General features: G+C 64.9%; 217 protein-coding genes, 5 tRNA genes and 1 pseudogene (2 of these 223 only partly in view). 118 read left to right on the top strand and 105 right to left on the bottom strand.

From position 1 onward, the window contains the following. From ACIA48_RS28400 to ACIA48_RS28375, 6 genes are all read right to left on the bottom strand, one after another. On the bottom strand, window positions 1-562 hold the 5' portion of the coding sequence (locus ACIA48_RS28400; protein ID WP_396739335.1) for a wax ester/triacylglycerol synthase family O-acyltransferase. Its footprint begins 872 nt before the window's first position; the window shows 562 of its 1,434 coding nt (coding positions 1-562); the start codon lies at window positions 560-562; its stop codon lies off the left edge, out of view. 70 nt (window positions 563-632) lie between these two features. Next, the gene (locus ACIA48_RS28395; RefSeq protein ID WP_396739333.1) at window positions 633-1,706 is read right to left on the bottom strand and encodes a phosphotransferase; all 1,074 of its coding nucleotides are present in this window, start codon (window positions 1,704-1,706) and stop codon (window positions 633-635) included. Window positions 1,707-1,719: 13 nt separating this feature from the next. Then, a complete protein-coding gene (locus ACIA48_RS28390; RefSeq protein ID WP_396739331.1) occupies window positions 1,720-2,559 on the bottom strand; it encodes a mycofactocin-coupled SDR family oxidoreductase in 840 nt (279 codons plus the stop codon). Window positions 2,560-2,593: 34 nt separating this feature from the next. Beyond that, window positions 2,594-3,793, bottom strand: a complete 1,200-nt coding sequence (locus ACIA48_RS28385) for a cytochrome P450 (protein WP_396739329.1) — start codon at window positions 3,791-3,793, stop codon at window positions 2,594-2,596. A 140-nt stretch (window positions 3,794-3,933) separates the two neighbouring features. After that, window positions 3,934-4,752, bottom strand: a complete 819-nt coding sequence (locus tag ACIA48_RS28380) for an acyl-CoA thioesterase (RefSeq protein WP_396739327.1) — start codon at window positions 4,750-4,752, stop codon at window positions 3,934-3,936. Window positions 4,753-4,810: 58 nt separating this feature from the next. Next, entirely contained in the window at window positions 4,811-5,533 is a 723-nt protein-coding gene (locus ACIA48_RS28375; RefSeq protein WP_396739325.1) for a TetR/AcrR family transcriptional regulator, read from the bottom strand. Between the two features lie 122 nt (window positions 5,534-5,655). Here ACIA48_RS28375 and ACIA48_RS28370 point away from each other — a divergent pair, with 122 nt between their 5' ends. Continuing rightward, the gene (locus tag ACIA48_RS28370; protein WP_396739323.1) at window positions 5,656-6,831 is read left to right on the top strand and encodes an acyl-CoA dehydrogenase family protein; all 1,176 of its coding nucleotides are present in this window, start codon (window positions 5,656-5,658) and stop codon (window positions 6,829-6,831) included. 9 nt (window positions 6,832-6,840) lie between these two features. Beyond that, window positions 6,841-7,623 (top strand): enoyl-CoA hydratase, encoded by a 783-nt coding sequence (locus ACIA48_RS28365; RefSeq protein WP_396739321.1) that lies wholly within the window; start codon window positions 6,841-6,843, stop codon window positions 7,621-7,623. Between the two features lie 86 nt (window positions 7,624-7,709). Here ACIA48_RS28365 and ACIA48_RS28360 read toward each other — a convergent pair whose 3' ends face one another. The 10 genes from ACIA48_RS28360 to ACIA48_RS28315 all read right to left on the bottom strand — a co-directional run bounded on the left by ACIA48_RS28360 (window position 7,710) and on the right by ACIA48_RS28315 (window position 16,459). Then, on the bottom strand, window positions 7,710-8,888 hold the full coding sequence (locus tag ACIA48_RS28360) for a sulfotransferase family protein (RefSeq protein ID WP_396739320.1): 1,179 nt from the start codon (window positions 8,886-8,888) through the stop codon (window positions 7,710-7,712). Next, window positions 8,881-9,912, bottom strand: coding sequence for a zinc-binding dehydrogenase (locus ACIA48_RS28355; protein ID WP_396739318.1), 1,032 nt, complete (start codon window positions 9,910-9,912; stop codon window positions 8,881-8,883). Before ACIA48_RS28355 ends, ACIA48_RS28360 begins: the two co-directional genes overlap by 8 nt. 32 nt (window positions 9,913-9,944) lie before the next feature. Then, complete coding sequence (locus tag ACIA48_RS28350) at window positions 9,945-10,580, bottom strand: TetR/AcrR family transcriptional regulator (RefSeq protein ID WP_396739316.1); 636 nt, start codon at window positions 10,578-10,580, stop codon at window positions 9,945-9,947. 98 nt (window positions 10,581-10,678) lie between these two features. Beyond that, window positions 10,679-11,422, bottom strand: coding sequence for an acyl-CoA dehydrogenase family protein (locus ACIA48_RS28345; protein WP_396739530.1), 744 nt, complete (start codon window positions 11,420-11,422; stop codon window positions 10,679-10,681). 68 nt (window positions 11,423-11,490) lie between these two features. Beyond that, complete coding sequence (locus ACIA48_RS28340; RefSeq protein ID WP_396739314.1) at window positions 11,491-12,624, bottom strand: acyl-CoA dehydrogenase family protein; 1,134 nt, start codon at window positions 12,622-12,624, stop codon at window positions 11,491-11,493. Further along, window positions 12,621-13,052 (bottom strand): nuclear transport factor 2 family protein, encoded by a 432-nt coding sequence (locus ACIA48_RS28335; RefSeq protein WP_396739312.1) that lies wholly within the window; start codon window positions 13,050-13,052, stop codon window positions 12,621-12,623. Before ACIA48_RS28335 ends, ACIA48_RS28340 begins: the two co-directional genes overlap by 4 nt. Then, the gene (locus ACIA48_RS28330; protein ID WP_396739311.1) at window positions 13,036-14,262 is read right to left on the bottom strand and encodes an amidohydrolase family protein; all 1,227 of its coding nucleotides are present in this window, start codon (window positions 14,260-14,262) and stop codon (window positions 13,036-13,038) included. Before ACIA48_RS28330 ends, ACIA48_RS28335 begins: the two co-directional genes overlap by 17 nt. A gap of 2 nt (window positions 14,263-14,264) precedes the next feature. Continuing rightward, window positions 14,265-14,594 carry a hypothetical protein gene (locus ACIA48_RS28325; RefSeq protein ID WP_014212219.1) on the bottom strand — a complete coding sequence of 110 codons (330 nt, stop codon included), beginning with the start codon at window positions 14,592-14,594 and terminating at the stop codon, window positions 14,265-14,267. Further along, window positions 14,587-15,921, bottom strand: a complete 1,335-nt coding sequence (locus tag ACIA48_RS28320; RefSeq protein WP_396739309.1) for an aromatic ring-hydroxylating dioxygenase subunit alpha — start codon at window positions 15,919-15,921, stop codon at window positions 14,587-14,589. The genes ACIA48_RS28325 and ACIA48_RS28320 overlap by 8 nt, the downstream gene beginning before the upstream one ends. A 7-nt stretch (window positions 15,922-15,928) precedes the next feature. Further along, entirely contained in the window at window positions 15,929-16,459 is a 531-nt protein-coding gene (locus ACIA48_RS28315) for a carboxymuconolactone decarboxylase family protein (protein WP_396739528.1), read from the bottom strand. A 273-nt stretch (window positions 16,460-16,732) separates the two neighbouring features. Here ACIA48_RS28315 and ACIA48_RS28310 point away from each other — a divergent pair, with 273 nt between their 5' ends. From ACIA48_RS28310 to ACIA48_RS28280, 7 genes are all read left to right on the top strand, one after another. Next, window positions 16,733-18,028, top strand: coding sequence for an amidohydrolase family protein (locus ACIA48_RS28310; RefSeq protein WP_396739307.1), 1,296 nt, complete (start codon window positions 16,733-16,735; stop codon window positions 18,026-18,028). Window positions 18,029-18,118: 90 nt separating this feature from the next. Further along, window positions 18,119-19,285 carry an acyl-CoA dehydrogenase family protein gene (locus tag ACIA48_RS28305; RefSeq protein WP_396739526.1) on the top strand — a complete coding sequence of 389 codons (1,167 nt, stop codon included), beginning with the start codon at window positions 18,119-18,121 and terminating at the stop codon, window positions 19,283-19,285. Continuing rightward, a complete protein-coding gene (locus tag ACIA48_RS28300) occupies window positions 19,285-20,049 on the top strand; it encodes an SDR family NAD(P)-dependent oxidoreductase (protein WP_396739305.1) in 765 nt (254 codons plus the stop codon). The genes ACIA48_RS28305 and ACIA48_RS28300 overlap by 1 nt, the downstream gene beginning before the upstream one ends. A gap of 4 nt (window positions 20,050-20,053) precedes the next feature. Beyond that, a complete protein-coding gene (locus ACIA48_RS28295) occupies window positions 20,054-21,268 on the top strand; it encodes a CaiB/BaiF CoA transferase family protein (protein WP_396739303.1) in 1,215 nt (404 codons plus the stop codon). Next, window positions 21,265-22,062, top strand: coding sequence for an enoyl-CoA hydratase/isomerase family protein (locus ACIA48_RS28290; RefSeq protein WP_396739301.1), 798 nt, complete (start codon window positions 21,265-21,267; stop codon window positions 22,060-22,062). The genes ACIA48_RS28295 and ACIA48_RS28290 overlap by 4 nt, the downstream gene beginning before the upstream one ends. 4 nt (window positions 22,063-22,066) lie before the next feature. Beyond that, a complete protein-coding gene (locus ACIA48_RS28285) occupies window positions 22,067-23,212 on the top strand; it encodes a thiolase family protein (protein ID WP_396739299.1) in 1,146 nt (381 codons plus the stop codon). A gap of 12 nt (window positions 23,213-23,224) precedes the next feature. Then, on the top strand, window positions 23,225-24,373 hold the full coding sequence (locus ACIA48_RS28280; RefSeq protein WP_396739297.1) for an acyl-CoA dehydrogenase family protein: 1,149 nt from the start codon (window positions 23,225-23,227) through the stop codon (window positions 24,371-24,373). Between the two features lie 52 nt (window positions 24,374-24,425). Here ACIA48_RS28280 and ACIA48_RS28275 read toward each other — a convergent pair whose 3' ends face one another. After that, window positions 24,426-25,265, bottom strand: coding sequence for a mycofactocin-coupled SDR family oxidoreductase (locus ACIA48_RS28275; RefSeq protein WP_396739295.1), 840 nt, complete (start codon window positions 25,263-25,265; stop codon window positions 24,426-24,428). A 136-nt stretch (window positions 25,266-25,401) separates the two neighbouring features. Next, entirely contained in the window at window positions 25,402-26,067 is a 666-nt protein-coding gene (locus tag ACIA48_RS28270; protein WP_396739293.1) for a TetR/AcrR family transcriptional regulator, read from the bottom strand. A gap of 69 nt (window positions 26,068-26,136) precedes the next feature. Here ACIA48_RS28270 and ACIA48_RS28265 point away from each other — a divergent pair, with 69 nt between their 5' ends. The 3 genes from ACIA48_RS28265 (at window position 26,137) to ACIA48_RS28255 (ending at window position 28,654) form a co-directional block, all read left to right on the top strand. Next, complete coding sequence (locus tag ACIA48_RS28265; RefSeq protein ID WP_396739291.1) at window positions 26,137-27,417, top strand: cytochrome P450; 1,281 nt, start codon at window positions 26,137-26,139, stop codon at window positions 27,415-27,417. A 128-nt stretch (window positions 27,418-27,545) separates the two neighbouring features. Continuing rightward, window positions 27,546-28,154, top strand: coding sequence for a TetR/AcrR family transcriptional regulator (locus tag ACIA48_RS28260; RefSeq protein WP_396739289.1), 609 nt, complete (start codon window positions 27,546-27,548; stop codon window positions 28,152-28,154). Then, entirely contained in the window at window positions 28,151-28,654 is a 504-nt protein-coding gene (locus ACIA48_RS28255) for a hypothetical protein (protein WP_396739287.1), read from the top strand. Before ACIA48_RS28260 ends, ACIA48_RS28255 begins: the two co-directional genes overlap by 4 nt. 57 nt (window positions 28,655-28,711) lie before the next feature. On the opposite strand, the gene ACIA48_RS28250 is transcribed toward ACIA48_RS28255, so the two are convergent. From ACIA48_RS28250 to ACIA48_RS28230, 5 genes are read right to left on the bottom strand one after another with little or no spacing between them, the layout of a single operon-like run. Further along, window positions 28,712-29,677 (bottom strand): NADPH:quinone oxidoreductase family protein, encoded by a 966-nt coding sequence (locus ACIA48_RS28250; RefSeq protein ID WP_396739286.1) that lies wholly within the window; start codon window positions 29,675-29,677, stop codon window positions 28,712-28,714. Continuing rightward, complete coding sequence (locus tag ACIA48_RS28245) at window positions 29,674-30,657, bottom strand: phosphotransferase family protein (RefSeq protein WP_396739524.1); 984 nt, start codon at window positions 30,655-30,657, stop codon at window positions 29,674-29,676. The genes ACIA48_RS28250 and ACIA48_RS28245 overlap by 4 nt, the downstream gene beginning before the upstream one ends. Window positions 30,658-30,695: 38 nt before the next feature. Continuing rightward, complete coding sequence (locus tag ACIA48_RS28240; RefSeq protein WP_396739284.1) at window positions 30,696-31,997, bottom strand: acyl-CoA dehydrogenase family protein; 1,302 nt, start codon at window positions 31,995-31,997, stop codon at window positions 30,696-30,698. Window positions 31,998-32,009: 12 nt separating this feature from the next. Continuing rightward, the gene (locus ACIA48_RS28235; RefSeq protein WP_396739282.1) at window positions 32,010-33,014 is read right to left on the bottom strand and encodes a zinc-binding dehydrogenase; all 1,005 of its coding nucleotides are present in this window, start codon (window positions 33,012-33,014) and stop codon (window positions 32,010-32,012) included. Continuing rightward, entirely contained in the window at window positions 33,011-33,667 is a 657-nt protein-coding gene (locus ACIA48_RS28230; RefSeq protein ID WP_396739280.1) for a TetR/AcrR family transcriptional regulator, read from the bottom strand. The genes ACIA48_RS28235 and ACIA48_RS28230 overlap by 4 nt, the downstream gene beginning before the upstream one ends. A gap of 63 nt (window positions 33,668-33,730) precedes the next feature. Between ACIA48_RS28230 and ACIA48_RS28225 the strand changes: the two genes are divergently transcribed. Both ACIA48_RS28225 and ACIA48_RS28220 read left to right on the top strand, forming a co-directional pair. Beyond that, complete coding sequence (locus tag ACIA48_RS28225) at window positions 33,731-34,486, top strand: SDR family NAD(P)-dependent oxidoreductase (RefSeq protein WP_396739278.1); 756 nt, start codon at window positions 33,731-33,733, stop codon at window positions 34,484-34,486. A 2-nt stretch (window positions 34,487-34,488) separates the two neighbouring features. Further along, a complete protein-coding gene (locus ACIA48_RS28220) occupies window positions 34,489-34,908 on the top strand; it encodes a VOC family protein (protein ID WP_396739277.1) in 420 nt (139 codons plus the stop codon). On the opposite strand, the gene ACIA48_RS28215 is transcribed toward ACIA48_RS28220, so the two are convergent. After that, window positions 34,880-35,785 carry a LysR family transcriptional regulator gene (locus ACIA48_RS28215; RefSeq protein WP_396739275.1) on the bottom strand — a complete coding sequence of 302 codons (906 nt, stop codon included), beginning with the start codon at window positions 35,783-35,785 and terminating at the stop codon, window positions 34,880-34,882. The two genes, ACIA48_RS28220 and ACIA48_RS28215, sit on opposite strands and share 29 nt — an antisense overlap. Before the next feature lie 71 nt (window positions 35,786-35,856). On the opposite strand from ACIA48_RS28215, the gene ACIA48_RS28210 reads away from it, so the two are divergent. After that, window positions 35,857-37,035 carry an MFS transporter gene (locus ACIA48_RS28210; protein ID WP_396739273.1) on the top strand — a complete coding sequence of 393 codons (1,179 nt, stop codon included), beginning with the start codon at window positions 35,857-35,859 and terminating at the stop codon, window positions 37,033-37,035. Here ACIA48_RS28210 and ACIA48_RS28205 read toward each other — a convergent pair. From ACIA48_RS28205 to ACIA48_RS28195, 3 genes are read right to left on the bottom strand one after another with little or no spacing between them, the layout of a single operon-like run. Then, window positions 37,021-37,983 (bottom strand): LLM class F420-dependent oxidoreductase, encoded by a 963-nt coding sequence (locus ACIA48_RS28205; protein WP_396739272.1) that lies wholly within the window; start codon window positions 37,981-37,983, stop codon window positions 37,021-37,023. The two genes, ACIA48_RS28210 and ACIA48_RS28205, sit on opposite strands and share 15 nt — an antisense overlap. A 9-nt stretch (window positions 37,984-37,992) precedes the next feature. Beyond that, window positions 37,993-38,736, bottom strand: coding sequence for a hypothetical protein (locus tag ACIA48_RS28200; protein ID WP_396739270.1), 744 nt, complete (start codon window positions 38,734-38,736; stop codon window positions 37,993-37,995). 9 nt (window positions 38,737-38,745) lie between these two features. Then, entirely contained in the window at window positions 38,746-39,666 is a 921-nt protein-coding gene (locus tag ACIA48_RS28195) for an NAD-dependent epimerase/dehydratase family protein (protein ID WP_396739522.1), read from the bottom strand. Between the two features lie 56 nt (window positions 39,667-39,722). Here ACIA48_RS28195 and ACIA48_RS28190 point away from each other — a divergent pair, with 56 nt between their 5' ends. After that, window positions 39,723-40,901 (top strand): acyl-CoA dehydrogenase family protein, encoded by a 1,179-nt coding sequence (locus ACIA48_RS28190; RefSeq protein WP_396739268.1) that lies wholly within the window; start codon window positions 39,723-39,725, stop codon window positions 40,899-40,901. On the opposite strand, the gene ACIA48_RS28185 is transcribed toward ACIA48_RS28190, so the two are convergent. The 3 genes from ACIA48_RS28185 to ACIA48_RS28175 are packed head-to-tail and all read right to left on the bottom strand — an operon-like array spanning window position 40,898 to window position 44,560. Beyond that, window positions 40,898-42,583: a nitric oxide reductase activation protein NorD gene (locus ACIA48_RS28185; RefSeq protein ID WP_396739266.1), complete on the bottom strand. Its 1,686-nt coding sequence runs from the start codon at window positions 42,581-42,583 to the stop codon at window positions 40,898-40,900. The two genes, ACIA48_RS28190 and ACIA48_RS28185, sit on opposite strands and share 4 nt — an antisense overlap. Beyond that, window positions 42,580-43,398 (bottom strand): CbbQ/NirQ/NorQ/GpvN family protein, encoded by an 819-nt coding sequence (locus ACIA48_RS28180; RefSeq protein WP_396739264.1) that lies wholly within the window; start codon window positions 43,396-43,398, stop codon window positions 42,580-42,582. The genes ACIA48_RS28185 and ACIA48_RS28180 overlap by 4 nt, the downstream gene beginning before the upstream one ends. A 4-nt stretch (window positions 43,399-43,402) precedes the next feature. Further along, window positions 43,403-44,560 (bottom strand): spirocyclase AveC family protein, encoded by a 1,158-nt coding sequence (locus ACIA48_RS28175; RefSeq protein WP_396739262.1) that lies wholly within the window; start codon window positions 44,558-44,560, stop codon window positions 43,403-43,405. A gap of 68 nt (window positions 44,561-44,628) precedes the next feature. Here ACIA48_RS28175 and ACIA48_RS28170 point away from each other — a divergent pair, with 68 nt between their 5' ends. Continuing rightward, entirely contained in the window at window positions 44,629-45,231 is a 603-nt protein-coding gene (locus tag ACIA48_RS28170; protein ID WP_396739260.1) for a TetR/AcrR family transcriptional regulator, read from the top strand. Here ACIA48_RS28170 and ACIA48_RS28165 read toward each other — a convergent pair. Continuing rightward, entirely contained in the window at window positions 45,218-46,009 is a 792-nt protein-coding gene (locus ACIA48_RS28165) for an emopamil-binding protein (protein WP_396739258.1), read from the bottom strand. The two genes, ACIA48_RS28170 and ACIA48_RS28165, sit on opposite strands and share 14 nt — an antisense overlap. A gap of 149 nt (window positions 46,010-46,158) precedes the next feature. On the opposite strand from ACIA48_RS28165, the gene ACIA48_RS28160 reads away from it, so the two are divergent. From ACIA48_RS28160 to ACIA48_RS28105, 12 genes are all read left to right on the top strand, one after another. After that, entirely contained in the window at window positions 46,159-47,424 is a 1,266-nt protein-coding gene (locus ACIA48_RS28160; RefSeq protein WP_396739256.1) for an aromatic ring-hydroxylating dioxygenase subunit alpha, read from the top strand. A 1-nt stretch (window position 47,425) separates the two neighbouring features. Further along, a complete protein-coding gene (locus ACIA48_RS28155) occupies window positions 47,426-47,764 on the top strand; it encodes a hypothetical protein (RefSeq protein ID WP_396739254.1) in 339 nt (112 codons plus the stop codon). After that, the gene (locus ACIA48_RS28150; protein WP_396739252.1) at window positions 47,761-49,011 is read left to right on the top strand and encodes an amidohydrolase family protein; all 1,251 of its coding nucleotides are present in this window, start codon (window positions 47,761-47,763) and stop codon (window positions 49,009-49,011) included. Before ACIA48_RS28155 ends, ACIA48_RS28150 begins: the two co-directional genes overlap by 4 nt. Before the next feature lie 11 nt (window positions 49,012-49,022). After that, window positions 49,023-49,475, top strand: coding sequence for a MarR family winged helix-turn-helix transcriptional regulator (locus ACIA48_RS28145; protein WP_396739250.1), 453 nt, complete (start codon window positions 49,023-49,025; stop codon window positions 49,473-49,475). A 52-nt stretch (window positions 49,476-49,527) separates the two neighbouring features. Beyond that, window positions 49,528-50,553: a 2Fe-2S iron-sulfur cluster-binding protein gene (locus ACIA48_RS28140; protein WP_396739248.1), complete on the top strand. Its 1,026-nt coding sequence runs from the start codon at window positions 49,528-49,530 to the stop codon at window positions 50,551-50,553. A gap of 10 nt (window positions 50,554-50,563) precedes the next feature. Further along, window positions 50,564-51,307, top strand: a complete 744-nt coding sequence (locus tag ACIA48_RS28135; protein ID WP_396739246.1) for an SDR family NAD(P)-dependent oxidoreductase — start codon at window positions 50,564-50,566, stop codon at window positions 51,305-51,307. Window positions 51,308-51,343: 36 nt separating this feature from the next. Beyond that, complete coding sequence (locus tag ACIA48_RS28130; protein ID WP_396739244.1) at window positions 51,344-52,603, top strand: aromatic ring-hydroxylating dioxygenase subunit alpha; 1,260 nt, start codon at window positions 51,344-51,346, stop codon at window positions 52,601-52,603. A gap of 2 nt (window positions 52,604-52,605) precedes the next feature. Continuing rightward, window positions 52,606-52,935, top strand: coding sequence for a hypothetical protein (locus ACIA48_RS28125; protein ID WP_396739242.1), 330 nt, complete (start codon window positions 52,606-52,608; stop codon window positions 52,933-52,935). Window positions 52,936-52,951: 16 nt separating this feature from the next. Continuing rightward, window positions 52,952-53,797 (top strand): TauD/TfdA dioxygenase family protein, encoded by an 846-nt coding sequence (locus tag ACIA48_RS28120; protein WP_396739240.1) that lies wholly within the window; start codon window positions 52,952-52,954, stop codon window positions 53,795-53,797. A gap of 126 nt (window positions 53,798-53,923) precedes the next feature. Continuing rightward, the gene (locus tag ACIA48_RS28115; protein WP_396739238.1) at window positions 53,924-55,198 is read left to right on the top strand and encodes a cytochrome P450; all 1,275 of its coding nucleotides are present in this window, start codon (window positions 53,924-53,926) and stop codon (window positions 55,196-55,198) included. Beyond that, the gene (locus ACIA48_RS28110; RefSeq protein ID WP_396739236.1) at window positions 55,195-55,389 is read left to right on the top strand and encodes a ferredoxin; all 195 of its coding nucleotides are present in this window, start codon (window positions 55,195-55,197) and stop codon (window positions 55,387-55,389) included. Before ACIA48_RS28115 ends, ACIA48_RS28110 begins: the two co-directional genes overlap by 4 nt. Before the next feature lie 13 nt (window positions 55,390-55,402). After that, the gene (locus ACIA48_RS28105) at window positions 55,403-55,687 is read left to right on the top strand and encodes a DUF1330 domain-containing protein (protein ID WP_396739234.1); all 285 of its coding nucleotides are present in this window, start codon (window positions 55,403-55,405) and stop codon (window positions 55,685-55,687) included. A gap of 82 nt (window positions 55,688-55,769) precedes the next feature. Here ACIA48_RS28105 and ACIA48_RS28100 read toward each other — a convergent pair whose 3' ends face one another. The 10 genes from ACIA48_RS28100 to ACIA48_RS28055 form a co-directional block, all read right to left on the bottom strand. Next, window positions 55,770-56,537: an alpha/beta fold hydrolase gene (locus tag ACIA48_RS28100; RefSeq protein ID WP_396739521.1), complete on the bottom strand. Its 768-nt coding sequence runs from the start codon at window positions 56,535-56,537 to the stop codon at window positions 55,770-55,772. Between the two features lie 5 nt (window positions 56,538-56,542). After that, window positions 56,543-57,748, bottom strand: a complete 1,206-nt coding sequence (locus tag ACIA48_RS28095) for a cytochrome P450 (protein ID WP_396739232.1) — start codon at window positions 57,746-57,748, stop codon at window positions 56,543-56,545. Then, window positions 57,745-57,945, bottom strand: coding sequence for a ferredoxin (locus tag ACIA48_RS28090; protein ID WP_396739230.1), 201 nt, complete (start codon window positions 57,943-57,945; stop codon window positions 57,745-57,747). Before ACIA48_RS28090 ends, ACIA48_RS28095 begins: the two co-directional genes overlap by 4 nt. Next, a complete protein-coding gene (locus ACIA48_RS28085; RefSeq protein ID WP_396739228.1) occupies window positions 57,942-59,144 on the bottom strand; it encodes a cytochrome P450 in 1,203 nt (400 codons plus the stop codon). Before ACIA48_RS28085 ends, ACIA48_RS28090 begins: the two co-directional genes overlap by 4 nt. A 114-nt stretch (window positions 59,145-59,258) precedes the next feature. After that, the gene (locus tag ACIA48_RS28080) at window positions 59,259-60,050 is read right to left on the bottom strand and encodes an NAD(P)-dependent oxidoreductase (RefSeq protein ID WP_396739226.1); all 792 of its coding nucleotides are present in this window, start codon (window positions 60,048-60,050) and stop codon (window positions 59,259-59,261) included. Continuing rightward, the gene (locus ACIA48_RS28075; RefSeq protein ID WP_396739224.1) at window positions 60,047-60,865 is read right to left on the bottom strand and encodes an NAD(P)-dependent oxidoreductase; all 819 of its coding nucleotides are present in this window, start codon (window positions 60,863-60,865) and stop codon (window positions 60,047-60,049) included. Before ACIA48_RS28075 ends, ACIA48_RS28080 begins: the two co-directional genes overlap by 4 nt. Beyond that, on the bottom strand, window positions 60,865-61,761 hold the full coding sequence (locus tag ACIA48_RS28070) for an alpha/beta hydrolase (protein ID WP_396739222.1): 897 nt from the start codon (window positions 61,759-61,761) through the stop codon (window positions 60,865-60,867). Before ACIA48_RS28070 ends, ACIA48_RS28075 begins: the two co-directional genes overlap by 1 nt. After that, window positions 61,758-63,401 (bottom strand): thiolase C-terminal domain-containing protein, encoded by a 1,644-nt coding sequence (locus ACIA48_RS28065; RefSeq protein ID WP_396739220.1) that lies wholly within the window; start codon window positions 63,399-63,401, stop codon window positions 61,758-61,760. Before ACIA48_RS28065 ends, ACIA48_RS28070 begins: the two co-directional genes overlap by 4 nt. Then, window positions 63,398-63,709, bottom strand: coding sequence for a ferredoxin (locus ACIA48_RS28060; protein WP_396739218.1), 312 nt, complete (start codon window positions 63,707-63,709; stop codon window positions 63,398-63,400). The genes ACIA48_RS28065 and ACIA48_RS28060 overlap by 4 nt, the downstream gene beginning before the upstream one ends. Continuing rightward, window positions 63,702-65,003, bottom strand: a complete 1,302-nt coding sequence (locus ACIA48_RS28055; RefSeq protein ID WP_396739216.1) for an NADH-ubiquinone oxidoreductase-F iron-sulfur binding region domain-containing protein — start codon at window positions 65,001-65,003, stop codon at window positions 63,702-63,704. The genes ACIA48_RS28060 and ACIA48_RS28055 overlap by 8 nt, the downstream gene beginning before the upstream one ends. A gap of 30 nt (window positions 65,004-65,033) precedes the next feature. Here ACIA48_RS28055 and ACIA48_RS28050 point away from each other — a divergent pair, with 30 nt between their 5' ends. Continuing rightward, the gene (locus ACIA48_RS28050; protein ID WP_396739214.1) at window positions 65,034-65,507 is read left to right on the top strand and encodes a hypothetical protein; all 474 of its coding nucleotides are present in this window, start codon (window positions 65,034-65,036) and stop codon (window positions 65,505-65,507) included. 5 nt (window positions 65,508-65,512) lie between these two features. Here the strand turns inward: ACIA48_RS28050 and ACIA48_RS28045 are convergent, their stop codons facing one another. From ACIA48_RS28045 to ACIA48_RS28030, 4 genes are read right to left on the bottom strand one after another with little or no spacing between them, the layout of a single operon-like run. Continuing rightward, the gene (locus ACIA48_RS28045; RefSeq protein ID WP_396739212.1) at window positions 65,513-66,421 is read right to left on the bottom strand and encodes an alpha/beta fold hydrolase; all 909 of its coding nucleotides are present in this window, start codon (window positions 66,419-66,421) and stop codon (window positions 65,513-65,515) included. Beyond that, window positions 66,418-66,810 carry a Rieske (2Fe-2S) protein gene (locus tag ACIA48_RS28040; RefSeq protein ID WP_396739211.1) on the bottom strand — a complete coding sequence of 131 codons (393 nt, stop codon included), beginning with the start codon at window positions 66,808-66,810 and terminating at the stop codon, window positions 66,418-66,420. The genes ACIA48_RS28045 and ACIA48_RS28040 overlap by 4 nt, the downstream gene beginning before the upstream one ends. Window position 66,811: 1 nt before the next feature. Next, window positions 66,812-67,954 (bottom strand): amidohydrolase family protein, encoded by a 1,143-nt coding sequence (locus ACIA48_RS28035; RefSeq protein ID WP_396739210.1) that lies wholly within the window; start codon window positions 67,952-67,954, stop codon window positions 66,812-66,814. Window positions 67,955-67,980: 26 nt separating this feature from the next. Beyond that, window positions 67,981-69,075, bottom strand: a complete 1,095-nt coding sequence (locus ACIA48_RS28030; protein WP_396739208.1) for an amidohydrolase family protein — start codon at window positions 69,073-69,075, stop codon at window positions 67,981-67,983. Window positions 69,076-69,359: 284 nt separating this feature from the next. Between ACIA48_RS28030 and ACIA48_RS28025 the strand changes: the two genes are divergently transcribed. The 9 genes from ACIA48_RS28025 to ACIA48_RS27985 are packed head-to-tail and all read left to right on the top strand — an operon-like array spanning window position 69,360 to window position 78,683. Next, window positions 69,360-70,352 carry an acyl-CoA dehydrogenase family protein gene (locus ACIA48_RS28025; protein WP_396739206.1) on the top strand — a complete coding sequence of 331 codons (993 nt, stop codon included), beginning with the start codon at window positions 69,360-69,362 and terminating at the stop codon, window positions 70,350-70,352. Continuing rightward, the gene (locus ACIA48_RS28020; protein ID WP_396739205.1) at window positions 70,352-71,527 is read left to right on the top strand and encodes an acyl-CoA dehydrogenase family protein; all 1,176 of its coding nucleotides are present in this window, start codon (window positions 70,352-70,354) and stop codon (window positions 71,525-71,527) included. The genes ACIA48_RS28025 and ACIA48_RS28020 overlap by 1 nt, the downstream gene beginning before the upstream one ends. Window positions 71,528-71,532: 5 nt before the next feature. Then, window positions 71,533-72,300, top strand: coding sequence for an enoyl-CoA hydratase/isomerase family protein (locus ACIA48_RS28015; RefSeq protein WP_396739203.1), 768 nt, complete (start codon window positions 71,533-71,535; stop codon window positions 72,298-72,300). A 28-nt stretch (window positions 72,301-72,328) separates the two neighbouring features. Continuing rightward, complete coding sequence (locus ACIA48_RS28010) at window positions 72,329-73,624, top strand: acyl-CoA dehydrogenase family protein (protein WP_396739201.1); 1,296 nt, start codon at window positions 72,329-72,331, stop codon at window positions 73,622-73,624. Between the two features lie 10 nt (window positions 73,625-73,634). Next, window positions 73,635-74,411, top strand: a complete 777-nt coding sequence (locus ACIA48_RS28005) for an SDR family NAD(P)-dependent oxidoreductase (RefSeq protein WP_396739200.1) — start codon at window positions 73,635-73,637, stop codon at window positions 74,409-74,411. Then, entirely contained in the window at window positions 74,408-75,535 is a 1,128-nt protein-coding gene (locus ACIA48_RS28000) for an LLM class flavin-dependent oxidoreductase (protein ID WP_396739198.1), read from the top strand. The genes ACIA48_RS28005 and ACIA48_RS28000 overlap by 4 nt, the downstream gene beginning before the upstream one ends. Beyond that, window positions 75,532-76,698: a sulfotransferase family protein gene (locus tag ACIA48_RS27995; RefSeq protein ID WP_396739196.1), complete on the top strand. Its 1,167-nt coding sequence runs from the start codon at window positions 75,532-75,534 to the stop codon at window positions 76,696-76,698. The genes ACIA48_RS28000 and ACIA48_RS27995 overlap by 4 nt, the downstream gene beginning before the upstream one ends. Window positions 76,699-76,703: 5 nt before the next feature. Continuing rightward, entirely contained in the window at window positions 76,704-77,468 is a 765-nt protein-coding gene (locus tag ACIA48_RS27990; protein ID WP_396739194.1) for a sugar phosphate isomerase/epimerase family protein, read from the top strand. A 9-nt stretch (window positions 77,469-77,477) separates the two neighbouring features. Beyond that, window positions 77,478-78,683 (top strand): DUF1214 domain-containing protein, encoded by a 1,206-nt coding sequence (locus tag ACIA48_RS27985; RefSeq protein ID WP_396739192.1) that lies wholly within the window; start codon window positions 77,478-77,480, stop codon window positions 78,681-78,683. Here ACIA48_RS27985 and ACIA48_RS27980 read toward each other — a convergent pair. The 5 genes from ACIA48_RS27980 to ACIA48_RS27960 all read right to left on the bottom strand — a co-directional run bounded on the left by ACIA48_RS27980 (window position 78,680) and on the right by ACIA48_RS27960 (window position 82,415). Then, window positions 78,680-79,123, bottom strand: coding sequence for a hypothetical protein (locus ACIA48_RS27980; protein WP_396739190.1), 444 nt, complete (start codon window positions 79,121-79,123; stop codon window positions 78,680-78,682). The genes ACIA48_RS27985 and ACIA48_RS27980 overlap by 4 nt on opposite strands. 64 nt (window positions 79,124-79,187) lie before the next feature. After that, window positions 79,188-80,555, bottom strand: a complete 1,368-nt coding sequence (locus tag ACIA48_RS27975) for a cytochrome P450 (protein WP_396739188.1) — start codon at window positions 80,553-80,555, stop codon at window positions 79,188-79,190. Between the two features lie 28 nt (window positions 80,556-80,583). Next, on the bottom strand, window positions 80,584-80,778 hold the full coding sequence (locus tag ACIA48_RS27970) for a ferredoxin (RefSeq protein WP_396739186.1): 195 nt from the start codon (window positions 80,776-80,778) through the stop codon (window positions 80,584-80,586). Window positions 80,779-80,807: 29 nt separating this feature from the next. Then, the gene (locus ACIA48_RS27965; protein ID WP_396739184.1) at window positions 80,808-81,668 is read right to left on the bottom strand and encodes a mycofactocin-coupled SDR family oxidoreductase; all 861 of its coding nucleotides are present in this window, start codon (window positions 81,666-81,668) and stop codon (window positions 80,808-80,810) included. Between the two features lie 48 nt (window positions 81,669-81,716). Then, window positions 81,717-82,415, bottom strand: a complete 699-nt coding sequence (locus tag ACIA48_RS27960) for an SDR family NAD(P)-dependent oxidoreductase (protein WP_396739519.1) — start codon at window positions 82,413-82,415, stop codon at window positions 81,717-81,719. Window positions 82,416-82,670: 255 nt separating this feature from the next. Between ACIA48_RS27960 and ACIA48_RS27955 the strand changes: the two genes are divergently transcribed. From ACIA48_RS27955 to ACIA48_RS27910, 10 genes are all read left to right on the top strand, one after another. Then, on the top strand, window positions 82,671-84,203 hold the full coding sequence (locus ACIA48_RS27955; RefSeq protein ID WP_396739182.1) for an aldehyde dehydrogenase family protein: 1,533 nt from the start codon (window positions 82,671-82,673) through the stop codon (window positions 84,201-84,203). A 28-nt stretch (window positions 84,204-84,231) separates the two neighbouring features. After that, window positions 84,232-85,440, top strand: a complete 1,209-nt coding sequence (locus tag ACIA48_RS27950; RefSeq protein ID WP_396739180.1) for a CaiB/BaiF CoA transferase family protein — start codon at window positions 84,232-84,234, stop codon at window positions 85,438-85,440. A 291-nt stretch (window positions 85,441-85,731) separates the two neighbouring features. After that, the gene (locus ACIA48_RS27945; RefSeq protein WP_396739178.1) at window positions 85,732-86,544 is read left to right on the top strand and encodes an MlaE family ABC transporter permease; all 813 of its coding nucleotides are present in this window, start codon (window positions 85,732-85,734) and stop codon (window positions 86,542-86,544) included. A gap of 4 nt (window positions 86,545-86,548) precedes the next feature. Further along, window positions 86,549-87,406, top strand: coding sequence for an MlaE family ABC transporter permease (locus ACIA48_RS27940; RefSeq protein ID WP_396739177.1), 858 nt, complete (start codon window positions 86,549-86,551; stop codon window positions 87,404-87,406). Between the two features lie 13 nt (window positions 87,407-87,419). Continuing rightward, entirely contained in the window at window positions 87,420-88,616 is a 1,197-nt protein-coding gene (locus tag ACIA48_RS27935) for an MCE family protein (RefSeq protein WP_396739176.1), read from the top strand. Continuing rightward, window positions 88,613-89,638 carry an MCE family protein gene (locus tag ACIA48_RS27930; protein WP_396739174.1) on the top strand — a complete coding sequence of 342 codons (1,026 nt, stop codon included), beginning with the start codon at window positions 88,613-88,615 and terminating at the stop codon, window positions 89,636-89,638. Before ACIA48_RS27935 ends, ACIA48_RS27930 begins: the two co-directional genes overlap by 4 nt. After that, window positions 89,635-90,738 carry an MCE family protein gene (locus ACIA48_RS27925; protein ID WP_396739172.1) on the top strand — a complete coding sequence of 368 codons (1,104 nt, stop codon included), beginning with the start codon at window positions 89,635-89,637 and terminating at the stop codon, window positions 90,736-90,738. Before ACIA48_RS27930 ends, ACIA48_RS27925 begins: the two co-directional genes overlap by 4 nt. Continuing rightward, complete coding sequence (locus tag ACIA48_RS27920; RefSeq protein WP_396739170.1) at window positions 90,722-92,215, top strand: MCE family protein; 1,494 nt, start codon at window positions 90,722-90,724, stop codon at window positions 92,213-92,215. Before ACIA48_RS27925 ends, ACIA48_RS27920 begins: the two co-directional genes overlap by 17 nt. Then, entirely contained in the window at window positions 92,212-93,540 is a 1,329-nt protein-coding gene (locus tag ACIA48_RS27915; RefSeq protein ID WP_396739168.1) for an MCE family protein, read from the top strand. The genes ACIA48_RS27920 and ACIA48_RS27915 overlap by 4 nt, the downstream gene beginning before the upstream one ends. After that, on the top strand, window positions 93,540-95,264 hold the full coding sequence (locus tag ACIA48_RS27910) for an MCE family protein (protein WP_396739166.1): 1,725 nt from the start codon (window positions 93,540-93,542) through the stop codon (window positions 95,262-95,264). The genes ACIA48_RS27915 and ACIA48_RS27910 overlap by 1 nt, the downstream gene beginning before the upstream one ends. A gap of 7 nt (window positions 95,265-95,271) precedes the next feature. On the opposite strand, the gene ACIA48_RS27905 is transcribed toward ACIA48_RS27910, so the two are convergent. Continuing rightward, complete coding sequence (locus ACIA48_RS27905) at window positions 95,272-95,799, bottom strand: hypothetical protein (protein ID WP_396739165.1); 528 nt, start codon at window positions 95,797-95,799, stop codon at window positions 95,272-95,274. A 79-nt stretch (window positions 95,800-95,878) separates the two neighbouring features. Here ACIA48_RS27905 and ACIA48_RS27900 point away from each other — a divergent pair, with 79 nt between their 5' ends. After that, window positions 95,879-96,277, top strand: a complete 399-nt coding sequence (locus tag ACIA48_RS27900; RefSeq protein WP_396739163.1) for a hypothetical protein — start codon at window positions 95,879-95,881, stop codon at window positions 96,275-96,277. 4 nt (window positions 96,278-96,281) lie between these two features. Here ACIA48_RS27900 and ACIA48_RS27895 read toward each other — a convergent pair whose 3' ends face one another. Then, window positions 96,282-97,562, bottom strand: coding sequence for a cytochrome P450 (locus ACIA48_RS27895; RefSeq protein ID WP_396739161.1), 1,281 nt, complete (start codon window positions 97,560-97,562; stop codon window positions 96,282-96,284). Between the two features lie 197 nt (window positions 97,563-97,759). On the opposite strand from ACIA48_RS27895, the gene ACIA48_RS27890 reads away from it, so the two are divergent. Beyond that, window positions 97,760-98,377 (top strand): TetR/AcrR family transcriptional regulator, encoded by a 618-nt coding sequence (locus ACIA48_RS27890; protein WP_396739159.1) that lies wholly within the window; start codon window positions 97,760-97,762, stop codon window positions 98,375-98,377. A gap of 8 nt (window positions 98,378-98,385) precedes the next feature. Here ACIA48_RS27890 and ACIA48_RS27885 read toward each other — a convergent pair whose 3' ends face one another. From ACIA48_RS27885 to ACIA48_RS27870, 4 genes are read right to left on the bottom strand one after another with little or no spacing between them, the layout of a single operon-like run. Next, the gene (locus ACIA48_RS27885; protein ID WP_396739157.1) at window positions 98,386-98,829 is read right to left on the bottom strand and encodes a hypothetical protein; all 444 of its coding nucleotides are present in this window, start codon (window positions 98,827-98,829) and stop codon (window positions 98,386-98,388) included. A 54-nt stretch (window positions 98,830-98,883) separates the two neighbouring features. Then, window positions 98,884-100,029, bottom strand: a complete 1,146-nt coding sequence (locus ACIA48_RS27880; protein WP_396739155.1) for a thiolase family protein — start codon at window positions 100,027-100,029, stop codon at window positions 98,884-98,886. 16 nt (window positions 100,030-100,045) lie between these two features. Next, the gene (locus ACIA48_RS27875) at window positions 100,046-100,465 is read right to left on the bottom strand and encodes a Zn-ribbon domain-containing OB-fold protein (RefSeq protein ID WP_396739153.1); all 420 of its coding nucleotides are present in this window, start codon (window positions 100,463-100,465) and stop codon (window positions 100,046-100,048) included. A gap of 53 nt (window positions 100,466-100,518) precedes the next feature. Beyond that, window positions 100,519-101,025, bottom strand: a complete 507-nt coding sequence (locus ACIA48_RS27870) for a hypothetical protein (RefSeq protein WP_396739151.1) — start codon at window positions 101,023-101,025, stop codon at window positions 100,519-100,521. A 45-nt stretch (window positions 101,026-101,070) separates the two neighbouring features. Between ACIA48_RS27870 and ACIA48_RS27865 the strand changes: the two genes are divergently transcribed. From ACIA48_RS27865 to ACIA48_RS27855, 3 genes are read left to right on the top strand one after another with little or no spacing between them, the layout of a single operon-like run. Further along, window positions 101,071-101,400, top strand: coding sequence for a hypothetical protein (locus ACIA48_RS27865; protein ID WP_396739149.1), 330 nt, complete (start codon window positions 101,071-101,073; stop codon window positions 101,398-101,400). Between the two features lie 47 nt (window positions 101,401-101,447). Further along, on the top strand, window positions 101,448-101,873 hold the full coding sequence (locus tag ACIA48_RS27860) for a nuclear transport factor 2 family protein (RefSeq protein ID WP_396739147.1): 426 nt from the start codon (window positions 101,448-101,450) through the stop codon (window positions 101,871-101,873). Continuing rightward, window positions 101,870-102,391 carry a VOC family protein gene (locus tag ACIA48_RS27855; protein ID WP_396739145.1) on the top strand — a complete coding sequence of 174 codons (522 nt, stop codon included), beginning with the start codon at window positions 101,870-101,872 and terminating at the stop codon, window positions 102,389-102,391. The genes ACIA48_RS27860 and ACIA48_RS27855 overlap by 4 nt, the downstream gene beginning before the upstream one ends. Window positions 102,392-102,412: 21 nt before the next feature. Here the strand turns inward: ACIA48_RS27855 and ACIA48_RS27850 are convergent, their stop codons facing one another. Continuing rightward, window positions 102,413-103,129: an enoyl-CoA hydratase/isomerase family protein gene (locus tag ACIA48_RS27850; RefSeq protein WP_396739143.1), complete on the bottom strand. Its 717-nt coding sequence runs from the start codon at window positions 103,127-103,129 to the stop codon at window positions 102,413-102,415. 82 nt (window positions 103,130-103,211) lie between these two features. Here ACIA48_RS27850 and ACIA48_RS27845 point away from each other — a divergent pair, with 82 nt between their 5' ends. The 6 genes from ACIA48_RS27845 (at window position 103,212) to ACIA48_RS27820 (ending at window position 109,820) form a co-directional block, all read left to right on the top strand. Further along, the gene (locus ACIA48_RS27845; protein WP_396739142.1) at window positions 103,212-104,741 is read left to right on the top strand and encodes an AMP-binding protein; all 1,530 of its coding nucleotides are present in this window, start codon (window positions 103,212-103,214) and stop codon (window positions 104,739-104,741) included. Window positions 104,742-104,843: 102 nt separating this feature from the next. After that, window positions 104,844-106,034, top strand: coding sequence for an amidohydrolase family protein (locus ACIA48_RS27840; RefSeq protein ID WP_396739141.1), 1,191 nt, complete (start codon window positions 104,844-104,846; stop codon window positions 106,032-106,034). Continuing rightward, window positions 106,031-107,491 carry a FadD3 family acyl-CoA ligase gene (locus ACIA48_RS27835; RefSeq protein WP_396739139.1) on the top strand — a complete coding sequence of 487 codons (1,461 nt, stop codon included), beginning with the start codon at window positions 106,031-106,033 and terminating at the stop codon, window positions 107,489-107,491. The genes ACIA48_RS27840 and ACIA48_RS27835 overlap by 4 nt, the downstream gene beginning before the upstream one ends. A 144-nt stretch (window positions 107,492-107,635) precedes the next feature. After that, window positions 107,636-108,454 carry a hypothetical protein gene (locus tag ACIA48_RS27830; RefSeq protein ID WP_396739137.1) on the top strand — a complete coding sequence of 273 codons (819 nt, stop codon included), beginning with the start codon at window positions 107,636-107,638 and terminating at the stop codon, window positions 108,452-108,454. Continuing rightward, on the top strand, window positions 108,451-109,104 hold the full coding sequence (locus ACIA48_RS27825) for a hypothetical protein (RefSeq protein WP_396739136.1): 654 nt from the start codon (window positions 108,451-108,453) through the stop codon (window positions 109,102-109,104). The genes ACIA48_RS27830 and ACIA48_RS27825 overlap by 4 nt, the downstream gene beginning before the upstream one ends. 11 nt (window positions 109,105-109,115) lie before the next feature. Next, complete coding sequence (locus tag ACIA48_RS27820) at window positions 109,116-109,820, top strand: 2-C-methyl-D-erythritol 4-phosphate cytidylyltransferase (protein ID WP_396739134.1); 705 nt, start codon at window positions 109,116-109,118, stop codon at window positions 109,818-109,820. Here ACIA48_RS27820 and ACIA48_RS27815 read toward each other — a convergent pair. Together ACIA48_RS27815 and ACIA48_RS27810 are read right to left on the bottom strand one after the other, a co-directional pair. Beyond that, window positions 109,807-110,529 carry a 2-C-methyl-D-erythritol 4-phosphate cytidylyltransferase gene (locus ACIA48_RS27815; protein ID WP_396739132.1) on the bottom strand — a complete coding sequence of 241 codons (723 nt, stop codon included), beginning with the start codon at window positions 110,527-110,529 and terminating at the stop codon, window positions 109,807-109,809. The two genes, ACIA48_RS27820 and ACIA48_RS27815, sit on opposite strands and share 14 nt — an antisense overlap. 143 nt (window positions 110,530-110,672) lie before the next feature. Next, the gene (locus ACIA48_RS27810; RefSeq protein ID WP_396739130.1) at window positions 110,673-111,173 is read right to left on the bottom strand and encodes a transcriptional regulator; all 501 of its coding nucleotides are present in this window, start codon (window positions 111,171-111,173) and stop codon (window positions 110,673-110,675) included. Window positions 111,174-111,297: 124 nt separating this feature from the next. Here ACIA48_RS27810 and ACIA48_RS27805 point away from each other — a divergent pair, with 124 nt between their 5' ends. Continuing rightward, a complete protein-coding gene (locus ACIA48_RS27805) occupies window positions 111,298-112,563 on the top strand; it encodes a low temperature requirement protein A (RefSeq protein WP_396739128.1) in 1,266 nt (421 codons plus the stop codon). A gap of 2 nt (window positions 112,564-112,565) precedes the next feature. On the opposite strand, the gene ACIA48_RS27800 is transcribed toward ACIA48_RS27805, so the two are convergent. Continuing rightward, window positions 112,566-113,837 (bottom strand): nitrate/nitrite transporter, encoded by a 1,272-nt coding sequence (locus ACIA48_RS27800; protein ID WP_396739127.1) that lies wholly within the window; start codon window positions 113,835-113,837, stop codon window positions 112,566-112,568. Between the two features lie 333 nt (window positions 113,838-114,170). On the opposite strand from ACIA48_RS27800, the gene ACIA48_RS27795 reads away from it, so the two are divergent. Continuing rightward, on the top strand, window positions 114,171-114,938 hold the full coding sequence (locus ACIA48_RS27795; RefSeq protein WP_396739125.1) for a MerR family transcriptional regulator: 768 nt from the start codon (window positions 114,171-114,173) through the stop codon (window positions 114,936-114,938). Window positions 114,939-114,941: 3 nt separating this feature from the next. On the opposite strand, the gene ACIA48_RS27790 is transcribed toward ACIA48_RS27795, so the two are convergent. From ACIA48_RS27790 to ACIA48_RS27775, 4 genes are read right to left on the bottom strand one after another with little or no spacing between them, the layout of a single operon-like run. Then, window positions 114,942-115,742, bottom strand: a complete 801-nt coding sequence (locus ACIA48_RS27790) for an ABC transporter permease (RefSeq protein WP_396739123.1) — start codon at window positions 115,740-115,742, stop codon at window positions 114,942-114,944. Continuing rightward, a complete protein-coding gene (locus tag ACIA48_RS27785; RefSeq protein WP_396739121.1) occupies window positions 115,742-116,614 on the bottom strand; it encodes an ABC transporter permease in 873 nt (290 codons plus the stop codon). The genes ACIA48_RS27790 and ACIA48_RS27785 overlap by 1 nt, the downstream gene beginning before the upstream one ends. After that, window positions 116,593-117,783, bottom strand: coding sequence for an ABC transporter substrate-binding protein (locus ACIA48_RS27780; RefSeq protein ID WP_396739119.1), 1,191 nt, complete (start codon window positions 117,781-117,783; stop codon window positions 116,593-116,595). Before ACIA48_RS27780 ends, ACIA48_RS27785 begins: the two co-directional genes overlap by 22 nt. A 2-nt stretch (window positions 117,784-117,785) precedes the next feature. Beyond that, window positions 117,786-118,868 (bottom strand): ABC transporter ATP-binding protein, encoded by a 1,083-nt coding sequence (locus ACIA48_RS27775; protein ID WP_396739117.1) that lies wholly within the window; start codon window positions 118,866-118,868, stop codon window positions 117,786-117,788. 183 nt (window positions 118,869-119,051) lie between these two features. On the opposite strand from ACIA48_RS27775, the gene ACIA48_RS27770 reads away from it, so the two are divergent. The 4 genes from ACIA48_RS27770 (at window position 119,052) to ACIA48_RS27755 (ending at window position 131,315) form a co-directional block, all read left to right on the top strand. Beyond that, window positions 119,052-119,786, top strand: a complete 735-nt coding sequence (locus ACIA48_RS27770) for a DUF1906 domain-containing protein (protein ID WP_396739115.1) — start codon at window positions 119,052-119,054, stop codon at window positions 119,784-119,786. Between the two features lie 503 nt (window positions 119,787-120,289). Further along, on the top strand, window positions 120,290-129,541 hold the full coding sequence (locus tag ACIA48_RS27765) for a fatty acid synthase subunit beta domain-containing protein (RefSeq protein ID WP_396739113.1): 9,252 nt from the start codon (window positions 120,290-120,292) through the stop codon (window positions 129,539-129,541). Between the two features lie 15 nt (window positions 129,542-129,556). Further along, entirely contained in the window at window positions 129,557-129,952 is a 396-nt protein-coding gene (locus tag ACIA48_RS27760; protein WP_396739111.1) for a holo-ACP synthase, read from the top strand. 16 nt (window positions 129,953-129,968) lie between these two features. Further along, entirely contained in the window at window positions 129,969-131,315 is a 1,347-nt protein-coding gene (locus ACIA48_RS27755) for a dipeptidase (RefSeq protein WP_396739110.1), read from the top strand. On the opposite strand, the gene bcp is transcribed toward ACIA48_RS27755, so the two are convergent. Then, complete coding sequence (bcp, locus tag ACIA48_RS27750) at window positions 131,292-131,765, bottom strand: thioredoxin-dependent thiol peroxidase (protein WP_396739108.1); 474 nt, start codon at window positions 131,763-131,765, stop codon at window positions 131,292-131,294. The two genes, ACIA48_RS27755 and bcp, sit on opposite strands and share 24 nt — an antisense overlap. A 113-nt stretch (window positions 131,766-131,878) precedes the next feature. Between bcp and ACIA48_RS27745 the strand changes: the two genes are divergently transcribed. Further along, window positions 131,879-132,106, top strand: a complete 228-nt coding sequence (locus ACIA48_RS27745) for a DUF3618 domain-containing protein (RefSeq protein WP_396739106.1) — start codon at window positions 131,879-131,881, stop codon at window positions 132,104-132,106. A gap of 502 nt (window positions 132,107-132,608) precedes the next feature. Here ACIA48_RS27745 and ACIA48_RS27740 read toward each other — a convergent pair. After that, window positions 132,609-132,681, bottom strand: a tRNA-Lys gene (locus ACIA48_RS27740). Window positions 132,682-132,827: 146 nt separating this feature from the next. On the opposite strand from ACIA48_RS27740, the gene ACIA48_RS27735 reads away from it, so the two are divergent. Next, the gene (locus ACIA48_RS27735; RefSeq protein WP_396739104.1) at window positions 132,828-134,048 is read left to right on the top strand and encodes an Ig-like domain-containing protein; all 1,221 of its coding nucleotides are present in this window, start codon (window positions 132,828-132,830) and stop codon (window positions 134,046-134,048) included. Window positions 134,049-134,094: 46 nt separating this feature from the next. Here ACIA48_RS27735 and ACIA48_RS27730 read toward each other — a convergent pair. Both ACIA48_RS27730 and orn read right to left on the bottom strand, forming a co-directional pair. Further along, window positions 134,095-134,167, bottom strand: a tRNA-His gene (locus ACIA48_RS27730). 31 nt (window positions 134,168-134,198) lie between these two features. After that, window positions 134,199-134,846, bottom strand: coding sequence for an oligoribonuclease (gene orn / locus ACIA48_RS27725; RefSeq protein ID WP_396739102.1), 648 nt, complete (start codon window positions 134,844-134,846; stop codon window positions 134,199-134,201). 26 nt (window positions 134,847-134,872) lie between these two features. On the opposite strand from orn, the gene ACIA48_RS27720 reads away from it, so the two are divergent. Further along, window positions 134,873-136,471 (top strand): helicase HerA-like domain-containing protein, encoded by a 1,599-nt coding sequence (locus tag ACIA48_RS27720; RefSeq protein WP_396739100.1) that lies wholly within the window; start codon window positions 134,873-134,875, stop codon window positions 136,469-136,471. Here the strand turns inward: ACIA48_RS27720 and cmrA are convergent. Then, entirely contained in the window at window positions 136,468-137,274 is an 807-nt protein-coding gene (gene cmrA / locus ACIA48_RS27715; RefSeq protein ID WP_396739098.1) for a mycolate reductase, read from the bottom strand. The two genes, ACIA48_RS27720 and cmrA, sit on opposite strands and share 4 nt — an antisense overlap. A gap of 25 nt (window positions 137,275-137,299) precedes the next feature. Here cmrA and ACIA48_RS27710 point away from each other — a divergent pair, with 25 nt between their 5' ends. Next, a complete protein-coding gene (locus ACIA48_RS27710) occupies window positions 137,300-138,619 on the top strand; it encodes an MFS transporter (RefSeq protein WP_396739096.1) in 1,320 nt (439 codons plus the stop codon). Between the two features lie 22 nt (window positions 138,620-138,641). Here the strand turns inward: ACIA48_RS27710 and ACIA48_RS27705 are convergent, their stop codons facing one another. Further along, the gene (locus ACIA48_RS27705; RefSeq protein ID WP_396739094.1) at window positions 138,642-139,424 is read right to left on the bottom strand and encodes an MmpS family transport accessory protein; all 783 of its coding nucleotides are present in this window, start codon (window positions 139,422-139,424) and stop codon (window positions 138,642-138,644) included. 127 nt (window positions 139,425-139,551) lie between these two features. On the opposite strand from ACIA48_RS27705, the gene ACIA48_RS27700 reads away from it, so the two are divergent. The 3 genes from ACIA48_RS27700 to ACIA48_RS27690 all read left to right on the top strand — a co-directional run bounded on the left by ACIA48_RS27700 (window position 139,552) and on the right by ACIA48_RS27690 (window position 141,930). After that, window positions 139,552-141,429, top strand: a complete 1,878-nt coding sequence (locus ACIA48_RS27700; protein WP_396739093.1) for an alpha/beta fold hydrolase — start codon at window positions 139,552-139,554, stop codon at window positions 141,427-141,429. A 97-nt stretch (window positions 141,430-141,526) separates the two neighbouring features. Next, complete coding sequence (locus tag ACIA48_RS27695) at window positions 141,527-141,736, top strand: hypothetical protein (protein ID WP_396739091.1); 210 nt, start codon at window positions 141,527-141,529, stop codon at window positions 141,734-141,736. 38 nt (window positions 141,737-141,774) lie between these two features. After that, the gene (locus ACIA48_RS27690) at window positions 141,775-141,930 is read left to right on the top strand and encodes a hypothetical protein (protein WP_396739089.1); all 156 of its coding nucleotides are present in this window, start codon (window positions 141,775-141,777) and stop codon (window positions 141,928-141,930) included. Here the strand turns inward: ACIA48_RS27690 and ACIA48_RS27685 are convergent. Beyond that, the gene (locus tag ACIA48_RS27685) at window positions 141,927-142,562 is read right to left on the bottom strand and encodes a TetR/AcrR family transcriptional regulator (RefSeq protein ID WP_396739087.1); all 636 of its coding nucleotides are present in this window, start codon (window positions 142,560-142,562) and stop codon (window positions 141,927-141,929) included. The genes ACIA48_RS27690 and ACIA48_RS27685 overlap by 4 nt on opposite strands. A gap of 96 nt (window positions 142,563-142,658) precedes the next feature. On the opposite strand from ACIA48_RS27685, the gene ACIA48_RS27680 reads away from it, so the two are divergent. The 8 genes from ACIA48_RS27680 (at window position 142,659) to ACIA48_RS27645 (ending at window position 152,382) form a co-directional block, all read left to right on the top strand. Beyond that, window positions 142,659-144,209, top strand: a complete 1,551-nt coding sequence (locus ACIA48_RS27680; RefSeq protein ID WP_396739085.1) for a carboxyl transferase domain-containing protein — start codon at window positions 142,659-142,661, stop codon at window positions 144,207-144,209. 4 nt (window positions 144,210-144,213) lie between these two features. Then, window positions 144,214-146,205, top strand: coding sequence for an acetyl-CoA carboxylase biotin carboxylase subunit (locus ACIA48_RS27675; RefSeq protein ID WP_396739083.1), 1,992 nt, complete (start codon window positions 144,214-144,216; stop codon window positions 146,203-146,205). Continuing rightward, window positions 146,198-147,358: an acyl-CoA dehydrogenase family protein gene (locus ACIA48_RS27670; protein WP_396739082.1), complete on the top strand. Its 1,161-nt coding sequence runs from the start codon at window positions 146,198-146,200 to the stop codon at window positions 147,356-147,358. Before ACIA48_RS27675 ends, ACIA48_RS27670 begins: the two co-directional genes overlap by 8 nt. Next, entirely contained in the window at window positions 147,355-147,870 is a 516-nt protein-coding gene (locus ACIA48_RS27665; protein WP_396739080.1) for a MaoC family dehydratase, read from the top strand. The genes ACIA48_RS27670 and ACIA48_RS27665 overlap by 4 nt, the downstream gene beginning before the upstream one ends. After that, window positions 147,870-148,688 (top strand): HpcH/HpaI aldolase/citrate lyase family protein, encoded by an 819-nt coding sequence (locus ACIA48_RS27660; RefSeq protein WP_396739078.1) that lies wholly within the window; start codon window positions 147,870-147,872, stop codon window positions 148,686-148,688. The genes ACIA48_RS27665 and ACIA48_RS27660 overlap by 1 nt, the downstream gene beginning before the upstream one ends. A 312-nt stretch (window positions 148,689-149,000) precedes the next feature. Continuing rightward, window positions 149,001-150,146 (top strand): pyruvate dehydrogenase (acetyl-transferring) E1 component subunit alpha, encoded by a 1,146-nt coding sequence (pdhA, locus tag ACIA48_RS27655; RefSeq protein WP_396739077.1) that lies wholly within the window; start codon window positions 149,001-149,003, stop codon window positions 150,144-150,146. Next, window positions 150,143-151,201: an alpha-ketoacid dehydrogenase subunit beta gene (locus ACIA48_RS27650; protein WP_396739075.1), complete on the top strand. Its 1,059-nt coding sequence runs from the start codon at window positions 150,143-150,145 to the stop codon at window positions 151,199-151,201. The genes pdhA and ACIA48_RS27650 overlap by 4 nt, the downstream gene beginning before the upstream one ends. Next, on the top strand, window positions 151,198-152,382 hold the full coding sequence (locus ACIA48_RS27645) for a dihydrolipoamide acetyltransferase family protein (RefSeq protein ID WP_396739073.1): 1,185 nt from the start codon (window positions 151,198-151,200) through the stop codon (window positions 152,380-152,382). The genes ACIA48_RS27650 and ACIA48_RS27645 overlap by 4 nt, the downstream gene beginning before the upstream one ends. A gap of 1 nt (window position 152,383) precedes the next feature. On the opposite strand, the gene ACIA48_RS27640 is transcribed toward ACIA48_RS27645, so the two are convergent. The 4 genes from ACIA48_RS27640 to ACIA48_RS27625 form a co-directional block, all read right to left on the bottom strand. Further along, window positions 152,384-153,136 carry an enoyl-CoA hydratase gene (locus ACIA48_RS27640; protein ID WP_396739072.1) on the bottom strand — a complete coding sequence of 251 codons (753 nt, stop codon included), beginning with the start codon at window positions 153,134-153,136 and terminating at the stop codon, window positions 152,384-152,386. A 34-nt stretch (window positions 153,137-153,170) separates the two neighbouring features. Then, window positions 153,171-153,500 (bottom strand): hypothetical protein, encoded by a 330-nt coding sequence (locus ACIA48_RS27635; protein ID WP_396739517.1) that lies wholly within the window; start codon window positions 153,498-153,500, stop codon window positions 153,171-153,173. 94 nt (window positions 153,501-153,594) lie between these two features. Beyond that, window positions 153,595-155,142, bottom strand: a complete 1,548-nt coding sequence (locus ACIA48_RS27630; protein WP_396739070.1) for a PE-PPE domain-containing protein — start codon at window positions 155,140-155,142, stop codon at window positions 153,595-153,597. Between the two features lie 93 nt (window positions 155,143-155,235). Then, entirely contained in the window at window positions 155,236-156,207 is a 972-nt protein-coding gene (locus ACIA48_RS27625) for a hypothetical protein (RefSeq protein WP_396739068.1), read from the bottom strand. A 60-nt stretch (window positions 156,208-156,267) separates the two neighbouring features. On the opposite strand from ACIA48_RS27625, the gene ACIA48_RS27620 reads away from it, so the two are divergent. Then, the gene (locus ACIA48_RS27620) at window positions 156,268-157,374 is read left to right on the top strand and encodes an acyl-CoA dehydrogenase family protein (RefSeq protein WP_396739067.1); all 1,107 of its coding nucleotides are present in this window, start codon (window positions 156,268-156,270) and stop codon (window positions 157,372-157,374) included. 6 nt (window positions 157,375-157,380) lie between these two features. Here ACIA48_RS27620 and ACIA48_RS27615 read toward each other — a convergent pair whose 3' ends face one another. From ACIA48_RS27615 to ACIA48_RS27605, 3 genes are all read right to left on the bottom strand, one after another. Further along, a complete protein-coding gene (locus ACIA48_RS27615; protein WP_396739065.1) occupies window positions 157,381-158,232 on the bottom strand; it encodes an IclR family transcriptional regulator in 852 nt (283 codons plus the stop codon). A gap of 115 nt (window positions 158,233-158,347) precedes the next feature. Then, the gene (locus tag ACIA48_RS27610) at window positions 158,348-159,760 is read right to left on the bottom strand and encodes a histidine phosphatase family protein (protein WP_396739063.1); all 1,413 of its coding nucleotides are present in this window, start codon (window positions 159,758-159,760) and stop codon (window positions 158,348-158,350) included. 243 nt (window positions 159,761-160,003) lie between these two features. Then, a tRNA-Arg gene (locus tag ACIA48_RS27605) sits at window positions 160,004-160,076 on the bottom strand. Between the two features lie 84 nt (window positions 160,077-160,160). Here ACIA48_RS27605 and ACIA48_RS27600 point away from each other — a divergent pair. From ACIA48_RS27600 to ACIA48_RS27530, 15 genes and pseudogenes are all read left to right on the top strand, one after another. After that, window positions 160,161-160,598: a group I intron-associated PD-(D/E)XK endonuclease gene (locus ACIA48_RS27600; RefSeq protein WP_396739062.1), complete on the top strand. Its 438-nt coding sequence runs from the start codon at window positions 160,161-160,163 to the stop codon at window positions 160,596-160,598. Window positions 160,599-160,675: 77 nt separating this feature from the next. After that, a complete protein-coding gene (locus ACIA48_RS27595) occupies window positions 160,676-162,160 on the top strand; it encodes a wax ester/triacylglycerol synthase family O-acyltransferase (RefSeq protein ID WP_396739060.1) in 1,485 nt (494 codons plus the stop codon). Then, window positions 162,157-163,845, top strand: coding sequence for an HAD-IB family hydrolase (locus ACIA48_RS27590; RefSeq protein WP_396739058.1), 1,689 nt, complete (start codon window positions 162,157-162,159; stop codon window positions 163,843-163,845). The genes ACIA48_RS27595 and ACIA48_RS27590 overlap by 4 nt, the downstream gene beginning before the upstream one ends. Then, window positions 163,842-166,172 (top strand): glycerol-3-phosphate 1-O-acyltransferase, encoded by a 2,331-nt coding sequence (locus tag ACIA48_RS27585; protein ID WP_396739056.1) that lies wholly within the window; start codon window positions 163,842-163,844, stop codon window positions 166,170-166,172. Before ACIA48_RS27590 ends, ACIA48_RS27585 begins: the two co-directional genes overlap by 4 nt. A gap of 334 nt (window positions 166,173-166,506) precedes the next feature. Continuing rightward, window positions 166,507-166,596 (top strand): annotated as a pseudogene (locus ACIA48_RS27580) (MBL fold metallo-hydrolase); the annotation flags it as partial. Next, window positions 166,563-167,054: an MBL fold metallo-hydrolase gene (locus ACIA48_RS27575; RefSeq protein WP_396739054.1), complete on the top strand. Its 492-nt coding sequence runs from the start codon at window positions 166,563-166,565 to the stop codon at window positions 167,052-167,054. The pseudogene ACIA48_RS27580 and the gene ACIA48_RS27575, both read left to right, overlap by 34 nt. A gap of 15 nt (window positions 167,055-167,069) precedes the next feature. After that, the gene (locus ACIA48_RS27570) at window positions 167,070-169,076 is read left to right on the top strand and encodes a cytochrome c oxidase assembly protein (protein ID WP_396739053.1); all 2,007 of its coding nucleotides are present in this window, start codon (window positions 167,070-167,072) and stop codon (window positions 169,074-169,076) included. An 85-nt stretch (window positions 169,077-169,161) separates the two neighbouring features. After that, entirely contained in the window at window positions 169,162-170,256 is a 1,095-nt protein-coding gene (locus tag ACIA48_RS27565) for a phenazine antibiotic biosynthesis protein (RefSeq protein WP_396739052.1), read from the top strand. A 2-nt stretch (window positions 170,257-170,258) separates the two neighbouring features. Continuing rightward, complete coding sequence (locus tag ACIA48_RS27560) at window positions 170,259-171,617, top strand: aldehyde dehydrogenase family protein (RefSeq protein ID WP_396739051.1); 1,359 nt, start codon at window positions 170,259-170,261, stop codon at window positions 171,615-171,617. A 75-nt stretch (window positions 171,618-171,692) separates the two neighbouring features. After that, window positions 171,693-172,127: an SRPBCC family protein gene (locus ACIA48_RS27555; protein WP_396739515.1), complete on the top strand. Its 435-nt coding sequence runs from the start codon at window positions 171,693-171,695 to the stop codon at window positions 172,125-172,127. A gap of 149 nt (window positions 172,128-172,276) precedes the next feature. Further along, window positions 172,277-172,735: a single-stranded DNA-binding protein gene (gene ssb / locus ACIA48_RS27550; RefSeq protein ID WP_396739049.1), complete on the top strand. Its 459-nt coding sequence runs from the start codon at window positions 172,277-172,279 to the stop codon at window positions 172,733-172,735. Window positions 172,736-172,840: 105 nt separating this feature from the next. Further along, window positions 172,841-174,514: an energy-dependent translational throttle protein EttA gene (gene ettA / locus ACIA48_RS27545; protein WP_396739047.1), complete on the top strand. Its 1,674-nt coding sequence runs from the start codon at window positions 172,841-172,843 to the stop codon at window positions 174,512-174,514. A 93-nt stretch (window positions 174,515-174,607) separates the two neighbouring features. Next, the gene (locus ACIA48_RS27540) at window positions 174,608-179,497 is read left to right on the top strand and encodes an NAD-glutamate dehydrogenase (protein ID WP_396739045.1); all 4,890 of its coding nucleotides are present in this window, start codon (window positions 174,608-174,610) and stop codon (window positions 179,495-179,497) included. Window positions 179,498-179,544: 47 nt separating this feature from the next. Continuing rightward, complete coding sequence (locus ACIA48_RS27535; protein WP_396739514.1) at window positions 179,545-179,907, top strand: acyl-CoA thioesterase; 363 nt, start codon at window positions 179,545-179,547, stop codon at window positions 179,905-179,907. Further along, complete coding sequence (locus ACIA48_RS27530) at window positions 179,904-180,563, top strand: hypothetical protein (protein ID WP_396739043.1); 660 nt, start codon at window positions 179,904-179,906, stop codon at window positions 180,561-180,563. The genes ACIA48_RS27535 and ACIA48_RS27530 overlap by 4 nt, the downstream gene beginning before the upstream one ends. Before the next feature lie 98 nt (window positions 180,564-180,661). On the opposite strand, the gene ACIA48_RS27525 is transcribed toward ACIA48_RS27530, so the two are convergent. Both ACIA48_RS27525 and ACIA48_RS27520 read right to left on the bottom strand, forming a co-directional pair. Beyond that, complete coding sequence (locus ACIA48_RS27525; RefSeq protein WP_396739512.1) at window positions 180,662-182,224, bottom strand: alpha-amylase family glycosyl hydrolase; 1,563 nt, start codon at window positions 182,222-182,224, stop codon at window positions 180,662-180,664. 145 nt (window positions 182,225-182,369) lie between these two features. Then, window positions 182,370-182,765, bottom strand: coding sequence for a globin (locus tag ACIA48_RS27520; protein WP_396739041.1), 396 nt, complete (start codon window positions 182,763-182,765; stop codon window positions 182,370-182,372). A 139-nt stretch (window positions 182,766-182,904) separates the two neighbouring features. On the opposite strand from ACIA48_RS27520, the gene ACIA48_RS27515 reads away from it, so the two are divergent. From ACIA48_RS27515 to ACIA48_RS27505, 3 genes are read left to right on the top strand one after another with little or no spacing between them, the layout of a single operon-like run. Continuing rightward, window positions 182,905-183,573, top strand: coding sequence for an HNH endonuclease (locus ACIA48_RS27515; protein ID WP_396739039.1), 669 nt, complete (start codon window positions 182,905-182,907; stop codon window positions 183,571-183,573). Window positions 183,574-183,596: 23 nt separating this feature from the next. Beyond that, window positions 183,597-183,842 carry a hypothetical protein gene (locus ACIA48_RS27510; protein ID WP_396739037.1) on the top strand — a complete coding sequence of 82 codons (246 nt, stop codon included), beginning with the start codon at window positions 183,597-183,599 and terminating at the stop codon, window positions 183,840-183,842. After that, window positions 183,829-184,311 carry a DUF5130 domain-containing protein gene (locus ACIA48_RS27505; RefSeq protein ID WP_396739035.1) on the top strand — a complete coding sequence of 161 codons (483 nt, stop codon included), beginning with the start codon at window positions 183,829-183,831 and terminating at the stop codon, window positions 184,309-184,311. The genes ACIA48_RS27510 and ACIA48_RS27505 overlap by 14 nt, the downstream gene beginning before the upstream one ends. Here the strand turns inward: ACIA48_RS27505 and ACIA48_RS27500 are convergent. From ACIA48_RS27500 to ACIA48_RS27490, 3 genes are read right to left on the bottom strand one after another with little or no spacing between them, the layout of a single operon-like run. Next, window positions 184,308-184,658 (bottom strand): HNH endonuclease, encoded by a 351-nt coding sequence (locus ACIA48_RS27500; protein WP_396739033.1) that lies wholly within the window; start codon window positions 184,656-184,658, stop codon window positions 184,308-184,310. The genes ACIA48_RS27505 and ACIA48_RS27500 overlap by 4 nt on opposite strands. A 56-nt stretch (window positions 184,659-184,714) precedes the next feature. After that, window positions 184,715-187,300 (bottom strand): aminopeptidase N, encoded by a 2,586-nt coding sequence (pepN, locus tag ACIA48_RS27495; RefSeq protein ID WP_396739032.1) that lies wholly within the window; start codon window positions 187,298-187,300, stop codon window positions 184,715-184,717. Window positions 187,301-187,337: 37 nt separating this feature from the next. Continuing rightward, window positions 187,338-187,733, bottom strand: a complete 396-nt coding sequence (locus ACIA48_RS27490) for a DUF732 domain-containing protein (RefSeq protein WP_396739030.1) — start codon at window positions 187,731-187,733, stop codon at window positions 187,338-187,340. Between the two features lie 168 nt (window positions 187,734-187,901). On the opposite strand from ACIA48_RS27490, the gene ACIA48_RS27485 reads away from it, so the two are divergent. Continuing rightward, entirely contained in the window at window positions 187,902-188,513 is a 612-nt protein-coding gene (locus tag ACIA48_RS27485) for a DsbA family protein (protein ID WP_396739029.1), read from the top strand. Window positions 188,514-188,544: 31 nt separating this feature from the next. On the opposite strand, the gene ACIA48_RS27480 is transcribed toward ACIA48_RS27485, so the two are convergent. Further along, window positions 188,545-188,961 (bottom strand): hypothetical protein, encoded by a 417-nt coding sequence (locus tag ACIA48_RS27480; RefSeq protein WP_396739027.1) that lies wholly within the window; start codon window positions 188,959-188,961, stop codon window positions 188,545-188,547. A gap of 149 nt (window positions 188,962-189,110) precedes the next feature. Here ACIA48_RS27480 and ACIA48_RS27475 point away from each other — a divergent pair, with 149 nt between their 5' ends. Then, window positions 189,111-189,584 carry a ribose-5-phosphate isomerase gene (locus tag ACIA48_RS27475; protein WP_396739025.1) on the top strand — a complete coding sequence of 158 codons (474 nt, stop codon included), beginning with the start codon at window positions 189,111-189,113 and terminating at the stop codon, window positions 189,582-189,584. Then, window positions 189,585-190,379 carry an Fpg/Nei family DNA glycosylase gene (locus ACIA48_RS27470; RefSeq protein WP_396739024.1) on the top strand — a complete coding sequence of 265 codons (795 nt, stop codon included), beginning with the start codon at window positions 189,585-189,587 and terminating at the stop codon, window positions 190,377-190,379. A gap of 96 nt (window positions 190,380-190,475) precedes the next feature. On the opposite strand, the gene ACIA48_RS27465 is transcribed toward ACIA48_RS27470, so the two are convergent. The 3 genes from ACIA48_RS27465 to ACIA48_RS27455 all read right to left on the bottom strand — a co-directional run bounded on the left by ACIA48_RS27465 (window position 190,476) and on the right by ACIA48_RS27455 (window position 193,666). Further along, window positions 190,476-191,264 carry a DUF1542 domain-containing protein gene (locus tag ACIA48_RS27465; protein WP_396739022.1) on the bottom strand — a complete coding sequence of 263 codons (789 nt, stop codon included), beginning with the start codon at window positions 191,262-191,264 and terminating at the stop codon, window positions 190,476-190,478. Between the two features lie 339 nt (window positions 191,265-191,603). Then, window positions 191,604-192,749 carry a hypothetical protein gene (locus ACIA48_RS27460; RefSeq protein ID WP_396739020.1) on the bottom strand — a complete coding sequence of 382 codons (1,146 nt, stop codon included), beginning with the start codon at window positions 192,747-192,749 and terminating at the stop codon, window positions 191,604-191,606. A gap of 110 nt (window positions 192,750-192,859) precedes the next feature. Next, the gene (locus ACIA48_RS27455) at window positions 192,860-193,666 is read right to left on the bottom strand and encodes a hypothetical protein (protein WP_396739018.1); all 807 of its coding nucleotides are present in this window, start codon (window positions 193,664-193,666) and stop codon (window positions 192,860-192,862) included. Window positions 193,667-193,937: 271 nt separating this feature from the next. Between ACIA48_RS27455 and ACIA48_RS27450 the strand changes: the two genes are divergently transcribed. Continuing rightward, a complete protein-coding gene (locus tag ACIA48_RS27450) occupies window positions 193,938-195,182 on the top strand; it encodes a SpoIIE family protein phosphatase (RefSeq protein WP_396739016.1) in 1,245 nt (414 codons plus the stop codon). Window positions 195,183-195,284: 102 nt separating this feature from the next. Here the strand turns inward: ACIA48_RS27450 and ACIA48_RS27445 are convergent, their stop codons facing one another. The 3 genes from ACIA48_RS27445 to ACIA48_RS27435 form a co-directional block, all read right to left on the bottom strand. Then, window positions 195,285-195,662 (bottom strand): hypothetical protein, encoded by a 378-nt coding sequence (locus ACIA48_RS27445; RefSeq protein ID WP_396739015.1) that lies wholly within the window; start codon window positions 195,660-195,662, stop codon window positions 195,285-195,287. A 147-nt stretch (window positions 195,663-195,809) separates the two neighbouring features. Beyond that, complete coding sequence (locus ACIA48_RS27440) at window positions 195,810-197,096, bottom strand: carbohydrate-binding domain-containing protein (RefSeq protein WP_396739013.1); 1,287 nt, start codon at window positions 197,094-197,096, stop codon at window positions 195,810-195,812. A gap of 1,550 nt (window positions 197,097-198,646) precedes the next feature. Beyond that, a tRNA-Gly gene (locus ACIA48_RS27435) sits at window positions 198,647-198,720 on the bottom strand. A 122-nt stretch (window positions 198,721-198,842) separates the two neighbouring features. On the opposite strand from ACIA48_RS27435, the gene ACIA48_RS27430 reads away from it, so the two are divergent. The 6 genes from ACIA48_RS27430 to clpX all read left to right on the top strand — a co-directional run bounded on the left by ACIA48_RS27430 (window position 198,843) and on the right by clpX (window position 204,126). Next, a tRNA-Pro gene (locus tag ACIA48_RS27430) sits at window positions 198,843-198,916 on the top strand. Between the two features lie 53 nt (window positions 198,917-198,969). Continuing rightward, entirely contained in the window at window positions 198,970-200,370 is a 1,401-nt protein-coding gene (gene tig, locus ACIA48_RS27425; protein WP_396739011.1) for a trigger factor, read from the top strand. A gap of 107 nt (window positions 200,371-200,477) precedes the next feature. Beyond that, on the top strand, window positions 200,478-201,080 hold the full coding sequence (locus tag ACIA48_RS27420) for an ATP-dependent Clp protease proteolytic subunit (RefSeq protein ID WP_396739510.1): 603 nt from the start codon (window positions 200,478-200,480) through the stop codon (window positions 201,078-201,080). Then, on the top strand, window positions 201,077-201,724 hold the full coding sequence (clpP2, locus tag ACIA48_RS27415; RefSeq protein WP_396739009.1) for an ATP-dependent CLP protease proteolytic subunit ClpP2: 648 nt from the start codon (window positions 201,077-201,079) through the stop codon (window positions 201,722-201,724). The genes ACIA48_RS27420 and clpP2 overlap by 4 nt, the downstream gene beginning before the upstream one ends. A 485-nt stretch (window positions 201,725-202,209) precedes the next feature. Then, window positions 202,210-202,545, top strand: coding sequence for a hypothetical protein (locus ACIA48_RS27410; RefSeq protein WP_396739007.1), 336 nt, complete (start codon window positions 202,210-202,212; stop codon window positions 202,543-202,545). Window positions 202,546-202,845: 300 nt separating this feature from the next. After that, entirely contained in the window at window positions 202,846-204,126 is a 1,281-nt protein-coding gene (gene clpX, locus ACIA48_RS27405; protein ID WP_396739005.1) for an ATP-dependent Clp protease ATP-binding subunit ClpX, read from the top strand. Window positions 204,127-204,331: 205 nt separating this feature from the next. Here clpX and ACIA48_RS27400 read toward each other — a convergent pair whose 3' ends face one another. Further along, window positions 204,332-205,636: a nucleotide disphospho-sugar-binding domain-containing protein gene (locus ACIA48_RS27400; RefSeq protein ID WP_396739003.1), complete on the bottom strand. Its 1,305-nt coding sequence runs from the start codon at window positions 205,634-205,636 to the stop codon at window positions 204,332-204,334. A 90-nt stretch (window positions 205,637-205,726) separates the two neighbouring features. On the opposite strand from ACIA48_RS27400, the gene ACIA48_RS27395 reads away from it, so the two are divergent. The 3 genes from ACIA48_RS27395 (at window position 205,727) to ACIA48_RS27385 (ending at window position 208,163) form a co-directional block, all read left to right on the top strand. Further along, the gene (locus tag ACIA48_RS27395; protein ID WP_396739001.1) at window positions 205,727-206,230 is read left to right on the top strand and encodes a nuclear transport factor 2 family protein; all 504 of its coding nucleotides are present in this window, start codon (window positions 205,727-205,729) and stop codon (window positions 206,228-206,230) included. A gap of 62 nt (window positions 206,231-206,292) precedes the next feature. After that, on the top strand, window positions 206,293-207,363 hold the full coding sequence (locus tag ACIA48_RS27390; RefSeq protein WP_396738999.1) for a dihydrodipicolinate reductase: 1,071 nt from the start codon (window positions 206,293-206,295) through the stop codon (window positions 207,361-207,363). After that, complete coding sequence (locus ACIA48_RS27385; RefSeq protein ID WP_396738997.1) at window positions 207,360-208,163, top strand: glucose 1-dehydrogenase; 804 nt, start codon at window positions 207,360-207,362, stop codon at window positions 208,161-208,163. Before ACIA48_RS27390 ends, ACIA48_RS27385 begins: the two co-directional genes overlap by 4 nt. Before the next feature lies 1 nt (window position 208,164). On the opposite strand, the gene ACIA48_RS27380 is transcribed toward ACIA48_RS27385, so the two are convergent. The 4 genes from ACIA48_RS27380 to ACIA48_RS27365 all read right to left on the bottom strand — a co-directional run bounded on the left by ACIA48_RS27380 (window position 208,165) and on the right by ACIA48_RS27365 (window position 213,507). Continuing rightward, window positions 208,165-208,791, bottom strand: coding sequence for a TetR family transcriptional regulator (locus ACIA48_RS27380; RefSeq protein WP_396738995.1), 627 nt, complete (start codon window positions 208,789-208,791; stop codon window positions 208,165-208,167). A 62-nt stretch (window positions 208,792-208,853) separates the two neighbouring features. Further along, window positions 208,854-209,678 carry a formate dehydrogenase accessory sulfurtransferase FdhD gene (gene fdhD / locus ACIA48_RS27375; protein ID WP_396738993.1) on the bottom strand — a complete coding sequence of 275 codons (825 nt, stop codon included), beginning with the start codon at window positions 209,676-209,678 and terminating at the stop codon, window positions 208,854-208,856. After that, the gene (locus tag ACIA48_RS27370) at window positions 209,678-212,035 is read right to left on the bottom strand and encodes an FdhF/YdeP family oxidoreductase (protein WP_396738992.1); all 2,358 of its coding nucleotides are present in this window, start codon (window positions 212,033-212,035) and stop codon (window positions 209,678-209,680) included. The genes fdhD and ACIA48_RS27370 overlap by 1 nt, the downstream gene beginning before the upstream one ends. A 68-nt stretch (window positions 212,036-212,103) precedes the next feature. After that, the gene (locus ACIA48_RS27365; RefSeq protein WP_396738990.1) at window positions 212,104-213,507 is read right to left on the bottom strand and encodes an HNH endonuclease signature motif containing protein; all 1,404 of its coding nucleotides are present in this window, start codon (window positions 213,505-213,507) and stop codon (window positions 212,104-212,106) included. Window positions 213,508-213,716: 209 nt separating this feature from the next. Between ACIA48_RS27365 and ACIA48_RS27360 the strand changes: the two genes are divergently transcribed. After that, window positions 213,717-215,891 (top strand): glutamine synthetase III, encoded by a 2,175-nt coding sequence (locus tag ACIA48_RS27360; RefSeq protein WP_396738988.1) that lies wholly within the window; start codon window positions 213,717-213,719, stop codon window positions 215,889-215,891. 78 nt (window positions 215,892-215,969) lie between these two features. Here the strand turns inward: ACIA48_RS27360 and ACIA48_RS27355 are convergent, their stop codons facing one another. From ACIA48_RS27355 to iolC, 9 genes are read right to left on the bottom strand one after another with little or no spacing between them, the layout of a single operon-like run. Beyond that, the gene (locus tag ACIA48_RS27355) at window positions 215,970-217,355 is read right to left on the bottom strand and encodes an aspartate aminotransferase family protein (RefSeq protein WP_396738986.1); all 1,386 of its coding nucleotides are present in this window, start codon (window positions 217,353-217,355) and stop codon (window positions 215,970-215,972) included. Window positions 217,356-217,396: 41 nt separating this feature from the next. Next, entirely contained in the window at window positions 217,397-218,890 is a 1,494-nt protein-coding gene (locus tag ACIA48_RS27350) for a CoA-acylating methylmalonate-semialdehyde dehydrogenase (RefSeq protein WP_396738984.1), read from the bottom strand. A gap of 2 nt (window positions 218,891-218,892) precedes the next feature. Next, on the bottom strand, window positions 218,893-219,780 hold the full coding sequence (locus tag ACIA48_RS27345; RefSeq protein WP_396738982.1) for a sugar phosphate isomerase/epimerase family protein: 888 nt from the start codon (window positions 219,778-219,780) through the stop codon (window positions 218,893-218,895). Between the two features lies 1 nt (window position 219,781). After that, window positions 219,782-220,813, bottom strand: coding sequence for a Gfo/Idh/MocA family protein (locus ACIA48_RS27340; RefSeq protein WP_396738981.1), 1,032 nt, complete (start codon window positions 220,811-220,813; stop codon window positions 219,782-219,784). A gap of 8 nt (window positions 220,814-220,821) precedes the next feature. Continuing rightward, window positions 220,822-221,727, bottom strand: a complete 906-nt coding sequence (locus tag ACIA48_RS27335; protein ID WP_396738979.1) for a sugar phosphate isomerase/epimerase family protein — start codon at window positions 221,725-221,727, stop codon at window positions 220,822-220,824. An 11-nt stretch (window positions 221,728-221,738) separates the two neighbouring features. Next, window positions 221,739-223,688 (bottom strand): 3D-(3,5/4)-trihydroxycyclohexane-1,2-dione acylhydrolase (decyclizing), encoded by a 1,950-nt coding sequence (iolD, locus tag ACIA48_RS27330; protein WP_396738977.1) that lies wholly within the window; start codon window positions 223,686-223,688, stop codon window positions 221,739-221,741. Between the two features lie 3 nt (window positions 223,689-223,691). Then, entirely contained in the window at window positions 223,692-224,558 is an 867-nt protein-coding gene (gene iolB, locus ACIA48_RS27325) for a 5-deoxy-glucuronate isomerase (RefSeq protein WP_396738975.1), read from the bottom strand. Between the two features lie 2 nt (window positions 224,559-224,560). Beyond that, window positions 224,561-225,442, bottom strand: coding sequence for an aldolase (locus ACIA48_RS27320; RefSeq protein ID WP_396738973.1), 882 nt, complete (start codon window positions 225,440-225,442; stop codon window positions 224,561-224,563). Beyond that, window positions 225,435-226,406: a 5-dehydro-2-deoxygluconokinase gene (gene iolC, locus ACIA48_RS27315; RefSeq protein WP_396738972.1), complete on the bottom strand. Its 972-nt coding sequence runs from the start codon at window positions 226,404-226,406 to the stop codon at window positions 225,435-225,437. Before iolC ends, ACIA48_RS27320 begins: the two co-directional genes overlap by 8 nt. Before the next feature lie 154 nt (window positions 226,407-226,560). Here iolC and ACIA48_RS27310 point away from each other — a divergent pair, with 154 nt between their 5' ends. Beyond that, entirely contained in the window at window positions 226,561-227,292 is a 732-nt protein-coding gene (locus tag ACIA48_RS27310) for a GntR family transcriptional regulator (protein WP_396738970.1), read from the top strand. 93 nt (window positions 227,293-227,385) lie between these two features. On the opposite strand, the gene ACIA48_RS27305 is transcribed toward ACIA48_RS27310, so the two are convergent. After that, complete coding sequence (locus ACIA48_RS27305) at window positions 227,386-228,162, bottom strand: TIM barrel protein (RefSeq protein ID WP_396738969.1); 777 nt, start codon at window positions 228,160-228,162, stop codon at window positions 227,386-227,388. Between the two features lie 156 nt (window positions 228,163-228,318). On the opposite strand from ACIA48_RS27305, the gene ACIA48_RS27300 reads away from it, so the two are divergent. The 3 genes in view from ACIA48_RS27300 to ACIA48_RS27290 are tightly spaced (at most 3 nt apart) and all read left to right on the top strand, a layout consistent with a single transcriptional unit that may run on beyond the window. Then, window positions 228,319-229,305: a substrate-binding domain-containing protein gene (locus ACIA48_RS27300; protein ID WP_396738967.1), complete on the top strand. Its 987-nt coding sequence runs from the start codon at window positions 228,319-228,321 to the stop codon at window positions 229,303-229,305. Beyond that, complete coding sequence (locus ACIA48_RS27295; RefSeq protein ID WP_396738966.1) at window positions 229,305-230,363, top strand: ABC transporter permease; 1,059 nt, start codon at window positions 229,305-229,307, stop codon at window positions 230,361-230,363. Before ACIA48_RS27300 ends, ACIA48_RS27295 begins: the two co-directional genes overlap by 1 nt. A gap of 3 nt (window positions 230,364-230,366) precedes the next feature. Next, on the top strand, window positions 230,367-230,686 hold the start of the coding sequence (locus tag ACIA48_RS27290; RefSeq protein ID WP_396738964.1) for an ATP-binding cassette domain-containing protein. The gene runs 505 nt beyond the window's last position; only the first 320 of its 825 coding nucleotides appear in the window; it begins with the start codon at window positions 230,367-230,369; its stop codon lies off the right edge, out of view.

The following is a 230,686-nucleotide window of genomic DNA, read 5'->3' as shown; positions in this document are numbered from 1 at the left end:
TATGGTCGCGGCCCGCCGCTTGCAGTAGCTCGGACGTCGATGGTTCTTCACAGACGAGGTAGTCGTCGTGTTCGTCGGCAGCAGAGCCGGCCAGGTCCATGAGCCGGGCGAGCAGATTGGCCGACGCCACGCCGTCAGCCAGGGTGTGGTGCACCTTGCCGATGAGGGCGAAACGGTCATCGGCCATGCCTTCGGCGAAATGGAACTCCCACAGCGGACGGCTGCGGTCCAGCGGCGTGCTCGCGATCTGGCCGATCACCTCGTCGAGTTCGCGGCGGCCGCCGGGCGCGGGCACCTGCACGCGGCGCAGGTGATAGTCCAGGTCGACCGGGCAGTCTTCCATCCACATCGGGTGGTGCAGTTTCCATGGGATGTCGATCAACCGGTAGCGCAGCGGATCAAGCAGGTGTAGCCGACGCGCGACGGTTCTGCGGAAGACGTCGAACGTGAACTCGCCCGGATAGTCGGCGGCGTGGATGACCGCGACCTTCAGGGTGTGCGTGTGCAGATTCGGCGTCTCGCTGTACAACAGCATGGCGTCCATACCGTTGAGACGCTTCAAATCCACCCCCTGGGGTCGGGTCTATGCAAGCACCCGGATACCCCCGCCCGGTGGGTTTCCCACAAATGAGCTACGCGGCGATGGCGTCCAGCGCCGTGCGCGTCTCCAGGTCGACGAACGCGGCCGAGTACCGCTGCGCGAGCGCCACCGAAATCTCCGCGCTCTGCCACGCGTCGCCGCCCGAGGCCGTCGCCATCCAGATCGCCAGCCCGTGCGCGACGGATGCGCGGTAGCGCAGCCACACGTCGTCGGCGCTGGGCATCTCGTCGGCGGGCAACTCGAGCGCGCCGCGGTACTCGGCGAGCAGATCGCGCTCACCGCGTCGGCGGTCCTCGATGGTGAGCGCGCCCTGGAGAAAGTAGCCGAGGTCCAGGGACCAGTTGCCGCGGCGGGCCATCTGCCAGTCCAGGAAACCGACCTCGTCGTCCGGCAGCAAATAGGTGTTGCCGATGTGGGGGTCGCCGTGGAGCAATGTGGGCGGCGATGTCATCAAGGTGCCGATGTAGCGGGCCCAGATGTCCACGAACAACTCGGTGCCGCTGAGCGCGGGAATCTCCGCGGGCACCGTGTCGCCCAACCGCTCGTGTGCGATGTGCAGCGGGGCATACCGCATGCCTTCGAAGGCGACGAACGGTTCGAGCCAACTCAGAGTCGGATAGGTGTCAAGCCGTTCTCCCCAGAACCTGCTGTGCATCCGCGCAAGCCCGCGCACACCGCTGGCCGCCTGATCGATCGACATCGGCCGCGTGGAGTCGCGCGGATCCGCGCCTCTCGCGACGATGTCTTCCATGATCATCAGGAAGTCGGAGCGATCCTCATCGATCAGCGCCGTGTAGACGGCCGGGTGGTCGAGGCCCAGTTCGACGCCTGAGGTGAACAGTCGCGGCTCGTGATACAGCCCGCTGGTCAGCGCGACGAGTTCGGCATGCTCCGGGTCGACGGCCTTGGCGAACACCGTCGCAGGCCCCGAGCCCGCCGAATACGTCAGCGCCAACCGCGCCCGCTTGTTGGTGCCGTCGTCGCGCAGCACCACCGCCACCTCGTCGACCACCGCGCCGGGATGGTGACGCGACAGTGCCGCCGTCATCCAGTCAGGACTGATGTCGTCCCAGCCGCGCGGCAGCGACAGCTCCGCGACAGTCACGTTGTGTCAGGCCCTATTTCAGGCAGCTGCCGCCGTCGACCGGCAGCGTCACACCCGTGACGTAGCGCGCTTCGTCGGACGCCAGGAACAACACAGCGTTGGCGATGTCCTCGGGCTCGACCCAGCCGATCGGCAGCGTGTGCATCAGCTGACCGACGACCTTCATATCGTCGGGGCCCGGGTTCTCCAGGTCGGGGCGGAACAGCCTCATCGTGCCGTCGTTCATGAACAGCGGGGTGTTCACGTTGGTCGGATGCACTGAGTTGACGCGGATGTTCTGCGCGCCGAGCTCGACGGCGAAGGTTCGCATCAGGCCCACCACACCGTGCTTGGCTGCGACATAGTGGCCGGTGTGCGGGTAGGCCTTCAGGCCGCCGACCGAACTAGTGAGGATGATCGAACCGCCGCGGCCACCCTCGAGGATGTGCGGCACGCCGGCCTTCACGGTCTTCCACACGCCGCCGAGGTTGATGTCGATCATTGCGGTCCAGTCGGTTTCGCTGGTCTTGTCCAGCGTCTGGCCGCCGTTACCGATGCCGGCGTTGGCGACGATGATGTCCAACCGGCCCAGCTGTTCGACGCCCGCGTCGACCGCGGCCTTCAACGCGTCGTAGTCACGGACGTCGACCTCGGCGGTGTAGATGCGGCGGTTGTGCCCCTTCACCAGATCCGCGGTTTCGGCGAGATCTTCCGGCGTCGACGCCTCGATCAGATCGACGGTGTCGATCTTCTTGCAGATGTCGACAGCGATGATATCGGCGCCCTCTGACGCCAACCGAACCGCATGCGCGCGGCCCTGTCCACGCGCCGCGCCGGTGATGAACGCGACCTTGCCTTCTACACGTCCTGCCATGTCTATCAATCCTTTTGGTGGTGGTTGGGTTATTTCAGGGAACGATGGTGGGCATGGATTTCCAGCCGCGGACCGCCGTTGTCTGGGACGGTTCGGCATTCGGCCAGTCGACCTCCCACGTCGGGAACCGCTTCAGGATCTCCTCGAGGGCAATACGTCCTTCCAGCCGGGCCAGCGCGTTGCCCATGCAGAAGTGCGTGCCCGCACCGAATGTCATGTGCGAGTGCTGCTCTCGGTGGATGTCGAAAACATCTCCGTTCGGAGGGAACCGGCGGTGGTCGCGGTTGGCGGCGCCGATCAACAGGAGTATTGCGCTGCCTTCCGGCACCGTCTGACCGTAGTACTCGGTGTCGCGTGTCACGTAGCGAGCCATCTGCAGAGCCGGCGGTTCCCAGCGCAGAATCTCTTCGATCGCCTGCGGGATCAGGGCCGGGTTCTCCACAAGCTCGCGACGCTGATCGGGGTTCTCGGCCAACGTCTTCCCGGCCCAGCCGATCAGGCGCGTGGTGGTTTCGGCGCCTGCCGTGGCGACGACGGTCAGGTACATGAGTAGTTCTTCTCGGCGCAGCCGTCGCACAGTGCCGGTCTCGTCGGTGAATTCCACGTTGAGCAGGTCGGTCATGATGTCGTCGGACGGATGCTCGGTGCGGTAGTCGATGAACTCGGCGAACACCTCCCCCGTGGCCATCAGGTCGACTTCCTTGCTCTCCAGGGTGGCTTCACCATGGTCGGCTACCCGGCGCTGATGCTCTTCCGGGATCCCCAGCAGCATCCCGATCACCCGCATGGGCATCTGCTCGCCGAGGTCGTTGACGAAGTCGAACTTGCCGCTGCCGACGAGCGGATCCAGGCACCTGGCGGTGAATTCGCGGATCTGTGGTTCCAGGGCCAGTACCTTGCGCGGTGTGAACATCCGCGACAGCAGATTGCGCTGGATGTTGTGCAGCGGCGGGTCCTCGAAAATCAGTGTGCCGGGCGGGATCTCCATACCGGACTTGATGATTTCAAGCAGGGCGCCTTTGCCCGAGATGAAGGTTTCGTGGTCGATCAACGCCTTGTTGACGTCGTCGTAGCGGCTCAGTGCGTAGAAGTCGTGTTTGTCGTTGTAGTACAGCGGCGCTTCCTCGCGGATGCGCGCGAACACCGGATACGGGTTCATGTTCAGTTCGACGCTGTACGGGTCGTAGTACAACGCGTCCGCTGTTTTCACGTCGGAATCAGCACTGATCGTCACGGGTCGCCTCTCGCTGGACCAGGAAGGTATAAGACAAATGGCTGCTATTTGTCTCACAACTCTGGCATCGGCCCCACAATGGTGTCAACCAGGGACTCGTTTCGGGCAATTTATACTCTCCGCTTAAAAGAATCGGCTTCTCATCGTTGTTCCGCGAAGCGTAGAAGAGCCTCTTGTCCGTACGACGCGACCAGCACCCCATCCTCGGTGAGCACGTCGCCGCGACCGAAGCTGCGGCCATGTGCGAGCACGGGGCTGTGCTGGCGCAGCAGTAGCCAGCTATCCGTGCGGAAGGGCCGGTGGAACCACACGGTGTGCGACGTGACGGCGGAGGTGAACGTCGTACCGTTGCCGCGCTGATCAGCTCCGTCGATCGGGCGCAATGCGGTGCCGATCAGCGTCAGGTCGGTCGCGTAGGCGGCCAAAGCCGGTGCCAGTTCCTGGTCGACGGCCGGGGTGCGCATCCAGAACTCGAATTCCGGGGGACCGGTGGTTGCCGCGTTGAGGTCGATCGACGCCCTTGTCTCCCAAGGGATCAGGTCGAGCGGGAGTTCGTGCTCCGGACCCAGCACCGGCCCCACGCTCTCGACCTCCTGATGTTCGGGGCCGCCCTCGACCGCGTGCATGCTGATCGACGCGGTGGCGATGACACCACGACTCTGGGTCGCGGTAATGGTGACCGTCGCAAAAGACCGTCCCTCATGCGCTCGAACCGCCTCGTAGCGGACGGGTTCGTCGGCCCGGCCTTCGCGCGTGAAGATCGCGTGCTGGGACTTGACGGCCTTCTCCGGGCACGTCAGCGCTGCGATCCGGAGGAACTGGCCGAGCAATTGACCGCCGAACACCCGGTGGTACTCCAGCCGCTGGTTCCGGCCTTCGAACTCTGCGGTCTCGCCGTCGCCGGCCGACGTCTTCGTGATGTCTAGGCAGCCGAGTAGATCGGTCCAGAGATCGGGCACCCGCTCAGTGTAAGTCAGATTCTCGACGCCGAGAACGTAATTCTCGGGCGGGCTGGGGCTAGCTGGCGGTGAATCCGTGTGCGCAGAAGTCCCAGAGTTCGTCCGCGGTGATCGGATGCGATGTGGCGTCCTCAGCCTCTTCACCGCTGGACTGTGCGTTGAACATCACGGTCTGCATGGTGATGGCGGCCATGCGCTTCGGGTTGATGCCGGCACGCAGCTGACCTGCAGCGCTGGCCTCTTCCATGAGCTCGGTCAGCAGCGCCAGCAGGGGTGCGTGGGCGATTTTGACCTCGGACGGATGTGAGACCAGTAGACGCGGGGCGAAGTCGGTGAACAGCGGCCGCTTGGCAGTGGGATCCGGACGCGAGGACTCGAACAGCAGCTGGATCGCGACCCGCAGCCGCTCTATCGGCTCGTCCGGGCCGTTGGTGGCGGCGCGTATCTGGTCGGCGGACCGGGACAGGGCGTCTTCGAACAGCGCCAGCAGCAGCTCGTGCTTGCCGTCAAACTGCAGGTAGAAGCTTCGTAGCGACTGACGCGAGCGGTCGACGACCTCTTGCACGGTGAAGTCGGTGCTGCCCTTTTCGATGATGATCGCCTGGGCGGCGTCGAGGAAGCGCTGAACGCGCTGAGCGGCCCGGAGCTTCGCGGTTTTGATCGATCGCTCGACCGCGCGCTGCTTCCAGGCGGGCTCTTCGCTGGGAATGGTCACCGGCTGCTCGGATGCGGACCGATTAGGGAGAACATGGACTGACTGTACCGGAGAACGCCTTGCCATTGCGGTCCTCGACCCCCTCGCGGCCAACGTGTCAGAGATTGTAACTTTCTCACTCGGAGAATAGTATTCTCCTTTTACTGGTAACAGAAGTCTTACCAAAAATTTGATCCGCCGGGAGCACTGTGCAGCTGACCTTCGACGCTGACGTCGAGGCGTTCCGTGCGGAGTTCGTCGCATTCCTCGACGAGCACCTGCCCGACGACGATGAGGCACTCGAACGATCGGGGTCCAGCAGCCACGTCCCCGACTGGGCCAGGCGCTGGCAACGGCTCATGTTCGACAACGGATGGCTCTGCCCCGGCTATCCGCCCGAGTTCGGCGGCCGCAATGCCACGATCTTGCAGCAGTACGTCCAACAGGAGGAACTGGCTCGGCGGCGGACGTACCTCACCTTCAACCCGCAGGGCGTCGGCATCATCTCCGCGTCGCTGATCTCGTTCGGCACCCCCGAGCAACAGCGGCGTTGGGCTGTGCCGATCTTGCGGGCCGATCTTGCAGCGTCGCTGGGGATGAGCGAGCCGGGCGCCGGCTCGGATCTCGCGTCGCTGCGTACCCGCGCGGTCCTCGACGGCGACGAGTTCGTCGTCAACGGACAGAAGGTGTGGACGTCGGGCGCCCACGACGCCGACGTGCTGCTGACTTTCGTTCGCACCGATCCGAAAGCGGCCAAACACAAGGGCATCAGCGTGCTGATGATCCCGACCGATCTGCCCGGGGTCGTCCGACGCCCGTTCGCCTCGATGTGCGACGAGGATGACGTCGACTTCAACGAGGTGTTCTTCAACGATGTGCGGGTGCCCGCAGAGAACCTCATCGGCCCGCTGAACGAAGGGTGGCGCGTCGCCAACGGATCGCTCGGCCACGAGCGGAACATGTTGTGGCTCAGCTACGCAGACCGGCTGGAAGAGATGGTCGAGGACTGGCAGCCGTCATCGGCGTTGGACCGCGACCGGTACGCCACGCTGATCATGGACAACCAGGCGTTGCGTCTGCTCGGGTCGGTCGCACTGGCCAGGGCCTCGCGTGGCGACGAGGACCCGTCGGCGATGTCGGTGCTCAAGCTCCTCGGGTCGGAAGCCTCGCAGATGGCGGCTGAGCATGCGCTGTCCGCAGCGGGCCCCGACGCGCTGGCTTCACCTGGGTTCTCCGGCCCCTACAGCGCACACCATCTCGACCTGTACCGCTCGGCGTGGTTCGAGCGCTATGCCCGCACCTACGGCGGCACCATCGCCGGCGGCACCTCTGAAATTCAACGCAACATCATCGCCCAGCGGGTGTTGGGCCTACCTCGAAACTAGGACTGGAACGTGTACATCGAATACGAGGTCGCCGACAAGATCGGGACCATCACTCTGAACCGGCCCGAGGCTGCCAACGCCCAGAACCCGGATTTCCTCGACGAGCTTGATGCCGCCTGGACTCGCGCCGCCGAGGACCCCGAGGTATCGGTGATCATCCTGCGCGCCAACGGGAAACACTTCTCGGCTGGTCATGATCTACGGGGCGGCGGGCCCGTCCCCGACAAGATCACGCTCGAGTTCATCATCCAGCACGAGCACCGCCGCTATCTCGAATACACGCTCAAATGGCGCAACACTCCCAAGCCCTCGATCGCCGCCGTCCAGGGCCGCTGCATCTCCGGCGGTCTGCTGCTGTGCTGGCCATGCGACCTCATCGTGGCCGCCGACGACGCGCTGTTCTCCGATCCCGTCGTGCTGATGGGTATCGGGGGAGTCGAATACCACGGCCACACCTGGGAACTGGGGCCGCGCAAGGCCAAGGAAATTCTGTTCACCGGCCGGGCGATGACCGCCGACGAGGTAGCCGCCACCGGGATGGTGAACAAGGTGGTGCCGCGTGATCAGCTGGATGCCGAGACCAGGGCGCTGGCCGAACAGATCGCGAAGATGCCGACTTTCGCTCTGCGCCAGGCCAAACGCGCCGTCAACCAGACGCTCGATGTGCAGGGTTTCTACGCGGCTATCCAGTCGGTGTTCGACATCCATCAGACCGGCCACGGCAACGCGCTGAGCGTCGGCGGCTGGCCCGTCCTGGTCAACCTCGACGAGATGAAGGCCAACATCAAGTAGCCCAGTGTCCTCAGCGATCGACGTTTCGCAGTAGATGTGCGGGTAAACGTCTGCAAATCGTCGATCGGTGTGACGTCAGAGGTGTCTTAGGCGCGGCTGGCTTCCGCGGGAACGTCGTATCGCGCGATGTAGTCGCCGAACCGCTCCCTGATCTCGTCGGCCTGCAGCCCGTAGTCCTCGAGCCGATATCCGTGGGTGCCGAAGCGGCCCTTGGTGTTCGCCGCCACGGATGCGGTGACCGCAGCACGACCCTGCTCGTCGAGTTCGCGTCCGCATGCGGCGTATATCTTTTCGACGGCGCCAATTGGATCGCCGACGAGGTCTGCGTACTGAACGTCGACGATCTCCCGCTCGGGATGCGCACGCCGGAAGGCTTCGGAACGATCGATCGACTCGGCCAGCAGGTTGGTCCAATGCTCGGCGATGTACGCGGTGTGGTCGGTATCGCTGAACGTACCGGTGAGCGTCGATATCAAGCTGCACGCCGAGGCGCACAACACCGTCGGATCGCGATGTAGAAGAACGAGTTTCGCATCGGGATACTCCGCGGCGAGTGCCGGTAGCGCGATCGCGTGATTGGGGCTCTTCAACGTCCAATGGCCGCGGCGGCCGCCGCTCTGCAGAACTTGCAGCACCCGCCGGTGGTAGGCGTAGGCCGACGCGTAGTCCGCGTCGAGCAGCCACCGGCTGTAGTCGGGAACGTTGGCCATCGCCTCCCAGGTCAGGCTCTTGAAATCCTGGCCGAGCAGCGTGATGCACTCGGTGGGGCCCTCGGCGTCCTCGTGATGGACGACCTTCATCTGAGGGTTCAGCGACTCGAGCATCTCGATGGCCTCATTGGCGGCATCGACCCGTGGACCGGCGCGGTAGGTCTCCGGCGACGGCGGCGGCACGCTGTCGCCGGCCTCCCAGCGCAGTAGCGCGCGGTTCGACGGATCTTGATCGAGCAGCTGGCTCAGGAACGTCGTGCCCGCCCGGAACAGGCCGATCACCACCAGCGGTGCGTCCACCGGCTCATCGCGGACCGCAGGGTGCTGGTTGAGCCAATCGTGGATACGCAGCCGGTTCACCAGGTCGCCGATGATGTTCTGCTCCAACGCGAACCGGCCGAGGTCGTTGAGCTCGGCCTGTTCGGTGGCCGATGCGCACAGCACCGTCAGACCCTCGACGAAGTCGCCGGGTCCGAAGTCGTCGGAGCCAGCCGCCTCGACCGCAGCTGACATGACGGCATCCGGGTTGAGTCCCGGCGAGTGCGTGCTAGTCACCCGCGACCGTCACGACCGTACGGCCCTTCGTGCGCCGCTGCTCGTGATCGTCGAGCGTCGCCGCGACCTGATCCATCGTGATGGTCCGTCCGACCACGGGCCGCACTGAGTTGGCGGCGACGAGGTCCAGCAGCGCCGCATGCACTTCGCGGCCGACCTCGGCGCCGAACATGTTCAGCCCGAAGCGACGGAAATCGACCGGCAACTCGCCGTAACCGAGGATGACGCCGAGGACCGAGAAGTTGCCCATCGACACCTTGCGCAGCGGGCGGCCGGTGAGCCCTGACTGCGGGTCGTCGTTGAAACCGACTGGCAGGTAACGGCCTTCGCGGGCCATACAGGTCCAGATCGTCTCGGTGAGGTCGCCGCCGACCAGGTCGACGGCGACGTCGACGCCCCGGTTGTCGGTGCGCGCGTTCACCTCGTCGAAGAGGTCGGCGGAGGTGTGGTCGATGAAGGAGGCGCCGAGCTCTTCGCACAGCCGACCTTTCTCGGCACCGCCTGCGACGGCGATGACGGTGGCACCCGCGGCGACACCGAGCTGGATGACCGCCGTGCCGACCGCGCTCGCGCCGCCGACGACGAGCAGGGTCTCGCCCGCGGCGAGCTTCGCCCGTCTATGCAGCGCCAGGTACCCGACGTGGAACGGCAGCGTGAAGGCCGCCGCGGAGACATCGTCGAGTTCCGGTGGCGCCTCGAATGTTCCGGTCACCGGTGCCACCGCGAATTCGGCGATACCGCCCAGCGACTGCTTGGTCATGGCCACCACCCGGCGGCCCACCCATTCGGTCGCGCCCTCACCCGCCGCGTCGACCACGCCGCACACGTCCATGCCGAGGGTGAACGGGATCTGGCCCATGACGCTGGCCACGGTGCCGCGACAGCGGGCGATGTCACCAAAGTTGATCGAGGCGGCCGACACCGCGATACGAACCTCTTCCGTGCCGGGCTCGGGAATCGCCACATCCTGCACCTCGAGCGCCTCTGCTGGAGCGCCATGCTTGACGACGCGCACTGCCTTCACAGCGGAGAGGTTAGTAAGCAGGGGTGCTTATGTCAACGAGTGGCAGGTGCGGCGATCGCGGCGGCGGCCATCGCGACCAGGTTCGCGACGAACGGTTCGTGCTCGAGCTGTGGCCGACCATGTCGTGCGCGTCGCTCCAGCAGTCGTGCGCGGTCCGCGATCGCCCGCAGAATGAACATCACCATCAGCGAGAACCGTTCGGTGCGAAGCTCATTGGTGAGATGCCCCGTGCGCTCGGTCAACAGCGCGAAGACGTCGTCGCCACCAGTGCTGGCCAGCACGGCCTGCAACTCCGCGCTGTACTGCGCGCGATCCTCGCCGGTGAGCTCGGCGATGATCAGCAGGCAGCATCGTCCGCGCCAGCCGCTGTCGGCGAGTTCAGCCGCGGGGCGGACGAGCGCTTCGATGACGGATTCGAGCCCCTCCTCGTGTTTGGCCACTTCGAGCAACTCACCTTCGCGGTGGGCGAGAAACTCCGCATGCCGCTCGATCACCGCGCACAGCACGCCGTCGCGCGAACCGAAGTGGTAGCGCAGTGCCGCCCGGTTGCGCTGGCCAGCCTGGCGGGTGATGTCGATGAGCGAGGCGTTGAAGACGCCGTCCTGCGCGAAGGCGCGGGCCGCGGCATCCAGCAGATCCGCCCTGGTCTTCGACGCGTCGGGTGGCATCCGAGCAGTGTAGGGTTCTTCACGTGCCTGACGGGTCGATCGCACGCACCCGGCGTTGGTAATCAACCCGCTAAGCGCGCCGAGTCCGTCCGCGAGACCTAAAGGTTGGCGACGCGGGGGACCGAGCCCCGGGCACGCAGCCCCGCTCCGGCCCTGCGCGTGAGTTCTCTTGAGCTGCCGAGCAACCCGTCGAGCACCAAGCTGCGCTCGATGTGGTGATGCAATTCGTGTTCGGCGGTGAATCCGATGCCGGCCAGCACCTGCTGACAGTGCTTGGCGGCGGTGAGTGCGGCCTTGCCCGCGGCCGCCTTGGCAAGCAACGCGGTCAGGTCAGGGTTGTCGTCGCCGGGCAGGCTCAACGCAGCCTCCGCACCTTCGATCGCCACCAAAGTTTCGGCGAGCCGGTGCCGGATGGCCTGGAACGACGCGATGGGCCGGCCGAACTGCACCCGGTCCAGTGCGTGCTGGCGTGCCAGGGACAGCATCGCCCGCGCCGACCCCACCAGCCACCAGCCAACCGCACGGCGTGCGTCCGGCAGCCGCGGATGTCCACCCTCTTCGACCCGGCGTAGTGGCAGCCCACCCAGTGCCGAGCTCTCGTCGGCCGCTGCGTAATCCCACACCACCCAGCCCCCGCCCGCATAGGGGAGTGCCGGGTTCGAGCCTTCTTCAGGGCTGGATGCCAGTAGCACGACATCGTTGAGAACCGAAGCGTGTGAACCGGTTTCGCCCAGCAAGCGGAATACCAGCGGTATCGCCACCTCAGAACTGTCGGACAACATTTCCGCCCAGCCGAGCTCGGCCAACGCGGCATCCAACTCGGCGCCGGAGGTCGACAGCATGGTCTTGCGCAGTCCGTCTTCGAGCAGTTCGAGTGATTCGGCGTCCCAGTCCGATTGTCCGGCCACGATCACTCCTTCCCGAGGTCGAGGAGGCGGCGGGCGATGATGTTGCGCTGCACTTCGGCGGTGCCGCCGTAGATGGTGGCCGCTCGCGAATACAGGTACTCGGTGCGCCATTCGGTGTCGTCGAGCTCGACGACACCGGGCAGCAGATCATGCGCGGAGTTGTAGAGCTGCTGTTCGGCGCCGGCCAGCAGCACCTTGTCGATCGACGTGTCCGGGCCGAGCTTGCCGCCGTCGGCCAGCCGCAACTGGGTGGCCCGGGACCGGCATCGCAACGTGTGCAATGCCAGATACGTCTCGCCCAGCTCCAGATCCACCTCTTGGCCGAGATGCTTGACCTCTTTGACCAATGCGTCGAACCGCGAGTACAGGTAGGCGATGCGTTGCCAGAAACAGGTCGAGCGTTCGTAGGGCAGCAGGTCCATCGCGAGTTGCCAACCGTCGCCGGGGTTTCCGAGCATGCGATCGGCGGGCACCACCACGTCGTCGAAGTAGACCTCGCAGAATTCGTCGACGCCGTGCATGGTGCGCAACGGGCGGACGTCCACTCCGGGACTGTCCATGTCGACGAAGAAGGCGGTGATCCCCGAATGCCCGGGTCCGGTCCGTGTCAGCAGGACGCAACGCTTGGCGTACTGCGCGAAGCTGGTCCACACTTTTTGACCGTTGATGACCCACTCGTCGCCACGCTGTTCGGCGCGCGTGGAAAGCGACGCAAGGTCACTGCCCGAGCCGGGCTCGGAGAAGCCCTGACACCAGGTCTCCTGACCGGACAGCAACCTTGGCACCATCTCGGCGGCGAGTTCGGGGCGGGCGTAGTCGATCATCGTCGGGGTCAGCACCTCGAGCATCGAGTACGGTCCCGGATCGTCGAGGCGGCGGCCGACGACCTCTTCGCCGACGATGGCGCGCAGGATCATCGGGCCACCGAGTCCGCCCGCTGATTCGGGCCAGCCCCAGCGCATCCAACCGGCGTCGTAGAGCTCCTTGAGCACGCGGGCGTGCTGTGTGTGATGGGCGTCGAGCGAGTGGTCGCCGGGAGGCGGGGTCAGGTCATGGCTGTCCAGCCAGGCGATCAGCTGTGACCTGAATTCGGCGACGGTCTCGAAGTCGGTGCCCGCCGTCAGTCCGGTGGTCATCCCGCCTCCGGCCTGCCGATCGCGTGCGGGCGGCCCGAGTCGTGTTCCCCGCTGCGCCGGATGAAGGTCATGGCACGGGTCTTGAGCCGCCACCCGTCGGCCGTGCGCAGGTAGGTGTCCTTGTAGTAGCCGATACGCATGTCGTGCTTGGAGTGCTCGATGAAGCACAGTGGCTGTGTCCCGGTGGCGGCGTCCGGGTTGTCGGGATCGAGGTCGATCAGCGCGGTTCCCGTCATGAACAGGCCTTTCGGTGCCGCGTCGACCAACTCCGGGAACCGCGCGAGCGTGTAGGTCGAGCCGAACGCGCTGTAGGTGCCGTCGGGGGTGAAGACAGAGATCAGCCCGTCGATATCGCCCTGTGTGATGGTGACCGCGTACTTGGCGAGCGTCTGCTGGATCTCGACCAGGTCATCAATTCGATTGGTCATGTCGGTAGACCTTACCGTCCTTCATTACAAAGTTGACGTCCCGTGTAACGGTGATATCGGCTAGCGGGTCACCGGGCACGGCGATGATGTCCGCGAGATACCCCTCGGCGATGCGGCCGAGGTCTGGTTTGTCGATCAGGTCGGCGGCGACGACGGTGGCCGCGCGGAGCACCGCCGCAGGCGGCATGCCCCAATCGACGAGCGTGACGAGTTCATCGGCGTTCTTACCATGGGGGATGGCCGGCGCATCGCTGCCGACAGCGATTTTGACGCCGGCCTTGTATGCCGCCTCAATCGACGTGCGCGCTTTGGGGAACATCTCGGCAGCCTTGTCCTGCAACTCCTTTGGTGCGCGCGACACGTCCATGGCCTCCGCGAGGCGGCGGGTGGTCACCAGGAACCGGTCGTTGTCGACCAGCTTCTGGATGGCCTCGTCGTCCATCAGGAAGCCGTGCTCAATGCAGTCGATACCGCACGCGACGGCGTGCTTGACCGCTTCCGCGCCGTGGGTGTGGGCCGCTACCTTCAGGCCGCGCCGGTGTGCCTCGTCGACGATCGCCCGCAGCTCTTCGTCCGAATAGTGCTGTGCGCCAGCCTCACCCGTCATCGACATGACCCCGCCGGAGACGCAAACCTTGATCAGCTGGGCACCGTGCTTGATCTGGTAGCGCACGGCCTTGCGGATCTCGTCCACGCCGTTGGCGATGCCCTCTTCGATCGTCAGGTCCAGCGCGCCCGGCATGAACGCGGCGAACATCGTCGGGTCGAGGTGACCGCCGGTCGGCGTGATCGCGTGGCCGGCGGGCACGACTCGTGGTCCGTCGACCAGGCCCGCGTCGATGGCCCGCGACAGAGCTACGTCCAGAAGGTATCCACCGGTTTTCACGAACAGACCCAGGTTGCGCACCGTCGTGAAGCCGGCGCGCAGGGTGCGACGGGCGTTGCCGATCGAACGAATCGTTCTGGTGGGCGGGTCATCCTGGACCTGGGACAGACCCGGCGACTCGCCGCGCCCACCCATGAACAGGTTGACTTCCATGTCCATCAGGCCAGGCAGCAGGATGGCGTCACCGAGATCGATCACTTGATCGTCGGGATGCTCGGCACCGCCGACGCCGACTATCCGGTTATCCTCGATCCGAACGATTCCCGGCCGGACGATCTCCCCGGCGTCGACGTCGAGTAGACCCGCTGCTTTAAGCGTCAGCACGCTCAGACCACCGGCTCCTTGATGAGGTTGATGTATGCGGCGCCGCTGTCGAGTACTCGCGGCTGCTTCCACACCTCGACGGGGAAGCTCACCATGACGATGGACTGACCAAGGTGTACAAGGGCCTTCGCGTCGTCGGGCATGCCTTTGAGCGGGAAACGCGCGTCGACGTAGACCATGATGTCCTCGAGGCGCGCCATCCCCGCATCGTAGAGCTCCTGCATCTCGGCCATCGTGGAGTTCAGCCGCTTCTGATAGCGCTCTTCCTCAGTTGGCAGGCACCAGTCGCTGAAACGCTCGAGATCGGCGAATTCCTCAGGCAATTTAGGCATTTGCAACATCCTTCTCGGTCTTGGCGGGAGCCGAGCCGTTGGACCCGTTTCCGTTGGCCAGCGACTCCTTGTACCGGTCGACGTACTTGTGCGCGGTGTGGTGCAGGTGGCGCAGCAGGATTTCCTGGTCGCACAGCGGGAAATCGAGCACCGCGCGGGTGCCGATCTGTGTCTGCGTGGCCTCCAGCGTGTTGGCGTCCTGGAATGCGTACTCCTTGAACGTGACCGCGGCCAGTTCCTGGGAGAGCCGCTCGCGCAGGTTCTTCGGCGGTACGAAGTACAGGTCGGCCTCGAAGATGTGGGTGTCCACACCGGTCGGCCAGTAGTTGTACGTGAGATACCAGCCCGGTACCCAGAAGAGCAGGGTGAAGTTCGGGAAGAACTCGAACGAGTCCTGGCCCCATGTCTTGTGCCGGCCGGGATTGATCGCCGGCGGCAGTTCGTCGGGGAGGATTCCTGCGATGTCCGGGCGGTCCCACGGGCCGAACAGGCCACTGTGCAGGATCCGTTCGATGGGCTTGACCATGTTCAGATCCTTGGGTGGGCTCATGCCGCCCCAGGACGAGATCATCGAGTGGTCGCCCTTGATGTCGTAGTGCAGCGCCTCGAAGCCAAACTTGGCCAGCTTCTCGGCTTCCTCCTTCTCCGCCTGCTTCATGTGCAGGATCGGTGCGTGGTAGAACTCGACGAAGGCGTCGATGAACAGCTTCCAGTTCGACTTGATCTCCGAGCGGTAGCTGTAGTGCTCGGTCATCTCGTGGAAGGGATAGCCCTTCAGCCCCTCGGCGAACTCGCCCAGATACTCCTCGAGCGAGACCGCATCGTCGTCGAAGTTGACGAAGATGAAGCCTTCCCACACCTCGCAGCGCACCGGCTTGAGCGGGTAGTCGGCCTTGTCGATGTCGAAGAACTCCTGCTCCTGCTGAATGAAGGTCAGGTCGCCCTTGAGGTTGTAGCGCCAGGCGTGGTACTTGCAGACGAACTGACGGCAGGTGCCGGACACTTCTTCGCCGGGGTAGTCGTTCCACACCAACTTGTTACCGCGATGGCGGCACATGTTGTAGAAGGCACGGACCTGATCACCGTCGTTGACGATGACGATCGACGTGCCCGGGCCGACCGAGGGGAGCTCGCGCGTGATGTAACTGCCCTTCTTGGGAATCAGCTCCACACGGCCCATTTGCAGCCAGGTCTTGCGAAAGATGGCCTGCTGCTCCAGCTTCCACTGCTCGGGATCGATCGAATCCTCGTAGTTGACCGGCGCGGTGCCGAGCTCAGGCCAGTTCTCTGTCCAGCTGCCAGCGTCGGGCTTCTTGAAAAATGCCACGGTTTGTCTACCTCTCCTGGTCGGGTTGTACGCCGAAAGTTTTCAAAGCCATCGCCACGGTGATGTAACACCCGACGAGAAAAACGAAGTCCATCCGTTGGCGGTCGTCGAACTTTTCGCCCAACGCGGCCCACGTCTCGTCAGACAGTTCGAATTTGTCCATCAACTCGTCAACGCCGGAAATGACCGCGCGGTCGAAGTCGTCAGCAGCTTCGCCGCGTTGGACGGCTGCAATGTCGTCGTCGGTGAGTCCCTCGTCGCGGCCCATCCGGACGTGCTGGCCCCACTCGTATTCGGAGCCGGTTCGGTGCGCGACCCGCAGGATCGCGAGTTCACGCAGACGCGGCGGCAGCGTGGAGCGGAACAGCAGGTGGACGTTGAACTTGAGGAACTCTTTGGTCAGCGCGGGATGCCGAACGAAGGTCGAGAGGATGTTGCTCGCCTTCTCGGGGTTGCGTCGCTCCCTGGGAAGCATGACCGCGAGTGCATTGTCGACGGCGTCGTCCCACTGGTCCGCGGGGAGCGGGGGCAGTCGCACGGGCTGGTTCCTCTCGTTCACGAGAATCAGGTTCTCATATTTCGCCAATAGATTTCCACCTTTCCGACAGATGGTCAATCCCACCGTTGGGATGTGCCGGTCAGTGACCTGCCACTTAGGGGCCAACGGTGCTGCAAGGAGGCCATGCGGACCGTTTCGGACATTGATTCTCGCCGCAAGAGAAGCTAGTTTCCTCAGATAGAGAACATCACTGGGTAACTAGTGTTGGTGCTATCACAGATTTCGGACATGGCCGCCACGAAGGGAGCAGGCATGAACAAAGAAGACATGATCCTGATCAGCGTTGATGATCACATCGTCGAGCCACCGGACATGTTCAAGAATCATCTGCAGAAGAAGTACCTGGATGAGGCGCCGCGGCTGGTGCACAACCCCGACGGCAGCGACACCTGGCAGTTCCGCGACATCGTGATCCCCAACGTCGCGTTGAACGCGGTCGCCGGCCGGCCGAAGGAGGAGTACGGGCTGGAGCCGCAGGGCCTCGACGAGATCCGCCCCGGCTGTTACAAGGTCGACGAGCGGGTGAAGGACATGAACGCCGGCGGCATCCTCGGTTCGATGTGCTTCCCCTCGTTCCCCGGCTTCGCCGGCCGGCTGTTCGCCACCGAGGACCACGACTTCTCCCTTGCGCTGGTACAGGCCTACAACGATTGGCATGTCGAGGAGTGGTGCGGCGCCTACCCGGCGCGGTTCATCCCGATGACGCTGCCGGTGATCTGGGATGCCAAAGCATGCGCTGCGGAGATTCGCCGTAACGCCAAGCGCGGCGTGCACTCGCTGACGTTCACCGAGAACCCGGCCGCCATGGGGTACCCCAGCTTCCACGACTTCGACTACTGGAAGCCGATGTGGGATGCCCTCGTCGACACCGACACCGTGCTCAATGTCCACATCGGGTCCTCGGGGCGGCTGGCGATCACCGCGCCGGACGCACCAATGGACGTCATGATCACGCTGCAGCCGATGAACATCGTGCAGGCCGCCGCGGATCTGTTGTGGTCCAAGCCGATCAAGGCCTACCCCGATCTGAAGATCGCGTTGTCTGAGGGCGGCACCGGCTGGATTCCGTACTTCCTGGAGCGCGCTGATCGCACCTATGAGATGCACTCGACGTGGACGGGGCAGGACTTCGGCAAGCAGAAGCCCTCGGAGGTGTTCCGCGACCACTTCCTGACCTGCTTCATCTCCGATCATGTCGGGGTGGCTCTGCGGAACGATGTGGGTATCGACAACATCTGCTGGGAAGCGGACTACCCGCATTCCGACTCGATGTGGCCCGGCGCGCCTGAGCAACTCGACGAGGTGCTCACCGAGCACAATGTGCCCGACGTCGAGATCAACAAGATGACCTACGAGAACGCCATGCGCTGGTACCACTGGGACCCCTTCACCCACATCACCAAGGAGCAGGCCACCGTCGGTGCGCTGCGCAAGGCGGCCGAAGGCCACGATGTCACCATCCAGGCGCTCTCGAAGAAGGAGAAGACAGGCGCGAACTTCGCCGACTTCGCCGCCAACGCCAAGGAATTGACCGGCAACAAGGACTGAGTCCTTGCGATTACGGCGTGCCTGGTAACGCTCAGCGAGACCGAGCACGCCGAAATCGCCATGCATAGAGGAGAACACGTGTCTGGGGGTATGAGCTTCGAGCTGACCGAAGATCAGCAGATCATCCAGAAGTCCGTCGCGGAGTTGTGCAGCAGGTTCGACGACGAGTACTGGATGAAAAAGGACTTGGCGCACGAATTCCCGCAGGAGTTCTACGACGCGATCGCCTCCGGCGGATGGCTGGGCATGACCATCCCCGAGGAGTACGGCGGACACGGGCTGGGCATCACCGAGGCGACCCTGCTGCTGGAGGAGGTGGCACGGTCCGGCGCAGCGATGAACGGCGCCAGCGCGATCCATCTCACGATCTTCGGGATGCAGCCCGTCGTCAAACACGGCTCCGACGAACTCAAGGCCGCGACTCTACCCCGCATCGTCAACGGCGATCTGCACGTTTGCTTTGGTGTCACCGAACCCGGTGCGGGACTGGACACCTCGCGCATCACCACGTTCGCGAAACGCGAGGGTGACAAGTACCGCATCAATGGCCGCAAGGTGTGGATCTCCAAGGCGCAGGAGTCGGAAAAGATCCTGCTCCTCACCCGCACCACGCCGTTCGACGAGGTCACCAAGAAGACCGACGGTATGACGCTCTTCCTGACCGATCTCGACCGCGACCACGTCGACGTCCGGCCGATCAAGAAGATGGGCCGAAATGCCGTGAGCTCCAACGAGGTCTTCATCGACGACCTCATCGTTTCGGAGAAAGACCGGGTCGGTGAGGAGGGCAAGGGATTCAAGTACATCCTCGACGGTCTGAATCCCGAACGTATGCTGATCGCCGCCGAGGCGCTGGGTATCGGCCGGGTGGCGTTGGAGAAGGCCGTGAAGTACGGCAATGAGCGCATTGTCTTCGAGCGACCGATCGGGATGAACCAGGGACTGCAGTTCCCGCTCGCCGATTCGTTGGCTCGCCTGGACGCCGCGGAGTTGGTGCTACGCAAGGCGTCGTGGCTGTATGACAACGGCAAGCCGTGCGGGCGTGAGGCGAACACCGCCAAATATCTTTGTGCCGACGCCGGTTTCGGTGCCGCCGACCGCGCCCTGCAGCTGCACGGCGGCATGGGCTACTCCGAGGAGTACCACGTGTCGCGGTATTTCCGTGAGTCGCGTCTGATGAAGATCGCCCCAGTGAGCCAGGAGATGATCCTGAACTTCCTCGGCGAGCACGTACTCGGAATGCCAAGGAGTTACTGATGTCGAACTATTTCGATCTGACCGGCCGTGCGGCACTGGTCACCGGTGCCGGCGCGGGCGGCGGCATCGGGGCGGCGGTTGCGGCGGCACTGGCGGACGCGGGTGCGGCGGTCCTCGTGACCGATATCAACGCGGACGCGGCGTCGGCTGTGGCGGAACGCATCCGCGCGAACGGCGGGAAGGCCGACTCGTGCGCTCTTGACGTGAGTGATCGCGGCGCCGCAGATGCGGCCGCCGCGCAGGCCGCCGGCCTCGGCGGGGGAGCGCTGCACATCCTGGTGAACAATGCCGGCGTCACCTCGCCCGCGATGTTCCCCAAGCTGACGGACGAAACCTTCCGGCTCACGTTCGACATTCACGTCATGGGCACGTTCCACTGCACCCAGGCCGCGCTGCCGCACATCCCGACCGACGGTACGGGCCGCGTCATCAACGTGACGTCGGCTGCGGGCCTCACCGGAACCCTCGGCCAGGTCAACTACTCCGCGGCCAAGGCCGGTCTCATCGGTTTCACGAAATCGCTTGCCCGCGAGCTGGCCCCGAAGAACATCATGGTGAACGCCCTGGCGCCGTTGGCCGCGACTCCCATGACGGAGACCATCCGCACCAATGAGAAGTTCGCGGCCAACATGATGAACCGCATTCCGCTCAAGCGTTGGGCCGAGCCGTCCGAGATCGCGGGCGCCTTCGTGTTCATGGCGTCCGATGCGGCGTCTTACATCACGGGACAGGTGCTGCCGGTCGACGGCGGCATGGTTATGTAGCCACATGAATGCGCCGTTGGCGGGCGTCACCGTCGTCGCGATGGAGCAGGCGGTCGCCGCCCCGATGTGTACCCGCGTGCTCGCCGACTTCGGTGCGCGCGTGATCAAAGTGGAGAACCCCAATGGGGGTGACTTTGCCCGCGCCTACGACGACGTCGTCAACGGTCCGGGCGGTCTGGCCGCGCACTTCGTGTGGTGCAACCGTGGCAAGGAATCGGTCACCCTGAACACGAAATCGTCGGAAGGGCTGGATCTGCTGCACCGGCTGCTCGACGGCGCCGACGCGTTCGTCTCCAACCTCGCGCCGGGATCCACCGCGCGGATGGGTATCTCGGCCGCCGACCTGGCGCAGCGTCACCCTAACGTCATCCCCGTCGAGATCGACGGCTATGGACCGGGCGGACCCATCTCGCACAAGCGCGCGTATGACCTTCTGGTGCAAGCGGAATCGGGTTCGTGTGCCATCACCGGCTATCCCGGCATGCCCGCCAAACCGGGGCCTGCGATGGCGGACTTCACGACGGGACTTTATGCCGCCATTTCGGTTTTGGCGCTGTTGTTCGCGCGCGCGAAGCACCCGGAAGGGGCAGTGGCCCCGTCGGTCGAACTCAGCCTGTTCGACGTCATGACCGACGTCATGGGCTATGCGCTGACCTACACCCAACATTCGGGCATTGACCAGGAGCCCCTCGGCGTCGGGTCGCCTGCGGTGGCGCCCTACGGCGCGTTTCCGACCCGCGACGGTCAGACCGTGGTGCTCGGCACGACCAACGACCGCGAATGGCAACGCGTCGCACGCGAGATCATCGACCGGCCCGACCTCGCGGACGATCCGCGCTTCGCCACCAATCCTGGGCGCTGCGAGCACCGGGCCATCCTCGACGAGGCCATCGGATCATGGTGTGGCCAGCATGATCTCGCCGACATCCAGAAGACCGCCGACGCTGCGGGCATCGGCAATTCTCGCTACAACCTGCCGAGCGAAGTCGTCGTGCATCCCCAACTGACCGCCAGGGACCGGTGGCGCACGGTGGGCACCTCGGCGGGCGACATCCAGGCCCTGCGGCCGCCGCCGGTGATCAGTGGATTCGACCAGCCGATGGGTGCGGTGCCGGGTCTGGGCGAACACACAGACAGTGTGCTTGGTGAATTGGGTTTGACCGCAGCCGAACTCAGCCGGCTTCGGGCCGACGGCGTGATCGGACCCGCGTACTCATGACCTCCGAACAGGTTCTGCTGACCACCGATCACGATGGCGTCCGGACACTCACACTGAACAGGCCCGACCGCAAGAACGCCCTCAACCCGCAACTGTGGGAGGAGTTGGCCGACGCGCTGCGCGCTGCCGCACTAGACACCGAGTTGCGAGCACTGGTGATCACCGGTGCGGGCGGGGCTTTCTGCTCGGGTGCGGACATCGGAACCCCGGAGGACGTCCATCCCCGGCACAAACTGCGCCGGCTCTCCGAGGTGGCGTTGGCCCTGCACGAACTCACCGTCCCGACTGTCGCGAAGGTGAACGGCGTCGCCGTCGGCGCGGGCTGGAACCTCGCCCTCGGGTGCGACTTCGTGGTGGCGACGCCCGAGTCGCGGTTCTGCCAGATCTTCTCCAAGCGAGGCTTGTCGATCGACCTCGGCGGTTCGTGGCTGCTGCCCAAGCTCGTGGGTCTACAGCAGGCCAAGCGGCTGGTACTGCTCGCCGACATGATCGACGCCGAAGAAGCGCGGTCGCTCGGTTTGGTCACCTGGATCAAAGCGGCCGACGAGATCGACGCGTTCGTCGACGACCTCACCGGCCGCCTCGCCGCGGGCCCGCCCGTCGCGCTGGCGCAGAGCAAGTCCCTGCTCAACGACGGCGCCACCGCGACGCTGCGCGAAGCGTTGGCCAACGAGGCCCGCGCGCAGCCCGGCAACTTCGCCACAGCAGACTCAACAGAGGCATACGCGGCGTTCGCGCAGAAGCGCGAGGCGGCGTTCACTGGTCGATGGGCCGTACCGCCCAGATCGGAGTAACAAGATGCGTGAAACCGTGATCGTCGAGGCGGTGCGCACGCCCGTCGGCAAGCGCAACGGCGGACTGGCGGACATGCACGCCGCGGACCTGTCCGCGATCGTGCTCAACGCGCTCGTGGAGCGGGCCGGTATCGACCCCGAGATCGTCGACGACGTGGTGTGGGGCTGCGTATCGCAGGTTGGCGACCAGTCGAGCAACATCGGCAGATACTCGGTGCTGGCTGCGGGCTGGCCGGAGCACATACCCGGTACCACGGTGAACCGTGCCTGTGGGTCGAGCCAGCAGGCGCTGGACTTCGCGGTGCAGGCCGTCATGTCGGGCCAGCAGGACGTCGTCGTGGCCGGCGGCGTCGAGGTGATGAGCCGGGTGCCGCTCGGATCGGCTCGGGCATCCGGCATGCCGTACGGCCCGAAAGTGCTTGAGCGCTATGGGGATTTCTCATTCAACCAGGGCATCTCGGCGGAGTTGATCTCGCAGAAATGGGGCTTCGACCGGACCAGGCTCGACGAGTACTCGGTGCGTTCCCACGAGCTGGCCGCCGCCGCGCAGGACAACGGCGCGTTCGAAACGCAGATCATGCCGGTGTTCACCGACGGCGAGCCCGTCGTCGCCGATGAAGGAGTGCGGCGGGGGAGCACTGTCGAGAAGCTCGCCGGGCTCAAGCCCGCCTTCAAGGAGGACGGCGTCATCCACGCGGGGAACTCGTCGCAGATCTCGGACGGCGCCGCCGCGCTGCTCATCATGACGGCGGAGAACGCCGTGGCGATGGGGCTGCGACCGATCGCGCGGTACCGCGCAGGCGCGGTGACCGGAGCGGATCCCGTGCTGATGTTGACCGGTCCGATCCCCGCGACTGAGAAGGTGTTGCACAAGGCGGGCATCGGCATCGACGAGGTCGGCGTATTCGAGGTGAACGAGGCCTTCGCACCGGTGCCCTTGGCCTGGCTGGCGGAGACCGGTGTCGACGAGTCGAAGCTCAACCCGCTCGGCGGCGCCATCGCGCTGGGCCACCCGCTGGGCGCATCCGGCGCGGTGTTGATGACCCGCATGGTCAATCACATGCGCGACAACGGTATTCGCTTCGGCCTGCAGACCATGTGCGAGGGCGGCGGTACAGCCAACGCCACCCTTGTGGAACTCATCGCCTAGGGAGGACGCCGCGTGCGTAGGGACATTTTCACCGAAGACCACGAAGCCTTCCGCGAGCTCGCCCGCGATTTCGTCGAGAAGGAGGTGGTTCCGCACTATCCCGAGTGGGAGAAGGGCGGACGCATGCCGCGCGAGGTGTTCAAGCAGATGGGGGCCTTGGGTCTGCTGGGGACCGCCATCCCCGAGGAGTACGGCGGCGGCGGTCAGCCGGACTACCGCTACTTCGTCGTCATGCAGGAAGAAGCGGCGCGGGCGCTCGTCACCCTGTCGACGGTGCGCACCCAGCTCGAGGTGATCCTGCCGTACTTCCTGCACTACGCGAACGAAGAGCAGCGTAAGCGATGGTTCCCCGGCCTGGCGGCAGGTGAACTGCTGACGGCCGTCGCAATGACGGAGCCGGGCACCGGATCGGATCTCGCAGGCATGCGCACCACCGCGGTTCGCGATGGGGACGACTGGATCATCAACGGCGCCAAGACATTCATCACCGGCGGCATGCAGGCCGACCTGGTGATCGTGGTGGCCCGCACCGCGACCGATCCGGACAACCGCCGCAAGGGACTGACGCTGTTCGTCGTCGAGGATGGTATGCCCGGATTCACCCGCGGCCGCGAGCTGGAAAAGATGGGCTGCAAGGTGCAGGACACCGCCGAGCTGTCCTTCGTCGACGTACGCGTGCCCGCCGCCAACATGCTCGGCGAGGAGGATGAGGCTTTCGGCTACCTCGGTCACAACCTTCCGCAAGAGCGGCTCACCGTCGCAGTGGGGTCGGTGTCGCAGGCGCGGTCGGCCATCGCCGCGGCGATCGACTACACGAAGAGCCGCAAGGCTTTCGGCACGCCGGTCGCGTCATTCCAGAACACCAAGTTCGAGTTGGCCGCGTGTTCGACGGAGGTCGAGGCCGCCCAGGCCATGCTCGATCGGGCCATCATGCTCCATGTCGAGGGCGAGCTCGCTCCTGCCGACGCGGCGCGGGTGAAGCTGTTCTGCACCGAGATGCAGCAGCGGGTGATCGATCGCTGCCTGCAGCTGTTCGGCGGATACGGCTACATGATGGAGTATCCGATCGCCAGGCTGTACACCGATGCGCGCGTGGCGCGGATCTATGCAGGCACCAGCGAGGTCATGAAGGTGATGATCGCCAAGTCGCTCGGTTTGTAGCGATTTCGGTGTTGTGAGTCGCGCTAGACGCGACCCGCGACACCGAATTCGCCTACTTCAGCATGCTGCCGGCGTCGACGGTGACGGGAAGGCCCGTGATGTAACGGGATTCGTCGGAAGCCAAGAACAGCACGGCGTTGCTGACGTCGATCGATTCCACCCACCCGACGGGCAGCACGTGCATGAACTGCGCGGCGACGGCGAGGTCATCGGGCCCCGGGTTCTCGAGGTCGGGGCGGAACAGCTTCATCGTGCCCTCGTTCATGAACAGCGGCGTATTCACGTTGGTGGGGCACACGGCATTGACCCGGATCGAGTGCTGCCCCAGCTCGACGGCGAACGTCCGCATCAGTCCGATCACACCGTGCTTGGCGGCGATGTAGTGGCCGGTGTGGGGGTATGGCTTGAGACCGCCGACCGAGCTGGTGAGGATGATCGAGCCGCCTCGGTTTCCTGACAGCAGGTGCGGTACAGCGGTTTTGACGGTCTTCCAGACGCCCGACAGGTTGACGTCGATCATGTCGCGCCAGTCGTCCTCGCTGGTTTTGTCCAGAGTCGCGCCGCCGTTGCCGATGCCAGCGTTGGCGACGACGATGTCCAGCCGTCCCAGCTGTTCGACGCCGCCGTCGACGACGGTCTTCAGCGCGTCGTAGTCCCGCACGTCGACCTCGGCGGTGACGATGCGCCGATTCAGGTTCTTGACCAGATCGGCGGTCTCGGCGAGGTCGTCGGGAGTCGCTGCTGGGATATCGGTTTGGCTGCTGATGCGCTTGCAAACGTCGACGGCGATGATGTCGGCGCCCTCCTCGGCGAGGCGTACCGCATGACTGCGGCCCTGACCGCGCGCCGCGCCACTCACGAATGCAACCTTGCCCTCGACTCGCCCGCCCATGTCGTCACCTCGGTTCTGTTTGTCGATCGACCAAATTTGATCGATCGATCAGGAGCGTGACATCGATCTGTCCAACTGTCAACCAACGATGCCGAAAGGAGAGTGGGGCGCAAGCGCGCAGCGGCGCGGCGACGGATCAGCCGCGCGCCGGAGGTGGTGCCGAAGCAGGTCGCGAATTGGTCAGCAGAGCCAGCTGACGATCCACGAACTCCCGCATCTGGTTGTGACCGAGGGTGACGTCGACCGCGCTTTCGTTGCACAGGCTGCGGGCGATCTGGGCAATGAGCATCGCGATCACGACCGGCGGGTACTCGTCGAGGTCGACGCCCCTTGAGCGTAGGGCGACCGTGACCGCAGCCGTCTCGATATCGCGCACCCGCTCGGCGTAGGCCTTCAGTTCGCTCCGAATCACCTTGCGGTGATTGGCAAGTGCCATGAACTCGGTGTTGAGGCTGGTCATTCTCAGGTCACCGTTGATCAGCCAGAGCGTGCGCAGAGGGTCGTCGTCGGTGAGCGACGCGCGCATGTTTTCGAGTGAACTCTCGGCACCTGCGCGTAGCACTTCGACGAACAGATCGTCCATCGTCGGGAAGTAGTAATAGACCAACGCCTGCTTGACGCCGGCCTCTGCTGCCACCCGTCGCGACGTCGCCGCGGCGTAGCCCTCGTCGTGCATGATCTTCGCGGTCGCCTCGATCAGACGCTCCCGTGTACCGGTGTCGGCTGACTTGCTCCCACCCGAGGGCGTTCGTCTAGCGGCCGCTCGATTGCTTGACCGCCCGTCGGCCCGCGTGGTAGGCATGGCGCATCCTAACAGTTTGATCGAGCGATCAAATACATCCGGAGATTCGATGACCGAAAGAACGGCTTGATGACCGAGCTCGCATCAGTGGACTACTTCTCCGACCCGGCGATCAGCCAGGATCCCTACGATTATTGGGATCAGCTCCGAGACCTGGGGCCGGTGACGAGGGAGCCGAACCATGGCGTCGTGGCTGTCACCGGTTACGACGAAGTGCTCGCGGCGTTCAGGGATCACGATGCGTTCTCGGCGGTGAACGCGATCGGCGGCCCGTTCCCGCCGTTGCCATTTGTGCCCGAGGGTGACGACATCACTGAGCAGATCGAGGCGAACCGTCATCTGTTTCCCATTTCGGAACACATGGTGGTGATGGATCCGCCCGCCCACGGGCGGGCACGGTCACTGTTGACCAAGCTGCTGACGCCCCGGCGCCTCAAGGAGAACGAGGACTACATGTGGCAGCTGGTCGACAGCCAACTCGACCAGTTCATGCCCAATGGGCGATGTGAGTTCCTCTCGGAATACGCGAAACCGTTTGCCACATCGGCGATCATCGATCTGCTCGGGGTGCCGGAGAGTGACCGGCCGGAGTTCTTGGCCGCGTTGGGCGCCGAACGGCAGGAAGGCAACCGTGTCGGAGCTCTGGACGGTGAACCGGTCGGGCTGGATCCGCTGAAGTACCTCGACGACAAGTTCGCCGGGTATCTCGAGGCGCGCCGCCGCGAGCCGCGCGCGGACGTGTTGTCGGGCATGGCGACCGCGCTCTACCCCGACGGTTCGACCCCGGAGCTCATCGAGGTCGTCAAGCCGGCGACGTTCCTGTTCGCCGCGGGGCAGGAGACCGTCACCAAACTGCTCAGCTCCGCAGTGCAGACGCTCGGCGAGCGGCCGGAGTATCAGCAGACACTGCGCGACAACCCGGCGCGTGTTCCCGCGTTCATCGAGGAAGCCCTGCGGATGAACTCGCCGACGAAGGTGGACTTCCGGCTGGTCCGCACGACCACGACGCTCGGCGGTATGGAATTGAAGGCAGGCACGATCGTGATGTTGTGCCTCGGCGCGGCCAATCGGGACCCGAACAAGTTCGAGAATCCGCACGAATTCCGGCCGGACCGGAAGAACGTGCGCGAGCACATCGCGTTCGGCCGCGGGATCCATAGTTGTGCCGGTGCGCCGCTGGCCCGTGTCGAGGGTCAAATCACGGTTCGCCGGATGCTCGAGCGCATGCGTGACATCACGATCAGCGAGGACGCGCACGGACCCGCCGGCTCTCGGCGCTACGCCTACGACCCGACGTTCCTGCTGCGCGGGCTGACCGAGCTGCACATCGAGTTCGTGCCGACGGCATAGCCGAGCTGCCGGGAGAGCCGTGACCTGGCACTTCATCGGAATCTAGATCAATTTTTGGTGAGACCCTTGTCACAGCCGCCAAACCTACCTACTGTGTGTTCACTAGGTTGGTTCAACGAAGGAGCCCCGTGACAGCCCCACGGCCCTATGCGAGCCTCCTCGCCAAAGGCGAGGATCGCAGGCAGCGGATACTTGCTGTGGCTGAGCGGCTGCTGGCGCGCAACGGCTGGCGAAACACCTCGCTGGCGCAGATCGCCAAGGACGCCGGGGTCACCCCCGCGGGGCTCTTGCACCATTTCGAATCGAAGGAGCAATTGCTCAACGCCGTTCTCGACGCGCGTGACGCCGACGATGAGATTCACGCGGATTACCGTTCCGGCGATCTCGTCACCGAACTCAGTCGCGTGCCCGAGCGATTCGACCGCGCGCCAGAGCTGGTCGGGACGTTCACGGTCTTGCTGGTCGAGAACATCGCACCCGACGCTCCGCTGCACGACCGGCTGCATCACCGCTACCGCGAAGCGGTGAACATCATCATCGACCTCATCAAGCGAGGCCAGAGCGACGGTCGGTACCGCCCGGATTTCGACCCAATGAACAAAGCCGTCGAGATACTCGCGTTTATCAATGGAATGGAGACGCTATGGCTACTCGATCCCTCAATCCCGCTGGCCGGGGTGTTCAAGGGGTACGCGGAGTCGCTCGGTCGCGACTTGTCGCCGAGGAGCTCGATGTGAGGTACCGGCTCGACGTCGTCGCCCCGACCGCCCTCGACGCGGTGCGCTGCGCCGGCGGCTGGATCTACGACCGCGTGATGGCCGGGTGGGACGTCACCGTTCTCGTCGGCAGCCAGGACGATCTACGGCCGTTGCACATCCTCGGCGCGCAGACTCTCGATCTGCAGGCAGTGCTCGAGGAGTGGGAAGACCGGCCCCACCCGCAGACTGTCGCCGTTGCCGCCGATCTCTTCGATCGCGATCCCCGTGTGCTCCAGCATGTGCGCAACGCACTCGAGCAGGGTGCCACCGAGGTGACGTTGTGGGGCGAGAGCCTGCCCGCCGAGCTGGACGACAGCGTCGACTCTGCACAGCACCACTTGAGTGCTGCGGCAAGGGCTTTCAAGTCCCGCGCCCTCGCGGCAGCCAATGATCCGGGTGCCGACGCCGTCGCTCCGAGTGAGACGTTCCGCTGCGGAATGATGGCCTCCGTCGCCGCGGACCTGGTCCCCGCCAGCTAGCGATTTGTGTGCGTTCGGGAGCGGTGAGCGCTCCTAAACGCACACAAATCGCACAAATCAGGTGAGGTCGATCAGGATCTTTCCGATCGCGCGGCCGTCGGCGACGTGCTCAAGTGCCCGAACCGTCTGGGATAGCGGATAGACCGCCCCCACGTGCGGGCGTACCGCGCCACTGACCAGAAGTGCGCATAGCTCGTCCTCGTTGCGCGTGAACTCGTCGGGGGGCACGTCCTGGAACTGGAAGCCCAGGACGTGAATACCCTTCACCAGCACCAGATTCAGCGGGATGCGGGGAATGTCGCCGGAGGCGAAGCCCACGGTGACGAACCGGCCGCCGCGCCGCAGTGAGCGCAGCGCCGGCTCAGACAAATCACCACCGACCGGATCGACCACCGCGTTGGCGCCGCCGGGCAGAACCGCGCGCAGCGCATCTCGCAACGGCCCCGAACGATGGTTGATCAGATGTCGCGCCCCGTACGAGGCTGCGGCGTCGAGCTTTTCGTCCGACGACGCGACCGCGGTGACCGAGGCGCCGAGTTGCACGGCGAGCTGAACTGCCGCCAGTCCCACGCCACCGCCCGCGCCGAGCACCACCACCTCGTCACCGGATTGCACACGCGCCACCGAGCGCAGCGTGTGATAGGCGGTGCGGTAGGCCACGCCGAACGCTGCGGCCGTCTGATCGTCGACATCGTCGGGGATGCGGGCGAGCCCGGCCGGGTCGACGGCGACCTCCTCGGCGAATGCCCCGAACATCCCGGTGCCGGTGACCCGGTCACCGGCCGCGAAATCGTCGACGTCAGAGCCGGTTTCGATGACGACGCCCGAGAACTCGCTGCCTGGGATGAACGGGACCGGCACGGTGACCTGGTATTGGCCGGCGATCAACAGCACGTCGGGAAAGTTGACCGCGGCAGCCGCGACGCGAACGCGAACCTGTCCCGCTCCGACGGTGGGAGACGGCTGGTCGTCGATGCGCACCACGTCCGGCGGTCCGTACTGCGGGCAGACCGCGGCCCTCACTGGTAGTCGCTGGATTCCGCGAGGTCGGCCGCCGAACGCATCAACGAGGTGATCACCGGTCCGTAAGCGAGCAGTTTCTCGTTGTCGCCTGCGCGCTGGAAACCCTGTTCCAGAACGATCGCGAGCTTCCACTTGGCCAGCACCAGGTAGTAGTCGAGGTCGTCGACCTGACGCCCGGACACCTTCGCGTAGTGCTCGATCACAGCGGTGCGAGAAGGCATTCCGCGCATGTCGACGTAACTCATCGCCGACGGTTCGTCGGTGTCCTCGGGCCAGCTCTGAACCATCCAACCGAGGTCGAGCTTCGGATCTCCGACCGTGCCCATCTCCCAGTCGACGATCGCGGCCATCTGCGCCGGGGCGCCGTGCCGGTACATCACGTTGGCGAACTGGTAGTCGCCGTGCATGAGGCCGGGGATGAAGTCCAGCGGGCGGTGGGTGCGCAGCCATTGGGTCGCGGCGTCGAGGCCGTCGATCTCGCGGCCTTTGATCCGTTCGAAGAACGCGGTCCACCGGTCGACCTGGCGCTCGTGGAACCCGTCCGGACGGCCAAGATCTTGCAGCCCCTTCGCCTTCCAGTCGACCTTCGACAACAGCGCGATACCCTCGGCCAGCTGGTACGACAAAGCCGGACGTGCATCCATGTCGCTGTTGAACGGTTCCGGCCACTTACCGTGCTGGTCCATCGGCGACCAGCCGTCGACGAACCCCATCAGGTAGAAGGGCCTGCCGAGCACCGAGGCATCGGGACAAACGCCGACCGCCGCGGTGTGCGGTACCTCGGTGCCGTCGAGCGCCTCGATGATCCGCCACTCCCGCAGAATGCCCTTGTCCCGGTCGGGTGGGGCGCCCGCGGGAGGCATGCGCAGGACGCATACGTGCTCGCCGCGGGTGACCTTATAGATGACGTTCTGCGTACCGCCGGAGAGGAAGTCGGCTTGCAAGGGCTCGCCCTTGCCGGGCAGCTCCGCTCCGTCCATCCAGTCGGTGAGCCGCGCGGTGTCGATCTTCTCCTCGGTCACAGATTCCCCACCTCATTCTCGAGGAAGTCGGCGTACTTCGCCCGTGCCGCTTCGCGTTTGCGCGGTTCCCATTCGGTGGGCCAGGTGTCCTCGGTCGGCTTGTAGTTGCGCAGCACCTGCTTGGCCACCGTCGTCTTGTGCACCTCGGTGGGACCGTCGGCGAGCCCCATCACGGCGGCTCCGGTGACCATCGCGAGGAACGGCATCTCGTTCGTCACACCGAGTGCGCCGTGGACCTGCATTGCCCGCCAGGCGATGTCGTGCAGCACCGTCGGCATCGCGACCTTCACCGCGGCGATGTCCTTGCGTACCTTCTTGTAGTCGTTGTACTTGTCGATCTCCCATGCCGTGTAGAGCACCATCAACCGGAACTGCAACAGCTGCGCGTACGAGTCGGCGATGTAGCCCTGAACGAACTGTTTGTCCGAAAGTCGGCTGCCCTGCGTTTCGCGGCTCAGCGCGCGTTCGCACATCATGTCCAGCGCCCGCTGCGACATGCCGATGGTCCGCATCGCGTGGTGGATGCGTCCGCCACCGAGCCGGGTCTGCGCGATGACGAACGCCTGCCCCTCACCGCCCAGCAGTGCCTCGGCGGGCACCCGGACGTTGTCGTAGTGGATCAACGCGTGCGAGCCCTGGCCTTCGGGTTCGCCGTATAAACCGAGATTGCGGACGATGTTCACTCCGGGCGTGTCCGTCGGCACCAGGAACATCGACATACCTTGATACGCACTGACATCGGGATTCGTCACCACCATCACGATGAGGAAGGACGCCGTGCTGGCATTGGAGGAGAAGAACTTGTGACCGTTGATCACCCAGTCGTCGCCGTCGCGCACCGCCGACGTCGTGAACAGAGTGGGATCGGCGCCGGCGTGCGGTTCGGTCATCGAGTAGCAGGAGAACAGTTCACCGTTCAGCAGCGGCATCAGGTACTGCTGCTTCTGCTCGTCGGTGCCGTAGTGGGCGATGATCTCGGCATTGCCGGTGTCGGGTGCCTGACAGCCGAAAACGATCGGCGCCCACTGCGAGCGGCCGAGGATCTCGTTGAGCAGCGCGAGTTTCAGTTGCCCGTAACCCTGTCCGCCGAGCTCGGGTCCGAGGTGCGTGGCCCACAGGCCGCGCCGCCGGACCTCTTCTTTCAAGGGGTCGATCGCATCCCGCCGTTTTCCTTCCAGCGGGGTGAACTGGAGGTGCGGAAACGCGAGGTCGAGCGGTTCGATCTCCTCGCGGACGAACTCGTCGGCCCAGTCCAGCACCTTCTGGTACTCGGGGTCGGTCTCGAAATCCCACGCCATTGCGGGCTCCTTTCAGTTGAACGTCACGACGACTTTGTCGGCCGCGCCGGGGGTGGACGCCATCCGCAGCGCCTCGTCGACCTCGGCGAACGGGATTGTGTGGCTGACGATCACCGCGTACTTCTCCCAGTTCGCGATGATGTCCCGGGTGACTTCGAAGATCTCGTCCGGGTAGCCGATCGATCCGACAATGGTGATCTCGTTGCTCATGACGTTGAGGAAGTCGACGGGCACGGGTTCCTTGTGTACCGCGACGACGCACACTCGCGCGCCCGTCTTGGCGGCGCTCAGTGCCGCGGTGATCACCGGCGGCGCACCCGCGGCGTCGTAGTAGATGTCCGTCCCCGCCTTGCCCGGAAACATCGACTCACCGGCGCCGTGCAGTTCGACGAGTCGTGTGGCGACGTCCTCCTCGGCAGAGTTGATGACGGCGTCGGCGCCCACGGCGAGGGCCTTTTCCAGTCGCGCGGGAATCAGGTCGGCGACCACCACGTGGCCGACACCGGCAGACTTGAATCCGATGGTGGCGCCCAATCCGATTGGCCCCGCGCCGAAGATGACGACCTTGTCCGTCGCCTTCGGTTCGCATCGGTTGACGCCGTGGCGGGCGACCGCCATGGGTTCGTTGAGCGCGGCCACCTCGAACGGGATGTGGTCAGGAACGATTTCCAAACTCTTACCGCGGACGGCGTCCTCGATCAGCAGGTACTCAGCGAGCGCACCGGATTCACCACCGTTGCCGATGATTCCGCTGGGCGCGACCATCGGGTTGACGACGACGTGGTCGCCAATCGTGAAACCAGCTACCGCACTGCCGATCTCGATGATTTCGCCCGCCGGCTCGTGGCCCAGCGGCATGTGTTCCTTGCCGAGACCGCCCATCGAGATGTACAGGCTGTCGGATCCGCAGATTCCGCAGGCCCGCATCCTGATCAACAGGTCGTTCGGTCCGACCGTCGGCTTCGGAACATCGACCACCTGTGTTTCACCCGGTCCGGTGATCACCGTGGCCTTCATCGCCGTGCCTTCAGGTTGACGCCGGCGATCAGCGCGGCGATGTCGGTCGTGACCACTTCGGAGAAGGGGCGGTCGCCGAAACTTCCTGAGGCCCAATGGCGTACGCCCTCGCTGACGTGCATGCCGGCGAGGTGCGACAGGTGCTGCACGTCGACGTGGGGTGCGAGCTTGCCGTCGGCTTGAGCTTTCAGGAAGAGTTCGCCGAACATGTCGGCGTCGGTGTCGCTGCGCTCGTCGCCGGACAGGATCCGGTGCTCGTGCCGGTACCCCTCGAGGATGGTCTCGACGATCAGCTCGCGCGGGTTGCGGGCCATGGACCGCTCGAGGCTGCGCAACGCCTCGGTGATCACGGTCTCGATCTCGTAGTCGGTTTCGAGCATCGCGTGGACCTTCTTCTGCGCCGCCCGTGTCGAGAGCAGGCCGACTTCGAACAAGACGTCCTCTTTGGCGGGGAAATAGAAGTAGAACAGTGCGCGAGAGACACCCGCGGCCCGGCAGATGTCGGCGACAGTGGTCTGGGCGTAGCCGTTCGTGCGCCACAGCGCCATGGCCGCCTGCACCAGGCTGCGCTTGGTTTCGTGCGACCGCGCACGCTGAAAAGATGCTCGCCGCTGACCACTGTCAGCACCACTGACCACGGCAGACTTGGGCACAGCCGCACTGTAACAGCTATATTGGGGCTTGCATATAGTTGACGTTTGTCTAACTATCTAAGGGTGACGGGTTCCCTCGATGGCAGACGAATTTTGGTGACCGGTGGCGCGACGGGTATCGGCGCTGCCGCGGTTAAAGTGCTCAGCGGTGCGGGTGCGCAGGTAATCGCGACGTACCACTCGACGCCCCCGCTTGACGTCGACGGCGTCTCCTGGCTGCAGTGCGACGTGCGCGACGCCGTCGCCGTGGACACCATGGTCGCCGCGGCCGCTGAGCAAATGGGCGGTCTCGATGTCCTGCTGCACGCCGCGGGTATGTGGCAGGCGGGCATCCCCGGCCAGATCACCGGCGACGACATCGACTTCCTGATGGACACCAACATCAAGGCGACCATCTTCACCAACCAGGCCGCATATGCGGTCATGCGCCGTAGCGGTGGCGGCCGCATCATCAACTTCGGGTCGGGGGAGGCGGTGATGGGCAGCCCGATCTCGGCGGTCTATGCCGCGACCAAGGGTGCGGTGTCGGCCTGGACCCGCTCGATCGCCAAGGCGTGGGCGGCCGAGAAGATCTCGGCGATCGCACTGGCGCCGGCCGTGCAGACACCGGGGGCTGACCGGTTGCGCGAATTCCTGGGACCCGCGGCAGCGAAGTTCATCGACGAGGAGATCAAGAAGACCATTCCGCTCGGCGGCGCGCTCGGCGACCCGGTCGAAGATCTCGGACCGGCATTGGTGTTCTTCTGCAGTGCGGGTTCGCATTTCATGACCGGACAACTCGTCGCTGTTGACGGCGGCCTCGTCATGCTGGGTGCCTAGGCATGCCGTCTCATCTGCATCACGTGGTCATGCGCAGCCATTCGGCGCAGACCTTCGTGGCGTTCCTGACCGATGTCGTGGGCATGGAGGTTCAATTCCAGATGCGCGTGCCGGGGGAGATTCTGGAGAAGACGCTCGGGTGGCCCCCGTCGGACGGTGCGGACGTGACGATGCTGGGCTCCGGCGATGCCGGCCTCATCGAAGTGCTCGACGTACCGCCGAGCCTGCGTGACATCGCACCGGAAGGACTTGCCGCGCTGTCGTTTCTCACCGACGAGTACGACGCCACGCGCGAGCGGGCCACATCGTTCACCGATGACGTCACCCCGCTGGACACCGGTATGCCGGGCGTCGATTTGTTCGTCTGCACGATGGGCGGCGTACCCGTCGAGTTCATGGGTGCGTATACGCCCGACTCCTGAGCACCTCGAGCACCACGTCGACGGCGGGTGTGGTGGCCGAATCGCGCTTCACCGCGGCGCCCATGTCGCGACGTGCCTCCCGATCGGTGATCGGGATCTGTACGCATCCGCGCGGTGCGACCGACTCGCGTGGTGCGATCGCTATGCCGAGGCCGGAGGCCACCAGACCGCGCATGGTGTGAAGGTCGTCGCCCTCGAATGCGATCGCGGGTAACACGTTCGCGGCGGTGAACAACTCGTCGAGGTAACCGCGCAGACCGAACTCGGGCTTGAGCGTGATGATCGGTTCGGTACCCAAATCCCGGATACGCAAGGACTTCTCGTGTGCCCACCGGTGCTCCTTCGACGTCAGTATGCACAGCGGTTGCTCGAACAGGTGAATGGTGTCCAGTCCGTCAGGCGGCGGCTTGAGCCGGGAGACCATGGCAATGTCGGTCTCACCTTCGGCGAGCATGTCGAGACACATGCGGCGAGCCCCCTGACTGAGCACGAAGTTGATGCCGGGGTGCGCCCCACGCGTCGTCTTGATCAACTCCGGCACAAATCGCTCACCGAGCGACGTCTGGAACGCGATCCGCACGGTCGCACGCGCCAACTCGTCGCGTGAGCGCAGGCGCTCCAGCCCGTCGGATACCGATTCGAGAGCGCGTTCGGCGTAGGGAATGAATGCGCGAGCGCTGTCCGTCAGCCGGACACCGCGGCCCGCCGGCTCGACCAATCGGACATCCAGCCGCTCCTCAAGACGACGGATGATGCGGCTGACGGTCGGTTGCGGCATGCCCAGCATCGCCGCGGCCGTCGTGACGTGCTCCACCTCGCCGAGCGCCACCAAAACCCGTAGGTACGGCAGGACGTCGGCCACAGCGTCCTCATTCATAACTCAAATGTATGCGGCAGATGAAAAATATGCATTAGACATATGAGTCAGCGGTTCTTACATTCGACGGTGTGGTAGCCATAGCCGCGCACGCAGCGTCTACGTCAGAGCGGCAGTTGTCCGCGGCGCTGTGGTGTGCGGGGTTGGCGGCGTTTTCCCTGATGTATGCCCCGCAGGGACTGCTGACGCAGATCGCCGACGAAACCGCGGTCGATGCCTCGCGGGTGTCCCTTCTGGTGTCGGCCACCACGTTCGGCCTGGCTCTGTCGGTGTTGCCGTGGGCCTGGCTGTCCGACCGGATCGGCCGTAGGACCGCGATGCGCCTGGCCGCCGCGGGTGCCGCGCTCACCGCGGTGACCGTCCCCTGGTTGACGTCCTTCGATGCGCTGCTGGCAGGACGGCTGGTGCAGGGCATCGCGCTGGGGGGAATCCCGGCGCTTGCCGTCGCCCTGCTGCACGAGACATCGCAGCCCTCCAGAGCGGCGGGCATGGCGGGAAGCTATGTCGCGGCAACGTCTTTGGGCGGATTGAGCGGTCGCATCGTCGTGACCCCGGTGGCCGAGCATCTCGGCTGGCGGCTGTCGCTCACTGTTCTGGGCGCAGTGGTCGTGATCCTGATGGCGGCGCTGATCGCGTTGCTGCCTGCAGGGGACTCGCGATCCGGGCCGCGCCCCGCACGAGGGACGGTGCTCGCGCATCTCCGCGATCCACGCATGCTCGCGCTCTTCGGGATCGGCGGGACCCTCGTCGGGGGAATGATCGCGGTGTTCAACTACCTGCCGTTCCGGCTGGAAGCGCCGCCGTACTCACTGAACCCCACGGTGGTGTCACTGATCTTCCTCGCATATCTGGGCGGCACGGTCGGTTCTCAGGTGGCCGGACGGCTCACCGGCCGGGTCGGATCCTCGGTGGTGCTCGCCCTCGCCGGCGTCCTGCTCGCCGCCGGTGCCGCGGTCACGTTGGCGAAGCCGTTGGCCGCCATCATCGTCGGCGTCGTGGTCTTGACGACGGGGCTGTTCATCGGCCACGCCGTCGCCACACATCTGGTCGGCGCGCAGGCATCCAGCGGGCGGGCTCAGGCAAGCGCGCTCTACACCATCAGTTACTACACCGGGTCGAGCGTTTTCGGTTGGGTGGGCGGGCTGGCGTGGCTGGCGGCCGAATGGACCGGCGTCGTCGCGCTGGTCATCTCACTGGGGCTCGCCGCCGCGCTGATGACGGTTCGCGCCGCGGTGTCACGACCCGAGTGACTCGATGTGCGCCGCCAGGAATTCCTGTGTCCGGCGGCGTGATTCGCTGCGGCTCCTAGCATCGTCGCCGAGCGGAACCACCCGGACGGCGAGATCGGTGACACCGGCGTCGCGGTAGCTGCGCAGCCGCGCGAGAACGGTTGATTCGTCGCCCGCGGCCATGGTGTCCCCGACGTCCTCGGCGTCGCCGTGCTCGAGCAGCCGAACGTAATTGGGGGAGAAGTCGGCGTGGCCGAGCACCTCGCTCGCGTACTCGCGGGCGCTGTCGGTCTCACTGTTGGAGCAGAGCGCGACGGGCACCCCTGCCACGATACGGGTTCCGGTTCGCCCGGCCGCGTTCGCCGCCTCCGTGATGCGCGGAACCACGTAATCGCCGATGGCCCGTTCGTCGGCCATCCACAGGATGGTGCCGCCGGTGCGTTCGCCTGCGATGCGCAGCATCGTGGGTCCGAGCGCGGCCACGAGCACACGCATCTCCAAGTCCTCGGTGACGTCCACCGGGCTCTGCACACGGAAGCTGTTGTTGTCCACCGCAATCGGGCCCGGTCCTGCGAACGCCGCGTCCAGTACGTCGAGGTAGTCGCGCACCAGCAGGGCCGGCTTGTCGTAGGGCAATCCGAGTTGGTCGGTGATGATCCAGTGGTGCGACGGGCCTAGGCCCAGCGTGAAGCGGCCCGAGCACGCCACCTGGGTGGTCAGGGCCTGTTGCGCCATGATGAGCGGATGGCGAGTCTGGATGGGCACCACCGCCGTCCCGATTTCGATGCGGTTGGTGACCTGCCCGAGTAGCGCGACCGCCGTCATCGCGTCGAGATAGCCGGGCACCTGGGGAATCCAGAACGACGCGAAGCCGTCGCGCTCGGCGGCCCTACCGTCGTCAAGAAGCCCGGTGAGCCGGTCGGCACGTGCGCGCTCCTTGTCCGAGCCGATCATCAGGCCGATCCGCATCAAAACCTCCTACGGCACATAGCGATCCCATTCGTGCGGTACGACGGGGTAGAACGGCGCGGCCAGCAGCGGTTCGACAGAGCCCCCACCCCAGCGCGCGGTCAATTCCGGAGCCAGCCGTTCCGCGGTGGAGAGCGGGTCGTCATCGAGAAAGCAGTACGTGATCGTCTGCCCCGCTGGCGCACTCGCCAACCGGGCATCGACATCCAACGACGCCGCCGACCAGATGCCGGCGACCCCGTCGACGGCGAGCAAGGAGTCCGTCGGCGCATCGCCACGTTCCAGCAGCAGGTACACGCCCTTCACCGGCCACCACGGCAGCACGTCAGCACCCACCTTGACCCGTGGTGCGGCCGACTTGCGCTGCACGTCATAGAGACCGCGTTCGACGGGCGGCAGCAACGGCAGCTTCCTTTTGCCGCCGATGAGTGCTTTCGCCAACGCCAGGAAGCCGGCCATGCCGCCGGGATCGCTGAAAAAGTACGTCATGACATGGTCGATCGCGTCGTACGGTTCGGTCCCCGCGGCGCGGGCGGTACGGCACGCGGGCGTCGACACCAGCCGCAGGGAGGCGCGCACCGCGGACAGCCGGTGCTGTTCGAGCCGGTGGTCGAGCGTGTGCCAGCGCAGATACTCCGCGTCAGCGCCGTCGGGATGCTTCGTCGCCATCGAGACGAACAACGTGGTGATGTCGCCACGACCGGTGGCAAGGACATCGTCGATCTCATCGGACGGTGTGCCGGGCAGCTGCATCGGAAGTCCTCAGGGGTTGGTCGAATTGTGTTCGGGCAAGGCGATTTCGGGATGACGGGCGGCGACCATACGCCGGAATCCGTCCCGCCAAGGCACTTTGGTCGGACCGAGGATCTCGTGCATGTAGGTGACGTCGGGCCATAACGGTGTGTGCGCGTCCGCGGAGTAGGTGAAGACCGGTTCGACACCGACGAGCTCACCTAGATAGGTGCAGTAGTCCTCGGCGCTGACGGTTTCGCTACCGGCCCAGTTCACGATGACCGGCGGCGTCGTGGCGACCTCCATCGCCCGGATGCCGAGCTCGACGTAGTCGTCCTCGTAGATCGGGTTGTAGTTGTTGGGTTTGTCGGGGTGCAGCCGAATCGGTTTGCCCGCCAGCATCATGTCGAGCCGGTCGGCGGGCGCGCCGCCTTCGGGACCGTACGTCGAGCAGATGCGAATGATCGTCAGCGGTATGCCGTACTGCTTCGCCACCCAGGTGCACACGGCCTCGGCGGCGATCTTGGAGAAGCTGTAGTTCGGGCGCAGCGGCACTCCGGGCGGATCTGATTCGCGCAGTGGCCGTTGCCCCTGATAGCCGTACACCGATCCGGTGGAGCAGAAGACGAAACCCTTTGCGGCGCGGCAGTGGTGGAGCAGGTCGCCGGAGTGCTGCGCGTTCGTGTCGACGCACTGTTCCCAGTCGCCGGAGCCGGCGTCGACGGCCGCGTGGAACACATAGGTGAAATCGGTGGGGAGTGGGGAGAAGTCGCCGACGCTCATATCGAGCGCGACCGGGATGATGCCCGCGGCCGTCAGCTTCTCGTGATCCGCCGGGTCCCGCAGCCGGGCTGCACCCCAGACCTCGTTGCGCTGTGCCAGCGCCCGCGCGATCGGGAACGCGATTTTCCCCGTGGCGCCGGTGATCAGGATCTTCTCCGCGTCGAGCATCCCTTCAGTCATAGCGCACCAAGCCTCAAATGTTAAGTACTTGATACTGTGGACCCGTGCAGCTCACCTTCGATGCCGACGTCGAGGCGTTCCGCGCGGAGTTCATCGACTTCCTGGACGCGCACCTGCCGCCTGAGGCTGAGGCCGAGACCGAACGGTCCCGGTCGACGTCGCACGTGCCGGAGTGGTCGCGCCGGTGGCAGCGTCTCCAGTTCGACCACGGCTGGCTGCTGCCAGGCAATCCACCCGAGTTCGGCGGCCGCAATGCCGGCATCCTCGAACAGTTCGTTCACCGCGAGGAACTCGCGCGTCGCCGCATCTATCACGCGTTCAACCCGCAGGGCGTCGGCATCATCGCCGCGTCGCTGTTGTCCTTCGGCACCGAGGACCAGAAGCGCGAGTGGGCGGTGCCCATCCTGCGCGCTGAGATGACGGCATCGCTGGGTATGAGCGAACCGGGTGCGGGCTCGGATCTGGCGGGGTTGCGCACCCGCGCCGACATGGTGGACGACCACTTCGTGGTGAATGGGCAGAAGGTGTGGACCAGCGGTGCCCACGACGCGGACGTCATCCTGACCTTTGTGCGCACCGATCAGGACGCGCCGAAGCACAAGGGCATCAGTGCCCTGATCATCCCGACCGATTCGCCCGGGGTGGAGCGCCGCCCGTTCGCGTCGGTGTACGGCCGCGAAGATGTCGACTTCAACGAGGTGTTCTTCGCCGACGTGCGGGTACCGGCGGAGAACCTTGTCGGGCCTCTTGGCGGCGGTTGGAAGGTCGCCAACGGATCATTGGGCCATGAGCGGACCATGATGTGGATGGCGTTCGCCAACCGGCTCGAACAACTGCTGGAGGATTACCGGCCCGTCGGAGAGGTCAATCGAGATCGGTTCGCGACCATCGCGATGGACTACCAGGCGCTGCGTCTGCTGGGTTCGGCGGCGCTGGGACAGGCCGCGCGCGGTGAGCGCGACATCCCCGGTGTGTCGGTGCTGAAACTGCTCGGCTCCGAGGCCGAGCAGGCCGCGCTGCGGCACGCGCTGGACGGTGCAGGTGTCGACGGATTACTCAGTCCGACAGTGACCGGGCGTCACAACCCTTACAGTCCAGAGCTTTTCACCGCCAGCTGGTTCACGCGGTACATCAGTAGCTATGCCGGCACCATTTCGGGTGGCACCTCGGAGATTCAGCGCAACATCATCGCGCAGCGCGTGCTCGGCCTGCCCGCCCGCTAAGGCCTCGGCGCGGCGAGTTCCGCCAGCGCGGATCCGAACAGCTCATCCATCTTCGGGCTCAGGTCGGCAAGCGTTGCCGCGCTGGCATGGCTGGCCGAGCCGAAGGCGCGCTCGAGTGCGTCGGTGGCCATGTCGGCGCCGACGGAAAGGCAAAGGCACGCAATGCCGTCCGCGCGCAGCTCCTCAAGCGCTTTGCGGGCGTCGGCCTCGGCGTAGCGGCCTTCGTAGCCGGCGTCGTACGGATACCCGTCGGAGAGGACGACCAGGAGTCGATTGGGGGTACCGGCCTGCATCTTGAGAATCTCGCCGGCCCCGCGGATGCCCGCGCCCAGTCGCGTATAGCCCGACGGCTCAACCTGATTCAGCCGGGCCCGGGCGAGGGCGCCGAAGCGTTGACCGAAGGTCTTGATCGCAGGCAACTGGACAGCATGACGTCCGTGAGACCGGAATGCGTAGACGGCCACGCGGTCGCCGAGCTCCTCGAGTGTGGCGGCCATGGTCGCGGCGGCCCGCCGCTGGTGCTCGTGGACGGCCAGTCCGTCGGCATCGGTGTCGGTGGCGGACCCGGATGCGTCGAGCAGGATGAGTACGCCTAGGTTGCGCTCGAGTTGGCGGCGGTCCGAGTAGACGTGTTCGGCTGGTGAGTGACCGGAGCGCAGATCGACGAACAGGTCGATCAGCGCTTCGAGATCGAGTTCGTCGCCATCGGGACGACGACGCAGCGTTTTGGGGCCGAGGCCGATACGAGACAGGCGCCGCCGCAGCACCTCATCGTGCACGACGCCGCCGGCCGAAACATCCACCGCATCCGTCAGATCGAAGTCGACGACGCGACACCAGTCGGGCTTGTACCGCTGCCCGTGGACGTCCCATTCCGGATACAGCGCACCCGCTACGCCCACCGTGGCACCCGGCGAGTCGTCGTCTGTGAACTGAATCCGCGTCGGAAGGGGCCGCACGTTGGATCCGACGGCGCGCGCCCGTCGACTCGCGCGAACCTGAAGGTGCCCGCCGGCATTCTCGTTGTCCGACGATCGAGAGGACCCGAGCATCTTGCGAAAGTAATCGGCCAGCGACTGCGCCGCCGAGACAGGGGCTTCGAACAGCTTGAGGATCTTGCTTTGTTCGGACGGCCGGCCGTCGTCATCATCGTCGTCGTCCGTCTCATCGGGTGTCTCGAGCTGATAGATCTGCGTCCGCAGGTCTCGGTCGGTGGGGGCTGCGCCGTCTTGGACCGCGGCCGTCGCGCGCAGACGGGAGGGTCTGATGACACCGAACCACTCCGGCGGATCGGCGATTTCAGCTCGGCCCCTGGCTTTTACAAGCGACTCATCGGCGGTTTTCGTGGTCGGTCCACACTCAGGCTGCAGCGCCGCAGCGAGTGGAACTCGATCGACGAGTTCGCCGAGCACCCGACGGCCTTCCAGAGCCAGGTACCGCCGCGCTACCCGCGGGCGCGCCCGAAGCGACGTTGTCATCTGCGGATCGAGACTTCCGCCGCCGAGTAGGGCGCTCTGCAGCATTACCTCGCGGCGCTGTTCGTCCGCAGGGCGACCTGACGATACGAAGATGACCTCGCCATTGGTGTATGACGGCTCGCCGGGGTGCGCTTCTGCGACGTCCACCGGACGGTGGGCGACGAATGTCGCCAGCAGCCGGAACCGCTCGGGACCCGTGGTCACGGCCGAGGCAAGACTGCGTCGACGAGCTCGCCGAGCGCTTGTTCGACGTGGGCGTCATCGGAGAGAACCTCGACGATTGCCGCCTGCACGGCTCGGCGCAGGCTCAGTCCTTCTGCCGCCAGCTCACCGGCGAGAATCAGCATGCGGGTTGACGACACCTCGCGCAGCCCGGAACCGTCAAGGCCGCGAATCGCATTGCCCAGCGTGACGAGGGTGCGGGCCGTCGCCGGGTCGATACCCGCCTCGTGCGCAACGACTTCCGTCTCGATGTCAGCAGGCGGGAAGTCGAGCTCGAGGGCGATGAATCGCTGTCGTGTCGACTCCTTGAGGTTCTTCAGCACGCTCTGATATCCGGGGTTGTAGGAAATCACCAGCTGAAACCCTTGCGCAGCAGGCAAAGTGATGCCCAGCCGGTCGACCGGAAGCTCCCGGCGGTGATCGGCCAGCGGATGAATGACGACCGTGGTGTCCTGGCGGGCCTCGACGACTTCGTCGAGATAAAAGATGGCGCCTTCACGTACAGCGCGGGTCAACGGCCCATCCACCCATACGGTTTCAGATCCCTTGAGCAGAAAGCGACCCACCAGATCCGCTGATGTCATGTCCTCGTGGCCGGCCACGGTGATCAAATCGCGGCCCAAATTGTGGGCCATCGCCTCCACGAAGCGGGTCTTGCCGCATCCGGTGGGACCTTTCAGCAGCACCGGCAGACCGCGTCGGGCAGCCGCGCGGAAAACTTCCGCCTCATCACTGACTGCCCGGTAGTACGGTGGCTCCGAACGATTTTCGGCAACTGCCGATATGTTGTTCGCCACCAAGTCAGCGGCCCTCGATCGGCACCGCGGGTGGGATCACCACACCTTCCGGAAGCACGAGTTCACCGTCGTGGTTGATGAAACCCGAGCGGTGGGTCGGCAGGGGCAGGTCAGGATTCGGACACGGTCGGTCGGTTCCCTCACCGCAGATGCCAGGGTTGAAATAGGAGCGCTTCTGCACGTCCTCGGGCCATGGATCAGCTTGCGTCCCGAGCCAGGTGGCGGGCACGTTGTAGAAGAGAAAGAAGCATGCGCTGACACCGCCGAAGATCGCCAGGAAGCGGATGAACTGCTGCTTGACGAATCCGCCTCGGATGCCGTCGAGTCCGCGTTCGACGAGGGTGCGGCCTTTGTCGTCGGTGAAGAACCGCAGGCACACCAATGCGGTTTGGACACCACCCCACATGAAGCCTTCATAGATCGGATATTGGTAGTAGGTGCCTGCGTTGATCGACAGCGACTGGATGGCGCCGGGGTAGGAGTAGAAGCCGATCGGCAGGAGGATGAGACCCTCCATGATGAAGTCGAAGACGATGGCGACCGCATACGTGACCAAGACCAGCCGCAGATTGCTGATGCCGGGCCAGCGGTGCTTGATCCTGCGCATGAGCGCGCATCCGACGATGGTGAGCAGCAGGACGCCGTAGGCGTAGCCGGGGATGTTGGTCAGCAACGGTTCGGGCACGGTATGGCCCGGCTCCTCGTGTGCCACCCAGCCGGGGAAGTACGGTGCCCAGGAACCCTGGTTGAACAGCCACGCGTTGTACGTGCACCAGGTGCTGTAGTAGTTGAGCATGGGATCCTGGAACATCATCAGGCCCATCGACACCAGCAGCATGCCATCGAGCGTGATGCGTCGTTCCCGCACCCAGGGCCGAATTATGAAGAACCACAGCGCGACTGGAAGGCCGATCCACAGCACGACCGCGTTCGCGATCAACGGGATCTGCATGTACATCGGCGGTTCGGTCGGGCCGCTCGCCACCGTCTCGAAGTACGGTCCGCTGACCCACCGGATGAAGAGATACAGCGTCAGTGTCAGGAACACGGCGCCTACGGTCGCCCAGATCTTGATCGAGGCCGACGATCGCGGGGTCTCTGTGCCGAGGACCGCCGCGCGACTAATCGGCTCGGTGACGGTTGGCTTCTTTGGCGTCGACATCCCGAAAAGATACCAATGAGTATCTGAGTATCCAATAGGTTTCTCAGATTCTGTGGCAGACTTTTGGCATGGTCGAGCAGTGGACCCGGGAACGACGCGTCGAACACACCCGCGCGTTGCTGCTCGACGCCGCTGAGGAAGTGTTCGCCGAAAAGGGCTTCACGCCAGCCAGTCTCGACGACATCGCCCGCGCGGCTGGCTACACCAAAGGCGCCATCTACAAGCACTTCGCGACGAAGGAAGACCTTTTCCTGGCAGTCAGCGACCGCTACTGGCGTCGGTATTTCGACAACTTCGCCGAGGTGATGGCCTCTGCGAAACGGGTCGGGGCTCGGGAATTCGACGAGATCGCAAAGCGGTGGCGCAAGCTGAGCCGAGACCGTGGCGCCGAGCACGCCGCCCTTGGCCACGAGTTCACGCTGTACCTTCTGCGCAACCCCGAGGCGCGGAAACGGGTGGCTGCAAAAAGATCAGAAGTCGTCGAGGCGCTGGCGAAGTTCATCGTCGACGGCATGGACCGGCTGGGCGGCACCCTGCTGATCCCGCCGTTGACCTTCGCTCAAGTGCTTGTCGCCACCAGTGACGCCGTCGTGCTCGGCAGTGAACTCGATGACGTCGACCTCTATCGGCCGGTCATCGAGATGTACACGTCGGCGATCAAGCTGCCGTGACGTGCTGCGAAGCTGAAGTTTGCGTTCCCGCCCGTCTGGTCAGGTAGTCGATCTGCAAGTGGATCGAGTACAGCACCAGCGGCGGCAGGACGATGAACGGAATGTTCTCGCCGATGAACTTGAACCACAGCCCATATGAACCCTGGCCGATGTCGTTGAACCCGGCGCCCACCTCGGCGAGGAAATACACCGCGGTGCTGCTCATCAGCACGGCGATGCCGGCGAATGTCACCCACAGGCACCGGATGCGCGACTCGGCGGACAGGCTCGGCCGGATGAGCCGCGTCCACATGATGACGACGACGATGCCGGTGGTGACGCCGACGACCTCCAGCGCGAACATCCACGGGTTGCCGCTGACGTAGCGGGTATCGGCCAACCCGTACTGCCACCACAACCATTTCCAGCCGGGATCGGTGGTCGGCGTCCACATTCCCAGCGGATGGCCGATCAGGAACATCAGCTCGTACCCGATCTGGCTGAACGCCGTGTACGGCAGGTAGAACAACGTGAGTTCGGCGGCCTTGTCGAGCCGAGTTCGCCTCTCGCCGGGAGCATCCCAGAGGATGACGAACGGCAGCAGGATCACCGGGATGCCGAAGAGCAGGTTCGCGATGACGTCGACGGTGAAGGACGGGGGGATGGCTCCGACGCTCACGCCGATCGTCATCAGGAGGAATACCGCCGCGGTGAATATCGCGACGGCGAGGTAGATGCGCGCTCGGTGCGGTGCCCACGGTTGGGCGAAGTTTGGCTCAGCCACGGCGATCTCGGCCATGGTCGTCCACAGTATCAACTACTTGCGATTACCGAAAGGAAAAGATAGCGTCAGCCTCGCAGGCCCGTACTAAATGCTCCTCGCGTGCGTGGCGCGTCAGCTCAGCCCGCGTGCCGCACACTGCGATCGCGAGTCGACAGGAACAGGTGATGGCGCGATTTCCGAAACCCCCCGAAGGCAGTTGGACGGAGCACTATCCGCAGTTGGGAACCGGTCCCGTGTCCTACGAGGACTCGGTGGATCCGGAGTTCTACGAAGTCGAGCGCAAGGCCGTGTTCAAGCGCGCCTGGCTGAACGTCGGTCGCGTCGAACAAATCCCACGCAAAGGGAGCTACTTCACCAAGGAACTCAAGGTCGCCAATACTTCGATCATCGTGGTGCGTACCACGAAGGGGGAGGTCAAGGCGTACCACAACATCTGCAGGCACCGCGGCAACAAGTTGGTGTGGAACGACATGCCGTTGGAGGAGACCAGCGGTGTGTGCCGTCAGTTCACGTGCAAGTACCACGCCTGGCGCTACGACCTGGACGGCAACCTCACCTTCGTTCAGCAGGAGGGCGAGTTCTTCGACCTCGACAAGAGCCGATACGGCTTGGTGTCGGTGCACTGCGACGTGTGGGAAGGCTTCATCTTCGTCAACTTCGCCGAGACGCCAGAGCAGTCGCTGCGCGATTTCCTCGGACCTATGATCACCGACCTCGAGGGCTATCCGTTCGACAAGATGACGTCGCGGTTCTACTACCGCTCCGAGGTGAAGGCCAACTGGAAGCTCTACATGGACGCGTTCCAGGAGTTCTATCACGCGCCTGTGTTGCATGCGAACCAGTCGCCGACGGCGTACTCCAAGGCGGCGGCGGAAGCGGGATTCGAGGCACCCCACTACCGCATCGAGGGCCCGCACCGATTGGTGAGTACCTCGGGAATCCGGGCGTGGGAGATGGCCGACGAGATGCGCAAGCCGATCGAAGACATCTGTCAGAGCGGGCTTTTCGGGCCGTGGGACAAACCGGATCTGGGTGAGATGCCCGCGGGTCTGAACCCGGCGAAGTGCGATCCCTGGGGCCTGGACTCGTTCCAGCTGTTCCCCAACTTCGTCATCCTGTTCTGGGGCCAGGGGTGGTACCTGACCTATCACTATTGGCCGACTTCGCATAACACCCACGTGTTCGAAGGCACGGTGTATTTCCCGCAGCCGCGAACTCCCCGCGAGCGCATCGCCCAGGAGCTCGCCGCCGTGTCCTTCAAGGAGTACGGCCTGCAGGACGCCAACACGTTGGAGGCTACGCAGACGATGGTCGAATCGCGCGTGCTCGACAACTTCGTCCTCTGCGACCAGGAGGTGCTCATCCGCCATCTCCACACCGAGACCGCCGCTTGGGTCGAGGATTACCGGCGCAAGACAGCGGGGGTGTGAGGTGACAACTGCAACGTCCAAACTGCCGCCCGAGTTCGCCGATCTCGAGGAGTTCTCGGACTGGTGCCTGGGCACCGAGGCCGAACGCTACGCCAAACGGTTGGCCAGCTCGATGCAGGAGATACAGGCCTTCTACGACGCGATCACCCCGCGCGCCGAGGAGGCGATCGTCTTCTGCGACAAGTTCCCACTGGACGACATGCCGGACGACGTGCTCAACCTGATGCACCTGCTGTACTCGATGATCCAGGCGTCGTTTCCGGTCGAGTGCTGGAAGCAGCCCAAGGTGCCCGACTCGGGGGCCACCACGCTGGACTGCGTGTCAGAACCGGTGCCGTGACTCCCCGAGTCACGGTCCTGCGTGCGGCGCGCTGGGCCGATGTCGAGGCGGGAGAGGTGCGCTCACCGGCGGTGATCGTTGTGGAGGACGACCGCATCATCGCTGTCAATCCCGTTGAGCTGCAGCAGAATTCGGACGAAGACATCGATCTGGGCGATGTCACCCTGCTGCCGGGTTTGATGGACATGGAGCTCAACCTGCTCATCGGCGGGCCCGGGGGTCCCGAAGGTCTGCCGAGCCCCATGCACGGGGTGCAGGACGATCCCGCGTACCGCACCCTGCGCGGGGCGGTCAACGCGCGCACCACACTCGAGGCCGGTTTCACGACGGTGCGCAACCTGGGGTTGATGGTCAAGACGGGCGGTTATCTGCTCGACGTCGCGCTGCAGCGTGCGATCGAGCAGGGCTGGCACGTCGGTCCCCGAATCTATCCGGCCGGACATGCGGTGACGCCGTACGGCGGGCACCTCGACCCGACGGTGTTCCAGCGCCTTGCCCCGGGCATCATGCCGCTCTCGGTTGCGGAGGGCATCGCCAACGGCGTCGACGAGGTGCGGGCGTGCGTGCGCTATCAGGTCCGGCACGGGGCGAAGTTGATCAAGGTCTCGGCTTCCGGTGGGGTGATGTCGCACAGCACCGCACCGGGCGCACAGCAGTACTCCGACGAGGAGTTCGCCGCCATCGCCGACGAGGCGCATCGCGCGGGGGTGCGGGTCGCCGCACATGCGGTGGGGGACAGTGCGATCCGGGCCTGTATCCGCGCGGGCATCGACTGCATCGAGCACGGCTTCCTCGCCACCGACGACACGATCAAGCTGATGGCCGACACCGGCACGTTCCTGGTGTCGACCACCTACCTGACCGAAGCCATGGCTGTCGATCGCATCGCGCCGGAGCTCCGCAAGAAGGCCGAGGTCGTTTTCCCGCAGGCGCAGGCCATGCTGCCGAAGGCGATCGAGGCCGGCGTCCGTATCGCCTGCGGTACGGACGCGCCCGCAATTCCACACGGGCAGAACGCAAAAGAGCTGTGTGCGCTCGTGTCTCGGGGGATGACGCCGATGCAGGCTTTGCGCGCGGCGACCATCACCAGCGCGGAACTCATCGAGGCAGACGGCGAGTTGGGACGGCTTGCGGCGGGCTACCTCGCCGATATCGTCGCCGTACCGGACGACCCGTCGCGCGATATCGCCGTCACGATGGACGTCGGTTTCGTCATGAAAAACGGCGTCGTCTACAAGCGCCACTGAGAGGAGTGGGCGTGGAACAAACCGACAACATCCTGTGGCTGCTGAAGCAGGCCTGGTACTTCTCCTTGACGACGGTCAACGATGCGGTGAGCGACCACGGTGTGAGCACCGCGCAGATCGGTGTATTGCGTCAGTTGTCGAATGAACCGGGGCTGTCCGGCGCCGATCTGGCCCGCCGCATGCTGATCAGCCCGCAAGGCGTGCAGCTCGCGCTGACCGCCCTGGAACGTCGCGGCCTCATTGTGCGCAAGAAGGACCCGCAACACGGCCGCATCTTGCAGGCGTTCCTCACCGACCAGGGCCGCGACGTGGCCGAGGCGGTCGTCAACGACGCAATCGCCGCGCACGACAAGGTGTTCGGGGTGCTGAGCAAGGCGGAACAACAGACGCTTCGTGACCTGCTGGCCCGCGTCGTCGAACAGGGCACCGGTCACGAGCTGTTCGACGACCACATCGATCCGTAGGGGAGTCTTCAGTACTTGAGATTAATGACAAGTACTTGATATATTGAGGGAGATGGGCGACAACAACGGAGCCGACGGATTCGCGCCGTTACGCGTCAAGCGGGTCGTGCGCGAGACATCCGATGCCGTCTCCCTGGTGCTGGATGTGCCCGACCACTGCTCGGCGCGCTTCCAGTACCAGGCTGGCCAGTTCCTGACGCTGCGGGTCACAGTCGACGGCCAGGATCTGCGGCGCTGCTATTCGATGTCGTCGGCGCCGGTGGAAGACGAGCTGCGGATCACCGTCAAACGCGATCCCGGTGGCGTCGTTTCCAACTGGCTCAACGATGCCGCGTCGGAAGGCGTCGAGATCCACGCGACACCGCCGGAGGGACGCTTCTGCCTGCGCGACAACGCCGACGAGATCGTTGCGTTCGCGGGCGGAAGCGGCATCACTCCGATCATGTCGCTCGTCCGAACGGCGCTGGGCGGCTCATCGCGTCGCATCCGGCTGTTCTATGCCAACCGCAGCCGCGGTTCCGTGATCTTCGACGAGGCCCTTGACCGGCTCGCCGAGAAGCACGCCGATCGTCTGCTGGTGGCACATCACATCGACGACGACAGCGGTGTGGTGACTCCCGAAGCGGTGCGATCCTTCATCGAGGTCGCAGGTGCGGCCGACTATTACATCTGCGGCCCGGGTCCGTTCATGGACACCGTGGAGACGGCCGTCTTGGAGTCCGGTGTCCCGTCGCAGCGATTGCATCTCGAGCGCTTCTCGGTCGATCCCGTACCCCCGGGCGTCGTGGACATCGCCGAGAGTTCGACCGAGACCGTCCTCATCGAGCTGGACGGTAAGAGGACCACCGCCGACTATCGGGCCGGCAACACTCTGCTGCAGACCGCGCGGATGTCGGGTCTGCGGGCGCCGTCGTCCTGCGAGACCGGTTCGTGCGGAACGTGTATGGCGCGCATCGTCACCGGCAGCGCACGGATGCTGAACAACGATGCACTCGACGACGACGAAGTGGCCGAGGGCTGGGTGCTGACGTGTCAGTCCCTGCCCACCAGCCACACGGTCCACGTGGTCTACGAATGAGGAGCGTGCGATGACACGGACCGCGGTGGTGACCGGCGGTGCCTCGGGCATGGGCGAAGCGACCTGCCACGAGCTCGGCAGGCGCGGGCACAAGGTGGCTGTCCTCGACCTCAACGGTGAAGCGGCGCAACGGGTCGCCGAGGAACTGCGGGCCGAAGGGGTGACGGCGCTCGGCGTGGCCGCCGACGTCAGCGACCGCGGGGCCGTCGAGGAAGCGTTCGCGAAGGTGCGGACGGAACTGGGTCCGGTGCACGTCCTGGTCACCAGCGCTGGCGCCGTGGACTTCGCACCGTTCACCGACATCAGCGTGCAGGCCTGGCAGCGACTCATCGACGTGAACCTCACCGGGACCTTCCACTGCTGTCAGGTCGTGGTCCCCGACATGCTGTATGCCGGGTGGGGCCGCATTGTGATGATCTCGTCGTCCAGCGCCCAGCGCGGATCGCCGGGCATGGCGCATTACGCCGCGTCCAAGGGTGCGCTGCTGTCCCTGACCAGATCGCTTGCGCGGGAATACGGTCCAGCCGGCATCACGGTCAACAACATTCCACCGTCGGCGATCGAGACGCCGATGCAGCACGCGGGACAGGCGGCCGGACATCTGCCCTCGAACGAGCAGATGGCGGCGAGTGTTCCGCTCGGCCACCTGGGCACCGGTGATGACATCGCCGCCGCGGTCGGCTTCCTGTGCTCCGAGGAGGCCGGTTTCATCACCGGCCAGACGCTGGGTGTCAACGGTGGATCGGTGATGTGATGATCACGAGTTCTGCACCACGACAGGGAGGTTCGCATGGGTAAGTGGCCGAAGCCAGCCGAGGGCAGCTGGACGGAACATTACCCAGGGTTGGGCACCGGGCCGATCTCGTTCCGGGACTCGATCTCACCGGAGTTCTACGAACTCGAACGCGAGGCGGTCTTCAAGCGCGCCTGGCTCAACGTGGCTCGGGTCGAGGAACTGCCGCGCGTCGGGAGTTACCTCACCAAGGAGATCGACGCCGCCAGGACGTCGGTGATCGTCGTCAGGGGTAAGGACCAGCAGATCCGTGCGTTCTACAACGTCTGCCGCCACCGCGGAAACAAGTTGGTGTGGAACGACTATCCCAATGAGGAGGTCAAGGGCACCTGCCGACAGTTCACCTGCAAGTACCACGGCTGGCGATACGACCTCAAGGGCGATCTGACGTTCGTCCAGCAGCCTGGTGAGTTCTTCGATCTGGACAACGCGCAGTACGGGTTGAAGTCCGTGCATTGCGACGTGTGGAACGGGTTCATCTTCATCAACTTCGACCCCGAACCGCGATGGACGCTGCGCGAGTTCCTCGGACCCATGATCACCGCACTGGACGACTATCCGTTCGAGATGATGACAGAGCGTTACGAATTCGAGGCACGCAACAACAGCAACTGGAAGATCTTCGCCGATGCGTTCCAGGAGTACTACCACGTGCCGTCGCTGCACAGCCAGCAGGTACCCACCGAGGTGCGTCAGCCCGACGCGACGTTCGAGTGCGGGCATTTCCAGATCGACGGTCCGCATCGACTGGTGTCCACCGCGGGCACCCGACGCTGGCTGCTGGCGCCGGAGTTCATGTATCCGGTCGAAAGGGTTACGCGCAGCGGGCTTGTGGGTCCGTGGCGTACCCCGGAGACACACCAGTCCGCGGGCCTGAATCCGGGCGGGATCGAGCCGTGGGGCATCACCAATTTCCAGATCTTCCCGAACCTGGAAATCCTGATATACCACGGCTGGTATCTGCTGTACCGCTACTGGCCGACGTCGCACAACACCCACAAGTTCGAGGCGTACAACGCTTTTCACCCCGCGCGTACCGTCCGAGAGCGCATCGAACACGAGGTCGCCTCGGTGGTGCTCAAGGAATTCGCGCTGCAGGATGCGGGCATGCTGGGAGGAACCCAGGCGGCGCTCGAATACGACGTCGTCGACGAGTTTCCGCTGAGCGATCAGGAGATCCTCGTCCGCCACCTGCACAAGGTCGCGGTCGACTGGGTCGAGGAGTACCAGGCTGAACGCAGCCCGGTGGGGGTGTGAACATGACCCGGCTACCCAGCGCGTTCGCGGAGTTAGAGGCGTTTGCCGAGAAGTGGTGTCTGGCAACTGAACCGGAACGCTGGGCCGCCCGGCTGTCCACTCCGATGCCGCAGATACGGGAGTTCTACGATGCCTTCACGCCCCGCTTCGAAGAGGCGATCGACTACTGCGACAAGTTTCCGCTCGACGATGTGCCCGACGATGCACTGAATCTGCTGCATCTCGTCTATTCGATGATCATGGTGTCGATGGCCGTGGAGGTCTTTGGTACCCAGAAACCCGCCGACTCCGCCGATGCCGTGATGAACCGCGTCAAGGCGCCGGTGCCATGAGGACAGGACGAAACGCATGAGTCTGCTGACGATCAACAAGCTGACCGACTTTGTCGGTGCTGAGGTGACCGGCCTGGATGCCGATGCGCTGGCAGGAGATGGTGCGCTCGGCACAGCCATCCTCGACGCGCTGGAAGACAACGGCGTGCTGGTGTTTCCTGGGCTGGGATTGGCGCCAGAGGCCCAAGTGGCGTTCTGCCGTCGGCTCGGCGATATCGACCACTCGTCCGACGGACACCATCCGGTTGCGGGGATCTATCCGGTGACTTTGGACAAGTCCAAGAATGCCTCGGCGGCGTACCTGCGTGCGACCTTCGATTGGCACATCGACGGCTGCACACCGCTGAACGACGAGTGCCCACAGAAGGCGACGGTCCTGTCGGCGAAGCAGGTGGCCGAGCGCGGCGGCGAGACGGAGTTCGCGAACTCGTATGCCGCCTACGAGGCATTCAGCGACGACGAGAAGCAGCGCTTCGGTGCCCTGCGGGTCGTGCACTCGCTGGAGGCGTCGCAGCGACGGGTCCACCCCGACCCCTCGCCGGAGCTCGTGGCTAGGTGGCGGAGTCGTCCTACGCACGAACATCCTCTGGTGTGGACGCATCGCACCGGCCGTAAATCGCTGGTGCTCGGCGCCTCGGCCGACTACATCGTCGGAATGGACCTCGATGAGGGCCGAGCGCTGCTCGCCGACCTGCTCGACCGGGCCACCCAACCCGATCTGGTGTACCGCCACACATGGTCTGTCGGCGACACCGTCATCTGGGACAACAACGGCGTCCTGCACCGAGCGGCACCGTACGACCCGGATTCACCTCGGGAAATGCTGCGAACGACGGTGCTGGGTGACGAGCCGATCCAGTAGCCTTACGGACACGCTGTGCGGGTGCACAGCTCCCTCGTTGACGCCGACGGTCCGACTGTGGAAATCTAATAGCCACATATGAGAATCACGTTCTCGTGGCCAGAGATCAGTGAAACGGAGTAGCGCATGACGGAGGATCTGACCTCAGTCGATTTCTTCAGGGACAGTCGACTGACGGATGACCCGTTCCCGTTCTACGAGGCACTTCGCAACAAGTGCCCGGTCAGCCGTGAGGACCACTACGGCGTGACGATGGTGACCGGCTGGCAGGAGGCCGTCGACGTCTACAACGACGCCGAGACCTTCTCGTCGTGCCTATCGGTGACCGGGCCGTTCCCCGGGTTCCCGGTGCCGCTCGAAGGTGACGATGTCACCGACCTGATCGTCGCGCACCGCGATGAGATTCCGTTCAGTGACCAGCTGCCGACGCTGGATCCGCCGACGCACACCAATCACCGTGCCCTGCTGATGCGGCTGATCACGCCCAAGCGCCTCAAGGAGAACGAGGACGCGATGTGGGCGCTCGCCGACGACATCCTCGACGACTTCCTCGCACCGGGCGAAGGTGAGTTCATCAAGGGCTTCGCCGGCCCGTTCACGCTGCGCGTGATCGCCGATCTGCTGGGCGTGCCGGAGGAGGACCGCGACGAACTCCTCGAGCGGCTCGCGCGCGGCACCCATGGCAGCGCGGTGGGCAATGCCGACAAGACGATGAACAAGACCCCGTTGGAGTATCTCTACGAGGTGTTCGCTACCTACGTGCAGGACCGCCGCGCCGAGCCACGCGACGACGTGTTGACGGGGCTGGCGACGGCGACCTTCCCGGATGGCACGATGCCCGAGGTCGCCGACGTCGTGCGGGTAGCGACCAACGTGTTCTCGGCGGGGCAGGAAACGACAGTGCGCCTGCTCAGTACGGCGTTGAAGGTGATGGGCGATCAGCCCGACATCCAGCGCCGACTTCGTGAAGACCGCAGTCTGCTCGGCAATTTCATCGAGGAGTGCCTGCGCATCGAGAGCCCGGTCAAGGGCGACTTCCGGCTCTCGCGGGTCCCTGTGACCGTCGGCGATCAAGAGATCGGCGCCGGCAAGACGCTGATGGTGATCAACGGGGCCGCCAACCGCGACCCGCGCCGATTCGAGGATCCCGACACGTTCGACCCTGACCGCAAGAACGCTCGTCAGCACCTCGCCTTCGGCCGCGGCATCCACAGCTGCCCCGGCGCACCGCTGGCGCGCGCCGAAACGCGCGTCGGGCTCGAGCGGCTGCTCGATCGCACCACGGACATTCGCATCAGCGAGAAGCACCACGGCCCGGCGAGCAACCGCAACTATCAGTACATCCCGACTTACATCCTGCGCGGGCTGACGCAGCTGCACATCGAGTTCGACGTCCGATGAAGGTCAGCGTCGACGAAGACAAGTGTGCCGGCCACGGCATGTGCCTGACGCTGTGCCCCGAGGTGTTCGAGATGACCGACGACGGTTGGGCGGTCGCGAATCCAGACGAGGTACCCGCGGAACTCGAGAGCGCGGCCAAGGACGCCATAGCCAACTGTCCAGAACAAGCCATTTCCGAAATCGACGGCTAAGCAAGGAGATCGAATGCCCAAGGCGTACATCCTCATCACCGAGGACGTCAAGGATCCGGCCGGGATGGCGGAGTACGGCAAGCTCGCGAGCCAAGCGATGGCAGGTGCGACGCTGCTGTCGTTCGACTCGAAGGCCGAAGTGATCGAGGGGCAATGGCACGGCACCCAGACCGTGCTACTGGAGTTCGAGTCCGAAGAGGCCGCCAAGGAGTGGTACTACTCCGATGCCTACCAGGAGGCCGCCAAACTGCGTCAGGCCGCGGCTGAGTGCAATGGCGTCATCCTGCACGGCCTCTGATCTTTTCTCGCGCGCGAGAGTGCGCAAAGTTGGCTCTTGGCGCGGCGTGTCGTCCGCAGACACGCACGCTCGCACAAGGAACTCAGTCCGGTACCAGTGGGCCGGTCGGCTTGGTTGTCGTCGCGCGGACGAGTAACTCCGCCAACTCTTTCGGCCTGCTCAGGAACGGCGAGTGTGAGGTGTCGATCGTCAGCTGCTCGACTCCGAGCCTGCGTGTGACGGTGTCGGCCAGCCACTGCGGCATCGATTGGTCCTGCAGGCAGCGGATAAAGCTGCGGGGGAGATCGGCGGCCCAGAAGTGCGGCACCGAAACCGGCGTCACCGTGGTATCGCCGAAGCGTTCGGGGCCGAGACGCTCGAACGCCCAGCGCGCGGTCGCTTCGTCGCAGTCGTGGTAGAAGTACTTCCACGCACCGTCGAAGTCGGCGAACCACATCGCACCGTCGTCGTCGAACTTCAAGTAGCCCAACATCTCTCCGACGTCAGCGTCGAAACCGTCGCCCAGCTGATCTCCAGCGTCGCGCATCGCCATCGCCTCGGGATAGGTGCGGCCCTCCCTCGGTAACGCCGCCGCCAGGTAGACGATGTGGCTGACACGGTCCGCAGCGGCATCGGCGGCCAGCGTCGCGTCGAATCCGCCACCCGAGTGCCCGACGAGCACATCGCCCGCGTTCAGTTCCGCGACGATCGCGTCACGGCGGTTGGCCAGCGTCGACTCCTCGTTGACGCGGGCGCCGTGGCCGGGAAGGTCGACGGCAACGCCGACGTGACCGAGTGTTTCCAGCTCGGCGATCGTGCGGTCCCAACACCAGGCGGCATGAAAACCGCCGTGCACGAACACGAATCGCATCGACGTCAGCTCAGAACCCGAACCGGGACGTGCGACCATCCCGCGACGTTCTGCGCCGCCACACGCTTGCACTCGTCCAGGAGCACCTCGTAGCGCGGCATACGGTCGAGCAACCGATCGAGCGCAATCGCACTCTCCATCCGGGCCAACGCCGCGCCGAGGCAGCTGTGCACGCCGTATCCGAAGCCGAGGTTCTGCGCCTCGGTGCGGTCGCGATCGATGTCGAAGGTGTCGGCGTCGGTGAACGCTTCGGGGTCGCGATTCGCCGAACCCAGCAGCAAGAACACGGGTTTGCCTTCGGGGATCGTGACACCATGCAGCTCAACGTCTTTCATCGATCGGCGCACGTTGTACTGGTTCGGCGCCTCGTAGCGCAGCAACTCTTCGACCGCGGCGGGAACCTTGCTGCGGTCGTTGAGCAACTTCTGCCACTGGTCGGGGAAGCGCGTAAACGTCACCGCGGCGTTGCCGATCAGCTTGGTGACAGTTTCCGCGCCTGCGCCACCCAGCAGTGTCGCGAAACCGGCGATCTCGAAGTCGTCGAGCGATTGCTTCTCACCGTCTTCGCGCTCGATCTCGGCGGCGATCAGCCTGCTGAACATGTCGTCATGCGGTTCGGCTCGGCGCTGCTGAATGATGTTGTAGTACAGCCCCATCAGTTCACCGACCGCCTGCATGCCCTCCTCGGACATGTCGATCTGGCCGGGTTCGCGACGCAGGGTGATATCCACCCACTCGCCGACCTGCCGGCGGTGTTCCTCCGGCACGCCGAGCATCTGCGTGATCACCTGAACCGGGAAGAGGGCGGAGAAGTCCTGTACGACGTCGAATCGCTCGCCGCCGTTCTTCGAAAGGTAGCCGTCGATGGTCTCGGTCACCATGGGCCGTAACGCCTCGATGGCCCGCGGCGTGAAGACCTTGTTGACCAGGCTCCGCATCTGCCGATGCTCGGGCGGATCCATGACGATGATCATCTTCGCCATCATGGGTTCGTTCGACCGCACCGTCGACAGGTCCAAACCGTATGCCGAGGAGTAGGTTTCGAAGTCCTTGTACGCCGCTGCCACGTCCTCGTGCCGCGACAGCGCGTAGAAGTCGTACTCTTCGTTGTAGTAGACGGGTGCCTCCTCGCGAAGGCGCCGGTATATCTCCCACGGCCCGTTGAAGAACTCGTCGGAGAACGGGTCGAAGACGACCTTCGATGCGGTCATTCGTCTTTGATCAAGATCGCCTGGCGCGGGCACTGCCGCACGGCCTCCTTGACGTGGTCTTCGTTCTCGGGTGTCACTTCGTCCTGCAGGACATGTAAGTAGTCCTGATCGTCCAGGTCGAAGATTTCAGGGTCGATGCCCATGCACACCCCGTTGCTCTCACAGAGGCCGAAGTCCACCTCGATCTTTTGCGTCACCTCAACACCTTCACTGGAACATTGTGGTAGCCGGCGACGTTCTGCATCGTCACCCGATGCAGCCCGTCCCAGTCGACCTCGTAACGCGGCATGAAATCGAGCAGGTGCTCGAGCGCGATCACACTTTCCAGGCGGGCCAGCGCCGCGCCGAGGCAGCTATGGATTCCGTAACCAAGGCCCATGTGCGGCGACTGGGTCCGGTCCCGGGTGATGTCGAACTCGTCGGCACGGTCGTAGGCGCGTGGGTCGCGGTTGGCCGCCGCCTTCATGATGAACACCGGCTTGTGCGCGGGCACCGTCCCGCTCGGGAGGTGCGCTTCCTTCAACGTGTAGCGCACGTTGTATTGCACAGGGCCGACATAGCGCAGGAGTTCCTCGACAGCGTCGTGAACCCTGCTGCGGTCGTCGAGAAGCAGCTGCCACTGTTCGGGATGCTTCGCGAACTCGACGACGGCGCTGCCGACCAATTTGGTGACCGTCTCTGCGCCGGCGCCTCCGAGAAGGGCGCAGAAGCCGGTGATCTCGATGTCGTCGAGTTTGCGCATCTCGCCGTTCTCGCCGGGAATCTCCGCGGCGATCAGCCGGCTGATCATGTCGTCCTGCGGATTCTCGCGGCGATCCTGGACCAGGCCGTAGTAGTAGATACCCGAGTCGATATTGGCCTGCATGTTCTTCTCAGACAGCTCGAGCTGGCCGGGTTCACGCGCCAAGCTGATGTCGATCCAGTGGCGCACCTGCTGGCGGAACTCCTCGGGGACCCCCGCCATCCGCGTGATCACCTCGACGGGGAATGGACCCGAGAAATCCTGCACCACGTCGAAGTTGTCGGGGTCGACCTTGGACAGGTAATGCTTGACGAGCTCGTCGACGGTTTCGCGCTGCGACTGGATCGCCCGCGGGGTGAACGCCTTGTTCAACAGGCTGCGCATATGACGGTGCTCGGGCGGGTCCATGAAGATGATCGACTTCTGCGGGCCCTCCTCCCTGCGCACCATGGCCAGGTCGCAGCCCCGGGACGACGAGAACGCGTCGGTGTCTTTGAGTGCGGCGGCGACGTCTTCGTGCCGGGTCAGCGCGTAGAAATCACCCTCTTCGTCGTAGTAGATCGGAGCTTCGTCGCGCATGCGCTTGTAGATCTCGTACGGATCGTCGAAGTACTCCTGCGAAACGGGGTCGAACACCAATTTGGGCTTGGTCATGGTCTCCTCTTTCGCCGCGGGGCTAGCGACTGCATCACGTTACGCGAAGCTGGATTTGTGTAACGTATAGTATGCCTCACCGGACGCCTCTGAGACAGCGGAATCGCATCTGTTTCATGGCTGAATTCCGGCGTTGATGACGTCGTCGAGAAGCCCGATCGTCTCACCCAGTTCCGCGGCGATTTTGCGCACGACCTCGACGTCCTTGCCGATGAACTCACTGGTCCGTTCGACGAACGAATCGACCGATCCGCCGGCGGCGACGAAACCGGCGACCCGGCTCGCCCCACTGCCGTGCGTGATCGCCTCCAGTAGCTGCGCCTCACTGACGCCGAGGCGATCTCCGAGCGCGACCGCCTCCCGCAACAGTCCGATCTGGGCGGCGAACAACGCGTTGTTGGTCAGCTTCACGGCCTGGCCCGCGCCGAGCGGGCCGACGTGCAGAATCGGGTCACCGTACGCGGCGAGCACCGGTCGGACGCGTGCGACCGCATCGTCGGGACCGCCGACGAACACCGTGAGCGCACCGGCGGCGATGTTGTGGGGGCCGCCGCTGACCGGGGCGTCGAGGACATCGATGCCGGGGGAGTGTGCGGCGATGGTCTGCACCGTGCGCGGGCTTCCGGTCGTGTGCACGACGAGTGCGGAGCCGGGCGACATCGCCGCGAGCACACCGGGCGAGCACACTTGCGCGACCTGTTCGTCGGTGAAGACGCACACGATGAGGACGTCGGCGTCCCTTGCGATGTCGTGGATTCCGGCGGCGGCCTGCGCGCCGAGCGCAGTCACGCCCTTGCGCTTGTCGTCCGTCCTACCGAGTGCGCGGACGTCGTGGCCGGATTCGACGAGACGGGCGATCATCGGGCCGCCCATGCGGCCCGCCCCCACGAATCCGACGCGCGTCACCGTGGATGTTCCATCGATTCCAAGGCGGTGTCGGCCGCGGTGAAGACCGAACCTTCGGGTGCCGACGCGGTGGCGGCGATGGTCGACGCATGACGAACGTCCTTCTGCAGCAACGCACCTGCGATCGGCGCGAGACCTTCCACGGTTCCACCGAAGATCGCTATGCTGCCGAGCGCCTTGCTGGTAGCCGATCCGCCGTTGAGCACCTCGGCCAATCGCACCCGGGGGATGCCGAGGGACTCGCCAAGGTCCAGGGTGCTCAGCGCGCTGCCCAGGTTCGCGGTGAAGAGCAGATTGTTCAGGATCTTGGTGACCTGGCCGCTCCCGAGGGGGCCGAGGTACACGATCGGATCGGCGTACGTGGCGAACACCGGGCGGCAGCGTTCCGCGACGCCTTCTTCCCCGCCGACCATGACGAGCAGTTTGCCCTCTTCGACGGCTGGCGCGCCGCCGCTCACAGGTGCGTCGATAACCGAAACACCCTGCGCGGCAGCCTTGTCCGCGATCTCCTTACATGTATCGGGGTGCACGGTGCTGTGAATCGCGATCACACCGCCGGAGGCTATTCCCGCCAGCACACCGTTCTCGCCGTAGAGCACCTCGCGGACATCGTCGTCGCCGACGACGCACAGGCAGACCAGGTCGCTGGCGGCGGCCAACTCCGCGGGTGAGCCCGCGGTCTTCGCGCCGGTGTCGGCATACGGTTCGAGGCTCGCGGCCCTACGCGCCCACAGCGTTGTCTCAAATCCGCCTTCGACGATCCGGCGTGCCATTGGGCCGCCCTGACTGCCCAACCCGATGAATCCGACGCGCATCAACCCGCCTCCATAGTTTCCGATGTGTTTTGCTGCGCGGCAACGCATTCCCCGACAAACGACAGCACCGCGCTGTGGTAGGCGGCCGCGTTGAGCGACAGCGACATGTTGTGTCCGGTGTCCGGTTGCTCGTTGGTCACGAATCTCGGCGACGAGGTGAACATGGCGGCGATCTGCGCCATGGCGTCGGCATCCGACCGCCACACCCGCTCGTGTTCGGCGGCGCTGAACTGCACCGGCACCCGAACGTGCGGTGCGAGCGCTGGGAAGTCCTGCCGCGGCCAGCTCCTCGTCATGCCCACTTCGTAGAGGGCGCCGGTCGACGAATTCGTCATGCCGGACAGGACATCGGGTGGATACAGCTCCGCGGGCTGCCAAAGCACCTCGCGCAGACCGGTCGGACGTCCCGTCGCCGTCGCCGATTTCATGATCTCGGCCATCGCCGCGTCGTATTGCACACCGGTGCCTGCCAACTCGAGACCGATCAAGTTCGCGCGCTCAGCTCGATCATCGACGGCAAGGCGCACCGCCAGCTCGCAACCGGCGGAGTGGCCGACGAGAAACAAGCCCGTGCCCCGCGGGTTGGCGCCGAGGATCTTGTCGATCGCGCCGTAGACGAGTGCGATGCGTTGTTCCGGCCGCTCCATGGCGTCCGGATACGGCGCGGAGCTACCGTACCCAGGCCGGTCCAGCGCCACCATGGTGTACCCGTTGTCGGCGCCCATCCGCAGCAGCGACAGCGACGGGTGTCCAGGGCAGTCGAAATACGCTGCGGTGCTTGATCCTCCGTGGAACGCGACGACGACGGCCTTGGGCTCGTCGACCGCCGCGATGAGGCCGGACATGGGGACGCCGTCGACGAAGACGACTCGGGCGCGGACACCCGCGTCGCTCACCCTTCTGTCCGCATCAGGATCGCACCGCTCGGGGTGAGGCCGCCGCTACTGACCACCGCGACGCGGGCATCCTTGACCTGCCGCTCGCCGCCGTCGCCCCGTAATTGGGTGACCGCCTCGTGGATCAGCCCCATCCCGTGGGTGCGGCCGTGCGAGAGCTGGCCGCCGTGCGTGTTGAGCGGGATCACCCCGTCGCGGGCGATGGCCTTACCGCCATCGAGGAAGTCCTTGGCCTCGCCGATACCGCAGAAGCCGAGCGCCTCAAGCCACGACAGGCAGTTGAACGAGAAGCCGTCATAGAGCTCGGCGACGTCGACGTCCTTGGGCCGCAGCGATGTTCGGGTCCACAGGTGAGCGGCCTGACCCAGCACCTGAGGTTCGTGGGTCATCGTGGTCTGGTCCCAGTCGGTGCGCTCGACGATCTGGGTGCCCACGGCCTCGAACAGTACCGGCTTGTGCGGCATGTCCTTGGCGGCGTCGACGGCCGACACGATCACCGCGACGGCGCCGTCGCACGGGACGTCGCAGTCGTAGAGCCCGAACGGGGTCGTGATCGGTCGGGCGTTCAGGTAGTCGTCCATGGCCATCGGATCGCGGTAGATCGCCGTCGGATTCAGTGCGGCATTGGCGCGCTGGTTCAACGCGATCCAGCCGAGCGTCTCCCGCGTCGTGCCGTACCGCTGGAAGTGCCTCTGCGCGTTCAGCGCAAGCACGTGCGCCGCCGATGTAGCACCGAACGGCATCTGCCAGCTGGACGTCCGCGCGCCGCCTGGTGGGCTGGCCTTGCCCTCCTTCATCAGCTGCTGGAATGTCGCCTCCCACAGCGTGCGGAAGCACAGCACATGGCGCGCCATACCAGTGGCGATGGCCATCATCGCTGCGATGACGGACCCACCGGGGCCGAAGGTGTCCATCCCGCCGTTGATCCATGTCGGGCGGATGCCGAGCGCACCTTCGAGCGCGGTCACGCCGCCCTCGCCCATACCGGCGATGTCCAGTCCCGGGTAGGTCGACAGCCCGTCGATGTCGTCAAGCGTCAAACCGGCGTCGGCGATGGCGGCCTCGCACGCGTCGATGGTGAGCGACAGCGGCGGCACCATCAGGCGGCGGCCGAGCCGGGATGCGCCGATGCCGGTGATCGCCGAGTGTTCTTCGAACTTGGTGGAGGTCAGCGGCGTGCTGACGTGCCGTGCGAAATCCGTTGGTGCGATCTCGTCTTCGGGCAGCGGGCCGGACTCTTTGTCCGCAGTCGGGCGGAAATTCGGCAGCCAGACATCTTCGATCTTGTCGAACGTGACCTCGACCGCCTGCCCCAACTCCAGTTCGTCGGGTTCACACTCGACGATATTGGTGGTCAGGCGAACTCGCGGATCCTCGACGACGGCGACCTGCGCCACCACATATGGCGGGGGCAGATCCGGAAAGCCGAATCTGTGGTTGACGGTGAATGCCGAAAGCGTGGCGCGTCCAGAGACATCGCGGACACCCATGTTGCGGCCGCGGCAGTATCGGCAGACCGGCTGCGGGGGATGGATCAACGCGTCACAGTCCTGGCATTCCTGGATGCGAAGGACCCCGTCGCCGCCCGCGGTCCAGAAGAACTCGTTCTGGGCGTTGAGCTCAGGCAGTGGTCTGGTCACCTGACGAACTCCGAAATTGCTTCGTTGCCGTTCGTTTTCGGGTCGGGCTCGGGCGACTCTTGCACGTCGGGGTGCGCGGCTCCGTCGCTTGACGGGCGATGTTCACCCATATAGATGATGGCGTGTACAGGGCAGTCGAGGAGCGCCCGCATCACCGCGTCCCGATCCTTCTCGGGGACGGTTCCATCGCCGATCAGCGACGCGTACCCCCAGTCGTCGAGCGAGAAGTATCCCGGCGCGTGCTTGGCGCAGATGCCGAAGCCGTCGCAGAGAGTGCGATCGAGCCGAATCCGCAAGCCGTCACTCATGTCCCACCGCCTCCACTTCATAGGGCCGTACGGAGGTGAAAGCACCGTTGCGGCAGGACGAGCAGTCATTCGCGAGGTGGCTGGTGATCAGCTGCGGGAACTGTCGCAGCAGGCTCGCCGCGACGTTCGTGGCGCCGTCGAGCGTGCCGCACGCGCCGCGGCCGCGCAGCACGACCGACCAGCGTTCCAGGCGCGTCACATCCTCCTGGGTCGCCGCCCCGTCGCGCAGCGCGGAGACGACGGCGGCCATGGCCGCCGTGCCGTTGAAGCACGACCCGCACTGACCGGCGTTCTCGCGATCGAAGTAGGACATCACCGACGCTGCAACGGCGACCGGGCAGTCGTCGGTGAGGATCGAGAGCGCACCACAGCCGAGGCCGCTGCCGAGCCGGCGGATCGTCTCGTGGTCGAGCGTCGCGTCGAGGATGTCGGTGTTGACCAAACCGGCGAAGTAGCCGCCCATAAGCACGCCGCGCACCGAGTCCTTCGGCACCCCGTGGAATGCCAGGAGATCGGAAACCGCTACACCGTGCGGGATTTCGTACAGCGCGGCGGGCCGGCCGCCGCCGGTGATGGTCGCCAGGAACGTGCCGGGCGACATGGGTGTGCCGACCGCACGGAAACTCTGCGAGCCGTGCTCGTGGATGTGGGGTAGGTTCGCGAGCGTCTCGACGTTGCTGACCGTAGTCGGTAGCCCTGACACCCCCTCCTCGAACGGCCGGGGTGGCTTGTCGGTCGGCTTGGCGGGGCCGCCGTTGATGCGTCGCACCGCGGCGGTCTCCTCACCCGCTACGTACCCGGGTTCGACCGTGACCACGGCGATCTCCGTCGCGCCGAACATCTGCGAATCGAGCTCGGAAATCGCACTGTTCACCGCGATCGCCGACTGTTCGTCGGAGACATAAACATACGCTCGGCTCGCGTTGATCATCGCCGCAGCCAGCCGCAGGCCGTCGAGCACGAGGTGCGGCCGGTTGCGCAGCAGCCAGCGGTCTTTCACCGACGCCGGCTCACCCTCCTCGCCGTTCGCGACGATGACCGTCTGTAAGCCGCGGCGTCCCGCGTCGCGCACTGTGCGCAACTTGGTCCCCAGCGGGAACGCGGCGCCGCCACGCCCGAGCAGTCCGGACAGGTCGACCTGCTCCAGCAGCGCGTCGGGGTCGGCCAGCGGGTGGTAGCCGCCGGCCTGCGCGTAATCGGCGAGCTCCTCGGCCTTCACCTGGGCGGGGCGCAGGAGTCGCGGTGCAACCTCCGGCCACGCGGCGACGGTGAGTTCGGTTGCGGTGGAGGTCATGGCGCCTCCCCGCTGGATAGGCTGACGGGCATGAGGACTGCCGTGGTGCGCGTTGGCGTGGATCTGGCCGGCGAACTCACGCCCGTACAGTTAAGCGATGGCATGGCACGTCTCCGCGAGTCGGCCGGCGCGGCGGGCGCCGAGGTGGTGGATAACAACCTGGCCGGCCTTCCGCCGCAACGACGCGAGGTCGAGTTGTTGATCGCGGGTGACGATGCCGCTGAACTCCAACGGATCGCTGTGAGCTTGTGCGCCAAGGCGTTCGGCACGACACCGGTACCCGGTGTGCTGACGTTCATCAGCCGAGGAACCGACGACGACGCGCACGGCGTGCTCGCCGGACTTGGGCTCACCGGTGACATTGAACGTGTCGCCGGTGACGACGGATGGGACGTGATCCATGTGACGCTGCGCAAGTCCGACCTCGAGCGCGTACCCGAGAGCCGTGTCCACACCGCACTCGAGGCGTCGCTGAACTGCGAAGTGCATATTCGCACTGTCTAGCCTCATCAGTCCGCCAGGAACTTCAGCATCGCGGGCGCGGCCTGCACCCACGTATCGAACAGGCAGAAGTTCTTTCCACCGCTGGCGGCGAATCTCTCACCGGCGCGTTCCCAAGCGTCTTCGGGCCACGGCGGGTCGATCAACGTGGAGCCCTTGATCAGGCAGCTCACCTCCAGCGAGGTGCGCTTGGGGTGGTCCCAGTCGTTCTCCCCACCACGGATGATCAACGTCGGAATCGTGATGTTGTCGAACATCTCGTCCTCGACACCCGGAATGGTCTGGCCCGGCTTGGGTACAAACGCGTTGAGCCAGCGCCGCATCAGCTTGAGGAACTCGTCGACGTCGAGAGCGCGGAAGCGTGCTTCGTTGTCCGGGTTCTCGGCGATGCGTTCCTTCCACTCGGGCACGTGCAGCAGGCCTTCAACCCCGAGGCCCTTGGCGGCGAGGATGCTCGGCACGACGTAGTGCCCACCGAGCACGAACGAACCGTAGACCCCGCCGACGATGTTCCACACCACCAATTTTCGAACGATCTCGGGGTAGAGCATCGTCGTCAGCATGGAGTCGCGCGCTCCACCCGAACCACCCGCGATGACGCACGGCCCGACGTCGAGTCCGGTGATCAACGCATGCAGGGTCTCGGCCCGCATGTGCGATTCGCTCTTGCCGTAGAACTGCACGTCCGACTTGCCGCAGTTCGGCCGGTCCCACAGCAGGACGCGGTAGCCGCCATCGGCCAACGCCTCTGCAAGCGGACGCAGGCCGGGGATGTCCTTGCTGAACCGGCCTCCCGGTGTCAGGGCGATGAATTCACCGTCCTCGCCGAGGATTTCGTAGACGATGCGACCGCCCTTGTACTCAAAGGTCTCTTCGCCTGGTTTGAGCTGCAGGCCAGAGGACTGCGTTGTTGTCATGCCTGCACCATCACATCGTTGCCGACGACCCGGACGGGGTAGGTCCGGATGCTCCATTCGGGTTTGACCGCGGTCGTGCCCGTGGCGAGTTCGAAACCCCACTGGTGCCAAGGGCAGTAGATGTATTCGAGGTCGCGCACCATGACCGCGTCGCCCGGAACGTCGTCGTCGACGATCGTGCGACCGCGCGGGCGGCCCGAACACAGCGGACCGCCCTCGTGCGGGCAGTAATTCGCGATGGCGTAGAACGTGCCGTTGACGTTGTAGACGCCGACACCGTGACGGCCGATGGGCACGAGTTTGTGCTTACCGGGCGGGATCTCGTCGACTGTGGCGACCACGTGTTCGCGCCCCTGGGCGAGCCGGGGCGTCTTCTCCTCTTCGCTCAACTCAGAACACCCGCACCTGGCCCTCGAGGGCCGGAACCGTCTCGGGCAGGTGATATGTCGCGATGCCGTTGCGGAACATCACCGCCTCGCGGGCGTGCTCAGGCAGGTGCTTGACCAGCCAGCGGGGATCGTCGAAAGTCCAGTGCGGGTAGTCACTGCTGAACAGCAGGATCTTCTCGCACTCCATCCACTCGAACGCGCGGGTCAACTCCGTCTTGTCCTCCGGGTAATCCAGCGGCTGGGTGGTGAACTTGATGTGGTCCTTGACGTACTCGGAAGGCTTGCGTTTGATGTCCACCCACGACTTGCGGGCTTCATAGATCTTGTCCATCCGCCACATCAGCGGCAGGATCCACGTGAATGCGTGCTCCACCAACACGATTCGCAGTGTCGGGAAGCGGTCGAACAGTCCGTCGAAGATCATGCTCATAACTTGATTCGCGGCCAGCAGCGAGTACGTGACCATGAAATCGTGGTTGTAACTGGGGAATCCGACCGGCGGAATAGGCAATTCCTCGTGGTGGCTGCGCGACAGGTGGCAACTCACGGTGATGTCGTGTTTGGTGGCGGCTTCCCAGATCGGGTTGTACTTGGGATCGCCCCACGGTGGGCGCGGTTCGGCCTTGATCAGGATCTGTCCCATGTACGGGTGTCCGGCCCAGCGTTCGATCTCGCGAGCGCCGTCCTCCGGGGCTTCGATTGCCGCGCAGATCGAACCTCGCCAGCGCTCGTGCCAGTTGTTGTGGCTGTCGAGCCAGTGGTTGGCCTGCCAGTCGTTCAGCGCGCAGCTCATCGCGTGGTTGACCTCGGGAAAGCGCGCCGGGTACGCGGCCGGCTCCAGGATGGCAATGTCGGCGCCGGCCTCCATGATCAGCTGCTTGAACGCCAGATCGGGGTCGCTGCCCGCGAAATTGCCGTCTGACGGGAACGTGTCCACGCGCATCGCATACGCGTGTGCGTAATCCGGCGCGTCGTAATAGATCTGGTCCCCGATCCGGCGCGTCAGGAAGTACTTGCTGCGCCACGGCTCCGGGATGTATTGCGTCAGCTCGCCCGCTCTCGGCGTCGGATGCACGTCGGAGTCGACGCAGCGCACCGCGATGCGCTCGGCGGCGGGCTTTCGTTCGTTCACAGTGACCGTCATCATGGCCTCCCTTACGAAGTCTTCTCTTACTGTGCGCTGACGCCGGCCCCGACGTCTATGCCGTAGAGCTCCGCGGCGTTTCGCCAGCAGAGCTTGTCGCGTTGTTCGGCCGAGTACGAGCTCGGCACCGACAGCTCGTTGAGCTGCCAGTGCGGATAGCTCGACCCGTACATCACCATGTCGTCCTTACCGGTGAAGTCCAACCACTCACCGGCGAATTCGACATCGCCGGGCCCGTCCATCGCGCCTTGGATGAAGTAGGTGTGGCCGGGGAGGTAGTCGCTGGGCATCTTGGGTGCCCACGGCGTCTGCTCGAGGTGCGGACGGCCGAAGCAGTCCATCCGCCACATGAAGGGCGTCAGCAGATCGCCTGCTCCGTCGGCCCAGACGAACTTCAGCGTGGGCATCCTTTCGAATACCCCTTCCACGATCAGGTTCATCTGGTGATACAGAAAATTGAGCGCCATGAAGCTGACGTAGTGCTCATAGGTGCGCGGGACTCCGTTCGGCGTCGGCGCGAACGAGACACCCGCGCCGACCTCGATGTGCACCGCGACCGGAAGATTCGCCGCGGCGGCTGCTTCCCACAGCGGCCAGTATTGCGGTTTGCCGTATAGCTCGCGCGACTGCAACGGCACGCCGATCTGCACGACGCGCGGGTGGTCGGCGTACTTCGCGATGTCACGCAGTGCCCCGGTGATGTCGTCGGGATTGACCCGGATGGTGCCGCGGAAGCGGTCGGCGTAGGGGTTGTCTTCGAGCCAGCGCGACACCATGAGCTCGTTGTGCGCCGACGCGATCGCGGTGCCCAGATGGCGGTCGGGCATGTTGCCGCGCGTCATCGGGTGCAGGATCGCGACGTCGACGCCGCGTTCTTGGAACAGCTGCTGTCCGACGAAATCGGGGTCCGAACCGGGGTAGCGGCGTTCGCCCTCGGTCTTCGGGGCGTATTCGCCACCGGGGGCGCCGTACCAGTCCATCTCGTAGTCCGGAAATCCGCGGCTCTTGAACGGTTCGCGCATGAAGCTGCGCAGGTCCTTGTTCGACTTGCTGAAGATGTGAACGCTGGCGTCAATCACCGGCGTCCTACCGGGCTGGCTCCCGTCGGGAACTGTGGTCACGCCTCAATCACCTCAAGCCTTCGATGTCCATCCGGACGACCGCAACGCATGTAGGGCTGAGCCATGCGTCGACGCCGGACATAAAGCCATAGTAAAGGCTTGTTCTTCAAAGGCAAGAATTGTGTTCTCCAGCGGATCGCTTACTTCTTCGCAGGTCAGGGTGTGCGCTGGTCAGTCGCTTGGCGCTCCGGGCCTGAAACGAGGTAGTCGAATCCAGAGAACGGTTACAGCACCTAAGGAGAATGCTATTCTCGTGCCAACTCAAGACGTCCCCGGGAGGCCCCGTGTTACTGGAGTTCGACGCCGATCAGCGGCTGTGGCAGGAGACCGTGCGGGACGCGGTCACCAAGGCTTGCCCGGCATCGCTAGTGCGTGGGGTGGCCGAGAACGGTGTCGATCCGATGCCGCTGTGGCAGACCTACGTCGACGCCGGCTGGACCGAGCTGACCGACCCGGAGAATGCGGTCGAACTGGCGATCGTGGCCGAGGAGCTGGGCCGCGCCACCGATCCGACCCCGTTCCTCGCGACGCTGACGCAGTTCGCTCCGCTCGCGGGCGACCGGTTCGACCCACAGCAGTCGGGCACGGCGGTGTACAGCGGGGTGACCGCTCATCGCGACGCCGACGGCTGGGTCCTGAGCGGTACGGCGCATCACGTACTCGACGGTGACCGCGCCGAGAAGCTCGCGGTGGTCACCGAGGCAGGAGTCTTCGTCGTCGACGCCGGGGTGGCCGCCACTCGGCGTAGCGACGTCTTCGATCCGGTGCTGCACGTCGCGGAGGTCACCTTCGCCGGCACGCACGTCCCCGACACCGATCGCGTCCGCGTCGACACCGAGAAAGCCCGGCACGTGGCCCTCACCGGGATGGCCATCACGACGGTCGGCGCCTGCCAGCGCATTCTCGATCTGGTGCTCGAACACGTGAAGCAGCGTCAGCAGTTCGGCGTGGCGATCGGAACGTTTCAGGCCGTCCAGCACAAGGCCGTCGACATGCACGTCGCCACCGAACGTGCCCGTGCACTGTCGTATTTCGCTGCGCTGACCATCGCAGCCGATGATCCGCGCCGGCGACTTGCCGCGGCGATGGCCAAGGCATCGGCGGGAGAGGCGCAAGCCTTGGTCTTCCGGCACGGCCTGCAACTGTTCGGCGCCATGGGATTCACATGGGAGAACGACCTGCAGTTCGCGCTGAAGCGTGCCAAGGCCGGTGAACTGCTGCTGGGTGGTGCCGCGGAGCATCGTGCGGTGATCGCGGCGGAATACAGGAGCTCCTAATGCAATTGACATTCGATTCCGACGTCGAGGAGTTCCGAGCCGAGTTCGCGGCATTCCTCGACGAGCATCTGCCGTCGGACGCCGTAACCCAGGAGCGGCCGCGTTCGGTGTCGCACATGCCGCAGTGGGCGCGCGACTGGCAGCGACTGCTGTTCGACAACGGCTGGCTGCTGCCTTCACAGCCGCCGGAGTTCGGTGGCCGCAACGCCAACGTCGTGCAGCAGTTCGTCCATCTCGACGAGTTGTGTCGTCGCCGGATCTACCACAGTTTCAACCCGCAAGGCGTGAACATCATTGCGGCGTCGCTGATTTCGTTCGGATCCGACGAGCAGAAGCATCGCTGGGCAGTGCCGGTGTTGCGCGGCGAGAAGACGGCGTCCCTCGGCATGAGCGAGCCGAGCGCGGGATCGGACCTGGCGTCGCTACGTACCCGTGCCGTCCAAGACGGCGACCACTTCGTCGTCAACGGCCAGAAAGTGTGGACGTCCGGCGCGCACGACGCCGACTTCCTGTTGACGTTCGTCCGCACGGACCCAGATGCCCCCAAGCACAAGGGCATCAGCGTGCTGATCATCCCGACCGACACTCCCGGTGTGGTGTGCCGGCCGTTCGCGGACATGTGCGGTGAGGAGAACCTCGACTTCAACGAGGTCTTCTTCACCGACGCGCGGGTGCCCGCCGAAAACCTCGTCGGACCGCTGAACGGCGGCTGGGCGGTGGCCAACGGCTCACTCGGCCACGAACGCACCATGATGTGGCTCGGCTTCGCCGACCGCATCGACAACATGATCGCCGATTTCCGGCCGCGCACCGAGCTCGAGCGCGACCAGTACGCGACGACGATCATGGATTATCAGGCGCTTCGGGCCATGGGTTCGGCTGCGCTGGCCCGCGCCGCACGCGGGGAGATGGACACCGCGTCGGTATCGGTCCTGAAGCTGCTCGGCTCTGAGGCCGAGCGTCAGGCGTTCGAGAACGCGCTGACCGCGGCGGGAGCCGATGGGCTCACCCACCCGTCGACGACGGGTCCCTACGAACACATGAACCTCGACCACTACTTCGTCAGCTGGTTCGAGCGGTATGCGCGCAGCTTCGGCGGCACCATCGCAGGCGGCACGTCGGAGATCCAGCGCAACATCATCGCGCAGCAGGTACTCGGTCTGCCGCGGCGCTGAGACCAGTGACCGACACGCTGATCGTCGACCGGCCGCATACCGGTGTCGTTCTGCTGCAACTGAACCGGCCCAAACAGCTCAACGCGATCAACGAGACGATGCGCGACGAGCTGATCGAGACTCTCGCCGCGCTCGGCTCCGACGCGTCGGTTCATGCGGTCGTGCTGACCGGGGAGGGCCGCGGATTCTGTTCAGGTATCGACGTGCGCAACTTCTCGCCGCGGGCACTGGAGGCCGCTGATCCCGCCATCGACCGGTTGCGGTTCCAGGAAGCGATGGCCGCACTGCCGCAAGCGATCCGGACTCTGCCGCAACCCGTCATCGCGGCGGTGAACGGTCCGTGCGTGGGTGCCGGCTTCGCGCTGTGCCTGGCATCTGACATCCGAATCTGCTCGACGTCCGCGATGTTCGGCAACGGCGCGATCCTGCTCGGGCTGTCCGGCGCCGAGATGGGCATGAGCTACCACCTGCCCCGGATCGTGGGGACGAGCGTCGCCGCCGACTGGATGATGACGGGACGGACGGTACCGGCGGAGGAAGCCGACCGACGCGGCCTGGTCAGCCAGGTGGTCGAGCCGGAACAGCTGATGCCGCGGGCACTCGAACTCGCCCGGGCCATCGCAGATCTGCCGCCGTTCGGTACGCAGCTGACGAAGCGCGCGCTGCAGGTCAATACCGACGCGTCGGGTCTCGGTGCGGCACTGGAACTCGAGAATCGCAACCAGGTGCTCAGCCACGCCACGGACGAAGCCGAGGCGCGGCGGCGGAAGTGATCGCGTTACGGAAGGGCGGTAATCGATAGTGGCGTGGGACTTCTCGGCCGATCCCGATTGGGCGGAGCAACTGAATTGGGTCGAGGAGTTCGTCCGCGAGGAATGCGAACCCATCGACTACATCGTCAAGGAGTCGCACGACCTCAACGACCCGGTGCGGCAGGCGCTGATCCCGCCGCTACAGGAGATCGTCAAGGAACGCGGACTGTGGGCGACCCACCTCGGACCGCATCTCGGCGGACCCGGCTACGGCCAGGTGAAACTGGCGCTGCTCAACGAGATTCTCGGCCGGTCGGAATGCGCGCCGATCGTGTTCGGATCCCAGGCGCCCGACTCCGGTAACAGTGAGATCCTCGCGCACTACGGCACACCGGAACTGAAGGAGCGCTATCTCGAGCCGCTGTTGGACAACAGGATCATCTCCTGCTTCTCGATGACCGAACCGCAGGGCGGCGCCGACCCGAAGGTGTTCACCACCACCGCGGTGCAGGACGGCGAGCACTGGGTGATCAACGGTGAGAAGTGGTACTCGTCGTTCGCGTCGATGGCGTCATTCATCATCGTGATGGGGATGACCGATCCCGATGCGGCACCCTACCAGCGCTATTCGATGTTCGTCGTGCCCGGAGACACGCCCGGTATCAACGTGCTGCGCGACGTCGGACTCGGCTATCAACCGCCCGGCGGGGGACGCGAGGGCTACGTGCGATACGAGAATGTCCGGGTCCCCGCCGACCACATGCTCGGTCCTCGCGGCGGCGCGTTCGTGGTGGCGCAGACCCGACTGGGTGGCGGCCGCATCCATCACGCCATGCGCACGGTCGGTCTCGTCCGGCGCATCTTCGACATGCTGACCGAGCGTGCTGTCTCGCGCTATACGCAGGGGGAGCTGCTCGCCAACAAGCAGATGGTGCAGGAGATGATCGCCGATTCGTGGATGGAGATCGAGGCCTACCGGCTGCTGACCCTCCAGACCGCTTGGAAAATCGACAAATACAACGACTACAAGGCGGTGCGGGGCGACATCTCGGCGGTGAAGGCGATGATGCAGAAGGTGCTGCACGACGTCTCGGCGCGCGCGCTGCAATTGCACGGCTCGCTGGGCACCTCACACGAGATGCCGTTCGTGCAGTACATGACGGAGTCGTTCGTGCTCGGGCTCGCCGACGGACCGACGGAGGTGCATAAGGTGACGTTGGCGCGGCTGCTGCTCAAGGACGTCAAACCTGCGCCGGACACGTTCCCGTCCGAGCATCTGCTGCGGCTGCGGGCAGCCGCAGAGGCCAAGTTCGCCGACAAGCTGGCAGGCATTCCGCGCTCCTAGGAGGTCCACAATGACGTGTGACGGCAAGGTCGCCCTGGTGACCGGGACCAGTCGCGGATTGGGCAAGGCCATAGCTAAGCGGCTGGCCGCCGAGGGCGCGACGGTCGCCCTCACCGCGCGCACCGCCGAACCCGATCCGAAATATCAAGGGTCCCTGAGTCAAACGCTGGCGGAGATCGAGCAAGCCGGCGGTGCGGCGGTCGCCGTCGCGGCCGATCTCTCCAAATCCGAGGACCGCGAACGACTCTTCGCCGAGGTGGTCGAGAAGATCGGCGCCCCGGACATTCTCGTCAACAACGCCGCCGTCACATTCCTACGTCCACTCGACGAGTTCCCCGACAAGCGCGTGCGCCTGATGGTGGAGATGCACGTGATGGCACCGCTGCACCTCACCCAGTTGGCCATTCCCGCCATGCGTGAGCGGCGGCAGGGCTGGGTGCTGAACGTGACATCGGTCGGCGGAGATCTGCCCGACGGCCCGCCCTTCGCCGAGTTCGATCGCGAGGCGGGCTTCGGGATCTATGGCACCGTGAAGGCCGCGCTGAACCGCTTGACGAAAAGCCTTGCGGCCGAACTGTACGACGATGGCATCGCCGTCAACGCCGCGGCACCGTCTAACCCCGTCGCCACCGAGGGTGCGGGTGCGCTCGACCTCGCCAAGACCGATACCGAGGACATCGAGCTGATCACCCAGACGGCGTTCGTACTGTGTACGGGTGATCCGAAGACGCTGACCGGCCGCATCGCCCACACGCAGCCGTTCCTGCGTGAGATCGGCTGGCTGTGAGGGTTCAGCCCGCCGCCTACCTACGGACCACGCTACCGCTGGATCTGTCGGTGCTGGAACAGCTCGACAGCGGCCGTTATCACTCGATCTGGCTGCCGGATCACATGGTCAGCTTCTGGCCCGATTCGATCTGGACACCCGAATTCACCGATCTGGCAACAGTTTCCCCGTCGCCGCACCGCCACCTGGACGCGATGGCGGTCGCCGCGGCGGCGGCCGTGCTGACCGAGAACGTGCCACTTGTCACCAGCGTGATCGACACCGTGCGACGTCATCCGGCGCTGCTCGCGCAGAGCGCGCTGACCATCGACCATCTCGCCAAGGGCCGCTTCGTTCTCGGTCTTGGCAGCGGCGAGACCGAGAACACCGTGCCCTACGGGTTCGACTTCACAAAACCGGTGAGCCGCTTCGAGGAAGCGCTGCAGGTCATCCGGTTGCTCTGGGACAGCGACGGCCCGGTCGATTTCGACGGGCAGTTCTATCACCTGCACCATGCCCGGCTGGACACCGAGCCGTATCAGGGTGTCAACCCGCGGATCTGGATCGGGGCGAGCGGGCCCAGGACGCTGGAGATCGTGGGGCGCTACGCAGACGGGTGGTGGCCGACCGGCGCGTGGAATCCAGAGGACTACGCCCAAAAGTTGTCCACCGTAAGGGCTTCCGCCGAACGGGCCGGCCGCGATCCGATGGCCATCACGCCGTGCTACATCCAGGTGTGCCTGATCGGCCGCGATGACGCGGCGCTCGCCGAGATCCTGGAAGCACCTTTGGTCAAGGCATTCCTGCTACAGGTGTCGGCCGATTTGCTGCGCAGCCTCGGCTACGAACATCCAATGGGGGAGAACTGGCGAGGCTATCAGGACATCGATCCCGCGACACTGACGCGCGAGCGGGTCGTCGAGTTTCTCGACCGCGTCGACCCCGAGTCGATTCTCGCGGTCGTCCCGCACGGCACGCCGAAGCAGGTCGCGCAGGTGATCAAGAACTATGTCGACGCGGGCCTCCGGGTGCCCAAGATCCTGGATTATGGCGGTATGGCCGGACTCTCGTACTCCGCCGCGTCCGCCGAGAATGTTCGTGACGTCGAGGACGAGCTGATGCGCCTGTGCGGAGATGTCCGATGAGCGGCACGCTGAACGCGCAAGACATGCTCAACCGCGCGCAGGACAGCACCGGCCTGTCGGTTTACGGTGACGCCACGCTGCCGCAGCGATTCGCCACAGCGGTCGACCTTTTGAACGACATCGGAATGGACGCCGACGGGAGGCGGCAGGCCGAGGACGTATGTCATTGGCTGCTCACGTCACGACTGGAGTTCGTCGAGGATCGCAACCGGTACCCGGTCGCCGACGAGGTCATCGAGCGACCCATGTTCGTGACCGGTGAGCCGCGCTCGGGTACCACCCTCATGCACGCCCTCATGTCGGTCGATCCCGATGCGCGGGCGCTTCGGTTCTGGGAGGTGATGTATCCGTCACCGCCGCCGGGCACCAGTGACGACGACCCTCGCCGCGCCCGCGCCGACGCCGACTGGCGCGAGATCAACGCGAAGATGCCGAAATGGCTGCACAGCCACCCCTACAACGACATGCTCGGCGACGGACTGCCGGAGGACGAACGGACCTGGGCCTTCGACTTCCGCGTGATGACGCCTACGGCATGGTGGCGGGTCCCGATGCAGACGGTGGTCGGTGGTCTGCCCACTGATGATGCCGCGCAGTACCGAATCCACAAGGCGATGCTGCAGCAGTTCCAATTCGGGCGCCCGCCGAAGCATTGGGTCCTGAAGGGATTTCACGGCTTTCGCTTGCGAGCGTTTTTCGACTGCTATCCAGACGCGACCCTGCTGTGGCTGCACCGCGACCCCGTCCAGGTCGCGGCATCGCGCACGATGATGATGGCCGACATCCTCGAGGGCATCGTCGGCCCGGTCGACCTGCAGGCCGCGGCGAAAATGCATCTCGAGCTGACGCGTACTTCCATCGCCAACACCATGACCAACCCGCTCGTCGACGATCCCCGCATCCTGCACGTGCGCTACACGGACTTTCTCGCCGATCCCGTTGGCACACTGCGTCGCTACTACGACTTCTGCGGCCGGACACTGAGCGCTGAGGCTCAAACGCAGATGCGCGCCTATCTGGAGAACAATCCCGGAGACCGGCACGGAAAGTTCCGGTACTCGACCACGCTCCTCACCGACATCGGTGAAGATCTGGACGCGCTGCACGAGGAATTCCGGCCGTTCCGTGAGCGTTTCGGCGTTGCGGTCGAGAAGAGGGACTGAACGTCATGCACAGCCGGCTGTCGGTCCACAGTGTGACGTTTCTCGGCATGCCGTTGGCCGAGCAGCATTCCGCGTGGCGCGAACTCGGGCTCACGCGGCTCAGCCTGATTGATTCCCAGCTCGTCGAACCAGGACTGGCGCAACTCATCGGGCGCGATGGGTACACGGTGGACACCGTGTACCACCTCTTTGAATCGGATGCCGCGTTGTCGCGCGTCATCGAGTCCGCTGCCGCCGTCGGCGCGCGTGTCGTCTACATGCTCACCGGGGGCCGCGGCGAACTCGGCTGGGAGCAGGCAGCCGAACGCTTCAGCGCCGCGATCGGTCCGTGTGTTCGTGAAGCGCAAGAGGCCGGAGTGGCACTGGCGATCGAGAACGCGTCGGCACTTTACGCCGACATCCATTTCGCCCACAGCCTGCGCGACACGCTGACATTGGCAGAGATGGCGGGAGTCGGGGTCTGTATCGACCTGTTCCACTGCTGGGCAGAGGCTGACCTCGGTGGCCTCGTCGAACGTGCGTTACCGCGGACCGTCCAAATTCAGCTGAGCGATTACGTGCTCGGCGATCGGGCACTGCCCGGCCGTGCGGTCCCCGGGGACGGAACGATCCCTATCGAGTCGTTCGTCCGGCAGGTCCTCTCGGGAGGGTACGAGCACGGCTTCGATCTGGAGTTGATCGGTCCGCGAATCGAGGCGGAGGGCAGATTCGAAGCGACGCGCCGGAGCTGCGAAACGCTATCGGCGATGCTGGAAAGACTCGGCGCATAGGGGATACCGATGGCTCTTGGAGACGGCAGTGACGATGTCGCGCTGAATGCGGCGTGGGCGCAGTTCTGCGATCAGTTGAAGGCGGCAGGCGAAAGGGTTTTCAAGGACTACAACGCCTCCTCGAATCTGCAGCGGGCCGACGGCTTCAGGTTCCTGACCCAGAATCTCGGGCAGGCATTCGATCTGGGGTTGGAAACCAAGGACACTCGTTATCCGGTGATTCACACCTTCTGCAATCCGACACGCAAACTCGGCGGCGACTGCGCCGACTTCCTCTATGAACAGGCGTGGATCGACGGTGAGTCGACGTATCGCATCGTCGGCCGAGGGGGAACGGCGCGATTTCTCAACATCACCGTCCAGGGCCCGCGCTCCGACGGCCCGGGTGTCCTGCACGAACCGTTCGGTGATGTGCCGGAGGCGAACCTTTTCGGACACCAGCTCGCCTACGAGCCAGACGGCAGCTTCGAGATCTACGTCGGGGGAGACCGGCGTGGTCCCAACTGGCTGCCCACCACATGCGGCTCGCGAAAGTTGTTCATCCGCCAGGGTTTCGACTCGTGGGACGAACGGCCAGCACGGATGCGGATAGAGCGGGTCGGTATGGACACCCCCAAACCGCCGCCCACCGCCGCCACGATGATCGCTGCGATGGACTGGGCCGGCGGATTCGTCACGGGTCTGATGGACGACTGGCCGGAGTTTCCCTTCCAATACGGCGGAGTCGACGGCGAGAACCCCAACCGGTTCCCACCTCCCGCTGAGACCGACTCAGACGCGAAACGAGGTCGCGCGGCAACGAATATGCACTGGGTGCTGTCCGCGGATGAGGCCCTCGTCATCGAGTTCGATATGCACGATGGACTGTGGATGTTCACGAACATGGGCGTCTTCTTCAACAGCATGGACTACCTCTACCGCCCCGTGAGCTACACGCCGAGCCGGTCCAGGGTCGACAGTGATGGCAAGGTGCGTCTGGTCCTGGCTCACGATGACCCAGGAGTTCACAATTGGATGGACACCCAGGGATTCGAGCGGGGCAACGTCACCTATCGGCACATGCTTGACGGTCAGCCGGTAGAGCTGCGTACCCGCGTCGTCAAGCGCGACGAAATCGCGGGCGCGCTGCCTCTGGATACCGTTACCGTCGGCCCCGCCGAGCGCGTCGCGCAGATGTGGGCTCGCTTCAATGGAATTCGGCAGCGCTACGACTAGAGGCGTTGCAGCGCGAACGTCCAGAACTGGTTTCCGGGCGGGCCGTTGAAGCAGCCCACGTCGTAGGCCGAGTTGATGGTTCCCACCAGAGTGTTGTCGTCCCACACATAGGTCTCATGGGTCGGCAGGTTGTACCCGGGGCAGCGCAGACCGTCGGGGACCTCGGTCTTGAGGGTCCACTGGCCGTTGACCAGGTAAGCGTTTCCTGTGTAGTAGGCGTAGAACTTCAATCGGGGCACGGCGCTGATGTACCTGCAGTCGGTTGCCGGCACGGGGTTGCAACGGGCGACGAACCAGTACCACGATGCCCGGTCGTACCTGTTGGTCAGCAGGTCGTAATTGCCGAGTTGCCAGAATGCCTTCGCCGGAGGGGCGGCCACCGTCGCCAGCGCCATGAGGACAGCGGCGGCCATCGCGGTCAGGACCTTGATGGATTTCAACGTGTCCTCCCAAATCGTTTGCCGGTGCTCATCAAACCACCTCGCCGGGAATCCCGGTCGCAGATCAGTCGATGACGACGGCTTCCTTGTGTTCGGTAATGGGCCGAGCGGGTTGCTGTTCGTCGCATATCCGCTGAAGTTTCTCCAGCGTCTCATCGAGTCCCGGACCGAGTGGCTTGCTCGGCGTGAAGGTCGCGGGCAGGTGCTTCATCCCCTGGATGACGCCGATGGTCTCGTAATGTTCGGTGCCCTCGGGGTCGCAGACGTAGTCGGGCATCCGGTCGAGCACCGCGGTCAGCATCGACTTGAAGACCGTGCGGGCGACATTGGAGCCCACGCAACGGTGCACGCCAATACCGAAGCTGAAGTGGCGGTTGCCCTTTCGGTCCATGATGAGCTCGTTGGGCTTCTCGAAGACCGATGGGTCGCGGTTGGCCATGGCCCACGAGATCCAGAGCCGCTCGCCTTCTCTGAATTTCGTACCTTCGACCTCGACATCATCGGCGAAGGTACGACCGTCTCCGGGGGCGGGTGTATAGAACCGCAGGAACTCCTCGGTGGCCGGGTTCAGCAGCGTGTCGCGCTCACGACTGAGCAGCTCCCGCTGATCGGGATTTTCCGACAGCCACTCCAATGAGTGCGCGGTGAGCGCGGTGGTTGTGTCGAATCCGCCGCCGATGATCAACCCGAGATTGCCAAGTATCTCGAGGTCTGGGGCGGGCTCGCCGTCAATCCGCAACTGCAGCAGCGCATTAATCAGGCCGGGCCGCGGGTTCTCTTTGACCTCCATCATCGTGGTGATCATGTCGATGCCCATCTGCCGGTTCATCTCGGCGACGCGTGCCGCGTCAGGTGAGTGCTCCGGGGTGGACACCGACAGGTGCGCGGGTTCGCTGTAGACCGGCCACTTCTTCAGCTCGATGCCCATCATTGCCAGCGTGAGCACGGCCGGAACGATGTTGGCCAGGTCGTCGACGAAGTCGATGCGCCCGGACTCGATCTTTTCGTCGAGTGCCGCCCTGGTGATCTCGTCGACAAAGGGCTGCCACCGCTTGATCGCAGCGGGGGAGAGGTAGGGATTCAACGCGCCGCGGTACGTGCTGTGCTCGGGTTCGTCCATCTCCAGGATGCCGCCGCGCACCACGGTCGCCCGCTGCGCTTTCGGGATCGTTATTCCCTGGTAGCCGTTGCGCTCTCCGTTGATGTCGTGATCGTTGGACACCACTGGACACCGCGCCAACTCGAATACGTGCTTGCTGTCGGCAGCGACCCAATGTCCGTCATAGACGTCGGTCCAGGCCATCGGGCACTTGGACTGCATCTCCTCGGTGATCTTCTCGAACTGCACCCGATACTCCGGGGTGTGCCGGTCGAAGTGGTACCGATTCTTCTTCCGCTCGTTGTCGGCGGCGCGTATGTCGTCGACACTCAAGGCTTGTCTCCCTGCGCTTTTGGGTGTGTCACTCTTCGATCGAAATGGCTTGCTCGGGGCAGGACTGCACGGCTTCGCGCACCACGTCCTCCTGATCGGGCGGCACCACTTCGTTCACCGGCGATGCGGTGCCGTCGATATCGCTGAGCTCAAAGGAATCCGGGGCGATCATCGAGCACAGTGTGTGGCCCTGGCAGCGTCCCGAGTCGACGAAAACCTTCACGTTGTCCTCTTCTCAGATGGTGGCCGCACTTAAATGTGGTAGTCGTACCACTTCAGGAAGCCGCCGGCATCGACGCGCTGCTGCGTGCCAGTGATGTAGCGTGCCTCGTCCGACGCCAGGAACAACACCATGTTGCTGATGTCCTCGGGTTCGATCCAGGGCACCTTCATCGCCTGTTGGACGTAGAACACGGGTTCAGCGTCTGCCTTCGTCGGGTGCTCGAGGTCGGGACGGAACGACCTGTACATCGGCTCGCTCTGCAGCATCGCCGTGTTGCAGTTCGTCGGATGAATGACGTTCGCTCGGATTCCTCGGGGCGCGAGCTCGGTGGCGAGGTTGTGGACATACTGCGACAGCAGGCGCTTTGAGTGAAGGTAGGCGGCACCACCAGGGTCGTTGCCTGGGTTGTCGTTCTTGCTGACGTCCATCAGGGCCGCGGTCGACCCGGTCGCGATGATCGAAGCACCTTCCCTGAGGTGTGGAAGCGCCAAATGGATGGCGTTCATCGTGCCGATCAGGTTGGTGTTCATGACGTCCACCCAGGCCGCCATGTCTCCCGAGCCCTTCATGCCGGCGATTCCGGCCGACGTGACGACGATGTCGAGTCCGCCCAGCTCCGAAATGCCGGCTTCCAGCGCGTGCTTCAGCTGCGCCGCGTCACTCACATCGACCTGTGCGGTGACGACGCGCTGCCCCGTCTTCTCGACGAACTGCGCTGTCTCTTCCAAATCCTCGGGTGCGGCCATGGGGTAACCGACCGTCGCGAAGTCCTGACAGCGGTCAACGGCGATGATGTCGGCGCCTTCTTCGGCGAGCCGAACCGCGTGACTGCGGCCCTGTCCGCGCGCGGCACCGGTGACGAATGCGACCTTGCCCTGTACTCGTCCCACTGAGGTGTCCTTTCGATCTGACTGATTCGGTCTTTCGACTGTGCTGCGTTACGTGTTCCGGCCGCCGTTGACGCCCAGGATCTGTCCGGTGATGTAGCCGGCCTCCTCGGAGGCCAGGAACGCGCAGGCGGCGGCGATGTCCTCGGGCCTGCCGATGCGTCGCACCGGCGTCGAGTCGATGCTCTGTTGGACGGTGAGGTAGCCGCGCTCCTCGGACTTCCGCAGCATCGGGGTGTCGATGAATCCGGGTGGCACGGCGTTCACGGTGATCCCGCTGGGGCCGTACTCCAGCGCGAGCGACTTGGTCAGGCCGTTGACCGCGGACTTGGCCGCCACATAGGGGGACATGAACGGCTGGCCGGAATGCGTGCTGGACGAGGAGATGTTGACGATGCGTCCCCAGCCGGCCTCGATCATGTCGGGCAGCACCGCTTGAATGCAGTGGAAGACGCCGTTGAGGTTGACGTCGACGACCCGCTGCCACTCGTCGAACGAGACGTCGGTGAACCGCTTGAACTTCTCCAGTCCCGCGGCGTTGACCAGAACGGTCACCGGACCGAGCTTGGCGCGCACAGCGTCGAGCGCGGCGTCGACCTGAGCGCGGTCGGTGACGTCGGCGACATACGAGTGGTCAACGTCCGATGGATTGAGGTCCAGAATCGCGACATTCATGCCGTCGGCGCGCAACCGGTGCGCCACAGCCTGGCCGATGCCGGAGCCGCCTCCGGTCACGACAGCGTTCTTCAACTCCACACCTGCCGCTCATCCATCAAGAATCGTCCTTCCGATTATGAGAACCGTACTCTCGTACGCTGCAATCCCGCAAGACACGGTAGAGGTCAGATTCGCACTGGTGAGACGTTTCAATGTCAATTGTCGCACCGTTAAGTGCAGGCAGTGACAGTTCCGGTCTTTTCCTTGAGTTCTCTTGTCACGAATGTATGATTCGCCGGTGATGAGAATGAAGTTTCCATCACACCGGGCTGCGCGCTGAGGAGGAAGATGCAGGAAACGACCATCTCGAGTGGTTCCGGGGGGCAGGAGCGCAGCGACCGGGGGAGCGGCGGGCCGACCACCGACACGGCCACGCGCGGTGCCGACCGGCGGCTGCTGATAGACGGCCAGCTACTCGACACGTCGCGGACGTTTCCCACCCTCAACCCAGCCACCGGCGAGGTGCTCGGGCACGCGCCGGATGCCACCGTCGGCGATGCCCAAGCGGCCGTCGCTGCCGCGCGGCGTGCCTTTGACGAGACCGACTGGTCGACGAACACCGAGTTGCGTATCCGTTGCCTCGAGCAGTTCCACCAGGCGCTGATCGATCACCGCGACGAGCTCGCCGCGCTGACCATCGCCGAGGTTGGGGCGACCGAGGCGCTGTGCCAGGGCGCTCAACTGGATCAGCCGATCGCCATCGTCCGCTACTACGCGGACCTGCTGAAGACTTACCCGATGACCGAGGACCTTGGGAACATCGAGAGCCGCGGTATGCAGCACCACCGCTGGGTGGAGAAGGAGGCGGGCGGCGTCGTCGCCGCGATCATCGCCTACAACTATCCCAACCAGCTGGCGCTCGCCAAGCTCGCGCCGGCACTTGCCGCCGGCTGCACGGTGGTTCTGAAGTCTGCGCCCGATACCCCGCTGATCACGCTGGCGCTGGGGGAGTTGATCGCCAATCACACCGACATTCCGGCCGGTGTCGTGAATGTGCTCAGCGGCGCCGACCCCGAGGTCGGTGCCGCACTGACCACGAGCCCCGACGTCGACATGGTCACTTTCACCGGATCGACACCGACCGGCCGCCGGATCATGTCAGCGGCGAGCGACACCCTGAAGAAGGTGTTTCTCGAACTCGGCGGCAAGTCGGCCGCGATCGTCCTAGACGACGCCGACTTCAGCACCGCTGCACTGTTTTCGGCGTTCAGCATGGTCACGCACGCCGGACAGGGCTGCGCGCTGACATCGCGGCTCCTGGTGCCGAGGAGCCACCACGACGAGATCGTTGAGATGATCAAGAACAACTTCGGGCTGGTGCGGTACGGCGACCCGGCCGACGCGGGCACCTACATGGGGCCGCTGATCAGCGACAAGCAACGCGACAAGGTCGACGGCATGGTGAAACGCGCCGTCGAGGCGGGCGCCACGCTGGTCACCGGAGGCGAAAAGGTCGATCCGGGCTACTTCTATACCCCGACGCTGCTGACCAACGTGGATCCCGACAGCGAGATCGCTCAGGAAGAGGTCTTCGGGCCCGTCCTCGCGGTCATCGCCTACGACGATGATGACGACGCGGTGCGGATCGCCAACAACTCGATCTACGGGCTTTCGGGTGCCGTGTTCGGCAGCCAGGACCGTGCGCTCGCGGTGGCCCGTCGCATCCGGACGGGCACCTTCTCCATCAACGGGGGCAACTATTTCAGCCCTGATAGTCCGTTCGGCGGCTACAAGCAGTCGGGCATCGGACGCGAGATGGGCACTGCGGGGCTCGAAGAGTTCTTGGAGTCGAAGACGTTCGCAACGGTGGTGAGTGGCTGATGAGCGCTTGCGCGAAGAAAAGAGTGCCATGAGTGGTCCACTTGATGGAATCCGAGTCCTCGAGGTCGCGATGTACGGCTTCGTGCCGTCGGCTGGTGCCGTGCTGCGCGAGTGGGGCGCTGACGTCATCAAGGTTGAGCACGCGGTGACGGGTGATCCGCAGCGCGGCCTGCGCCAGACCGGCCTGCTGCGGGTGGAGGGCGATCCCAACCCCAACATCGAGCACGCCAACCGCGGCAAGCGCAGCATCGGCTTGGACATGTCGGTGCCCGAAGGCAAAGAGGTGCTGCTGGAGCTGGCCAAGCGCGCCGACGTGTTCTTGACGAGCTTCCTGCCCGGGCATCGACAGAAGTTCGGTATCGACGTCGACGACATCCGCGCCGTCAACCCGAAGATCATCTACGCCAGAGGTAGTGCGCTGGGACCGCGCGGTGAGGAGTCGGTCAAGGGCGGCTACGACATGACCGCGTTCTGGTGCCGGGCGGGTACCGCGGCCACCATCACGCCACCGGGGACACCGGGCATGGTCGGACCGCCAGGGCCCGCCTACGGCGACACCATCTCTGGCACCAACCTCGCGGGCGGTATCGCCGCGGCGCTGCTCAAGCGCGAGCGCACCGGCGAGCCGTCGGTGGTGGACGTCTCGCTGCTGGGCAGCGGTCTGTGGTCGCTCGGCCACACCGTTGCACTGACTAAGCACCTAGGCCAGCGCATGGAGGCGTTCCCGCCCGGGACACAGGGTTCGCCCTTCAACCCGCTGGTCGGGCTGTATCCGACTGCCGATGATCGCTACATCTCCTTCGTGATGATGCAGCCCACGAAATTCTGGGCCGATGTCTGCAAGCACATGGATCTCGACGAACTCGCCGACGATCCGCGCTTTGCAACCGCTGAGTCCATCGCGGAGAACACCGCGGCGGCCAACGAGATCCTCAGCGAGGCGATGCAGAAGCGGACTCTTCCCGAGTGGAGCGAAAGGTTTGCAACGCTGCTCGGACCGTGGGCCCCGGTGCAGGACACCCTGCAGGCGGTCGAGGACGCGCAGATCCGCGCCAACGAGTACCTGGTGACCGCGGGTGAACTCGAACTGGTCGCGAACCCGGTGCAATTTGACGTCAGTGCACCCCAATCCGGTCCGGCGCCCGGATTCGCGGAGCAAACTGACGAGGTCTTGCTGGAACTCGGATTGGAATGGGACCGAATCATCGAACTGAAGACGGCCGGGGCCGTCACCTAACTACGAGAGAGGCCAGGGACACAGCCCAAATGCCCGACGTCACTTCGATCGGCACCCAGGTGCCGCGCAACGGGGGGTTATCCCCCGAAATTAGCGGTTCCTGCGCGGGCATCGGCGTGATCGGCTATGAAGATGTCGGATTCACCGAGGGGCTGCGGGGGGCTAGAACTCATCGAATCCGACGGGACGACTGTCGCCGGGGGGATCTGCGCGGGACACAGATCAACTTGGTGCACAATGTCTTTCGGTCGGCGGGGGTGTCGGCAGTGACCATCGTGGGAGGAGCCACCTATGGCGCGGGGTAGCGGGCCGGAGCGGTGGTCGCCTGGGCTGCCAAAGTTGAGCAGCTTCGCGGGTCCGATGCAGGCTGTCGGTGGTCTGTTCTCGATGTCGGCCGATGCGGTGCGGTTCGTGTTCCGCCGACCGTTTCAGTGGCGGGAGTTCCTGGACCAGTGCTGGTTCATCGCGCGCGTGGCAATGGCGCCGACGCTGTTGGTGGCCATTCCGTTCACCGTTTTGGTCAGCTTCACCCTCAACATTCTTCTTCGCGAGTTGGGTGCCGCTGACCTGTCAGGCGCAGGAGCGGCGTTCGGCGCGGTGACGCAGATCGGGCCCATCGTGACGGTGTTGATCGTGGCCGGGGCGGGTTCGACGGCGATCTGTGCGGATCTGGGGTCGCGAACCATCCGTGAGGAAATCGACGCGATGGAGGTCCTCGGCATCAACCCGGTCCAGCGGCTGGTGACGCCCCGCATGCTGGCCTCCGGGTTGGTTGCGTTGCTGCTCAACAGCTTTGTGGTGGTCATCGGGATTTTGGGAGGCTACTTCTTCTCTGTATTCATTCAGGACGTGAACCCCGGGGCGTTCGCGGCCGGTATCACGTTGTTGACCGGGGTGCCGGAGGTCGTCATCTCGTGTGTGAAAGCCGCTTTGTTCGGTTTGATCGCCGGGCTCGTGGCCTGTTACCGGGGGCTGAGCATCACCGGCGGGGGCGCCAAGGCCGTGGGTAACGCGGTCAACGAGACGGTGGTCTATGCGTTCATGGCGCTGTTCGTGATCAACGTGGTCGTGACGGCCATCGGTATCCGGATGACGACGGGCTAGCGCGATGGGCACAACGACGATCCTCAAGTCGACGTATCCGCGGTTCTCGCGGGGCCTACGCCGTCCGGTGGAATGGCTGGGTGGCATCGGCGACCACATGCTGTTCTACCTGCGGGCGCTGGCCGGCATACCGCATGCATTCGTCCACTTCCGCAAGGAAGTCATCCGGTTGATCGCCGAGATCTCCATGGGTGCGGGAACATTGGCGATGATCGGCGGCACCGTGGCGATCGTCGGGTTCTTGACGCTGGCCGCCGGCGGCACCTTGGCGGTGCAGGGGTACTCCTCGCTGGGCAACATCGGGATCGAGGCACTCACTGGATTCCTCGCAGCGTTCATCAACGTGCGTATCGCCGCACCCGTGGTGGCAGGTATTGGCCTGGCGGCCACCTTCGGTGCGGGTGTGACCGCTCAATTGGGGGCGATGCGCATCAACGAGGAAATCGACGCGCTGGAGTCGATGGCGATTCGGCCGGTCGAGTACCTCGTGAGTACGCGCATCATCGCGGGAATGATCGCGATCACCCCGCTGTACTCGATCGCGGTTATCTTGAGTTTCGTTGCCTCGCAGTTCACCACGGTGGTCTTGTTCGGTCAGTCCGGCGGTCTGTACGACCACTACTTCGACACGTTCCTCAACCCGATCGACTTGTTGTGGTCCTTCCTGCAAGCGGTGCTGATGGCGATCACGATCCTGTTGATCCACACCTACTTCGGCTACTTCGCCAGCGGTGGACCCTCGGGCGTCGGCGTCGCGGTCGGCAATGCGGTACGTACCAGCCTGATCGTCGTCGTCTCCGTCACACTGCTGGTGTCCCTGGCCGTTTACGGCTCCAACGGCAACTTCAACCTCTCCGGATAAGCGACAGACAGCCATGAATTCAATCACCACGCGCGCACTGGCCGGCTTGACCGGCGTCGTCGCGATCGTTGCTGTCGTCGCCCTCGCCATCGCACTCTTCCGCGGCGACTTCACCAAAACCGTTCCCGTCACGGTGATCTCGGACCGTGCCGGCCTGGTGATGAATCCCGACGCGAAAGTGAAGATGCGGGGCGTCGAAGTCGGCAGGGTTGCCTCGATCGCGACGAAGCCCGACGGCGGCGCGGTCCTGAAGTTGGACATGAATCCGTCCGAGCTGCACCTGATTCCGTCGAACGTCGCGGTGAACATCACCTCATCGACAGTGTTCGGCGCCAAGTACGTCGAGCTCGTCCCGCCGACGGATCCCTCTTCGCAGATACTGCGCGGGGGGCAGGTGATCGAAGGCCAACACGTCACGACCGAGGTCAACACCGTGTTCGAACGGCTGGTCACCGTGCTGGACAAGATCGACCCGGCGAAGCTCTCTGAGACCCTCGGCGCGGTGGCCACGGCCTTCAACGGTCGCGGTGAGAAGATCGGCCGGTCGCTTTCGGATTTCAACGCGTTCCTGGCCAAGATCAACCCCAGCCTGCCGAACCTGTCCCACGACATCGAAGCGTCCGTGGGCACGTTCTCCGCCTACGCCGATGCCTCACCCGACCTCGTTGCCACCTTGAACAATTCCATCCAGCTCAGCAACTCGATCGTCGAGGAACAACAGCATCTCGACGAATTCCTGATCAGTTCAATCGGTTTAGCCGATATCGGCAACGAGGTGATAGGCGGCAACCGCCAGGCACTGTCCGACACTTTGCGCGTGCTCGTTCCGACCACGGAACTGCTCGGGAAGTACCACGAAACGGTGGGCTGCGGCATCGGCGGGCTCGTCCCGTTCACGAAGGGCATCAATCAGTATTCGCACATCCTGTTCAACGCGAGCATCACGCTCGGCGTCGAGCGCTACCGGTGGCCCGAGGATCTACCCAAGGTTGCGGCCACGACCGGGGGTCGGTCCTTCTGTGCGGAGTTGGGACTGCCCGATGTGCCGGCGGAGTTCCGGCCACCGTTCCTCGTGGCGGACACCGGTTCCAATCCGTTCAAGTACGGGAATCAGGGGATGTTGCTCAACTCGGACGGGCTTAAGCAATGGCTGTTCGGGCCGATACCGGGACCGCCCCGGAACAGCGCGATGACCGGAATGCCGGGGTGACGCGGATGCGTGGAACATTTATCAAGTTCGGCATTTTCGCGGTCGTCATGGCCCTGTTGACGGGCTTCCTTTTCGCGACGTTCGCTCAAGTGAGAACGGGTTCGGTCAACGATTACTCCGCGGTCTTCAAAGATGCTTCGCGGCTGAAGACGGGAGACACGGTACGCGTCGCGGGCATCCGGGTAGGCACCGTGCAGGACGTCACCCTGACTGCGGATCGCAACGTTCTGGTGAAGTTCGACGCCGGAAAAGAAATCAAACTCACCGACGGCACCAAAGCTCAGGTCAAGTATCTGAACCTGGTCGGCGACCGCTACCTCGAACTCGTCGACGCACCGGGATCGACGAAAATCCTTCCGGCGGATGGCCAGATCCCCATCGACCGCACGGCGTCGGCACTGGACCTCGACCTGTTGCTCGGCGGGCTGAAGCCCGTGATCCGGGGGCTCAACCCACAGGACGTCAACGCGCTCTCGGCATCGCTGTTGCAGATACTGCAGGGTCAGGGCGGCACCATCGAATCGCTGTTCTCCAGGACGTCCTCGTTCTCGACCGAATTGGCGGACAACAACCAAGTGATCGAGCAACTGATCGACGACCTCAGGACGACGTTGAAGACGTTGTCCGAGGACGGAGAGCAGTTCAGCCAGGCGATCGACAAATTCGAGGAACTGGTGCAGGGCCTGTCGGAGGACCGCGATCCGATCGGTGAGGCCATCACCGCGCTGGACAACGGCACCGCCTCGCTGTCCGACCTGCTCGATAGGGCGCGGCCACCGCTGGACGGCACGATCGATCAGGTCAATCGACTCGCGGACATCCTGTACGGCGACAAGGACTCGTTCGACGCCACGCTCCAGCGCCTGCCCGACATCTACCGCAAGTTGGCGCGCGTGGGGTCCTACGGCGCGTTCTTCCCCTACTACATCTGCGGAATCGCGTTCCGTGCCAGCGATCTCGAGGGTCGCACCGTCCAGTTCCCCTGGATCAGACAAGAGACGGGGAGGTGCCGGGACGAATGAACAAGTACCGCGGATCCAGCCTCATCCGGGCGGGCGTAATCGGTGTGGTCCTCATCATCCTCGTGATCGCAGTCGGACTGCAGCCCGAGCGCCTGTATTCCTGGGCCACGTCGCTGCGCTACGAAGCGTTGTTCACCGAAGCGGGTGGCCTGACCGTCGGCAACGACGTGACGGTCTCCGGCATCAAGGTGGGGTCTGTGTCGTCGATCGCACTCGAGAACGGCGATGCGCTCGTCGGTTTCACGATCGACGGCAAGTACGCGTTGGGCTCCGACACGACGGCGCACATCCGCACCGGCACCCTGCTCGGTGAGCGTGTGCTGGCGCTGGAGTCAGAGGGCAGCGGCACGTTGTCACCGAACCAGGTCATTCCGGCCACCAGGACGTACTCGCCGTACTCGCTGACCGATGCGGTGAGCGAACTGACCGCCAACACGGCGGGCACCGAAACCGACACTCTCAGCCAGTCGTTGGACACGTTGGCCCAGACACTCGACCAGGTCGCCCCGGAGCTAGGACCGACGTTCGACGGGCTATCGCGGGTGTCGAAGGCTCTCAACGGCCGTAACGAGAGCCTTGCCGAATTGCTGAAGGCCGCGGGTGATGTCACCGGGATTCTGTCCGAACGCAGCCAGCAGCTGAACACGCTGATATTCAGCGCGAATGACCTGATCAGCACGCTGGATGACCGGCGCAATGCGATCGTCGAGCTGCTGGCGAACACGTCGGCGCTGTCCAGAAATCTGACGGGACTCGTCGCCGAGAACGAGAAGGAACTTGCTCCGGCGCTGGAAAAATTGAATGCGGTCAATCAGATGCTGGAAAGGAACCGCGACAACATCGGCAAGGCCTTGGTCGGCCTGCGCAAATACGAGCTGACGCAGGGCGAGATCGTCGCCAACGGCGCCTACTACAACGCGCTCGTCCCCAACATCCAACCGGCGCAGCTGCTGCAGCCGTTCCTGGATTATGCGTTCGGATTCCGGAACGGTGAGAACATCGGCCAACCGCCGGACACGGCCGGACCGCGTGCCCAACTGCCCTTCCCTGTCAACGGGATTCCACAACCAGGAGATCTCCCCGATGATGGCAACCCGTAAGCGTCTGGCGACGTGGGTCGCGATGCTACTGGCCGTCGTACTGGTGGCCGGGGCAGCATTCTTGGTGCGTCAGGTCTTCTTCGGGCCCAACACGATCACCGCCTATTTCCCTACGGCCACGGCCATTTACCCCGGCGATGAGGTGCGGGTGTCCGGCGTCAAGGTCGGCACCATCGACAGCATCGAACCCGAGGGCACGCAGACGAAACTGGTCCTCAAAGTCGACCGCGACGTCCCGGTGCCGGCGGGCGCCAAGGCGGTGATCGTTGCGCAGAATCTGATCTCGGCGCGCTACGTGCAGCTCACGCCGGCCTACCGGCAGGGCGACGGCCCGAAACTGGCCGACGGTGCGTCGATTCCCAGCGACCGTACCGCTGTCCCCGTGGAGTGGGATGAGGTCAAGACTCAGTTGATGCGTCTGGCAACCGAATTGGGACCCGAGCCTGGTTCGCAGGGCGCGGTCACGGATACGTCGGTTGGCAGGTTCATCAACAGCGCGGCGAACGCGATGGACGGCAACGGCGAAAAGCTCCGGTCGACCTTGGCCGAGTTGTCTGGTGTCGCAAGAATTTTCGCCGAGGGCAGTGGCAACATCGTCGATATCATCAAGAACCTACAGGTCTTCGTCAGCGCGCTGCGCGACAGCAAGCAGCAGATCGTTCTCTTCCAGAACCGGTTCGCCAGTCTCACCAGTCTGGTGAACAACAGCAGATCGGATCTCGACGCGGCCCTGACAGATCTGTCGACGACGATCGGCGAGGTGCAGCGCTTCGTCGCAGGCAGCCGTAGCCAAGTCTCCGAACAGATCAGAAGCCTTGCGGCCGTCACGCAGAACCTGGTGGACAACAAGATGCCGCTCGAGAACGTCCTGCACGTCGCGCCGAACGCGATCGCCAACTACCAGAATATCTACTACCCGCCGTCCGGCGGTGTGACCGGAGCGTTCTCGGTTGCCAACTTCGCCAACCCGGTCTGGTTCGTCTGCGGCATGATCGGCGGCGTCGCCAACACCACCGCGCCCGAGACGGCGAAACTCTGTGAGCAGTACCTCGGGCCCGCGCTGAAGACGATCAGTCTCAACAACCTGCCGCTGCCGATAAACCCCTACCTGCGGCCCACTCCCAAGCCGGAGAGTCTCATCTACACCGACCCGAAGCTCGCACCGGGAGGCGCGGGTCCGGGGGATGCTCCCGAACCGCCGCCCGCGGTGTCGGCATACATCGGTGCAGGCGATGTCGCGCCGCCGCCTGGTTATGGGGGAGTCGGACTGCCCGCGATGCCGAGGGGCCTGTACGGACACGATGAAGTGCCGGCCATCCCGTCGCCTGCGCTCTTCCCCGGCGCACCGATCCCGGGACCACCGAACATCCAACCGGGTCCGGGGCCGTCCGTGCAGAACATGCTGCTTCCGCCGGCCCCCGCGCCCGCGCCGCCGCCAGGACCGCTGTTGCCCGCGGAAGGGATGCCGCCGTCATGATCCGCCGGAATCCATTGAAGGCATTACTTGTTTCGGGCTGCTGCCTGGCCCTGACGATGACAGGCTGCGCCTACCAAGGTGTGAACTCATTGCCGCTACCCGGTGCGGTCGGTCGCGGATCCGACGCGGTCAAGTACACCGTTCAGGTCCCGAATGTCGCCACACTGGAGTCGAATTCGCCGGTCATGATCAACGACGTCATCGTCGGCAGCGTCGGCAAAATGACCGTTGACGCCTGGCACGCGAACGTCGAGATCTCGGTCAAGCCTGACGTCGTCGTACCGACGAACGCCATTGCTTCCGTGGCGCAGACCAGTCTGCTGGGGTCGATGCATCTGGCGCTGAATCCGCCGCTGGGCGAACAGCCGACCGGTCGCCTGCAACCGGGGAGCACGCTTCCGCTGAATAGGTCGTCAACCTATCCCACCACCGAGCAGACGCTGTCGTCGCTGTCGACGGTCGTCAACGCGGGCGGTCTGGGACAGATCGGCGATGTCATCCACAACTTCAGCGCGGCGATTTCAGGACGCGAACCCGAAATTCGTGAGCTACTCACGCGGCTGGACGAATTCGTCGGAACGCTCGATGCGCAGCGGGACAACATCGTCGAGACGATGAAAGAGCTGAATCGTGTTGCAGGCACGTTCGCGAACCAGCGTGAGGTGATCCAGCGGGCTCTGCGGGAGGTCCCGCCAGCGATCGATGTACTCATCAAAGAACGCCCGAATCTGACGGCCGCGTTGGAGAAGCTCGGCACCTTCAGCGACACCACAAGTCGGCTGGTCAACGACAGCGGTGACGATCTGGTGAGGAACTTGAAGGGGCTGTTCCCTGCGCTCAACGCGCTGGCCAACATCGGACCACAGCTGGGCCAGGCGCTGGTCTTCGCGACGGCGTTCCCTTATGGACCGGCCTTCGCCGACAAAATCGCCAAGGGCGATTACATCAATCTGCTCGCCACCTTCGACATCACCTATCCCCGGTTGAAGCGCACAATGCTCCTCGGAACCCGATGGGGCGACGAAAACGCCAAGCTCATCCCGGCACCGGGCGACCCCTACTTCATGAACTACGCCTACGACCCGATCATGGTCGGCGTTGCGCCGCCGCCGACCGAGGCTGCTGTGATCACACCGTCCTCGCCGGGCGCACCGCAGCCGCTGTTCGGGCCGGTGTTGCCGGTGCTTCCGCCGCCTCCGGCCAGACCGCATTTCGGTCCCGCACCGGTGCTGCAGCAATCGCAGATCTTCGCCGGTCCGTATGGTGCCGAGGTGCCCCCGGCGGGAGCTGAATTGCCGGCACCGCCGGTGGGAGGTGGTGGCTGATGCTGACCCGCTTCGTCCGCAACCAGCTGATCATCTTCACCGTCGCCTCGATCATCGGTGTGGCAGTGATGCTGTTTGCCTACATGCAGGTGCCCACGCTGCTCAATGTCGGTCGCCTCACCGTCACGCTGGAGTTGCCGGCGTCCGGTGGTCTCTATCGTTTCTCCAACGTGACTTACCGCGGTGTGCAGATCGGCGAGGTGAAGTCGGTATCGCTCACCGAGAACGGTGCCGAAGCGGTGATGTCACTCGACACGTCGCCCAAAATCCCTGCCGATCTCGAAGCCAACGTGCTCAGTGTGTCGGCGATCGGCGAGCAATACGTCGATCTGCGGCCGCGCACCGACTCCGGACCATATCTGGAGGATGGTTCGCGAATCACCGCGTCCAACACCACGATTCCGCAGCAGGTCGGCCCCATGCTGGACCAGATCAGCAATTTAGTGAATAGCGTTCCAGGCGACCGGATTTCGGATCTGCTCGACGAAACGTTCAAAGCGTTCAACGGCGCCGGGCCCGACTTCAGCTCGCTGATCGACTCAGGTGCGAAGCTCTCTGAGCAACTCAACACTGTCTCCGACGAGACGCGCGGGCTGATCGATGACAGTGGCCCACTGCTGGATTCGCAGGCCGAGACCGCCGACGCCATCCGGACGTGGGCGCGCAGTCTCGAGGGGATCAGTGCCCAGCTCGTGCAGAACGACCCCCAGATACGTACGCTCCTGGAGAACGGGCCGGGTTTCGCGCAAGAAGTGTCGGGCCTGCTGAATGACATCAAACCGACGTTGCCGGTGCTGCTCGCCAACCTCACCACTATTGGTCAGATATTGGTCACCTACAACCCGTCGCTCGAACAGCTTCTGGTGACTTTCCCGAACACACTCTCCGCCCAGCAGGCCTTCGGTCTTGGTAAGAACAACCCGACCGGCCTGGCGATCAGCGACTTCGCGCTGACCATCTCCGATCCGATCCCGTGCACGGTGGGCTTCCTGCCGCCGTCGCAGTGGCGCTCACCCGCCGACACCACCGTGATCGACACGCCGGACGACCTCTACTGCAAGCTGCCACAGGACTCCCCAATCGGGGTGCGCGGCGCCCGCAATTACCCGTGTATGGCTCATCCTGGCAAGCGCGCGCCGACCGTTGAGCTGTGCAACGATCCCGAGGGCTACAAGCCGACGGCCTTAAAAGAGCACACGTTTGGGCCGGCGCCATTCGATCCGAATGTCGTCTCGCAGGGATTCGACGTCGATGACCGCGTCGACTTCCGAGAACGGATTTTCGCTCAGCTACAGGGCACGCCGCTGCCGCCGGGTGCCGTGCCGTCGGGGACGCCACCCGGTATCCCCAACCCGCTCTACGAACCGATCGCGCCGACGCCGGCGGCGGCGGCGCCGCTGCCACCGCCACCTCCGTCACCGCTGCCCCTACCACCGCCGCCCCCGGGCAATTCGGTGAACGGTGTGCCGATCCCGGCCGCCCCGGCGGGTGCAGTCGCACCGGCACCCGGTGCCCCTCCCGCCACCGAGGTGCCGCATGGCGGTGGCGTGCCAGCGGCGCCAAGTGCGTTCAGCGGCAACGAAACCGACGGACCGTCGGTTGCGGCGGTGCCGTATGACCCGAACACCGGGCAGTACGTGACGCCCGACGGGCAGGTGCAGACGCTGACGAGCGTCGCCTCCGGACATGCACCCAAGTCGTGGAAAGACCTGTTGCCGATCTGACTCGGCGCTAGGGCACCTGCTCCAGCTTCATCGGTGTCTCGATGACGAGGGGCTTGTTGGTGCCGCACGAGCCGCTTGGGCTGACCGTTCGCTGGCGGCCGACTAGGAAATTGGTGATCTTCATATTTCGCTCGGTGGCGACCGGATCGAATCCCCAGAACTGAAACCTCTGCTCCCCGGGGGCGACGCCGCCGCCGGGGCAGAACTGCCATTCCGCGATGGTGCGGTCGACGACCCAGTACGTGTTCGGGTAGCCGTACCACAGCCGGGCGGTCCAACCCGCCGAACTCACTGCGGTTCCTTCGCATTCGACCGGACTGACACAGTCTGAAGACAGCGTCCACGTCTCGTCGATCGTCGGCATGTCCTTCCGGACGTCGTTGACCAAGGCGAAATTGCCGTTCGCGCGGTAGTGCCAGGTGCCGTTCAATTCGACGCCGAAGTTCGATGCCTGCGCGGCCGGCGGGTTCGCGGCGAGACTCGCGGCGACGGTCATGGCCACTACCGCACCGGCGGCGATCGTAAATCCACGCATAGCTCGAAAGCCTATCGTGGCCGGTAGCGATCCTCTTCGAAAGCGAGAATTTGATTCCCGCACATGTGAGAATGATTCGGTGCGATCCACTGTCGCAGTGCTTGCTGCAGCCCTAACCGCTGGCTCGATCATCGCGTCGCCTCCGGCCTCGGCCGGACCGACCCTCTGCAACGAGCCTAACTGTGTACCGGGCATCCAGCCGGGCGTCGTGCTGGGCTCATATTGCACCAACACCAAGTACTACGCGTTCGGCGTGACGTCATGGGGTCGGGTCGTGTTCTGCGGTACGCCAAGGCGCTACGAACCGCGCTGGTTCCGGTCACCGGAATTGCGCGGAATCAAGGACTACATGAGCGACTGCGCCGGTTATGACGGTGAGGTCGCCCAAGCGCCCGACGGCTTGTTCCTGACCTGCGTAACGCGCGAGGACGGCTTCCCGAGGTGGGAAAGCGGCGAACAGCTGCGCCCCGCCCCCTGAGTTCCTAACTGGCGGGTGTGAACTCGATGTTGATCTCGGTCAGCCCGCGCAGGATGAACGTCGGCTCGTACTCGTAACGGCGGGCGTCCAGCGGCCCGTGCTTCTCCTCGCTGACGGTGATGTCGACCAACCGGTCCAGGAGCCGCTCGATCGAGACCCTGCCCTCGACCCGAGCCAGAGGAGCGCCGGGGCACGAGTGAATGCCGCGGCTGAACGCGATGTGCTCGCGCACGTTCTTGCGATCGAGGGAGAACTCGTGCGGGTTCTCGAAGCGTTGCGGATCGCGGTTGGCGGCGCCGGGGCTCACCATCACTGTGGTTCCGGCGGGCACCGGGGTCTCGCCGAGTGTCGTTGACTTGCGGGCCATCCGGAACACGCTCTTGACCGGGCTGTCCATCCGTAGGCACTCCTCGACGAACACCGGGATGAGGCTGCGGTCGTCGCGCAGCTGCTGCTGGATGTCGGGCCGGTCGCTGAGCACACGCATTGCCGCACCGAGCAACTTCGCGGTCGTCTCCTGTCCGGCGGCGAACAGGAACGTCGCGGTGCGCACCACGTCGACCACCTCTGGGGTGGAGCCGTCGGGGTACTTCGCGGTCGCGATTGACGTCAGCACATCGTCGCGCGGGTTCTCGCGGCGTTCCTCGATGTACTGCGAGAACTTCTCGTCGGCCCACGCGAGTGGGTTCACAGCGATGACCTCGTGGTCGAGGCTTCCGATGTTGGTTCCCTCGCCCTGGGCGCCGAACGCCTGGCGGAAGTCTTCGTGGTCTTCCTCGGGCACGCCGAGGAGGTCGGCGACCACAAGAAGCGAGAAGGGCTTGGCGTACGCGTTGAGGAACTCGCAGTGGCCCGCGGAGATGAACTCGTCGATGTGGCGATCAGCCAGCCGCCACATGAAATCCTCGTTCTCCTTGAGCCGCTTGGGGGTCAGCAGCCGCGAGAGGACGGACCGAGCGTCGGTGTGATGTGGCGGATCCATCGTGACCATGTGCTCGTGCATGATGATTTCGGTGCGGTGCTCTTCGAGCTGCGCACAGATGTCGTCGCCCTCCGGTGTGAACGGCATCGGCGTGAAGGGGCCCATCACCGCGACACACGACGAGTAGTTCTCGGTGTCCTTGTAAACGGAGTTCGCCGCCTCCCAGCCGGTGACGGCCAACACGCCGTTGTTGATCGGACAGCACACCGGATCCTTGGACCGCACGTGGTCGTAATACGGATGCGGGTCGGGCACCAGCGACGGATCGGTGAAGTAGTCGATCGAGTCGAAATCCGTGGTCATCGTCTTGTGAGCCCTCCAGGTTCGGCGCATGTCTGCGTCGTGGCTGTGACTGAATCGGCCGCATGGGCGGGCCGGCTATCCGAATATGCTGAGCACCTGCTTAGCATGGCGCTAAGGTCAGGGTCAAGGACACGCGGCCGGTCGCCACTACGATCGGCGTGTCGTACCACGCGACGCCGAGAAAGAGGACTGATGCCATGGCTGAGGCTCCTGGGGGCCTGCGAAGGATCGGGGCGCCGGAGGCGAAGAATCGCGGCGTGCTGCTCGATGCCGCCGAGCAGCTGCTTCTCGAGGAGGGCTACGCCGCGGTCACGTCGCGCCGAGTTGCAGACAAGGCCGGACTCAAGCCCCAGCTTGTCCACTATTACTTCCGCACCATGGAGGATCTCTTCCTCGCGGTGTTCCGCCGGATGGCCGAGGCGGGGCTCAGCGTGCTCCAGACGGCACTCACATCGCCGCAGCCGCTGTGGTCGCTGTGGAGGTTCAGCACGCAGCCTGAGGCCACCAGACTGACAATGGAATTCATGGGTCTGGCCAATCACCGCAAGGCACTGCGTGCCGAGATCATCTATTACGCCGAACGATTCCGCGCAGAACAGAACGCGGCGATCGAGGCCGCGCTCGACCGCTACGGTGTGGTGTCCAAAGACGTCCCGCCTGTGGTGTGGACGGTGTTCGCTACGAGTGTGTCGCAGGGCCTGGTGATGGAACGCGCGCTGGGCATGACCACCGGTCACGCCGAAACGTTCGCGTATTGCGAGCAATGGATCCGGCGACTGGAGGGCGATCCGCTTCCCGTCGCTGATCCGTTGTGAATCAGCGGCTACCAGTTGCGAATTGAGCAGAGCGCACCCTTGGGTCCTTGATGCGTCTTGACGACGACGCCATCCACCGCCAGGACGCAGTGGACGTTCGGCGTCAGGCCCGTTTCGCCCCTCGCTACGACCATCGCCCAGTCGTCGGGATTGGCGAGCTGGACGTCGAGGTTCCACTGCTGATCGGGTCCGACGTCGGCCTCGACCTTCGGGGTGTAGACGTACGGGTTATGGCTGTAATCGGCCCAGTTGGGCGGGTCGATGTCGCGGTAGTAGATCTCGAGGTATGCCGGCCCCTCGGCGAAAACGGTGTACTTGACGTTGTGCAGCGGCGCCTGAGCGTTCGCAGGCACGGTCGCCACGGCGGCGGCCGAAGCGGCCAGGACGGTTGCCGAAGCGAGCCGGAGCAACGCTTCCGACCTCGAAACACGGGGTGTCGCTGGAAACTTCATTCCCCGAATTTTAGAACCATGTTTTCGCACGGTGTGCCGAATGCGCGATCTGACTCAGACCGACAGGATGGTCGCCGACGCGGTGCCTGGCGCGCCGTACACCTGCGCCAAACCGACCTTCGGCTCCCCGGGCACCTGCCGGTCGCCCGCCTCGCCACGAAGCTGGCGCACCAGCTCGTGGACCTGCCGCAGACCCGATGCGCCGATCGGTTCGCCGTTGGCGATCAGCCCGCCGTCGGTGTTGATCGGAATGGACCCGTGGATCTCGGTGGCTCCGTCGGCCAGCAGCTTCTCCTGTTCGCCGTCGGCGCACAGTCCGGTCTCGGCCATGTGGATCACCTCGGCGCCCGCGTCGGTGTCCTGGAGCTGGGCGATGTCGACATCGTCGGGACCGATTCCCGCCGCCTCGTAGGCCGCCTTGGCGGCGTACACCGTCGGAGACGGATCCTCGTCGAGCGGTGCGCACGTCGCGTGCACTTCGTACGCGCCGAAGGTGCGTGTACGAATCTCGCTGGCGCGCACGAACACCGGCTTGTCGGTGAACTTGTGCGCGATGTCTCCGCGGCACATGATCACCGCCGCCGCGCCCTCGTCGGGGGCGCAGAACATGTACTGGGTGAGTGGGTAGTTCAGCACGGCGGAGTTGAGGATCTCGTCGACGGAGATCTCCTTGCGGCGAAACGCGTTCGGGTTGAGCGCACCGTTGCGGAAGTTCTTGTTGGCCACCCGTGCCAGCGTCTCCTGCGAGATGCCGTGTTTGTGGATGTAGTGGTTGGCCTTGATGCCGAAGAACTTGGTGGTGACGAACTGACCGTTCTCGGCGTACCACTGCGGAAGGGCCAGCTTGGCGGGATCGTCGGTGAATGCGCCGCGGGGATGCTTGTCCAGACCGATGGCGATACCGATGTCGTACTTGCCGAGCCGGATCGTGTCGGCCGTCTGCTGGATCGCCGACGCCGCGGTCGCGCAGGCGTTGAACACGTTGGTGAAGGTGATACCGGTGAGGCCGACGAGACGTGTGACCGCGTCGGGGTTGGACACCTCGTAGCTACCGCCGAAGCCGAACTGAATGTCCTTCCACTCGACGCCGGCATCCGTCAGTGCCAGCTGGATCGCTTCGGCGCCCATCTCCATGGCCGTCTTGTCGAAGCGGCCGAATGGATGGAGCCCCACTCCGATGATGGCGACGTCGTTCGTCATTGGCTCTAAGTCCTCTCTACACCGGCTGGAACGCGAAGGTGATGATCTCGTTGCCCTCGTCGTCGGTCGTGAACGGCACCATGGTCAGCTCGACCTCCATGCCGAATTGCAGCTTCTCGGGGTCGTTTTCGGTGAGCCGGCCCTCGACGCGAATGACGTCATCGAGTTGGACCAGACCCACACCGAACGGCACGAAGTCCTTACCGGCAGGTCCTTTGTAGGGGGCGCCGGGCGGGAAGCCCTGGGTCGTCCAGGCGACCAGGGTGCCGGTGCGGGGGAGCCGCACGTCGGACATCTCGCCTGCGCTGCACTTGGGGCAGCGCTGCTGAATGGGGAAGGTGGTCGCCCCGCACACACCGCAGCGACTGCCGATCAGCTGCGGGTTCTCGTCGGGCCACGTGGAGATCTCGGGTGCGAGCGCTTTCTGGGTGGACACGGGTTTACCATAATTGGAAATGACGTTCTCGTCTAGAGAGAACTATGTCCGCATCAGCGGTTCGGCTCGCCTGCGATGACCCGCGGGATGTCCGCCTCGATTGCCGCGATGCGGGCGAGGTCCAGGCCCCATGGCCGGTCCACTCCGACTCGGCGATCGAGGTCCCACAACACGCACTGCTCACCCGGCTGCGCGACGAATGACCACGCGATCACCGTCCGGCGAAGCTGTTCGTCCATCGAATCCGCGACGGCATCGGCGGGTTGGCCACCATCGGGATGGTGATGCAGAAACCGGCCGTACGCCTTTTCGCAGAACGCGGCATAGCGCGCGGTGCACAGGATCAGGCCGTGCCACGCCTCGTCCACCGCGTGCGACGGCATCCCGATCACCTGATCGTCGCGCATCGCCGCCGCACAACACCTCAGCCACTGCCGCAGCCCGGCCTCGATGAGCTCACGTGGTTGCCACGGGCACGTCTTGAACACCGCGGGCGGAAGTTCGAGTTCCGTCACCGCAACAAGTACGCGATCTACCGGGTCGTCGCGCCGTCGCCACACGGCTTCACCCTAGGTCGGACGTGAAACTCGGCGTAGCCTTTGCCCATGAATACGGGGGTGCTCATAGGTATCGGGGTTGCGGCCACGGCGCTGATCGCGATCGCGATGGTCGTCGCCCGCAAGCGATCGAAATCGTCGCGTCGTTTTCGAGGTTCTCAGTCGCGCCTGGGTGGGATGAGCAGTGGGACCGACAAGGTCCACCTGCCCACTGAAGACCCGCTCTGGCAAGCGCATTCCAAACGCATGTCGGCGCGCAAACCGAAGAAACGCAAGGCCTGGGCGGCGGGGGCCGCCGGCGGAATGGGTGCCGGATATGGCGGCTGCGGTGGCGGCGGAGGTTGCGGCGGTGGCGGCTGCGGTGGCGGCGGCAGCTGACAAAGACTCCGGGTGTTGTAACCCGCGGCGTGCGTTAGCCTGCCCGTGTGGATGCCGATAAAGCGCAGATCGAGGACGTTCTGATTCGCTACGCCACCGGAATCGACTTCAAGGACTGGGCGCTGTTGCGCACCTGCTGGACCGAAGATGTCGACTGCGATTACGGCGAGGTCGGGCGGTACTCGGGCGTCGATGCCATCACCCAGCTGATGACGCAGATGCACGACGCCATGGGGCCGACGTATCACCGGCTGACGAACTTCACGATCACCGTCGACGGGGATCGGGCCACGGCCAGGTCCTATGTCTTCGCCCATCTGCAAGCGGTCCCCGACGATCCGGCCACTTGGGTTGAGGCGCTTGGGCATTACGATGACGAACTCGTCCGTACGCCGGATGGGTGGCGCATCGCCAAGCGCACCACGAATATCGCGAGGGTGCAGTCCGGTGTAACCGTGGTGCCGCAGTCATGAGCATTCTGCCGGGACCGATCCGTCAGATCGGTTACATCGTCGACGATCTGGATGCGGCGCTCGCGCCCTGGATCGAGTTGGGCGTCGGCCCGTTCTACGTTATGCGCGGAATCCCGATCAGCGCGTCCTACCGCGGCCAGCCATGTGAGGTGACGATCTCGATGGCGTTGGCCAACAGCGGGGAAATGCAGATCGAACTGATCCAACAAGAGGACAGCACCCCGAGCATCTATACCGAGTTCCTGCAAGCACGCGGCCCGGGTTATCACCAACTCGCTTACTGGACCGAGGATTTCGACGCCACGATGGCCTCGGTACGCGAGGCCGGCTGGTCGGTGGTGTGGCTCGGTGACGAGAATGTGGGCACGCGGTTCGCCTACCTCGAGCCACCGAACAGCCCGGCCACTGTCATCGAGCTCATGGAGGACAACGAAATCACCTCCGGCATGGGCAAGTTCATCCGCGATGCCGCAGTCGGCTGGGACGGCAGCGACCCGATTCGGGTGCTCGGCGGGTAAGGGTTCGCGCTCGTCAGCGCGCTACTTGTCGCGCTTCATCACCTTGTCGGCGGCGGCCCAGTGTTCGTCGCTAACCCATAGGCGTGCAAAGGCCGCGACGGCGTCGGTGGTCGTCGCACCCTTCATGACGCGCTTGATCTCACCCGCCGGACGGCGGGCCAGTGCGCGGGCGAGATCGCGCCAGCCGCTGTCGAACGACGCCCGTGGAATGACGCGGTCCACCAGCCCCAACCGTTCGGCGTCCGCGGCGCCGATGATGGATCCGGTGCCCGCCAGCAGCAGCGCCTTGCTATAGCCCACCAGTGCGACGAGACGTTCGGCCCCGCCCCACGCCGGCATTATCTCCAACGCCACCTGGTTGAAGCCGATCTTGATGTCGTCGGCGGCGATCCGGATGTCGGCCGAGACCGCGAACTCGGCGCCCCCGCCCAGCGCGTGCCCGTTCAACGCCGCGATCGTCGGACCGGGAAAGCCGGCGATTCGGTCGCAGATGGTCCGCATACGGAAAGCCATTGCCGAGGCGTCGAGTTCGGTGCGCAGCGCGCTCAGTTCCTTGAGGTCACCGCCGGAGACGAAGGCCCGGTCTCCCGCACCGGTGATGACGAGTGCCCGCGCACCCTCGGCGCCGTCGAGCGCCTTCTCCAGTTGGTCCATCGTCACCAGGGAGATGGCGTTGCGCGCGTGCGGTCGGTCGATGGTGATGACCGCCAGCCCGTCGTCCACATCGAGGTCGACCATCGAGCGTTCTCCGTCTTCGGTATTGGCATTCTCTCTAGCGGAGAATAGCATCGTTGCCCGACGCGGAGGTGCAGCCGAATTCATGCGAAACATCCCTGATGACTTGACCAAACGGTATGTCGCCGAAGGCTGGTGGACGGAGGAAACACTCGGGGATCTGGTGGCCGGCGGGCTGGCGGCCAACCCCACGGCCGCCTTCCACGTGCATTCCGCGGTCCGGCCATTCTCCGGAACTTTCGGTGACGTCGAGATCCAGGCTCGCAGGTTGGCCGCGGGACTTCGGTCGCGTGGCGTCGGGCCGGGTGACGTCGTCGCCATCCAGCTGCCGAACTGGATGGAGGCCGCCGCCGCGTTCTGGGCGTCCACGTTCCTGGGTGCGGTCGTCGTGCCGATCGTGCATTTCTACGGGCGCAAAGAACTCAGCCACATCATGTCGACGGCGCGGCCGAAGGTCTTCATCACCACCGCCGAGTTCGGCCGGATGACGTTCCACGCCGACCTCTGCGCGGACGTGCCGATCGTCGGGCTGGTGGGTGACACGTTCGACGACCTTCTCGCGGACGACCCGATGCCCGGCACCATCGGCGCGGACCCCGCGAGCCCGGCGCTGATCGCTTTCACCTCGGGTACGACAAGCAACCCCAAGGGCGTCATCCACAGCCACCAGACCCTCGGTTTCGAGACGCGTCAGCTCCTCGAGAACTACCCCCCCGACCGCGGCAGACAGCTGACCGCAACGCCGGTAGGGCACTTCATCGGGATGCTCGGTGCGTTCCTCATCCCGGTGCTCGAAGGTGCGCCCATCGATCTGTGCGACGTATGGGACCCGGGCCGCGTACTCGAGCTCATCGAACGTGACGGGTTGTCGATCGGGGGCGGTCCGCCGTACTTCGTCACGAGCGTGCTCGACCATCCGGACTGCACACCGAACCACATTCGCCACTTCACCACGGTCGGGTTGGGCGGCTCGACCGTTCCGGCAGCGGTGACCCGGCGGCTGGCCGATCTCGGAATGTTCGTGTTCCGCTCCTATGGCAGCACCGAGCACCCTTCAATCACCGGGTCCCGCCGCAGTGCGCCGGAGGACAAGCGGCTGTTCACCGATGGCGATGTCCGGCCCGGCGTGGAGATCCGACTCGGGCCTGACGGCGAGATCTTCAGCCGGGGGCCCGATCTGTGCCTCGGCTACACCGACGACGCGCTGACCGAGCGCGCGTTCGACGCCGACGGTTGGTACCGCACCGGCGACGTCGGCGTCCTCGACGACGACGGCTACCTCACGATCACCGACCGCAAGGCCGACGTGATCATCCGGGGCGGGGAGAACATCAGCGCGCTCGAGGTCGAAGAAGTTCTGCTCGGTATGCCCGCTGTCGTGGAGGCCGTGGTGGTCGCAGTGCCCGACGACCGGCTTGGCGAACGCGCGGCCGCGGTGCTGCGGGTGCGCGACGGTCAGGACATGCCCTCGCTGGACGAGGTACGCGAGCACTTCAAGGGGGAGGGCGTCGCGGTCCAGAAGTGGCCCGAGGAACTGCACCGGGTAGACGACTATCCGCGCACCGCGAGCGGCAAGGTGCAGAAGTTTCGCGTCCGGCAGTCACTGCAAGAGTGAGCGGCCGGCAGCCTGGCGGTAACGCCATTACCACTGCGGCCAAAACCTTGTTACCATGCCAACAGGAGAATAGGATTCTCGTAAGAGGATAAGGAGTCTTTCATGGGCCAACTGTCGCACCGGGTCGACATTCCGTTTCCGCTGTTCGACGCCGACAACCATCTCTACGAGCCGCCGGAGGCGATGACCAAGTACCTCCCCAAGGAGTACAAGGACATCGTCCAGTACATCGAGATCAACGGCCGCACCAAGATCGCGCTCAACGGTGTGATCAGCAACTACATCCCGAACCCCACGTTCTCGGTGGTCGCCAAGCCAGGCGCGTGGGAGGAGTACTTCAAATTCGGAAACCCCGACGGTAAGAGCAAGCGCGAGCTGTTCGGTGAGCCGATGCGCGCCATTCCGGCGTTCTTCGAGCCCGAGCCGCGGCTGGAGAAGATGAACGAGCTGGGCATCGACCGCTCACTGATGTTCCCAACGCTGGCCAGCCTGATCGAGGAGCGTCTGGCCAACGACCCGGTCGCCATCCACGTGATCATCCACGCGCTCAACGAGTGGCTGCACGAGGTGTGGGGCTTCAACTATCAGAACCGCATCTTCACGACGCCAGTGATCACCCTGCCGATCGTCGAAAAGGCGATCGAGGAGCTGGAGTGGTGCGTCAAGCGCGGTGCCCGCGCCATCCTCATCCGGCCCGCGCCGGTGCCTGGTTTCCGCGGCCCGCGGTCGTTCGCGCTGCCCGAGTTCGATCCCTTCTGGGAGCGCGTCGTCGAGTACGACATCTTCGTCGGTATGCACTCGTCTGACAGTGGCTACTCCCGATACACCTCCGAGTGGGACGGAGCGGCACAGGAGATGCTGCCGTTCCAGACCAACGCCATGTCGATCCTCAACGAATGGCGCCCGATTCAGGATGCGGTGGCCTCCTGGGTGATTCACGGCGCGCTGTTCCGCTTCCCGAAGCTGAAGGTGGGCATCGTCGAAGCCGGCTCGAAGTGGATGTTCCCGCTGCTGGATTCGATGGCAGAGGTATGGAAGAAGGCGCCGGAGGCCTTCCTCGGCAACCCGATCGAGGAGATCAAGAACCGCATCTACGTCAGCCCGTTCTACGAGGAGGGCATCGATCAGCTGATCAATCTGATCGGCGTGGATCAGGTGCTGTACGGCTCCGACTGGCCGCACCCGGAGGGCCTGGCAGAGCCGACCCACTACGTGACCGCGCTCGAACACCTCGCGCTCGAGGATCAGGCGAAGATCATGGGCGGCAACCTCGGCCGCCTTGTCACCGTGTGACGGGTACGCAACCTTTTCAGACCATCCCCGAGATGGTCTTGAGCGCGGCGGACCGGTTCGGCGACGCGGAAGCGGTTGTCGACGGTCCGCTGCGCCTCACCTTCACTGAGGTCGTCGATCGGATTTGTTGCGCGGCAGGGGCCTTCGCGGACTTCGGTGTGGAGAAGGGTGACCGGGTCGCCGTCTGGGCACCGAATTCTGCGGAATGGATGATCGCCGCATTCGGAATCATGACCGCAGGCGCGGTGCTGGTCCCGGTGAACACCCGCTTCAAAGCCGACGAGGCCGCTGACATCATCGTCCGCAGCGGAGCCAAGGCCGTCATGGTGCAACAGGGCTTCCTCGACCAGGACTATGCCGCACCCTCCGGGGTGCCGGTCATCGATCTGAAGTCCGGTTTCCTGTCGTCGGGCTCACCTCTGCACCGCCGGGTCAGCGGAGACGACATCTCCGACATCATCTTCACTTCGGGCACGACCGGCAGGCCCAAGGGCGCCAGGATGAACCATCTCCAGACGCTGCGCGCCTACGAGGAGTGGGCGACTCTGGCGGATCTGCGGAACGGCGACCGCTACCTGATGATCAACCCGTACTTCCACACCTTCGGGTTGAAGGCGGGTCTGGTCGCGTCGTTCCTGCGCGGTGCGACGATGGTGCCGCTGGCGGTGTTCGACGTCGATCGTGTGGTGGAACTCGTTGAGGCCGAACGCATCACGATGCTGCCGGGCCCGCCGACGCTGTACCACTCGCTGCTCACCATCGCTGACAAGGCCAGGCTGTCCACGCTGCGGGCGGCGGTCACAGGTGCGGCAGACATACCCGTCGAACTCATTCGGCGAATTCGCGATGATCTGCCCTTCGAGTCGCTGATGACGGGCTACGGACTCACCGAGGCGGGCAACGTCACGCTGTCACGGCCGGGTGACTCACCCGAAGACGTCGCGACCACCGCGGGCCTGCCATGCGAAGACGTCGAGGTGTGTATCGCCGACGACGGCGAGGTATTGGTGCGGGGCTACAACGTCATGCAGGGATACCTCGACGATCCGGTCGCCACCGCAGAGGCGATCGACGACGACGGCTGGCTGCACACCGGCGATCTCGGCACGCTCGACGCCGCAGGAAGGCTGCGGATCGTCGGCCGCAAGAAGGACATGTTCATCGTCGGCGGATTCAACGCCTACCCCGCCGAGATCGAGGGCTTCCTGCTCGAACACCCGGCGATCGCGCAGGTGGCGGTAATCGGGGTGCCTGACGAGCGCATGGGGCAGGTGGGCAAGGCGTTCATCGTGATGAACGACAACGGACCTGCGGTCAGCAGCGACGACCTCATCGAGTGGAGCCGCGAACGAATGGCGGGTTTCAAGGTGCCCCGGTATGTAGAGTTCCTCGACAAGCTGCCGTTGAACGCCACCGGCAAGGTGGTGAAGGACGACTTGAAGAAGCTGCACAGCTGAGCGTGCGCACAGCGTGTAAATAGCATTTCCGCAGGAAGGGCGGCGTTGGCCGGGCCTCCCAAGGGAAGGTATCGTCGCGGCGATACGCAAAAAAGGAAAATGGCATTCTCGTGAGTAGTGCGAAATACAGGCAAGGAGGTCGCTGTGCCGTCATTCAGGCGCCGTGCGTCGGCGACCGACACTGATCAGCGTGCCGGGGACCCGCCCAACGAGGCGGACGGTACGACGGGTGATGCGCTGACACTGGCCGAGGAGGCTGAAGCCGAAGCGGCCGAAGCCGAGGCCGTCGCCGCCGCTGCGCGCGCGAAGGCGAAGGCGATCCGGTTGCGTCGCGAGGCAGAGGAGGCCGAAGCCAGGTCCAAGGCGGAGGCCGAGGCCGAGCTGACCGAGGAGGCACCGGCCGACGCTGTTGCCGAGCAGCCCGACACCGCCGCTGACTACGACGGCGAAGCCGAGCCCACCGGACGCCGATGGGGTCTCATCGTCAAGGTCGTCGCCATGACACTCGCGATCCTCTGCACCGCCGCGTTGATCACGGCCAGCGTCCTCATGGTCCAAGAGCACCGGAAAGCCGTCGACAATCGACAGCTCGACGCGGAATATCAAGCTGCCGGTCGGCAGAGTGTCGTGACATTGATGTCGTTGGACTTCAACAACGCGCAGGCCGACGTGCAGCGCATCATCGAGAACACGACCGGTCAGTTCAAGAAAGACTTCGAAGACCAGGCGGCCGATTTCATCAAGGTTGCCCAGGACGCCAAGGTGATCACCGATGTCAATGTCACCGCCACCGCGGTCGAGTCGATGACTCCGACCTCCGCGGTGGTGATCGTGGCCGCGACCTCCCGCGTCACCAATACCTCAGGCGCAAAACAAGAGCCGCGCGCATGGCGGCTCTCGGTCAACCTCGAACGGGTGGACGGTGGCCAGATCAAGATGTCGAAAGTCGAGTTCGTACCGTGAGCAAGAAAGACAATTCCGAACCGTCGGCGGAAGAGCCCACCGCTGAGGAGAGCACCGAGGCTGTTGAGATCACCGAGTCCGGTGAAGCCGACGAGGAAACCAGCGTTGACCACGTGGACTCGGGTGAAGAGGACGCCGAACCCGCGCGTCGCAACCGCGGACCCATCCGCCGCAACATCGGAGTCATTCTTGTCGCAGCCGCACTGGTCATTTCAGCGGGAGTGGCCGGCTGGCTGTACTTCTATCAGTACCGGGTAGACCAGCAGACCAACGTCGACTCGACGAATGTCGCGCTGGAGGCAGCGAAGACCGGCACCATCGCGTTGTTGTCGTATTCGCCGGACAGTCTCGACAAGGACTTCGCGACAGCCAAATCGAATCTGACCGGTGACTTCCTCTCGTACTACACAGATTTCACCGAGAAGATCGTCACGCCGGCTGCCAAGGAGAAGCAGGTCAAGACCGCTGCGTCGGTGGTGCGGGCCGCGGTGTCCGAGATGCATCCCGACTCCGCGACCGTGCTGTTGTTCATCAATCAGACGACGACCAGCAAGGAAAACCCCGACGGCGCGTTCGCGGCCAGCAGTGTCAAGGTCGGATTGAAAAAGATCGACGGCCGCTGGTTGATCAACACCTTCGACCCGGTCTAGCGTCTGAGCCTGTGGAGCTTTCGGCCGTTGTCCCGCTTCCGATTTCGGTTGTGGCGAACCCGGAGGCAGCATTCCTGGCGCTGGGAGCTCAACCGCCCTTGACGCGGATCGTGCGAGCGGCGCTCGACGCGGTGTCAGACTCTGAACGGGTCGTCGTTGCTGTGGCCGAGCGTCTCGTCGGCGACGCGCGGGCGGCCCTCGTATCCGAAGACCTGGCATCCGTCAGCGTCGCGCCGTTAGCCGGAGAAGCGCACCGGGCCGACTGCATCGGTGCGGCACTGGAATACCTTCGGCGAGCGTCGTTCTCGACGAGCCACGTCCTCGTTCACGACATCTCCAGTCCGTTGGCGTCGGCTGATCTTGTGAACCGTGTGGCCGAAGGAATGCGCGGCGGTGGCACAGTCGTGCTGCCGGCATTGGCGGTGACCGACAGCGTGAAATCCGTCGATATGCGCGGTTCGATCACCGCCACGGTCGATCGGTCAGTGCTGCGTGCGGTCCAGTACCCCCGCGGCTTCACTGTCGACGCGTTGGGCGAGTTGCTCGCGCGGGGCACGACCGACGAGTTCGACGAGATTGCTTTGGCCGTGAACTCTGCCGTACCCGTCACCTTCGTCGAGGGCGATCCCGATGCGTTCCGTGCCGAACTGCCGGGGGACGCAGAGTTCATCGAGGCGGTCCTCGCTACCAGGCGAGCGGAGCCTACCGGCGGGTGAGGAGACGTTCGGCGACTTCGATGTCCCGAGCGTAGGTCACTTTGAGGTTGCGCTGCTCGCCGCGAAAGGTGCGTACCTCGGCATCGGTGAATTCTTCGACGCACGAGGACGTGTCAGTGCCCTCGAACCCTTCGCGCTCGGCCGCGCGGTACGCGCGCAGGAGCGCCGGGGCGCGAAAAGCTTGTGGTGTCTGGACGCGCACCAATGTGGCAGAGCCGGTCAATGATTCGATGTCATCACCGTTTCTGGTGCGGACCACATCCGCAGCTGGAATCGCGGGGATCGCGCCGCCGAACTCGCGGGCGACCGACAGCGCGGTGACGAACATGTCGGGGCCGGCCACCGGCCGGGCGGCGTCGTGGATGACGACGACGTCGATGGCGCCGGAGTCGATGTCGGTGGCCAAATGCCGCAACACGTTGGTCTCGGACGCGTGTCTGGTGTCGCCGCCTTCGACGAACTCCACTGTCGCCGTTGGCACTTCCCGCCGCAGCGTATCCCTGGCCAGCTCGAACTCGCCGCGCCGGAACACCAACACGGTGCGCGCGATCTCAGGCACCCGTGCGAGCGTGTCGATCGACCAGGCCACCATGGAACGACCGGCGATGCGCAGATAGGCCTTGTTACCGTCGGCGCCGACCCGCGCTCCCAGCCCGGCTGCCAACACGACGGCGACGGCATGGGGCCTCGGCGTCGCGCTCATGCTCATATCTTGTCATTGCCCGGCCGCCGTCGGTTGTCAGTCTTCTGCGTGCCGGTCGTGGTCCCACCGCTCCAGGCGCGACTGCAGGGTGTAAAGGCCGATCGCGGCCAGTGGGACGCACACCGAGATGCCCAGCACCACGGCCGCGTTCATGGGGTGCTCGGTTCTGCGGAGCAACGATCGGCGATCACCTGCAGCGCGGTCTTGCGCTTGACGTGATACTGGTTGCGATCATTGGTGACCCAGCGCTCGAGCCACCTGTCGAGAAGGTCGCCGGCCCGAAGGAGCGGCAGCAGGTCGGATACCAACTGAGCGTCGGCATCGCCGTTGAGCAGCTGCTCGATGAGATCGTCGGAGTGGTGCCAGTCGACGTAGACGTCGGGGGACATCTGAAGGTATTGCGGATCCACCGTCAGCAAGGGAGCGGCGCCGGCAGGCCGTAGCCGCCACAGTGCCGATCGCAGGCTCGCGACAGCGCGGGGGAGATGGGCGTTCGGCCAAAGCTTGTCGCACACCCACAGGCGGTGCGCGGGATTGCGCTTCATCGCGACGATCGCGACGAGCCGTTGAGAAGCGGGTGGCAGTGTGACGCGCCGATCACCGTGGTAAACCGCGAAGTCACCGAGCAAACTCACTGAGAACTGGTCCACGCTTCGATCGTGCTTCCGATCGCCGGGCTGGGGCGTGAGTAGTGCACTACCCCATATCTCACCGATGTCGTGCGGATCTCGCACCGAGGATGCGGTGAAATATAGGGCGGAAAGGACGGACCATATGAGTGAAGCGCCGCAGCGACCGACGATCAACCAGCACCGGGTTCGCCGGATGACGGGACGTGATCCCGACGAACAGCACCGCGTCGCCACGCCCCTGGAGCTGCTGTTCGACCTGACCTTCGTCATCGCGTTCGGCATTGCCGCCAACGAGTTCGCCCATTTGCTGGCCGAAAACCACGTCGGCGCCGGTCTGCTCGGTTTCTCCCTCGCCACGTTCTCGGTGTGCTGGGCATGGATCAACTTCAGCTGGTTCGCCTCTGCCTTCGACACCGACGACTGGGTCTACCGGCTGACGACGATGCTGCAGATGGTCGGCGTCATCGTCATGGCGCTCGGCTTCCCACCGATGTTCGCGTCGATCGAACACGGCCAGCACGTCGACAACCGCGTAATGGTGGCCGGCTACATCGTCATGCGAATTGCCCTGGTTGGGCAGTGGTTACGCGCGGCCAGCCAGGATCCCGAACATCGGCCTGCCTGCCTGACCTATGCGCTGTGGGTGACCATCGCGCAGGTCGGCTGGTTGGCCGCCTTGCTGCTGCACACCTCGATTCCGGTGACCTTCGTCGTGGTCGCGCTGTTGATCGGGGTGGAGACGTTGGGTCCACTGCTTGCCGAGACGCGCAGGGGTGGCACTCCGTGGCACGCGCATCACATCGCCGAACGCTATGGCCTGCTGGCAATCATCGCGCTCGGCGAAGGTGTCGTCGGCACAGTGGCCTCGTTGTCGGCTGTGGTCAGTGCGCAGGGCTGGTCGTATGACGCCGCCTTTGTGGTGGTTGCCGGTATTGGGCTGACGTTCGGAATGTGGTGGTCGTATTTCGTGGTGCCACAGGCCGAACTCCTGCACGCCCACCGCGAGCGGTCGTTCTGGTTCGGCTACCTACCGATCGTGATGTACGGGGCGATCGTGGCGACGGGTGCCGGCTTGCATGTCGCCGCGTATTACATCGAGCACCACTCCAAGTTGAGCTCCGTGGAGACTGTGTTGGCCGTGGCACTGCCGGTCGGCCTGTACGTCCTTTCGATTTATGCGCTCTATTTCGTGATCGTGCGCAAGGTCTCGCTGTTCCACCTCGTGCTCTTGGTACTCACCGCGGCAGTGCTTGGCATAGCCGTGTGGTTGGCCGCGGCGGGCTTTTCGATGGCGAACTGCCTTTTGGTCGTCACGCTCGCACCGTTGGTGACCGTGATCGGCTACGAGGTCGCGGGCCATCGACACGCCGCGGCGGACATCGCCAAGGCCCTGGAACACGGCCGCTAGCGTTACCGCGGCGCGGGGTGCGGCTCGAAACCCTCGATCAGCATGCGTTCATTCTCCGCCCGCATCACGGCGCGCGCCTTGCGGCGGGTGATGAGGATGCCCACCACCGCAAGCACCCAGATGGCGTACTGAACCGTCCACGCCAGCCGGAACGACTCGAACGAGATGTCGCCCACCGCGTCGAGGATGATGCCCATGAACTGCATGACCAGCAATGACGCGATGAAGCCGCCCATGTTGACCATGCCGGAAGCGGTGCCGAGCGTCGCCCGCGGATTGAAGGTTCGGGCGAAGTCGAAACCGACCATCGATCCGGGACCTCCCACCGAGATGACCACCACCAGCACCACCAGCAGCCACAGCGGCGCCCGGCCGGGCAGCGCGAGCACCACGGACCAGATGACGGCGTTGCTGGCGATGATGCAGAGCACCAACCGCGATCTACGGTTCGGATGACGTCCGGTGAAGATGCCGATCAGGATGCCCGCGGAGATGGCGGCGAGGACCGAGAGCGTCAACAGGGTGCCCGCGATGGTTGCCGAAAGACCCTGGGCGACAGTGAGGTACGGGACACCCCACATCAGCGCGAATACCGTGACCGAGAACTGCGTACCCATATGTGTGAAGAAGCCCAGCCGTGTCCCCGGTCGCAGCCACACCGTCTTGACGCTGACCAGGATTTCGCGCAGCGATGTGGCTTCGGTTTCGACGATGCGGCCTTCGGGGGTGTCGTGGACCAGGAGCAGCGTGAGGACGATGGACAGCATGCCCAGCGCGGCCACCGAGACGTAGGCGGTGGTCCAGCCCAAGCCGGTGAGCAGGGCGAAGAAGGGGATGGCGGACAGCACCTGGCCGAGCTGACCGCAGATCCCGGTCAGCTGGGTGACCAACGGCACCTGCCGGGGGCTGAACCAGTGGGGGACCAGGCGCAGCACCGAGATGAAGGTGAACGCGTCACCCAGGCCGACGACCGCACGCGCGCCGATGGCGACCGGAAGAGATTCGGTGAACGCTAAGGCCAGCTGGCCCGAGGCCATCAGTGCGGCACCCGCGACGATCAGGCTTTTGGATCCGAATCGGTCGAGCAACAGGCCTGCCGGAACCTGCGCGCCCGCATAGACGATGACCTGGAGCACCACGAACGCCGACAACACGGTGGGGCCTGCCGAGAAACGGTCGGCCGCATCGAGGCCAGAAACCCCGAGCGTGGTGCGGTCGAGGACGGCGACGATATAGGCGAAGAGTCCGGTGGTCCACACGATCCAGGGACGCACGCCGAAACCTCGCTATTGCCGAATTTGTCTTAATGTCTGCCTCGTCATCCTCCCGCAACCGTGGGCTGGGAAGCCAATCGTTTAACGGTGAGGTCACTCACCCGATGCGACAATCCGTCGCAGGCAAAGTTGGCTACAAGATGCATTCAAACGCGATAGATATTTACCATGCAGTAAAATTTGCTGATAGCGCGCGACGACGGACTTAGCTGAAAGCCCTGTTTTTGTTGGGTGACCCTTCGCTAAATCTGCACGCTGCGCGTTACAGTGAAGCCATGAACCGTCGCGGTCCATGGCCACTCCGCGCCCCGATGCCGACCGGGGTGCTTTTCGTTGGCTGAGTACCGTCTGGATGAGCTGTCCCGCATCTCCGGTGTAAGCACCCGCAATATTCGCGCGTACCGCGAACGTGGGCTGCTGGACGCGCCGCGTCGAGTAGGCCGTTCCGCTTACTACGACGACTACCACCTGTCGCAACTGCGCACGATCAATCAGCTACTCCGTCGGGGATTCAACTCAGCCCACATCGCGGAGTTCTTCGCGAGCATGCGTCAGGGTGCCGATCTGGCTGACATCCTCGGTATCCAGCGCGCGTTGCTCGGGCCGCGAGAAGACGAGTCCGCAGCCACCGACGAGACTCCGGCAGACGACCAGCCGGCAGCCAAACCGCGCACCCTCGATATCGATCCGCACGGTGATACAGCGAACACGCTCGTTGATTACGGCTTGGCCGAACGGCGCCACGGTCGCGTCGTCGTTGCCGATCCGATGATTGCCGAAATCATCGGGCGAGCCTCGGACCAGTCGGAGTACATCCGTGCATTGATTCGGTTCTACGAGTCGTGCGGGGACGCCGCCGACCGCATGGCGATCTGTTTCGTCCGCTCGCTCGAAGAGGTCATGGCGGCCAGGCTCGGGCGAAGTCGCGAGCCGGGACCGGATGACGTCGAAGCATTGGATCAGATCACGCAGGACTTTCGCGAACTGTGGGGGCACGTCCTGTCGGACCGCCTCGAAGAGTCGATGGAGCGGCAGGTCTCGGCCGGGGCGGCAGCGGGATACTCCGGCGGCGCTCTGCTGAGCGACCTCTTGCGGCTGTAGCTGTCACACCCTACTGACGGCGGGATCACCGCCGAAGCGCTGCGCCAGCCACACCGGGATGATCGCGACGATCGTGAGCGCGGCGGCGACCACATTGATCACGGGTGCCTGGTTGGGGCGAAACAAGTTTCCGAAAATCCAGATCGGCAGTGTCTGCACTGTCGGACCGGCGGTGAACGTCGTGACGACGATCTCGTCGAAGGACAGTGCGAACGCCAGCACCGCGCCCGCCACCACCGAGCCCCGCATCATCGGGAAGGTCACGTAGCGGAACGTCTGCCACGGTGACGCACCGAGGTCCGCCGAGGCGTCTTCCAGGTTGCTCCCCATCCGGCGCAGCCGCGCCTGGGTGTTGTTGAAAACAATGACGATGCAGAACGTCGCGTGGCCGATGATGACGGTGGCCAGGCCCAGAGACATGCCCAGCGCCGACGTGAACGTCGCATTCAATGCGATGCCGGTGACGATTCCCGGCAGCGTGATCGGCAGTACCACAAGCAGACTCACAACATGCTTACCGAAAAAGTCGTACCGCTGTACGGCGACGGCAGCCATGGTCCCAAGAACCAGCGCGATGGCGGTGGCGCCGAGACCGACGACGGCCGAGTTCGCGAGCGACTGCCACATGCCGTGGCTGTTCCACGCGTCCGACCACCACCGCAGCGTGAAACCCGTCGGGGGAAAGGCGAAAGTGCGCGAGCTGTTGAACGCGTTTACGACAACGAGAAGCATCGGAGCGTAGAGGAACAGCAATACGAGCAGCGTCCAGCCTCGAGCGAGGCGACGGGCGGTGTTGGACAACATCAGATGTTCTCCAGCGCGCCCGTGCGTCGCATCGCGAGCAGATAGGCCACGATCGCCAGCAGCGGGATGACCGACAACGCGGCCGCTAGCGGCTGGTTGTTTGCGGTGACGAGTTGGCCGTAGATGATGTTGCCGAGTAACTGGGTCTTGCCGCCGACGATCGTCACCGCGATGTAGTCGCCGAGCGACAGCGAAAACGTGAAAATGGACCCTGCGGCGATGCCAGGGAACACCAACGGCGCCAACACCATTCGCAGCGTCGACCAATCAGAGGCGCCGAGGTCGGCGCTCGCGTCGAGCAGCGAGTCCGGTACGCGGGAGAACGCCACGAACACCGGCAGGACCATGTAGGGCAACCACAAATACGTCAGCGTCACGATGGTGGCGGTCAGACCGTATCCGGGGGTGTAGTCGGTCGCCCAGACCAGCGGGCCCTCGGGAGACATGAGCATGCGCCACGCGTATGCCTTGACCAGATAGCTGGCCCACAACGGGGTTGTCACCGCGACCACGAGCGCCAGCCGCACCCGCGGCGATGCGACCTTGGCCATGTAGAACGCCAGCGGCACCGCGAGCGCCACGCAGATGATGGTGACGGCCAGCGCGACCGATACGGTGCGCACCGCCGCGGAGCGGAAGAGGTCATCAGTCGCTACCCGCACGACGTTGTCGAGTGTGAACGTGTGCACCACCGCGCCGGTGAAGGCATCCGTACTCCAGAAGGCCGAAACCAGAAGCACGGCAAGGGATCCAAGATATGCGATCACCAGCCAAGCCATGGGTGGCGCGAGCAGTAAGCCGAGGCCGACGCGCCGTCGTACCGAAACCGACGGGCCGGCGGCGCGCCGCATCACCCCTTGATCTGCTGCCATTTGTCGACCCACTCGTTGTAGGCCGTGCAGTTGTCCCCGCTGCCGTCGACGCAGTTCTTCTGCGGCGTGGTCCAGTAGTGGATCTTGGCGGCGAAGTCTTCGTCGGTTGCGTGGTAGATATCGCAGAAATCGGGTTCGGTGGTGTGCTCACACGCTTCGGGGTTGGCCGGCGCCTCACCGAAGTATTCGGCGACCTCGGCGTTGACCTCCGGTGAGGAGATCCAATTCATCCACTTGTACATGCAATTGGGATGCGCGGCCTTTGACGAGATCATCCAGGTGTCCGACCATCCGGTCGAACCTTCCTTGGGCAGGACGGTGTTGACCTGCACTCTGTTGTCCGCCCCGATCATGTTCGCGATGACCTGCCACGTCGTGCCGATAACCGAGGTGCCCGATTCGAACGCCTGCACTTCTTTGGTGTAATCCGACCAGTACTCGCCAATGCTCTCCCGCTGCTTCTTGAGCAACTCGGTTGCCGCGTCGAGTTGTTCGGGGGTCAACGAGTACGGATCCTTGATGCCGAGTTCCGGGTTCGACTTCGACAGGTACAGCGCCGCGTCGGCGATATAGATGGGGGAGTCGTACGCGGTGACCTTGCCCTCGTACTTGCCCGCATCGTCAAAGACCGCCGACCACGAGTTCGGCGCATCACGCACGACCTCGATGTTGTACATCAACAGGTTGGCGCCCCAGCCGTGCGGGATCCCATACATCTTGCCGTCCACCGAATTCCACGGCTTGTCCTTCAGGAACGAGGAAATGGACGCGTAGTTCGGCACGAGATCGGTATTCACCGGCGCGACGTCACCGGCGTAGATCAGCCGCAGCGTCGCGTCACCGGACGCGGACACCCCGTCGTACTGACCGCTGCGCATCAGCTGCACCATCTCGTCGGAGGTGTTGCCGATCTTCACGTTGACCTGGCATCCGGTCTGTTGTTCGAACGGCGTCACCCAGTCGGCAGTGTTGTCATTCGAACCGTCTTCGGCGTAGCCCGCCCACGCGATCAGGTTGAGCTCGCCCTCGCCGTCCCCGACGGCGGACAGCGGCTCCAACTTGGGCGGCGGCTCGCCTCCGCCGGTTTGGTTGGAGCAACCGCCTGTGCCGGCCAGCACGAGTGCGGCGCAGGCGGCGAGCACAAGTCTGACTCGTGACTTTGACGGCATCCCTACTCCTCGTTCGTCAGTGTGTGGACCGCTTTCTCGGGCCATGCCAACGTGATCTGGCTGCCGTGGTGCAGGTCGGGCGGCAGCCACGTGCTGGCGGTGAGGACCGTGGCGGTCAGGTCGACCCCGATCTGCGTGTGTGCCGTGATCCGGGTGGTGGGCCCGGCATAGATGAGCTCGGTCACCGTCGCTTCGACCGTGCGCACGCCCGGCACCGAGTCGGTACCGGCAGCGAAGACGCCGATCCGCTCAGGCCGAACCACGAACATTCCGGCCCGGCCGATGAGCACTTCGGCCGCGGCACCGTCGAGCACATTCGAGGTGCCGACGAAATCCGCGACGAATCTGTTGACCGGGCTTTCGTAAACCTCGCGGGCCGCGCCGACCTGCTCGATGCGCCCGTGATTGAAGACCGCGAGCCGGTCGCAGACGCTGAGCGCCTCGTCCTGGTCATGGGTGACGATGACGAACGTGATGCCGACTTCACGCTGGATCGACTTGAGCTCGATCTGCATCTGCTCGCGCAGCTTGCGGTCCAGCGCACCGAGTGGCTCGTCGAGCAGCAACACCCGCGGCTGCCCGACGAGTGCGCGCGCGAGCGCGACGCGTTGACGCTGCCCGCCGGACAGCTGTTCGGGGCGTCGTGGCGCGTGCTCGGTGAGCCGGACCATGTCGAGCGCGTCGGCGGTCCGACGCCTGCGTTCGGCCTTGGGCACCCCGCGCACCTTCAAGCCGTACTCGACGTTCTGCGCGACGGTCATATGAGGGAACAGCGCGTACTCCTGGAACACGGTGTTGACATCGCGGCGCTGTGCGGGAAGGCCGGTGACGTCGAGGCCCCCGAGCCGGATCTCACCGGCGGTGGGCTGCTCGAATCCTGCGATCATGCGGAGGACGGTGGTCTTTCCGGAACCGGACGGGCCGAGGATCGCGAACAGTTCGCCGTCGGTGACGGCGAGGTCGGCGTTCTCGACGGCGACGACGCCGCCGAATTCTTTTCGCACGCCGATCAACTCGACCTGAGGATCTCGAGCGTCACCAGGGACATTCACAGCGGATCCCGCGCTGATCGTGTCCGACGGCATGGCCAAATCGTATGAACTGGGAGGTCGCGCCGCAGTTCATCGCGGATTTCATACCGGCGCTTGTTCCGTCATATCTCCGACTCTCGCGGACACGTACTTCATACGGTCCGTGACGAATCTTGATGCAGCTGTGACCAGTGGCGTTGTCGTGAAATCTGATACAGCTGTCGTACTCTGTGGCACGTGTCAGTTTCCCGGCGTGACGTGCTGAAAGGCGCTGCGGCCCTGCCCGCTGCGCTCGCCGCCGGCGCCGGCCTGCAGGCGTTGGCCTCCACGGCTGCGCCCGCGACGGCGTCGGCTGCACCGATGGGCGTCCTGCTCGACTACGCCGCCGGTGTCATCAGCGCTAGCGACATCAAGGCCTCGGGAGCGTTGGGCGCCATCAGGTACGTCTCGGATCGCAGGCCCGGCGGCGCGTGGATGCTTGGGAAGCCGATCCAGCTGGCTGAGGCACGTGACCTCTATCAGAACGGTCTCAAGATCGTGTCCTGCTACCAATTCGGCAAGCAGGACACCGCGGACTGGCTCGGCGGGCAGAACGCCGGTGTCGCGCACGCCAAGCGGGGCTGGGAACTCCACGTCGCCGCGGGTGGCTCCTATGGGGCGCCGATCTACACCTCAATCGACGACGATCCGACCTACGAGCAGTACAAACAGCAGGTCGCGCCGTACTTGCGTGGGTGGGAGGCGGTACTGGGGCATCAGCGCACCGGTGTCTACGCCAACTCCAAGACCATCGAATGGGCGATCCAGGATGGGTTGGGGGCGTGGTTCTGGCAGCACAACTGGGGATCGCCGGGGAAGATCGCTCACCGCGCCGCCCATTTGCACCAGGTCGAGATCGACAAGCGTTCGGTCGGGGGCGTCGGCGTGGACATCAATCACATCCTGCAGCCCCGTTTCGGGCAGTGGGACTAAAAACCTTACCGGCCGGTAAGTAGAGCCAGCAAACTTTCTGTCGTGGCCGGCGCCTCAGACAAGACAAATCGTGTCCAGTTGTCGACTTGGCGCTCTGCGACGCCGCAGTTCAAAAGTGCGAAAATTTTCACATAACGATTCGATAACAATACTGCCTTGATCAGCGCTGTTACACCTACTCGACCGTAACCACCCGCATGCAGGACGTTTGTACCGGATAGGTTCGGCCCGTTTCGAGCCACGCGTTATCGAACGGCCTGTTACCCGTGCGTAGAACTCGCTAGTAACCATTTCGGGGGCGAAAATGGTCGTGGTTCTTATGCCAGTCTTAGTACGGCTGGAGTGTCCGCTGGACCGGATGAACGAGTCGGAATTCGACATCGAGATTCAACGCTGAATCGCTTGGCCTCCGCGGGGGAGCGCAGGCCGCCAGCTTCCAGAGACGACACAGCCCACAGACGACGAGCGATACGCGCTAGACGGTACCGAGGAGAAAACAAGACGTGACAATCAACGAGCAGCGCCGGGTGACCACCGCCTCAACCACCGAACGCCCGGGAGCCCGTCAGCCGGCGCAGGCGCTCGTTGATCGGCTGAATGCCGGTGAACCGTACGCCGTCGCGTTCGGCGGCCAGGGTGCTGCCTGGCTGGAGAACCTCGAAGAACTCGTCAGCTCGGCCGGCATCGAGTCCGAACTGAGTCAGATTGTCGCCGAGGCCGAACTGCTGCTCGAGCCGGTGGCTCGCGAACTGGTCGTGGTGCGCCCGATCGGCTTCGAACCCATGCAATGGGTCCGCGCGCTGGCCGCCGAGGAGCCGCTGCCCCCGGCCCGTCAGCTGACCTCCGTGGCGATTTCGGCCCCCGGCATTTTGCTCAACCAGATCGCCGCTATCCGCGCGCTTGTCCAACAGGGCCTCGATCTGTACGGCGCCCCGCCGGTGGCGATGGCCGGCCACTCCCAGGGCAAGTTCGCGTGCACCGCGCTGGCTGCCAAGGGCGCCCGTGACGCCGAGATCTTGGCGATGCTGCAACTCGGCGGGGCCGCCGGTTCGCTGATCTCGCGCCGCCGGGGCATGGTGGGCCGTGGAAGTAAGACGCCGATGGTGTCGGTGACCAACGCTGACCCCGATCGGATCGGCGAGTTGCTCGAGGAGTTCAGCAAAGACGTCCGCACCGTACTTCCGCCCGTGCTGTCGATTCGCAACGGCAGGCGTTCCGTCGTAATCACCGGGACGCCGGAGCAGCTCGGTCGATTTGAGCTCTACTGCAGCAAAATCACCGAGCGCGAAGAGGCCGAGCGGAAGAACAAGATCCGCGGCGGCGCCGTCTTCGCTCCGGAGTTCCACGGCATCCAGGTCGAGGTCGGTTTCCACACGCCTCGCTTGACCCCCGCAGTCGACCTCATCTCCGAATGGGCCGCGCGCACACAGCTCGATCCCGAGCTCACCCTCGACTTCGCCGAATCGGTCTTCGTCAAGCCCGTCGATTGGGTTGCCGAGATCGAGCGACTGCACGCCTCCGGGGCCAAGTGGATCGTCGACCTCGGCCCCAGCGACACTGCTACCAGGCTGACCGCACCAATCGTGCGCGGTCTGGGTGTCGGCCTGATCCCCGCTGCGACCCGCGTAGGTCAGCGCAACCTGTTCACCGTCGGTGCCGAGCCCGAGGTGCTGCCCCCGTGGTCGAGCTTCAAGCCGACCACCGTGCAGCTGCCCGACGGCTCGGTGAAGTTGTCTACCAAGTTCACCCGGCTGACCGGGCGTTCGCCGATCCTGCTCGCCGGCATGACCCCCACGACCGTCGACGCCAAGATCGTTGCCGCGGCGGCCAACGCGGGCCACTGGGCTGAGCTGGCCGGCGGCGGTCAGGTCACTGAGGAGATCTTCTCCGACCGCATCGCCGAACTCACCACCCTGCTCGAGCCGGGCCGCGCCGTGCAGTTCAACACCCTGTTCCTGGATCCCTACCTATGGAAGCTTCAGGTGGGCGGAAAACGGTTGGTGCAGAAGGCCCGTCAGTCTGGTGCTCCCATCGACGGCGTCGTGGTGAGTGCCGGCATCCCCGATCTAGAGGAAGCCGTCGAGCTGATCGACGAGCTGAACACCGTGGGCCTCAGCCACGTGGTGTTCAAACCCGGCACGGTCGGGCAGATCAAGTCGGTAATCAATATCGCCACCGAGGTGCCCGGCAAGGATGTCATCGTGCACATCGAGGGTGGTCGCGCGGGCGGCCACCACTCGTGGGAGGATCTCGACGATCTGCTGATCGCGACATACGCCGATCTACGGAAGCTGTCGAACATCACCATCTGCGTCGGCGGCGGCATCGGCACACCCGAACGAGCGGCGGAGTACTTGTCGGGTGAGTGGTCCAAGGCATACGGATTTCCCGAGATGCCGGTCGACGGGATTCTCGTCGGGACCGCGGCCATGGCCACCCTGGAGGCCACCACCTCGCCGGCCGTCAAGCAGATGCTGGTCGAGACCACCGGCACCGATCACTGGATCAGTGCCGGAAAAGCCAACGGCGGCATGGCTTCCAGCCGCAGCCAGCTGGGCGCGGACATCCACGAGATCGACAACACCGCATCCCGTTGCGGCCGACTGCTCGACGAGGTCGCCGGTGACGCGCACGCCGTCGCGGTGCGCCGTGACGAGCTGATCGCCGCGATGGCCAACACGGCCAAGCCCTACTTCGGCGACATCAGCGATATGACCTATCTGCAGTGGCTGAACCGGTACGTCGAGCTGACGATCGGTGACGGCGACAGCACCGCCGACACCGCGACCCCGCGCAGCCCTTGGATCGCCGACACGTGGCGCGACCGATTCACCGACATGCTCAAGCGCGCCGAGGCGCGACTGCATCCGCAGGACTCCGGCCCGATCGAGACGCTCTTCGCGGACACGGCCGAAGGTCAAGCGCTGCTGGAGGATCCGCAGACCGCGATCGATCGGCTGCTGCAGCGGTACTCGGATGCCGCGACGCTGAAGCTGCACCCGGCCGACGTGCCGTTCTTTATCACGTTGTGCAAGACGATGGGCAAGCCTGTCAACTTCGTGCCCGTCATCGACAAGGACGTGCGGCGCTGGTGGCGCAGCGATTCGTTATGGCAAGCCCATGACGCGCGCTACACCGCCGACCAGGTGTGCATCATCCCCGGCACGCAAGCGGTTGCCGGGATCACGCGCGTTGATGAGCCTGTCGGCGAACTGCTGGACCGCTTCGAGCAGGCGGCCATCGACGAGTTGCTCGCCGCAGGTGCCGAGCCGGCGCCGGTGGTGTCCCGCCGCCAGGCGCGCGAGGATGTCACCGGTGCGCTCGCGGTCGTGCTTGATTCGCCCGACGTGCTGTGGGCGGGCCGCACCGCCATCAACCCGGTGCACCGCATCGGTGCCCCAGACGAGTGGCAAGCCAACGAAAACCGCAGCGCCACACACCCGTCCACTGGTGCGCGGCTCGAATTGAATGGCGAAACCGTTACGCTGAGTGTCCCGCTGAGCACCATCTGGATCGACATCCGCTTCACGCTGCCATCGTGCACCGTCAACGGCGGCATGCCGGTCGTGACCGTCGAGGACGCATCGAACGCGATGCGCTCTGTCCTCGCGATAGCCGCAGGTGTCGACGGTCCCGACGCGTTGCCGCCTGTGCATGACAACACTGCGACGGTCAACGTCGAATGGGATCCCGAGGAGGTAGCCGATCACACCGGTGTCACCGCCACGTTCGGGGCGCCGCTGGCGCCGGGTCTCACGCTGGTCCCCGACGCGCTCGTCGGCAATTGCTGGCCCGCGGTTTTCGCAGCCATCGGTGCCGCGGTCACCGACGACGGAAGCCCTGTCGTCGAAGGTCTACTGAGTCTGGTGCACCTGGACCACGCCGCCCATCTGCTTTCGCCGCTGCCGAAGTCGGCCGCCCAATTGACGATCACCGCAACGAGTTCGGCCGCCTTCGACACCGAGTACGGACGTGTCGTGCCGGTCACCGTCGACGTCGCCGACGCCGACGGCAACGTGCTGGCGAAGCTGGAGGAACGGTTCGCCATCCGGGGCCGTACCGGTTGGGCAGAACTGAGCGACCCGCCGCGCGCCGGTGGTGCGATCACCGACAACGCGACCGAGACGCCTCGTCGTCGCCGGCGTGACGTCACCGTCGCGGCACCGACCGACATGCGTGCCTTCGCGGTCGTGTCCGGGGACCACAACCCGATCCATACTGACCGCGCCGCCGCGCTGCTGGCGGGGCTGAAATCGCCCATCGTGCATGGCATGTGGCTTTCAGCGGCGGCCCAGCACGTCGTCGCCGCGACCGACGGCAAGGCCGCACCGCCGGCCCATGTGGTCGGCTGGACGTCGCGATTCCTGGGCATGGTCCTCCCCGGCGATGACATCGACTTCAGAGTCGACCGAGTCGGCATCGACCGCGGCGCAGAGATCGTCGAGGTCGCGGCTCGCGTCAACAATGAGCTAGTGATGTCGGCGACGGCACAGCTGGCAGCCCCAAAGACCGTCTACGCGTTCCCCGGCCAGGGCATCCAGCACAAGGGCATGGGCATGGAGGTCCGCTCCCGGTCCAAGGCCGCGCGAAAGGTGTGGGATGCCGCCGACAAGTTCACCCGTGACACGCTGGGCTTCTCGGTGCTGCACGTGGTGCGGGACAACCCGACCAGCCTGATCGCCAGCGGTGTCCACTATCACCACCCCGACGGCGTGCTGTTCTTGACGCAGTTCACCCAGGTCGCGATGGCGACGGTGGCGGCCGCCCAAGTGGCCGAGATGCGGGAGCAGGGCGCGTTCGTCGAAGGTGCGCTGGCGTGCGGCCACTCCGTCGGTGAGTACACGGCATTGGCTTGTGTCAGCGGTGTCTACGAGCTGGACGCGCTGCTCGAGGTGGTGTTCCACCGCGGCAGCAAGATGCACGACATCGTCCCGCGCGACCACCTGGGTCGGTCCAACTACCGGCTGGCAGCGATCCGGCCGTCGCAGATCGACCTCGACGACGACGACGTGCCCGGATTCATCGACGAGATCTCTGAGCGCACAGGCGAATTCCTGCAGATCGTCAACTTCAACCTGCGGGGCTCGCAGTACGCCATCGCGGGTACGGTGCGCGGTCTCGAGGTGCTCGAGGAAGAGGTCGAGCAGCGTCGTGAGATCACCGGCGGTAAGCGCTCGTTCATCCTGGTGCCCGGCATCGATGTCCCGTTCCACTCGTCCGTGCTGCGCGTCGGTGTCGCCGACTTCCGGCGCTCACTCGAGCGCGTCATGCCGCGCGACGCGGATCCCGACCTGATCGTCGGCAAGTACATCCCCAACCTGGTTCCGCGGCCGTTCACGTTGGATAAGGACTTCATTCAGGAAATCCGCGATCTGGTGCCGGCCGAACCGCTCGACGAGGTCCTCGCCGACTACGACACCTGGCGGAATGAGAAGCCCAGCGAGTTGATGCGCAAGATCGTGATCGAGCTGCTGGCATGGCAATTTGCCAGCCCGGTGCGCTGGATCGAGACGCAGGACCTGCTCTTCATCGAGGAGGCGGCAGGCGGCCTCGGCATCGAGCGGTTCGTCGAGATCGGCGTGAAGTCCGCGCCGACCGTGGCCGGCTTGGCCACCAACACGCTGAAGCTGCCCGAGTATTCGCACAGCACCACCGAGGTGTTGAACTCCGAGCGTGACGCCGCGGTGCTGTTCGCCACCGATACTGATCCCGAGCCGGACCTCGACGCCGACGACAGTGGCGACGAGGCACCCGCGGCCACCGAAACCGCGGCGCCGGTCGAGGCCGCACCCGCGCCCGCCGCCGCACCTGCGGCACCCTCGGGTGGTCCGCGTCCAGACGACCTGGTCTACGACGCCGCCGACGCCACCACGGCGTTGATCGCGCTGTCGGCGAAGATGCGCATCGATCAGATCGAAGCGCTGGACTCCATCGAGTCCATCACCGACGGTGCGTCGTCACGACGCAACCAGCTGCTCGTCGACCTCGGCTCTGAGCTCAACCTCGGTGCCATCGACGGGGCCGCGGAGGCCGATCTGGCTGGACTGAAGGGACAGGTTACCAAGCTGGCGCGTACCTACAAGCCTTACGGCCCAGTGCTTTCCGACGCCGTCAACGACCAGCTCCGAACGGTCCTCGGCCCGTCGGGCAAGCGGCCGGCGTACATCGCCGAACGGGTCAAGAAGACCTGGGAGCTCGGCGACGGGTGGGTCAAGCACGTCACCGTCGAGGTGGCGCTCGGCACCCGCGAGGGCTCCAGCGTCCGCGGTGGCGACCTGGGTGGCCTGCACAGCGGTGCGCTAGCCGACGCCGCCAGTGTCGACAAGGTCATCGACGCCGCAGTGGCATCGGTGGGCGCACGCAAGGGCGTGGCGGTCACACTGCCCGCCGCCGCCGGCGGTGGGGGCGGCGTCGTGGATTCCGCGGCGCTCGGCGAGTTCGCCGATCAGGTGACCGGACCCAACGGTGTGCTGGCCTCGGCGGCGCGGTTGATCCTGGGCCAGCTCGGCCTTGAGAAGCCGGTCAGTGCGCCCGAGGCGACGGACGCCGAGCTCATCGATCTGGTCACTGCCGAATTGGGTTCGGACTGGCCGCGTTTGGTGGCGCCGACGTTCGACGGCCGCAAGGCGGTGCTGTTCGACGACCGCTGGGCGAGCGCACGTGAGGATCTGGCCAGGCTCTGGTTGCTCGAGGACGGCGAGATCGACGTTGACTGGCAACGTCTTTCCGAGCGGTTCGAAGGTGCCGGCCACGTCGTCGGTACCCAGGCCACCTGGTGGCAGGGCAAGGCATTGGCGGCGGGCCGCAACATCCACGCATCGATCTACGGCCGCGCCGCGGCCGGAGCCGAGAATCCGGGCAAGGGCCGTTACAGCGACGAGGTCGCGGTGGTGACCGGTGCGTCTAAGGGGTCCATCGCCGCGTCGGTGGTGGCCCAGCTGCTCGACGGTGGAGCGACGGTCATCGCGACGACGTCGAACCTGAACGACGACCGGCTAGCGTTCTACCGCGACCTCTACCGGAACAACGCCCGCTTCGAAGGCAAGTTGTGGGTCGTGCCCGCCAACATGGCGTCCTACAGCGACATCGACGACCTCGTGTCGTGGGTCGGTACGGAGCAGACGGAAAGCCTTGGGCCGAAATCCATTCACCTCAAGGACGCGCTGACGCCGACCCTGCTGTTTCCGTTCGCGGCACCGCGCGTGGCAGGCGACCTGTCGGACGCGGGATCGCGCGCCGAGATGGAGATGAAGGTTCTGCTGTGGGCCGTGCAGCGGCTCATCGGTGGGCTGTCGCACGTCGGCGCGGAACGCGATATCGCCGCGCGCCTGCACGTCGTGCTGCCGGGTTCCCCGAACCGCGGCATGTTCGGCGGTGACGGCGCCTATGGCGAGTCCAAGTCGGCGCTCGACGCGCTTGTGACCCGCTGGAAGGCCGAATCGTCGTGGGCGCAGCGGGTTTCGCTGGCACATGCGCTGATCGGCTGGACCAAGGGCACGGGGCTGATGGGCCACAACGACGCAATCGTCGGTGCGGTCGAGGAAGCCGGTGTGGTCACGTACACGACCGAGGAGATGGCGAGGATGTTGCTCGCCCTCTGTGACATCGAGTCCAAGGTCGCGGCGGCGCGTGAGCCGCTGCAGGCGGACCTGACCGGTGGCCTGGCCGAGGTCGAGCTCGACCTCGCCGAGCTGGCCGCCAAGGCCCGTGACGAGCAGGCCATGGGCAGCGCCGAGAGTGCTGACGAGGAGGACGACGAGCAGGGCACGATCCGCGCGCTGCCGTCCCCGCCGCGCGGCTTCCGGTCGGCACCGCCGCCGGAGTGGGCCGATCTCGACATCGATCCCGCCGACATGGTGGTGATCGTCGGCGGCGCCGAGCTGGGACCGTACGGTTCGTCGCGCACGCGCTTCGAGATGGAGCTCGACAACGAGCTGTCGGCCGCCGGCGTGCTGGAGCTGGCGTGGACGACCGGCCTGGTCAAGTGGGAGGACGATCCCACGCCGGGTTGGTACGACACGGAGACAGGCGATCTCGTCGACGAGGGCGAACTTGTCGAGCGCTATCACGACGCCGTCGCCGAACGTGTGGGCATCCGCGAGTTCGTCGATGACGGTGCGATCGACCCCGATCACGCGTCGCCGCTGCTGGTTTCGGTGTTCCTCGACAAGGACTTCACCTTCGTGGTGTCGTCCGAGGAGGAAGCGCGGGCCTTCGTCCGGTTCGACCCGGACCAGACCGTCATCACCCCGGTGCCCGACAGCACCGACTGGCAGGTGACGCGCAAGGCCGGCACCGAGATCCGCGTGCCGCGCAAGGTGAAGCTGACGCGCACCGTCGGCGCGCAGGTGCCGACCGGGTTCAACCCCGAGGTGTACGGCGTGACGCCGGACATGACGAATTCCATTGACCGGCTTGCGTTGTGGAACCTCGTCACGACGGTCGACGCGTTCCTGTCGGCGGGCTTCACCCCGGCCGAGCTGATGCGTTGGGTGCACCCCAGCCTGGTGGCCAGCACTCAGGGCACCGGCATGGGCGGCATGACGTCGATGCAGACGATGTACCACGGCAACCTGCTGGGCAGGAACAAGCCGAATGACATTCTGCAGGAGTGCCTGCCCAATGTGATCGCAGGTCACGTCGTTCAGTCCTACATCGGCAGCTACGGCGCGATGATCCACCCGGTCGGCGCGTGCGCCACCGCGGCGGTGTCGGTCGAGGAGGGTGTCGACAAGATCCGCCTCGGGAAGGCGGAATTCGTCGTCGCCGGCGGCTACGACGACACCACGCTGGAAGCCGTCATCGGCTTCGGTGACATGGCGGCCACCGCGGACACCGAGATGATGCGCGCCAAGGGCATCAGCGACTCGATGTTCTCGCGCCCCAACGACCGTCGCCGACTCGGGTTCGTCGAGGGACAGGGTGGCGGAACCATCCTGCTCGCCCGTGGGGATCTGGCCTTGAACATGGGTCTGCCCGTGCTCGCGGTCGTTGGCTACGTGTCCTCCTTCGCCGACGGTGTGCACACCTCGATCCCGGCTCCGGGTATCGGTGCGCTGGGTGCCGGTCGCGGAGGCCGTCGCTCGGAGCTGGCCCGCTCGCTCGCGAAGCTGGGGGTCGGCGCCGACGACATCGCGGTGGTGTCCAAGCACGACACCTCCACGCTGGCCAACGATCCGAACGAGACTGAATTGCACGAGCGGCTCGCCGATTCGCTGGGCCGCTCGCCGGGTGCGCCGCTGTTCGTGGTGTCGCAGAAGAGCCTGACGGGTCACTCGAAGGGTGGCGCGGCGGTATTCCAGATGATGGGCATGATCCAGATGTTGCGCGACGGCGTGCTACCGCCGAACCGGAGCCTGGACTGCGTCGACGACGAGCTCGCCGGTGCCGCACACCTCGTGTGGCTGCGCGACAGCCTCAAGTTCGGTGACAAGTTCCCGCTGAAGGCCGGTCTGATCACCAGCCTCGGGTTTGGCCACGTGTCCGGTGTGATCGCGCTGGTGCATCCGCAGGCATTCGCGGCGGCGCTGAGCCCCAAGCAGCGTGAGGACTACAAGCGCAGGGCCGATTCGCGCATCCTCGCGGGTCAGCTGCGGCTGGCCTCGGCGATCGCGGGCGGACAGCCGCTATACGAGAAGCCGGACGGCCGTCGCTTCAACGGCGATTCGCCGGAGAAGCGGCAGGAAGCCGCGATGCTTCTCGACGAGACGTCACGGCTGGGCGACGACGACGTGTACATGCGTTCAGGGCAGTGAGATAGGTTCTTGCGCATGGCGGTAGTAGGTGTGGGGATAGATCTCGTCTCCATACCCGACTTCGCAGAACAGGTCGACCAGCCGGGGACGGTGTTCGCAGAGACGTTCACGCCCGGTGAGCGCCGCGACGCCGCCGACAAGAGTTCGTCGGCGGCGCGGCACCTGGCGGCACGTTGGGCGGCCAAGGAGGCCGTCATCAAGGCGTGGTCGGGGTCGCGGTTCGCCAAGCGGCCGATGCTGCCGGAGGGCATTCACCGTGACATCGAGGTCGTCACCGATATGTGGGGGCGGCCGAAGGTGCGTCTCACCGGTGCCATCGGAGAGCATCTGAAGGGTGTGACCATTCACGTATCGATGACCCACGAGGGCGATACGGCCGCGGCAGTGGTGATCCTGGAGTCACACGACTAGCCGCTAGCCTCGAATCATGAGCGATCTCGTGCAACGGGTTCGCGACGTGCTGCCGTCGGTGCGCCGCGACCTGGAAGACCTCGTACGTATCCAGTCGGTGTGGGCCGATCCGGCCCGCCGCGGTGAAGTGCAACGCAGTGCCGACGCTGTGGTAAAGCTGTTGTCGGAGGCAGGTTTTGACGATGTGCAGATCGTCAGCGAAGGCGGCGCGCCTGCCGTCATCGCGAGGCACCCTGCCCCGCCCGGTGCGCCCACGGTTTTGCTCTACGCCCACCATGACGTTCAGCCCGAGGGCGACCACTCGCAGTGGAACTCACCGCCCTTCGAACCCACCGAACGCGACGGGCGCCTCTATGGCCGCGGCACCGCCGACGACAAGGCGGGCATCGCAACGCATTTGGCGGCGTTCCGGGCGCACGACGGTAACCCGCCGGTCGGGGTGACAGTGTTCGTCGAGGGGGAGGAGGAGTCGGGTTCGCCGTCGCTGTCCGCTCTGCTGGCGGCACACCGCGAGACGCTGGCGTCCGACGTGATCGTCATCGCCGATTCCGACAACTGGAGCACCGACAACCCCTCGTTGACCGTGACTCTGCGCGGCCTGGCCGACTGTGTCGTGGAGGTGGCGACGTTGGATCACGGTCTGCACTCGGGTTTGTGGGGTGGTGCCGTACCCGATGCACTGACGGTCCTGGTGCGCCTGCTGGCCAGCCTGCACGACGATGAGGGCAACGTGGCCATCGAGGGACTGCACGAAGCCACAGCGGCGGATGTCGACTACTCGCCGGAGCGCGTCCGTGCGGAGACGGGCATGTTGGACGGTGTCCGCGAAATCGGTTCCGGTTCAGTACCACAACGACTTTGGGCCAAACCGGCGATCACGGTGATCGGCATCGACACGACGCCGATCGACAAGGCGTCCAACACGCTGATTCCGCGGGCGCGCGCGAAGGTCAGCATGCGCGTAGCACCGGGCGGTGACGCGGGAGAGCACCTGGCGGCGCTTACCCGTCACCTCGAGACCAATGCGCCGTGGGGTGCCCACGTGACCGTCACCCCCGGCGACCTCGGGCAGCCGTACGCCATCGACGCCACTGGAGCCGTCTACGACGCCGCCCGCTCGGCATTTCGGGAGGCGTGGGGTGCCGAGCCCGTCGACACCGGAATCGGTGGCTCCATTCCGTTCATCGCGGAGTTCGCCGCGGCGTTCCCGTCGGCCAAGATCCTGGTGACCGGTGTGGAAGACCCTGCGACACAAGCGCACAGCGTCAACGAAAGCCTGCATCTCGGGGTGCTGGAGCGTGCCGCGACCGCTGAGGCGCTGCTGCTGGCGAACCTCGGTTCAGACGGACAGATCGCGACGTAGCTTGGCGACGTGGCCGGTGGCCCGGACGTTGTACTGCGCCTCGGCGATCTTCCCTTTCTCGTCGACCACGAACGTCGAACGGATGACACCCTGAACGGTCTTGCCGTACATCATCTTTTCGCCGTAGGCGCCCCACGCGGTGAGAACCTCGCGGTCGGGGTCTGACAGCAGAGGGAACGTCAGCTTTTCTTTGTCCCGGAACTTCGCCAGCTTCTCTGGCTTGTCGGGTGAGATACCGATCACGTCGAGTCCGGCTCCATTGAGCTCGCTGAGGCTGTCACGAAAATCGCACGCCTGCTTCGTGCAGCCCGGTGTGGACGCGGCGGGGTAGAAGTACACGATGACCTTGCGGCCCTTGTAGTCGGAGAGTTTGACGGTCTTGCCGTCAGCGTCGGGCAGGCTGAACGTGGGGGCTTTGGCGCCCACCTCGAGTCGCGGAGTCTGTGGCACGCGTGCGGATCCCCTCTCATGGACCGGTGCACTTCGATTAGTGCGAGCTGATCTAGGGTAGTTCCGCAAGGCACCAGACTTGGAGCAGGGCTTGACGCGTATGGGAGATGGATGTGGCGGACCGCGACCCCGACACCATCAAGCAGGAGATCGACCTGGCTCGAGACCAGCTGGCGCTGACGGTCGATTCTCTGGCTGAGCGCGCCAACCCACGTCGGCTGGCCGACGACCTCAAGGCCGGTTTGGTGGCGTTCGTCAAGAAACCGCCTGTCGCCATTTCGCTCGCAGGCGTCGGAACGGTCGTGATCTTTGTCGTCGTGCGCCGTATCAGGCAGCGCTGAGGCGTCTTAGCTCAACGCCGGCGGGCGGAGCGGAACAGCTCGGTGAACCAGGAACCGGGGGGATTGGCGACGCGACCAATGCGGCTGCAGTTGTACACCGCGACTGGACCCTGCCCAGTTACGTCGGTGTCGCCGGGTGCGCTGGGCGTACCAGCTGCAAACCCTGCGCCAATCTGCCCCATCAGCTAATTTCCCATCTCGTAGGTTCGGTTATGCTCGTCGGGCCTCGCCTCTCGACTTCAGCTAATGCGGACTTTAACATGGTTTGCCCTCTTTTGGCAGCTTGAACCGGGAGAATTTGTGGAAAGAGTTCCTTCCGCAACGATCATCTGCCCTGCGTAATCCGTAGCATAACTTCAGTTATGTAACGTCCAGCACACACAGCTGGATCGAACTGCGGGGCCGAGCTGGGTATTTACGCAAACGTAAACCGCAACCATCCTGATGTGCTATGCGAAGGGTGCGGCCGATGAACGGCCTCCGCGATGCGTAAGAAAATGAGTGCGCCGTCAGGGTTTCGAACCCCGGACCCGCTGATTAAGAGTCAGCTGCTCTACCAACTGAGCTAACGGCGCTGCGTGTGAGACGATAACAGGCCGCGCGGCACGGGCGAAATCGTTACTCGCCTGCCGCTCGCGAGCGACGCTGTCGTCGCGCCCTAGGTGGCACGTGCCCTTAGAATATTCCCAGAGATTCTTCTATTCGTGAGGTGGAGCAAACAATGTGGCAGGTCAGATCCGTGGCCGGTCCGCGTCGCAATCGTCGATGGCTGACCGTCATCGCGCTGATTCCCGCGATCGTGCTGGGGCTGTCCGCGTGTAGCAGCAACTCCGCGCCGCCGCAGGCTCAGGTCATCACCGATAAGGGCACGCCGTTCGGCGATTTGCTCCTTCCCAAGCTCGCAGCGTCGGTGAAGGACGGAGACGTCGGCGTGAGCGCCGCGTCACCGGTGACCGTCGGCGCGGAGGACGGCGTCCTGGGCGCAGTCTCCATGGTGAACGAAGACGGCGAGCCTGTGGAAGGCAAGCTGAGCAAGGACGGGCTGCAGTGGGCTACCGCTGAACCGCTCGGTTACAACAAGCGCTATACCCTGACCGCCGAAGCGCTCGGCCTCGGCGGTGCCACTTCCAGGCAGATGACGTTCGAGACGCACTCGCCGGAAAACCTCACGATGGCCTACGTGGTGCCCAGCGAGGGTGAGGTCGTCGGCGTCGGGCAGCCGGTCTCCGTCCAGTTCGACGAGAACATCCCGAACCGGATCGCGGCCCAGCAGGCCATCAAGATCACGACCACACCTCCCGTCGAGGGCGCCTTCTACTGGCTGAACAATCGCGAAGTGCGTTGGCGCCCAGCGGCTTACTGGAAGCCGGGTACCAAGGTCGAGGTGGCCGTCAATACCTACGGCGTCGACCTCGGCGACGGGTTGTTCGGCCAGGAGAACATCACTACGCACTTCTCCATCGGCGACGAGGTGATCACCCGCATCGACGACAACACCAAGACGTTGACGGTCACGCGCAACGGCGAGGTCATCAAGACCATGCCGGTGTCGATGGGTAAGAACAGCACGCCGACCAACAACGGCACCTACATCGTCGGTGACCGTCGGTCGCACATGGTGATGGATTCGTCGACCTACGGTGTGCCGACGAACTCCCCGAACGGTTACCGCACCGAGGTGGACTGGGCCACGCAGATCTCCTACAGCGGGATCTACGTGCACGCCGCACCGTGGTCCGTGGGCAGCCAGGGCTACAGCAATGTCAGCCACGGGTGCATCAATGTGAGCTCGAGCAACGGGCAGTGGTTCTACGACAACTCGAAGCGCGGCGACATCGTGGAAATTTCGAACACCGTCGGCTCGATCCTGCCGGGTACCGAGGGGTTGGGCGACTGGAACGTCCCTTGGTCGCAATGGAAGACGGGCAACGCGAACGTCTGAGCGCAACAAAAAAGTCAGGGAGCGAATTCGCTCCCTGACTTATTTGGGTGGCTGACGGGACTCGAACCCGCGACAGCCAGGATCACAACCTGGTGCTCTACCAACTGAACTACAGCCACCATCGCCACAGCATCTGCGGCGTCGTCGATACTAGCCGCTCGGACGCTCTGCAGCCGAATCGATATCGGTCGAGTCGTTGTTCGGCGGGCCGAGCTGGTCGGCAATCGCGGCGATTTCACTGGTGGATGGCCCAGGCGGGGCGACGAACGCGGTCTGGCGGTAATACTTGAGTTCGCGGATCGACTCGTGGATGTCGGCCAGCGCACGGTGGGCGAGGCCCTTCTCGGGCTGGCCGAAGTAGATCCGCGGATACCAGCGGCGGCACAGCTCCTTGATAGAGCTGACATCGATCATCCGGTAGTGCAGGAAGTCGTCGAGCTTGGGCATGTCGCGGGCGATGAACCCACGGTCGGTCGCGATCGAGTTGCCGGCCAGGGGAGCGGTCTTGGCTTGTTTGACGTGCGTGCGGATGTAGTCGAGGACGAGTTCTTCGGCAGTGGCCATGTCTACTGTCGACGCCCGCACCTCCTCGGTCAGGCCCGAACGAGCGTGCATGTCCCTGACGACGGACACCATCGACGAGAGCGCGGCTTCGTCGGCGTGAATCACCACGTCAATGCCATCGCCAAGGATGTTGAGGTCGGCGTCAGTGACCAGCGCCGCGATCTCGATGAGCCGGTCCGTACCCAAGTCCAGGCCGGTCATCTCACAGTCGATCCACACGAGTTCGTCACGCACAGCGCTCAACAGTACTGTTTGCGACCATGACCAACGCGCCAAGCGCCACTGGAGCCCAGCAAATTGCCGCCGGCTACGCGTTCGAGGGTCCCGCCCTGCAACTAGGCACGGTCGTCGTCGACGGTGTCTGCGACCCGACTGCACAGGTCCGCATCCCGTTGGCCACCGTCAACCGGCATGGCCTCGTTGCCGGCGCCACGGGTACGGGTAAGACCAAGTCGCTGCAGGTGATCGCCGAGCAGCTGTCGGCCGCTGGCGTGCCGTGCCTGATGGCCGACGTCAAGGGCGACCTGTCGGGGCTGTCGCGGGCCGGTGGATCGAACGACAAGACCGAGCAGCGCGCCAAGGACACCGGCGATGACTGGACGCCCACCGGCTATCCGGTCGAGTTCTTGTCGCTCGGCACCACCGGCATCGGTGTTCCGGTGCGGGCCACGATCTCCAGCTTCGGCCCGATCCTGTTGTCAAAGGTGCTGGGGCTCAACCAAACCCAGGAATCCACGCTGGGCCTGATCTTCCACTGGGCCGATCAGAAGGGTCTGCCGCTGCTGGACCTCAAGGATCTGCGCGCGGTGATCCAGTACCTCACCAGCGACGAGGGCAAGCCGGAACTCAAGGCACTGGGCGCGGTGTCCAAGGCCACTGCGGGCGTCATCCTGCGGGCCTTGGTCAACCTCGAAGCCGACGGTGGCGACACCTTCTTCGGTGAGCCCGAGCTGGAGCCCAAGGACCTGATGCGCCTCGACGACCAGGGCCGCGGCATCATCACGCTGCTCGAGGTCGGTGAGCAGGCCGCGCGGCCGGTGATGTTCTCGACCTTCCTGATGTGGGTGCTCGCCGACCTCTTCACGACGCTGCCCGAGGTGGGCGATATCGACAAGCCGAAGCTGGTGTTCTTCTTCGACGAGGCCCACCTGCTGTTCAGCGATGCGTCGAAGGCCTTCCTCGAACAGGTCGAGCAGACCGTCAAGCTGATCCGCTCCAAGGGCGTCGGTGTGTTCTTCTGCACTCAGCTGCCGACTGACGTGCCCAATGCGGTGCTTTCACAGTTGGGTGCGCGGGTGCAGCACGCGTTGCGCGCCTTCACCCCTGATGACCAGAAGGCGTTGTCGAAGACGGTGCGTACCTACCCGAAGACTAAGGTCTACGACCTGGAGACGGCCTTGACGTCGTTGGGTATCGGCGAAGCGATCGTCACGGTGCTGTCCGAGAAGGGCGCGCCGACGCCCGTGGCGTGGACCAGGATGCGTGCCCCCCGCTCGCTGATGGACACCATCGGTCCGGAGGCGATCGCGGCGGCCGCCAAGGCCAGCCCGCTGCAAGCGGAGTACGGCCAGACGATCGACCGCGATTCTGCCTACGAGCGGTTGTCCGCCAGGATGGCGCCGCCTGAACCGCCCGCGCCGCCGGCCGCTGACCCTTCGCTGCCGCCGCCGCTTCCGGTCGACGTCGGGGGTGCGACAGCGTCGGGTGAGGTCAAGAGCCGGGGGACCGCTGAGCCGGGGATGCTCGAGAAGGTGATGGACAGCCCGGCGTTCAAGAGCGCGATGCGGTCGGCTGGCACGGTGATCGGCCGCGAGATCACGCGAAGCATCTTCGGCACGGGCCGCCGCCGCCGGCGCTAGCCGCCGCCGAGCTTGTTGTACACGGCGCCGACGATCGGCGTCACGATCGCGCGTGGCGTGTAGCCCGCGCCTACCGACATCGCCTTGCTGGTGATACCGGGGACGATCCGCATCTTGTTGCGCTCCAAGCCATCCAGCGACAGCTTGGCGGTGTACTCGGTGGAGATCCAGAGGAAGTCGGGGATCAGCTTCTCGACGAGCGACTGTTCGGCTTCCGACGGCAGCGTCTCGCGCACCGGTCCAGGCGCGAGCAGGGTGACGTGCACCCCGTGGCGCTTGAGCTCACCGCGCAACGACTCGCTGAAAGTGTTGACGAACGCCTTGCTCGCCGCATATGTCGCGTTGTTCGGTATCGGCGAATTGCCCGCGGCGGATCCGGAAATCAGGATGCCGCCGGCCTTGCGCGCCACCATTCCGGGCACCACCGCGAGCACAAGGTCATGAACGCCAAGGACATTGAGCTGAACCTGGGCCAGCTCGCCGTCGGCGGGGAGGGACGCGATCGGTCCGAACGTTGCGGTGCCTGCGTTCGCGCACAGGATCGAGATGGTGCGAACGGCCAACTCCTCGCAGAATTTCCCGCGATCGCTCGGATCCGCGAGGTCGACAGGACGCACCTCGACCGTCACGCCGTACTGGCCGGTGATCCGGTCCGCCAGCGCCCGCAGGACCTCTTCCCGGCGTGCGGTGATGATCAGGTGGTGTCCGCGCGACGCGAGCTCGAGGGCCAGCGCTTCGCCGATGTTCTGTGACGCACCGGTGACGACAGCACGGGCTTCTTCGCTGGGAGCGGGTACTGGCATGCGCCGGACTATATCGTGGGCCCTCATGAGCGAACTGACGTCGTCCGCACCGACGGTGCGACGGTCGCAGATCGTCTCCTGGGCAGTGTGGGACTTCGGCTCGACGGGGCTGAACGCGGTGGTCGCGACCTTCGTGTTCTCGATCTACCTCACCAACGCCGTTGGTGACGGACTGCCCGGCAGCATCAGCGCGACGAGCTGGCTCGGGTGGGCGCTGGGCGCTGCCGGTCTGGTGGTCGCGCTGCTCGCTCCAGTCACCGGGGTGTGGGTGGAAACACCGTGGCGGCGGCGACGCGCGTTGGCCATCCTCAGTGTGCTGTCGGTCGGGTTCACGCTGACGATGAGCATGGTCCGTGAGGACTGGCGCTACCTCGCGCTCGGTCTTGTCCTCGTGGCCGCCACCTCGGCGTGCAATGACCTCGCCACCGTGCCGTACAACGCCATGCTGCGGCAGCTGTCCACTCCCCAGACCTCGGGTCAGATTTCCGGATACGGCCTCGGCCTCGGGTATTTCGGCAGTGTCGTGTTGCTCCTGGTGGTCTACTTCGGATTTGTCTCCGGCGACGGTGACCACACCGGTCTGTTGAATCTGCCCGCAGCCGACGGCCAGAACGTCCGCGCTGCGATGGTCTTCACCGCGATCTGGTTCGCGCTGTTCGCGCTACCGATTCTCATCCTCGTGCCGAGCCCGAAGCCCGACATCGAGGCGCCGGCCGCGGCAAGCGGTTTCTTCGGTGGCTATCGCAAGCTGTGGACCGAGATCCGCAGCGAATGGCGCCGAGATCCCAACGTCGTCTACTACTTGATCGCCAGCGCGGTGTTCCGTGACGGGCTCACCGGTGTGTTCGCCTTCGGCGCGGTGCTCGGAGTCAAGGTCTACGGCGTCTCGTCAGCCGACGTGCTTCTGTTCGGGGTGAGTGCCAGCGTCATCGCCGCGATCGGCGCGATCATCGGCGGCTTCCTCGATGACCGGCTCGGCGCCAAGCCGGTGATCGTCGGCTCACTGACGGCGATGATCGTCGTCGGTCTCATCCTGATGATGCTGTCGGGTGTGCTGGCCTTCTGGATCTGCGGGCTGCTGCTGTGTTTCTTCATCGGTCCGACGTTGTCGGCAGCACGCACGCTGATGCTGCGAATGTCGGCCGACGGTAAAGAGGGGGTCGCCTTCGGCCTGTACACCACCACGGGCCGGGCGGTGTCCTATCTGGCTCCGGTGCTGTTCTCGACGTTCATCGCCATTTTCGGTAGCGACCGCGCGGGCATCGGCGGAATCATCGTGGTGCTCTTGGCGGGGATGCTCGCGATGTTGGCGGTGAAGACGCCGGGCCGGGTGGCGACGAACTAACCCGGCGAACTAGCTCGGCCAACTAACCCGTCGTGGCACAGATCGTCAGGCCGGCACCCGTGCGCTGCTCGAGCAGGACACCATTGACCGAGATCGAGCAGTTCACTTCACGGCCGACGTTGATGATGCTGATGCTCGCGGAAGCGTCTGCAGGCACCGGCAATTGAACTTCTTTGCTCCATGGCAGCACGACGTTGAACTCCGTCTGCAGCACTCCGCCGTTGTCGACGTAGGTGATGTTGATGGCCCGGCCCTCTCCGACGACGTCGTAGACCACGGTCTCGGTGGGCCCCGCCGGGGTGGTGTCGGTGGTCGGTGGCGTCGTCGACGGAGTCGGCAGCGGGATCACCGGAACCGAGGGTGTGCGCGACGTCGTCGTGGTCGGGGTTCGGGTCGGCGAGCTGGGCTCTGTCAGCGACGGCGGAGGCGCGACCACGGTCTCCTGACGGGAGCTGCTGTCGTAAACGACGACCAATGCGATCACCAGGGCGATGACGGCAAGCACCGCTGCTGTGGCCAGCACCCACAGCCAGCGGGGTGCCTTCGGCTCGTCTGGTGGTTCTCCGGCCCCGTCGGGGGGATACTGCCCGCCGTACTGGCCGGTCGAATAAGGGTCGTAGCCGTAGGGCAACTGCTCGGTCGGCGGCGGCGTCGCGGGGGTCTGATAGGTGGGGCCGTACGGGGCCTGACTCGCGTACGCCGGATCGGGATAGCCCTGGTAGCCGCTGCCCAGCGGCTGTGTCGGGTCGGGTCCGTTGCGGGAGCCTGATTGCTCATCGCGTCCGCGATGTGGTGAATCGGTCATGCCCGCCTCATGGCTGCGAGGGTACCTGTGCAGGCGCTCAGGCGGCCGCCATGGCAAAGGTTCGGACAGTCCGCACTGTCGCGATGGCGACGTTTACCGGCCGCGACCTCGGTTTACTCTGGTCACGATGGCTGAGCAGGTTCGTCGCGTCTACGGGGCATCAATGTCGCCGGACGCCACCGCGTTCGCGCACATAGTCGACGATGGCGGATATCCGCGCGCAGTGCAGCGATTCCTGCGCGGGTGGCGCGCGAGTTCCTCGCGTGATGTCGAACTGCCTGTCGAAGGCCCGGTGCATCGGGTCATGCATTCCGCGGACGGGTACTGGCTCGCCTGTGAGGTGGCGCCCGAGGGTGGATCTCGCAGCCAGATCTGGGTGGTGACAACCGATCCCGACGACCGTGACGCCCGCCGCATCGACACGTGGCCCGAGGGAGCCGCCGAAGGCAACGCCGAGCTGATCGGTTGGGATGGCACCCGGGTGGCGGCGATCCTGACGGGTGATGACGGAGTTGGCAGCTCGTGCCTGATCGACCCGGCCGACGGGGTAACGGTGGTGCTCGACCGGCGGTCGGGCGGCAGACTGGTCGACGCCTGGGCGGGAGCCGCACTTGTACGGGTCGGACCTCGCGGGTACCGCGACCTCATCATGTTGCGCGGTCTGACCGAAATCGCATTGCTGCCTTATGATCCCGGCTCCACGACCGACAGCGGGATCATCCTCGACGATCATGGTCCGCGGCGCTTGCGCACCGGCGTCGAGGGCGATTCCTACGAGCTCTATCAGCCGTCGACGGCCTCAGAACTCAGCAGCACCGAAGGCTATGTGCGCGCGCTGATCCGCAGCGAGAACGGCGCCGAACACGCCCGCCTGCTCGAGGTCATCACCACCGAAGACGGGGTGTCCTATCAGGTGATCGCGGAGCGACCCGGATATGAGTTCGACGAGTTCACCGTCAGCGATGATCTGTCCACCGTAGCGATACTGTGGAACATCAACGGCGCCAGCGAATTACAGATTCTCGAACTCGCCGACTACACCGCGTACCCGCCGATTCCGCTACCCGGGATGGTGGCCAGCGAGCTGAGCATCAGCGCCGGCGGCTCGATGCTGGCGATGACGGTGGAAAGCCCCTCGATGCCGGCGACTGTCGAGTTGGTCGATCCTCGGACGCGCGAATGGGAGCCCATCGACCGTGAGCCGAGTCTAGGTCCGGTATCGGCTGATCCGACGCTGGAGACGATCACGGCGCGTGACGGTCTGACGTTCACCGGTTGGCTCTTCCGGCCGCCCGACGGGATCGAGCCGATCGGCGCGATGTTGTTCCTTCACGGCGGCCCCGAAGGCCAGGGCAGACCCGGCTACAACGAGTTCTTCCCGCCCCTGCTCGAAGCGGGCATTTCGGTGTTCCTGCCGAACGTGCGGGGCTCTGGCGGGTTCGGCCGCTCCTTCATGCATGCCGACGACCGAGAGAAGCGATTCGCGGCCATCGACGACGTCGCCGATGCTGTGAACTTCCTGGCCGACAATGGTCATGCGCATCGCGATCGCATCGCATGTTGCGGTTGGTCGTACGGGGGCTACCTAACCCAGGCTGCGCTTACCTTTCACCCCGAGCTATTTGCCGCGGGGATCAGCATCTGCGGTATGAGTGATCTGAATACGTGGTATCGCAACACCGAACCGTGGATCGCCGCTGCCGCGTATCCGAAGTACGGCCATCCGGTCAGCGACCGCGACCTGCTGGAGCAGTTGTCACCGCTGCAGCGGGTGGACGCGTTGACCGCGCCACTGCTTCTCGTCCACGGCGCCAACGACACCAACGTGCCCCCGGATGAATCTCTGCAGATGTACACCGCGCTAAAGGCGCTCGGCCGCACCGTCGAACAGCTGGTATTCGACGACGACGGCCACGAGATCGACAAGCGAGAGAATCGCGCTGTGCTGGTCAAGGCGATGTGCGACTGGCTTCTCAGCGCTTTTGCGCCTCGTCGGACGCCGTAGCCCAATCGTTGCCGTAGACAGGTTTGAGAAATTGTCTGCCGGGTAAACACGCTGCGTGCGCACCGATTTGGGGCGCCAATAGAAATGGAGGCGCAGCATGCGAGGCGGTGGGCTACTCGGCGTTTTAGTGCTCATCTGGTTGCTGATCGGCGTTTTTGCGGCCTATCAGCGCGGTTACTTTGAAACTGGCGCAACCAACTGCGCGACAACGGGAAGTATCGCTCTCACCGTCGTCGCCGGCCCGCTGAACTACGCGGGCGTCAACCCGAAGGTAACGGACTGCAACGTTCCGCAGCCCAGTCAATAGCCCACTGGCAGTTGGCAATTCAAGAGAATGGAGTCGCAATGATTATTCTTGGAGTCATCCTCGCCGTGCTCGGCTGGATCCTCGGCATCAGCGTCCTGACGACAATCGGTGTCGTCCTGGTCGTGATCGGGGCCGTCTTCTGGATTCTCGGGTCCGTCGGACGTCCCGTGGGTGGCCGTAGAGCCTGGTACTAACCGCTCGCGGTCCCCGTGGCCGAGGTCAACGCAGCAACCGTCATCGCCCGTAGGACGGCACGCTCGTTGGCCTCGGCCTTTTTCGTGGCAGTGGGCTTCACCGAATGTGGTGTCGAATTCAGCAGTCCGAACGTTGCGTGCGCCATCAGCCGAGCATCGTCTTCGCCCAGGGAATTGTTCAACCGCCGCAACACATCTACCCAGATCTCGACATACTGCCGTTGGGCTTTTCGGACCTGACGCTTGGCGCTCGGCGGCAGGTTGGGAAGGTCGCGGTCCTGAATGCGGATCAGGTCTGATTCGCCGAGGGCGAAGTCGAGGTGAAAGTCGACCAACCCGTCGAAGGCGGATTGCGCATCGTCGGCGCGGGCGACGACGTCCGTCGCCCCGGCCAGCAGACGGGTGCTGATTCCCACCAGCAATTCGACGAGCAGCGCTTCCTTATTGGGGAAGTGTCGGTAGATCGCCGGTCCGCTGACGCCGGCGGCGGCGCCGATGTCCTCCAGTCGCACTGCGAGATAGCCGCGCTCGGCCACCAGACGCTCGGCGGCCGCGATCAGTTGCGATCGGCGGTCCGATTTGGCCTTGCTGCGGCGCGTTGTGGCCAGATCGGACACCGAAGTGGAGGCCATAAGCACACTCCAAACGCACTGGTGGACATTTCGGTTAATCGTGACTAACATACCATGAGTTAGTCGTCATTAACTCAACCGAACGGGTTTTCTGCGATGACAACGCGGACTTCGCATCGCGAGGAGCACCTCGAGCTGGTGGGTCAGTTGCGCGCCAAGCTCGCCGCTGCGGCGCTCGGCGGCCCAGAACGGGCCCGCGAACGCCACGTCAGTCGGGGCAAACTGCTACCGCGTGACCGCGTCGACGGGCTCCTCGACCCGGGCAGCCCGTTTCTCGAACTGACGCCGCTTGCCGCCGACGGCATGTACGACGACGAATGCCCCGGTGCGGGCATGATCGCCGGCATCGGGCGCGTCTCGGGGCGCGAGTGCGTGATCATCGCCAACGACGCGACCGTCAAGGGCGGTACCTACTACCCGATCACCGTCAAGAAGCATCTGCGCGCCCAAGAGGTCGCCGGGCAGAACCGGCTCCCGTGCATCTATCTCGTCGACTCCGGCGGGGCATTCCTGCCGCGCCAGGACGAGGTGTTCCCCGACCGTGAGCACTTCGGCCGCATCTTCTACAACCAGGCGAACCTGTCGGCTGAGGGCATCCCTCAGATCGCGGCGGTGCTCGGCTCGTGTACCGCCGGTGGCGCCTACGTGCCTGCGATGAGTGACGAGGCCGTGATCGTCCGCAACCAGGGCACGATCTTTCTCGGCGGTCCGCCGCTCGTGAAGGCGGCGACCGGCGAGATCGTCACCGCGGAGGAACTCGGCGGCGGCGATCTGCACTCCAAAACCTCCGGTGTGACAGACCATTTGGCGCACGACGATCGCGATGCATTGCGGATCGTCCGCCGCATCGTGAGCACTCTGGGCCCGCGTGAGCCGTTGCCCTGGGATGTGCGGCCGACGGCTGACGCGAAGGCCGACCAGACCGAACTGTACGACGTGGTGCCCGTCGACTCCCGCGTGCCGTACGACGTGCACGAGGTGATCACCCGCATCATCGACGGTGGCGACTTCGCCGAGTTCAAAGCCGAGTACGGCAGCACGCTCGTGACCGGTTTCGCGCACATCCACGGGCATCCGGTCGGCATCATCGCCAACAACGGGGTGCTGTTCAGTGAGTCCGCCCTCAAGGGAGCGCATTTCATCGAACTCTGCGACAAACGCCGTACGCCACTGTTGTTTCTGCAGAACATCTCCGGCTTCATGGTGGGCCGCGACTACGAGGCAGGGGGGATCGCCAAGCACGGCGCGAAGATGGTCACCGCGGTCGCCTGCGCCAGGGTGCCGAAGCTGACCGTTGTGATTGGCGGTTCCTACGGTGCGGGCAACTATTCGATGTGCGGGCGGGCGTATTCGCCGCGGTTCCTGTGGATGTGGCCGAATGCGAGGATCTCGGTCATGGGTGGCGAACAGGCCGCCTCGGTGCTCGCGACGGTGCGCGGCGAGATGACTCCCGAGGATGAAGAGAATTTCAAGGCGCCCATACGCCAACAGTACGAGGACCAGGGGAACCCGTACTACTCGACGGCGCGGCTGTGGGACGACGGCGTGATCGACCCCGCCGACACCAGAACCGTTCTCGGTCTTGCGCTTTCGGTGGTCGGACAGGCTCCACTGGAGCCGGTTTCCTACGGCGTGTTCCGGATGTGATGACGTGACCACCTTCGATTCTGTCTTGATCGCCAACCGCGGTGAGATCGCCGTGCGCGTGATCCGCTCGCTGCGTGCGATGGGTATCCGTTCGGTCGCGGTGTTCAGCGACGCCGACGCCGGTGCCCGCCATGTCGCCGAGGCCGATGTGGCCGTCAACATCGGGCCCGCTGCCGCCAGGGAGAGCTATCTCAATATCGACGCCGTGGTCGCGGCGGCCCAGCGCACCGGGGCGCAAGCGATACATCCGGGCTACGGGTTCCTCTCGGAGAACGCGCAATTCGCCGCTGCCCTGCAGGCCGCGGGCATCGTGTTCGTCGGGCCACCGGTCGGAGCGATTCAGACGATGGGCGACAAGATCGCAGCAAAAACCGCGGTATCGGCATTCGGAGTGCCTGTCGTTCCCGGTGTGTCGCGGCCCGGGCTCACGGACGACGATCTGATCGCCGGCGCGGAAGAGGTCGGCTATCCGGTCCTCGTGAAGCCGTCCGCGGGTGGTGGCGGTAAGGGCATGCGTGTCGTGCACGAGCCGTCGGAGTTGGCTGCCGCACTGGCCAGCGCGCGCCGCGAAGCGGCATCAGCGTTCGGCGACGACACCCTATTCCTCGAGCGTTTCGTGTTGAACCCAAGGCACATCGAGGTGCAGGTGCTCGCCGACGGCTTCGGCAACGTCGTACATCTGGGCGAACGGGAATGCAGCCTGCAGCGCAGGCATCAGAAGGTGATCGAAGAAGCGCCGTCGCCTCTGCTCGATGCGGCAACGCGCGCCCGCATCGGGACCGCGGCCTGCGATACGGCCCGCAGCGTGCAGTACACCGGCGCGGGCACGGTGGAGTTCATCGTGTCCGCTGACCGACCCGACGAGTTCTTCTTCATGGAGATGAACACCCGACTGCAGGTCGAGCATCCGGTCACCGAGATGGTCACCGGCGTCGACCTCGTCGAGCAGCAGGTGCTCATCGCCGCGGGACACAAGCTGCCGATCACGCAGGACGACGTCACCTTGACCGGCCACGCGATCGAGGCGCGCGTCTACGCCGAGGATCCCGGGCATGGCTTCCTACCGACCGGTGGCACCGTGCTGGGCCTTGCCGAGCCTGCAGGACCGGGAGTTCGCGTCGACTCCGGACTGGCCGCCGGCACCGTGGTCGGTAGCGACTATGACCCGATGCTGTCCAAGGTCATCGCGCATGCCGAGGATCGTGCCGGCGCCATCCGCGCCCTCGATACGGCCCTGGCGCACACCGCCGTTCTCGGTGTCACCACGAACATCGAGTTCCTGCGATTCCTGCTCGCCGATCCCGACGTCGTCGCCGGTGACCTCGACACCGGACTGCTCGACCGCCGCATGCCCGACTTCAAGCCCGCGGAACCGGGTGATCGCGAGCTGATCGCCGCGGCGGCCTACAAGTGGTTGCGCGGCTGGCCCGATCCGGTGACCGACCTGTGGACGGTGCCGTCGGGGTGGCGGGTCGGCGTGCCCGCGCCGACGACACTTCGGCTGCATTCCGGTGACCGCACCGAGCACGTCTACCTCACCGGCACCCCCGGATCCGCCAGGGCCGCCGTGGAAGACGGCGAATCTCACTCGCTGTCAGCATCTCTCGACGACAGACGGCTGTCCTTGACGCTGGACGGATTGCGCACCGAATATCTGGTCGCGGCGGCCGATGGGCATATCTGGCTGGCCGGCGACGGGCACACCGCTGTTGTCGACGAGCTGAGGGAAGCGCCCGTGCGACCCGACGACGAACACAGCGGTGACGCCGAGCTAACCAGCCCCATGCCGGGTTCGGTTGTTGCCGTTGGTGTTTCCGACGGCGACGCGGTCGAGGCCGGAGCCGTCGTGGTGACCGTCGAGGCCATGAAGATGGAACACGCCCTGACCGCGCCGGTCGCGGGCGTTGTCGAACTACTCGTCGCCGTGGGCGACCAGGTCAAGGTGGGCCAGCCATTGGCACGGGTCATCGGAGAGAAAGAAGTGTCGAATGAGTGATTTCCTCGCGACGGGCATGCTGCCTGATCACTATGAGCAGCTGGCGAAGACTGTCCGCGACTTCGCGCAGAGCGTGGTGGCGCCGGTAGCCGCCAAGCACGACGAAGAGCACTCCTTCCCGTACGAGGTGGTCGCGGGCATGGCCGATATGGGGTTGTTCGGCCTGCCGTTCCCCGAGGAATACGGCGGTATGGGCGGTGACTACTTCGCGCTGTGCCTGGCGCTGGAGGAACTCGGCAAGGTCGATCAGAGCGTGGCCATCACGCTGGAGGCCGGGGTTTCGCTGGGTGCCATGCCGGTGTACAGGTTCGGCAACGAGGAGCAGAAGCAGGAGTGGCTGCCGCTGCTGGCCAGCGGTAAGGCGCTCGGTGCGTTCGGCCTGACCGAGGCCGGCGGTGGCACCGACGCGGGCGCGACCAGGACGACGGCCAAGCTCGACGACGGGCACTGGATCATCAATGGCTCTAAGCAGTTCATCACCAACTCCGGCACCGACATCACCAAGCTCGTCACCGTCACCGCGGTCACGGGCGAAACCGACGGCAGGAAAGAGATCTCGTCGATCCTGGTGCCGGTTCCGACACCGGGATTCACCGCTGAACCGGCCTACAACAAAGTCGGGTGGAATGCGTCGGACACCCACCCGCTGAGTTTCGATGACGTGCGGGTGCCGCAGGAGAATCTGCTCGGTGAGCGTGGCCGTGGCTACGCCAATTTCCTGCGCATCCTCGACGAGGGACGCATCGCCATCGCGGCGCTGTCCGTCGGCGCCGCGCAGGGCTGTGTCGACGAATGCGTGAAGTACGCGAAGGAGCGCGAGGCGTTCGGTCAGAAGATCGGTGCCTATCAGGCGATCGCGTTCAAGATCGCGCGCATGGAGGCCCGTGCGCACGCCGCCCGCACTGCCTACTACGACGCGGCCGCCCTGATGCTGGCCGGCAAGCCGTTCAAGAAGGCCGCGGCGATCGCCAAACTGGTGGCCAGCGAGGCGGCCATGGACAACTCCCGCGACGCGACACAGGTCTTCGGCGGCTACGGCTTCATGAACGAGTATGCAGTCGCACGGCACTACCGCGACAGCAAGATCCTCGAAATCGGTGAGGGGACAACCGAAGTGCAGCTGATGCTGATCGCGCGGGAGGCCGGACTGTGAGCGAAGCGAACGATTCAGCAGGCGCGAGCGAGAAGAAAGTCATCGTCCAGCGCGGCCTGTGGTTCGAGGAGTTCGAGACCGGTGTGCTGTACCAGCACCGGCCGGGGCGCACCATCACCGAGGCGGACAACGTCCTGTTCACCACCCTGACGATGAACACCCAGGCGCTGCACTTGGACGCCGCGTTTTCCGATGCGCTGCCCCCGTTCAACCAGCGACTGGTGAACTCGATGTTCACGTTGTCGACTCTGGTCGGGCTGTCTGTGGCGCAGCTGACGCAGGGGACGATCGTCGGGAACCTCGGCTTCGGCGAAGTCGCCTTCCCGAAGCCGCTTTTCCACGGTGACACGCTCTACGCCGAAACCGAGATCCTCGAGAAGCGGGAATCAAAGAGCAGGCCGGGGGAGGGCATCGTCACGTTCTCGCACGTCGGCCGCAATCAGCACGGAGACATCGTGGCGACCGCATCCCGTAAGACCATGGTGCGCAAGCGGCCCGAGGGGACGGCCTGATGTCGCTGGGGAACAACGGACCCGGCTGGCTGTTCTGCCCGGCCGATCGGCCGGAACGGTTCGAGAAGGCCGCCGCCGCAGCCGATGTCGTCATCCTCGACCTCGAGGACGGAGTGGCCGGCAAGGACCGGGAAGCCGCACGCCAAGCGCTGATCGACACCCCGCTGGATCCGGCCCGCACCGTGGTCCGCATCAATCCGAGCGCGACACCCGACCATCAACTGGACTTGGATGCGCTGGCGCGTACCGACTATGACGTCGTCATGCTGGCAAAAACCGAATCACCGCGCCAGATACGCGATCTCGCACCACGCGACGTGGTTGTGCTGATCGAGACACCTCTGGGGGCCATCGAAGTCAACGAGTTGGCCCGAATGGAGAATGCGTTCGCCGTGATGTGGGGCGCCGAGGACCTCTTCGCTGCCACGGGCGGTACCGCCAACCGCTGGCCCGACGGCAGCTACCGCGATGTGGCCAAGCATGTGCGGTCGCAGAGCTTGCTGGCTGCCAAGGCATTCGGGAAGCTGGCCCTGGATTCGGTGTATCTCAACATCAAGGACCTCGACGGCCTGCGCGCCGAAAGTGACGACGCGGTCGCCGTGGGTTTCGACGCCAAGGTCGCCATCCATCCCTCCCAGGTCGTGGTCATCCGCGATGCCTATGCGCCGACCGATGAAGAGATCGACTGGGCCCGCCGAGTGCTCGAGACTTCGCAATCGCAGCGCGGTGTCTTTCAGTTCGAAGGGCAGATGGTCGACATGCCGGTGCTGCGGCGGGCCGAGCGCATCATGGCCCTCGCTCCGCAGAATCCCGCCTAGGCGCAGGTGCGACACGTCCCGCGCGGCCCGAGCCTTAACGGGTTGATTGGACTCACCTCGTGCTCGCAATCGACCTCTTAAGCGCTAAGGCGTCCTCGACACGGTGCGTAACCACCGGGGTCTCCTCGAAGGCGAAGGCATAATGGTGATTGCCCCAGTATTGCGGCGAGCAGAGCGCATCGTTTCGTTAGCGCCACACCCCGGCAGCTAGCGGTCGAGCCTCCCACCAGGGGTTCTGCTCTGATCGCCGCCGTGCTGAGCACCTCAGTCGCCTGACGGTGAGACCCGCCGCCAGTGACCCTAGGAGGCGGTATGGCAGGGATCGACGCGACCCCTCGGACGTCGGAGTCACAATTTGGCGTCGAGCTGGATCCGATACAGCTGGTGGCTCCCGACGGGACGCCCACCGCCGAAACCCGGTACCGAAGAGACCTCCCGCCCGAGACCTTGGCCTGGCTTTACGAGTCGATGGTCGTCACTCGCGAACTGGACACCGAATTCGTCAACCTGCAGCGCCAGGGTGAGCTGGCGCTGTTCGCTTCGTGCCGCGGCCAAGAGGCCGCGCAGATCGGCACCGCGGCGTGTCTACCCAAAACCGACTGGCTGTTCCCGCAATACCGCGAGATCGGCGCGTTCCTGCTGCGCGGCCTCACGCCGGCGCAGATGGGAGCGGTTTGGCGGGGCAAATGGCACGGGGGCTTGGGCTTCACCGAGAAGTGTGTCGCGCCGATCTCCATCCCGATCGGCACGCAGGGTCTGCACGCGGTCGGCGCGGCGATGGCGGCACAACGCCTGGGTGAAGACTCGGTGACGCTCACCTACATGGGCGACGGCGCGACCAGCGAAGGCGATGCGCACGAAGCGCTGAACTTCGCCGCCGTATTCAACGCTCCCTGCATCTTCGTCGTGCAGAACAACCATTGGGCGATATCGGTCCCGGTCACCAGGCAGCAGGCCGGACCGTCCATCGCCCATCGGGCCATCGGCTACGGGATGCCCGGCATCAGGGTGGACGGTAACGACGTGCTGGCCTGTTACGCGGTGACGGCCAAGGCCGCCGCGCGTGCCCGGGAAGGCGGCGGCCCGACACTGATCGAAGCGATCACCTACCGGATGGGTCCGCACACCACGTCCGACGACCCCACCCGCTACCGGTCCGATGAGGAATTCGCATACTGGGCGGCGCGCGACCCGATTCACCGCTACCGCACCTACCTTCAGACGATAGGCGTGTGGAGCGAACGCCTCGAAGAGCGGGTGGCCGCCAAATCGAAGCGATTGCGCGCCGAACTGCGTGAATCAACCGTCGACGCAGACGATTTCGACATCACCGACGTGTTCGACACCGTTTACCACGACATCACCCCGGACCTGCTGGCACAGCGCGAACAGGTTTTGTCGGAACTCGCGAAGGATGGCATCCCGGGCGAGCGAAGCGACGGGAAGGCGAAAGCATGACTCAGATCATCGAGCGGCCGACGTTCCACGGTGACGACGAACCGCGCCCTCCGCTACTCACCCCCGTCCCGCCGGCACCGACGCTGACCATGGCGCAGGCGATCAACCGCGCCCTGCATGACGCCATGGCCGCCGACGAACGCGTGCTCGTCTTCGGTGAGGACGTGGCCACCCTCGGCGGTGTCTTCAGGGTCACCGAGGGACTCGTCGAAACCTTCGGCGAGCAAAGGTGTTTCGATACCCCACTGGCGGAGTCCGCGATCATCGGCATAGCGATCGGCATGGCGATCCGCGGCCTCGTGCCCGTCCCGGAGATCCAGTTCGACGGATTCGCCGCGCCCGCCTTCGACCAGATCGTCAGTCACCTCGCGAAGTACCGGATGCGAACCCGCGGCGACATCGAGATGCCGGTGACCATCCGGATCCCGTCGTTCGGTGGTATCGGCGCCGTCGAACACCATTCGGAGTCGACAGAGAGCTACTGGCTACACACCGCGGGCCTCAAGGTGGTAGCGCCATCCACTCCGACGGATGCGTATTGGCTGCTGCGACAGTCGATCACGTGCCGGGATCCGATCGTCTTCCTCGAACCCAAGCGTCGGTACTGGTTGCGTGAGCCCGTCGACACCGTCACCCCGGGTCTGCCGGTCGGGCGGGCGGCGATCCGGCGCAACGGCGACGACGTCACGGTGATCACCTACGGCCCGTTGGTCGCCACGGCGATCAGCGCCGCCGAATTGGCTGCGCAGCATCACGGTTGGAGCATCGAGGTCGTCGACCTGCGGTCGCTGAACCCGCTGGACTTCGACACGGTCGCCGAATCGGTGCGACGGACCGGCCGTGCGGTGGTCATGCACGAGGGTCCGCGCACGCTGGGCTTCGGTGCGGAACTCGCGGCACGCATCCAGGAGGAGCTGTTCTACGACCTCGAGGCACCGGTCCTGCGCGCCACCGGATTTGACACCCCGTTCCCGCCGGCACGGCTGGAGAAACTGTGGCTACCGGGGGTCGACCGGCTGTTGGACTGTGTCGAGCGGACGCTGGAGCAGCCATGACCGTCCAGGTGCGGGACTTCCTCGTCCCTGATCTCGGCGAGGGACTCGAGGACGCGACGATCACAAGCTGGAGCGTCGCGGTGGGCGATAGCGTCGAACTCAACCAGACGCTGTGCACGGTGGAGACCAACAAGGCCGAGGTCGAGATCCCAAGCCCGTTCGCCGGGCGCATCGCCGAACTCGGCGGCGGCGAGGGTGAGACGCTGAATGTCGGTGCGGTGCTGGTCCGTATCGAGACGGAGGCGCAGCCGGCCACCGAGACCAGACGCAAGCCGGTCCTCGTCGGCTACGGCGCCGACGACGAGATGGATGACAGCAGGCGAGCGCCTCGGCCCACGTCGACCCGGCCGCGCGCGAAGCCGCCGGTGCGAAAGCTGGCATCGGAGCTGAACGTGGATCTCAACGAACTGGTCGGCTCCGGCGCCGACGGCGTGATCACCCGCGAGGACGTCCTGTCGTCGGCGGGCCGGTCCGCGCCGAGTCCCGACATGGTGGCGGTGCGCGGTGTGCGCGCGGAGATGGCGAATCGAATGTCGCTGTCGCGCAGGGAGATACCCGATGCGCATGCGAGCGTGCAGGTGGATGGGACGAATCTGGTGCGGCTACGCGACCGGATACGCGACCAGGCGGGCAGCGAGGTTCCGATCACGCCGTTCGTTCTCACGTTGCGGCTGTTGACGATTGCGCTGACGCATCACCAGAACCTCAACGCGACGTGGGTGGACACCACCGCGGGTCCGCAGATCCATCTGCACTCCGCGGTGCATCTGGGGTTCGGTGTCGCGGCACCTCGCGGTCTGCTGGTGCCCGTTGTCAAGGACGCTCAGGACAAGACGACCCGCGAGCTCGCCGTCGTGGTTGCCCGGCTGATCGATGATGCCCGGGCTGGCACGCTCATGCCGACCGAACTGCAGGGTTCCACGTTCACGGTGTCCAACTTCGGCGCACTCGGATTGGACGACGGCGTCCCGGTGATCAACTATCCGGAGGCGGCGATCCTCGGGATGGGATCACTGAAGCCGCGGCCGGTTGTCGTCGACGGAGAGGTGGTGGCGCGGCCGACGATGTCGCTCACGTGCGCGTTCGACCACCGCATCATCGACGGCGCCCAGGCCGCGGCATTCCTGACCGAACTTCGCGGCCTCATCGAGGCGCCGGAATTAGCGCTACTCGACCTCTAGCTCAGCGGCGCTTGGCGGCCTCGAGCCGGCGTGCGAACTCCGGTGACTCGATCGAGGTGGCCTGCGGGCCCAATTCAGTGTCGACCGCGATGCGGTGCTGGTCGCTGTCGATGAATCCGGGGTTGGCGGTGGCGCGCATCGAGGCCTTCGTCGCGAGGACGACCTCACGCGGCGCGGCGGCCGGTCCCGCGGCGAGTTCGCGCGCGGCGGCGACCGGATCCTCGGCGACCTTGAGCGCCAGTCCGTGCCGCACCGCGGTCTCGGCGTCGAAGCTCATCCCGAATAGCAGCGACGCCCGGGCCACCTGCGGGCCGACGGCGCGCTGAAGCATCCACGTGGCGCCGCCCCCGGGATGGATGCCCAGCTTCTGGAAGCGCGGATCGAACAGCGCGTGCGGGCCGGCGATGCGCACGTCCGCGGCTAGCGCGAGGTTCAGGCCGGCGCCGACCGCTGCGCCGTTGACGGCGGCGATCGTCGGCAGCGTGCAGTTGGCCACCGCGAGGAATCCGTCGTAGATGACCCGCAAGCCGTCCTCGGTGGCCTCACCCAGCGCGGTCAGATTCGCGCCGGCGCAGAACGCCTTGCCGGCGCCGGTGACGACCAGCGCGTGCACATCCGTGTTGGCTTCGGCGGCGTCGACCGCGGCACGCAGCGCCGCTGAGATCTCAAAGGTGACCGCGTTGCGGCGGTCGGGGTCGTTGATGGTGATGACGGCGACGTGGTGGTCGACGTGGACCAGTACGAGATCAGACACGCGGCTCAGCCTAGTGACCACGCTCTGGTGTGAGTCAGGCGATCGTCAACGTGACGTTGTTCAGCGACACCGCGACGTCGGTGGGCAGGATGTCGACGAACGTGGGGGCGTTGCGATTGGCCGGCCCGGAGGCGATGACGTTGCCCGGGAAGCTGGGGCTGCACGGGAAGTTGTGGCAGCGGTACCAGAAGCCGGGCGCGCTTTGATACGGGAACATGCTCGGCGCCTGATCGACCCGATAGTGGCCCGGCGGGATGAACGCCGTCGCCCATCCGTCGCGCGGATTGGTGGTGACGTTGAAGACGCCGTTGCTGCCGTAGCTCGGCGGGGCGGCATTCGCGGGGACGGCCAGTGACACCGCCATCAGTGCGGCGGCCGCTGTCGATGCGACCTTGCTTCTCACGAGGTGGAGTGTATCGGGGTGCCAGCGCCTCCGAGGCGGATCGCGCGGCTTCCGTCTACGCCGCAGCGTCGGCGTTGCCCTCGGCCGAAGCGTCGCCCTCGCGGCCCTGGTGCGGATCGCTTTCGGCGGCGCTGTTATCGATAGCCTCCTGGCCGGCATCTGCGTCGAGCTCCGAGTTCTGCTCGGGCTCAATCGAATTAGGATCAGTGGTCGTGGTGCCGGTGTCGTTATTGGCTTCGGCGAAGGATTGCCCGGGCAGTGCCTGCAGGCTGTTTCGAAGGACGTTCGTCAACGGCTTGGCGATCTCATTGGCGATGCCGCCGGGGTTTTGGAGGTCCTCGGGGTTGAGCTCCTGTTCGGTCAGTTCCTCGTTGGTGGGCTCCGGCGTCTTCTGACCTGTCCGCTCCTGGATTTCCTCGCCGGTCGAGAGGGGATCCGTCAGCTCCTGTTTCTCCTGGTCTGTCCTGTCCTCTGTCGACAGCATCTGGGTGGTCATCATGTCCGTGTCGGAGGTGGTGGCCGGGCGCGACACGAAGGGTGCGACGATCGCCGCCAGCGTCTCCAGAATTGCGCCGGGGAGCTTTACCAACGTCGTCAGGACGTCGCTGATTGAGGGGAAGATGCGTCCGGGGCGATAGGCGCTGGGATCCGAGGGGATCGGGTTGCCGCCGTAGTAGCCGGAATCGACGGCCACCTTCAGCAGCGGCGCGGTGACGTCGGCGATGTAATCGCCGAAGATGCCGCGGATAAGCGTGGTCAGCGGAAGCTCTCGAGTCGTGTAGGTGACGTACGTCGTGTCGTTGCGCGTCGTCACGTATGCGGTGATCCTGTCGTCCGGTGAGCTGCATCTGGCGTCCGGGCACGGGAGGACATTGCCGGCCTCGGTGAGCGCGCAGGTGTTCGCACCCTCGCACGTGAGGGGTTCACCATTGGGCTTGACTGGTTTGCCTTCGGCATCGACGGGCAGGTCGATCTCCGCCTGATTCAGGCGCGTCGTCAGGTAGGCGGCAAGCGCATTCACGGCGGAGAACGGGTTGAGCGCATAGGCCGGTGCGTTCGAGTTGTAGTCATACTCGTAGCCGGTGTTGACCGCGGTGACGCCGTCAGGAAGGTCGCTCGGGGTGGGGTAGGGATTCACGCCGATGAGCGCGAACAACGGATAGCGGGTGCCGAAGCCTCCGTCGGGTCGGGCGACATCGTTGTCCAGGATGAACACGGTGTTGCCCAGTCGGGCGTCTTCCCGGCGAAACAGCAAACTCGCGTTCGCGGCGCCCCATCCCGATGCGAGGACAGCGTTGCGTTCGTTGGGGTGAGCGTCGAGGGCGGCCTGAATTCCGTCCGGGCCCTCGTTGAAGTTCACGTAGACGGGAGCATTGCCTCCCGTGTACATCGGCTGGTTGAACTTTCCGCCGAAGAAGTCGGCGACACCTGCTCCGGTGGGGTTTGTCGAGCTGCCGACGACGATGAGGGCGGTCAAATCGACGAGCGTTGCGGAAATGGACGCAGGCTGAGTTACTGCAACGGCGGTCACACTGGTGGCAACCCCGACCGCAGCAGCGCCAACAGCGATCTTGACCGCGTGTTTTCTGCCAGACTTCGCCATTCGTCCCGCCCCTCCGAAGGGTCCCTTAGCAAACTGATTGTGTACGGGGCATCGTACGCCAGGCCGCGGAATTGCGGCCAGCGCCTCGGCAGACTAGGCAACCATGCTCTGTCGCAGGAAATCAGCGGCCAATCGGCACCCGGCGTGCACGTCCCGCCACCGGCGGGTGGCCGGATCATTCAGGTCGAGCGCATGGCGGCTGTTCTGGAGGAGGCGATCTGCTACGCCACGAGCTCGGGCGATGGCTTGCTCATACTCCCAGGAGCTGCTCGCCTCGGCGTTCGGGCGGCGCAATGCGTCGATGATCTGAAGCTTGGTGGCGTCGATGTCGCATGCGGCCCGGCCCACTTGCGCAGGGGCCGCAATCGCGAGCTCGTCCCCGCTGTAGGACGTCGCCAGCCGAGCGCGCATCTTTTCGACGTGCCGACGCCAGACGCCGTCCGCCGATCCGATGACGGCAGCGGCCGCGCCGGCCATGGCGATCGCTGCGGCGCACTGGTTGCTCGTGAAGGCGTAGCTGTCGTCGACGGGGTACCCGGCAACAGCGACGTCGCTCAAGCCTGCGGCACCAAGACATGATGGCTCTTTTGTCGGTTCGATGTCGGCGGCGCTGCACGGCACGAGGACTCGACTTGCGGCGTGGTCGGTGGGCAGCACCAGCCAGTCGGCGTATTCGGCGCCGACGACCGACTCCCACGTGCCGGTCAATCGGCCGTCAGGGTCGACGGCACCGGAGCCGTGAAGAGCGATGGTGACCACAGCGTCCGAATCCGTACCCCAGATCGCGTGGACCACATCGTCGGGAAGCGTTGCCACATGAATGGCTGCCGCGTTGAACGTCGCTGCGAGCCACCCGAGCGACCCGTCGAGCGCCGCGAGTTCGCAGATCTGCGAGACGAACTCGTCAGCGTCCTGTTCTGATCCGCCGTAACGCGACGGCCTGAAAGCTTGTCCGGTCAACGAACGCTGCAGCCCGACAAGTGATTCTGCTGTCACCGTGTCGGATGCGGCCATCTTGGCGAGAACCTCACGCACGACCCGCGGCGCGGTACTCCGCTCAGCCATACTCACCTCCACGGGCGGCGACAAAGTGGTATTCAGAATCGTGGCACGAAAAGCGCAGCCGTGAGCCAGAGTACGACGCCGTCGGTGCTCGACTCGGTCCGAGCGTTGATTCCCGACATCGCTGCCGCCGCGGCCGAAGTAGATCGGAACCACGCGGTCGATCCGCAGGTGATCTCGCGCCTCCACGACACCGGCTATTTCGCCTTGCTGCGACCACAGGGATTCGGAGGGCCTGAGAGCGAGCCCGACGACTACGTGACAGCCACGTGTGAACTCTCCTCGGCGTGTATGTCCACCGGCTGGTTGGCCGCGTGGCTGGCGATCAACAGCTGGGGGCTGTCCGTGCGTAACGAACAGGTTCAGCGGGAGATCTGGGGCGACGAACCGCGCACGCTCCTGTGCTCGTCGTACGCCCCGACCGGACGACTGGAGGCGGTCGACGGCGGCTTCTGGCTGTCCGGCCGATGGTCACGGTGCACCGGAGCGCGCCACGCGTCATGGTTGAGCGCCGCGGCGTTGCGCGTCGGGCCCGATGGCGGCGCCCAGGATTTCATGGCGGTTCTGGTGCCGCGGTCCGACTACGTCATCGAGTCGACCTGGAATGGCTTGGGGTTGCGGGGGATAAGCGCAGACGATGCCGTCATCTCCGGTGTGTTCGTGCCGGAGCATCGCGCGTTCAGCTGGCTGAATTTCGATCCGAACGCCGCCACAAACCCGTTGGACCGGTTGCCGCAGCCCTCGTTGTACACGTTGGCCGGCACGATTCCGTTGCTCGGTGCGGCGCAACGGGTTCTGACAGAGCGGGTCTCGGTGTCAGCGACGCCACTGGATCCGCTCTCGATGGCCCGCGCCGACGTCGCACTGTCGATGCGTCAGATCAGGCGCAATCTCGCCGATCTCACGGACTGCGTTCGCGCGGGCGGTTATCCGGATGCGCAGTTGGTGCTCCGCGCACGCCGGGACCAGGTGATGGCCGCTGAGCGCGCGGTCGAAGCGATCAGGACCGTCGTGCACGATCCAGGTCCCAACGCCGATCACATTCTGCTGGAACGTATCTGGCGTGATGTGCAAACCGCCCAACAGCACGTGTCGAGCAATGTGGAACAAGTGCTTTCGGTCGTCGGCCGGTTCGCGATGGGGCTCAACGTAGACGACCTCATCTGGTAGCGGCGATCAAACCCAGTCGTCGGACGAAAGGGTTCGAAGCACCCGCGACATCATGTCGTCGGTGACGGTGTTGGCGTCAGTTTCGATTTGCGTCGACGGTCTGCTGATGTGCTCTGAGATGCCTCTCGCGGCGCGTGTCAGAAACGGCGCCATGCGTTTGAGCCCGTGGGCGGGCATTGCGCCGGTCAGCGAAAGGCCGGCCACCTCACCGTCTGCCATCCGGATGGGCGCAGCAACGCTGGCTAAGCCGGCCGCCAATTCCTGGTCGTCGTAGGCGAGTCCGTGCCGCGATCTGATCTGTGCGAGCTCGCGGTGCAGCGTGGGCAAGTCGGCGATCGTCGCGGGCGTGCGCTTGCGCAGTGGATCGCTGAGGATCACGTCGACGTCCTCGGCCGACAATCGGGCCAGCATCGCCTTGCCGAGCGCGCTGGCGTAAGCGGGTGTGCGTCCCGCGACTCGGGTCGGCACCGCGACGCTGCCGCTGTCCCCGACCTTGTCCAGGTACACGACGTCCGCCCCGAGCAATACGCCCAGATGCACCACGAGCGCAGTATCGGCGGCTAGACGCCTGAGCACGGGCGACGCGACGCCGCGCAGCTCCGAGTAGTCGACGACGCGGGTGGCGGAGAGAGACGACGCTGCAAGGCAATACCCGTCCGGTCCGTGCGTGAGCAGTCCTGTCGAATGAAGCTGGGTGAGTATGCGGTGAGTCGACGACCGCGGTAGCCCGGTCTGGGCAGCGACCTCGTCGAGGCGTAATTGTGTTCCGGCACGGTCGAACGAATTGATGATCAACGCGACCCGGGCCACCATCGACGCGGGCGCGCCAGTCGCACTATCAGTCGCTGGACGGCTCAAGACCCTCCCAAATCGAGTTGAGTCGCCCTCACTGTAGGGGGCCGACTCGGCAAATGAAACGCGCCGAGAAACAGTCAGCCCCGTGCTCAGGGCGGGCACGGGGCTGACTGCTCACTTACGCAGCGTCGCTCTCGCTACCTCCGCTCTCACTATCGCTCGAAGCGGACGTGCTGTCGTTGGCGCCGGAATCAGAGGTGGTGCCGGTGCCGGCGGACCCTGTCGGCGCCGCATCACCCTTCGTGCCAAACCTTTGAGTGATGCTCGTGATGGCGTCCTTGATGCTGTCGACCGAGAGTCGGTCACGGCTTCCGTTGACGACAGGACGCGCGCCGCGCAAGGGCACGGTCTTGTTCCCGTCGCGCATTGAGGTCGCACCTTCGGTCCCGGTGCTCTCATCGGACGTGGTCGCGTCCGATGCCGTGGCGGTGTCGCGCGGCTTTGCACTGTCACCGCCCGAGGGAACTGAGGTGGCGCTGGTGCGAGCCGCAACGTTCGATGTCTGAACGGTGTCGGTGGCGTCGGTCTTCGCAGCGGTCACCGAGGCGACCTGGCTGTGCGGCGCCGGGGTGTTCCCGGTGTCGGCGGGCTGCGCCAGTCCAGATGTGACCTTGCCGATCTCGTTGACGATCTTGGCATTCACAGCGCGGCTGAACTTGGTAACCGAGAGCTGGGCGTCCGCGGCGCTCCGATTGATCGCGGTCAAGATCTTGGTGATGTCCCTGGTGGCAATGGCCTGGACGACCTGATCGGTAGCCGCGGCCAGCTGACGCTTCAAGGTCCGCGTCTGTAGGGCGATTTCGGCGCCGAGCGTGGGTTCTGGGCTGAACCGTTGCCCGTTCCAGTCGGTCAGCGTCCAGCCGTCTTCGTTGTTGCCCTCGATGACGACGTAGTCGGTGTTGCCCAACGCAGCCGTCTGCAGCAGCTGCAGCTTCTGGGTGGGGGACAGGTTCTTCGCGTTCATCATCGTCCAGAACATGATGGTGCCGCCGTGCGAGAACACGATCGCATTGCGATCGCCGTTGTCGTACATGGTCTGCAGCGCACCGTCGACCCTGGCGTCGAACACGTGCCCGTTCAGGGTCGTGCCCGGCATGAAGGTGTCCTTGTTGAACAGATTCACCGGGAGCTGTTCGATGACACCTGGCAGCGCCCACCCGATGGGGTACAGCCCGTACCCGCGCGAGGCGTTGGCCTCGGGGGTGTTCTCGAAGACACCGGCCTCGATTTCTTGAAGGCCGGGCAGCACCTGGATCGGCAGGCCCAGATACTGCGACATCGGCGCAGCCGTCAACTGGGTCCGCACCATCGTGGATGCGTAGATGGCGTCGTAGTTGTTGTCCCCGAGCAAACCGACCACATCTCGAGCCTGCTGCTGGCCCAACGGGGTCAGCACCGGGCCAGGGGTCTGCGTGTTGATATTGCCCGACGCGTTGCCCTCGGATTGGCCGTGCCGGACAAATGTCACCCGCATCGACTCTGCCGCCATGGCAGGAACCGCGGCGCCGATCAGGAGGGCCGAGGCGGTCACGGCAACACCGAGGAGCCGAGTTATCGCCGATCTGCGCTGACGCCCGGGCAACCTCATTCGTGGTCGCGATCTGGCTTGCGTAGCGCCTTTTGACGCGTCGTTCATTGAGCAATTCCTCCCGCCGTTGGTGTGGTCCAGCTCACGGTGAACGGAAGGTGAACGCGGGACAACCCGCAGTCTCATTCAGCGGGACGCCCCACGCGGCGGGGTGGATATTCGGTGGGAAGCGCCGATCGCACAGAGCGCCCCCGACAGGATTCGAACCTGCAACCTACGGAGTAGAAATCCGCTGCGCTATCCGTTGCGCCACGGGGGCAATGATTAAGACACGCGACCAGAAGCTACACCCTAGCCGAATTCCCGCAAACTGATGGATGGGTCATCCATTACTCTGCTGTGAATGGCGCACCACACCAGGGACAAGGGCGATCTCGGCATTGCCAAGGCCCACGCCGATTTGGTGAGCAAGGGATTCACGGTCCTGTTTCCGGCGACCGAGCACGCGCCGTTCGATGTCGTCGCATATGCGGGTGGAGATTTCCACCGCCTCCAGGTCAAGTACCGGTCGGCGCGCGCAGGTGCCGTCAGCATTATGTTTCGGTCCACGTGGGCGGGCCGCAACGGGACTCACACAACACGGATGGATAAGAGCGCCATCGATGTGGTGTGCATCTACTGCCCGGAGACCGACGAGTGCTACTACGTCCGGCCCGACGCACATGGCGCGTCGGTCACGCTCCGAATTGCGCCGAGCAAGAACGGTCAGCAAGCAGGAGTTCTGGACGCTGCGGCCTTCCGGGAGCTGCCGAGCGCCCTGCCGCTTCGCGACGGCCATTAAAGGGACTTCGCGCTACCGCGGAGCGGACTAGCGTGGTGACCACCGAACGGTCATATGGGGAAGGGGAGCGACGGGCAATGAGCGATGTGCCGGACCTCGACGCGGACGGACTCCCGGAGGAACTCAGCGCGTTCGACCAGATCCTGCATCGCGGTGAGGCCAACCCGCGTACCCGCTCGGGGATCATGACCCTGGAGATCCTGGACGCCGACCCAGACTGGGAGCAGTTCCGGCGCCGGTTCGACAACGCTTCACGCAAGGTGCTGCGTCTGCGGCAGAAGGTGGTCACGCCCACGCTGCCGACGGTTGCGCCGCGGTGGGTCATCGACCCCGACTTCAACTTGGACTTCCACGTTCGCCGGATCCGGATCTCCCAACCGGGCACCCTGCGCCAGGTGCTCGACCTCGCTGACGTTGCGGCGCAGTCGCCGCTCGACATCTCCCGACCGCTGTGGACCGCGACGCTCATCGAGGGACTCGACGGTGGTGGTGCGGCGATCATGATGCATCTGAGCCATGCCATCACCGACGGTGTCGGCGCCGTCGAGATGTTCGCCCACATCTACGACCTGGAGCGCGAGCCCGCACCGCAGGCGATTCCGCCGTTGCCGATCCCGCAGGACCTCTCGCCCAACGATCTGATGCGCCAAGGGGTTAGGCGTCTTCCCGGCACGATCGCGGGCCGCGTCCGCGGCGTGGTGTCCGGCGCCGCTCATGTGGTGACCGAGGCAATTCGCGACCCGGTCTCGCGCATGGGCAGCGTCATCGGCTATGCGATGTCCGGTGCGCGCGTACTGGGGCCGGTCGCCGAACCGTCGCCGGTGCTCCGCCGGCGCAGCCTCTCGTCGCGCAGCGAGGCGATCGACATCAAGTTCGGCGACCTGCATCGCGCGGCGAAGGCCGCGGGCGGCTCCATCAACGATGCGTACCTGGCCGGCCTGTGTGGCGCGCTGCGGCGCTACCACGAGGCCAAGGGCGTTCCCATCGACGCTCTGCCGATGGCGGTGCCCGTCAACCTGCGATCCGACGCCGACCCCGCGGGTGGAAACCGGTTTGCCGGAGTCAATCTCGCCGCACCGATCGGGCTGCAGGACCCCGAGGTGCGGATCAAGAACATCCGCTCGCAGATGACGAGCAAGCGTGAAGAGCGGGCCATCGACATGGTCGGTGCCATCGCGCCGGTGATCAGCCTGCTGCCCGATTCGGTGCTCGAGTCGATGGCGGGTTCGATCGTCAACTCCGACGTGCAAGCCAGCAACGTGCCCGTGTACGCCGGCGACACATTCATCGCCGGAGCGAAGATCCTGCGGCAGTACGGGATTGGTCCGCTGCCGGGCGTGGCGATGATGGTGGTGCTGATCTCCCGCTCCGGGTATTGCACCATCACCACGCGCTACGATCGCGCCTCGATCAACGACCCGGACCTGTGGGCGAGCTGCCTGCTGTCTGGTTTCGACGAAGTGCTGGCCCTTGGCGGCGACGGCCGCGCGGTGCCGGCGTCGTTCTCCGCTGACCCATCCGAACCCGCCCAAATCTCTCCGAACGGAAGTGCGCTGCAATGACTTCGGGAAACGGCCAAGCCTCGCAGGCCATCCGCAAGACCATGCGACTGCCGGGTTCGGTCGCCGAGATCGAGGCGAGTCCGTCCGGCCCCGAGGTCGGCGCGTTCTTCGATCTCGACGGCACGCTGGTTGCCGGGTTCACCGGTGTGGTCATGACGCAGGACCGGTTGCGTCGCCGCCAGATGTCGGTCGGCGAATTCATCGGCATGGTGCAGGCCGGGCTCAACCATCAACTTGGGCGCTCCGAATTCGAGGATCTCATCGGCAAGGGTGCCCGCATGCTGCGCGGCAATTCCCTCGATGACATCGACGAGCTGGCCGAGCGCCTGTTCGTCCAGAAGATCGTGGGGCGCATCTATCCGGAGATGCGTGAGCTCGTCCGTGCCCACATGGCCCGCGGCCACACTGTGGTGCTCAGCTCGTCAGCGCTGACGGTCCAGGTCGAGCCCGTCGCACGTTTCCTCGGCATCAAGAACGTGTTGAGCAACAAGTTCGAGACCGACGAGCACGGTCTGCTGACCGGTGAGGTGCTCACCCCCATCATCTGGGGTCCGGGTAAGGCCAGGGCGGTGCAGGCGTTCGCCGCCAAGAACGGTGTCGACTTGGCGAAAAGCTACTTCTACGCTGACGGCGACGAAGATGTCGCGCTGATGTATCTGGTCGGCAATCCGCGGCCCACCAACCCGGCGGGCAAGCTCGCGGCGGTCGCCGCCAAGCGTGGTTGGCCGGTGCTGAGGTTCTCCAGTCGTAGTGGCGCCAGCCCGATTTCGCAGCTGCGCACCGCCGCAGGCATCGCATCGATGGTGCCGATCGCCGCAGGCGCGATCGGTCTCGGTCTGCTGACCCAGAACCGGCGCACCGGAGTCAACTTCTTCACGTCGACGTTCGGCAAGACACTTCTGACGACCATTGGCGTCGGGTTGAACGTTCTGGGCAAGGAGAACCTGACGGCCGAACGGCCTGCGGTCTTCATCTTCAACCACCGCAACCAGGCCGACCCGCTCATCGCCGGGAGACTCGTCGAATCCAACTTCACCTCGGTCGGTAAGAAGGAGCTGGAGAAGGACCCGATCGTCGGCACCATGGGCAAGATCATGGACGCCGCGTTCATCGATCGCGACGATCCTCAGAAGGCGATCGAGGGACTCAAGAAGGTCGAGGAGCTGGCGCGCAAGGGACTGTCGATCCTCATCGCTCCGGAGGGCACGCGGCTGGACACCACCGAGGTGGGACCGTTCAAGAAGGGGCCGTTCCGGATAGCGATGTCGGCAGGAATCCCGATCGTGCCCATCGTGATTCGTAACGCCGAGGTGATCGCTGCCCGTGATTCGAGCACATTCAATCCCGGCATCGTCGATGTCGTCGTGTATCCGCCGATCCCCGTGGACGATTGGACACACGACAACCTGTCCGAACGCATCGCCGAGGTCCGCGATCTCTACCTCGACACGTTGAAGGACTGGCCGCAGGACGAGCTGCCCACTCCGGCGTTGTACACGCGCACCAAGAGCGCCCGCAAGGCACCCGCCAAGAAAGCACCCGCCAAGAAGGCCGCTAAGAAGGCCGCTAAGAAGTCCACCACCACCTCGACGGCCGCGAAGTCAACGGGTAAGAAGGCAGCCGCGAAGAAGACCCCTGCCACGAAGACGACGACGAAAAAGGCTGCGCCGAAGGGCCGGCCGTGAAATTCACCGCGGACCAGGTCGCACCGTTCACGACTACCGACGACGCGCTCGTGCTCGCGTCGGTGGCATCGCCCGCCGAGCAGGAACTGCTCACCGACTGGCTGGAGCAGCAGCGTCGCGAGTATCCCGACTCGAAGGTCGATGTGTTGCGGCTGCCCGACGGCGATCCGCCGCCCGGGGTACTCGCTCAGCTCGTAGCCGAGCTGGAGGCCGACGAGGATCGGTCCGTCGTACCGGTGCGAGTGTTCTGGGTACCGGGCGGACTGCCAACACGCTCGAAGGTGGTGTCGCTGCTGTCCGGCCGTGACACCTATCGTCCGCCAGAAATTCTGCAGCGCCGCATCCTGCGCAAGGATCCGTCTCGCGCCCGGGTCGTCGCCGGTGAGCCCGCGAAGGTTTCGGAGCTGCGCCAGCAGTGGGCCGACACGACGGTGGCCGAGAACTCACGTGAATTCGCGCGATTCGTCATCCGCCGCGCAGCGCTGGCGATCGAGCGTGTCGAGCTGCGCCTGCTGGGACCGGAATACAAGTCCCCGCGCCTGATGGGTCCTGAGATCCTGGCCTCGTCGCGGTTTCGCGAAGGCCTGGAACAGATCCCGGATGCGACCGTCGAGCAAGCAAGCGAGATGCTCGACGAGCTGTCCACGGGGTGGAGCCGGTTCTCGGTCGATCTGATCCCGTCGTTGGGCCGTGCCATCTTCAGCCGCGGCTTCGACCCGAAAGTCGACTACGACCGTGCCCAGGTCGAAGCGATGCGCGGCAGTCTGGAGAACCATCCGGCGGTGCTGCTGTTCTCACACAGGTCCTATCTCGACGGTGTGATCGTGCCGGTGGCGATGCAGGAGAACCGATTACCGCCGGTCCACACGTTCGCAGGCATCAACCTGTCGTTCGGGTTCATGGGTCCGTTGATGCGGCACTCGGGCGTCATCTTCCTGCGCCGCAAGCTCAACGACCCGCTGTACAAGTACGTGCTGCGGCAGTTCGTCGGATACATCGTCGAGAAGCGCTTCAACCTCAGCTGGTCGATCGAGGGAACCCGGTCGCGGACCGGAAAGATGTTGCCGCCCAAGCTCGGTCTGCTCGCCTATGTCGCCGACGCGTATCTCGACGGCCGCAGCGACGACATTCTGCTGCAGCCGGTGTCGATCAGCTTCGACCAGCTGCACGAAACCGCCGAGTACGCCGCGTATGCGCAGGGCGGTGAGAAGACGCCCGAGGGTCTGTCCTGGCTTGTCAACTACATCCGGGCGCAGGGGGAGCGCAACTATGGCAAGATCTACGTCCGCTTCCCCGAAGCGGTGTCGATGCGCGAGTACCTAGGCGCCCCGCATGGCCCGATGACCACCGACGACGCCGCGAAACGCCTTGCAATGCAGAAGATGGCGTTCGAGGTGGCGTGGCGGATTCTGCGTGCCACCCCGGTCAACGCCACTGCACTGGTGTCGGCGCTGTTGCTCACCACCCGTGGGGTTGCCCTGACTCTCGACCAGTTGCACCACACATTGCAGGACGCGCTGGATTATCTGGAGCGCAAGCAGACTCCGATGACCAACAGCGCGCTGCGGTTGCGGACGCCCGATGGGGTGCGCGCCGCGCTCGACGCCCTGTCCAACCGTCATCCGGTCACCTGTGTCGACGGTGGCCGCGAGCCGGTGTGGCGGATCGCTCCTGAGGACGAACACGAGGCGGCGTTCTACCGCAACACGCTCATCGACGCGTTCCTCGAAACGTCGATCGTCGAACTGGCTCTGGCTTATTCGGGGCGCGCCGAAGGTAACCGGTTGGAGGCGTTCTGGAGTCAGGCGATGCGTTTGCGCGATCTACTCAAGTTCGATTTCTATTTCGCGGACTCCGCCGCTTTCCGTGAGCATGTGGCCGAAGAGATGTCGTGGCACCAGGATTGGGAGTCGCTCGTCGCGTCGGGAGACGTCGACAACGTCCTGCGGGCCAAACAGCCGCTGATTGCGGGTGCAATGTTGCGTCCGTTCTTCGAGGCGTACGAGATCGTGGCGGATGTGCTGCGCGAATCGCCCGCCGACATCGACGAGAAGGCGCTGACCAAGCGGGCGCTGGGCCTCGGAAACCAGTACAGCGCGCAGCAGCGGGTGCGTAGCAATGAGTCGGTGTCCGCCCTACTGTTCGCGACGGCACGCCAGGTGGTCGCCGACCAGAACTTGTTGACGCCTGCGGCCGATCTGGATGAACGCCGAGCGGCCTTCGCGGACGAGCTTCGCGGAATTCTGCGCGACATGGACAAGGTCGAGCAGTTCTCCCGCGAACAGTTCTATGCACGCGAGATTGCGCGCCGCAGCCCGAGCAGTTGACCTGCCTAGCACGAAATGCCTACTGAAGCTTGGCATATTGGTGATGTCACGATCACCGAGGTGGTCGAGCTCGAAAGTTGGGTTTCCGCTCGACGCCCTCGTCGATGGATTGCTTCCCGCGTCGTCGATTCGAGGAAATGCGTTGGCTTGCCCCGCATGACATCGAAGACGGGCGGCTTAACATGGGCTACCACTCGTTCTTAGCGGAGACGCCGAACCGAAGAGTTCTCGTCGACAACGGACTTGGCAACAACAAGATACGTTCTCGGGCCGACTTCAATCGGCTCGACACGTATACCTCGATGCTTTCGGCGGGGTTTGGGAGCGCGACGATGTGAGCGCCGTCGTCAATACTCACCTACACGTCGACCATGTCGGCTGGAACACGCAATGGGAGACGGCACGTGGCAACCCACATTTCCGAACGCCGTCTACTACTTTGTCGACCGCGAATACCGCCATTGGGAGCAGTTCACGGACCCAGGTTACAAGTTTGATGCGTGCGCCGTGTTCTCGGATTCGGTGGACCCGATCGTCGACGCGGGACTAGCGATCTCCATCGAACCTTCTAGCCGACTTGCGCCGCAAGTCATGCTGTTTCCCTCACGTGGCCACACTCCTGGCCACATTGCGGTGCTTGTTGAGTCGCAGGGCGAGAGTGCGGTGATAACCGGTGACCTACTCCACACGCCTTGTCAGATCGCCCGGCCCGACTGGTCGAGCACCTACGACACCGACCAGGACGCCGCCGCGGTGACCCGAAGGGCTCCTCGAACGATTCGCCGATACGTCGACTGTGATCATCGGGAGCCATTTCGGAAGCCCGTCGGGCTGTCATGTTCACCGCGACGGAGACTCTTTTCGGCTGCTGCCGGTGGCTAGCCATACGCTGAACAGATGACCACCGTCGTATCCAGCGTGCGCAGCAGCCCGGTATCGCCGGTGCTCGTTGGCGTCGCGGTGCTGGCCGGCGCGGTTGCCGCGGGCCTGGCTGCGCTGTCGTTGACGGATGCGCTGACGGCGACGGGGCTGCCCGATCCAGGGCCGGTGACCACCTATGGCCTGCCGTTTCTGCGTGCGGCGGGGGAGATCGCCGCGGTGATCGCGGTCGGTTCGTTCATGTTCGCCGCGTTCTTGGTGCCGCCGCAGGCCAACGGCGTTCTCGATGCGGGCGGCTACCGTGCGCTGCGGCTCGGCACCGTCGCGTCCGGGGTGTGGACCGTGTGCGCCGCGCTGCTGGTCCCGTTGACCGTCTCCGACGTCACAGGCCAGCCGATTTCCTCGCGCCTCGATCCGTCCGCGATCTGGTCGGTGGCGAGCCTGGTCGAGATCGCGGGGGCGTGGCGGTGGACCGCGTTCATCGCCGCTGCCGTGACCATCGCCAGCATCCCGGTGCTCCGCTGGTCACCCACCCCACTGCTGTTCGGTGGAGCCTTGGCCACCCTGCTGCCGCTGGCATTGACCGGTCACTCGGCCTCCGGCGGCTCGCACGACCTTGCCACCAACAGCCTGCTCATCCATCTCGTGGCCGGCGCGCTGTGGGCCGGCGGGCTGCTGGCGCTGCTGGTGCACGCGCTGCGCGGCGGCGAACACGGCGACCTGGCGGCGCGGCGGTTCTCGACGGTCGCATTGTGGTGTTTCGTGGCCATGGCGCTCAGTGGTGTCGTCAACGCTCTGGTCCGGGTGCAACCGGCAGAGTTGCTGAACACGACGTACGGCTGGCTGATCTTGGGCAAGACGGCGGCGCTGTGCGTGCTCGGCGGCGTGGGGTGGCTGCAACGCCGTCGCGGTATCGCCGCGCTCGAGGCGGATCCGGCGTCGCGTGGTCCGTTGATCAGGTTGGCGCTCGTGGAAGCGGTCGTCTTCGGCCTGACGTTCGGCATCGCCGTCGCGCTGGGCCGGACACCGCCGCCGGCACCCCCGATCTTCAACCCCTCGATTCCTGTGATCGAGATCGGATACGACCTCGCAGGGCCGCCAACGCTGTTCCGCATCCTGTTGGACTGGCGCTTCGACCTGGTATTCGGCACGGCCGCAATCGTGTTCGCCCTCGTATATGTAGCCGCAGTGGTCAGGCTGCGACGTCGCGGTGACACGTGGCCGGCGGGCCGGACCGTGGCGTGGCTCCTGGGATGTTTGGTCTTGCTGTTCGCCACGTCGTCGGGCGTAGGTCGGTACATGCCTGCGATGTTCAGCATGCACATGGCCGCGCACATGCTGCTGTCGATGCTCGCACCGATCCTGCTCGTGCTCGGCGCACCCGTCACACTGGCGCTGCGGGCATTGCCCGCCGCCGGCCGTAACGATCCGCCTGGGCCGAGGGAGTGGCTGCTCGCCGCGCTGCATTCCCGGGTGTCACGCGTGCTCACCAACCCGTTCGTCGCGACGTTCCTGTTCGTCGCCGGGTTTTACGGGCTGTACTTCGGCGGCATCTTCGATGCAGCGGTGGACAGCCACCCTGCCCACCTCGCGATGAACCTGCACTTCCTGCTGACCGGCTACTTGTTCTATTGGGTCGTGATCGGCATCGACCCGACACCGCGGCCGATCCCGCCGCTGGGCAAGGTCGGCATGGTGTTCGCATCGCTGCCGTTCCACGCGTTCTTCGGCGTGGTGCTGATGAGCACGAACACGGTACTTGGCGAACCGTTCTACAAGTCGCTGCAGCTCTACTGGCACAACGACCTGCTGGGTGATCAGCGGTTGGGTGGTGGAATCGCTTGGGCGGCTGGCGAGCTACCCCTCGTGATTGTGATGGCCGCACTGCTGATCCAGTGGCGCCGCAGCGATGAACGTACCGCCAAGAGACTCGACCGCGCCGCCGACCGCGACGACGAGGCCGACCTCGCGGCATACAACAGGATGCTCGCCGAACTCGCCCGTCGTGAGGAGCAGTCGCGGTAAATGCTTGCCGAATGGCAAGTTAACGCAAGCTTTTTCGTGACATTCGGTCGGTAGTTTTCCGCTCGCCGGTGACACTATTGGTGTTGTGACCGGTATCGACTTCTCGTTGCTGGACGTCCCGCGCGACCAAACACCCGAAAACCCTGACGCGTTCCTGCGTACGGCGATCGCATGGCATTTCGGCGACGACACGGGATGTGCGTTTTGGCTGCGGGCGGTGCAGGACCTGGACTTCGACCCGCTGACCGACATCAAGACCTTCGACGACCTCCGCAGGTTTCCTAATCTGCTCCATGAACTTCGCGATGCTCCTGTCGAGGATCTGATCCCGCGCGGATACGGCAGCACACCGCCGATCCCGTTGATCTTCGAATCCGGCGGGACCACGGGGGCGCCGAAGCGAACCGCGCAGCTGCCCGACTGGGTCGAGCAGGTGACCCGTTGGCAGGTCGAGGATTTCGCGACAGGAGGCTTCGTTCGCGGCGGCGGACTGGTGTGCCTTATGCCGAGTGGTCCGCATGGCGTCGGCTACTTCTCACGCGAGGTGTCGCGGCGTCTGGGGTCGGCGTTTCACGGCGTCGACCTGGATCCGCGCTGGGTGAAGAAACTCACCGCGCGTGGCGCCGCCGCCGAAGTGTCGATGTACGTCGACCACGTCCTCGAACAAGCGCGGTTCATTCTGCAGACGCAGAACGTCGCCAACCTGCACACGTCGCCACCGCTTTTCGACGCGATCGCGCGCAACGACCGTCTCGTGGAGCTGGTCAACGAGCGCATCCGCTACGTGCTGCTCAGCGGCGCACACGTCGACATCGACACGCTGGAGTTGCTGCGAGACATCTTCCCGCAGACCACGATCACGATGGCGTTCGGCAGCACGATGATCCTGTCGCAGGGGATCACCCGCATGACGCCGCACGGCGAGTTCGTGTTCGATCCCCGCGCGCCCTACATCGTGTTCTGGGTGGTCGACCCCGACACCGGTGAACGAGTTGGGGAGGGGCAACGCGGACAGGTGGTGATGAACCACATCAGCAAGGGCATGTTCATCCCGAACAACCTCGAACGCGACAGTGCGATTCGGATGCCCGGATTGCCCGGCCAGATCGGGGATTCGGTGAGCGAGGTAACCCCGGTGGCGACGTTCGAGGGCGAAACGGTGATCGAGGGCGTGTACTGATCGTGGCCATTATCGATGCGCTGGGTCCAGGTGGCGAATACCGAACCCGCAAGCGCGAATTGATCACCGACGTATCCGGCGCCCCGGTCGCCGAGATGACAGTGGCGCCTCCGCTGTACATCGCTCGTGCCGTCAACGCGCAGCGTAAGACGCGGCCGCTGCCCGCCGCGGTGCGCGAGGCGGCGCTGGCTCGCGCGGCAAAGATGTTTCTGTCCGACGAGATCGCCGGGCTCGACTTTGACCGCTACGTCGAGGTGACCAGCCGGGTGTCGGGCCTGCCGATCGCGGTGACGCGCGCCGGTGCGCGCAGCGTGGCCGACCAGGTGGCCGCCGTGGGCGAATCGGTGCGTCCGGCTCAGCCGCGCGCCGCCGAACAGGACTGGCGGACGATCTCCAATGGTGGCTCCGTGTGGGCCCGCCGAGGCGAGGTGTTCGCGGTGCATGCATCCGGCAACGCGCCTGGGGTGCACGGACTTTGGCCGCAGGCGCTGGCACTGGGATACCGGGTGGCGGTGCGCCCGTCACGGCGCGAGCCGTTCACCGGTCAGCGATTGATCACAACGTTGCGCGAGAGTGGATTTCGCGAGGATGACGTGTGCTACCTGCCCACCGACTACTCCGGTGCCGACGAAATAATCGGTGCGGCGGATCTCGCGATGGTTTACGGCGGTCAGGAACTAGTCGACAAGTACGCGGCGGATCCGACGGTGTGGGTCAACGGTCCCGGGCGGGCGAAGATACTGCTGACCGCCGAGCAGGACTGGCGCGATCATCTCGATCTGATTACCGAATCGATCTGCATGTTCGGAGGGACGGCCTGCGTCAACGCGACCGCGGTGCTGGTCGAGGGTGACGCGACCGAGCTGGCCGAAGCGATCGCCGAACGGCTGTCGACGCTCGCGCTGCTGCCGATCTCCGACGAGGCGTCGGTGCTGCCCGTCATGTCCATAGAGGCTGCGCGGTCCGTCGCGGAGTTCGTCGGCGCTCGGGCCGCAGGGACGACGGCTCTGCTGGGCGCCGATCAAGTGGTCGCCGACTTCGGTGATGGCACCGCCGCGCTGCGTCCCGCGGTGCACCTGCTCGCGGCGCCGGACGCGACCAGGCTCAACACCGAACTGGCGTTCCCGTGCGTCTGGGTGTCGCCGTGGTCGCGCGCCGACGGATTAGCACCGCTGCGTGGGTCGCTGGTGATCAACGCGATCACCGACGACGAGCAGCTGGTGGACGACCTCGTCGGCGAGCCGACGATCCCCAACGTGTACAGCGGCCCGTACCCCACGTGGTTCAGCGCCCCGCACATCCCACACGACGGGTTCCTCGCCGACTTCCTGATGCGCAACAAGGGCTTCATCCGCGGCTGAGGCGAAAGCGATGTGGGGGCTGGGCGCGGCGCTCTAGCCTGTGTGGCACAAGGCGACGGCAAGGCGGGGGATCGGATGATTCAGCTGCGGGTGGAGCGGACGATCGCAGCGCCCGCGGAAGCCGTCTTTGCGTGGGTCGCCGATCCGGTGAACCTCACCGCGTCGCCGTTGATCTTCAAGGCGGGGTGGTCGAAAGGCTCACCGGAACCCGGCGTGGGAGCGCTGCGCGATGCGCTTGCGCTGGGCATGTGGCTTCGCGAGGAGATCACCGCCTACGACCCGCCGCGCAGCTACTCCTACCTCATCGTGCGCTCGTTTCCCGCCATGGACCATGACGGCGGCACGCTGACGCTGACCCCCTCGGGCGGCGGCACGCACGTCGAATGGGTCACGTCGCTCACCTTTCCGCTGCGCGGCGGCGGCAAGGTGTCCGAGGCCGTCACGGCTCCGCTGTTCAAGTCCGGCTTCGAGGCGATTCTCGCGGGCTGCGCGAAGGCGCTCGAAAGCTGAGTCGAGGGCTCTCCACAATCACGGATTCATCCACAGGCCCGGTGTAAGGCCCGACGTTCGGCGGCCTCGATGTCGGCGGCGCGACGGTCAATGGCGGTGTCACCGACGCGCCGGGTCGCCGGCAGTCGCCACCAATGAAAGGAAGCATCATGTTCGAGACGCCGTTTCATATCGTCGGCAATATCGTCACCGATCCGATCCACCGCCAGGTCGGCGAACAGGAGATGGTCAGGTTTCGCGTCGCCAGCAATTCACGCCGCCGCACCGCAGAAGGAACATGGGAGCCGGGTAACTCGTTGTTCGTCACGGTGACGTGCTGGGGCCGGGCGGTGGCAGGTGCCAGCGCAGGTCTCGTGAAGGGCGATCCGGTGATCGTGGTGGGACATATCTACACCAGCGAGTACGAGGATCGCGACGGCAACAGGCGCTCATCGGTGGAGGTCCGGGCGTCATCCGTCGGTCCGGATCTGGCCCGTTGCACCGCACGTATCGATCGGGGGAAACAACCCGCCGATGCGCAGGTCACCAGTCTTGCCGAGGACGCCGCCGACTTTAGCGATGACGATGACGCGGGCCCGTCCGGCAAAGCGCTGCCACTGTCGGCGTAGCGGCAGGCACACGGTCGGCTCGGCCGTAGGTGCCACGCCTAGGATGGTCGGCGGCTTGAACTATCGAGAACGACTCGACCCTCTTTCGAAAGGCAACACCACGGCATGGCCGAATTCATCTACACGATGCGGAAGGTCCGCAAGGCGCACGGCGACAAGGTCATCCTTGACGACGTCTTCCTGAACTTCCTTCCCGGCGCGAAGATCGGCGTCGTCGGCCCCAACGGCGCGGGTAAGTCGAGCGTCTTGCGGATCATGGCTGGTCTGGATCAGCCGAACAACGGCGACGCGTACCTGCAGCCGGGCGCAACGGTCGGCATCCTCATGCAGGAGCCGCAGCTTGACGAATCCAAGACGGTCCGCGAGAACGTCGAGGAAGGCGTCGCGATCAAGGCCAAGCTCAACCGCTACAACGAGGTCGCTGAGCTGATGGCGACCGACTACAGCGATGAGCTGATGGAGGAGATGGGCAAGCTTCAGGAGGAGTTGGACGCCGCCGACGCCTGGGACATCGACTCCCAGCTCGAGCAGGCGATGGATGCGCTGCGCTGCCCGCCGGCCGACGAGCCTGTGACCCACCTGTCCGGTGGTGAGAAGCGCCGCGTCGCGCTCTGCAAGCTGCTGCTGTCCAAGCCCGACCTGCTGCTGCTCGACGAGCCCACCAACCACCTCGACGCCGAGAGTGTGCTGTGGCTGGAGCAGCACCTCGCGGCCTACAAGGGCGCGATTCTGGCTGTCACCCACGACCGGTACTTCCTGGACAACGTGGCGGAGTGGATTCTCGAACTCGACCGCGGTCGCGCTTATCCGTACGAAGGCAACTACTCCACTTACCTGGAGAAGAAGGCCGAACGCGTCGCCGTCCAGGGCCGCAAGGATGCCAAGCTGCAAAAGCGGTTGCAAGAGGAACTCGCCTGGGTCCGTTCGGGCGCCAAGGCGCGTCAGGCCAAGAACAAGGCCAGGCTCGGGCGCTACGAGGAAATGGCTGCCGAGGCGGAGAAGACGCGCAAGCTCGACTTCGAGGAGATCCAGATTCCGACTGGCCCCCGGCTGGGCAATGTCGTCGTCGAGGTCGAGCACCTCGACAAAGGGTTCGAGGGCCGCACCCTCATCAAGGATCTGTCGTTCACACTTCCGCGCAATGGCATCGTGGGCGTCATCGGTCCCAACGGCGTAGGCAAGACCACCCTTTTCAAGACCATCGTCGGGCTCGAGCAGCCCGACAGCGGCACCGTGAAGGTCGGCGACACCGTCAAGTTGAGCTACGTCGACCAGAGCCGGGCGGGCATCGACCCGAAGAAGACGGTGTGGGAAGTGGTGTCCGACAAGCTCGACTACATAGAGGTCGGGCAGAACGAGATCCCGTCGAGGGCCTACGTCTCGGCGTTCGGGTTCAAGGGTCCGGATCAGCAGAAACCTGCGGGCGTGCTGTCCGGCGGTGAACGCAACCGGCTCAACCTCGCGCTCACCCTTAAAGAGGGCGGCAACCTGATCCTGCTCGACGAACCGACCAACGACCTCGACGTCGAGACGCTGTCGTCGCTGGAGAATGCCTTGGAGAATTTCCCGGGCTGCGCGGTGGTCATTTCGCACGACCGCTGGTTCCTCGACCGCACCTGCACGCACATCCTCGCGTGGGAGGGCGATGACGACAACGAGGCCAAATGGTTCTGGTTCGAAGGAAACTTCGCGGGCTATGAGGAGAACAAGGTCGAGCGACTCGGGGCCGAAGCGGCACGTCCGCACAGGGTGACCCACCGCCGGCTCACGCGAGACTAATGTCCATCGTGCGGACCACGTCGTCGCCTGGTCATCGGGCCGGTGACGACGTCCAACGACGGGCGGTCCGCGGGTACAGGCGAGGAGCGTCGCATGTCGGTGAATCCGGGAGCCGTCGGCGGACCAGCTGATCCGGGTCCCAGTCGCGCCGGACCTTCAGCGCCGCAGGCGCTGAGCCCGGAAGACATCGGGCGGCTCGCGCACGCCTACCTCGATACGTACCGCGGCCCGCACGACGCACCTGCCTCGGACGCGTCACTGACCTTGCCGGTGGACATGTCGTCGCGCCAGATGATGGGCCCGGCGCTGGTGACCGCGCACCATCGTTTGGGGCAGCGCAGGGCGGCAGGTGAAACCCGGGTCGCGGTGTACGGCCGTGACGATCCGACGAAATTTGGTCCGGCGATGCAGATCGTCACCGACTACACGCCAATGGTGATGGATTCGGTGACAGTGCTGTTGCACCGATTCGGCGTCTCGTACACGGCGATCATGAACCCGATCTTCCGGGTGCGCCGAAGCCCGAATGGCGATCTGCTGGACATCCGTCCGCCCGCCGATCCGGCGGCGTCTCGAGAAGGCTTCGACGAGTCCTGGATTCACGTTCAGCTCGGCCAAGCCGCGGACAGCAGCGCGCTCAGCCAGGTCGCCCAGCTCTTGCCCAGCGTCTTGGCCGACGCACGACAGGTCGGGCTGGACTCCAGTGCGATGGGTGCGACGATGCGCCAGCTGGCCTACGAACTCGACAACGACCCCGACGTCCGATTTCCCGGGCGCGATCGCAAAGACGTTGCGGCGCTGCTGCGCTGGCTTGCCGATGGGCACTTCGTACTACTCGGATACCAGCGTTGTTCGGTTGACGACGGGCGATCTTCGGTCGACCCGGCGAGCCGGCTCGGCGTTCTCCGGCTGCGACAGGATGTGCTGCCGCAGCTGACGCACAGCAACGAGCTGCTTGTGTTGGCTCAGGCCACCATTCCCAGCTACCTTCGCTACGGCGCGTATCCCTACATCGTCGTGGTGCGCGAACAACATGGCCCCACGGTCATCGAACACCGCTTCGTCGGCCTGTTCACGGTCGCGGCAACGAACGCCAATGTGCTTGAAATACCGCTGATCTCCGGGCGTGTACGAGAGGCGTTGGCGCTGTCGCAGCGCGATCCGAGCCATCCCGGCCAGTTGCTGCTCGACATCATCCAGACCATTCCCCGTTCCGAGCTGTTCGCGCTGCCCGCCCAGGAACTGCTCGACATGGTCAAGGCCGTCGTCGACCTCGGGTCGCGGCGCCGCACATTGCTGTTCATGCGGGCCGATTCGCTCGCACACTTCGTCTCGTGTCTGGTGTATCTGCCTCGTGACCGCTACACCACCGATGTGCGGCTGGAGATGCAGGCGATCCTGGTCCGTGAGCTGGGTGGGGTCAGCATCGAATACACCGCACGCGTCAGCGAATCACCATGGGCCGTTGTGCATTTCACGGTGCGTATGCCCGATGGATCGCGTCCCTCGGATATCGACTCCTCGATCAAGAACGAGACCCGTATCCAGAACCTGCTGACCGAAGCGGCCCGCACGTGGGGAGACCTGCTGACCGGCGCCGTGCGGAGCGGCTCCATCGACCAGGCCAAGGCCGAGCATTATTCGTTGGCGTTCTCTGAGTCGTACAAGCAGGCCTTCACGCCGCAGGACGCGATCAGCGATATCGCCATAATCGAAGAGCTGCAGGACGATTCGGTCAAGCCGGTATTCATCAACATCGCCGATGACGGAATTGCACAACTCACCCTGTATCTGGGTGGGCACTCTGCATCGCTGAGCGATCTGCTTCCGATGCTGCAATCCATGGGTGTCGTGGTGCTCGAGGAGCGACCGTTCACCGTAACCCGTCCAGACGGGTTGCCCGTGTGGATCTACCAGTTCAAATGTCTGCCGCACAAGTCGATTCCGGAGGTGCCGCCGGGCCCTGACCGCGACGCCGCCCAGATGCGCTTCGCCGATGCGGTGACGGCGATCTGGCACGGCCACGCCGAGATCGACCGGTTCAACGAACTCGTCCTGCGGGCAGGTCTCACCTGGCAGCAGGTGGCCGTTGTGCGCAGCTACGCCAAGTATTTGAAGCAGGCGGGCTTCCCGTACAGCCAGTCGCACATCGAGAGCGTGATCAACGACAACGCCGCGACAGCGCGGTCGCTGGTCGAGCTGTTCGAAGCGTTGTTCTACCCGACCTCTCCGACGGACGACGCGCCGCGACGACGCGACGCCCAGGCCGCCGCAGCAGCCGTCGCCGCCGACATCGACGCCTTGGTGAGCCTGGACACCGACCGCGTTCTGCGCGCGTTCGCGTCGATGATCCAGGCCACCCTGCGCACCAACTATTTCGTCACCCGGCAGGACTCCGCCCGTGCGCGAAACGTCCTGTCCTTCAAGCTCAATCCAGGCTTGATCGACGAACTTCCGCTGCCGCGGCCCAGGTTCGAGATCTTCGTCTACTCACCGCGGGTCGAGGGCGTACACCTGCGATTCGGCCACGTCGCCCGCGGCGGCCTGCGATGGTCGGACCGTAGGGAGGACTTCCGCACCGAGATCCTTGGTCTCGTCAAGGCTCAGGCGGTGAAGAACGCCGTCATCGTGCCGGTCGGCGCGAAGGGCGGGTTCGTCGTCAAGGATCCGCCGCTGCCGACCGGCGACGCGGCGGCGGACCGCGACGCCCATCGCAACGAGGGCGTGGCCTGCTACCGACTGTTCATCTCCGGTCTGCTCGACGTCACCGACAACGTCGACAAGGCCACCGGCGAGGTGGTGACACCGGACGACGTGGTGCGCAGAGACGGCGACGACGCCTATCTCGTGGTCGCCGCCGACAAGGGCACCGCGACGTTCTCCGACATCGCCAACGAGGTGGCGCAGTCCTACGGCTTCTGGCTGGGCGACGCTTTCGCATCGGGCGGATCGGTGGGCTACGACCACAAGGCGATGGGCATCACCGCCAAAGGTGCGTGGGAATCGGTCAAACGGCACTTCAAGGAGATGGGCGTCGACACCCAGTCCGAGGATTTCACCGTCGTCGGTGTCGGCGACATGAGTGGCGATGTCTTCGGCAACGGGATGCTGCTGTCGAAGCACATCAGGCTGCTGGCCGCGTTCGACCACCGGCACATCTTCATCGACCCCGATCCCGACGCGGCGGCGTCGTGGGACGAGCGCAAGCGACTGTTCGAACTGCCGCGGTCTAGCTGGGAGGACTATGACACCTCGCTGATCAGCGAGGGCGGCGGTGTCTACAGCAGGGAGCAGAAGGCCATCCCGATCAGCGCGCAGTCCCGTGCCGCGCTTGGTATCGAGGGTGGCGTCGAGGAACTCACGCCACCCGCTCTGATGAAGGCGATCCTCATGGCGCCGGCCGACCTGCTGTTCAACGGCGGCATCGGCACGTACATCAAGGCCGAGACCGAGTCCGACGCCGACGTCGGCGATCGCGCCAACGATCCGGTGCGGGTAAACGGTAATCAGGTGCGCGCCAAGGTGATCGGCGAGGGCGGCAACCTCGGCGTGACGTCGCGTGGCCGCATCGAGTTCGATCTCGCCGGCGGCCGGATCAACACCGATGCGTTGGACAACTCGGCCGGCGTCGACTGCTCCGATCACGAGGTCAACATCAAGATCCTGATCGATTCACTCGTCACCGCGGACAAGGTCAGGCCTGAGGACCGCACCGAACTGTTGTTGTCGATGACCGACGAGGTCGGTCAACTGGTCCTCAAGGACAACGTCGACCAGAACGATCTACTGGGCACCAGCCGCGCGAACTCGGCGAGCCTGCTGCCCGTTCATGCGCGCATGATCAAGGATTTCGCCCAGGATCGGGGTCTGAACCGGGAACTCGAGGCGCTGCCGTCAGAGAAGGAGATCAGTCGCCGCGCTGAGATCGGAATCGGTTTGACTTCACCGGAACTCGCGACGCTGATGGCTCACGTCAAGCTGGCCCTCAAGGACGATGTGCTCGCCAGCGACCTGCCCGATCAGGAAGCGTTCGCATCCCGGCTGCCGGTCTACTTTCCGGTCCGGCTCCGCGATGAGTTCGGCGCCGATATCCGCACGCACCAGCTGCGCCGGGAGATCGTCACCACGATGCTGGTGAACGATCTTGTTGACACCAGCGGCATCAGCTACGCGTATCGGGTCACCGAAGACGTCGGTGTGGGGCCGGTGGACGCCGTGCGCAGCTACGCGGCGACCAATGCCATCTTCCGGATCAGTGACGTGTTGCGCCAGATCCGCGCGTCCGGCCACGATGGAGTGTCGGTAGCGGTGACCGACCGGATGACACTGGATCTGCGGCGGCTCATCGATCGTGCCGGACGCTGGCTGCTCAATTACCGGCCGCAGCCGCTTGCCGTCGGCGCCGAGATCAACCGGTTCGCAGCGAAGGTCGCCGCCTTGACGCCGCGGATGTCGGAGTGGCTGCGTGGCGACGACAAGACGATCGTGGCCAAGGAGGCCGACGAGTTCAGTTCCCACGGAGTGTCTTCCGACCTGGCCTACATGGTCGCGACGGGGCTGTACCAGTACAGCCTGCTCGACGTGATCGACATCGCCGACATCGTCGACCGCGACCCGGCCGAGGTCGCGGACACCTACTTCGCGTTGATGGATCACTTCAACACCGACAACCTGCTCACCGCGGTGTCACGGCTGGAGCGCGATGACCGGTGGCATTCGCTGGCGCGGTTGGCGATTCGCGATGACATCTACGGATCGCTGCGGTCCCTGTGTTTCGACGTGCTGGCCGTGGGTGAGCCCGACGAGACCGGCGAGGAGAAGATCGCCGAGTGGGAGTCGACCAATAGCTCCCGCGTCACGCGTGCGCGGCGGACGCTCGCCGAGATCTATGAGGGCGGGGAACTCGATCTGGCCACGCTCTCGGTGGCGGCCCGCCAGATTCGCAGCGTGACGCGTACGAGTGGAACGGGGACGTCTGGGTGACGAACGGTTTCATTGCGCCTGTTCACGTCCGATGGTCTGACATCGACATGTACCAGCACATCAACCACGCCACGATGGTCACTCTCCTCGAGGAAGCCCGGATCCCTTTCCTGCGAGAGCCGTTCGGCCCCGAGATCGAGACCATCGGCTTGCTGATCGCGGACGTGCACATCTCCTACAAGGCGCAGGTGCGACTGATCGATTCGCCGTTGCAGGTGACGATGTGGACGAAGCGGGTGCGCTCGGTCGATTTCACTATCGGATACGAGGTGCGACCGGTAGGTGTCCCGCCCGATTCGAAGCCGGCGGTGATCGCGGATACGCAGCTGGCCGCTGTCCACATCAAAGAGCAGCGACTGCAACGGCTTTCGGAAAGTCAGCGGGCATACCTGCAGCAGTGGATGCGATGACCGAACCTGAGCGCGGTATTTGGCTGAACGACGCCGCGAATCGCGAAGACCTCGCGACGTTCGTCGAGAGGGCGTTGCGGCTGGACGACGCGGCCGTCATCCGGCTGCGTGAGCGCGAGGGCGGCACGGTCACGGCCTGGGTGTCGACCGGGTTCGACGTGCTGGCCTGTCGTGTGGTGGCGGGGCGCGTGAAGCCCGCCGATCTGTCCGCGGGCGCCGACGCGCTGGCCGCTGGGCTGTCCGCGATGGACTCGAGCGGATACGTCGAGACCGGTTTCGCGATGGACTCCGCGTGGCGGGGCGCTCTGCCGCCCGAGTCCGGGTTCGAGCACCTCGACGATGTGCCTGCCGGTGTCGTCCTCGATCTGGCGCAACGTGGAACTGCGCTCGCCAAGGAGCATTCCAGTTCGCACGGTCCGCCCGCGTCGCTGCTGGACCAGGAGGTGGTGGCGGTCAGTGCGGGTGGCGCGAGCGTCGGGATACCGATGCGTTGTGTTTTCGCCTTGACTGCAATGGGTTTTCTGCCGCAGTCGGGTGAAGCCGTCGGCACCGACGAGATCGTGCGGGTACGGGCGCTGCCGGCGTGGCTGCGCATCGACGCACGGTTCGGCTCGGTCTACCGTCGCCGCGGCGACCCAGCGTTAGTTCTGCGCTAGCAGTCGTCGGCGCGAGCGTGCGCAAACTCCGGTAAACACCAGGCGTGTCGGCCGCAAACACGCACGTTCGCCGGGAGAACTAGGCACGTCGAAGAAAGCTAGACCAGCCAGGCCGCGGCGTTCGGTGGGAGCTTGCCGTCGACCAGTGAGGCACTCGACAGCAGTACTTCGCCGCCGGGCAACGGCATCGCCTCCGCGCTGGCATTGAGCACGCACAGCAATCCGCCGCCTCGCCGGAACGCCAGCGTGTCGGCGGGGGAGTCGAGCCATTCGATGGTCGAACCGTCGAATTCACTTCGGTCCCGCCGCGATTCGATCGCCTGCCGGTAGAACTCAAGGGTCGACGCCGGATCGCCGTCTTGCTTCTCGACGGTCAACGCAGCCCATTCCGCAGGTAGCGGCAGCCAGGTCTCGGGAGTGTCCGAGAAGCCGAACGGCGGCACTTCGCCCTCCCACGGCACCGGCACCCTGCTGGCGTCGCGCCCGCGCCGCGTGTGACCGGATCGTTCCCACACCGGATCGCGCAGCGCCTCGTCGGGCAGTTCGACGTTGGGCAACCCCAGCTCTTCGCCGTTGTAGATGAACACCGCGCCGGGCAGCGCGAGCATCGCCAGCGTCATCGCCTTGGCACGGTCCAGACCGACAACCCCGCCGCCGTAGCGGGTCGGCTCGCGGTCGACATCGTGATTGGCCAGCGTCCAGCTCGGCACCGCATCCGCGATATGCGCTGCGGCCAGGGAGTTTTCGATCGCACCACGGATGTCGGCGGCTTCGAATTGGGCGCGCAGCAGCCGGAAGTTGAAGGCGAGATGCAACTCGTCGGGCCGCACATAACGCGCGAATTGTTCGTTGTCGTAGACCCATACCTCGCCGATCGCGACGGAGTCGGGGTAGTCATCGAACACCCCGCGGATCTGCCGGTGGATGTCGTGCACGCCGTCGTTGTTGAACCGCGGGTCGTCGTCCATATCGGCCAGTAGGACGTCGGCTTTGATGATTTCCATGTCGGGCAGCCCAGGCGGCTTGGCCATCCCGTGTGCGACATCGATGCGGAACCCGTCGATCCCACGCTCGAGCCAGAACCGCAGCGTCTTCTCGAGATCCTCGAAAACCTCCGGATTGTCCCAATTCAGATCCGGCTGCTCGGCATCGAAGATGTGCAGGTACCACTGCCCCGGATTACCGTCGGCCTCGACGACGCGCGTCCAGGCGGGCCCGCCGAAGATCGACACCCAGTTGTTCGGCGGATGCACGCCACCCGGACCGGTGCCGTCGCGGAAGATGTAGCGCTCGCGCTGATCGCTGCCGGGGCTGGCGGCCAACGCGGCCTGGAACCAGGGATGTGCCGAGCTGGTGTGGTTGGGCACCAGATCCATCGTCACCTTGATGCCCGCGGCATGTGCGGCCTCAGTGAGCCGGTCCAGCGCTCCGAGACCGCCGAACAGCGGATCGACATCGCGGGGGTCGGCCACGTCATAGCCGTTGTCGGCCATCGGCGAGACCATGACGGGGTTGAGCCAGATCGCGTCGACGCCGAGCGCCTTGAGGTAGTCCAGCTTGGCGACCACACCGTCGAGGTCGCCGAGGCCGTCGCCGTTGCTGTCGTAGAACGACCGCGGATACACCTGATAGAACAGCGCGTGCGACCACCAGGGTTCGATGTCGCCGCCGGAGCGGCTCGGTGGTCCGATGTCGCCGCCGGAGCGGCTCGGGGGCCTGTTTTCACTCATCGCCGCCAAATGTACTGTCAGCGTCCCGCGACGGCCGCGGAGGAAACTCCGCGTTCACCACGGCGTGGCCCGCGCGTCAGAAGGGTGAGTTCACCATCGACTGCGCGGCCATCTCCAGGTAGGCCAACAGTTCGGCGCGATGTTCGTCGTCGAGGGTCTGAGAGTCGATCTCGGCCACAGCGGTGTGCATACATCGCAGCCACGCGTCGCGCTCGATGTAGCCGATCACGAACGGCGCGTGCCGCATGCGCAACCGCGGATGGCCCCGTTGATCGGAGTAGGTCCGCGGCCCGCCCCAGTACTGCTCGAGGAACAGCCGCAGCCGCACCTCGGCGGCCTCGAGGTCCTCCTCGGGATACAGCGGAAGCAGGATTTCGTCTTCGCGCACCAGCTGATAGAACCTCGACACGAGGGTCTGGAACGTGTCATGGCCACCGACTTCGTCGTAGAACGACCGCTGGGGCTGAGTCACTCCTCCATTGTGTCTTGTCGCCGCAGCGGGTTGCTCAGCCGGTCGTGACACCCGATGTTCATTGGACTGACCAGCGAACACGGGCAGAAATGTCGTGCGATTGGCAGGAATCCATGGTGGACTGTCGGTCGGAGGACGTATGGCGCATCGCAAGAAAGGCCCGTCCAAAAGGGCTGGCCACCGGCTTCAAGACGCCGCTGCGGGCTTATCCGGGCCCGCAGTGTCGCATGCGCAGTCGCGCGTCCTGCACAGCGTCGAAACCCATCCGCCCAGTACCAGCGAAGGCTCGCTCTGGGGCCGGCGGCGAGTACTGCTGCTGAACTCCACATACGAACCGTTGACCGCTCTGCCCATGCGGCGGGCGGTCATCATGCTGATGTGCGGAAAAGCTGACGTGGTCCACGACGATCCCGGCGGCCCCGTCATCCACTCCGCCACCCGCTCCATCGTGGTGCCGTCGGTGATTCGGCTGCGGACCTTCGTCCGGGTGCCCTACCGCGCGCGCATCCCGATGACCAGGGCCGCGCTGATGCACCGCGACCGCTTTCGGTGCGCCTACTGCGGAGGTAAGGCCGACACCGTCGACCACGTCGTGCCACGCAGCAGGGGCGGCGACCATTCGTGGGAGAACTGTGTGGCGGCCTGCTCGGCGTGTAACCACCGCAAGGCCGATCGTTTGCTCGGCGAACTGGGCTGGTCGCTGCGGTCGGTACCGGTTCCGCCGAAGGGGCAGCATTGGCGACTGCTGTCGAGCGTGAAGGAACTCGACCCGGCATGGGTTCGATATCTGGGTGAAGGTGCGGCGTAATCGATAGCTGATACGGTTTGCGCGTGAGCACAGCACTTACTCATTCCCTCATCGGAGGGGTTCCGCTGGCCGTATTGCTGGTGTTGATGTTCTTGATCTACGTCGTCGGCCCCAAGCGCAAGAACCCGCATCCGGCTACCTACAAGATGTCCGACAAATGGACGCACGACCCGATTCTGTGGGCAGCCGATGAACCCGCCGATCACGGTCATGGCGGCCATGGTTCGCACCCCATCACGGTAGGAGGCGGCGCAAGTGGCAAGTGGTGAGGTCGTAACTACTCGTTCCACGGAACTCGCCGAGCTGCCGCGCGGCTCGGTCGTCACGAACAGCGGCCGAATCTCCGGGGTCACCGAGCCCGGCGAGCTGTCGGTGCACTATCCGTTCCCGGTCACCGATCTGGTCCGCCTGGATGACGCGCTGAAGTACGGTTCGCGCGGCGCTCAGGCGCGCTTCGCGGTGTTCCTCGGGGATCTCGGCGCTGACACTGCCGCGACCGCCCGCCAGATTCTGGCGAAGGTTCCGACACCGGACAACGCTGTGCTGCTTGCCGTGTCGCCGGACCAGCGTGCGATCGAGGTGGTCTACGGCAGTGACGTCAGTGGCCGCGGCATCGAGGAGTCCGCTCCCAAGGGAGTGGCCGCCGCCGCCGAGCTGCTCAAGGACGGAAAGCTGATCCCCGGTCTGATCAAGGCCGTCGAGGTCATGAGCGCGGGAGTCTCGCCCGCCGCTCACTAGCTCACGTCGGCCGTCAGTGTCCCGCGGATCTCGATGTAGCGCTGAAGGAACCGGCGCTCGTCGAGGCGCTTGCGGCGCATCCACCCGGTGACTTCGTCATTGCACTTGCTGGTGTTGCACTTCGCGCAGGCGGGCACGACGTTGTCGATGGTGTATCGCCCGCCGCGCGAGATCGCCATGACGCAATCGCGCTGCAGGGCACCGTCGGTCGCCCCGCAGTAGGCGCAGCCTTCCCACGCGTCCTTCAGGGCGGCCCACTGCTCAGCAGTCAGGTCATGGTCGACGGCGGCCATCCGCCTCTTGCGCTTACGTGCAGCACGCGCTCGTCTGGTTCGACTGACCGCCATCGGAAAAGTGTGCCGCGCGAGCGTGCGGAAAGTCCTGCAGGAAAGCGGCGTGTCGCCTACGTGGCGTCGAAGGCCCGTGCGCGCAGCGACCGTTCCACACCGGCACGGCCTTCGAGCACCAGACGGCGCAGCGGCGGTGGTACATCCGGGTCTGACAGGAACCGGTCCGCAGCGTCCAGACCGTCCTGGCTGATGTCCCACGACGGGTACAGCCCGATGACGACGGTCTGCGCGACCTCACTCGACCGCCGCTGCCAGACACCGGAGATGGCGCCGAAGTACTTGTCGCGGAACGGCTTCAGTAGTTCCTCCTGGCCCGGACGCACGAAGCCGATGGTGATCGACCGCGCGGTGACGTTGGCCAGGGTGTCGTCTTCCATGACTTCCTGCCAGTCCGCCTCTTTGACCGCCTGCTGAGGCCGTGCCGCCGCGGCCTGCGCCGCATGCCGGCCACCCGCGGCGGTCGGATCCTGTTCGGCCTCAGCGTCGATGAACGGTGTCTCGGGGCTGTCCGCGTCGATGACGCCGGCAGTGGCCAGTGCGGTGACGATGCGCCAGCGCAGGTCGGTGTCGATCACCAGGCCGGGCATGTTCACCGCCGCGGGTTCGTTGTCCAGCAGTGTCGACAGCACGGCGATGTGGTTGGGGGAGAGCACCGACGCGCACAACGCGTTGACGAACGCCAGCTGGTGGTCTGAGCCCGGCGCCGACTCGCGCGCTCGGTCCAGCAGTGCGTCGCCGAACGCCGGCCAGCCGTTCTCCTTCGCCCACACCGGGTCGGCGTACGAGCCGAGCGCGGTCTGCGCCTGCAACAGCAGGCGCTGCGCCACACCGACTTCGGACTCGGCGTGCACACCGCTGATGACCAGCGCGACGAAATCGCGGGCTTTGAGTTCGGCGTCGCGCGTCATCTCCCAGGCCGCCGACCACGCCAGGGTGCGGGGCAGCGGATCGGCGATATCTGCGATCCGGGTCAGCGCGGTCTGCAGCGACTGCGGGTCAAGCCGCAGCGAGCAGTACGTCAGGTCGTCGTCGTTGACGAGGATGAATTTCCCGCGTGAAACGGACTGCAAGGCAGGAACTTCGGTGATGTCACCCTCGATGTCGAGCTCCTCGCGGTGCGTACGCACCAGCTTGCCGCTGCCGTCATCGTCGTAGATGCCCACCGCGAGCCGATGCACTCGAGTCTCTCCGGCGCCCGGTTGCGCACCGGACTGGGCGATTGCGAAGCGGGTGAACTTGCCGTCGGCGTCGAGGTCGAATTCAGGACGCAACGTGTTGAGGCCGGTGGTCTTGAGCCACTGCCTGCCCCACCCCGACAGGTCGCGTCCAGACGCCTTCTCGAGCGCGCCAAGCAGATCGCCGAACGTTGCGTTGCCAAAAGCGTGGTCGCGGAAGTAATCCCGCAATCCGGACAGGAACTCCTCCAGACCGACGTAGGCGACGAGTTGCTTGAGGACGCTGGCGCCCTTGGCGTAGGTGATGCCGTCGAAGTTCACCTCGACGGCGGCTAGATCGGGGATGTCGGCGGCCACCGGATGTGTCGACGGCAGCTGATCCTGCCGGTAGGCCCACGACTTCTCGACGTTCGCGAACGTGGTCCACGCCTCTTTGTACTCCGTGGCCTCGGCCTGGCACAGCACCGAAGCGAACGTCGCAAACGACTCGTTGAGCCACAGGTCGTCCCACCACTGCATCGTGACCAGATCCCCGAACCACATGTGCGCCATCTCGTGCAGCACGGTTTCCGCGCGTCGCTCATACGACGCGCGCGTCACCTTGCTGCGAAAGACGTAGTCCTCCAGGAACGTCACGGCACCGGCGTTCTCCATCGCGCCCGCGTTGAACTCCGGTACGAACAGCTGGTCGTACTTGCCGAACGCGTACGGCACGCCGAAGTTCTTGTGGTAGAAGGTGAATCCCTGCTTCGTCTCGGTGAACAGTCGCTCGGCGTCCATGAACTCGGCGAGTGAATTGCGGCAGAACAGGCCTAGCGGAATGTCGCCGTGCTCGTCGCTGTAGGTGTCGTCCCAACGGGCGTACGGGCCGGCGATCAGGGCGGCGAGGTACGTGCTCATCTTCGGGGTGACGGCGAAGGTGTGCCGCCTGGCGGCGCCCGCATCTTCGGTGTCCGTGGTCGCGCCGTTGGAGATGACCTCCCAGTGCGACGGCGCCGTGACGGTTACCTCGAACGTCGCCTTGAGGTCCGGCTGGTCGAAGCACGCGAACATCCGCTTTGCGTCGGCGGTCTCGAACTGCGAGTACAGATACACCTCGTCGTCGACCGGGTCGACGAAGCGGTGCAGGCCCTCACCGGTGTTGGAGTACCGGCAGTCGGCGTCGACGACGAGGTTGTTGCGCTCGGCCAAACCTGCCAGCGGCATGCCGGTGGACTCGTCGTACTCCGACACGTCGATGGCGCGGCCGTTGAGGACGGCGCTGCGGACGCGGTCGGCGGCGATGTCGATGTAGGTGTCGGCTCCGGGCAGGGCGCTGAACTCGACGGTCGTGACGGACCGGAACGTGAGCTCGCTGGGCTTGCCGTCGCCATCGGTCAGGTCGAGGTCGACACGGTAGTTGTCGACGGTGACCAACGCAGCGCGTTCGACGGCCTGGTCTCGGGTGAGGTTGGGGAGTGTCACGAGTCCAACCTAGTGGCCGCTCTCCCGATCAGGCGCGCTAGAACCCTGGTATCCCGAAACCGCTCAGCCCGCTGAGCCCGTCCAGCGCGCTCAAATCGTCCAGGATTGTGCCGTTGCCGATTCGGGTCATCATCTGCGGGCAGTACGCCGAGATCGCGATGCCGGTGAAGAACGCCGCCATGTCGGGGTTGATGCCGTTGTTGGACACGTTGGAGTACACCGATGCGAGGTTTTTGCCTGGGTCGACCAGCATGGGGCAGATCGATTGTCCGAGCTTTTCGGTACTCATCGGATCGCCGTAGGTGATGCCGGCATCGTTCAACGCATTGAGAAAAGTGGTGTCGACCGGTTCCGCCGACGCCGGCGCGGCGAGGCTGAATGCCGTCGCGACGCCGACCAGAGTCGTCGTGAGGGTGCGTTTCGCTTTTATCACAGCTGAAACACTGATTGACAACAGTCACATCGACAACACGCTTTCATAACTGTTTGCACACTATGCGTGTCCTGTGCGCCGGCGCTTCGCACTACGTGGCAGCGGGAACACGCTCGCTGGGTGCAAGGTTGTGTGGAGAGACATCCGATCTACCACCGAGAGGTATCTATGCCTGAGAAGTCCGTAGCCGGTTTCTGGTTCGATCCGCTGTGCCCGTGGTGCTGGATCACATCGCGCTGGATCCTCGAGGTCGAGAAGGTGCGCGACATCGACGTCCAGTTTCACGTGATGAGCCTGGCGGTGCTGAACGAGAACAAGGAAGACCTGCCGGAGCAATACCGCGAAGGACTCAAGCAGGCGTGGAAGCCGGTCCGGGTGGCGATCGCAGCGGAGCAGTTGAAGGGCAATGAGATTCTCGCGCCGCTGTACACCGCGATGGGTACGCGCATCCACAACCAGGACAACAAAGACTTCGACGTCGTCATCAAGGAGTCGCTGGAAGAGGTCGGACTGCCGGCCGAGCTGGCCGAAGCCGCCAACACCGACAAGTACGACGAAGCGCTTCGCAAGAGCCATCACGAAGGCATGGATGCCGTCGGCGATGACGTCGGCACCCCGACGATTCACGTCAACGGTGTCGCCTTCTTCGGCCCGGTGTTGTCGAAGATCCCGCGCGGCGAAGAGGCAGGCAAGCTGTGGGACGCGTCGGTGACGTTCGCGTCGTACCCGCACTTCTGGGAGCTGAAGCGTAGCCGCACGGAGGCGCCCGCGTTCGATTGACCGCTCGCGGTCGCCTTCGACTGACGAAAGTTCAGCGGGCGCCGAGCCACCACGTGTACAAGGCGGTGAGGTCACTGCCCGTCGCCGAGCCCACAAACGAATCCGCGGTCTTGGTCCACCACGCCGGCCGCTCCAGGGCATGCGACGGGACCACCGCTGCCAGCCAATCTGCTGAAGGCCGTATCCACGTCGGCGGGGCTTCCGTACAGCGAGTAGACGGCGCTGTACGGGCCGCCCGGTTGACTGTTCTGGCCGCAGCCAAGTCGGGCGAGGAAGGATCTTCGGAGTACGGCTGGCTGACCTGGCAATCGGCCGAGCCCGCAGGGATCAGAACGGCAAGTTTGTCATCGCTTGTCGGATCGGCGGCCGCAGTTGCCGATACGCCGAGAAGCGTGGCTGCCGAAAGGCAACCGACAGCGATCGCACGTGAAGTCCGGATCGAATTCATTTGCCAACCTCTAATGCCGGCGGCGATTACCGGGATAAGCGGCCATTTTTCCCGCATGGGCATTTGCACAGCGACTTCGCAAGGTGGTGCGCCCGCGGTGGCTGGTACGCGAAAACCGTCGGCCTGAATCGTCTGCCAGAATGACGGCCATGCGCGTCTATCTGGGAGCCGACCATGCGGGCTTCGAGTTCAAGCAGCGGATCATCGAGCACCTCACGGCCAATGGGCACGAACCCGTCGACTGCGGGGCGTACACCTACGACGCCGACGACGACTATCCGGCGTTCTGCATCGCCGCGGCGGAGAAGACGGTCGCCGACCCGGGCAGTCTGGGCATCGTGCTCGGCGGATCGGGCAACGGCGAGCAGATCGCCGCGAACAAGGTGCCCGGTGTGCGCTGCGCACTCGGGTGGAGCGTCGAGACGGCGAAACTCGCGCGTGAGCACAACAACGCTCAGGTGATCGGCATCGGTGGGCGTATGCACACCGAAGACGAGATGCTCGCGATCGTCGATGCGTTCCTCACCACGCCGTGGTCGGAAGCCGAACGGCATCAACGTCGTATCGACATCCTGTCCGAGTACGAGCGCACCCACGTCGCGCCGCCCGTGCCCGGCGCTTAGATGCCCGAAGGGCACACACTTCACCGGCTCGCCCGGCTGCATCAGCGCCGCTTTGGCCGCGCGCCGGTCATGGTCTCCAGCCCGCAGGGCCGATTCACCGACGGGGCTGCGGCGGTCAACGGCCATGTCCTGAAGAAAGCCAGTGCGTGGGGTAAGCACCTGTTCCACCACTACGACGGCGGCCGCGTCGTGCATGTGCATCTCGGGTTGTACGGCACCTTCACCGAACTCTCGATTCCGATGCCGCTGCCTGTCGGCCAGGTTCGGATGCGGATGATCGGCGCCGAATTCGGCAGCGACCTGCGCGGGCCGACGGTGTGCGAGGTGATCTCCGAACCCGAAATCGTCGACATCGTGGCGCGCCTCGGCCCCGACCCATTGCGCCGTGACGCCGACGGCGGGCTGGCGTGGTCGCGAATTCGCAAGTCCCGCAGGCCTATCGGTGCGCTGCTGATGGACCAGTCAGTGATCGCCGGGGTGGGCAACGTGTATCGCAGCGAGCTGTTGTATCGGCATCTCATCGACCCGTACCGGCCGGGCACTCACATCGACGAAGGTGAGTTCTCTGCGATGTGGACAGACCTCGTGGAGTTGATGAAGGTGGGTGTTCGGCGGGGCAAGATCATCGCGATCCGTCCCGAAGACGATCACGGCTTGCCGTCGTACGGGCCTGGGCGCCCGCGTACTTACGTGTATCGGCGCGCAGGGGAGCCGTGCCGGGTGTGCGGCACGGAGGTTCGCACTGCGGAGCTGGAGGGCCGCAACCTGTTCTGGTGCCCCACTTGCCAGAAATAGGTCGTTGACTTCCCCGGCTCGCATGGGCCCAGCGGGCACGCCGTCGATCTACCCGAAAGTTCGGCGTGAGCGCAGAGTCAACGAGAGCTCTTGGGACTAGAAGCCGCCGAAGTCGCCACCGAAGTCGCCACCGCCCCAGTCGCCGCCGCCCCAACCGCCATCGCCGCTGCCACCCCAGTCGCCGCCGCCATCGCCGCCGTAGTCACCGCCGGCATCCCCGCCCTGATCGAAGCCTTGGTCGTAGCCCTCAGCGAAGCCCTGCTCGTAGCCGGTGCCTGCCATACCCGAGAACAGTGCGCTGAACAGGAACATCGACCCCACACCCCATGCGCCGGCGACCAGTGCCGGCTTCCACCACGGCTCGGAGTACCAGCCCGCGGGCACCGGGCGCCCCGCGACGCGACCGCCGGGGTAGTAGTTCGGGGTGCGCTCCGACGGAGCCGGCGACGCCTCGATCTCACGACCTTCGAAGTTGACCTTCCGGTCCTCGGTCACAGTGCCCGCCGAGCGTTGGCCGGCAAGCGTTTCCAGTTCCGGTCCCGGGTCCATGCCCATCGCGGTGCGGGCGGCGCGCACATAGTAGAGGCCTTCAAGCGCGCTCTCTTTGGCGAGCAGCGCCTGCTTGGCGGTGGTGGCCTGCTCGATCTGCGACCCTGCGGCGGTGTACCGCTCGGACGCGTCGGCGAGCGCTTGCTTGGAGGCGTCGTCGGAGCCGGTCAGGTTGATGACCTGACCGCCGAGACGTTCGATCACGCGGCGCGCGTCCGCCTTCGCATCGTCCAGCGAGGCGGCGTTGCGCCGATCCGACGCCCTCATCGCGCCGTAGACGACGACGCCGAGAGCCACGACAACCAGGACAACGAGGACGAGCAGAACGCCGTTCATGGCGTCCAGCGTACCGACAGGAAACGGTCAAGATCTGGCCGTGGAACTGTCCGAGTTACGCCGAGAGAGGAGGTCGCGAGTGCGCTATCCCTCTCGCCGCTGTCAGGGGGCGCTTGGGTGCTCTCCTGGTCCAGCCACGACGTCTAGCCCCACGTTGCGACTCTTCCCCGTTGCGAGCCGGAAGGTCAGCCACCGGCATATGAATTTATCGTGCGCGTCATTGTTAAAGGACCGCCGACGGCTGCGCAAGCATTTGCTCGGAGAATTTTATTTGGTAGTCGCTTCCACTTATTTTTGGTGGTAACTCCCACTTTTGGCGATCGCTCGCATCTCGTCCTTTTACAGCGCCAATGTGCGTCGAAGGTGCCAGGCGATGTCGCCTTCCGCGTCCTCGTCGGGATGGCTGAAGTACTCGGCATGCGCCAATCCCGGCTTCAACCGTTCAGGCTCGTTGCCGGTGACCGCGATGTCTCGGATACCAGCCCCGAAGAGCGGCGCCAGCGCGCCGCCAAACCAATCGCCGCGCCGGCTGCCACGCGTCACCGGAAACCAAAAGTTCGTCCAATTCATCACGGCAAAAGGAGATTTCGCGTCAAGGGGATCGCCTTCGAGTCCATCAATCGATGGGCGCCCGAGGAGCGCGCCGCGACGCAGCAGTCCGTCGAATAATTCGCGCCGGACCGCACCGTCTGACAACTTGAGGCCGCTCGACAACGAGGGTCGCGTCATCAATAGGTCGGCGAGACTCAAGGGCGCCCCGATGGTGATGAAATCAGTTATACGCCATTGCTTTTTGGCTTGATAAACCATCAGTGCGTCATAGGAGATGTAAGTGCCGACGCCATGGGCTACCACGACGATGCGTTCGTACTCGTCGTCGTGCAAGTCGTCGAGCAGCTCGACCAGGCCGGCGCGAATGGCCCGTCGTGCTGTGTACGAGGTCGGTGACGGATCCAGGTAGCGCGCCGACTCGACTAGCGGAGCTGTCGTCTTGTTCACCAGCGCTCTCGCCATCATCCGGTAGAGGCCAAACCAGAAGATCAGCACGACCGCACTGGTGACCAAGCCGATGATCCACACCGGCACATCGGAATTCAGCGCATACCCGGAGACGAACAGCACCGGGATCACCAGGAGAGCGGCCAGAATCGTGGCCCACACGAGGCGCCACACCCCGAGAAGGGCGTCGGGAACGTTGGATGGCCGACGAAGGAAGAGCCGCAGCAGTGTCGGCGCGACTCCCGCGAACTTGTCCGCACTCATCAGGAACTGCCAGTAGTATTCGAAGAAATCGTACTGAGGCGAGCTGAATCGGCGTGCCTCGTAGCTCTCGGTGATCGCGGTCGGCCGCGGGGAGTATTGCCATTTTCCATCGCGCGGATAAAGTGCCGTCCTCACGAAGCCTTCGAACGTTTCCAACGGCCGCTTCTCACCCATCCCGTGCACGACCACCACCGCCGTGCGTACCGCCGCCACCGCTGCCATCTCACCTTCCGGACTGTTGCGTCGCGAGGGATCCGCGATCCGATGCATTCTCAACTGTTCAGGCGCCGGCGTCTCGGACCTCGGCCGGCAGTTCACCTCTCGTCAATTCGTCAGGAGATCGGGTTGCCCCGCTCGTCACATGGTGTGGGATGGCCGTCTTCGATGGTCGCGAGTGAGCGCTCCATCTCGGCCGGCTGGATGCTGCCACTCCAATCTGCATAGGGATGGTCGAGGAAGAACACGACCATCAGCCCCGACGCGACGAGCGCCGCGACCAGTCCGATCGGTACCGCTTGGATCCACCGTGGTTCGCGGCGGTCGGCCTGGGCGCACATGTAGGCGACAATGGCTGCCGCGCCGATGGCCAACACGATCCACAGGGGCGTTGGCACCGGCGGGGTGGCCTCCGCAAGACGTGCGCGACGCCCCTCGCGGCGCTGCGCCTGCTCATCGAACCACTGCGCGTACGCGATCTCCTGTTTGGCGCCAATAGGATTCGCTTCGGCGAAGTCGCGACCCATGGCGTCGACCCAGAGCTGGGTGACGGCGGACGTGTCGCCGGTACGCATCGAGGGCCACTCGTCCGCGATGACCGATCGCGCATAGCAGTTCAGCTCGCCATGCAGGGTTGCGCCAGATTTGCCGCCCAACGCATCGGCGATGACATGAAGTTCGGCAACTGCAATCGCTTCGCGGCTGGCACCGTCGCGCGCGTGTTGATAGCTCTGCAGGGAGAAGAGGATCACGAAAGCGAGCAACACCGCGAACATGGTGCCGAGTACGGACATATACGTGTCGGCCCGCGACGAGTCGACGAACCACCCGTTCTCGGGCATCCGGCTTCGTACGAAAAGGCGAAGCGCGATGGCGACCACGACAGCGGCCACCACGACCACCGGCGCGATCCAGATCAGCATCGCCGCACCTTAACCAGCATTTATGGCCTTCGTCTACGAATTGCTTTCGATGCGGAAAGGAAAGCGGCAGCCGTGGCACCTTCCGGCGTCGATTCGCGAGGACGACCAGGTGGATTTCGGTGATCTCTCAATCACATCGCTCGCGTGCGCCCCTGATCGCGTGAGACCGCGCGAGTCCAGTTTGTGAGAATTGTTTAGTTCCGTGCCTGTCTGCGAAATATCGTTTCCGTACCGAAGGGGGACCGAATTGGCGATCCAAGACGTGGGGGCGATGAGACCTGAAGGAGTCGTGGGCGAAGGCTACGTGCTCGCTCCCGAGGTCGAAGACGCTCGGATGCAAGCGGTCCACCAGCTGCACATGCTGGGCTCAGAACCCGAGGAGCGGTTCGCCCGCATCACTCGGATGGCGCGACAGGTATTCGGTGTACCGATGGCCGCGGTGTCGTTGGTTGATCGCGATTGCCAGTGGTTCAAGCAGAACGATGGTCTTGACCTGGACGGCACGGTACCCCGAGAGCAGACCATCTGCCGGGCGACCATTGCGCGCACGTACATGAACGTCGAAGAGCCGGCGCTGATCATCGAGGATGCGCGCCAGCACCCCGATTTCAGCGAACTGCCGGCGATCAAGGCGGAAGGTGGCGTCCGCTTCTACGCCGGTTACCCACTGTTCGGCCCCGGCCGTCACCCAGTCGGCACCTTCTGCATCTACGACACGAAGCCGCGCTCGCTCGACAGTGAGCAGGTCGAGACGTTTCGCGAGTTGGCCGGCTGGGTTCAGCGGGAACTGGAAAGATTCGACGAGATGGATCGCGCTACGCAGGTGCAAAGTCATCTGCTGCCGCGGCCCCTCGGCGATCTGCCGGGATACACAGTGTGCGCCTTGTGCTTACCCGCCTTCGCGGTTGGCGGTGACTTCTACGACCATTACAGCTCGCAGCGAGGCGTGATCTTCACCGTCGCCGATGTGATGGGAAAGGGTCTCGGCGCGGCGATCCTGACCGCGAGCGTTCGCTCAGCCCTTCGCGCGGCGTCGCGGGCTGTCGACGAAATGGATCAAGGTGCCGACCTGGCCAATGCGGTGAACACCGTATCGGCGCAACTGTCCGACGATCTAGCGAGCACCGAGACCTTCGTGACGCTGTTTCATGCACGGCTGGACGTCGCTACGGGAGCGGTGCGCTACGTCGACGCCGGCCATGGTCTCGCCGTAATTGTCCGGAAAACCGGTGTCGTCGAACCATTGTCGAGTAGAGGACTGCCGCTCGGCGTGCTGCCGGAAGAGAAGTGGGTATCGCAAGACGTGACGCTGGAAGACGGAGAAACCTTGGTTGTCGCTTCTGACGGCGTCCTGGATCTGATCAGCGACGGCATCGATGTCCGTCCTGCGCTGAAGTTTGTCGCCAAACACCCAGACCCCGTCGACCTGTGCGATCAGGCGCGCGTCCTCGCCGAGGCAGGCGCTGCGCTCGACGACGTCACACTGGTCGCGATCCAGAAGACGGCCGCCGACTGAGAGTCACGGTGTCATGAGCGGCAGCAGCACCGCTGCATTTTTTGCCAGCGCGTATGTCGGCCGTCGACTTGGCCAGACCCTCAGCGTTCGCTTGGTGCGCTGTCACGCGTCATCGGCGGTTCCCGCCGCAACGTCCTCACCGATCTGTTCGGTGTTCGTCGCCATCCGTTCCGCTTCACTTGTTAGGGGATTGGCGGCATCGACCCCGCCGCCCTGAGTCCCACATTCGGACCCGCTGACCCCCTGAGGACATGTCGTCGCGCTGGTGGTTGTGGCGGAAGCACCGGGGGTTTTCGGCGTCATGAATGGAACGCACGTGGTTGTGAAGGTGTCGGGTTCTTCGCCGCCGTTGCATTGGGCCACGGAGGTGGGGGGATTGGCCGGCGTGGCAGCGACAACGACGCCAAGTGGGGCAAAGATCGCCAACCCGAATCCACAGAAGACGAGCAGTTGGCGAGCAAGAACCGGCAGAGCCGTCATATTCGTCCTCGTTCTCTCGATCCAAGGTGATCGACGATTCACCTTCCGCGCACCGTCATTATTCACGGGCGGGGCCGCATGTTCGCGGCGAATCAGCGCCCCGATGGGCGGTGCGACGACAGGATGGAGCGAGGCCGCAGGCTGTAATCAGACGGCTGAGGTGCTCTCGAGGACGCGAAGCTGCGTCCACGGGATGTTCTTCATGTCGTAGTAATCCCAGGCGAATCCGGCATCAGTCCACACCGCACCCGGATTATTGGCGTTCGCATCTGGAACCGCCTCGAACATGAAAGCCAGCCGGGCTCCGCCCTGGTCGCCGACGTACGCGCCGTAGGTCTGCAAAGTCTTCGCGATCACCTTTTCGCCTGGTGTGATACCTGGGACGGCGTCCACGTCGATGGACGGGTCGAGTTGGATGCGGTAGCCCTCCGGCATCGGCGTCGCCACACCGGCGATATTGGTGCCGTCGGATTTGGTCGCCGGAGCCACAAAGGCGGATCCGACGATGTCGCTCGAGACGAAGAGGGCGTGGTTGAGTCCGGTGTTGGCAGCGATCGCAGCGCTGAACTCCTCGGCGGTGACCACGCCGGCATACCGAGCGAGATTTGTCGCCGTCGCCGAGCCAGACTGGTCGATGCCGTTGCCGTTGAGGGCTGTCATCCCACCCCAAGAGCCGGACCAGGTGTCGGTTTTGCTGTCGTACTTGGCCTGCCAGATGCCGAAGGCCTTACCTGTGACGGGATCGAGGACGGCGATATGACCGTCCGAGCCCGGGGGCACCTTGGTGCCCAGAGGGATTGGCACGCTGTAGGACCCGAAGGGATCGCTACCCCACGGTTTACTGAACGTCACGTCGTATCGGGGGGTGGTGCTCGTGATCGCCGACGCCGGGATCAGGGTCACTCCGTACTGGTACAGGTTCGCCACCCGCTTCGCGTCCGGTGCCGAAAGGTAATTCACCCACGTCGTGCTGTTGGCGGCGATGACCGGGTTCGACGGGATCGGCTTCCACAGCCAGTCCGCCGCCTGGAAATAGCTGGGGCCCGGTGCTGGGGGAGTCGTGGGAGTCGAGGCAGGGACGACGGTAATTTTGTCCAGCCGGAGGTATCGGCCCTGCGACGCGTTCTTGGCGTAGGCGTTGGTGAACGCGATGCTGACCGTGTGAGTTCCAGCCGCTACCTGGACCGGAATGCTGTAGTCGCGCCATGACGTCGAAGACACCTGCGTGGTCGAGATAACTTTCCCATCGACCGACAGGGTCATGCTCGGAGCGCCGTTGTATTGGTCTCCGCGGGCGCGGATGATCAGGTTCGTCGTTTCGGGCAGTGAAAGGGTATGGGTGACAGTGGCATTCGTCTTCAGCAGTAGACCCCGTTGCCCCGACGCGGAGGTGTCCTTGAAGACTGTGCCTGCCTTTGCAGGCGAGACGGTCATGGACTCTGCTTCGATCGTGACATCCGCGGGGCCCGGGACGGCAGCGCTGGCTGAAACTGGTGCCGCCGCTGCAACAGGTTGGTTCACCGTCGCCGATAGGGTGGCGTCAGTGCTGCCAGGTAGTGACCACGGTTCGCGACGCGTCAAGGTGGTCAACAGCGCTATCACCATGGGGATGCCCTTCGGCTCCTTCGGCGCGGGGGTGGTTGGTGCCGGACTTGTCGGTACAGCAAGGCGACGAGTTATGACCTCAGTCGCCACGGCGGGGCTCACGGCGGGGATCCGCTCCTGCGTGGTCAACTCGCCGACCGCGGTCTCCCTAGGTTTCACGGAGGGGATTCGCTCCTGCGTGGTCAATCCGGCGACAGCGGTGCCCCCGGGTTTCACGGAGGTCTCGGCGGCAACTGCGGTGACTCTCGGGCCGCGCTGACCAGCCGTCGCTGTGGGGGGATCGGCGGACGTGTTCCGATCCCTCGTCCCCCCTCTGGGGTTCGGCGATGTACGCGCGATCTTGCGGGTCGTGGAGTCCGATTCATCTTCGTCAGCTTGCGACGTTATGGATGCGGTCCCAGTAGCGGCGACCCGCGGCGACGGTCGAGAATTCGCGGTCGATTCGGTGCGCGGCCTCGAACCACGGGAGCCGAAATCGCCACTGCGCCGCCCGCTCGGCGAATCGGCGAGTGATCCGCGCGTCCGGGTCGACGGCGAGTCCTGGTTGTCGGCATTTCTCGACTCCGAAGGCGACCCGGCCGAAGACGACGTGGACCCGGTGTCACCTGTTTCGGCGTGCGCAACGTTTGCTGTCGCCAGTGCGGTACCTATGCCCAGAGCGACCGCCAAGGCGCCTATTCTGCCGATATACGAACCTGCATTCCTCGACTTGGGTGGATGCCCGGAATCCCGCGTTGATTCAGATGCCGACATTTCCTCACCCCAATCGAGGCGGGCTTTCGCTGCGACTGATCCTGCGCCGCGATTCCCCCGTCCAGGCGTTGAGCCTAACAAATGTTCCGGCGGGAATTTACCTTTCCGACAATTGATTTGGGGATGGCCGGATGAAGCAATCTCAACATTGAGGACTGTTTCTGGCGACTCTCGGATCGAACTCACAACGGATGTGACCAGCGGCGAAACGGCAACCAGAGCTTCTCGGCAAATAAGCGCGGGATTCCTGCGACGACAGGACAATTTTTGATCGAGATTTTGTCGCCTCACCGGTGGTGCGTGAGCAACGGGAACGTACCTGCAATGGCCTGACGATGGCGTTGCCCGTAACCCGTCGGCGAAAAGAGGTATTAGCGACAGCGCAGGGGACATTCACCGCGTGCGTCTACCTGTCAACGGTTCAATCGTGTTGCGCCTCAGCGACATCAACAGCAACACTTTGGTGCGGCGTTGGCTGAAGCCCCGCTCGTCCCTGATCCGTCGGATAGCTGGTGGCCAGGATGGACGTGCTGTCAACCGGCGGTGCCCGATCGCCGGGGCGGCCGCTGATGACCATCGGGAAGCGGAGACCACGCGCCGACGAGACGCCCCTGATTTAAGGGGGGTGGAGCGGGCGACGGGAATCGAACCCGCGTAGCTAGTTTGGAAGACTAGGGCTCTACCATTGAGCTACGCCCGCGTGTGTTGCACGAGGAGACTGTACCGGTGCCTTCGGAATCATCCAATTAAGGGCAACGCGCGTCCAGGCCGTAGTATCTCGCGTGGTCGTTCTGTGTTTTGTGGAACGGCCGCACAATGGCGCGGGGTGTAGCGCAGCTTGGTAGCGCATCCGCTTTGGGAGCGGAAGGCCGCAGGTTCAAATCCTGTCACCCCGACTGCACCCGGCAGGCGAACAGAATTACCCAGGATCAATGAGGAGAGCACGAGAGTGAAGAGCACCGTCGAGAAGTTGAGCCCGACCAGGGTTCGCATCAACGTGGAGGTGCCCTTCACCGAGCTCGAGCCCGAGTTCGATCGCGCCTTCAAGCAGTTGGCCGGTCAGGTGCGGCTGCCCGGTTTCCGGCCCGGCAAGGCGCCGCGCAAGCTCCTCGAGGCGCGCTTCGGTCGAGAGGCCATGCTGGATCAGGTCGTCAACGAAGCCCTGCCCGGCCGCTACAGCGAGGCCGTGACGACCTCAGATCTGAAGCCGATCGGCCAGCCCGAGATCGAGGTCACCAAGAAGGAGTACGGCGAGGACCTCGAGTTCACCGCCGAGGTCGACATCCGTCCCGAGATCGACCTCCCGGACCTCGAAGCCTTGAAGCTCACGGTCGACGCCATCGAGATCAACGATGACGAGGTCGACGCGGAGCTTCAGAACCTGCGCGCCCGCTTCGGCACCCTGACCGGTGTGGACCGCGCCGCCGAGAACGGCGACTTCGTCTCCATCGACCTGTCCGCCACCGTCGACGGCGAGGATCTGCCCGAGGCCAAGACCGAGGGGCTGTCGCACGAGATCGGCTCCGGCCAGCTCATCGAGGGCCTCGACGAGGCCATCATCGGCCTCAAGGACGGAGAGACGCGCGTCTTCACCACTAAGCTGGCCGCCGGTGCGCACGCCGGCGAGGACGCTCAGGTCACCGTCACTGTGAAGACGGTGAAGGAACGTGAGCTGCCCGAGCCCGATGACGAATTCGCGCAACTGGCAAGCGAATTCGACACCATCGACGAGCTCAAGAACAGCCTCACCGAGCAGCTGCGTACCCGCAAGCGGGTTGAGCAGGCCGAGCTGATCCGCGACAAGGTGCTCGAGACGCTGCTCGAGCAGGTCGAGGTGCCGCTGCCCGAGAACGTCGTACAGGCACAGGTGGACGAGGCGCTACACAACGCGATCCACGGACTGGACCATGATGAGGCGAAGTTCGCCGAGGCGCTCGAAGCGCAGGGCGGCAGCCGGGAGAAGTTCGACGAGGAGAACCGCACCAACGCGGAGAAGGCCGTCAGCACTCAGCTGCTGGTGGACGCGATCGCCGACAAGCTCGACATCCAGGTCGGCCAGAACGACATCACACAACGGTTGATTCTGATGTCGCAGCAGTACGGCATGGAGCCGCAACAGCTGCTCGCCGCCCTCCAGGAGAACAACCAGCTAGCAGCGCTGTTCGCCGACGTCCGTCGTGGGCTGGCGGTGGCGCAGGTCGTGGAAGGCGCCACCGTCACCGATTCGAACGGTGAAGTCGTGGACACCGCCGAGTTCTTCGGCCGGGGCGGGGAGTCTGAGGCCGGTGAAGCGCCCGAAGCAGAAGCCGAAACCGCCGAGGCCGATGAGGACACCGCCGACGCCAAGTGACGCTGTGAGCGAAAGCGGCCTGTCTAGGGAGTGCACGCTGCAGCAGGTTGGTTAGTGTCGGTGAGTGTTAGGACTTGAAAGAAAGCAGGTATCCAGTCGTGACTGACATGCGTGGTGCATCGCCCGGTCTCAACCTCGTCGACTCTGTCTACGAGCGGTTGCTGTCCGAGCGCATCATCTTCCTGGGATCACAGGTCGACGACGACATCGCCAACCGGCTGTGCGCGCAGATTCTGCTGCTGTCCGCCGAGGACCCCACGAAGGACATCCACCTCTACATCAACTCGCCCGGTGGCTCGATCAGCGCGGGTATGGCGATCTACGACACCATGGTGTTGGCACCATGCGACGTCGCCACCTACGCCATGGGCATGGCCGCGTCGATGGGTGAGTTCCTTCTCGCCGCGGGCACCAAGGGCAAGCGCTACGCCCTTCCACACGCCCGCATCCTGATGCACCAGCCGCTCGGTGGTATCACCGGCGGCGCCGCGGACATCGCGATCCAGGCCGAGCAGTTCGCGGTCATCAAGAAGGAGATGTTCCGGTTGAACGCCGAGTTCACCGGGCAGACCCTCGAGCGCATCGAGGCCGACTCCGACCGCGACCGCTGGTTCACCGCGCAGGAGGCCCTCGAGTACGGCTTCGTCGACCACATCATCACCAGCGCCAGCATCAACGGCTCCGGACCGACGGCAGGACTAGACAAATGACCGACCACACGGATCCCCGCTTGCAGCCGCAGGCCCGCTACATCCTACCGTCGTTCATCGAGCATTCGAGCTTCGGCGTCAAGGAGTCCAACCCGTATAACAAGCTGTTCGAGGAGCGCATCATCTTCCTCGGCGTGCAGGTGGACGACGCTTCGGCGAACGACATAATGGCCCAGCTGCTGGTGCTCGAGTCGCTCGATCCCGATCGCGACATCACCATGTACATCAACTCGCCAGGTGGTTCGTTCACCTCGCTGATGGCGATCTACGACACCATGCAGTACGTCCGCGCCGACATCCAGACGGTGTGCCTCGGGCAGGCCGCTTCGGCCGCTGCGGTGCTGTTGGCCGCGGGAACGCCGGGCAAGCGCCTGGCGCTGCCGAACGCCCGCATCCTGATTCATCAGCCCGCGCTGTCCGGGGTCATCCAAGGTCAGTTCTCCGACTTGGAGATCCAGGCCAAGGAGATCGAGCGGATGCGCACGCTGATGGAAACCACGCTGGCCCGGCACACCGGCAAGGACGCCGCGCAGATCCGCAAGGACACCGATCGCGACAAGATCCTGACGGCCGAGGAGGCCAAGGAGTACGGCGTGATCGACACCGTCCTGGAGTACCGCAAGCTGTCAGCACAGACTGCCTGACGCGCTGAGGCTGTTCAGGCGCGCTCCGAGGCGAGGGTACTTGCGCACCTCGCGGCTTCGCCGCGGGTGATGACGCCGTCATGGCTCGCCTGCCTGATGCACTGGTCGTACTTAGGGCCAGCTGCGGCGGTCCCTGCCGACGCCAGTCCAACAGCGATCATGGCTGCGGCGACGCCAGCCGTGACAGTGCTGGATATCCATTTCGAAGTCATGGGCACACTCCTGAGTCGGTTGAATCGGCTGCTGAAGGTCGCAGCCGCGGTGATCTCAGGAGGAAATACTGCTGATCACGCGGGCTTCCCGTAATCACCTCAGCGCGAGATTCCACAGCACAGGTGGAGAGGGTTTCCTATCCACCGAGCAACTGCGGGGCGCGGGTTTACATAGGCGTCAGAAATACCGGCGAACCTCGGAAGCGGGATGGTTGAGCGTGGCAAGCTGTCGAGACTGTGCCGGCCGGCACGGCAACAAGGGAGGTCACGACGGTGGGCACACGACTTCGCGCAGCGGGGCTCGCGCTGATTGGTTCGGCGACAGCTGCCGTGTTGCTGCAGTTCGGATCCTCGGCGGTCAGCAGCGCGCAACCACCACCGCCACCCCCGCCGCCATGCCCCTACGGGATGTACTGGGACGTCTACACGGTCACCTGCGTGCCGGTCGACGCGACCGTCTACGTCAACCCGCCGAACCCCGTGGTCGGGCCCGCCGGCCCGGTAGGCGTCGGCGGAGTGGCCGGGCCGGTCGGGGTGGGTCCCGTCGGACCGGGTCCCGTGGGTCCCGGCCCAGTAGGCCCAGGGCCGGTCGGACCGGGCCGCCGGTAGGTTGCGGGAGTGAGAACGGACGGTTGCCGGCAACCGCCAAGCGACGGGTACCTTGGTTGCGGACAGCTCCCGAAGCGGTAACGGCGGCGACACGCCAAGGGCGTGGCAGCGCGTTCGGTGGGGTTGCGGGGTGGTTAGGCGATATGTTCTGCCCACACAAGTGAATACCAACTACGCGATTCGGCTTTATCGGTCGCCTCGCGCCGGAACAAGCGGGTAGCGTCGGGATCAACACCCAGTGGGGATCTCGAGCGAACCGATTCAATACGTATTGCGAACAGGAAAGTAGGACCTCACCACATGGCGCGCATTGGAGACGGCGGTGACCTGCTGAAGTGCTCGTTCTGCGGAAAGAGTCAAAAGCAGGTCAAGAAACTCATTGCCGGCCCCGGCGTATATATCTGTGATGAATGCATAGACCTGTGCAACGAGATCATCGAAGAGGAACTCGCTGACGCCGACGACGTAAAACTCGACGAGCTGCCAAAGCCCGCGGAGATCCGCGAGTTTCTCGAGGGATATGTCATCGGTCAGGACACGGCCAAGCGCACGCTGGCCGTCGCCGTCTACAACCACTACAAGCGCATTCAGGCCGGCGAGAAGATGCGCGATTCGCGTGCCGAGCCTGTCGAGCTGTCCAAGTCCAACATCTTGATGCTCGGTCCCACCGGCTGTGGCAAGACCTACCTCGCGCAGACGCTGGCGAAGATGCTGAACGTCCCATTCGCAATCGCCGACGCCACCGCGCTGACGGAGGCCGGCTACGTCGGCGAGGACGTCGAGAACATTTTGCTCAAGCTGATCCAGGCCGCCGACTACGACGTCAAGCGTGCTGAGACCGGCATCATCTACATCGACGAGGTCGACAAGATCGCCCGCAAGAGCGAGAACCCGTCGATCACCCGCGACGTCTCCGGTGAGGGCGTGCAGCAGGCGCTGCTGAAGATTCTGGAGGGCACCCAGGCGTCGGTGCCCCCGCAGGGCGGCCGCAAGCACCCGCACCAGGAGTTCATCCAGATCGACACCACCAACGTGCTGTTCATCGTGGCGGGTGCGTTCGCGGGCCTGGAGAAGATCGTCTCCGACCGCGTTGGCAAGCGCGGGCTGGGCTTCGGCGCCGAGGTGCACTCCAAGGCCGAGATCGACACCCAGGACCACTTCGCCGAGGTCATGCCGGAGGACCTGATCAAGTTCGGGCTGATCCCGGAGTTCATCGGTCGTCTGCCGGTCGTCGCCTCGGTAACGAACCTCGATAAGGATTCGCTCGTCACGATCCTGTCGGAGCCGAAGAACGCTCTGGTGAAGCAGTACACCCGGCTGTTCGAGATGGACGGCGTCGAGTTGGAGTTCGACGACGCCGCGCTCGAGGCGATCGCCGATCAGGCCATCCACCGCGGCACCGGCGCCCGCGGGCTGCGCGCCATCATGGAAGAGGTCCTGCTGCCGGTGATGTACGACATCCCGAGCCGCGACGACGTCGCCAAGGTGGTCGTCACCAAGGAGACCGTCGAGGACAACGTCCTTCCGACGATCGTTCCGCGCAAGCCGTCACGCACTGAGCGTCGCGACAAGAGCGCCTAGCTCTCAGCGCCGCGATGTGTGGGCCAGCGAGCTCACCAGCCCCCACGCGAGGAACGTCGCTACCGCGATGTACTGCAGCTGCTCAACCATGGCTTCACCGTCGCGTGGATGGTCGATATAGGCACGCGTAGCCGACTACGCCATCGGTTGTCCTCGGGCTGTGGCTCCGGCGTGGGTGGGCGGCCGAATGGGTCAGCGCACGGGCTCATCGCTGCACCGCCTGACGTTCAACGATGACCTCGTCGACCAGGGCCGCGATCTCGGCGACACCATCGCGCCGGGCGAACGCCACCTCGAGGTTGCGCGCCGCACGGAGATAGCGGCCGTCGCCAAGTACCTTACGGACCGCGGAGCGGATCGCCCGCGAGCTCGGGGTGCCGGTCTTCAGGTTGACGCCCGCACCGCTCCACGCCACTCGCGCCGCGACTTCGGGTTTGTCCTCGGTGTTGCCCGCCACGACCAATGGCACACCCATCGACAACGCCCGCTGCACAGCACCATAGCCACCGTTGGTGACCATGACGTCGATCTTGGGCAGCAGAACATCATGCGGGATGTACTCGGCGACATAGGTATTCAACGGCAGCGGTGTCTTCACCCCAGATATGTCGCGACCACCGGTGGTGGCGACCACGATGACGTCCTCGCCGCCGAGCGCATCGATGGTCGGTTCGAGCAGTCGGCTGAGGTCAGCGTTGTCGATGGTGCCCTGCGTGACGTGTACGACTGGGCGGTCGCCGTCGAGTTCCGACCACCAGGGTGGACGGCGGAATCCCCGCGCCGGGCTCGGGTGTACGGCGCCGACATGACGCACGTGTGGCGGCAGATCGCTTCGGGGATAGTCGAATTCGGGCACTGTCGGCGCGATGTAGCGGTCGGCGAGGACGCCGGAGTCGAAAATGAACGTGGGCAGTTGCCGACTGTTCAGGCTGTCGAGCAGGTGATTGGCCACGTTCTGCGATTCGCGCAATAACACTTTCTGCGCCAGCAGAGTCAGTGCACGATTGCGCAGTCGCCCCAGGGGGGTCGATGACGGGGCCATCCCCAATCCGCAGGGGGCGGTATCGCGGCTGCTGATCATCAGCGGCATCGTGCTGTAGCTCAGTACCGGCGGACGCGCTGCGGGGTCGCCGAGGAGGAACGGCAGGATCCCGAAGAACCCGGAGTCGGTGAGGATGGCGTCGAATCGCGTTTGTGCCATCAACTCCGCGAGTGCGCGGGTCTGGAGCGGCATCGGCTGCAGGAAGATTCGCACGATGTCGAAGTTGACTCTCTTGATGCCTGAGGTATCTGTTCGTCCGGGCAGGTCGATGTCGAGGCGGGTCAGATCGAAGTCGGCCTCGGCGGGAATCGCGACTGGGATGGCGCCGACGGCTCGGATCTTGTCGGCATGTGCGGCGGCGGTGAGGACGGTCACGCGGTCGCCGCGGTCGGCGAGACCCCGTGCGACGTTCAGCAGAGGTGCGATGTGGCCGGTGGGGGACAGCGAGGGAATGAGGATTTCTGGCATGCATCGATGCTCGCGATCGCCGCGTCTGCAAGCTTGGAGGTTACGTGGAGAACGGGTGGAGATCGCAGGTAGAGGCGGTACGGTCGGGCGATGGCAGAACTGAACGAGCGCGAGCAGGAGGCGCTGGAGTCATACCGGCGCTATGTCGCCCAGCGTGAACTATGTGTCGCAGGCACGGCGCCGTGGTCAACCATCGGCGAGTGGTTCACCGAGGATGCGGTCTTCATCGACCCGGCCTTCGGTCGGGTGCAGGGTCGCGACGAGATTCTTGCGTTCCTCGATCGTTCGATGGTCGGCTTCGAAGGATGGAGTTTCCCGGAGGAATGGACCATGGTCGACGGCGACCGCCTGGTCACCTTCTGGTGGAATCGCCTGGCCGGGAGTCGCGCTGACGGTACGCCGTATCAGGCGCCGGCGTTCTCGGTGCTCCACTACGCGGGGGACGGATTGTTCGACTACGAACTCGATCTGATGAACATCGCTGAGGTGGGCGAGCTGCTGACCGAGTCCGCGTGGGTACCTAGCGCGGGAATGATGGTTCCGGAACCTCGCCCGGACCGAAACATCACCCCGCCGCGCCTGGACTCCCCATAACTCGCGGGTGATAGCAACTTTTATCTTGACAGTGACTGTCACGCATGACTTGAATGGGCGTCATGGCGATTCGAGTGGTGCAGTGGGCGACCGGTGGTGTTGGGCGAGCGGCGATCGAGGGCGTGCTGGCGCATCCCGATCTCGAATTGGTCGGCGCTTGGGTGCACTCAGAGAGCAAGCACGGCAAGGACGTCGGCGATCTCATCGGCCGGGACCCGATCGGTGTCAAGGCGACGACCAGCATGGAGGACATCCTCGCTCTCGAGGCCGACTGCGTCGTCTACAGTCCGCTCCTACCGAACGAGGACGAGGTCGTCGCGCTCCTTCGTTCAGGTAAGAACGTAGTCACTCCCGTCGGGTGGGTCTATCCCGAGCTCGATAACTGCAAAGCCATCCTCGATGCCTGCGCCGAAGGCGGAAGTACGCTGCACGGCACCGGTATTCACCCCGGAGGCATCACCGAGCGCTTTCCGCTGATGGTCTCGGCGCTGAGTGCGGGCGTGACGCATGTGCGGTCGGAGGAGTTCAGCGACATCCGCACCTACAACGCACCCGACGTGGTGCGCTACATCATGGGATTCGGCGTGTCGCCAGAAGAGGCCATGGCAGGTCCGATCGTCGATCTCCTGGGCGCGGGGTTCAAGGCGTCGGTTCGAATGATCGTGGCGGAGATGGGTTTCGGCATCGATCCTGAACTGGAGTCGGTGCAGGAGATTGCCGTGGCCACCCAGCCGATCGATACTCCGGTCGGTGTCATCGAACCGGGTCAGGTCGCCGCGCGGAAGTTCCACTGGCGCGCGGTCGTGGACGGGACACCGGTCGTCACAGCAACAGTCAACTGGTTCATGGGCGAGGAGCATTTCGACCCGGCCTGGAGTTTCGGACCGCAGGGTGAACGGTTCGAGGTCGAGATCACCGGTGACCCCGATGTCTTGCTCACGTTCAAGGGTCTGCAGCCCGACACCATCGAGGAAGGGCTGGTACGGAATCCGGGCATCGTGGTCACCGCCAACCACTGCGTCAGCGCCATCCCTTACGTCGTCGATGCCGATCCCGGCATCAAGACCTATCTCGATCTGCCGCTGTTGGCCGGCCGCGCAGCCCCGCAGTACGGGCTGGGCCGCAACCAGTGATCCTCGACGAGTTCCGGCTCGAGGGACGCGTCGCCGTTGTCACCGGAGGTGGTAAGGGTATCGGCCGCGGTATAGCACTAGGACTTGCGGAGGCCGGAGCCACCGTTGTGGTCGGTGCGCGCACTGCAGCCGACCTCGACGAGGTCGTCACAACCATCGAGGAGGCCGGAGGCAAGGCGCTCGCCGTCGTCTGCGATGTGCTCATCGACGACGACCGGCGCAGGCTGATCGATTCCGCCGTCGAGCACTATGGCCGGCTGGATGTTCTCGTCAACAACGCGGGCGGGACCGGTCCTCGGCCGGCGATGACGACGTCGGAGCGGTACTTCGACATGGCGATGAAGTTCAACGTCACCGCGCCGTTCCTGATGAGTCAGCTTGCGGCGCAGGCGATGGCGGATACCGCGGGCGGGGGAGCGATCGTCAACATCTCGTCGCGGTGCTCCGACATGGTGATGAGTTCGTTTGTCGCGTACGGCGCGGGTAAGGCCGCGCTCAACCAAATGACACGCAACCTCGCCGCTGAGCTTGCACCTGTGGTTCGCGTGAACGGAATCATCGTCGGCGGTATCGCCACCCAGGGGCTCGAGGTCGTGCTCACCAACGACGCTCTGCGCGCGCAATTCGAGGCCAACACTCCGATGCGTCGGCCCGGCACGCCGAAGGACATCGCCTGCGCCGCACTGTATCTGGCCTCACCGGCGTCGGCGTGGGTGACCGGCAAGTTGCTTCACGTCGACGGAGGCTGCGAGCAGCCGGCCATCGACGTCCCAGCGCCGCCGCTGCGTGCGAGTCGCTAGATCATCGGCCGCGTCGTGCGGGCCGCTTAGGACTTGCGAGCCCACCGGTCACCAACTGGAGCGCGCGCTCGGTAAGGGTGTGCAGTGACTCTTTCTGGTCGTACATGAGCCACCATTCATAGGCGTACTCGACTGCAGCGACGGTAGCCCGCACCAATACGCCGGCCCGGATGTCAGACGCAGCGGCAGAGTCGTTGAGGCGGAGGGCAACTGCCTCGATGAGTTCGTCGCAGTCCTCGCGGCTCAGCAGGGAGGCTCGCCGCAACTCCGCCGGCGCCGACGCCATCGCCCGACGCCACAGTTCGAGAGTCTTGTCGTCGTCCAGGAACTGCGCGGTGCGAGCGAGGATGGCCGCTGCGATGGAGTCTGCGACGTCCTCGTCCGGGGGACGGGCGCGGAAGTTGGCGACGATCTGTTCACGTCCGCGCTGGGTCGCTCCGAGCAAGAGGTATTCCTTACTCGGTACGTGCCGAAAGAAGGTACTCGGCGAGATACCGACCTCTTCGGCGATTGCTTCGGTGTTGACGTTGTCGAAACCCTTTGCAGCGAAAAGGCGCAGCGCCGCATGCTGAATCTCGGCGCGAAGTGCATTGCGCTGCCGTTCGCGCAGCGGAATCGAATCGGACATGTGATCAACAGTCTTCAGAAGATGACAGTCACTGTCAAGTTCGATGTAACTTTCGGGGAGTGCTAGTGCTTGACGCGGTCGGGCCTGGTGTAGACGTTCATCGAGTCGCCGCGCAGGAACGCGACGAGTGTCAGGCCCGATTGGCTGGCGAGGTCGACGGCCAGTGAGGACGGTGCGGACACCGCGGCGAGTACCGGGATGCCCGCCATCACGGCCTTCTGGGTGAGCTCGAACGACGCGCGTCCGCTGACCAGGAGAACCGTTGAGCTCAGCGGTATCCGGTCGTTCTCCAGCGCCCAACCGATGACCTTGTCGACGGCGTTGTGGCGGCCGATGTCTTCGCGCACCGCCAATGTGGTGCCGTCGACGTCGAACAGTGCGGCACCGTGCAGTCCGCCGGTGCTGGCGAACACCTTCTGTTGCTCGCGTAGGCGGTCGGGGAGTTCGGACAGCGTTTCGGCGGCGACGGTTGTCGGATCGTCACCCGGGCCGTGCTTGCTGATGGTCCGCACCGCATCGAGCGAGGCCTTGCCGCAGACGCCACACGACGACGTCGCATAGAAGTTGCGGGTCAGTTCCACGTCGGGTGGCGGCACATGCGGCGCCAGGGTCACGTCGAGCACGTTGTAGGTGTTGACCTGATCGGTGCCCGCGACCTTGCAATAACGCACGGTGAGTACGTCGTCGCGGTGGGCGATGACGCCCTCGGTGAGCAGAAAGCCCTGTGCAAGTTCAACATCCGAACCGGGGGTCCGCATCGTGATCGTGAGGGGCGCGCCGTTGATCCGGATCTCCAGGGGCTCCTCCACCACCAAGGTCTCCGGCCGGGCGATGGCGTCGTCGGCGGTGACGTGGTGCACTCGGCGCCGCGCCGTTACCCGACCCACTAGGTGACCACGCGATCTTCAGCGCGCACGCCTGCGGAGCATTCCAGTCGGATCACCACCGCTTTCGACACCGGTGTATTCGACTTCTCGGCAACGTGATCGAGGGGAACCAGCGCGTTGGTCTCCGGATAGTAGGCGGCCGCGTTGCCGACCGGTGTCTCGTACGCCACCACCATGAAGTCCTTGGCGCGGCGCTCCTGCAGTTCACCGTCGCCTGCAGGGAACTCAGAAACAAGATCGACGCGGTCACCCTCGTGCAGTCCGAACCGGTCGATATCCATCTTGTTGACGAAAACGACTCGCCGACCACCCTTTACGCCGCGGTAGCGATCGTCGAGGCCGTAAATCGTCGTGTTGTACTGGTCGTGGCTGCGTAGTGTCTGCAGGATCAGCCTGCCCTCGGGGATGGGCACCCACTGCAGCGGGTTCACGGCGAAGTTGGCTTTGCCTGTGCTGGTGGGGAATATGCGTGCGTCGCGCGGACCGTGGGGCAGTTGAAATCCATCGGGTGCGCGCACCTTGTGGTTGTAGTTGTCGCAGCCGGGCACGACGGCTTCGATCGCGCCGCGGATGGTGTCGTAGTCGTCGTTGAACGTCTCCCACGGCACCGGATGGTCTGGCCCGAGAAGCGTGCGCGCCAGTTGGCAGATGATCGCGACCTCGCTGCGGACCTGGTCGCTGGGCGGGCGGAGGCTGCCGCGTGACAGATGCACCATCGACATCGAATCTTCGACGGACACTTGCTGTTTGACACCGCGTTGAGTGTCACGGTCGGTGCGGCCGAGTGAGGGCAGAATCAGCGCCGTCCGACCATGCACCACGTGGCTGCGGTTGAGCTTCGTCGACACCTGCACCGTCAGGGAGCAACTTCTCAGCGCGGCCTCGGTGACGGCGGTATCCGGAGTCGCCGTCGCGAAGTTGCCGCCCATGCCCATGAAGACCTTCGCCCGGCCGTCGCGCATGGCGCGAATCGCGTCGACAGTGTCGACGCCGTGCTTTCGCGGGCTGACGATGCCGAAGTGCTTGTCGAGGGCGGCGAGGAACTGCTCGGGCATCTTCTCCCAGATGCCCATCGTGCGGTCGCCCTGCACATTGGAATGCCCACGCACCGGGCACAATCCGGCACCGGGCTTGCCGATCATGCCGCGCATCAGCAGCACATTGGTGATCTCCGAGATCATCGGCACTGCGTGCTTGTGCTGGGTAAGTCCCATGGCCCAGCACGCGATCGTGCGCTCGGAGTCGACCATCATCTGCGCGACCTTTTCGAGTTGCGCGCGCTCGATTCCGGTCGCCTCCAGCACGGTGTCCAGGTCGACGGCCCGCGTCTGCGCCTCGTACTCGTCGAAGTTCGCACAATGCTGTGCGATGAAGTCGCGGTCGACCACCGTTCCGGGTGCCCGATCGTCGGCCTCGAACAGCAGGCGGCCCAATCCGGCGAACAACGCCATGTCGCCGCCGATGCGGATCTGGACGAACTCGTCGGCGATCGGGATGCCGTGGCCGACGACGCCGTGCACCTTCTGGGGATCCTTGAACCTGATCAGCCCGGCCTCGGGGAGCGGATTGATCGCAATGATCTTGGCGCCGTTCTCCTTCGCCTTCTCTAGCACCGACAACATTCGGGGATGATTCGTGCCGGGATTCTGGCCGGCGATCACGATGAGGTCGGCATTGGCGACGTCGTCCACAGTGACCGACCCCTTGCCGACGCCGATCGCTTCGATCAACGCTGCGCCCGAGGATTCGTGGCACATGTTGGAGCAGTCGGGCAGGTTGTTCGTGCCGAAGCTGCGGACCATCAGCTGGTAGAGGAACGCCGCCTCGTTGCTGGTGCGCCCCGAGGTATAGAAGACGGCTTCGTCGGGATGGTCGAGCGCCCGCAACTCGTCGGCGATCAGACGGTAGGCGTCGTCCCATTCGATGGCGCGGTAGTGATCGTCGCCGGGGCGCAGCACCATCGGATGAGTCAGTCGGCCTTGCTGGGACAGCCAGTACTCAGGTTGGCCGTCGAGGTCGGCGATCGAGTGGCGCGCGAAGAAGTCGGGTGTAACGACGCGCTTGGTGGCCTCCTCGGCGACGGCTTTCGCACCGTTCTCGCAGAACTCGGCGAACTTGCGACCACCATGCTCCTCCGGCCATGCGCAGCCGGGGCAGTCGAAACCATGGCGCTGATTGAGCCGCACCAACGATGCGCCGGTCCGCCATGCTCCCATCGATTTGAGGCCGCGTTGCAGCGAAACCATGACAGCCTTGACCCCGGCAGCCTCGCGCTCCCGGCCGGTAGTGACAACCGCGTGCTCGTCGTAACTCGCATCGAAATCGTGGGTGACGTCGCGCCGTTTGCCTAACCGCATATGCCCAGCCTAGGTCGTGGTGTTCTCCTCACCGGGCTACCCGTGTGACAACGCGTGTATGCGAACTTTCATGGTCCACGTTCGCTGTTTCCATCTGGCTCTTCTGGTGGGCGGAGGAGTAGTTCGGGGCGGTGGTAGTAGTTGATGCGGGTTTGTCCGGTGTCGAGGTGTAGTGGTGGGGCCCATTCGACGTCGCCGTGGTTGTTGATGGTGGTGGTCCAGCCGCCGGGTCCGACGAGGCGGTTGTCGGGGCCGCAGGCCAGGGTCATGTCGTTGACGTTGGTATTGCCGCCATCGGCCCAATCGGCCAGCGCATGGTGGACCTGGGCGCCGTAAGCGCCCACGCTGCAGCAGGGTTTGGTGCATCCCCCGTCGCGGGCGATGAGCATGATCCGCTGGGCCGGGGAGGCGGTGCGGCGAGACCGGAACAGGTCCAGCGCTGACCCGGTCGCTTTGTCGAACACCGCGAGGTAGTGGTTGGCGTGGGCGGCCAGGCGGATGACGTCCTTGATCGGCAGCATCGAGCCGCCACCGGTAGTGCCCACGCCCGCCCGGGATTCGAGGTCTTGCAGCGTGGTGCGGATGATGATCGACGTTGGTAGTCCGTTGTGCTGACCCAACGCCCCGGACTCCAAGGCATTGCGCCCGATCGCGATCAGGGCGTCGTGTTGGCGTTGGGCCAGGCTGCGGTGATCGCCGTCGATCTGGGCCTGTGATGGCGTGCCGCTGACACACGCTTCGTCGTCGTCGGGATTACACATGCCCGGTGCGGCCCACTTCGCCAGGATGGGTTCGAGGATCGCCCACGCCTCAGGGGTCAGGTCGCCCTTGATCGCGACCATGCCGTCGCGCCGCTGCGGACCGGTGACCACGCCGCGCTTCCTCTTACGTTCAGCATCCTCGGGTGCCGGGCCGTCCTGATCCAACAGGAACACGATGTCGCGGGCGGCTTTCTTCAACTCCGTCGGCCCGACACCTTCGGCGATGCGCACCAGATCGCGTTCGATCTCCTCACGCGTCGCGGCGTCCACAAACCCCGGAATGTTGCCCATCGCCTCGCGGATCTGCTCGACATGCTCACCATTGATCGACCCGGCGGCTTGCGCAGCCGCGGTCGCGGCCAGCGCAGGCGCCAACGGTTCACCGGTCAACGCGCGCCGCGGCCCCAGCACCGCAGCCTCGGCCAGGCGCCGGTTGGCTTCACTGGCTGAGATCCGCCACCGAATCTTCAGCACGTCCTTCCAGTTCTTGGCACCCAACTCTTTGGGTGTCGTCTCAGCTTGCAATCGCGCCAGGGCGCGATGCCACTGGCTGGGTAGCTGGCACGACAACGTTTCGAGCTCGTCGAGCAGGCCCAAGAGTTCGCGTTGCGTCAGGGCTTCCAGGTCGCAGGCGGCCAACGATTCGTGCGCGGACCGCAGTGCGGCCATCGCCACCTGAACCGGGGTCGCCAACATGATTCGAACATACATTCGACCACCGACAAGCCGGCCCGCCGATGTGACACCTGAAACTAAAGTGACGCAACGGATTTGAGTGAAACCACGGCCGCGGGACCCTCGCAGGCTCGAGCAAACAAATTCTGTCGGTGACGGCGGCGTAACAATCCTGGAACGCGACCTTCCTAGTGTGGGCCGGTCATGGTCCGCAAAGGGTGCGGGCGAGAGCGATAGGAAGTCCAGTGAGCGGAAATGCAGTGCGGCTACAGGCGATCAACAACGTCGAGGCGTACGTGCCTCCAGCCATCAGCTTCGTGCCGGGCGAAGAGCCGGGCGCGATCTTCGGCTCCAACGTGTTCACCATGGCCGAGATGCGGCTGCGGCTGCCCAAGTCGGTGTACAAGTCCGTCGTCGCCACGATCGAGAAGGGTGCGAAGCTCGATCCGGCGGTCGCCGATTCAGTCGCCTCGGCGATGAAGGACTGGGCACTGTCGAAGGGTGCCACGCACTACGCCCACGTTTTCTATCCGATGACCGGGCTGACAGCGGAGAAGCACGACAGCTTCCTCGAGCCTGTCTCCGACGGTGAGACACTCGCGGAGTTCGCGGGTAAGACGCTGATCCAGGGTGAGCCGGACGCGTCCAGCTTCCCGTCCGGCGGACTGCGCAGCACGTTCGAGGCCCGCGGTTACACCGGTTGGGACGTCACCAGCCCGGCCTATATCCTGGAGAATCCGAACGGCAACACATTGTGTATCCCAACGGTTTTCGTGTCGATGACCGGTGAGGCGCTGGACTACAAGACGCCACTGCTGCGCAGTCAGCAGGCGATGGGCACCCACGCCGAACGGATCCTGAAGCTGTTCGGCCACGACAACGTCGCGAAGATCGTCGCGTTCTGCGGTCCCGAGCAGGAGTACTTCCTCGTCGACCGGCATTTCTTCCTCGCCCGCCCCGACCTCGTCAACGCGGGCCGCACGCTGTTCGGTGCGAAGCCGCCGAAGGGCCAGGAGTTCGACGACCACTACTTCGGTGCGGTGCCCGAACGCGTGCTGGGCTTCATGATGGACACCGAGCGGGAGCTGTTCAAGCTCGGCATCCCGGCCAAGACCCGCCACAACGAGGTTGCGCCAGGACAATTCGAGATCGCTCCGATGTTCGAGCGCGGCAACATCGCCTCGGACCACCAGCAGCTGTTGATGACGGTCTTCAAGACGCTTGCGAAGAAGCACGGCATGGAATGCCTGTTCCACGAGAAGCCGTTTGCCGGTGTCAACGGGTCGGGCAAGCACGTCAACTTCTCGCTGGGCAACGCCGACTTGGGCTCGCTGCTGGTACCCGGTGATACGCCACACGAGAACGCGCAGTTCCTCGTGTTTTGCGCCGCGGTGATTCGCGCGGTCCACAAATACGCGGGCCTGCTTCGGGTTTCGGTGGCTTCGGCGACCAACGACCACCGGCTCGGTGCCAACGAGGCGCCGCCGGCGATCATCTCGATCTTCCTCGGCGATCAGCTGGCCGACGTGTTCGAGCAGATCGCCAAGGGCGCAGCGACGTCGTCAAAGGGCAAGGGCAGCATGATCATAGGCTGCGACACCCTGCCGGTGCTGCCGACTGATCCGGGCGACCGCAACCGCACCAGCCCCTTCGCGTTCACCGGCAACCGGTTCGAGTTCCGCGCACCGGGCTCGGGTCAGACCGTCGCAGTGCCGATGATGATGCTCAACACGATCATGGCTGAATCGCTCGACTACATGGCGACCGTGCTCGAGAAGGCTGTCGAGAACGGCGAGGACTTCGACGAGGCGGTCCAGAAGCTGTTGACCGACATCATCACCGAGCACGGTGCCGTGGTGTTCAACGGTGACGGATACTCGGAGAACTGGCAGATCGAGGCCGCCGAGCGCGGACTGCCGAACCTGAAGACGACGCTCGATGCGCTGCCCGAGCTGATCAAGCCCGAGTCCATCGAGCTGTTCGAGAAGTACTCCGTGTTCAGCGAGCGCGAATTGCACAGCCGCTACGAGGTCCGGCTCGAGATGTATGCGCTGACGATCGGCGTCGAGGCCAAACTCGCACTGGAACTGGGGTCGACGGTCATCCTGCCCGCAGCCATCCGGTATCAGACCGAGCTGGCGCAGAACGTCGCGGCGCTCAAGGCGGCGGGGATCGATCCGGATATGACGATGCTGGAGGCGGTCAGCACGCCGATATCGGAGCTGACGGCGGCGCTGGCGGCACTGAAGGCCGGCCTGGCCGAACACGTAGGGGACTCCGCCGCTGACGAGGCCGCGCACGCGCAGAGCCTCCTGCCGAAGATGGACGCGGTGCGCGCCGCCGCCGACACGCTGGAAGGCGTTGTGGCCGATGATCTCTGGCCGCTGCCGACCTACCAGGAGATGCTTTACATCCTGTAGAGATTTCGCCGAGTGTGGGGGTCAGGTCCGAGCCACTCGGGCCCTGGTAACCGCAACTCCCACACTCGGCGATTCACGTCAGGTGGTGTGGCCGTCGGCGACTGTCAGCGCCGCGTCGAGCATGCGCAGCCCTTCAGCCACCTCGGCATCGCTGACATTGCACGGCGGCACCGCGTGAATGCGGTTGAAGTTCGCGAACGGCAGCAGGCCATTGGCCTTACACGCCGCGAGCGTCTCGCCCATCGCCGGGCTGCTTCCTCCATACGGGGCCAAGGGCTCACGGGTCTGCTGGTTGGCGACCAGTTCGATCGCCCAGAACACGCCAAGGCCGCGTACTTCGCCGACCGACGGGTGCTTGGCAGCCAACTCGCGCAGTCCGGGCCCGAGGACGTCGGCACCGATGCGCGCGGCGTTGGTGACCATGCCCTCGTCCTCCATCGCGTTGATGGTGGCGACTGCGCAGCCCGTCGCCAGCGGATGACCCGAGTACGTCAGACCGCCCGGGTAGGGCCGGTCGGCGAAGGTCTTCGCGATCGACTCGTTGATCGCGACACCCCCCAGCGGCACGTAGCCCGAGGTGACCCCCTTGGCGAACGTGATCAGGTCGGGCACGACGTCGAAATGCTGGATGGCAAACCACTTTCCGGTGCGTCCGAAGCCCGCCATCACCTCGTCGGCGATGAAGACGATGCCGTAGCGATCGCAGATCTCGCGGGCACCCTTCATATAGCCGGGTGGCGGCACCATGATGCCCGCGGTTCCGGGCACCGACTCGAGGATCAGCGCCGCGAACGACAGCGGGTTCTCCATCTGGATCAGCCGTTCGAGGTGCTCGAGAGCCCGCTCCGTCTCCTGCTCTTCGGTTTCAGAATGGAACGAGGAGCGGTACAGGAAAGGCCCGTTGAAGTGCACGACGCCGCTGGTGCCGTAGTCGTTGGGCCACCGGCGTGGGTCGCCGGTCAGGTTCACCGCGGTATCGGTGCCACCGTGATACGACCGGTAGCGCGCCAGCACCTTGTACCGGCCAGTGTGCAACCGGGCCATCCGCACGGCGTGTTCGACGGCGTCGGCTCCACCGTTGGTGAAGAACACGCGGTTGAGGTCACCCGGCGTCCGCTGGGCGATCAACCGTGCGGCCTCCGAGCGGGCGGCGTTGACGTGTGCGGGCGCGATCGTGCACAGTTTTGCGGCTTGTTCGGCAATGGCGGCAACGACTTTCGGGTGCTGATGACCGATGTTGGTGTTGACCATCTGCGACGAGAAGTCCAGCAACCTGTTGCCGTCGCCGTCCCACACGTAGGAACCCTCAGCCGCGAGCACAGTCATCGGTTTCAGCGCTGCCTGTGCCGACCACGAGTGGAATACATGCTCGCGATCGAGCTCGTATGCGCGCACGCCCTCGGCGATCGCCGCCGAGAGAGCCTGCCCGTTGGGTAGCGGTTGGGGACCGGTGGAGCCTGTCATGGCAGGGAAGCCTAGTCCGATACCCGGTCGATGCCGCCTGATCACTGGTTCTGCGGGAAGCCAAGTTCGATCCCGCCGTGGCTGGGGTCAAGCCAGCGGCTGGTGATCGCCTTCTGCCGGGTGAAGAACTGCACACCGTCCATGCCGTGGGCATGGCTGTCGCCGAACAGCGACGCCTTCCATCCACCGAAGCTGTAGTAGGCCATCGGGACAGGGATCGGCACGTTGATGCCGACCATCCCGACCTGGACCTCGTTCTGGAAGCGCCGCGCGGCACCGCCGTCGTTGGTGAAGATCGCTGTGCCGTTGCCGTACGGGTTGGAGTTCACCAGGTCCATTGCGTCGTCATAGCTTTCGACGCGGACGACCGACAAGACCGGACCGAAGATCTCGTCGGTGTACACACTCATTTCGGGCGTGACGTGGTCGATCAGCGTGGGGCCCAGCCAGAACCCGTCCTGGCCTCCGTCTGCCTTCACGGTGCGACCGTCGACCACGATCTTCGCGCCGTCGGCCTCGCCTGCATCGATGTACGACGCGACCTTGTCGCGGTGCGCCTTGGTGACCAGCGGACCCATGTCGGAATCCTTTGTGCCGTCGCCGGTCTTGATGCCCGCCGCGCGCTCGGCAATCTTGGCCACCAAGTCGTCGGCGATCGGGCCGACCGCGACGCACGCGGAGATCGCCATGCAGCGCTCGCCGGCAGAACCGAAGCCGGCGTTGACCATTGCGTCGGCAGCCAGGTCCAGGTCGGCGTCCGGGAGGATGACGGCGTGGTTCTTCGCGCCGCCAAGGGCCTGCACGCGCTTGTCGTTGGCGGTTCCGGTGGCGTAGACGTACTTCGCGATCGGGGTGGACCCGACGAACGACACCGACTTGACCTTCGGGTTTGTCAGTATTTCGTCGACAGCGGACTTGTCGCCCTGCAGCACGTTGAACACACCCGGCGGCAGGCCCGCTTCGGCCCACAGTTCGGCCAGCCACAGTGACGCGCTCGGATCCTTCTCCGACGGCTTGAGCACGACGGTGTTACCCGTCGCGATCGCGAGGGGGAAGAACCACATCGGGACCATCGCGGGGAAGTTGAACGGGCTGACCACGCCCACCACGCCCAGCGGCTGGCGGATGGAGAAGACGTCGACCTTCGTCGACGCGTTCTCGGTGAACCCGCCCTTGAGCAGATGCGGGATACCGCAGGCGAACTCGACGACTTCCTGGCCTCGGCTGACCTCGCCGAGCGCATCGGAGACGACCTTGCCGTGCTCGCTGGTGATGATCTCGGCCAGCTCACCCTTGCGCTCGTTGAGCAGTTCCCTGAATTTGAAGAGAATCTGCGTACGCTTGGCCAGTGACGTGTCGCGCCACTCCGGGAATGCGGCGGCTGCGGAGTCGATCACCGCGCGCGCATCCTCCACGCTGGCCAGTGCGACCTGCCCGGTCACCTCGCCGGTCGCGGGATTGGTCACCGGGGCGGTGGCGGTGCTGGTGCCTGCGAAGGCCTCGTTGTTGTTCCAGTGGCTGATGGTCTTGCTCATGTCTACTTCCCGTACTTCGATACGTATTCGGTCATGGTCTTGAGTTGGTAGCGCGAGACGTCGTGCGCGGTCTCGTCCTCGGCGAACACCGACGACACCATCACGGTGTCCGGGCGGTCGTAAAAGCCGATTTCGGCCAGGCCACCGAAAAACTCGTCCCAGTCGACGTCGCCGTCGCCGATCTTCAAGTGCTGGTGCACCCGCACCGGATTGCCCGGCGGATTCGTGATGTAGCGCAGGCCGTGGCTGCGGTGGTGATCCATCGTGTCGGCGACGTGCACCAGACGCAGTTTGTCGCCGGCGGCACGCATGATCTCGGTCATGTTCGAGCCCATAGTGCCCCCCATATGGAACGTGTGGCACGCGACGTACACCATGCCGATGTTGGGGGAGTTCACGCCGCGGATGATGCGCAGCGCCTCCATACCGTCCTCGACGAAATCGTCTGGGTGCGGGTCGATCCGGACGTCGATGCCCTCGCGCTCGAAGATCGGCACGAGTTCCTCCATCGATCGGAAGAATGCCCGCTCGGATTCCTCGGCCTTCTCGGGCCTGCCGGAAAACTCGGTGTTGATTACGTTGACACCGAGGTCGACCGTGATCTGCACGACGCGCTTCCAGTTGCGTACCGCCGCCTCGCGCGCGTCCTCGTCAGGACCTGACCACCGCAGCACCGGCAGTACCGAGGCGATGCCCACGCCTGCGTCCGCACACGCCTTGCGGAACTTCGCGACCAGATCGTCGTCAGCCCGTGGATGATTGAAGAACGGGATGAAATCCCGGTGGGGTGTCAGCTGCAGGTACTCATAGCCCAACTCCGCCACCAGCTTCGGGCAGGCGAGCAGCTCGTAGTCGTGGTGGAACGGGGTGGGGTCGAGTGCGATCTTCATGTCACGCTCCAGAAATCGATGCGCGATCGACCATCTTGACCTCGACGGGCAGTCCACTGTTGAGCGACTCGACGCCGGCCTCACAGACCGCCGCGGCGGCGTAGCCGTCCCATGCTGTGGGGCCGTCTGTGTAGTCCTGGGTTGCACCCCCTCGTTGCACGGCGTCTACCCAGCGCTGGAACTCCGTGTCATATGCCTGGCCAAAGCGTTCGCGGAATCCGGGCGTGATCTGGCCACCCCAATGACCGGACGCGCTCTTGCGCACGAGCCCGACATCGAGTCCGATCATGGCGCTGCCCTTTTCGGCCACCACCTCTGTGCGCACCTCGTACGCCACACCGGTCGTCACGAACAGTTCGACGTCCACATGCTTGCCCGACGTTGTGCGCATGATCGCGATCTGCGGGTCGGCGAGACCCCGCGGTGCACCGGGATTGGCGGCCGGCTTGACGATTTGGATCGAGGCGATCTCCTCGTCGAACAGGAACCGTGTGACGTCCACTTCATGCACCAGCGAGTCACGCACCACCATCGCGCTGTCGAATGTTGGGGGCACGGCCGGGTTGCGATGCGCACAGTGCAGGACCAGCGCACGCCCGAGTTCACCGCCATCCAGCAGCGCCTTCAGATGTGCGTACTCGTGGTCGAACCGGCGCATGAACCCCACCTGGATCAACCGCTTGCCGAGTTCGGCTTCCCGCTTCACCACGGCCAGCGAGGTCTCGATATCAGTGGTCAACGGCTTCTCGCAGAGCACGGGCTTGCCGTGCTCCAGGCACGCCAGTAATTGCTTCTCGTGGGTCGGACCGGGCGTCGCGAGCACCACCGCATCAACGTCCGGATCGGCGATGGCGTCGAGCGGGTCGACGATGGCACGACAGCCGTCGACATTCGCGGCGATCTGCTCGGCCTTCTCGGTGATGTAGTCGTTGACCACCGAGACCCGGGCGCCGGAGATTCTGCTGCTCAGCCGGGCCACGTGGTCCGCGCCCATCACGCCGACACCCAGAACGGCTACACGTAAGTCAGACACGAGCTCTCCTAGTTGAAACGGACGGACGGTACGCCGCACGAGCCGAGATAGGACCGTGTGCGCTGGGCGATGGGCAGGGGAGCGTCGACCTCGCAGGGGTACATGTCCTGCTCGACGATCGCGAACACATCGATGCCGAGCCGCTCGATCTCGGCCAGCAGCGGCGGCATCTCCGGGATACCAAGCGGGGGTTCGATCATCGCGCCGAGCTTGACTGCCTCACCGAACGGCAGGTCCTCGGCCTCGACCTTCGCGCGAACCTCGGGATCGACCTGCTTGAGGTGCAGGTAGCCGATGCGTTCGGGTGCGCGGCGGATGATCGCGATGTTGTCGCCACCGCAGTAGCTGATGTGGCCGGTGTCCAGGCACAGGTTGACGAACTCGCCGTCGGTGCCGTCGAGGAAGCGGTAAACGTTCTCCTCGGTGTCGACGTGGCTGTCCGCGTGCGGGTGGTATTGCGCACGGACGCCGTACTTCTCGAACATCGCCTTGCCGAGCTCGTTCATACCCTCGGTCTTCTTGCGCCACTGTTCTGGCGTGAGGTTGCGGTCCTCGAGCACCGCGCCCGTGGAAGGGTCCCGCCACATCTCGGGGATGACGACGACGTGCTTGCCGCCGACGGCCGCTGTCAGTCGCGCAACGTCTTCGATCTGCGTCCAGACGGCATCCCACGAATGATCCTGGTGCAGGTGCTCGAAAACCGTGCCCGCCGAAAGCTTGAGGTTGCGCGACGCGAGTTCGTCGGACAGCTTCTGTGGATCCGTCGGCAGGTAGCCGAACGGTCCGAGCTCGATCCACTCATAACCCGACGCGGCCACCTCGTCAAGGAAGCGGGCGTACGGCGTCTGGCCGGGATCGTCGGGGAACCATACGCCCCACGAGTCGGGTGCTGATCCAACAGTAATGATGCTCAACGTATTTCGTCCTATCGGTCTGTCGGGTTGATCAGGGGGCGTTGGATCTTCTTCCATTCGGCGTACTTCTCGTACGCCTCCTGGGTGGAAGTCAGGGTGGAGACCTCGGACACCGGCACGTCCCACCAGGACTCGCTGTCCGGCGCGGGAATCAGCGGATCGGTCTCGACGTGGATCACCGTGGTGCGATCGCTGGCCTTGGCCACCTTCACGGCATCGGCGAACTCCGCGGCGGTGCCGACCTTGACGACGTCGGCGCCGAGGCTGGCCGCGTTGGCGGCGAGATCCACCGGCAGCTTGTCGCCGTCGAGGCGGCCGTCGTTGTCGCGGTAGCGGTATGCGGTGCCGAACCGCTGTGAGCCAAGGGCTTCCGACAACGATCCGATTGACGCGAAGCCGTGGTTCTGCACCAGCACCACGATGACCTTGAGGCCTTCCTGGACGGCGGTCACCAGTTCGGTTGCCATCATCAGATAGGACCCGTCGCCGACCATGACGAACACGTCGCGCGTCTCGTCGGCCATCCGGACGCCGAGGCCGCCTGCGACCTCGTAGCCCATGCAGGAGTACCCGTACTCGACGTGGTATCCCTTGGGATCCCGTGTCCGCCAGAGCTTGTGTAGATCGCCAGGCATCGATCCGGCGGCGCAGACGACGACGTCGCGTGGATCGCTGAGCGTGTTCGCGAGGCCGATCACCTGGTTCTGGTTCAAGACCGCGCCGTCCTCGACGGCGTAGACACCCGAGACGATGTCGTCCCACTCCTTGGCCAGAGCCGCGGTGCGGGCGAGGTAGTCGTCGGCAACCCGGTAGTCACCGAGCGCGGCGTCCAATGCCTCGATCGCTTCTCGGGCATCGGCGACCACGGGTAGCCCGCCCTGTTTGACCGAGTCCAGCGACGCCACATTGACGTTGACGAACCTGACGTCCGGATTGTTGAACGCGGTGCGCGACGCGGAGGTGAAATCGCTGTAGCGCGTACCGATTCCGATCACCACGTCGGCTTCGGTGGCGAGCGCGTTGGCAGCTGTGGTGCCAGTCGATCCGACGGCGCCCACGCACTGCGGGTGGTCAAAGGGCAGAGCGCCTTTGCCTGCCTGGCTCATCCCGACGGGGATCCCAGTCTTCTCGCACAACGCGGACAGCGCCTCGGTCGCACCGGAGTAGACGACACCGCCGCCGGCCACGATCAGCGGCTTGCGCGCCGCACGGATCACCTCGGCCGCGCGTGCGATCACCGACTTCTCCGGTAGCGGCCGTGCGACATGCCAGGTGCGTTCGGCGAACAGCGATTCCGGCCAGTCATGTGCCTCGGCCTGCACGTCCTGGGGGATGGACACGGTCGCCGCACCGGTCTCGACCGGATCGGTGAGCACGCGCATCGCGCCGAGCAGCGCGGCGGGCAGCTGCTCGGGGCGCCACACCCGGTCGAAGTAGCGGGACAGCGGTTTGAACGCGTCATTGACCGTGACGTCGCCTGAGGACGGCAGCTCGAGCTCCTGGAGAACCGGTGCGCTCACGCGGGTGGCGAATGTGTCTGCGGGCAACAGCAGTACAGGCAGTCGGTTGATGGTCGCCAGGGCCGCGCCGGTGAGCATGTTCGTCGAGCCGGGTCCGACACTCGCGGTGACCGCCCAGGTCTGCAGCCTGTCCTTCTGCCTCGCGTAGGCGACGGCGGTGTGGACCATGGCCTGCTCATTGCGGCCCAGTACGTACTTCAGTCTGGGTTCTCTGCCGCTTTCGACCGCCTCGACCTCGTCCTGCAGCAGCGCCTGGCCGAGGCCGGCCACGTTGCCGTGTCCGAAGATCCCGAAGGCACCCGCGAAGAACTTGATGCGGTCACCGTCACGTTCGACGTACTGGTTCGCCAGGAATCGAATCGTCGCCTGCGCCACGGTCAGTCGGACGGTGCCCTCGGAATCGGGTGTCTTCTCGGCCCGTTTCGGTGCGGTGGAAACCACGGTTCAGGCTCCTGTCTGATGGAGGGGGAGGCGAGGGTCGACGGCCTGGTCGTCCCAGGTACCGCGCAGCCAGGTGTGTTCCGGGTCGTCGACGATCTTCCAGGCGCGCTCGGCGCCGGGGCCGGCCATGACGTTGAGGTAGTACATGTGATAGCCCGGCGCGGCGACCGACGGGCCGTGATAGCCGTGCGGCACCAGCACCACATCTCCGGTCCGCACCTCTTCGAGCACCTCGATCGGACGGTCCGGTGTTCCGTACACGCGGTGGTATCCGAAGCCTCGTGATCCGTCGGGGCCGCCCTGGATCTCGAAGTAGTAGATCTCCTCGAGTTCTGTTTCCGTGGGCGTGGTTTCGTCGTGTTTGTGCGCGGGGTAGCTCGACCAGTTGCCACCAGGGGTGATGACCTCACAGGCGATCAGGGAGTCGGCCTCGAAAACTCCTGCGGTGCCGAAGTTGTGCACCTGACGGCTGCAGTTGCCGGTGCCGCGCAGTTCGACCGACACATCGGCCGCGGCGACGCGGCGATTCGGGAAAGCGTTCTTCGCGCGGGCACCGCAGATCGCGAATCGGCCCTCGCCCTCGAGCACGTATGCCTTGTCGATGCCGATGTAGACCATGTCGGACGGCCCGTCGAACACAGACGCTCGCGGCGTCAGCTCGAACGTGTCGCCGTCGGACTCGACGACGCCGCCGCCTGCCAGCGGCAGAATCATCACCTCGGTGCCGGCGGTGGTGAGCTCGGCCCTTTGGCTGTCGTCCAATTCGACTACCTGCAAGGAAGATTCGGTCCATCCTGCGGATTCCGGAGTGATGTCGACCGTGTACGGCAGCGTCGCGCTGCGGGCGGGGATGTAGAGCTTGCTGTGCATTGTCACCTCACCATCGAAACTGCGGTGGCGACGGCGGAGGCGACGTCGTCATCCGGCGGATAAAGCAAAGTGCGTCCGGCGATCAGTCCACGCACCGACGGCAATCCGAGCGCCTTCTCCCAGCTGGCGAACGCTTCGTCGGGATCGGTGGGGTCACCGCCGAGCAGCAGCGTGGGCAGCGTCGTCGCCTCCATCACGCGGTCCATCTCGTCAACGACCGGCAGCTTCATCCAGGTGTACGCGGACGTCGAACCGATGCCTTGGCCGATGTGAATCGACTTGATCACCGCATCTGGCGACAGGTCGTTGCGGACCTTGCCATCAATACGGCTGGACATGAACGGTTCGAGCATCGCGATGAGGCCGTGCGCGGCCAGTTCGTCAACCGCTTTCGCACACGCAGCTATGGTGGCGACGGTCCCGGGGTCGCCGAGGTCTATGCGGCACAACATCTTTCCGCCGTTCATTTTCGCCGCGGCGGTGGATGCCGCGGTGGCGGCCGTCATCCGGTCGTCGAGTTCGAAAGATGCGCCCGCGAGCCCGCCGCGATTGAACGACGAGAACACGACCTTGTCGTCGAGCGCCCCGAGGAGCACCAGGTCGTCGAGGATGTCAGAGGTGGCCAGCACGCCGTCAACCCCCGGGTCGGCGAGGGCGGCGCGCAACCGGTCGAGCAGGTCGGTGCGGCTGTTCATCGCGGTCGGGCGGGTGCCGACGGCGAGGGCGCCGCGGGCCGGGTGGTCGGCGGCGACGATCATCAGTCGGCCGTTGCCCCGGATGGTCGGCCGCGTGATGCGGTTCTGCCAGGCGCGGGAAATGGCGTCGGGATCGCTGGCACGTACCTCGGTGATCGCCGCGTAGTCGGTGCAGAGTGCCCTAGACATTGACCGCCTCCGCCGCTGTTCGTTCGGCGAGCTCGGCCACCTCGGCGGCGGTCGGCATCGCGGTCGAGCACTCCAACCGGGAGGCGACGATGGCACCCGCGGCGTTGGCGTAGCGCAGCGTCTTCTCCAAAGACCAGTTGTGCAGCAGGCCGTGACAGAGGCTCCCGCCGAACGCATCTCCTGCGCCCAGCCCGTTGACGACGTCGACCTCGTTGGGAGGCACCGTCACCGAGCTGTGCTTGGTCTTGCCGAGGACACCGCGTGGCCCCTGCTTCACGATCGCCAGCTGGACGCCGAGGTCCAGCAGCGCGTCAGCGGCCTTGTGCGGGTTGGATTCGCCGACGGCGATCTCGCACTCCTCGCGGTTGCCCACCGCGACGGTGACATGGGCCAGTGCGCGCTGCACCTGCTCGGTGGCTGCCGCGGGCGACTCCCAGAACATCGGGCGGTAGTCAAGGTCGAGGACAGTCAGCGGTGCTCTGTCGCGAATCTCCCAGGCGGCGAAATGCGCGCTGCGGCTTGGCTCTTCGGACAGTCCCGTGACGGTCGACCAGTAGAGCTTCACCGAGCGCACGGCGTCGGTGTCAATGTCGTCCGCGCTGATCTGCAGGTCCGGGGCTTTCGGACGGCGGTAGAAGTACAGCGGGAAGTCGTCGGGTGGGAAGATTTCGCAGAAGGTGACGGGCGTCGGATATTCGTCGTTGGTCACGACATAGCGGTTGTCGACGCCCAGGCGTGCCAGCTCGTTGCTGACGAACTTCCCGAACGGGTCGGCGCCCACGCCCGAGATCAGGGCCGAGCGGTTGCCGAGGCGCGCCGCGGCGACCGCGACGTTGGCGGCGCTGCCGCCGAGGAACTTGCCGAAGGTCTCGACATCCTGCAGACCGACCCCGATCTGCAGGGGGTAAACGTCGACGCCGCAGCGCCCGATGGCGAGTACGTCATGTGGCTGAGTGGTCGTCAAGGGTCGGCTCTCCACGAGTAGGGGACGGCTGTCTATGACTGTGCCCGTCATCACTCCGCCGTGTCAATAGTTTGTCCTGACATTCTATCTTTCGATCAAACGATGCTACGATTCAGCTACTGTTTGTCTGGTCCATCACGAGATCGGAGACGACGTGCCTTTGGCAGTGGAGCTCGACAGGTCAAGTCCTGTTCCCCTCTACTATCAGCTTGCCCAGGCAATTGAGGCGGCGATACGGGATGGCGAACTCTCTCCCGGCGACCGCTTTGAGAACGAGCTGGCGCTGGCGAAGCGACTGACGCTGTCGCGGCCTACGACGAGACGTGCGATACAGGAACTCGTCGACAAAGGTCTGCTGGTCCGCAAGCGGGGTGTGGGAACGCAGGTCGTGCAAAACCCCGTGCACCGGCGGGTCGAGCTGACAAGCCTTTTCGACGATCTCGCCCGCGCCGGCCAGGAGCCCACGACTCAGCTGCTGGACTACCGCGTCGGGCTTCCCGACGAGGAGGTCGCCCGCGAACTGAGCATCGCCGAGGATCGCGAGGTCGTATCCATTCAACGGCTGCGGTGTGCGAACGGCGAGCCGCTCGCGGTGATGATCAACCATCTGCCCGTGGAGATCGCGCCTGATGCCGAAGAGCTGGAAAGCATCGGGCTGTACCAGTCGTTGCGGTCCCGCGGTGTGCACATCCGTCTCGCTCGTCAGCGCATCGGGGCAAAGGGGGCGACCAGAAATGAAGCCCGGTTGTTGGGCGAGAAGCTGAATGCGCCGCTACTGACGATGACCCGAACCGCTTTCGACGACTCGGGAAGTGCGGTGGAGTTCGGCACCCATTGCTACCGGGCATCGCGCTACTACTTCGACACCACTTTGGTCGACCGCTGATTTTCTGCGCGAGCGTGCGCGAACTCGTCAGGTTTGACGGCGTGTCGTCCGCTGACACGCACGTCCCCAGCTTGCGCGTGGGCCCACGCGCCGCTAGCTGAACGCCGCCCGGAACGCTTCCAGGGCGGCCACGCTGTCGCCGGATGCCCAGGCCTCCATGCCGACGGTCCCGGTGAAGCCGGTGTCGCGCAGCGCTTTCGCGATGGCGGGGTAGTTGATCTCGCCGGTTCCGGGCTCACATCGTCCCGGCACGTCTGCCACCTGGATCTCGCCGATCGCGTCGCCGCATCGCCGCACTAGCTCGATGAGGTTCCCCTCGCCGATCTGCGCGTGGTACAGGTCGAGCATCATCTTCACGTTCGGATGCGCGACGCCTTCTATCAACGCCAACGTGTCCTTGGCGCGGGCCAGCGGGATACCGGGATGGTCGACGATCGTGTTGAGGTTCTCGACGCAGAACTGCACGCCGGCATCGGCGCCGAGATCGCCGATGCGCTCCAGGGTCCGCAGCGCGGTCGGCCACATATCGCCGGTCGCGCGCTGCCGCGGCCGCACCGCGTTGCCGCCACCGTCGAGTTCGGCGGTGTGCAGGTTGAGCCGCGAAACACCGAGTGTCTCAGCGGCTTTGATGGACAACTCCGCGGTGCGCACCACGTCATCGGCGGTGGCAGGATCGATCAGGTCACCGTGTAGGTATCCCTTCATCGATGTGAACCGGGCGCCGGTGGACGCCAGCGCGGCGAGATCCTTGTCGTGCCAGCTCCAGATCTCGACCGCGAAGCCAAGGTCGTGGATCCGGCGCACGCGCTCGAGGAGTGGTAGCTCGGTGAACACCATCTCCGAACAGACCGCGAGCTCGAAGTCCGTCATATCGGCATCGCCTTCTTCGCTGGGAGCCTCACAACCGTGACCCTAGCATTTGATGTGCAGTCCTAATGTCAGGACAAAGTATTGACTTTCTACTGTGAGCCGTATTACATCGACCTCGGAGCGTGCTGCGGCGCACGCAAACGGCAAGGAGATGTAATGAGGGTCAGTCGGCTCGCGGCGGTCACCGGGGTGACCGTGCTCGTACTGGGAATCGCGTCGTGTTCGTCCACCGGTGGTAAGCCGCGGGAGAGCGAAGGCGGGATGGGCGGCGGCACCGTCGACACGCCCCGCGCGACGATCGCGATGATCACCCACGAAGTGCCGGGTGACTCGTTCTGGGATCTGATCCGCAAGGGTGCCGAAACCGCGGCGCGCAAGGACAACATCGAGCTGCGGTACTCGAACGACCCCGAAGCCCCCAACCAGGCCAACCTCGTGCAGACCGCGATCGACAGCGGTGTGGACGGCATCGCGCTGACACTGGCCAAGCCCGACGCGATGCGCGCCGCCGTCGCGGCAGCGGAGGCCAAGGGCATTCCGGTCGTCGCGTTCAACGCCGGCGGCGATGCCTGGGCCCAGATGGGGGTCAAAGAGTTCTTCGGCCAGGACGAGTTCATCGCAGGCCAGGCCGCTGGTGACCGGCTCAAGCAGGACGGCGCCAAGAAGGCGCTGTGCGTCATCCAGGAGCAGGGCCACGTGGGACTCGAGTCCCGCTGTGCCGGTGTAAAGGACAGGTTCCCCGCGACCGAGAATCTCAACGTCAACGGCAAGGACATGCCGTCGGTCGAGTCGACGATCACCGCGAAGCTGCAGCAGGACCGCAGCATCGACTACGTGGTGACGCTTGGCGCCCCGTTCGCGCTGACCGCTGTGCAATCGGCGAAGAACGCGGGCAGCAACGCCAGGATCGGGACTTTCGACACCAACGCCGCTCTTGTCGGCGCGATCCAGGACGGCAGCGTGCAATGGGCCGTCGACCAGCAGCCGTTCCTGCAGGGGTATCTGTCGATCGACTCGTTGTGGCTGTACCTGAACAACGGCAATGTGATCGGCGGCGGCAAGGAGACACTGACCGGCCCGGCGTTCATCGACAAGTCCAACGTCGACGCGGTCGCCGAGTATGCGAAGGGTGGAACTCGCTGATGAGTACCAGTACCGAGGTCGATCTCACCGAGCGCAAGGTCGTCCACGACGAACGTGTCAAAGAGCGAAACCGTATCCAACGGATGCTGATTCGCCCCGAGATGGGCGCGGGCATCGGCGCCGTCGTCATCTTCATCTTCTTCTTCGTGATGGCGCCGCCATTCCGGTCGGCCGAGTCGTTGGCGACGGTGCTGTACGGCAGCTCGACCATCGGGATCATGGCGTGCGCGGTCGCCGTGCTGATGATCGGCGGTGAGTTCGACCTGTCGGCCGGTGTCGCGGTGACCACCGGATCGCTGGCCGCATCCATGCTGGCATGGAACTTTCACCTGAACCTCTGGGCCGGTGCGGGTTTGGCGCTCATCCTGTCGCTGGCCGTCGGATTCTTCAACGGGTACATGGTGATGAAGACCAAGATCCCGAGCTTTCTGATCACGCTTGGGACCCTGTTGATGTTGACCGGAGCGAACATCGCTGTGACCAAATGGGTTTCGGGCGCTGTGGCGACACCGAGTGTCAACGATATGGAAGGGTGGGACTCCGCCCGTGCGGTGTTCGCGTCGACGCTGACGATCTTCGGTGTGCCGGTGCGCATCACGGTGCTCTGGTGGCTGGCGTTCACGTTGATCGCCACCTACGTGTTGTTCAAGACGAAGATCGGCAACTGGATCTTCGCCGTCGGCGGCGACGCGGAAAGTGCGCGTGCCGTCGGTGTGCCGGTCACCGCCGTGAAGATCGGGCTCTTCATGTTCGTCGGGTTCGCGGCGTGGTTTTCGGGCATGCATCTGCTGTTCTCGTACAACACGGTTCAGTCCGGTCAGGGCGTGGGCCAGGAGTTCATCTACATCATCGCCGCGGTCATCGGGGGGTGTCTGCTGACAGGCGGATACGGCACGGCCATCGGCGCCGCCATCGGTGCGTTCATCTTCGGCATGGTGCAACAGGGCATCGTCTACGCGGGCTGGGAACCGGACTGGTTCAAGTTCTTCATGGGCGTGATGCTGCTGTTCGCCGTGATCGCCAACAACGCATTCCGCAACTACGCCGCGAAGAGGTGACCCATGACCGCAACTGTTGATCAACCTGTCGACGAAGCCCCGTCCGGAGGCAAGGTGCCACTGGTCGAGCTGAAGAACGTCGGCAAAATGTATGGCAACATCACCGCGCTGAAGGACATCTCGCTACGCGTCCACGCCGGCGAGGTGACGGGCATCTTGGGTGACAACGGCGCGGGCAAGTCGACGTTGATCAAGATCATCGCCGGCTATCACCCGCCGAGCGAGGGAGAGCTACTGGTCGACGGTGAGCCGGCGCGGCTCGCGTCACCGAAAGACGCACTGGCCAAGGGCATTGCGACCGTGTACCAGAACCTGGCCGTCGT

This window comes from Mycobacterium sp. NPDC051804 (genome assembly GCF_044452905.1).
Taxonomy (GTDB): Bacteria; Actinomycetota; Actinomycetes; order Mycobacteriales; family Mycobacteriaceae; genus Mycobacterium.
This window is presented reverse-complemented; position numbering and strand designations above follow the sequence as displayed.

Bases quoted from the DNA above. Each gene is read 5' to 3' on its own strand.
- ACIA48_RS27295 (WP_396738966.1), top strand. From the start codon at position 229,305: ATGAGTACCAGTACCGAGGTCGATCTCACCGAGCGCAAGGTCGTCCAC.
- ACIA48_RS28035 (WP_396739210.1), bottom strand. From the start codon at position 67,954: ATGACGGTCACTGTGAACGAACGAAAGCCCGCCGCCGAGCGCATCGCG.
- ACIA48_RS28350 (WP_396739316.1), bottom strand. From the start codon at position 10,580: ATGCCACCCGACGCGTCGAAGACCAGGGCGGATCTGCTGGATGCCGCG.
- ACIA48_RS27880 (WP_396739155.1), bottom strand. From the start codon at position 100,029: ATGACGAACGACGTCGCCATCATCGGAGTGGGGCTCCATCCATTCGGC.
- ACIA48_RS27705 (WP_396739094.1), bottom strand. From the start codon at position 139,424: ATGACCGATTCACCACATCGCGGACGCGATGAGCAATCAGGCTCCCGC.
- ACIA48_RS27305 (WP_396738969.1), bottom strand. From the start codon at position 228,162: ATGACGGACTTCGAGCTCGCGGTCTGTTCGGAGATGGTGTTCACCGAG.
- ACIA48_RS28100 (WP_396739521.1), bottom strand. From the start codon at position 56,537: ATGCGATTCGTGTTCGTGCACGGCGGTTTTCATGCCGCCTGGTGTTGG.
- ACIA48_RS28095 (WP_396739232.1), bottom strand. From the start codon at position 57,748: ATGACCGCATCGAAGGTCGTCTTCGACCCGTTCTCCGACGAGTTCTTC.
- ACIA48_RS28085 (WP_396739228.1), bottom strand. From the start codon at position 59,144: ATGACCAAGCCCAAATTGGTGTTCGACCCCGTTTCGCAGGAGTACTTC.
- ACIA48_RS28060 (WP_396739218.1), bottom strand. From the start codon at position 63,709: ATGAGTGACGGCTTGCGGATTCGGCTCGATCGCACTCTCTGCGACGGC.
- ACIA48_RS27760 (WP_396739111.1), top strand. From the start codon at position 129,557: ATGGCGGTAGTAGGTGTGGGGATAGATCTCGTCTCCATACCCGACTTC.
- ACIA48_RS28375 (WP_396739325.1), bottom strand. From the start codon at position 5,533: ATGGCAAGGCGTTCTCCGGTACAGTCAGTCCATGTTCTCCCTAATCGG.
- ACIA48_RS27755 (WP_396739110.1), top strand. From the start codon at position 129,969: ATGAGCGATCTCGTGCAACGGGTTCGCGACGTGCTGCCGTCGGTGCGC.
- pdhA (WP_396739077.1), top strand. From the start codon at position 149,001: ATGGCAGGGATCGACGCGACCCCTCGGACGTCGGAGTCACAATTTGGC.
- ACIA48_RS28245 (WP_396739524.1), bottom strand. From the start codon at position 30,657: ATGGACGGAGCGGAGCTGCCCGGCAAGGGCGAGCCCTTGCAAGCCGAC.
- ACIA48_RS27955 (WP_396739182.1), top strand. From the start codon at position 82,671: ATGCAGGAAACGACCATCTCGAGTGGTTCCGGGGGGCAGGAGCGCAGC.
- ACIA48_RS27320 (WP_396738973.1), bottom strand. From the start codon at position 225,442: ATGTCTAGGGCACTCTGCACCGACTACGCGGCGATCACCGAGGTACGT.
- iolB (WP_396738975.1), bottom strand. From the start codon at position 224,558: ATGCACAGCAAGCTCTACATCCCCGCCCGCAGCGCGACGCTGCCGTAC.
- ACIA48_RS28075 (WP_396739224.1), bottom strand. From the start codon at position 60,865: ATGCGCGTCGGATTCATCGGGTTGGGCAGTCAGGGCGGCCCAATGGCA.
- ACIA48_RS28220 (WP_396739277.1), top strand. From the start codon at position 34,489: ATGCCGTCTCATCTGCATCACGTGGTCATGCGCAGCCATTCGGCGCAG.
- ACIA48_RS27600 (WP_396739062.1), top strand. From the start codon at position 160,161: ATGGCGCACCACACCAGGGACAAGGGCGATCTCGGCATTGCCAAGGCC.
- ACIA48_RS27390 (WP_396738999.1), top strand. From the start codon at position 206,293: ATGGCGATTCGAGTGGTGCAGTGGGCGACCGGTGGTGTTGGGCGAGCG.
- ACIA48_RS27700 (WP_396739093.1), top strand. From the start codon at position 139,552: ATGGCTGAGCAGGTTCGTCGCGTCTACGGGGCATCAATGTCGCCGGAC.
- ACIA48_RS28135 (WP_396739246.1), top strand. From the start codon at position 50,564: ATGACACGGACCGCGGTGGTGACCGGCGGTGCCTCGGGCATGGGCGAA.
- ACIA48_RS28285 (WP_396739299.1), top strand. From the start codon at position 22,067: ATGCGTGAAACCGTGATCGTCGAGGCGGTGCGCACGCCCGTCGGCAAG.
- ACIA48_RS28235 (WP_396739282.1), bottom strand. From the start codon at position 33,014: ATGAAGGCCACGGTGATCACCGGACCGGGTGAAACACAGGTGGTCGAT.
- ACIA48_RS28050 (WP_396739214.1), top strand. From the start codon at position 65,034: ATGAGGACTGCCGTGGTGCGCGTTGGCGTGGATCTGGCCGGCGAACTC.
- ACIA48_RS27695 (WP_396739091.1), top strand. From the start codon at position 141,527: ATGCGAGGCGGTGGGCTACTCGGCGTTTTAGTGCTCATCTGGTTGCTG.
- ACIA48_RS28290 (WP_396739301.1), top strand. From the start codon at position 21,265: ATGACCTCCGAACAGGTTCTGCTGACCACCGATCACGATGGCGTCCGG.
- ACIA48_RS28055 (WP_396739216.1), bottom strand. From the start codon at position 65,003: ATGACCTCCACCGCAACCGAACTCACCGTCGCCGCGTGGCCGGAGGTT.
- ACIA48_RS27365 (WP_396738990.1), bottom strand. From the start codon at position 213,507: ATGTATGTTCGAATCATGTTGGCGACCCCGGTTCAGGTGGCGATGGCC.
- ACIA48_RS27575 (WP_396739054.1), top strand. From the start codon at position 166,563: ATGGGAGACGGCACGTGGCAACCCACATTTCCGAACGCCGTCTACTAC.
- ACIA48_RS27635 (WP_396739517.1), bottom strand. From the start codon at position 153,500: ATGGCGGTGTCACTGGCCGTCCCCGCGAATGCCGCCCCGCCGAGCTAC.
- ACIA48_RS27470 (WP_396739024.1), top strand. From the start codon at position 189,585: ATGCCCGAAGGGCACACACTTCACCGGCTCGCCCGGCTGCATCAGCGC.
- ACIA48_RS27480 (WP_396739027.1), bottom strand. From the start codon at position 188,961: ATGAATTCGATCCGGACTTCACGTGCGATCGCTGTCGGTTGCCTTTCG.
- ACIA48_RS27785 (WP_396739121.1), bottom strand. From the start codon at position 116,614: ATGGCAGCAGATCAAGGGGTGATGCGGCGCGCCGCCGGCCCGTCGGTT.
- ACIA48_RS28240 (WP_396739284.1), bottom strand. From the start codon at position 31,997: ATGGCGTGGGATTTCGAGACCGACCCCGAGTACCAGAAGGTGCTGGAC.
- ACIA48_RS27590 (WP_396739058.1), top strand. From the start codon at position 162,157: ATGACTTCGGGAAACGGCCAAGCCTCGCAGGCCATCCGCAAGACCATG.
- ACIA48_RS27645 (WP_396739073.1), top strand. From the start codon at position 151,198: ATGACCGTCCAGGTGCGGGACTTCCTCGTCCCTGATCTCGGCGAGGGA.
- ACIA48_RS27905 (WP_396739165.1), bottom strand. From the start codon at position 95,799: ATGCGTGGATTTACGATCGCCGCCGGTGCGGTAGTGGCCATGACCGTC.
- ACIA48_RS27840 (WP_396739141.1), top strand. From the start codon at position 104,844: ATGGGCCAACTGTCGCACCGGGTCGACATTCCGTTTCCGCTGTTCGAC.
- ACIA48_RS27650 (WP_396739075.1), top strand. From the start codon at position 150,143: ATGACTCAGATCATCGAGCGGCCGACGTTCCACGGTGACGACGAACCG.
- ACIA48_RS27535 (WP_396739514.1), top strand. From the start codon at position 179,545: ATGTACCAGCACATCAACCACGCCACGATGGTCACTCTCCTCGAGGAA.
- ACIA48_RS27720 (WP_396739100.1), top strand. From the start codon at position 134,873: ATGACCAACGCGCCAAGCGCCACTGGAGCCCAGCAAATTGCCGCCGGC.
- ACIA48_RS27420 (WP_396739510.1), top strand. From the start codon at position 200,478: ATGCGTGGTGCATCGCCCGGTCTCAACCTCGTCGACTCTGTCTACGAG.
- ACIA48_RS27660 (WP_396739078.1), top strand. From the start codon at position 147,870: ATGTCGCTGGGGAACAACGGACCCGGCTGGCTGTTCTGCCCGGCCGAT.
- cmrA (WP_396739098.1), bottom strand. From the start codon at position 137,274: ATGCCAGTACCCGCTCCCAGCGAAGAAGCCCGTGCTGTCGTCACCGGT.
- ACIA48_RS27710 (WP_396739096.1), top strand. From the start codon at position 137,300: ATGAGCGAACTGACGTCGTCCGCACCGACGGTGCGACGGTCGCAGATC.
- ACIA48_RS28110 (WP_396739236.1), top strand. From the start codon at position 55,195: ATGAAGGTCAGCGTCGACGAAGACAAGTGTGCCGGCCACGGCATGTGC.
- ACIA48_RS28215 (WP_396739275.1), bottom strand. From the start codon at position 35,785: ATGAATGAGGACGCTGTGGCCGACGTCCTGCCGTACCTACGGGTTTTG.
- ACIA48_RS27790 (WP_396739123.1), bottom strand. From the start codon at position 115,742: ATGTTGTCCAACACCGCCCGTCGCCTCGCTCGAGGCTGGACGCTGCTC.
- ACIA48_RS28005 (WP_396739200.1), top strand. From the start codon at position 73,635: ATGACGTGTGACGGCAAGGTCGCCCTGGTGACCGGGACCAGTCGCGGA.
- clpX (WP_396739005.1), top strand. From the start codon at position 202,846: ATGGCGCGCATTGGAGACGGCGGTGACCTGCTGAAGTGCTCGTTCTGC.
- ACIA48_RS27805 (WP_396739128.1), top strand. From the start codon at position 111,298: ATGAGTGAAGCGCCGCAGCGACCGACGATCAACCAGCACCGGGTTCGC.
- ACIA48_RS28160 (WP_396739256.1), top strand. From the start codon at position 46,159: ATGGCGCGATTTCCGAAACCCCCCGAAGGCAGTTGGACGGAGCACTAT.
- ACIA48_RS27990 (WP_396739194.1), top strand. From the start codon at position 76,704: ATGCACAGCCGGCTGTCGGTCCACAGTGTGACGTTTCTCGGCATGCCG.
- ACIA48_RS28170 (WP_396739260.1), top strand. From the start codon at position 44,629: ATGGTCGAGCAGTGGACCCGGGAACGACGCGTCGAACACACCCGCGCG.
- ACIA48_RS27845 (WP_396739142.1), top strand. From the start codon at position 103,212: ATGCGAAACATCCCTGATGACTTGACCAAACGGTATGTCGCCGAAGGC.
- ACIA48_RS27300 (WP_396738967.1), top strand. From the start codon at position 228,319: ATGAGGGTCAGTCGGCTCGCGGCGGTCACCGGGGTGACCGTGCTCGTA.
- ACIA48_RS27530 (WP_396739043.1), top strand. From the start codon at position 179,904: ATGACCGAACCTGAGCGCGGTATTTGGCTGAACGACGCCGCGAATCGC.
- ACIA48_RS28130 (WP_396739244.1), top strand. From the start codon at position 51,344: ATGGGTAAGTGGCCGAAGCCAGCCGAGGGCAGCTGGACGGAACATTAC.
- ACIA48_RS27445 (WP_396739015.1), bottom strand. From the start codon at position 195,662: ATGACGGCTCTGCCGGTTCTTGCTCGCCAACTGCTCGTCTTCTGTGGA.
- ACIA48_RS27950 (WP_396739180.1), top strand. From the start codon at position 84,232: ATGAGTGGTCCACTTGATGGAATCCGAGTCCTCGAGGTCGCGATGTAC.
- ACIA48_RS28265 (WP_396739291.1), top strand. From the start codon at position 26,137: ATGACCGAGCTCGCATCAGTGGACTACTTCTCCGACCCGGCGATCAGC.
- ACIA48_RS27350 (WP_396738984.1), bottom strand. From the start codon at position 218,890: ATGAGCAAGACCATCAGCCACTGGAACAACAACGAGGCCTTCGCAGGC.
- ACIA48_RS27885 (WP_396739157.1), bottom strand. From the start codon at position 98,829: ATGAAGTTTCCAGCGACACCCCGTGTTTCGAGGTCGGAAGCGTTGCTC.
- ACIA48_RS27440 (WP_396739013.1), bottom strand. From the start codon at position 197,096: ATGACCGTCTCGCCTGCAAAGGCAGGCACAGTCTTCAAGGACACCTCC.
- ACIA48_RS28345 (WP_396739530.1), bottom strand. From the start codon at position 11,422: ATGCTGTCGACCTCCGGCGCCGAGTTGGATGCCGCGTTGGCCGAGCTC.
- ACIA48_RS27460 (WP_396739020.1), bottom strand. From the start codon at position 192,749: ATGGCAGCGGTGGCGGCGGTACGCACGGCGGTGGTGGTCGTGCACGGG.
- ACIA48_RS28195 (WP_396739522.1), bottom strand. From the start codon at position 39,666: ATGCTCGACGCGGAGAAGATCCTGATCACCGGCGCCACGGGGAAAATC.
- ACIA48_RS28120 (WP_396739240.1), top strand. From the start codon at position 52,952: ATGAGTCTGCTGACGATCAACAAGCTGACCGACTTTGTCGGTGCTGAG.
- ACIA48_RS27890 (WP_396739159.1), top strand. From the start codon at position 97,760: ATGGCTGAGGCTCCTGGGGGCCTGCGAAGGATCGGGGCGCCGGAGGCG.
- ACIA48_RS28200 (WP_396739270.1), bottom strand. From the start codon at position 38,736: ATGCAGCTGCCCGGCACACCGTCCGATGAGATCGACGATGTCCTTGCC.
- ACIA48_RS28300 (WP_396739305.1), top strand. From the start codon at position 19,285: ATGTCGAACTATTTCGATCTGACCGGCCGTGCGGCACTGGTCACCGGT.
- ACIA48_RS27935 (WP_396739176.1), top strand. From the start codon at position 87,420: ATGAATTCAATCACCACGCGCGCACTGGCCGGCTTGACCGGCGTCGTC.
- ACIA48_RS27570 (WP_396739053.1), top strand. From the start codon at position 167,070: ATGACCACCGTCGTATCCAGCGTGCGCAGCAGCCCGGTATCGCCGGTG.
- ACIA48_RS27455 (WP_396739018.1), bottom strand. From the start codon at position 193,666: ATGCTGATCTGGATCGCGCCGGTGGTCGTGGTGGCCGCTGTCGTGGTC.
- ACIA48_RS28165 (WP_396739258.1), bottom strand. From the start codon at position 46,009: ATGGCCGAGATCGCCGTGGCTGAGCCAAACTTCGCCCAACCGTGGGCA.
- ACIA48_RS27775 (WP_396739117.1), bottom strand. From the start codon at position 118,868: ATGCCGTCGGACACGATCAGCGCGGGATCCGCTGTGAATGTCCCTGGT.
- ACIA48_RS27355 (WP_396738986.1), bottom strand. From the start codon at position 217,355: ATGACAGGCTCCACCGGTCCCCAACCGCTACCCAACGGGCAGGCTCTC.
- ACIA48_RS28390 (WP_396739331.1), bottom strand. From the start codon at position 2,559: ATGGCAGGACGTGTAGAAGGCAAGGTCGCGTTCATCACCGGCGCGGCG.
- ACIA48_RS28140 (WP_396739248.1), top strand. From the start codon at position 49,528: ATGGGCGACAACAACGGAGCCGACGGATTCGCGCCGTTACGCGTCAAG.
- ACIA48_RS27380 (WP_396738995.1), bottom strand. From the start codon at position 208,791: ATGTCCGATTCGATTCCGCTGCGCGAACGGCAGCGCAATGCACTTCGC.
- ACIA48_RS27345 (WP_396738982.1), bottom strand. From the start codon at position 219,780: ATGAAGATCGCACTCGACCCCACCCCGTTCCACCACGACTACGAGCTG.
- ACIA48_RS27595 (WP_396739060.1), top strand. From the start codon at position 160,676: ATGAGCGATGTGCCGGACCTCGACGCGGACGGACTCCCGGAGGAACTC.
- ACIA48_RS28125 (WP_396739242.1), top strand. From the start codon at position 52,606: ATGACCCGGCTACCCAGCGCGTTCGCGGAGTTAGAGGCGTTTGCCGAG.
- ACIA48_RS27985 (WP_396739192.1), top strand. From the start codon at position 77,478: ATGGCTCTTGGAGACGGCAGTGACGATGTCGCGCTGAATGCGGCGTGG.
- ACIA48_RS28020 (WP_396739205.1), top strand. From the start codon at position 70,352: ATGCAATTGACATTCGATTCCGACGTCGAGGAGTTCCGAGCCGAGTTC.
- ACIA48_RS28325 (WP_014212219.1), bottom strand. From the start codon at position 14,594: ATGCCTAAATTGCCTGAGGAATTCGCCGATCTCGAGCGTTTCAGCGAC.
- ACIA48_RS27865 (WP_396739149.1), top strand. From the start codon at position 101,071: ATGAATACGGGGGTGCTCATAGGTATCGGGGTTGCGGCCACGGCGCTG.
- ACIA48_RS27630 (WP_396739070.1), bottom strand. From the start codon at position 155,142: ATGGCGAAGTCTGGCAGAAAACACGCGGTCAAGATCGCTGTTGGCGCT.
- ACIA48_RS28310 (WP_396739307.1), top strand. From the start codon at position 16,733: ATGAACAAAGAAGACATGATCCTGATCAGCGTTGATGATCACATCGTC.
- ACIA48_RS27685 (WP_396739087.1), bottom strand. From the start codon at position 142,562: ATGGCCTCCACTTCGGTGTCCGATCTGGCCACAACGCGCCGCAGCAAG.
- ACIA48_RS27515 (WP_396739039.1), top strand. From the start codon at position 182,905: ATGGCGCATCGCAAGAAAGGCCCGTCCAAAAGGGCTGGCCACCGGCTT.
- ACIA48_RS27920 (WP_396739170.1), top strand. From the start codon at position 90,722: ATGATGGCAACCCGTAAGCGTCTGGCGACGTGGGTCGCGATGCTACTG.
- ACIA48_RS27625 (WP_396739068.1), bottom strand. From the start codon at position 156,207: ATGGCTGAGCGGAGTACCGCGCCGCGGGTCGTGCGTGAGGTTCTCGCC.
- ACIA48_RS27815 (WP_396739132.1), bottom strand. From the start codon at position 110,529: ATGAGCATGAGCGCGACGCCGAGGCCCCATGCCGTCGCCGTCGTGTTG.
- ACIA48_RS27395 (WP_396739001.1), top strand. From the start codon at position 205,727: ATGGCAGAACTGAACGAGCGCGAGCAGGAGGCGCTGGAGTCATACCGG.
- ACIA48_RS27670 (WP_396739082.1), top strand. From the start codon at position 146,198: ATGAGTGATTTCCTCGCGACGGGCATGCTGCCTGATCACTATGAGCAG.
- ACIA48_RS27555 (WP_396739515.1), top strand. From the start codon at position 171,693: ATGATTCAGCTGCGGGTGGAGCGGACGATCGCAGCGCCCGCGGAAGCC.
- ACIA48_RS28045 (WP_396739212.1), bottom strand. From the start codon at position 66,421: ATGACAACAACGCAGTCCTCTGGCCTGCAGCTCAAACCAGGCGAAGAG.
- ACIA48_RS27680 (WP_396739085.1), top strand. From the start codon at position 142,659: ATGACAACGCGGACTTCGCATCGCGAGGAGCACCTCGAGCTGGTGGGT.
- ACIA48_RS28275 (WP_396739295.1), bottom strand. From the start codon at position 25,265: ATGGGCGGGCGAGTCGAGGGCAAGGTTGCATTCGTGAGTGGCGCGGCG.
- ACIA48_RS27465 (WP_396739022.1), bottom strand. From the start codon at position 191,264: ATGAACGGCGTTCTGCTCGTCCTCGTTGTCCTGGTTGTCGTGGCTCTC.
- ACIA48_RS27450 (WP_396739016.1), top strand. From the start codon at position 193,938: ATGAGACCTGAAGGAGTCGTGGGCGAAGGCTACGTGCTCGCTCCCGAG.
- ssb (WP_396739049.1), top strand. From the start codon at position 172,277: ATGTTCGAGACGCCGTTTCATATCGTCGGCAATATCGTCACCGATCCG.
- ACIA48_RS28175 (WP_396739262.1), bottom strand. From the start codon at position 44,560: ATGTCGACGCCAAAGAAGCCAACCGTCACCGAGCCGATTAGTCGCGCG.
- ACIA48_RS28105 (WP_396739234.1), top strand. From the start codon at position 55,403: ATGCCCAAGGCGTACATCCTCATCACCGAGGACGTCAAGGATCCGGCC.
- ACIA48_RS27925 (WP_396739172.1), top strand. From the start codon at position 89,635: ATGAACAAGTACCGCGGATCCAGCCTCATCCGGGCGGGCGTAATCGGT.
- ACIA48_RS27475 (WP_396739025.1), top strand. From the start codon at position 189,111: ATGCGCGTCTATCTGGGAGCCGACCATGCGGGCTTCGAGTTCAAGCAG.
- ACIA48_RS27855 (WP_396739145.1), top strand. From the start codon at position 101,870: ATGAGCATTCTGCCGGGACCGATCCGTCAGATCGGTTACATCGTCGAC.
- ACIA48_RS27780 (WP_396739119.1), bottom strand. From the start codon at position 117,783: ATGCCGTCAAAGTCACGAGTCAGACTTGTGCTCGCCGCCTGCGCCGCA.
- ettA (WP_396739047.1), top strand. From the start codon at position 172,841: ATGGCCGAATTCATCTACACGATGCGGAAGGTCCGCAAGGCGCACGGC.
- ACIA48_RS27940 (WP_396739177.1), top strand. From the start codon at position 86,549: ATGGGCACAACGACGATCCTCAAGTCGACGTATCCGCGGTTCTCGCGG.
- ACIA48_RS28335 (WP_396739312.1), bottom strand. From the start codon at position 13,052: ATGACCAATCGAATTGATGACCTGGTCGAGATCCAGCAGACGCTCGCC.
- ACIA48_RS28295 (WP_396739303.1), top strand. From the start codon at position 20,054: ATGAATGCGCCGTTGGCGGGCGTCACCGTCGTCGCGATGGAGCAGGCG.
- ACIA48_RS27945 (WP_396739178.1), top strand. From the start codon at position 85,732: ATGGCGCGGGGTAGCGGGCCGGAGCGGTGGTCGCCTGGGCTGCCAAAG.
- ACIA48_RS28305 (WP_396739526.1), top strand. From the start codon at position 18,119: ATGAGCTTCGAGCTGACCGAAGATCAGCAGATCATCCAGAAGTCCGTC.
- ACIA48_RS28115 (WP_396739238.1), top strand. From the start codon at position 53,924: ATGACGGAGGATCTGACCTCAGTCGATTTCTTCAGGGACAGTCGACTG.
- ACIA48_RS28270 (WP_396739293.1), bottom strand. From the start codon at position 26,067: ATGCCTACCACGCGGGCCGACGGGCGGTCAAGCAATCGAGCGGCCGCT.
- ACIA48_RS27540 (WP_396739045.1), top strand. From the start codon at position 174,608: ATGTCGGTGAATCCGGGAGCCGTCGGCGGACCAGCTGATCCGGGTCCC.
- ACIA48_RS27500 (WP_396739033.1), bottom strand. From the start codon at position 184,658: ATGGCGGTCAGTCGAACCAGACGAGCGCGTGCTGCACGTAAGCGCAAG.
- ACIA48_RS27910 (WP_396739166.1), top strand. From the start codon at position 93,540: ATGCTGACCCGCTTCGTCCGCAACCAGCTGATCATCTTCACCGTCGCC.
- ACIA48_RS28340 (WP_396739314.1), bottom strand. From the start codon at position 12,624: ATGACCACCGGACTGACGGCGGGCACCGACTTCGAGACCGTCGCCGAA.
- ACIA48_RS27735 (WP_396739104.1), top strand. From the start codon at position 132,828: ATGTGGCAGGTCAGATCCGTGGCCGGTCCGCGTCGCAATCGTCGATGG.
- ACIA48_RS27995 (WP_396739196.1), top strand. From the start codon at position 75,532: ATGAGCGGCACGCTGAACGCGCAAGACATGCTCAACCGCGCGCAGGAC.
- ACIA48_RS27485 (WP_396739029.1), top strand. From the start codon at position 187,902: ATGCCTGAGAAGTCCGTAGCCGGTTTCTGGTTCGATCCGCTGTGCCCG.
- ACIA48_RS27850 (WP_396739143.1), bottom strand. From the start codon at position 103,129: ATGGTCGACCTCGATGTGGACGACGGGCTGGCGGTCATCACCATCGAC.
- ACIA48_RS27370 (WP_396738992.1), bottom strand. From the start codon at position 212,035: ATGCGGTTAGGCAAACGGCGCGACGTCACCCACGATTTCGATGCGAGT.
- ACIA48_RS27400 (WP_396739003.1), bottom strand. From the start codon at position 205,636: ATGCCAGAAATCCTCATTCCCTCGCTGTCCCCCACCGGCCACATCGCA.
- ACIA48_RS28205 (WP_396739272.1), bottom strand. From the start codon at position 37,983: ATGCGGATCGGCCTGATGATCGGCTCGGACAAGGAGCGCGCACGTGCC.
- ACIA48_RS27915 (WP_396739168.1), top strand. From the start codon at position 92,212: ATGATCCGCCGGAATCCATTGAAGGCATTACTTGTTTCGGGCTGCTGC.
- ACIA48_RS27895 (WP_396739161.1), bottom strand. From the start codon at position 97,562: ATGACCACGGATTTCGACTCGATCGACTACTTCACCGATCCGTCGCTG.
- ACIA48_RS27690 (WP_396739089.1), top strand. From the start codon at position 141,775: ATGATTATTCTTGGAGTCATCCTCGCCGTGCTCGGCTGGATCCTCGGC.
- clpP2 (WP_396739009.1), top strand. From the start codon at position 201,077: ATGACCGACCACACGGATCCCCGCTTGCAGCCGCAGGCCCGCTACATC.